Origin of the sequence: Paenibacillus sp. FSL H8-0317 (genome assembly GCF_045040685.1) — a bacterium.
Taxonomy (GTDB): domain Bacteria; phylum Bacillota; class Bacilli; order Paenibacillales; family Paenibacillaceae; genus Paenibacillus.
The window spans coordinates 1,614,803-1,845,488 of sequence record NZ_CP150294.1 but is presented as its reverse complement, the minus strand read 5'-3'; the positions used below and the strand labels follow the sequence as shown (position 1 = coordinate 1,845,488).

The window sequence follows — 230,686 nt, the reverse complement described above, 5'->3', positions numbered from 1 at the left end:
TCTCTTATATGTTATTATAACGATAGTAAAAGCTTGGAAATATGTAATAAACAATTTAATTTAAACTATACTTACGACAGATTATCAAACCAAGTGCGACAGTTCCTCTGTGAAAGATTCGTGAGCGGTTCTCCAACCCAAGCATTTTCGTGGTCTGTGGTTTATTAGATCTAGTGAACTGGCAAGATCTTCATCCTCGACTTGAGCGAGATCGGTGCCTTTCGGGAAAAACTCTCGAAGCAATCCATTCGCATTCTCATTGGAACCGCGTTGCCAAGACGAATATGGATCAGCAAAATAAACGTGCAGGTCATGGCTTGTTTCCAGATTGGCATAGCATGCAAACTCCTTTCCCCGGTCAGCCGTGGCTGTGAGGAAAGTGCCTGTGGGATACTGTGAGATGGCTACACCAAGCGCAATTTCCATAGACAGAGCAGTGCGATCAGGCATGAGAATGGCGGTATATAGACGGGTTTTGCGTTCAATGAGCGTGGCTATGCATCCTTTACTTTTCCCACGACTAGATACGACGGTATCCAGTTCCCAGTGCCCAAACGTTTCACGAGAACGAACCTCTTGGGGACGATCCGAAATGGATCTGCCAATGGCAAATTTACCGCGAGTTTCTGCGGGTTTCTGACGCTTTCCTTTGTGCCGAAGAACCTGTAACGTGCCTTGAACCAGTCGACCTGCGTAGATCCAGCGATAGATCGTTTTGAAGGATACTGCTGGCAAGCCTTCGGTACGGAAGCGTTGATTGATCTGTTTCGGAGACCACGTTGCCTTCAGTTTTTCCTCCAGTGAAGCAGCTAAGGTGCTTGACCATTTACCTGAAGAAACAGAGGATTGACGACGCTTCTCATAAGCGTTCTGAGCGTGTTCTGCCTGATAGGGATACGATGAATTAGCACGATCTAGTTCGCGGCAAATCGTGGACGAATGTCTCCCCAGTTCTTTTGCAATAGCTCTTGAGCTTTTGCCTTGTCTGTGGAGGATTTCTAGCTTGCTGCGTTCGATTATGCTAAGATGTGAATAACTCATGGACTGATTCTCCTTGTGTGAATGCTGGTGTGGTAACTTTCATTCTACACGAATCAGGCTGTGAGCCATTTTTTTATTTCAGTAGGGTGTCGCACTTCATATTACAATCCGTCATATAGAAAAAAGACATGACTCCTTAAACTGATTCATGCCTTTTATTGCATCGTATATGTGTTGAATTTACTGAACGGGACTTTGATATCTACAAATCCTTTAGCGTAGGGTGCAACCTCATAAGGGTGGAATCGGATGACAATCCCTTTATCATATAAAAAGAATTCAGATGTTTGATCAAGCTGAGAATCATAAATATTTTCTTCAAAAATAGAAACTCCTGCATTATACATGGCTAATAGACTGTTTGAGATTGATTTCTCTACCTTCTTCATCTGAGTATCGTCTTTGACATACTCGCTTAGCTTCAGTTCTTTCCCCGTTCTTAAGTCATAGTTATATGACCTTGTCGCATCCATTCCATGTGCTCCCCCAGCGTACATATGATCTTCATACACCACAGATATCTTTTCTTTTGCATTGTATTTTACACTGGCCATGGTAGTGAAGGAATAATTCTTGTTTAATTTCTTGTCTTCTTTGTCCAGGCTAGCTGCCTTGACTGCGTGGAGTTTAAATGTCTTGTTCAGCATATCCGTCACAGATTTCTTTCCACCTGTAAGATGTATGTATTGCTGTCCTTTGTAATACTGGATCTTCGTTTTCACTGTAATCGTGCTTGCTGCCTCTACATGATTAATCGGAAGAATTATAGCAATCAGTACAATGAGCATAAGGTAATTTATCCATCTGAATTTTTTTATTCCAGTTCTATATTCCCACATTATCAACAAACCCCTTTGGCTCAAATGATATCGTTTCTTGCATTCTGTTCCATATTACCTGTGGAGTACCCTTTAGGTCTGCTCCGTTCTGGACGTTGCCAATCCAGATTTGTTCGTTTCCCGGATGCTGTAAATAGTGCCTGAGCGTCGCTTTGACCAGAATAGACGCATGCAAATCCAGCACCTCATCCAGCGGTATCCAGAACAACTCCCCTTCATCCGAGGGTACAAACCGTCGATGACTCGTCTCTCCGAAATATACAAACTGCTGCCAAATCTCACCACCGTTAACCTCTAACAGAATATATCGAAGCCGAAAGTGTTCGACATCCGCTTGCTTGAATCCGGTCTCTTCTTCAATCTCCCGATAGCTGGCGGTCATGGGCGTGTTCAGTTCCCCTTGTTCCAAATGTCCGCCAATGCCACCCCAGAATTCAAAATCAAACAATCTGCTACCCGCCTTCTTCATCATCAGCATGTCTGAGCCATTGCTCAAAAATGCTGTAGCCATCTGTCTAATCTCCATATGTACCTCGCTTTCCAAACTGTAATTATAGGAATCTACTTGTCTATATAAACTGAACTAAAGAATATTTACACTAGACACTCCGATGACAGAACAACCTTCCGATCACTGTTATCCCCAGATTTTTTTGATTCCTTTCCTAAAGGGTAAATCCGGGGATAAAGGCGAGGTTTATGCTTCTTCAGGTTCTTTCTGTCCTCTCCGTTTGGTGTAAATGTTATATTCAATTTATATAACCGTTTCTAAAGTAATTCCTTTAGCTCACTTAGATGCTCAATCGTATGTAAAGGACCAGTCGTAATGGTGTCCTGCCATGGCTGGTTAACCTTCATCCAGATCGTACTCATGCCAACGCTTGCCGCTCCTTGAATATCGTTCACCGGATGATCGCCAATGTAGATGCACTGCTCGGGAGTAAGACCGAAATGATCGAGTGCAAGCTGAAAGATCCGAGGATCGGGCTTTTTGACTCCAGCCTCTTCTGAAACAATAATATGGTCGTAATCCTCCCGGATACCGAGTTGATCGATTTTCCCATACTGAATATCGGTCTGCCCATTGGTAATTAACCCGGTACGATATTTCCCTCTGAGATGCTGAACAACTTCTCGCGCCTGTTCCATCAGAACTGAACTTCGCACATACTCTCTGCCATAGAACTCCATCAGTTCTGCATGTGGCGGATGCTCTGCCCAAGGTAGTTCATGTAGTAACTCGTTAAAAAGAAGGGGTTTGTCCTTATAACCATCTTGGTCGAGTTCAATAATCCGCTTGCTGATATCTTCGGTTGATTCTAGATGACCAAAATAAGTCTTAATCAAGCTCTGCGTGAATACGTCAAAGGTCATCGTTCTGTTCAGGATTGTATTGTCCAAATCAAAAATAACCGCTTTAATATGATCCATCGCTTCTTTCCCCCAGTCCAATAATGAGAAGCCGTGCTTATTTTTTCTTTTTGTGATAATGATAACCCGTGCATAGACCCTTTTGCTTGGATTTGGCTGAACAGTTATGTCCACCGTTCTTATCCAGTCTGCCTGGATGAGCATAAGCGGAAGAGGATACACCCACAAGCACGACAAGAGACAGGATTACAATAACAACCTTTTTCATAAGTTACCCTTCGATAAACACCCTATGCTTTAGGGCTTAATACGTGCTATATCATTCTACATGAAAATCCACAATTGGGATATCCTTCATCTTTTTTTATCCGTACATTCTCATAAAATCTTAAATTGCTTCAACGCATGGGTGACTCCGTCTTCACTTGCCCGCAGGGTAACATAATCGGCGCTTTGTTTAATTCGTTCTCCGCCATTTCCCATCGCAATTCCGATTCGCGCATACAGTAGCAGATCCACATCATTCTCCCCATCGCCAAAGGCCATCGTCTCATCTCTGGTTATCTTCAGATAGTCGAGAACTTTCCCTGCAGCTGTAGATTTGCTGACTTCGCTCGCTTCCAGCACATTCACTACATACGGATGGAATCTCACGAATCGTATGGAAGGAAATCTGGATTGAAATTTCTCCGTCTCTGCCTCATCCGCATATAAGCAGATGCAGTATACGTCCTGTTCCAACGTGCTGACTTTCTGTGGGGAATCCGCCAGTCCAAGCGTATCTCTCAATGCATCAGCAACACGACCATCTGCTGTACACAACCCGTTCATCTCGAAGGACTCGGTAAAATATGAAATACTACGCCCTTGCAATTCGGCAAACTCGCTAAATTCTCTAACCATCTGTGCAGAAAGAACTGACTTATGTATCACTTCATCACCTGCTTTGATCAATGCTCCGTTGGCCGAAATGATTATATCGATTCCGAGACTCCGGAATTCTTCACATAAATTAAGGGGTCTACCTGTGACGAGTACGACTTGAATGCCATTACGAATCAAGTCCTTGATCGACTCTGCTGTATGAGGTGATAAACTCCGATCCACTTCGCTCAGCAATGTACCGTCCACATCAAAGAACACAGCTTTAATCAATATATTCTTCCTCCTCTTTCTTCAAGTAAAAAGAGCAAGTACAGAATAACCTGATGCGGTCTTCCTGCACTTGCTCTTACGTTTAACGGGTCTGAACATCTTTGGTACGTCCCATGTACCATGATTGAAATGATTCCGCCGTATCCAAGGGGATGTCATGTGCGCGATGATGCAGAACAGGTTTGGCGCGGTTTACCGTATGAATGGACGCAACACCGAACCAACGCTGTAACACATTACGGGTGATCTGCACTTCGATGACTTTCTCACGTTTGGAGATGAAGAGGGTTGACGTGAGCGCGCCGCTCCGAAGTTGAATGAAATTCTGATTCAGAGTGTATCTGGTATGGAAAAAGTCCACCACTCTGCATGTTGCAATCCATACTAACAGAATCGCCGAAATCATCCACCAGGCATGCTTCTGTCCTAACACGAATGGTTTGAAATACCACAGTAAACCCGTGATAATGATCCATCCCCAACTTGGTTTGAGCAGGCGCAACCATAATGATATTCTCGGAAGTTTTTCCATCTCCTGTGTGACCCGATAGGATGGTAGAATCTCCTCTATCATGGTATAGGCTTGCTTCACAGGCAAGAATGGATAGAGCGAGTTCACCTCATGATCGGATTCTCCCAAACTACCTGCAGTAGTCAATTCTACTTCGGCTAATCCAAGCAGCCTTTTCATCGGAGACTGTGTAATTTTCACGGCTTGGACTCGCTCTTTCAGGATTGAAAATGACGTTTGCTCCATCATGCCTTTCGTAATATAGATCCGCTTGGCATCCGAGGTAATCTGGAAGTTTCCATATTTCACAAACGTTCTGACAATGCCCAGAGCAATAGATATGATCAATAAAACTACAATCATTAAACCGGCAATCCACCAGGAATCGAGCCAGGTTAATAACAAACTTTCCGTTACTTCCTCATCTGGGAAGAAGTCCTTCACCCACGAATAGAGCGTAGCCAGGACCGGAATCAGTACGAGAAAACTAAGCGACGTAAAGGATGCTTTCAATATGTCTCTGCGAGTGGAATGATAATGAACAACCCGTTCCTGTTTTTCTTTTGCAGGTAGTGACATGACTTCATCCGTTACAACAGGTTCAGATTGCTCCTCTCCCTCTTCGATGGACTCATCTACATCTATCGTAACATGTTCCTCTGCTTCTTCAGCCATGTGACCTGCTACAATTTTCTCCAGCTGTTCCGCTTCGGAAAGTGAAACAACGGGTAACTGAAAGGTAGCATCTTCTCCCTTAATTCCGGTCTCGAATCGAATTGACGTCACCCGGAACAAACGATGAAACAGCGTCGTATGACGATTCACATTCTGGACCTTCGTGTATGGGATCGTTCTTCGCGTACGGTTGAACACACCACTGTAGATATGAAAGGCCGTATCATCTGCTGTGTAACGAGAGGTAAACCACTTCAAGATAATCGAAATAATACTGATGGATATCCCGATGTAAAAGGCGATTCTTCCATAGAAAACCCATTGGGACTCTGAGCCCTGACGGAAAATAAACAAAAACAGGATGATCGCAAACGAATTTTTCACCAGTTTCCACAAACTCCACAGCATGGTTAATGGATGATGTCGCTTCATATCGATCATTCATCCACCTCATTAATCCGCGCGTAGGACGCAATCTGATGACGGAGTGCAAGCGCTACTTCCTCTGGCAATGCCAGGATGTCATGCGATGAACCCATCGTGCCCACCGATACGGAATAGAGTCCATATTTTCGCATCAAAGGTCCCTGATTCGTTGTAACCGATTGCACTTTCGCCATGGGGATGATCTGATGTACCTTGGTTAGCGCCCCATGCTTCAGTTGCAGGAACTCCTCATTCACATCATAGTACCAATGCTTGTATAACCATGAAGGCTGGATGAAGATATCCCACACCGCATAAGGCACAGATATGGCCGTAACGCCCCACAAAATCCATCCAATCCACGTCTTCCATCCATAGATGGAGTCGAGGATTAACAGTACGGCAAGTATCAGAAAGCCTATCACATTCCATATGATGGCGCTAATTCTCCACAAGTTTACCGCATGAGGGGAGAGCCGTTGCTCGGGTGTATTCCACTGGATTGACATATGTTCACTCCTTTTTTCCTCGGGTACATATTAACACACATAATACACTCTACGAACAATCGTCCACGATCGATGCAGAAAGATTCCGTTAGTTAGTAAAAGAGATGACCCCTGTGTGATACAGGTCGTCATCTCTATTGTTTATTTTACTGTAAAATTCTGTACTTCACATAACCAAACCATATGGTCTGTTCCTTCGCCCCAGTAGTTCTTCGCCACGACATAGGGTTCACCGAATTTGCGTTGCCACTTCTTCTGTGCGATCTGGTAACCGCTATCCAGGCAGAATTGCTGGATGCCCAGCCGCTGCAGTTCAGTAACCAGTGCGAGAATAAGCGCCGAACCAATCCCCTGACCTTGAACCTCGGGCAAAACGTACAAGCTACCCAGTTCTCCGATATCGTTCAGCCGGTGATCTGTACATTCTCGTATCTCTTCACCACAAGGTCCATACGAGATTGTGCCTACAATGGACTTACCCATTTTGGCCACGAGGAAAAATACCCTTGCTTCCTTGTTGTGATCTGACTGCAATGCAGTGTGAATCAATGCTTTCTTATGCACTATTTCATCCTGGATATCATCCTTAAGGGAGCCTATACCCTCCTGTTTGAATGCCGCGGGGATGGTTGTCTCGAACACCTGATACGCTCCCTCTGCATCCGATCGCGTCAAAGGTTTAATGATAATTTTGTCATCCACAGGTTCTTCTCCATTCCATATACCTTCTTAATCTGTACGTCGCTGGATCAATCTTCTTAATTGGTTCGAATCCTCAAGAGATATGCTATATCCCGTTGAGGTGTCTTCCTGGTTTACTAACAGACCTTGCATCTCGGAGTCCATTCCTAATGAAAAATCGTACCGCGTTACCGAGCCATCCGCATTCGTTATACTCATCTTGTACTGTGTGCCATAATTCAGATTGCCCGGCAAACGCTCTGCCTTATGTATGGCCTCCATCATGTGCCGTATCTCGTCAGATCGATCAAACTTAACATCTTGACATGGTTCAAAAGTGAAGTCTGGATTACAGGTTAAGGTGATCAGCACAGGAAGACCTTCTTCCGAATCCACTTCATTCGGTTGACTGCACCCTGTAATGAACGTAGCAATGACGAGTACCATCAAGAAACCTACATATTTCACCATACCACCTGCCTCCCTGACTTCGTAATGAATAGAGACGTACTGGATAGAGACGTAATGATTACAGCATCTAGTGACCAAACTGAACTATTTATCAGTAGTCATGTCAAGTTACGTAACTCTGGGTCCCACGAAGACAACAGAGCGGTCAGTCTCTGTACGGTCTCTTCCACAAATACTTGAACCCTAGCACCCGTGATGAACTCAGGAGTAATTCCCGGTTCTTCCCCATTCAGAAAAGAAAACGTGTGGTCCCGCCAGCGAATAATCTCGTCAGCAGTTAAACGATCCGTCATGTCATAACCTGGTGAACTGTTGAGCACATGCCATACCTCTTCACTCCAACTTGAACCTTGATAAAGATTGAAATCGATCTGGTCCGTCTCCTGGTAATATAATCGCGCCAGTTCATCCTTCGATCTGCTAATGCCTCTATGTTGGTCTACCTTGTTGACCCGTTCGACGAATTCAGGATGCACACTTCGGAACCAGTAATAGTCTGTCAGCACATGCATAAAGTACCCACGCACAAACCACTTCCATCCTTCATCGATGAGATGTTGCATATAGGATGAGTAGAGTTCCTGCAGTCGACCAACGTGATCCCCTTCATCCTTTGGATTGAAATGGGTGTACTCCTTATCGTCTCTGGTTGTACCTTCACGCATATGTATAGAATCCGGGGCGATATTCCCCAGATAGAATGAACCTCGATCAGTTTGCACTTGCAGAGAGTCTGCAATTCGATTAGCAATATTGAGATGAACCATAGGTAGCGGCATAGAGATGATCTCCTTTTATCGGGAATATTCTACTATACTGAGGAAAAAGTGATTAACCCTTGATTCTCTCCAATTGCATCCGGTCAAACAATTGCTCCAGATCCGTATGGTACTCCGGCTGTTCCTGTGCGAGCAGACTAATATATTCCGACCCACACTCATAGAATACTAGACGATTAAACGGAACTGTATCTCCAAAATGATTGCTTTCCTGTCCAAATTTTCCCCGAATCAGATTCTCAACATACCTTGCGTAACCTTCGTTCCATTCCAGCCAGCTCCAGTACTCGGCTTGTTCTTCATTTAATGAACCGAACAGTGCCTTTCTAGCTGTTTGCACTTCCGTTAGGTCCTTACTCTTCAACGCAGACAACAATGAGTTAATCCGCTCCACAACGATTTCATCTTCGTACGGAAACTCATAATCCAGTTCCCATGTTACGCGCTTCAGTTGGTCCATTTTATGCTTAATCTGGAGACGGCTCACGATCCGTCCATCATATTTCTCATATACATAACAATGAACATATTCGTGGAATAGATAGACTTTCTGCTCCAGATCTTTAAAAGCTGCATCCGTTACAATCGCGCACATTCGTCCATCCATATGATGCACAGGCATCGCAGCCAGGCATTCATCTGGAATATATAAATCATCTGGAACCGTCTTCACCCACTCATATTGTTGTGTTTTGGACGAATAATCATAGATATATAATAAAGCCTCATAGGCTACAACCACTGGATAATGTTCTGCAAATAAAGGATGTATGCTGACCAAATCTTTCTGAAGCTCGTTTAACTCGTTAATTTGCTCTAAAAAAGCTTCCATGTTATTAACCCTCTCTTTACTGGGATGATGCGTTAATCATACTAGAACAGGAAAGATAAAACACTGAGAGAAAAATGATAATTCTGTTCGAGTATGAGATGGTGAACGTTAGAATCGCTCTCCGCGTTTCTAATATTGTAATGATAGAACCAAACATCATCATTATTCCTCCTAATTGAACCTTTTAAATGTTCACTCCCTATTTTAGCATATTTTTCCTCAGTTAACTTTTCTGGTAGATGTAAGGATGATTTAGCGTGCTTATCAGTTAAAAATAAAAAAATCTTCCACACCCGTGCGAGAAGGTGGAAGATTTATAATCCGGTATACAGTTTCCTAAGTTCGTTCACCACTGACTATGTGCCAATGTTGATGCTTCGAGTCTTGATAGTTGCCCAGGTTCGTCACAATCTTGGATGCTCCTGTCTGAGCTAACAAGTCAGCAGCTACTTTTTTAATGACCTGCATCATTTCTAAGAGTAGCTCATCATTATTCTCTTCTTCTTCTGAAATGAAGGATTGGATATGAATCTTGGGAATCACCACGATGTGATGCGTGTAGTAAGGCTGAGTGTGATGATAAGCCATAACGTTATTTGTTTCCATGACAACTTTGACTTGCGTTTTACCACTCAGCACCTCATCACAATAGAAGTCCTGCGTCATAATATACCCTCCTCTTACTAGTTAATTCTGATATATCCTGCCTTCTTCAATACATATTCCGTAAACGGATTGATCTCAGGGATCGGCTGATTCAGATCAAAATATCGGAGTTCCAGCCCTTCATCATCCATAATGGTTGGGCTGCCCTTGATGCCTGCAGCTTCATAAACAGCCATGACGTTGTAAACTTCATCACCATGTGGATACTGATAGTACATGTCCTCACCAGAAAAGACGCTAATGAGTTTGTACGATTCCGCTCTCAGTCCGGCTTCCTCATACAATTCCCGCGCAGCTGCTTCCTCCAACGACTCCCCTGGTTCCATTGATCCCCCAAGTGTCCCCCAATCCAAGCTATCTGTACGTTTTTGCAGCAGCAGGTGACCTTCCTCATTGAACACGAGTACACATGAGCCCGCCATAATTAGAGGACGCGGGCCCACCATTTTTCTTAGCTCCATGATATATCCCATACATGCTTCTCCCCCATCTTCAAAGTACGTACGTTAAAACGTATCCTTTATGACTTGGTCAAGATTCCCTGGTCCACAGATTTCTGAATAAGTTGCTGCGCATACTCCCACAATGTTTCGGAACCGTTCGCAATCTCACGGTTTCTGTTTAATACCTGATCACTTGTAATGTTATATTTCTGCCACGTATCTCCCTCATTCTGATGATTGTGGATTAGAGGCTGCAACCGGTCGAGAGATGAAGCAAATTGTGCTTCAGGCGTCTGCTTTGATTCAAACTCCAACCATAATTGGAGTAGCTCTTCAGCCTGTTCCTTAGGCAACATACCAAACAGCCGATGAGCCGCTTTGAGTTCACGATCATATTTATCCGTTTGTCCCACCGTATCGTAAGCGAATGTATCTCCGGTATCAATCTCGACCAGATCATGAACGAGAAGCATCTTAATGACTTTGAGGATATCCACATCCTTGTTGGCGTGACTCTGCAGAACCAAAGCCATCATCGCCAGATGCCAGGAATGCTCCGCATCATTTTCAAGTCTATCCCCATGGATGATTCTTGTTCTCCGTTCAATCGTTTTTAGTTTATCAATTTCAATGAGAAAGTGAATCTGATCCTGTAATGAGTCGTTCAACAGTATATCCTCCTTCATATTCGATACCCAATCTATATAGAGAGGTCATACCAGTAGACTTTATAGTTAAAGTCCAGTGACATGCCCACACCCTGTGCCAGACGAATTGAGCCTTCATTGTCCGGAGAACAATCCCAATACGGATGTTTGTCTACGCGACTGCATTCTTCTACAAATGCTTTTGCCACCATCGCACCATAATTTCTTCTTCTGTAGACTTCAACCGTTTCAATATCAACCGCATGTGTCTGATCTGCAATAAATGCCGAAAAGCAAACACTCGCGATATCATCGTTATGCACTGCAATGTAGCCAAAGCCATGTTGTAAAAAATCATCTATTGTCGTCCAAAAGTGAGAGATTTTATCTTTCAGAAAAGAGGAATTGTTATACCTTTTCTCTCCTAATAGCACTTGATCTATTCTGAGAATTCTGACTTCCTCGTCCTGAAAAGCATATATATCGATAGGTACTTGATGACTTATAGGATCTGGATTCAATTTGAATACATGTTGAATATCACTGGAGATCTCTCTTTTCCCGGAGATATGCTGAAGAACATCTTCCCAGGCTTCGTCCACCACACCAATCTCAACGGCATGAATATGTAAGTTCAATAACTCAGGTTCAATATGTTCCTGCATGAACTCTTTCAATTCATTCAGAAAGGGGCCACTTCGAGAGTCTCCAATCAACTGAAAACCAGATTGTCCCTGTACCCAAATTAAAGCTGCAGTTATATTCTCTGCATCATCGACATAGATCCGTCCCGGATTCAAGCCAGATACCACAGCCTTAACTTCAATATTCTGACACGAATCCGTGAGATGCTTTACTTTGTGGAAGTCATGTTTATCAATCTCGGTTATCATTGGTTCATTCCTCCCAAATTCGAGACAGAGCCCTACAGCATGGATGATCTCAATCAAATCTTATATTCATAGATTCTCGTCTCTTCATCATCAAGCAGGTATCCTTTACCGATATAAGTCCAATTACTTTTTTCATAATAATCGGTCAGATCCGTACACAGGTACAGCTTGTCATACCCTTTCGCTTTCACCTCATTCATTGCATGAGTCTGAAGTTGTCCACCCAGGTTCTGGCCCCGATATTCTGGATCAACATGAAGACATGCAAACCAGGGAAAGAGATCCTGCCTGCTATTCAGATCGCTTCGTAATAAGGCGTACCCACCGATAATTCGGTCTCCGTCCAACATCACATAAAATCTTGGCACATCACTCTCTGTATCCACAGAACGCTCTATACAATCCCGATAGAAATGGAAGCTGGATTCTGAGCCCCATTGTTTCCAGAAATACTGTACTGCTTCTTGCAGCACGTCCGGCTTCTGCCGAATATCAATAATTTGCAAAATGTTATTCTCCCTTCACTTGGATCTGATTCAACATATATTCCGCATAATCCAGAAGTAATGCTTCACTCAAATTCACATTCTCCAGTTCACCATTGTACTTTGCAAGACATTGTGAGATGACGTCCGTGTATTTAGAAGGAAGCTCTGTGAGCGCCCATGCTCCTGCTTCTCGCTTGGAGTGAATGACTGAATCTTTCACATACAAGAGAACCCGGGACAGGTTCAATACATAGTAGACTGGGTTGTCCACAATTTCTTCCATAGCTGAACTCGCGTCCGATGTAATTGAGGCAATCATATGTTCACGATTTTCCGGTTGGAAGAGATCTTTAATTGGTTTACCATCCAGCACAATACCTCGATTATAGATGACCGCCATATGTGCTACCAGATCCGGATCTTCATATCCACCACATAGATATTGCTCATCCGTTCGATATTTCTCCCGATGATAGGCAGAGTAATGAAATTCGAAAGGAGTAGGGTATGACATGGCAACAATCGTAGATTCCAGTACAATACTGAGTTCAAAGCCTTTCGTAATGTGCATCTCATCTTCAATATGCATTAGCTTTTTTGCAATCCTTCGATAGGTATCGGCAGTTCGCTTTTCCCGGCTAACGACCAATATATCGATATCACTCTGATTCGGATGAAAGCATCCCATAGCCATAGAACCGTGTAAATAGATTCCCACCAAGGCATCCGTTAATTCTTCTTTCAACATACAAGTAACGCTATCTAAAACAGTTTTTTCATTCAACAAGAGTCTCTCCTTTATGTAGAAGATCCGTTCTCCAATTCAATGTTCAGTTCACGCACAAAAACAGCCGTCCCCTTAATTCTAACATCCATATCCTCACCATCCCGAATTACACTCACTTGAACTTTTCCATCTCTTCCAATCTCATGCCCTTGTTCTACCACAAACTGTACCTCATCGATCTCCGGTTTCACATAGGTTAAATAATAGGCACCCATCACCCCCGAGGCTGTTCCAGTCACTGGATCTTCTGTAGTACCTGAGTACGGTGAAGAGAAATGTCTCGCATGCATCATCGCATCGGTATCACGGGTTTCAAAACAAAAGGGATGTAGCGAAGCTTTAGGATTCTCAAGCAAAACACCAGGGAATAAAGAAGAATCCGGTTTCATTTTAACAAAAGAGTTCAGTTCACGGATTGGGATTAATAGCGTCCAGGTTCCAGTGCTTCCATAAACGATCGGAATAGAGAGGTCCACATCATCCAGAGTTAAGTTTATTGTACTTAGCAGCTTCTCGATATCACCCTGGAACGGGTTAAACCGCGGCTGATCTTGCTTCATCTCCATGTAAATGGTGTCGCCATTTCGCTCAAATTGAATAGGTAATACGCCTACATTGGTTTCAATCGTGATCAACTCTTTGTCACCCAACATACCACGTGTCTTCAAACCATACAGTGATGCCATTGTGGCATGACCACACAGATTAATCTCATGTCCTGGCGTAAAATAACGTAATCTGACGTCAGCTATTTCAGAGTTCAATACAAATACCGTCTCGTTAAATCCAACTTGATAAGCGATCTGCTGCATCGCGGTCTCACTGAAATGATCAGCATTAAAAACCACTCCTGCCGGGTTACCTTGGCCGGGAACTGTAGAGAAAGCATCATAATGATATACCTTAATATCACTCATCAAAAGGCCCACTTTCTTTGTAATCTACGAGATGCACATTTCCATATAACTCTACACTTTCACCGTCAATTACAATCCCACTACCATCTTGGCACGCATAGACCGCCTTACTGTTAACGAGCTTCGTATTCTCTGATCCAATTTTTCGTTAGATTCGAAAGCCAAATCACTTAGCAGTACCAACGTAGTCATCTTAGTTCCTCCGTATATGTCAGACTAGCTTAAGCTCTTTATCCAAAATCGAGAAAAAATACTGGTCTGTCCACTGACTGTTCCACCATAGTTCTTCACTGAAGACGGCCTCCCGTGTCATACCCACATGCTGCATCAGTCCGGCTGAGCGAATGTTTTGTGAATTGCACATGCCAACGACCTTATGAGCTTGTAATTCTTGAAACGCAAATTGTAATAAAAGTCGGGTGGCTTCACTCCCGTATCCTCTCCCTGCATAGTCGGAAAGTACTGCGAATCCAAGTTCCCAGCTTTTTCGGTAATCCACATAACTCCACATTTGAACGATACCAATTGGCGTATTTTCCGGATCATTCAAGCGGCGTATAACGAAATCATAGGCATACGGTTTCTCGTCTGCGACAGCAAAATGGCTGCGATATTTTTCACGGACCTTCTCCTCATCCGCTTCAACAGTTTCCTCAAAACTCCATATGCCTGCATCACATTCAATTTGACATATAAAGTCGAGGTCCTGTTCTGTGACTGTTGTTATTCTAACCTTCTGTCCCACGAATTCCATGTGAATTCATCCCCTTTGGATTAGTATCATTGCTTGGGAATCTCCCACTCTGTATTAAGCAAACCTCTACCAATGTTCCATTTGGCAAGCAAAGCTCTCTGTCTGTTTTCCAGATCAAGATACGGTGCTGCAACACAGGATAACGTGACAAACATATGAATAAAATGAGGTCCTTCCTTGAAACGTCGAAGCCCTCCATACTCTTCATCATCCGCTGCCCATACAATCTTTTTAATCCCCGACATTAAAATGGTACCAGAACACATGGGACAAGGCTCACAGGTAGTGTAGAGCGTCAGGTCTTTCTTCGTGAATCTCTTCTTATTGTCTACATCCAGCAAATGTTTTCCTACCTGACGAATGGCGTCCACCTCAGCATGTGCGGTGGGGTCGCAATCCGAGAAGACTCGGTTCCGGCCTTTACTCACGACATTCCCATCCACATCCACAATTATCGCACCAATTGGATACGTGCCTTCAACAAGTGATTGTTCTGCTTCTTCCAGAGCCAACGTTAAATATTCATAATCCGATAACTTCATTGAACGTCCCCCTGAGTACAGTTATAGTTCCTTACAAAACAGATTCCTTCTGCTTCTTTTACGTCACGACAAGGCTCAATATCCATAAACCGGGTTACATCTGGTTCAGCGAAATGCTCAAAAACAACCTGACGATCTGCTAGGGTTAACTCTCTGAGGTACAATCGTTCAGTCTCTACATTAGGAAAATGAGTCATGACGGGCTCTCCTTTAATCATTAAAAGTTCCTGATCGTGTACTGTCCTGCTTCACCAAGAAAATCACTTTTGGTTAACCCTTTTTCTCCGAGTAAAATCCTGTAGTTCGATATCGTACCGTCATGTGAAATGATAAACGTATTGCCACTCTGTTTCCTGCACCATTCAAGAAGCTGTTCAGCTAATATCCCGAATCGTTGTGCATTCATCTGATTAATACTTTCTTCCCAACAGTCCAATCCCAATTCAATCATTCTTATGTCAGTGTACGGATTGCTGAGTTCTTCCTTCGTATAGATCTGATCGCAGACGAAAGGAACAAACTCCGGATTCTGAGGAAACATTCTTGGCCCAACCAGCGGGCTGAAGAATGCAAGATTTTGGTTAGGAATTAGAAGGAGTGCTGTTTCGATCGTACGTTTCGTCGGACTAACCAAAATGACGTCTTCAGGCGCAAAAACGACTTATTTACGCAATGCTATAACCTGACTTTTTCCCAATTCAGTGAGGCCAGGGTGCAGGCAATTTAATCGGTTAGGGTAATCTATCAAGTGTTCACCATGACCATGACGAATAAATGTAATGTTCATAAGCCCTCTATTTCTGAATGAAGTGTCTGATGCCTTTTGCATCAAGAAGGTTACTCAGTTCCTTTTTCAAAAACACAGGGTAGACTTCCATCTGCTCTAGTTCGTCCAAAGAAAACCATTTGAAAATTAACTTACCGTTATCTTCTAGACCTTTGAATTCAATTTCACTATATAGCTTATGGGCTTCCGGCAATGTGATGATATAATAAAAACCAACTTCATGATATTTCAGGCCATCATATTCAAAGAAATTTTCACTAACAAATGCGAGCCTTTGCGCTTCTACATGAACACCCAGTTCCTCCGCTATCTCTCGCACAATAGCCGCTTCTGTTGTCTCGTGCAATTCCACCCGCCCTCCGGGAAGATTCCAGAAATCGTCCTGTTCAGTCGTATGCAAAAGAACTCTTCCTTTGTCTATCACAATACCTGCCACACGAAAGTTGAATTTGTTGTTATTTTGCTCATACGATATATTTTTGTTTTCTGAATTACTCATCTCGCTGACCATCCATCGGACAATCCATCCATGAATCCCATGATGAATGACGGAATGATGAGTACGAGCAATAAAATCAAACTGGCTATGCCCCATCTAAAAATTACTTTCCGTTTGCTTCGAACACCTATAATAATTAAGAATGCGGTTGTTGCAATTAGGGCTACTTCATAAAATGTCATAAAACTAACCTCCGGTATGTATTCGTATTTCATTAAGGTTATTACAGAATCTTTTCTAGTTTGCGCCTACAAGCCTCGAGGTCATAATCCGAATTATCCAGCCATACCTTATCCATCTCAAGTAAGTCATAGATTTCGGACTCCAGCTTCTTTCTTTCCTGCAAAACCTGTACCGTACCCTGAACACCCTGATAACCCTGTGCTTGCCCAAAGCCCTGATTCGTATAATAGTCAATAAAGCCCTCTGACCATTCTTTTGGTCTTTCACTGACCGCCTTCTCAAATGTATATGATATATCCTTCTGATCGATATAGATGAGAAGCGGATTCAGAGCATGAATGATACGCCCCAGTCCCAATACATACTGCACGTTCTGCTCTTTGGATTGATTACATTTAACAAGACCCATGGTCAGTGGATTCTGGATAAAACAACATTCAAATATCGTGATGCAGTCATCATTCGTGCTTAACTGGTTTTCAGTGAACTTCTGCCACTTCTCGGTGATCAGCTTTACATTTTGTGCAAAAGAAATTTCGTAAATATCTCGGCTAAATATATCCCCCACCACCTGATCGGGAAGCTCTATTCCCCGTTGTTCTTTCATCTTACGGTATGGGATCAGAACACCTTGATCATAGGCAATCGCATTACTTTCCAGAATCTCTCTGTAATCTTCATACGTGGTTAGTAGGGCCTCGAAGTCTTCAGCAAGATAAAAAACAACGCCTTCGTAATCAGCAGGGTGATCCAGGTTTCCTTCCTGGAATAGTTGCACCTGCTTGCCTTGATCTATCAGGATTTCGGATACCATCTTTGCAATCGTCGACTTGCCCGAACCTGGCAATCCTTCAATGAGTATTAGTTGCCTAGCCATCTTACATCATCCTTATTCTTCATTATGTGTGATGTTATGGATTTTCCATGTATCAGAAACTATGTTATCAATCAATATCTGCAATAACCCATTGCGCGTTATCGCCATCCGCTTTCTTTTTCCAAAACACCATCGTATTAATATATTCCTTGTCGTTCTCTCTTAATTCAGTAATCGTTACTGCCCCCTGGTAGAGCTTCTTTTGCTCTTGAATGATAATATCGCTTATGGAAGTAATCTTGCGAACTTTGTATCTTCCCATGCCCGATATAGGAGATTTTGGATCAAAAAGATTCATATATTCTTTTTCATCCTTTTCGTATAAATAACGCATTCGGGCGTTCATAAGTTTGACGATTTCCAATTTCTCCCCAGTATAGTTTGTTTCATCGAGATACTCTGGTGGGATGTCTTCCTTCTCTTGGGAAGTCGGTATTTCTCCTTCCTGTTGTGTCTCTTTTTCTGTGACATTTTGAGGTGAGGAATCTATTAATTGCTGTGCATCTTCAGTGTTTCCATTGTTCTGACAGGCAACCAGAAGTAGAAAAAATAATGAAACTACGGTGAACTTTTTCATAGTCAGCCCTCCATTTAATCATCGATAACACTCCACTGGTAAAGGCCTTAAATGCCTTTAATTTAGAACGAAGACTTCCTATGTATGTAAAATTTTCTCTCAAGGTACATCATAACCCATAATGTGGGATTTGCGAATAAACGAAATAAGGCACTTTGTTTATATAATACTAGCCACAAAAAAACACGCACTCTGCACGAGTTTGATCATGCAAAGCGCGTGGATATGAACTGAACTTTCATCCAAATTTTTCAACTGTCTAACATCAACCTGGCTATCTATCTATGAAATATCATGTTCGTTATACCGATGGCTTCAATCTGGATCTCGCTTTTTTCATTATCCGTAAAATGGTAATCATATGTTGAAAAGATCCCCATATGCCGTATATGTCCACCTTTAACATGAAGATTCCTTCCCTCACCATCGATTTTCTGCATAAACGTCCTGCCTTCTTTCACATTATACGAAGAATGGATATTATGTTCACTTGCGAGCCATGCGACAAAATCTTCTTCGCTTGGATTGGTCATGACTAGAATAAGGAGCAGAACAGCAAACACAACAATGTACGTTTTTAGTCCTGCGCCCCTCTTGCTACCATGCTGGGTGTACTCACCCATCATCCCGTTCACCCGATTCTTGAACAGAAATATCTATCCCCTTCGCCAAAACCCACCCATTCAATCCATACGAGGATGAGATCACCATATACTTGTATTTCTCCTCTATCAGCCGGATTTGCAATTCGTCATAGGAATCATAATTGACAGGCCAACCACTACCCTTTCCCGATTCTAACAACTCTCGATTATAAGGAATAAAATGCTCTATATCCCACTCATCCAGATCCAAAATAATGCTGCCATGGAGCGGTATATCAAACGCATGAGCCATTACACCAGAGAATAAGACATCCATATTTTTCGGTACAGCATGACTTGAACGAGTGCGCATCCTGATTCTATTGTTCTCTAAATCAACTTCGTAACTTAAGATGATGTTGTCATGCAAACTTGGCAGTTCTTCCTCGTTCATGCTGTTCTCCTTAGCTACTTTAGAATGTTATTTAACTCTTCCGCTTTTTTCCTGCTATCCATTCTAGCATAAAAATAGAAAGCGATGATGTGCAGCACAATGGATAACAACCACATGCCGGGGAACCAGGGAGCAATCAAATGGAACATTTCCGTGGAGAATAACCATACAATCCCCATGCCTCCTGCAATATTGAATGTGGAAGAAATGGCGATATTCCATACCGGTTTTAACGTAAAATGGTTCCAGAGCGCATTGTACATCACGCCAAACAACACAGCGGCAATAGCTGAAATGCCGGCAATATTCCACAGATAGCCCATTTCGATAGGTTGATCATTATAGAATAGGGTCAATAGCAAGGTCACCCAGAGTGAAGTAACGGTGAATACTTGAAAAAAGGACAGCCTAAGCTGCATCATCATGATAATTTCCCCCTAAAGTTTTTAATATAAAATCGACTGACAAAGTAACTGGAGCTATCGCTCAGATCTACCTTAATCCGAGCATGGTCTGTTGCAGAGAATGCGGTGATATACCTTGTGTTGATGATCGTTTGATTGTTAATTTTCACAAAATGAACGTCATCCAGGTCTTCTTCCACAAACTTCAAACGTTTGTTAAGCAGGTATCTCTCGCCTGTAATCACACGTACACAACACATCCGATCCTCTGACTCAATGGCGACCACCGAGCTCAATTGAATCTGTACGTTGCGATTATTCTTAGCATGGATGACCGTTAGTTGGGTTTCCGATTGGCCGATCGCTTTTTCAATACGATCCCACTTCGACCTCTCCTCCGGATGAGTAACGACTTTGACCACCCTTTTTTCAATTGCAGTGTTCTCTTCAAAAATGACTTTCACGTGTTGCCCTCCTCTCACAACTCATATTACAAGCATAGTTATGACTATCCCACTGTATTGCGTTTTGTTGCATGATTTTGCAGGTTTGTTGCATCGGCACGACGTAGACAATAAAAAAACCACTCCATAGGAGCAGTTCTTCTATGTACTCATCCAGAGTATTCAAGGCTACTCAATCTCCAGATACATCTCCTGATTTTGCAGGATCATCTTGTTCATGTGTGTTATAGCTGCTTCTGCCGCAGTCTGATATGCAGCATACAATGCCTCTGTTCTCTGGAGTAACATCGAGTCCTTCTCCAGATCCGTTGCTAACACCTCACGCCACTCTTCACCCACTTTATTTTTGTCCGTTATGAGACTTTCAATCTGGTCCAATACAGTCACCATCTCATCTAAATGAAAAAAGTGCATCCCTTTTTTAATCCCATTCCAACTCTTGATCTCGATGATGTTATACGCCGAAAACCAGTAAAACTCTGCCAGACTCTTTGTGTGATTATGATAGGAATAGAACAGAAATAGGGCTTGTTGCCCTTCATGTAACTGTCGGTATATCTCTGTTTTGGCGGCCATATCTCTGCCCCGTACAGAAACAAGCATCGGTTTAATACACAACCAGCTAAGTTGCTTTGAATGTACATCTTCTGCTCGCACTCTAGCCTTCATAACATTCTCCTCTCTGTTCAACGTTTAAGGATTCTCTGGTGCTTCCACTGCCGGGTCATTCTCTCCGCCCATTCTGCGTCTGGATGTTTCCATCCTGCCTGTCGCTGGCACATGTTCAGACGCTTTAGCTAATCCGAACTTTGGCATATTGGCATATATGGTCTCGAAGGAACCTGACTGAGCTTTGTATGTTTCATGGTAGATCCCCACAGTTCCATCGGAACCAATGGAGCGGTTGAATCTTTTCCAAGCTTCCAAGTGCAGTCCACCCCGTGCGTATTGCTCCAATTCATCGTAAGAACGCCAGTATTGGAGTAGCGTCACCCCACGCCAGCTTATAAAATACTCTGTACTCAGAAATCCGGTCTCCGGATTCATATACAGTTCTTTAATCATCGGGCCCATAGACTTAAAGACAGGCAGCCATTTATGTATAGCCCACAAACGATTGATCCTCATTCCGATGATAAAAACAACAAATTCTCCCTCAATCTGAGCGGAATATCTTCCCTTATATATGTTTGCCACGTCACCCCTCCTTCTCGTCAAAAACAATCGATTTCATCGGATCTGGACAACCCTTCCTATCCGCTCATAGGCATCCAGAGGAAAATCAAAACTCCACCGTTTGTGATATTCCTTCAGTCCCATTTCCTTCAATTTGCTTAGTTCTCTGTAGAACAGCTTGGTCAACTTGATCAAAGTTAACTCCTCGGACATAAGTAAACGGCCCTCTGTAACGGCTTCCGTGCTAAAGTTATCACTCATCTCATACACCATAAATTGAACGATTACCTGTGAACGTTTCTTGATCCAGAATCGATATTCTCCAGGTTCGGTCTGCATGGTCATGGTTACCTCAGCTGCTCCTTTGTGCAATGCAACGATATGGCGTGCCACCTCATCAACCGCATCCGACAAAAAAGAAACCGGAATCTTAATCTGTTCTCCTTGATTAGGTTGGATCGTAATATCCATCCATCCGTGTGGCTCAAGCGTCATAACGATGTCCATAGTCATCCTCCTTTATGCTACTCTATGATGCAAGATTAACTGGAGACCCACTTTCAGATATAAATGCTGTGCCGAGATATTTCCTTCATTTACAGCTAAAATAATCTCATTAATCTCCGGATGCAACTTGCGAACGAATTTGTGCAGTACCTTCATCGCTACTTAAATCTTTATACACATTCCATTCTGTATACAATTGTTTTAGCGCTAATCCTGTTGTATGTATGAACTTGTCCATAGCTTCCATGGATAAAATATTTAAGTCACCCAAGGGTTGGTTGTCAGGATTAGCTAAAAACTCAAGTTTCTCTTCCCTATACTGATACACCTCAGATTCCAGCAATCCCCCTATCTCAAATGCTTTTCCCACGTTCAGCTCACTTAACCATTCATGGGCCCCGTTCAAATTTCGTAGAAACATAAACTCTAACTTCGTGACATCCTGTGTATACACGCTTCTTCCATTGGGGTGGACTTCATATGCAGGATAAATATCGAAAGTCCACACGCGATCCGTATAGATATGGGCGATGTATCCGCACAGATATTGCATGAATTTGGGATCCCTATAAGCTAACTTCTTATTGGACTCAAAAAATCCTTTAAGTTCTTCGTCTGTTGCGAACCTTCCTGCCTCTGGCATGAGGTGGGTTTTTGCCTTCTCAGTACGAAGATTAGTTCTTACGTGAATGGAATCAGGAGCGAGGCTTCCCAGTAACAACTCAGGGGATGGCTTGGATATCAATTCGGATGCAATTGCAAAATGAACCATCGGCCAAGGCAATATAAAAACTCCTTTCTTTATTAAAAGGCTCAAACATGATGTTCTATGATTTACAAAGCTAAGTGCTCACTCTCTTGTACATGTATCAATTCAATATCCTCACAATAAAATCCTAATATTCCGTCCTCGTAGTCCTCAACGAAATATTTCATCGGATGATATCCGTGATCTTTTAAATCTTTAATATTAAACCCAATTATCTTAACTAAAACACCATCAGGATTATAATGAAAATTTTCAATATTAGTGAATCTAAAAAGTAATTCATATGTAACATTGGAGAATTTCATTAAAAATGTAATATCTGCTATCGAAATATTTTCATAATATTTGTCTTGTTTTATATACAGATTCAACCCAGCAACCCACTCCAAATTTTGAACAGAAAATGCTGGAATAAAAGGTTGAATTAAGTCCATGTTTTTCATCATGATCTACCTCTATTCAATTTGAGCCATTCTATTAATGCTGTCACTTGCGTAGTAATTTAGACTCTCCTTGCTTCAAGTCTACAAATATAGGCTTCTGCACATTGTTAATTGTGGAAATATCAATCTCATCCAGACTTTTAAAAACAAGCTGTAATGACTCCTTTTGTTCATCTTCAAATAAAAGAGTTACCTGATCATCACAGAGTTTTCCTTCCAACTCCGCAATAACGTCAAATAAAAACATTACAAATACTACTTCATTTCCATCCGGATACGTATAGTGCATCCTCTCGCCCGTGTATATGGAGGCCAATTCATAAGAACTCACCTCAAGCCCTGTTTCCTCTTTCACTTCTCTAATCATGGTTTCTTCAATTCGTTCACCTGGCTCCATACCTCCACCGGGTAACCCCCAATCTCCATAATCTGATCTCTTTTGCAGCAGAACCCTCCCCATATGATCTCGAATAATAGCTCCACCCGTAACTACAATACGACTAGTCATTACTCTTGCTCCTTTCTGTTAGGTTGCTTCTCAACAGATCATAATTTTTATCAGGAAACTTCTCTATTGATTTATATCCCAAAATGCACAATGCATTTCCCATTTACCTCAGCGTACTTTGCCATGTTCGCAAGCTTGTTTAATTCGTTGATTAATTCGACTTTGTTGTATACGAGTTTCTCGTAGTAGCCCTTCTGTTCGCCTCCAGCAATGCTGTAATTCCCTGTAAGAACGATCGGATCCGTCACATGGCTAAATAGATCCATCCAGGCTCGAATCAGTTGATGAAACTTCAACAAAGCATCCTGCTCTTCAATAACGGTTATTCCATAGTTGTTCAGTCCACTACATCTCATACAGGTAGATGGATTCCATGTATCCAACCAGCAAAGGGAATCATAGATGTACGCAATGAATTCGTCTTCCAAGGTCGCATGATTCTCTGTGGTTAATCCACTTCGATGTATTCTCCCTTTTGAATCCCATGAGTAGGAGGTATGAATATTCCCGTCTACTTGCGATTTGTTTTCGATAACAAAATGATGCTTCGGCAACACCCGCACCTCCGTTACACTTACCCATGCTTCAATATCTGTTCAATCCTCTTAATTCATCATAACCCATGTATTGGTAAATGGAAATTGAAAAAGATCCTATCCACCTCCTAACTCAGGAGAAGCAAATAAAATCTTGATAATACATTCGTTATATTAAAAAATCTTCGTTATTCAGAAATGATGTTCCTTCTTCTCGGTACTTCTCTATAACGTCATTGGTCACATGAGCATGCCGCAATATACCCATATAATCTGTACCTGGTTTCTTCGGTCTATAATCTGAATCAATCGTGTAGATATTGAAGTGCACCTTATCTTCATCCTCTGACACATCCGTATGATCAAAAAGTGAAATCACTTCATCTTTACCAAGAAACCTAAATGGAGAATCCTGACGCTCTATAATATAAAAAGGATATGTGATGATGTTCTCGATCTGAATCAATTCCTGGTACACCTTAAGCTCATCAGGTATGAGATCCATATACTTTCTAGCTACCTCTTCTGCCTGAAATACACCTGAGACCCACTTCGTACTCCCCTTGGTTACTAAGATAATGAACATACTAATCACCTTCTAATTTAAATATTATTTCTCTCTTTCACGCACAAAGTCTGAGACAAAATTCGGTGGCTGCCAGCGATGTTGTCAATCTCAATGTTATATTCAGACTCAGTATATTCAATCTGATGCTGCTCATAATATTTTTTCCAGAATGAAACTGCTGCCGCATTATTAGCAAGCTGTTCCACTTTGAATATACCCTCAAATTGAGCAAAAACCAAGTCAACCGCTTGTGCTGCCAGCCCCTGTCCGCGATATTTTTTGACCAGGAACAGCTCTTGCACGGTATAATCCACACCTTCCGGCACATATGGAGGTGAGCACACCAGTACGAATCCAATAACCTTTCCTTCATACTGAATCAAAAACGGATGTAATTCATCGCGTTCCAGATATAGATAGGTGTTCGTTGGATCATATGTGCCCGCTTCTAGCAGATCCTCACTCGAAAATTCGGACAGGTCATATAAATACAAGTTATACAGGTTGAGGAACAGTTCCTTCTGTTCTGCCAAAATACTCGTGATTTGTACGTTCATCTTCATTGCACATCTCCCTTAGTTAATCAGTTAGTTAGTGATCCATACAAGACCTTACCAATGTATATAGCGCACTTGCTGTAACCTGATCTCAATATATCGTTTCAACCACAGCAGATATAGGCAAAGTTTGATTTAAACCATGGTGTAACCTTAACTGTCGTAGTGGAAGTGTACATTTGTGCAAAAAAAAAAGACTCCATACAGAGTCCGATTATTAGTCTTATTTTCACTTTTCACCAAATATCCATTAGCACTTAGCTAATAATTATTGAATTATGTAGGTTCAACTAAACTTTTTACACAAAAACGGAGAGGACAGAAATAACCTGAAGAAGCGGAGCGTTCGCCTGAAAGCTTTCTGAAAGAAAGCTGCATCGGAAGCATACGCTATCACCGGATTTCCCCTTTAAGGAATCAAAAAAATCTGGGGATAACAGCGATCGGAAGGTTGTTCTGTCATTGGAGTGCTCAGTGTAAACCTCTTTAGTTGAACTTATATAGATAATCAACCACAGGATATGAGATCACATTGCGATCTCTGTACGTTGAAATCACCGCTTCGGGATTTGTGCTAAGAATTCCGTTTTGCAACATCACCGGGCGGAAACCTCGCTCCATCGCTCCGTTGTAGGTGAATAGAACACATTCCTCTGCGGCAAACCCGGCAATGATCACCAATTCAATTCCATGACTCTTCAACACCTGCTCCAGATCAGTTTGCCAGAAAGCATTGGAAGCTTCCTTGGTAACTGTGATATCCTTCTCATTCACATCTACCTCAGAAATAATACGATATTCTTCCGGTGGTGTCTCCTCCATGCCCTCCACATCCTGCACGTGAACGACCACATGATCATTCAAGCGCAGCACGTTAGCTACATGGTTAATGTACTCGCAAGCATGGTCTATCGAAGTCTGGTCCATCTTTTTTCGCACAATACTCTCCTGCATATCAACAATCAGCAAACCTACTTTCATCCTATCTCTCCTCATACAAAATGTAGTTATAATCTTGGTATCACAATCTCATTTAGTCTTTAAATAATTCATTCAGCATCCGGTCGCGGTTCTCCAGAAAGCTGCGGGTAATCTGATAGTGATCGGTCTCCTCATAGACTACCTCTTGAATATGGTTATCGTCAAAACTTAAAATCTCTGCTCCCGGATATCCCAGCAAAATGGGTGAATGCGTCGCAATAATGAATTGCGAAGTACCTGAAAGATCATGAAGGATACGCAATAAAGAGAGCTGCCTTGCTGGGGACAATGCGGCTTCGGGCTCGTCGAGCAGATAGATGCCTTTGGAACTGAAGCGATTGACGAACAGACTGAGAAAAGACTCCCCATGTGATTGTTCATGTAATGAACGCCCGCCATAGTATTGAAGCGACGCCGGCATCTCATCGACATGTGATGCGAATTGATAGAACGATTCAGAGCGCATGAAGAAACCATTCGTTATTTTGGGCAACCAGGCCAGCCTGAGATAATTCCCGAGCGAGGATTCCGAAGCATGTGTCTCATAGGTATTATTCCTGCCGCCCCCTGCGGTATTGAATCCACATTGATGAGCGATGCCTTCCAGCAGCGTAGATTTCCCTGAACCATTTTCACCTACAAAAAAAGTAACGTTATTCGTGAGCTCCAATCGTTCCAAGGATCGGATCGCGGGGATGTCAAAAGGATATTGGTCCCCATTCTCGATCTTGGCCGACATGAGTTCCACACTTCGAAGATACATAGGCATACTCCTATTCATGTTAGATTTGGCTCCATCTACGGCAGTACCTTTTCGTTTACACATTCCCTATATTAAACGACGAACAGTTGGATGACAAAATTATAGTTGACGGTGGCAGATCAGCTTATATATTATGTAGGAAGAACGTTCTGATGAAAACATAAAATGAATTGGCGTGTTACCACCCCAGAGGGCATGAGCCAAGAAGCGAACATGAGACTATACTCGCTTCTTGGCTCTTTTTGCGTTCCTGAGGCATGAAAGCGTTAACTTTAGAAACGAGGAGGCGGTGAACCGTGAGTAAAGGAATGATTCTGCAGGTGGAGCGGGTCGTCGGCAGCAATATTGTTCTGGCCCGGTCGCACCAGAATAGCAAGGAGTATGTATTGATTGGCAAAGGGTTGGGATTTGCGTTCAAAGTGGAAAGCACCGTGCAGTCCGATGATCCGCGGATTGAGAAAAGGTTCCGGCTGGAAGACCGGGAGGAATGGGGGCAAGCTCAGGAGCTGATGAGGGACTTGGACCCCAATGTCATCGACATCTCTGACCGAATTATCCGTCTCATCGCTGATCAGTTTCCCGGCAAGCTGAATGACAAGATCTATCTTGCTCTTCCGAGTCATATTCAGTTCACTTTATATCGTATCCGCAACGGGATGGAGATTCTGAATCCTTTCCTTACGGAGACAAAGCTCAGTTTTCCGAAAGAGTTCGAAATCGCCTCGGAAGCGGCGGCCATGATCGGAGAGGCTTTTGGCGTAGAGATACCGGAGGATGAGGCGGGGTTCCTGACATACCATGTGTACTCCTCCGTAAATCACGTCCCTGTCGGACAGTTGGTTAAGGTATCCAATGTGATCAGCAAGCTTCAGTCGATTATTGAAAAGGAGGGTGGCGTTCGCTTTGATCAGGGCAGCCTTAGCCAGGCAAGACTCATGATACACCTGCGCTTCTCCATGGAACGCCTGTATCAGCAGCCGATGACGGCCCCCACCTTCGCACAATATGTGAAAAATGAATATATGTCCGAATACCAGCTAGCCAGAAAACTGAGCGCTGTAATGGCCGAGGATTTGGGTACAGAAGTGCCCGAGGAAGAAACAGCTTTTCTCGCAATGCATTTATACCGGCTTTTTCAAACCCATGCCAAAACCAATAACAGAAAGGACAACACACAATGATCTGGAAATGGAAAAACAACAAATCTGCCAAAACATCTGAAACAATATCCGTCGCCTCCCCATTCACCGGAACCTGCGTCAGTTTGGAAGAAGTGCCTGACGAAGCGTTCGCGCAAGGACTTATGGGACCGGGAGTCGCAATGATTCCCCAGGAGGGCAGGCTGGTCGCCCCTATCGACGGCACTGTGGTACACCTGATCAAATCGCACCATGCCGTAATGATTGAACATGCTTCCGGGCTGCAGCTGCTGCTGCATATCGGTATGAATACTGTCAGCCTGAAAGGACAGGGCTTCACCCCCCAAGTGCAGACCGGGGATCAGGTCACTATCGGTCAGACTCTAATTGAATTTGACCCGAATGCGATCGCTTCGGCCGGTTATCCGGTCATCACCCCTGTCATCGTTGCAAATGCGGCTGAACAACCGTGGGAGTCGCACCCAGAGTATGGCAGCGTAGAAGCAGGCATGGGAACTATCATGAAAGTCAGCTTGTCCAAATAACCTAAATCAAAAAAAGAAAGGAAGAACAATATGCTGAAATCACTGCAAAAGCTGGGAAAATCCCTGATGCTTCCTGTAGCAACCCTGCCTGCGGCAGGTATTCTTCAAGGCCTCGGTCTTCTAAATTATGAAAAGGACATTCCGCTCGGTCCCGTGATCGGGGGATTCCTTAATCAGTATGTAGTTCCATTCCTGAATGAAGGAGCGGGGGCGATCTTCGGCAACCTTGCGCTCATCTTTGCCATTGGGGTGGCAATCGGACTGGCGGGGGATGCGGTCGCCGCGCTTTCCGCCCTGATCGCTTATATGGTGCTGACGCGGATTCTAGGAGCCGTTCCAGGTGTATTCGGTTATATTCCTGACGATGTCAAGCTGGATATGGGCGTATTGGGCGGGATATTTGCCGGACTGCTTGCAGCCTATATGTATAAAAAATACCATAATATCAAGCTTCCTGACTGGCTCGGCTTCTTCTCCGGCAAACGCTTTGTTCCGATGGTCACCGCCGGCTCCATGCTGGTGTTGGCCATCCTGTTCGGCATGGTCTGGAGCCCGATTCAGGATGCCATCGGCGCTTTCGGCGCCTGGATTGTAGGTTTCGGCGGCGTTGGCTCCATGGTGTTTATGATCGCCAACCGCCTACTCATCCCGCTCGGTCTGCATCATGTCCTCAACTCCATCGCCTGGTTTCAGATCGGAGATTATACCAATGCAGCCGGGGAAGTCGTGCACGGCGACCTAACCCGCTTCTTCAACGGAGATCCTACAGCAGGCATGTTCATGTCTGGCTTCTTCCCAATTATGATGTTCGCTCTTCCGGCAGCGGCGCTAGCCTTGATTCATACAGCCCGGCCTGAAAAGCGCAAAATGGTCGCTTCAATCTTTATCGGCGCAGCGGTGGCTTCGTTCTTAACGGGTATTACCGAGCCGCTCGAATTCTCTTTCATGTTCGCGGCGCCTCTGCTATATGTGGTGCACGCTATTCTTACCGGTGCGGCGGCCCTGATCATGTACCTGCTGAATGTTAAGCTGGGCTTCGCCTTCTCTGCAGGTCTGATCGATTACCTCGTGAACATGAAGCTGTCGACCAATCCGCTGCTCATGATCCCGGTCGGACTCGCATTTGCGGTCGTCTATTATTTCCTGTTCCGGTTCATGATTATCAAGTTCAACCTGAAAACGCCGGGGCGCGAGGATGACGCTTATGATGCCGATACCCCCACTAATACTTCAGCCGTGGCAGCGTCTGCCGACACCAAGGCTGGCAAAGTGCTCGCCGAGATCGGGGGAACAGATAATATCGAGAGCATTGACGCCTGCATCACTCGCCTCCGGCTAGTTGTCAGGGACGACAAAGCCGTTAACGATCAGGCGCTCAAACAGCTTGGCGCTTCCGGTGTCATGAGACTCGGTGGTGGAGCTGTGCAGGTCATCTTCGGCACCCAGTCCGAAATCCTCAAGGATGAGATTAAGAAGCTGATGTAACGCTCGTTCTACTGTGAGTTTAAAAGGCCGAGAACAAGGGTATGCTTCCCCCTGTTCTCGACCTTTTTTGTTAACCAAGAAGCGCAGGTATTCGTTTGAAACGGTTTGGATTGAAAAAAGAGAGCAAGCCATAGGCTTACTCTCTCTCTTCAGGGTTAATAGACAAATCTGCGCTGTGCCCAATAGCTGAACAGGAAGATGGATACCTCGGTCAGTAGCTTAGCTGCGAGCAGCGGAATAATCAGTTTTTCATTATAAAAATACAATAAACCGTAGTTTAATAACAGCACCAGTAGGACAAGTGAGAAATATTTGGGCAAAGACTGCCGAACCTTAGAGGTTCGTCCAGCGGAAAATACGTACTTCCGATTAATCGTATAGTTGAAGATGGAGCTGCACAGCCTTGCTGCGACAACCGACAGAAACAGATTATGCGTGAAATACTGGATGACGAATAGTAGTCCAAAATCAATCAGAGCGGACAGCACCGAGGATGTGCTGAACATCAGGATTGGCATATAGATCCGGAACGAATCAACCAACGGGCGGAAATGGGAGGACTCATTGTGATCCAGATACACCGTATCGATAAACTCCTCCGTAATCTCATACCCTTCCTTGTGTGACGTTAGCAGCATGTTCATCTCGTATTCAAACCGATCCCCGGGAATCTGGTTCAGCCAATCCAGCATGGAGTAAGGAAAACCGCGTAGACCCGTCTGTGTGTCATATACTTTGGTACCTGTTGTGAGGGAAAAGACCGCCCGGGTGACTGTGTTGCCAAAACGGCTACGTGCTGGGATTTTCCCGCTGAAGCGACGGCTACCGAGTACAATTCCTGGTGTCGTTTGTGCGAGCAGCACTTCGAAGATACGCTTAATATCATGTGGCAGATGCTGTCCGTCACTATCTGCGCACACCACACCACCCTGAGATCCATACTCCTTAATATACTGAAAGCCAGTCTTCAAGGCCCTTCCCTTGCCCAAATTGACGGGATGTGTCAGGACTGTACAGCCGTAGGCTTCTGCCGTTTCAAAAATCCCACGGTAACCGGGCCCACTGCCATCATCCACAATCACAATGGGTCCAAGTTTAAATGTTTGCAGTTGCAGAACGAGATTCAGTAAACGCACATCGGGTTCATATGATGGAATTAATATCGTCATGACCCTTGTCCCTCCGTCAGATATAAAATGTCACTTACGCCACGTTCCTGGTTACGCCCCAGCGGGTTATTGATAACTCTGCCCATAAAATACATCGTGGATGAACCGCCGCCGTCTAGATTGTAAGCCCCGGTTGCTCCGAGGCCTTTCATGACATCCGCCAGTTCTGCCAGAGTCATGCCGCGGCTGTTGTCCTGCCGTCCGTCCACCACCACAAAGACATAATGATTCGGAGCAATCATGCCGATCGCTGTTCTTGGATTTGCGTCTTGAATGGAACGATTACCGAAGTTATTATCGATTTTCACACTGCTAAAATCACTGACAATCTCGCCATCCTGAATCAGAATGGGCCCAAAAGATAGTGTATCGGTTGCACCTTCGGCCAGCAGTTCCGAGGAAGAAATCTCGTTCTCGTTATATGTTTTCATCGTACCGTCGTTGAACAGGGCAAGTGCATCCCGCGTGGGGCTGTCTCGGTACAGTGTTCCATTTCGGATAATGACACCATCGTCGCGGAATCCGTAATAATCACCGTTAATGGCAAAGATCGCATTGTTGGCTGCGGCAATCTCTGACGTATTTTCGGTAATGTTCGTTCCAAAGCTGTTGTCCGCCAGCGCGGTTCGCAGGCTGCTTGCATCCGTTAGCTGAACATCGGCGACATAATACGTAATCTGATCCGAGTCAGAACCCGTCTGTACCTTTTCAATATTGACTTTCATATCATCACTCGAGTAATTCCAATCATCTGACGTTGCATTCACCTCAGTTGCGGTGGTCGAAGTATTGTTGGAATCATTGTAGGTGTCCGTTGTTGCCGTTGGCGTGTTCTCATCTGCTACAACCACCTGCACATGCCGGATCAGGTAACGGTCAGCCAGGCTGTACAGGATTCCACCTACCACAAGCACGATGACAAATGTGATGATGAGCCATCTGCGCTTTCGTGGAGAGATCGGTCGTTTATGTGGTTCTTTCCGGGTTGGTTTCTCATCAATCTTCATCATGTGAAGCTCACCTCTTCATCTAAGTTCTTAAGGCCATATTAGGCCGGGTAGCTTAAATGAATCTGAAACCACACGAATTGGACTAAAGATTATTACACTGACACTACGATGACAGAACAACCTTCCAATCGCTGTTATTGTGTAACTGAATAGTTCAATCAAAAAAGGCCATCCGTTTTCCCATTAAGGAAATCAGATCACCTTGATTTTTAATCTATAGAACCCTAAAGGTCTAAGTGCATATCTTATTCAACACACATATCTTCAACAGGTCTTTTTGTTATGCATCTGCAAAAAGAGCATCGTATGCGGGACAAGGCCGCTTCTCCAGGAATTCTGTTAACGCCTGTGGCTGCTGAGCGTATATATCCTTCAAAGACGTTCCAGTATAGATGTTGCCAATCACCACAGGATGGCATAATTCACAGATGATAATATCCCCGTTGCCGTGCAGGTGCAGCTGTTTCGTGCCATCCACACAATTAGAGAAATACACACCAAGTTGTTCGCGCAAATTCAACTGTTCAGCGAACCGATCCATACAGGTGAAATAGAGCGTTGTATCTGGCTTTTTATGTTTAATTAATTCCGTAACAGATCGAACAAGGGACTCTTTGGATACAATCTGGGTCCAGTCGGTATGCGGCATCTTAATACTGTTCTGGATCTCATGGATGCGCACACCCAGATCATACACCTTATCGCTAATGGCCTGCATGTTTGCTTGGTTACCTTCAAACAGTAACGTTTCCAGCACCGTCTCCAGACCAGCTTCCGTACACATATGGATATTCTGCTCCAGTCTCTCATACATGCGAGGATGCACGTGGTAGTAAGTAGCATACGACTCCGCATCCGTATAATTGAACGAGATATGAATGTTGGACAAGCCTGCATCACGCAACGCGATGATTCGTTCTTCAGTCAGCAGACTGGCATTACTGTTCAATTGTGTATCGATGCCATGTGCCGCACAGTACGTCACAATCTCCAGGCAATCCTGATATTTCAGAGTAACTTCTCCCCCTGACAATCGCACTCTCTTGAGACGAGGAAGCTCACTAATAATACGGATGACTTCCTGACTATTGATACACGCTCCATCATCCCGATTGTAGGCGCAGCAATAGTCGCATTTATAATTGCAGTTCGATGTCACTCCCACCTCAAGCCCTTCCAGCTCATATACGCCGGGTGTTTCCAGTTCGAGTGATTTATATCTGTTTTTGGTCGTCAATTCGTTGTACCTCCTGGTTCCTTCATTCAATCCATGTTTTAATAACTTGAAGATTATAGCGGAAGGCACCAGGTTCAAGATATGACATTATGTACGTTGCTTGCTGAAAACAAAAATAAAAACCATTTCCTTAATGATCGGGAATGGACCAAAGCTTGGCATATGATTATTGAATTAGACAATATAAAATACGATACCTTGACCACGACTTTTCAATAACACGTTCTTTATTTAACACGAGTAGAAGTCTTCTTTTACGATAGCATACATCTTCAGATCCTGAAGCTCATTTTTTACCTTCATGTATTTCCTCAGCACACCTTCGAATTGCATGCCTGCCTTCTCCATGACCTTGGCAGAACCTGTGTTTTCCACTATACATCTGGCCTGGATTCGCTCGAGCCCCACTTCATCAAATCCAAATTGGATGATTCGTTTCACTACCTCGGTCATGTAGCCCTGATTCCAAAATTGATCAGATAACACATATCCCAGTTCAACTCTCCTGTTATCGCTGTCACACCCTAGATAGTTACAACTACCAATCAGCCTCTTGGTGTCTTTATCTTCAATCCCCCACGGGCCTATTAGATCCGTCTCATAGCGACTCATGACAAAATCTAAAAAAGCTTTGGTGTCTTCTTTGCTCTGATGCGCGTCCCAGGTCGTGAACTCCGATACAGCAGGTACAACGCAGTAACTGTACATATCCTCCAGATCATCATAGGTAAGAGGTCGGAGTAACGTCCGTTCGGTTTCCAACATGGGAAATGGTTCGAAGAAACTTTCAATCGTTTTCATAGATTTATCCTCCCTCAGATTATTAGGAAAAAGAAACACACAGCAGCTCGCTTCATATTGCCTGACTCATCTGTTCTAAAATTAAGGCCACAATCTGAGTGACTTCCACTGCCCATCTTGCATCACATATTGGACTCGTACATGCTTGCGCTCCGAATCTCCCTGCCAAAACTCCACCTCTTGTGCATTCACGGCATATAGACGCCAATGAGGTGTAACAACACTGGGGTCACGTCTTATCTTTTCCTTCTGAGCTTCAATGGAAATATCCAGCACTTCCTCGCTATCCAAAACCTCACTCTGATGCCCTGTCATAGCAACTGCTCTTGCTCCAGCTGAACGTTTGCGGAAATCATCAGCGCCCGCTTCATCTCCCCGATCCTCCGCAATTCCCCTTATCCGAATCTGTCTTCCAAGTGAAGGCCAGTAGAATGTCAGAGCCACATGAGGGTTCTCCTTCAACTGCTGCCCTTTTCGGCTCTCCGAACTGGAGGCAAAATAAAACGTTTCGTCAATTACGTTTTTCAAAATCAATACTCTCGCATCAGGATAACCATCTTGATCCACGGTCGAGATCGTCATAGCATGAGGTTCTTTCACTTCGTTCTCAACCGCCACTCTCAACCAATCCAAGAATAGCTTCCCTGGCCGCTCCGGCAACTGCCCCATATCCCACGTTGGAAATGGGCCGGATAAAGATTTTAAACGTTGCAACAGTTCAATGGGTTTATCGCTCATGTCATCGCCTCCATCTTCTCTTTAATCTATTCGTTTATTTTTATCCTTTACTCTCCGCTTCCCATGTAAGCAGATCATTGTCTTCTTCAAAATAAATACTCAAGAGCATCCGTGGTTCACCCATTCCATCTACATATAACTGCACCAGATCACTTTATCCTCATTTTTTCCAAGCTCAGTTACTTTCTTAAAATCCATAATAAGTTCTGCTTCCTTTATTCCAACGTACTCTCCAATATCTGGATTATAATACTGAATGATCTCTACCTGATACGTTCCGTTTTGTAACTCAATTCTATATCTGGCGCAATTATCGTCTGGTACGATACAATCTTCAAATTGAGCTGCCATGGTCAGACAGGTGTAGTCCACCAGATATAACTGATTATCAGTAACCTGGATGTATCCTTTAGCTCTTCTATAGCAGCTTTCAACGTCTATATTATTTTCAAAAGTAAACTCCGTTGTCCATGAATGCTCAACACCTTCATTAGTCATTTGGAGAACTAATATGTTTCCAATCTGCATCTCCTGAACAAAATGGTTTAACAGCATATCCAGCTCCCCGTCTTCACTTACGTACGTCTTGTATTGATCCGCGTTGACTAATGCAATAAAATTGGTGTCTCCGTATTCCATCCTAAACCCCATGTGTCATCTCCTTAATATGTATCAAATAAACCCGACCTCAGATAGCTTCTATCCAAGATCGGGCATTTCCTGCTTACCATTTATCTTACAAATGTGTTATGAACTCGCTCGGATTTGATAAAATAAGGAATCCAAATGGCACAAGTGATGACAGATTTAGCAATTTCTCTGATCGAGCTTCCATCTTCCAATTCTTTTGCTAACGGAATCTGGAGCAATAATAGGTAATCAATAATACCTACAATCAGACTGAGACCATAGAAGATGATCATCAGACGGGGTAATATTGCTTTCTTGCTATAAAACACAAAAATTGTATATACACTGAATAATAAAAACAGCGTATTGTACACCATCTCAAAAATAAGTACTGGACCCCATAATGGGTGATAATAGTCTGATTGTTTGGAAGTTAGCATTTCCCAAGTCTCAGTTGTGAATGTGGGTATTATCTGCTGAAATAATTGCACTGCAAGTAGAATTACCGTAACAAATAATCCAATCTGGATGAGAATCAGCCAACCACCCAATCCCGACACACCTAGTGGACGGTAGTCTGTTTTTTGCTCTTCAATATGTGGTTCCACCTCGTAACACTTCCTTATGTAGTTTTGTTTTTCTGAGATGAGTCTTCCTCGTAATAGTAATAATGCAAATCGAATCTACGGGTGCTTCTATCCCTTTACTTCACGTCCGTTGTATGTATTTTCACACTCTCCTTATAGCGATCTCTCCGTCCTCCTCTCATATAGAATTTTACACAACTTCCTTATTGTACTACGAGTGTCAAGGCACAGGTTACTTGTTTTATCAGGTAACGATGAAGGAGATTACTTCCGTTGTGGATTAAAGGAAAGGAGTAATGAGGGTTATTTCTTAAAAGACAATCCCTCTTCTTCCAAAGCGCTTCGCAGTTTGGGCATGGCAGATGGCCCGATTCCGTGAAGTTTCAGGATCTCTTTCTCAGTGTACTCCGCAAGTTGCAGTAGTGTTGTGATGCCTTCATTCTCCAAGGCCCGTCTGGCGGGAGCTGACAATAAGGCTAGAAATCCCTCTGTCGGTTTACGTTCAGCTTCGCACGTCGGACAGGTTGGGCAATCACTTTTTTTATAATACAAATGTCCTTGTTCGCATGTTCTGAGTGTTCCTTTATCGTTTGCCATGTGGGCATCCCCTCCTGGATTAAGTATTCAACCAGTTCTTTATATCTGAGATCATATTTTCGTATTGTTTCAAAGCCTCTAAAGTCCTAATGACTTGGGATGTTCCTACTAACTGTTCCTCTATGTCCGTACATTCAATCCACAGTGACCGTTTAAGACTATACTCAAGCCAGTCCAACTTTCCAGCAAAACCAATATCCAGAACCACTTCCCAATTGGCTGTTAGACTTCCCACTCGCTTCTTATATCCACCTATAAAAGCTAAGAACTTTTCCTCGTTTATACTTCCAGCGCTATCTACTGACCAATACACAGCTGTTTCTACCAGATCATGCATCGGATTAATATAACCTGCCGATTCCCAATCTATAATAATAGGTATGTCTTGTCTCCACATCACATTCTTAGGTTCCAGATCTCTGTGACTAATAACATTATTGGATGCTAGCATTGAAGATGAATTCTTAGCTTTCATGCTCCACTCATTCAGCTTATCCATATTGGAATCCAAAATCTTAATCCATTCCGAATACTCATTTCTTCCTTTGTTCAGATAAAACATCCAATCTATTTTTTTAGAATTAGTCGCCTGTGAACTATCCAATTCTAGTTGTCTAAAATCCGTTTTATGGATATCTGCAAGGATCGTTCCCATCAGAGAACTGTTATTGATAGTAACTTCATCTTGTTCCAAGCGTTGCCCCTCAATCCAATCAAAAATTAGATAGAATTGATTATCAATGTTATGCATAGAAGCACCCTTTAACCTTTTTGCAGGTTGAGCATGGATATGTTCAGCTGCCACGCTTGCGATTTTTTCTGAATCAATATAATTTTGCACAGCAGCAGGTCTTATCATGATCTGGGGATTCAATGCCTTAACTGCATAATTAGCTTGCATGGTTTCAATGGCGTACATTCGATGAAGAAGTCCACCTGAAATCGGTTTGGGCGAACTAATCAAATCACCAAGCTGTAATTCATTACACAGTTTCTCAAAATTTAAATTATATTGAGTATCGTTCATATGTTATCCCCTTTCATTTTGGCTATTTGTCTTGAGCAAAGCTTACATTCCGTACTCAGCAAAAACGGCTGCATATTTCTTTTCTAATATCGTCCAGCGCTTTTCGGCTCCGTATTTGGCGTGCAGTTGCTGTAAATAATGCTTGGCTTCTTCCGTATTGCCGGCTTTTAGCAGGAAGCGGAAGGTTACTTCGCTTAAATATAGCGCTGTCTTGTCCATATAATAATGGACTATATCTTTGGCCCCTGTTAGCGAGTGTAGGAATGACATTCCCTCTTCCAAATGTGACACCAGTTCTTTCGATAAAGCGTCTGGATCGATATCAGGCGTTAAGGTATAGTGGGCCGGAGCGGCAGGGGCTATTTCTCTGATTCGGCAGGTTAAATGAGATACGAGCTCCAATATGTCTCCATTCAATCCAACGGAATGCAACTCCGCAAGCTCGGTGGAATGAACACCACAATTAACATAAAACTGGACTTGACTACTGGTGTTATACTTTGCTCTTTGAATGTTGAACTTATATGCGAGGTTTCCATCCGCTTTGTAGAAATTCAGATTTTTCTTGGAATAGCCGTGTTTAGCAAATACGGGTTTGACTTCTGTATTGATGATCTTCTTAAAAAGTTCCTGCATTAGATATCACTCCCAAGGCAAAGTTTATTCAAAACGTTGTTACCCTTTTTTGTCCAGAATCATGCTTGTTCTAATTTATAAAAATACTATTTAGCTTCTTCTCGTAGCATATGAGCCAGTTTGTACATTTCTGCAATGTCATGCCTGTTCTGTTCCTGGAATCTTCGGATCGCCTCATCAATCTCTACTACTTCAACTGCAACCACCTGCTCGCCATCTTCCGGATTCAGCGGATCACCGACAAGTTCAACATCTCCATATCCGATGATTCGTACAAAATGGGGATGCGGGATATGCGGTCGATACGGTTCCAAAGCACTGGATGTGCAATAGAATTGACCAAAGATCTGATAGGACCGCATTTCTGCCCCAAGTTCCTCCATCAGTTCACGCTTCAGTCCATCCATATAATGCTCACCTGCTTCAAGCGTCCCCCCGGGCAGCTCCCAGGCTCCATTATCCAGTTGGAAGATAACACATTGATCCCCGACAAACGGAATGATGCTAATATTACTCACCAGCTTTTCATCCACGATCTCGTTTAATCTAAACTCCGCCTCAATAATTCCCCAATGAATTGACGTACTCAGCGCCGGAAATAGTTCCGCACTCAAGCTACTCATCCGCACCCGATCCTCTCTATCTAATTCCTCTATTCTTCCAATTATAGTCGAAAACACAGAAAGAAGGCCACCTTCCCACCGGGGAATACGTGACCCTCTTCTTACGCTCTCTGCCCTTAAGCCTTGAATCAGTGTTCTCTCCAGACTCTCAGACCATTCTCCTTCTAATGCTGCACCAGTTTCCCATTTTCCAAAAAAAGAACCCGGCTACAGAGCGGCAAAATCCGCTCATCATGCGTAACCATCACTGCACTCTTGCCCTGCTCTTTCACGAGCCGTGCAATCATGCCTACAATATCCAGCCCACGTTCCGCATCCAGACTGGCTGTTGGTTCATCCGCGAGTAGGACAGCCGGATCGTTCATCAACGCCCGTGCAATGGCGACCCGCTGACGTTCTCCGCCAGACAGCTTCTCTGCATATGCCTTCCTCCGATGGGTCAACCCCACCGTATCCAGCAGCTCATCCACTCGCTTCTCCGCCTTATTTTTATCCGTTCCGGCGAGCTTTGCGACCACCATCAGTTGTTCTTCTACTTTCAGATACGGAATGAGGTTGGCACTTTGAAAAATAAAGCCTAGCTGCTGAAGCCGCATATCGGATATTTCCTGTTTGCCTTTACCCATAATTGAGGCCCCATCCAGTAGAACCTGCCCCTCCGTAGGTTCAAGAAGTGCGCCAGCAATGGACAGGAATGTACTTTTACCCGAGCCGGAAGGCCCCATTACGGCCACAAGTTCCCCTTCGGCAACCTCAAGGTCCAGTTTGTCCAGAATCGTGCGTTTGCTGCCGCCATCTTCAAAGGTCTGTGTAATTCCCTGCAATACCAATCGGTTTCTCATGCTGCTGTCCTCCCAATCGCATCAAGTGCATCAATTTTGGTAACCTTCCACACCGAGAATAACGAACCCGCCACAGACATGAGTATGAATAATACACAGGTCAGTGCGAGGGTGGACAAGCCTAATTGAAACGGCATCGATGCTGGTAGAATGGACTCGAACAGTCGAACCAACAGTACGCTAATGACCAGACTGCCAACCGACAGAACTAATACTTGTAACGAAACACTACCCGCCAGATAACCATTCCGTGTTCCGATGGCTTTTAATATCCCGAACTGACTCGTTTTCTGAATCGTGATGACATAGAAGAATACCGCAAGTACAAACGCCGAGATGACATATAGAAAAGCGATCATCATGAGCAACGATCCCTGCTCTTCCTTATATCCAGGAATGGCCGATACGGCATCCGACTTTGTGATGACTTCCATATTAGGCATTGCAGCACTCAGGCGGTCTACCTGATCGCCCCCATCCTTAATCGCAATAGCATTGTATATCGGAGCATTGGCATTGGTGTCTGCTGAACCTTGCGAAGTTCGTGAACCTCCTTGAAGCGTAAGCCATTCCTGTTCATTCAAGAACACTACTGGGGAGTGACTGAATGATTCATTTTGTACAAATCCACCAACGGTCCACTCCGCTCCCGAAGCTTGATCGACCAAGACGGTGCCAATTGTGACACCAGATTCAGACAGCTTATGGTCCACCACAACCTGCCCGTTCGTCTGATCCGTAATCGGAGACCCTTCGGTCACCGTTGGAGCAAGCCAACCTTCCGGGTTCACCATGAACAGCGTGACATCGATCTTTTTCGTGTCGCCGGTTGGACTGACGGTTGTCATTTTCACACCGAGTGGCTCAGCGTTCTCTTGCCCTACCACCGAGCGTGCTTGATCAAGCTGATTCTGATCCACTTGTGACCGGGTAAACCGATGATTCGAATCCTGCTCCAGTACAAAGTGGGTTGCTGCCATATTTTTGATCGAAGCTGCGTTATCATACGCCAGCCCCTGTGCAAGACCTGTAACAAATAGTACCAGAAATGAAACCAGTACCATGATTGTAGCAATTAAGGCATACCGCCCTTTGGCATACCTCATTTCCCGAATAGCCAAGTACATGTTCTGTGACCTCCCTCTTGATAACCCAAGTATAGGAGGCGAAAATGAACGGCAAATGAATAACAGATTACATCTGTGGAAGTGTCACGGTGAAGACCGTACCCTCAGGCGAACTGGAAACCTCGATTGTACCGTCATGAATTCGGATAATTTTCTGCACAATGGCAAGTCCAAGCCCGGTTCGTCCGGAAGAACGTTCACGCGCACGGTCCACCCGATAGAATCGATCGAACAGGAAAGGCAGATGCTCCGCAGCAATCCCGTCTCCTGTATCCCGAATCTGAATCACACACTGGTTATCTGTCTGCTCCGCGTGAATCTCGATGCTTCTTCCCTGTGGTAGATGGTTCACCGCATTGCCCAGTAGATTCATCCAAACTTGCATGAGCAGCACTTCATTGCCAACCAGCTGAATGGATTCGGGCACCGATATCCGAAGCAGAAGTTCTTTTTCTTCGAGTTGCCATTGCAGCACCTGAACCGCTTGCCTGAATTGATCTCGCAAAGAGAACTTTACTTTGGACAGATCTTCGTTACCTTGTTCAAGGGAGGACAGGAGAAGCAGTTGTTTGCTGAGCAAGGAGAGATGGCGACTCTCCTCCTCAATGATCGATGCATAGCGCTCCCGTTCCTGTTCAGGCAGATCCCGATCCGCCACCAATTGGGCAAACCCCTGAATCGAGGTCAGCGGCGATTGAATCTCATGGGATACGTTCGATACAAACTGCTGCCGTGCCTGATCTATCCTCTCCAATTCACGACTCATGGTCATGAAATGCTGGGCTAATTGTCCAATCTCATCCCGCCTTGCGGTAGGCAATTTCAGATTATATTTTCCTTGCGCAATCCGCTTGGTTGCCTCGGACAGACGTTCAATGGGACTAACCAGATAGCGGGTACTGATCAGAAAGATCAGGATACTAATACCCACCGTCAATGCTCCAATCAGCGCGAAAAATATACGAAGTTCACCAAATTGCAGTATTACATCAGGGCGCATAAAGAGGGCATAATTCGCATTGCCCAGCTGCAGATGAACACCCACGGTATTGCTTAATTGATTATCGAAGAACCCGGTAATAAACGGTTTGCTTGGAAACTGGGCGACTCCATGGTATACCTCACCATTCAGCACCAGTTCTACAGCTTGCTTGTCCAGATCTTTCTCACGGAATTCGCGGCCATAGAATCGGTCGCTGCCTTTTCCATCCGTCACATAGATTTCATACCCGAGTGCGGCGGCATTGTTCAGATAATCCTCCATCGTGCCGGGTTGCTGTTCCACAAATCGCTTCATTTGCGTCGCGATACCTACCAGCTTCTCGTCATTGAAATCCTTGAGCTTCGTATGATAGTAGAGATTCGACATAAGAAAACCCAATATGCCACTGACCATAATCACTCCAATCGTAATGAGGAATACCCGGACATACAAGGTCCTCAAGGCGTTTTCACCTCCATCTTGTAACCAATCCCCCGGACAGTCTGAATAACGAAATCGTCCGTATAATCGGTAAACCGATCACGCAATCGCTTGATATGTACATCAACGGTACGGTCATCTCCTTCGTAATCTGCTCCCCAGACGAGCCGAATGAGTTCATCCCGCGAGAACAAACGGCCCGGAAACTGGGCCAGCTGTGAAAGTAATTCAAATTCTTTCATTGGCAAAAAGAGAATGGATTGCCCATCGGTAACCTCCACATTGTTTCGGTCAATGACGATCCGGTTCATACGGATGATATCGCTGGATGTGCGATGGTACCGACGAAATAACGCCTTTACCCGGTAGACCAGTTCTTCCGGTTCAAATGGCTTGGTCACATATTCATCTGTTCCTTTCAAATAACCATCTCTCTTGTCAGATAGCTGATCTCGTGCCGTCAGCAACATAATTGGAATATCGTAGTGCTGCCGAATGTAATCACATAACTCCAGTCCGTCCATGCCGGGCATCATCACATCGAGGATCGCCAGATCGATCGGCGTTTCTTGCATCAGTTTGACCGCTGCCAATCCATCCTGCGCTTCATGGACCCGATACCCTTCCTTAGTCATGACATGCCGCAGGAGTGCTCGAATATTGGCATCATCGTCTGCCAGCAGCAGATGTTTCATATCGTTGTCCGCCCTTCTATGTAGCGAGTATATCTCACTTTGATCCTGCACAGATGGTAGCATAAAAGCAATCTTATTCGCCAGCACATGCATGGAGACACCCTGGACATGTTTATATTTTCTTAAATCTGGTTGACACTACTAAGAGGCAGAACTATAATAAATCCATAACATATGAACGAACGCTCATATATTCATTTGTAGATGATCACACATTGCCAAGAATCATCTATATTCCACACTAGAAATCATATTACATAACGGAGCTTCGCTCCAAAGGAGAGGATTTATATGTCTGGACATCATCAAAATCATAACCAAGGGCACGATCATGGACACGACCACGCTCACACCACCAATAACAAGAAAGTCCTGTTGTTTTCCTTCATTATTATTACCATCTATATGATCGTTGAAGCCATTGGTGGATTCATCACCAACAGTCTCGCGCTTATCTCGGATGCAGGTCATATGTTGTCCGATTCCATTGCGCTCGGGATCGCTTTGCTGGCGTTCACCTTTGGTGAAAAAGCGGTAAATACCGGCAAAACCTACGGCTACAGAAGATTTGAAATTTTGGCCGCTACGTTAAACGGAATTACGTTAATCGCCATTGCACTCTACATTTTCTACGAAGCGATTGGGCGTTTTATCAACCCGCCAGAAGTCGCAACCGTAGGCATGTTAATCATCAGCGTCATTGGATTGCTCATCAATATTCTGGTGGCCTGGATCATGATGCGAGGTAGTGATACAGAGAATAACCTGAATATGCGCGGGGCTTATCTCCATGTCATCAGCGACATGCTGGGATCGGTTGGGGCCATTGCGGCAGCACTGCTCATGATGTTCTTTGGCTGGGGTTGGGCCGATCCACTAGCGAGTGTAATTGTCGCGGCGTTGGTATTACGAAGTGGTTTCTATGTCACCAAATCATCCCTGCATATTTTAATGGAAGGCACTCCAGCCAATGTCGATGTGAATGAACTGGTGCAGACCATCAAACAAGTCGATGGCGTCAAAGGCGTTCATGATGTGCATGTCTGGTCCATTACCAGTAACCTGAATGCGCTGACCGCTCATATCGTGGTGGATGGAACGATGGATGTCTATGCATCCGAGATCCTGGTTCAGAAGATTGAACATATGCTGGAGCATAAAGAAATCAAACATGTGACGCTCCAAGTGGAATCCGAAAAACATCTGCATGATACCTCGGTATTATGTACGGTCAAAGGTGACGCACCAGATGCTCATGCACATCATCACCATTGAGATGAGTACAAAATATAGTTATAACAAAAACAGGGCAGATTCCCGTTAAAGGGAACGCCCTGATTTTTTGTTTAGAGAATTTCATTTTTTGCATGAATAGAAAATGGAATGACCTTTACCTTACCGCAGCAGGCTTTGAACTACCTGTATCTGGAGAGTAACTTCTCTTTCTTCTGATCGAATTCATATTCTGATATGATATTTTTCTCTTTTAATTCACCCAACTGTAACAGTTGTTCATGCACATTCACAGGGGTCTTTTTTCTCTTGCTAGATATGATTAGAGCTAGAATTGAGAAAAGCAGACCATACAGGACAGCCAAAATTCCCATTCCTGCTGCGGCTTCCGAACTTTCCAAGAAAGCTACTAAAAAGAAAAAATTAAGTACGTACCAAATAAGACTGATGATCGATAATGCTTTCAATGAATGTTCCTCCTAAAGATTATGTACGTTTCTATTCAAAATCAGAAAAGGTCGGTCAGAGCACTAAATATTAACCTCTTCCCAGTTTATAATGACGTATCCAAGCTGAAACAACAGGATAACAATATAACTGATGTTGATTCCCAAACTGGTCTTAACTTTCTTAATCTGATCAAAGAAATCTTCTTTGTTCATTTTTCCGCGTTCCAGCTTGGACTTCAGCTTTTGTTTTTCTTTCCATAACATGTAGAACTCAAGTACAGCAAATACTCCCCATGCCAATGGATATACCAGCAACACTGCATTAGCAACTGACAACAGCATAAGGGAACCTTCTTCCAAACCTTTCTCAATTCCTAATTTGAAACTTATATGCACACTCAAGGTCAGAATGACTAAACCAAAACCTATAAAACTTAAATACGGTGTAAATTTGTTGCTTCGCATGTGCTCTTCCTTTCCGGCAATCTCCATTTGTCTAGTGACTGTTTCATTCAAGATTGCAGATTCACTGTAGCCCAAATACTCAACTTCATTAATCTCCGCCACCACCACAAGATGAACAGCTGGATGAGCTGCAAGAAGAGTCGGAAGATGATCCCGAGGATGATCCAGATCCTCCCGAGGAACTGCTACTGTCGGTACATTGATCCGCATAACAGCTGGAACTGCTCGTGCAGCCACTGCTTGACGAGGAACCATAGGCTGCCTTTTCCTGTGGAAGAATTTCCTGCTCCAGTCGGCCCATGTGTAACCCATATGTCGACTCGTTATGCATGGAGTAATACACCATGGCGCTAGCCATGACGAGAGCTACATCGCTACTTCCGGAAGATGCTGGAGATAGCTCTTCTTCACTTAGCGTTGCGGATCTACGTAGTTGATCAATCAAGTAGGCAATCACCTGAGCAGCTTCAGGATCTTCCTGCATGCGTCTGGCATGAAACAGTTCATTCACCAGTTCAGATTGATCTCCCTGTGCGATCAGCTTCTGTACATCACTGGATAATGGGTAAGTGAAAAAATCACCCCAGATTGCAGCACTGTAGGGGGTGAACTCAAATAATTGACAGTACACCCAATCAAACCATGCTCGTGCTCCTGGCGTTTCACGGCGGGTGATTGCCGGCTCATGGTGCACCGTGGAACCCATGAATTCTTCACAAAAATCAGCGTAAGATTTCGTAAACATCAGCATCTCATGCCACAAATCATCAACTTCATCACTGAACATGGGCACCTGCTTAAGTAATGAAGCCATAATGAAATATCGCTTAAGCTCTATCAATTTCCACCGATACTCCAGCGTTTTCATGTGAGGATATTCCTGTTGAATTCGGATCTTGAGTTTATTGGCAAAATGCTTATTGTAACTCTTCTCCAATTGAAGAATGGTTTGCTGATAAGAGACTTCTTCTCGAAGTCCAAGATTCAATGGTGCTTTTTTTCGTCTGTACGTCACTTTCGTCTGTTTTCTGCGTCTTCCTGCTGGACGGAAAATCTTGAGCTTACGTCGAACCAAATAGGCTGTTACAACTAATAAAACTGCTGCAAGGTAGTAGTAGATCGGCATAAATAAACCGCTCCTCTCCGTTGATCTTCTCTATGTAGGGTTAAGCTATCATTAGTATAAATGAGGAACGGCAGTAATTCATAGAGCCCTTTGGCATACATGCCAGGGCTCTCGTTTAGTATATTCTATTGTTGCTCATTGTTATGAAATGGCAATGATTATACTGGTTATCAGCATCAACAACGTTACGGGCGCCCAGATTCTTCGTTCCCATACACTTCTCGTAATCAGATTTAATATGGTCCCCAGCACCAAATACCCAACGATAAACCAAATTGCGATATCTGAGAATGAAGACCATCCTGGCAAAAGCAATCCTGATTTACTCAGAACAATGATACCCATGAATGCCAAAATTGCAATCTGAACTATGCAGGCAAAACGCATGGAGATGGGGTATTTCCCGGGAAACTTCCCACCCATGGCGTACTCTCCCCATGGCAACCCGGCAGCCAATGCAATCTGAAAGAGAATCACGATCATAATCAAGACGGTGAATACGATTGCTGATGTCAATACAATCATGACCACACTCCAATACTCAAAGTGGCAGCAGAATCACTCCCATAATAGGGATACCTTATTTTCCAATCGTAGATCCTTCATTCTCTACAGAAATGCAAACCTGATTGTTCTCTAAATTATACAGGATATAGCACTAAATCATACTTCCTTTTTCGCCTCATTTTTACCCGTTAAGCTGAGTCATCATTTCTTTCATATAACGTGTTCCATGGACCTCATTTTGAGGACTTACCTTTTCAATGCGAGCTAAGTCATCAGGTGTCAGTTCAATCGTTGCAGCCTTCGCGTTTTCCTCCAAATATTTGATTCGTTTCGTTCCCGGAATCGGCAATGCGTTATTAGCCATTGTCCAAGCTAAAGCCAATTGTGCAGGCGTACAACTCTTCTCCATCGCAATCTCTTTGATTTTATCCACAACTTCTATATTTTTGGCGAAATTGTCTCCTTGGAACCTCGGCATATATCTGCGCAGATCATTAATATCCAAATCTTCGAATTTCCGTATCTCCCCCGAGATAAACCCTCTGCTTAATGGACTGTATGCAATATGAGTAATATTCAATTCTCTCGCAGTCGGTAGAATCTCGTCCTCAATATCCCGGCTCCACAGGGAATATTCGCTCTGCAACGCAGAGATTGGATGAACGGCGTGTGCACGGCGTAACGTGGAAGCCGATGCTTCCGACAAGCCAAGGCAGCGGACTTTCCCCTCTTTAACCAAATCAGCCATCGCGCCAACCGTTTCCTCAATCGGAATCTGAGGATCTACCCTGTGTTGGTAATACAGATCAATATAGTCGGTGTCCAGCCTGCGAAGACTTGCTTCTATAGCCTTTTTCACGTAATCCGGATGACCATTCAACGTCTCATAGTTTGGGGTATACGCAAATTTGGTAGCAATAATGGCCTGATCGCGACGTCCCTTCAGCGCTTTCCCCAGTAGTTCTTCATTATGACCATTCCCATACACATCAGCTGTATCCAGCAGTGTAACGCCAATCTCCAGCGCGTGATGGATGGTCTTTATTGACTCCTCATCATTGGTTTCGCCGTACATCCCCGGAGACATGCCCATAATTCCCAGTCCAATTGAAGATACGACGATATCGCTATTTCCCAGCACTCTTTGCTTCATATCTCCATCTCTCCATCCGTTAATATTAGTTTTTGCCGATGCTTTCCATTTGATCTAGCAACTTGCTCTCTGAAGGAAGCTTTCCTTTTTCTATGTCTTCATAGATGGTCAATTTGTTATTCACCGCTGCAAGTGCTTCGGCAATTTCAAGTTGGCGGCGATGTAATTCCTCTTTATATTCGTGAAGGATTGCTTTCCGTTGTGGAATCGTTGAATCACCATCCAGCGCCAGACTAACCATATGTTTCAGTGTAGCTACCTTCATACCCGTTGCCCGGAAACAAGACATCAGTCTCATCCAATCCAGATGTTCTTCCTCGAACATCCGATTTCCATGTTGATCCCGTTGAATGTAAGGGAGCAGTCCCTCCTTCTCGTAGTAACGAATTTTATGTGCAGGACAACCCAGCCGCTCCGAAGCTTCTTTTATCGAGAAAGCCATACTGCTGACTCCTCCTTTATGTTCATTTTTGGATGCATTTGGCCGGTTCTTTTACATCCTAAGGCTTAATGTTCACATTAAGGCAAGCACAAATTTCAAAAAAATTAAATGAACTGACGTTCACTATTTTTAACAAATGGAGGACATAGCACACGCTTCAGTACTGAGAAATAACGAATAGAGGAGATTATGTCGAAAGATCGGTGAAAAGTTGATATTCAGAGGAAAAGAGTTTGGAGATGCTGGCTACTGTTTCGCTTACTTTAATCGCTAGGGCCATAAAGTACCCGAGCTTGATCACAGTTCAACGGTTTGGTAAAAGGTACTTCCAAGAAGTATTCCAGCTGCCATTGCTGCGTTTTTAAAGCCTGCTTACTTGCTGGCTTGTCCCAAGGCGGATATACACGTATGGCCCGCTTGCCACCTTTTCCTTGATCCGATAGGATATCTCGCTGCAACAATACATGCTTCGGAAATACAAATTGACCAAAGTTGCTACCTGTGCGCGTACTAATGACATACACATCTGCTGGATCTGATACATCATATGGCTGTGTCGTTCCATCCTCACCCCGCTGCCACAGAGTGACAAATTGTCCAAGCTTGGTTGGTGTGGTTTTGGCGACGCGGAATCGAATGGAGAGAGAATTTATGGTGAACACATATGCCCCATATTCAGCATTTTGTGCTTCTTCATGCGGTTGTGAGCAACCAAAGCCACACTTGTCATAGATAAGTTCTTTACTGGCAAGTAAGTCGCCATGAAGCATCTCGGAGGTCGTCCAAGAATTCGGACGATTCAAAAACCTTTTGTTATCCAACTTGTGATATCTCTCCTGTCTTGTATAGTCTGATCTAAGGCATTTACGATAGCTGTAAAAAGTTTGTTAGTTCAAAGTTCCTGACATAATCGCTTCCATTCATGCCAAGCCTTCAAATACTCAGGCAGATCATCCGGATGATGCTTGTTACTCAGTCCAATTCGGCAATATAGATGGAGCAGAGCTTCCTCTATTAATCTGGATTTATCCATTTCCACTTGTTCCAGAAGTTCGAATGTAGCAAATAATGTTTCGGTGTTGATATCATCTGGCGAGGAGCTAAAAGCATACAAGAAATCATAGAGGATAGGTCCAACCATTGGAGATGGATCAATGACGCCGATGAGTTCATTTTGATCATATACAAAATTATGAACCCCCGTATCGCCATGTAAAAGAAACTTCTCTTCTTCCTCATGAAAGAGACGATCCACTTTGGATTGAACCAGATTATAATCATCTGTTGTTAAAATACTTCCGATATTCATTTTTGCCTCATGAATACTAATCTGATTGAATTCTTTCCAGGTCCTCTGTGGGAACTCTATTCTGCCCCATGATTTCGTATCTGAAGAACGCACATATGTATTGAACAGCTCGTTCACCAGACGAGTTAACCAGTCTCTTTTCTGTCCCCGGTTGAAATGGGTCGTGCCCTCCATATACGTATAGATAAAATAAGTGTTATCCGGATCAGTCAACAAAACTTCAGGCAGTAACGAAGAATTCTTATACGTATCCAAAAACTGCTGGGCGATGTGAATCTGTTCGGGTTCATCTGATTTCAGAATATAGTGCCTGTTCAGACCTGTACTCAACCGATAAACACGTCCAGCTGTGGTACCTGACAAACTTTGAATTTCAGATATTTCTTCGTTGATATGATGCATCTTGAATAAGTTATTGATCTCATTTATCGTTGGATTGATTAACATGTGGTTCTCCTCATATAACTAGGATCTTGATTCATTTGTTGAAGATAAGGTGAGTGAGTTTAGATTTTAATCGCACAGTCGGTTGGTTTATCTTTCAAAATGGGCTCGTTCTTCTTGGTTGGAGCTAAAAATATAATCTGGATACTGGTTTGCCATGGGTGGAAGCTGATCCTCGGAGAAAAACTGTAGATCCTTCATTTCTTCATTATCGGGCGTGAGTTGCCCAGATTTGATCCTGCATTCAAATACGATAGTCAAATATTCAACCTGATGACTATTAGGATATGTAAACCTTTGTTCTTCACCCCCGTATACTCCGATAATTTTCTCCGGTTCTACAACCAGACCTGTCTCTTCCAGTGCCTCTCTTGCCATCGCTTGAGCCGGTGTCTCACCAAGCTCAATTGCTCCGGCTATCAGCCCCCAGGTTGATTCGTTATGTTTACGACCGAACAGAATCTCCCCTTGTTCATTTCGGATAATCCCAGCTACCCCCGGCATAAAAATAAGCTCGTTTCCGATCTTTTCCCTGAGGTTTTTGTAATAGTCTGACATGCCCATACACAGTTACCTCCTGTCTTTTAATTACTGAATTCTCTTCCATGAAGGATCCATTGTACGGCATCCCAAATATCCTCTGCGATATAATCAGGTTCGGTCTCCGTCCATTTGTCTCTGAATTTGGTTAATGAAGATTCCCCCCAACCTGTTCTCACCATGATCTTGGTCGCTCCTACGGCATGGGCAGCAAGCATGTCTGTATCTCCTACATCTCCAATAACGATGCATTTGGATAAATCCAGACCGAGTTCCTCTGAGGCCTGTAATAACATTCCGGGTTTAGGCTTTCTGCAGCTGCATTCTTGCTCATGCGGACATATATAGGAGTGATCGAATCCGTACTCCCGAAATTGCTCTTCAAAATCCTCAACACTGGCTTCTCCACGTGAGATTCGATATTGATTCGTAAAAGCCAGCACCATAATTCCTTCTCGTTTCAAAAGCATAATTGCTTCTTGAGCATGTGGGTATAATCTGAAATCTCTCGGATGAATAAAATGACCTGTACCACCGATGGTTCCATCTCTGTCTATAAAAACAGCTTGTACGTTCCCCTGTGGCTTCATCATGGTCTGTTCCTTTCTCAGAAAATTATTAAGTAGTTCATCTAAACTTTCTCGTCAATAATATGTTTGCTGTCATCTTGCTGCTTATTATTTTGCTGTTTTTTGATTTCTGTTTTCAGATAGTGCACTTCTTTGATTAGTACATCCAGCTTTTGCGATGTTTTAGATGAATCTATCGCATAACGTACAATTGCTGCAAAGATAAGAACGACAATTAAACTTATAATTGAGATCACTAAAGTCCAGATAAATTCAAAAATGGTGTCCAACTCCTTGTTGACTTAAACATGTTTATTAGTTAATAGTACCATTTTGTTGAAAATAACATAAAGGAAATGTCCTTTTTTAATTCTTCAAAAACCCCCTTAACCATAGATTAGCGAATCGATCGAGTTGTATATTCTATTTTCTAATGTAAAATCAAGTAATTGGTGGGCCGTCAGTCTGTTGAATCCTCGGTAAATCTCGTCCTGACCCTATTTCAAAATAGTGTACGCTATTTCATTCTTTTCCTCACGAAGCTTAAGCTTACACTATACTTCCTCAGACTGTTCTTCATACGATTCCAGCCACAGGGTATTGCTTTGAAAACCCTCCACAATGACTTCCACATGGAAATTCTCCTAAAGATGCACCAAACTCTGTTAACTAAACGTTTCGGCTCTCTCCTGTAACAAAATCTGCCTAATACTATGCTTCTATCCCTCCAATTTTATATTTGAATTTAGATAAAAACCTCCCTTTTTAGATATTTTCCGTAAAATAATTACAAATAAATCCATCATTCTTGTTGAATTATAAACTTACACAATGTATAATATGGGTGATTTTCCCTATTAAGGAGAGGGAAGGAATTGAAATAAAATAGACTATTTTTCTGAGGAGGATTTACACGTATGAAGAAAGTCATGAGTATTCTTTTGTCCTTTGCATTGATTCTAATGTTAAATATTCCTGTTTATGCTGAAAATGGTTCTAATGATGCCCTCACGAAGTACTTAGGGACCTCAATGCCAATAAAACAATTCGATAAAGTATATGGTAGTAAAAACAGTGATTCTCATGTAAACAAATTACAAAGTTCAGATGCCTCACTATTCCTTAATGAGATAAAAATTGATCAAGAGAACATTAGCTTCAATGCTGAAATTGAGTATAACAACTCAAAAAAGATATTAAATGCTAGTGGTAGTTTACGTAATAGTTACAAAAATGAAGATGGTATTAACAGTACCGTTGGAGAACTAATTGATCAAAGTAATGAATTCAATGTTCTTCTTTTTGAAATCTATAATGATGTTCAACCCACTAAAAATTTAATAAATAAAGAACTTGAAACTCAACCACATGTAAAATTATATCTAACTGATAGAGAATCAAACATCTTGCTTTTTGAATTAGAAATTCCTGAATCTCTAACTAGTATCGAGACAAGTAACTTTACTCCATCTGATCCAAAACACGATTTGTTTTGGTTTGTCAATGTTGTGAGTCCATCTGAACAAAAGGAAACTCCAGTAGATGATACTATGCTTAGAATTATAGCTGAAAATGAAAATGATCTCTTTTCTCCAGCAGCAGTAGGTAGTTTTACAGATTGGGTACATCCCACAACCTACAGTAACACTTATTATGTAGCAGGCGATGAAATCAAAAATTTCTCACTTCCTTATGGCTCTTGGAAATCATTAAACGTTACACCGTCCTCAACTTGGGTAAATAGTTTTAAAATAGCTGAGCACGTTACGGTTAATGGAAAAAAAACAAATGCTGAAAACCTGTTCACATACAAAAATGTTAAACTTACAACTGGGGTAGGTGCATATTCTTCTATTGATAGATCATTTATTGATGGGAGTATGGTCGGAAAGGGGTCCGGATCAGCTTTAGCAATGAAAATCGCTGAAACTGTTTGGTCAAAAATAAATGTTGTTGGGCTCCCTTCATTAACTAACATAAAAAGCTGGATAACTGCTTCAAACCAAGCCCTTACAAGTAAAAACGTAACTTTAGGTAGCTCAAATGTCAGATTAAGTACTAATCCTGCTGCAGTATCTGGTATTTCTTCAGACAATTATACGCTCCATAAAAATACTGGTAGCAATACCGGGCACTATTTGACACTTCAGAGTGATGTACAGTTTAATGGAAATCCGGGACAATCTGCTTCTGCTGCCAATGGTGTGATGTTCGTTAGGTGGGATACCTATTTTAATGGTTCAAAATATAATTCGGGTCAAAAAACACTTGAGTTCCAGTATAAAGTGAATAATTAAGCATATAAGTTTAAGATAGCATAGACTTTGCAAGGAGAAGTGGACATACCCTTTATATTTTGTAATCTTTAATGTGCTACTTCTCCTTGCAATTCACTTATCATAAGTTTTAAGTTTATAATTGACAAAATACTTAAGTGAGAGGAGCCTAAGATGAAACTAAAAAAAAATATATCTATTATTATGAATGTGTCATTAACATTGTTTCTTATTGCATTAACGGTGTTTTCTATTCACCAATACAAGCTTCAAACCTCGTATAAAGATTATTTATCGCAAAATTTATCCTATGATATCATAACCTTGGCACAAGCTATTGAATCCAATAATAAGTTATATGAACAACTATTACAGACAGACACATCAACAAGTGATATTCGTATTGCGCTTAATGTCCTCTATAACAATTACAGATCAATAGCTTCCATAGCTGGCACTTATTCTTCGATGTATAATCAATTCCAAGATTTTAACGAATCTGCCTCATTGGATATTGAAAATTTATCAAGTTCTACTATTAATATGAGGGATTTTTTACAAAATGTTATGGAAAAAAACAGTCTAATCGACTCAAAAATTAAGACGGTTTTGGAAAAAGAGTATGCTTCAAATTCTAAATGGCTACAAGTTATTGAACAGAGTGAACTATTTTTAGTTAAAGAAAATGGGGAAATTAGTTTTAATAAAGATGAAAATTTATCTATTAATGATTTAACTTGGGTTAACTTCTTCAAAGAATTGGAGGCTAAAACTAGCAATAGTTAAAGAAAATTATAAGTCACTTGTCCCCTTCACTATACTCCGTAGACTCCATTTCCGCATAAGTGAATGTACATCTTGCAGAAGTGGAGCCTAAAACAAGTTAATGCCAGCGAAATACTTTTCATGAGTCTCGGGATGACTAATATTTTGAACTGCCCGATACAAAAACATTAGTTTCAACTATAGTTATTACACCTTTTTGGAATAACCTTTATTTCAGCCGTACTCTTCCTCTACAAGAATATCAGCACAGCGAACAATCAATTCAGGCATATTCTCCCCACCAAATAGAACATGAAGTTCATATCCGTTATCGATTCGATACAACTCTTGATACAGCCAGTAACTGCCTACAATATCACCCTCTTGCTTGATGATTTCGGGTGCAACCAGCGTGAGTTTATTTATATTGGTGAAGCCTCCACGGGTGTCAAAACGAATAACCACTTCATCCATCGTCAACAGTTCCGTTACCGTACAATCATGATATTGAACCCGACTATGTATTTCATCGGGGATATTCTGTGCCATCATCACTTCTCTAAATTCTTTCGATGTGTGTTCCACACGTCTCCAATTGTGTGCACTCTGTTTCTTCAATTGCTGTAGTATCTCTCTCGTGCAATATCCCAAAGTAAACACACGAATATCCGCAATTTGTTCAACGATTTCCTGTGGCAGATGTTCCGCCTTGTATTGAAAACTCGACTCCATCGATTCTTTGTACTCTTCCTTGCATTTCTTCTCATCAAACGGAGGACGCACATCATATTCTGCAATGAGTTTCTCGATATGCGCTCTTTGTTCTGGCTGCATGTGAAATACGATCTGATCCTCTTCTGTCACTTCTTCCTCACCGAAAGCTTTGTCTACGCGAGTAAGTACTTGACCATCATGCTCCAGCATGTAACGTGGGTCCAAGTTATATAACTCTCGCTCCTGTTTCACATGCGCTTTTTCCTTTCTTTTATACAGCCTTAAAAATAGATTTTCATCGAACTCGTAAGCTCCGTTATGTACTCTTAAACCAAAATGAAAATGTGTCTGCTGACAAAGCTCATACCATTCTTTCGTTAGATATCTCATGGGCATCTCTCCTGCTGATTTATAGAATCTACTTTGCTATTAAAGCATAGACCTCTTTAATTTGTGACGAGAATTAAGCTGCACTTCCTCAACGATTCCTTATATTCACAAACGCACTGCTCTACCCCAATGTTTGAAAAAATTTGTGTTTGATCTCTTTGTCGTTTCGCGCCGCCCATTCATGCACTGCTTCTACGCCTGCAGACTCCTGACCTCGTTGAAAATAAAAACATAGATCCATCGGCACTAAACGTTTACCATAGAGTTTGATGCCAATCCGTCTGTAATTCATATAAATACACTCAATCTGGGATGCATCATATCTCTGATGTTTCATAGAAATCACATGATCGCTTTCCAGCGTAATACTGGGTTTAGTGAAAAACAAACGCCAGAGCAGAAAAACGATATAACCGAGAATAAAGGTCAATATAACGATTAGGAAGTACTTCATAATACCATTTTCATCATAAATAATATTTCTGAAAAACATAGCTTCAATGACCAACATACATAATAGGCTCAACCATGCTCTTGGATAAATCGTCTTGTATGTGATGAGTTCCACCTCCTAATTATTCTGACCATTAATCCGAAGCCACTCGGAAGGGGCTTTTCTGACAAAATGCTTTTCAACAAAATCCAAAATATCATCAATTCCGGGTAATGCCGTATTTTCTTTAGCTTCGTCAAACGTCATCCATTGGTACTCGATATGTTCATGATTTAACCGGACAACCTGGCTTTCATCCACATATCCTACGAATACGGGAGCGGTATAGATATACTCCCCCATGAGTGAATAATATTGTTCGAATTGATTGGCAGAATACAACCGGACTTCCGTAATACCTGTTTCCTCATGAACTTCTCTGAGTGCAGCTTCCCATGCCTTCTCGCCCTTTTCTATCCCGCCGCCAACATAACACCACTCGTTATGCAACATACGACCAGCCCGCTTTAGCATCAGTACACGGTATTGATCGAGGCTTTTCTTCAATAGAACTACAGCCACGCCTTCACAACGAATGGGAACTGCCTGTTTCATGTGCTCTGCACCATCCACCTTCTCGTGCCCCTCTCTTCAACTTTCCTGAGAATCGAAATCCTCCAATACTTTAAACCTGTCCCCGTGGATTTTGTCCAGATGCTCTTCTCCCCAATAACATAAATGGTCCAGCGCGGGCTTGAGTCCCCATCCGTAGTCCGTCAACTCATATTCCACTTTGGGAGGCACCTCCGAATATACCTTGCGCTGTACGATCTCATCCTTTTCAAGTCCTCTGAGCTGCGTTGTCAGCATCTTCTGCGTAATGTCCGGTATTAACCGCCGAAGCTCCGACGTGCGTTTCCGTCCGGTCATCAAATGATAAATAATCAAAGGCTTCCACTTCCCACCCATTACTTCCAAGGCCGCTTCCACGCCTACTTTATATTTTTTTGGAGCACTCGTTTCTCCATGTTCTGTCATTTTTGAACCCCTCCATAATCAGGCTGTATCCCAAGTGAAAATATAAACTTTTTGCTGCTCTTCTTTCTATTATTTAAGCCCATTTCGAGGCATCCATTTAGGGTACTTTGATGTTCCTATGGCACTTCATTCTTCCTATAGAACATCAAAGTGCGTACTTCCAGATGTTTTCATACCTGTTTATAATAGCATCAGCCATTGATTTATGGCTACAAGACTGCAATGCAGAAAGGTAGTGAAAGATAAGATGAACGTACTCGTTGTAGTATCCCACCCAAGAAAAGACTCCTTGACCTTTCAGGTAGCTCAACGTTTTGCACAGGGACTAACCGAGGCTGGTCACGGTTATGAGATATTGGATTTGCATGGGATTGGCTTTGACCCGATTCTCCGAGAGATGGATGAACCAGACTATACCCAAGAAAATCAGGTGTTCTCACCTGAAGTTGAAACAGAAATGGAGCGATTGAAGAAACACGATGCTGTGGCTTTTGTGTTTCCTCTCTGGTGGTGGCATCTGCCAGCCATGTTGAAAGGTTATGTAGATCGTGTCATGAACAACGGATTTGCCTACGGCGCGAACAAGCTCCCTCATCAGCAGATATTGTGGATCGCTCTTTCGGGTGTGACGGAAGAACAGATGCAGAAGCGCAACTATGGTCAATCAATCGCCAACCTGCTCAATGTGGGTATTGCCGATTACTGTGGGGTGTCCCAATCGAGGGTTGAGTATTTATATGAAACGTTGGAATCCAAGCCTGAGCATTATGAGGCACTGCTGAACCAAGCACATCACTTGGGACTGAACTATGCCAACGATATTCCGACTTCATGATCGTATAAAAAAAAGGTATGACCCTGACCCGAATATGAATTCTGAAGTTTAGTGGTACGTTCAATGGCGAATCATTACGCTTGAACACGGCAAAAAGGTCGCTCCGAAGAGCGACCCTGCCTGTGTGTCTTGCATTATTTTACTGTCGAGAGAAGAAACTTCTCCAGCATAGAGATATCGGTAATACTATGGTTGCAAGCTGTGTTATCCATGCATACGTACTGGGCAATGGAAGAAAAGTTGTCCGGCGAATGAGCCTTGGTCTTCACGTTGAAGAATCCAAGCTCCTGATGACGATGACAGAACATGCAATACCCTTTTTTGTTCGTGGGTGTAATCCGTCCCTCAATACCGAGGAACCTGCCTTTGTGCGGGTACACGATGAACAAACGGCTCGTCGCAATGTCAGTCCATCTCAGATAGGTTGTGTGTGCGTAATCGATGGATTCGAGATCGGGCACTTTGAGCTTCTTGGCCTTTGGAAACAACTTCTGAATCTGCTTCGCTGATACTTGCGGATATGGAATCAGATATGATTCAAGCTGGTTCAGATACGTCTGCAATTCATGTGTCGTCTCATACGTGGATAACTGCTCCAGCAGTTGCTTCTGCTCCCGAGTGAGTTCATCGAAGATGCTCACCGCATTTGTGCCGACCGTATAACGGACGGTTTCCAATACTTTTGGATCCACAACCGAGCGTAGCGTTTTGAGCAGGAAATCAGCTTGTTTTTGAATATAATTAAATTGATGATTGTGAATAAATGGTGTTTGCATGGCGTTCAGCCCCTTATTTTTATTGGAAGAACAAATAAGGTGCAAAGCCTGCGGGATGTAACATTATGTTGATATTGATTTCAGGGCAACAATCTCATTTTTGTCGCGCCCTACACAAAGTCCGCCCCTATTCAGGCTTTGCGTAAGGCTTTCTAGCGAACGAGCAATCCGGCATCATCCATATTGCCACGTCATAACCCCCAATACGATAGATATATCGAAATTATAACAGGGCAGCATAGTGTAGGCAACGGGCTCCGTTCCAATTTCCTCTGTTCAAGAAATATGATTGCATCTCAGGCTTTCTTCCCATTTTCCACGAAATGATCTTCTGCTGACTGCTCAATGGCCTCCTGAAGCAAGAGCAGGATTGGAGCTGTAACGGACAATTACAAAGTTAATACCGCCTGTACTTCACCACATGCCAATATTTCACCTGTTTGAATAAAACCAAGAGAGTCATAAATTTTCTTCGCAACGACATTTTCAGGTTTGTAGGTGAGTTCTACAACTTTGGCTTTTCCTCGTGGAAAAGTCCTCGCATACTCGATTGCTTTTACTACCATTTCTTTACCATATCCCTTACCTTGATATCGCTGGTCAATCATCATCTTAAAGATGCCATAACTGCTATAATCAAAATTGCCATCTCCGTCATCATAGTACATCGAAATAAAACCTACCATATTGTCTTCCTTATAGACTGCAAAAGTAATAATAATCTGCCCCTCATCTGAGGCAACGTACGCTTCAGCAAGTGCATGTTGGTTCGAGGATATGAATCTTTGTTGGTCTGGAGTGACTTTAAGTTCAATACATTCGATAAAATTATCCCAAGTTATTCTTCTAAATTCCATTTTGAATTCCCTCCTGCACTTATCGCCATTACCACTTTCTTCCTATTTTGTTGCACTAATATAGCTCAATTTAAAAATACGATCATACATATATGTGTAAGAATCGTCATATTCAATTGCCTTTTTTCTCTCTTGGTAAAAAGACTTTAATCTTTCCTTGTCCCCGGTATTAACATAGGCTATTAACTCAATACTTGCTTTTTTATATGCCTCCACACTATAACCCGCATCAGAAAAATCAAAGGAATTATCGTCTTGTACTGGAGTAAATACCTCTGGGCGGATCCAGACCTTAGATTCGGTCTTCTGTGGTGCGCTTGTCGCTGCAAAAGCAAGAGAAGCACTTACTAACGACAAAGCAAGAGTAACGATTATCATTTTTTTCACTTCGTAAACACCCTCTGATATGAATAATAAAGATAACTTTAAATCAATTACAATAGTACCATTTTATTCAAATGAAGGTAATACACTATATACGTGCAACGTTCTTTTTCCATACACAAAAAAGAAGCCACCTCCCTGGCCTTCCCCAGTTCAGTGACTCCTTGATTCACAACCTATTAACCTCTACACGTAACTACTCCTTCACAGCCCCAACCACGATTCCGGTCACAAAAAAACGTTGCAGGAACGGATACACGAGCAGGATTGGCAGTGCACTGATGAAAATCTGTGACGCACGAATCGTGCGCTGAGACAGATTGGCGACAATTTCCGGGTCAACTCTCGACATATCGGCCTGCACAATAATCGTCTGCATGAATGTTGCTAGTGGCAATTTTTCTGCATCCCGAATATAGATGATCCCGTCAAAATACGCATTCCAATGCCCAACCATCATGAACAGGGATACTGTAGCAATGACAGGCACGGACACGGGCAGATAAATTTTGATAAACGTCTGAAGGTGTCCTGCTCCATCAATAAATGCGGCTTCTTCAAGATCTTTGGGCACGGTACGGAAGAAATTGAGCAACAGAATGATATTAAACACTGCAACCAATCCTGGCAGGATCAAGGCCAACAATGAGTTCATCAGGCCAAGCTTCAAGATCAGGATATACCCGGGAATAAGGCCGCCGCTGAATAACATCGTAATGACAAAATACCACAGATAGATGTTACGTGCACGGAACACCCGTGTCTCCTTGGAGAGGGCGTATGCTGCAATTGTGTTCACAATTAGCGCTAGCCCTGTACCAAGCACCGTCCGCTCAACGGACACCCACAAGGAGGAGAGAAAATTGGCGTTAACAAACGTCTTCGCATAGGCCTCCAGTGTAAAACCAATCGGCCAGAGCGTAACTAACCCCGCATTGGCAGGTGCAGATGCGCTAAGCGATACCATAAGTAAGTGATACAAAGGCAGCAAACAGAGCAGCGAAATGATGGTTAAGAACACATTGTTGAATATGCTAAATATGCGGTAAGGCATCGTTTTATGATACATTTGTTCGTCCTCCTCTCTAGAAAATTCGGTATCCGGCGAATCGGTAAGCCAGTCGGTACGAGATCACAATCAGGATCAGGCTGATGACCGATTTGAACAGATTCACAGCGGTAGCGAAACTGAACTGTCCACTAAGCAGACCTTCTCTATACACAAACGTATCGATAATATCTCCTTGTTGGTAAATCAACGGACTATATAAGTTAAAGATCTGGTCAAAGTTGGCGTTAAGCACATTCCCCAGTGCCAAGGTTGCGATTACGATCCCAATCGGAATAAGAGCCGGGATGGTAATATAGACCGTCTGTTTCCAGCGTCCCGCCCCATCTACTTCAGCCGCTTCATAAAGTGATGGATTAATGCCGGATAATGCCGCGAGGAAGATAATCGTGTTGAATCCAAACTCTTTCCAGACATCACTTGCAATGACCGTAAATCGGAACCAACTGCCATCCCCGAGGAAGAAGATTGGTTTGATGCCAAAGATCGAGACCAGAAACTGATTTAGAATACCCGTCTGTGCCAGAATGTCGATCAGAATACCAGACAGGGTGACCCAGGACAGAAAGTGAGGAAGATACACAAGCGTTTGAATCGTTCTTTTCAGTGCCATCTTCCGTACCTCGTTGAGCAATAAGGCAAAGACAAACGGAATAATCAGATTCATGACAATCTTAGAACAGGCAAAGAACAGCGTGTTCCACGTAATTTGCAGGAAATAATCATTTTCCCACATGTACCTGAAGTGTTTCAGTCCTACCCATTCGGAATTAAAAAATCCCAGTGCAGGTTTATAATCTTGAAATGCCATCAAAATCCCGGACATCGGAATGTATGAAAATATAAAGACCATAATGGCCGCCGGCAACACCATAAAGTGCAGAATCCATGGCTGTTTGTAGCGTTTTTTTCTCTTCTTATCCAGCTTGTTCCCAACGTTTGCCTGCGGGATCCGCTTACCCTCCAATTTAGCCTCCATAGCGCTTCTCCTGTTCCCAAAAAAAGTTTTTGTGTGTGATCGGGTTCTCTGATATAAATAGTATCAAGCCACTCTCGGGTCTGACTATATAACATTGTTAGGCTCCATAAGATTTTATTAGGAAGGTCAGCTGAAGAGGTTTGTTTGAACACGAATTTAAAGGAGACTTTTAATGCATACATGGAGGCGTTTTATCCCTTTTCAAAAAGGTCCTCGATCCCGCTTCAGTTTATTTACCAAAATCAACCTCTTAATTGTAATCCTGTTCATCCCCATCCTGATCATGTATACCTATTCCAACAACGTCACCTATGACGTGGTCAGCAGAGAACTGCAGATCTCCAACACGAAACAACTCACGTTTCTGTCCAGTCAGATCGACTCCCGCATCAATCAGATGATGGATTTCAGCCTCATTCTCTCCCGGGATCCGAATGTCAGAGCCTTCAACGGCCTGAACATGTGGGATGACCGGTATGACCAGATGCAGACCCGCTATGTGATCCAGGAGAAGATGACGCTGCAAACCGGCGATACCGACCTATGGCCCACTCGATATGCAGTGCATTCACAGCAGAATGAGGATGTGATCGCCAACTACAACCAAACGACAGGATATGATGAAGAGTATTTGAAAAAAAATATGAGCGGACAATGGACCTATGGAGACCAGGGTGCGGAATCAAAAGACAAGCTGCAATCCTTCTATTGGTTCTATACCGATTCATTGGCACAGCCGGGGATGCTCACGGGAAGTAATCTCGTGATTGAAGCCAGCTTCAGTTATGAGAACATTCAAAATATGCTGGATACGTATAAAGCAGGTGGACAAGGCGATCCTTTCTTGTATCACAAAGGAAATTCACCCATTCTCAATCGCAGCGCGGACAAGCAATTATCCGCAGAACTCATTCAGTATCTGGATACGCATTCCCCGGAAGACACCACACAAGATGTCGTGAAGCTGAACGGGAAAAAATATCTGGTTAGCTCCGTGAAGTCCACTTATCTGGATTGGCATCTGGTGGACGTGATCCCGCTGTATCAGATTTTGAAACCCATCTCGCTGAGTCAGAATCTGTTCTACAGCTGTATGATTTTACTGTTGGTGGTGGGCATCTCTGCTTCAATCCTACTGTACCGGAATGTTCAATATCCGATCAAAAAGCTGATCAAAGGCTTACGCCGTGTAGAACAAGGGGACTATTCTGTCCGACTGTACAGCAAAAATCAGAATGAGTTCTCATTCCTGTTCCGACGATTCAATGATATGTCCCATCAGATTCAAGATCTGATCGAGAATGTATTCCATGAGAAAATTAGAGCCAAGGAAGCTACGCTGAAGCAATTACAAGCGCAGATCAATCCTCATTTCCTATATAATTGTCTAGGTTATATCATCAACATGGCCCAGATGAAGGACGAGCAAGCCGTGGTCTCCATGGCGCATAACCTAAGTGCGTATTATCGCTACACCACCCGTATGGAACGGGAGACGTCGTCGCTACAAGAAGAGATCAAGCTGCTGATCAACTATCTGGATATCCAGAAACTGCGCAATGGTCGCATCGAGTATCACATCGATATCCCAGAGGATATGCTTGCCCAGTCTGTACCACGATTAATGCTTCAACCGATGGTCGAGAATTCCGTGATACACGGCGTGGCGAAGTCCTATTCATCCGGGGAAATCCGAATTACCGGGGAGCGCTTGAATGGTTTTGGCAGAATATACATCGACGACGATGGTCCTGGCTTAAGCCCGGAACAGTACGAAGCGCTGAACTTGAAGATGCAGGAACCTTTACAAGAAGAAATGGGCTGCGGCCTTTGGAATACGTACCAACGAATCACGCACCTGTTCGGTAGTCACTCCTACCTCCTATTCGGCCCATCCCCACTTGGCGGATTCCGAACCGAAATCATCTGGGAGATACCAAAAGAGGATACCGAGCAAGGAGATGTTTCTAAGAGTTAAAGTTAATACAAACAATAAATTGACGATTTAATTTTGAACAAGATCATGTACAGGATAACGCAGAGGACAGAAATAACCTGAAGAAACGGAGTGCTCGCCTTTATCACCAGATTTACACATTATTAAATTCATTCAATAAATCTGGGGATAACAGCGATCGGAAGGTTATTCTGTCATCGGAGTGGCAAGTGTACAGATGTCTGGGTTCAACCACCAAGGAGACAATACAAACATGCAAATGATGATCGTAGACGATGAAGCACATTGGGTCGATAACCTGTCCATGACCAAACCCTGGCACACGCTGGGCATCGAACATGTGCATAAAGCATACTCGGCACACGAAGCACTTCAAATGATCGACACCCACCCCATCGATATCGTGATTTCGGACATCCAGATGCCCGAAATCACAGGCATTGAACTGATCGAACGCATCCGCATCCGGGACAAAAAAATAAAATGTATTCTGTTATCCGGTTATTCCGAATTTGATTACGCCAAAAAAGCCATCCAGTTCGGAGCCGTGGACTATCTATTGAAGCCGCCAACAGACGATGAATTAATGGGTGCTGTTCAGAAAGCCATCGATCAATTGAACAACGAATGGGAAATTGTCAGTTCACTGACACGAACGCAGTTTACGTTGCGAGAGAATCTCCCCCATTTGCGGGGACGACTGCTCCTAGGAGCTTTACAGGGACAACGAATCGCCGCTGCGGAATGGGATCGGAAGCTCGCTAATTACGCTCTGCCTTTCCATACCGGGGATGCCGCATTAATGCTGGTACGGCTGGAAGAAGAATTCGGACACTATGACAGCAATGATCAGACCCTGATCGAATATGCGATCATCAATATGGCGGAAGAGATTATGGGTGAGTTTATGGAAGTGTGGGGCGTCAAGGAGGAGCACGGATATCTCGTGTTTTTACTTCAGTTGAAAGAACGGAAAGGCGATATTGGGAAAGAAACCATTCTGGAGAAGCTATCGATTCAGCTCCAATCCAAAGTAAAACAGTTTCTGAAAGGCTCCCTCTCCATCGTTATCACCGAGTGGTTCACCTTTCCGGATCAACTTTACGATCGCTTCCGCCAGGCTTCCGCCTATTTCCGGCAGATTGTTGGCGATGAACGCGAATTTGTCATGCGTGTCAGCGATGTCGAGACACCTGCGGCGCAAGGCCCCTTGGACGTGCTGTACACCCCACCCACCTTTATTAGTTTGCTAGAGAGCGGACAATGGGATGCTGCCGAAGAGAAAATACGCGCGGTCTGCGCGGAACTGGATGAGAAATGGTCGGAATCATGGGAGCATTGCATGGAGGCTGGTTTTCTCATTACGGCTTCATTCACCAATATTGCCCATCGGAACAAGCTGACTCTGACCACTTTAATGGGCAATGATGTCGAGGATTTGCAAAGTGGGGAAGTTTTCGCTACCATCAGCAAATTGCGGAAATGGTCGCTCAGTGTGCTGGGCAAACTCAAGGAAGGCACGTCCAACGAGATCAAGGACATCCGTTCCGAGTATGTGAAGAAGATTCAGGATTTTACAGATAAGAACCTGCATCTGGATGTGTCTTTACGTGTACTAGCCGACCATGTTAATCTGCACCCGACCCATTTGTCCAAGATCTATAAGATCGAAACGGGCGAAGGCATCAGTGATTATATCTCGCATCTGCGTATGGATCGGGCCTGCCACAAGCTGGTCACGACCACCAAAAAAGTGTACGAAATCAGCATAGAGATTGGTTATATGGACCCGGCTTATTTTATCAAAGTGTTCAAACGCCAGTTTGGCGTTACGCCGCAGGAATACAGAGACCAGCACAAATAACATCTTAGAGGTTGTTCAAAAAATCCGCTTTTGATTACGAAGGATGCCTCACGGCATCATCAGCATCGAATATGGAATTCAGCCGAAATGTCCGTTGCTCACGTAGTTTGCCTACGCTCCGCTACTCCATTTCTAGCTTTATCCCATCTTCTCGGTACTGAAAACCGAATTTTTTGAACTTCATTTGAACATTCATTTGAACATTCACTAATAGAGTCCTATGGAAACTAACAAACTCATATAGATGCACTCCCGCACAAATTGGTACAGTTACACTGTAAAGATCATACACCGTAGGGGGATTGAACAATGATCAAATTCAAAAAAACATGGTGGTCACTGCTCATGGTTATCGCGCTCATCACGATCACTGCGTGCGGCAGTGGCGAGACAGGCAGTAACAATGGTAATAATACGCCGGGAACTGTCGGCTCAGCTGAAGCAGAAGCTGCTTTTGCTAAAGGAAAATATGACCCTCCCATCGAGTTCAGTTCGGTATTGATGCCGAAGAAATACGTGCAAGGGGATACGAAAGAAAATAACGTACACGATCGCTGGATGCTGGAAACGCTGGGCATGAAGCATAAAGATACCTGGTATCCAGCCAGTGATGATCAGTACAGACAGAAGCTTCAACTTGCTGTCGCCTCTGGTGAGAAACTGCCTGATTTCGTAACGGTACCCACCAATGCGGTATTGACCAATCAATTGATCGACTCTGGTCAATTCATCGCCATTGATGAGTTGTTCGACAAGTATGCGAATAAAACGCTCAAGGACCATGCGGCAGCGCATCCCGAGCTCTGGTATCCGTTCACCAAGGATGGCAAGAAATACAATATGCCCATCATGGAGTACACGGATAACGACGATACCCTGCTGTGGCTTAGAGAAGACTGGATGGAGAAGCTGAATCTGGAGGCTCCTAAGACTATCGCAGATCTAGAGAACATCATGGATAAATTCAAAAATGAGAATCCGGATGGCCTATCTCCAAATGAAGTTTTCCCACTCGCAATCTCGCTGAAAAGTAATACGAATACCTGGATGGGCTCGCTCGACTGGTTATTCGGCGCATACGGAACAGTCCAAGAGCAATGGAACAAGGACGCGAACGGTAATCTGGAATACGGCTCTGTTAATCCCGGAGCAAAACAAGCACTTGCCAAGCTCAGTGAATGGATGGAAAAAGGATATATTCATGCCGACTCCGCCCTGTGGGACGAACGTAAAGCAGCCGAAAGCTGGACCAAAGGTGCCGCAGGTATTCTGCCTGGTGCCAACTGGGTTCCAGACTGGCCTGCTCCCGACCTCATCAAGAACTTACCTGACGCCAATTATAAAGCCTATCCCATTCCAGAAGGTCCAGATGGCAAAATCGGAACGAAGTGGCAGAACTCTGGCGTCAACGCGAGCATCATGATCAACAAGGATGCGAAACATCCCGAAGCGATCTTCCTGTACTACAACTATCTGCTCGATAACCTGGCGAACCCCGCTACGGGCAGTGAATATGAACACGGCTTCGCCAAAGGCTACGATTGGGACATCGTAGATGGACAGCCGACCAGTAACAGAGAGAAGATCAAAGACTTCTCCAACGAATTTCCGTTCCTGACTGGTCCGGCCCGTATCCCGGATCTGTATATGAAAACACTCGTGAAACTGGCTAACGGCGAGAAACCCGAAACACCTTACGAGAAACAAATGGCCGAGTTCCGTAAACCGGAAAACTGGGACGCTGCCAAAGTCGTCATGTCGCAAATCGACATTCGTAAACAAAACTACTTTACTGGCGCTGCAACACCAACCATGGTATCCAAATGGAATCTGCTCCGCCAATCCGAGATGGAAACCTTCAACAAAATCATCTACGGCAAACTGCCGGTTGATGCCTTTGACCAATTCGTCGCCAACTGGAAATCCAATGGCGGAGATCAGATCACGCAAGAAGTGAATGAATGGTTTAAATCGGTAAGTGCGAAGTAAGGATTGAAGAAGTAACAAGTGCCACAATAAAAGAATAAAAAAACAAGCCGAAGCGTGCAATGCCACCGCTTCGGCTTGTTTTCTATATCTAGTTAACCCGACACTTTAAAATACATGAACTTCAACAGAATCTGTACCCATAACTCTTTTTCCAGCTTTATCTTCTGACCCGACCTCAATACCAATTTTTAATGAATTAGAGGGGGACTCACCCTTTTTATCTGGACTTAATTCGATCACAATCGTTCCAGTACCTCCGCCATTTGCTATGTAATTTCGTTCTCTCCCAATTTCAATCATTGTGCGCCATGAAGAGTCATCAGAAGAATCCATCCAGGTGGATACAAACTCAGCAGGCTTCAACTTCGATTGATGTTCAGGATAACTGCTGGTGATGCTGGAGACACTCCATTGATCAGGGATATAGAATGCAACACCACCCCAGTCAGCGGGGTCAATCTCTACATGTGCTACTATTTTGATATGATGAATATGCTGCTTCTCACTCTCAACGAATATCGATCCTTGTGTCATTGTCTTTAAATTCGTTGATTTGGCATCCAGATCAAAGTTTTTGACGTGAATGATATTGCCATTAACCACTGGCTCATTGGCTTCATTTTTGTTGGTATTTAAAAAAAGAAAAATTAACACAATCGCAATAAACAAAAAAAGCACGATTAAGTATTTAGATCTTTTTTTCATAATAACCATACCTCGCTTCTACCCTTGTTTCTTTAAGCTTAACACATACTCAAAGCCCTCCTTTCCTTATCAGTTCCTCCCAAGCCTTCACAGAATTAAATTCATGGTGCACAGATGTATACATATATAACGTTACAATCTGGAAAAGTAGAGCATTAGAACCGGAGCCGAAGTGATAGATTCACGCTTCGGCTCCGGTTTTTAAGTTAAGATCAGGCAGCTTCCCCTGACTTATTGGTTCGCCTTAATGGATCAAACCTCTGTATCGTTCTCCTCTGGTGTCGACTGACCCAGCAAGGATACTGTGAGCTGAATGCCATCTCGTAGTCCCTGCATATACAACCGCTCATTTTCTATGCCTTTGCTGACAATATAACGATTCTCCCACTCGATATATTCAGGTGTCTGCTCGACATCCTTACCTGCAAACAAAACTTCAAGCGCTTCGTCTGTTCCCCCACGGACTCGACTCAGTTCAGGATCATGTTCGATCCGGGCAGTCACCTCATTCAGTCTTGCTTGAATCGCTCGTTGCATCCACCGTGGAAAATCCATAGCTTCTCCTCCCCTACGCATTATGTACCTCACATCATCGTACAACTCGGCTATATCTTGCCTTCATCTCACTAACTCGTGCCACCAGTTCATCCACCCTTCGGCTCTGTTCCTGAACCTCAGGGTTCTCCCACAACGGAATCGCTTGCTTCAAGGATGCCTCACCAAGCTGATTAAGCTTGCGCCGTTCCTCTTCCAATAAGTCAAGCAATCGGCTCATACATCCACCTCTCTGATGGGTCTAAACTGCTTCATGTCTTGTTAATGCTAGACGTGAGCAGTCAATTTTAATGCAATTATCTATACCCGATGTTGAATACTAATATCTTTATCTAATCCAAATTTTAAGATAAATCATGATTGCTTTAATGCGGCAATCGAATTAAAAATAAAAAAACACCGATATAAACTTCGGTGTCAATAATAAGACCAACTCTCAGCTTCCTATCTAACCTCACAGTCACAGCAAATTCACTGGTCTGTTAAAAAAATTCTCCCCCTCTAACCAAGGCTTTCAAAAAGCTACTACTCGATCCTCCATTAATCTCATCCTCAACTTCAAATGTGTTGTATCTTTTTGTTTTGTTTGGTTAGGGGGGGGTGTATAACGTTCCTGTATTCACGACCCAGCGTATGCTGGGTGTCCGGCATATGCCGGACCTAGGGCGTGTGCCCTCAGCGTGAATATATTGTTATCAGATGTCGATGACTTCTTGAACAACCCTAATCAGTTTTTTGGCTCATGTTTGCGTAAGGTAACAATTTGATTTTTAATAGAAAAAACCTCAATTTCAGTGCCATATTCATTTGTTACTGCTTCTCCATAACATATTATTAATGAATTTTCAATCGAACTGATTAATTCCTTATTTTTCTCTACATAATCCCATCTAATAAATAGTGAGAAGTCTTGAGTATTTTTATATTTATCGTTATTTCCTTTAGTAAGAGGGATTTTTATGTTGTTTTTAATTTTTTGCGCTCTCCTTGTATTTCCTTTCAAAATGCAGATAACTCTATCTTCATTAGAATTATTGATTCGTTGTATTACTTCATCTTGAGTTCCGAACAAATCTTTCAACCTTATTTTGTTACCATCTTCAATCAAGAGTTCTAAATTTTCATACTCAGCCTTTAATTCATAATAGTTTCTACTATCTAATAAATTGCTTAAATCGTAGATAAACTTTTTGCTTCTTTTCCCACCGTAAATTTTAGCTTTTTTAGATTTATTAACTTCAATATTAGTTTTATCATCTTTTAACCTTTGAGCCCTAGGTAATATAGTAGATACCAAAAGCTCTATCTCTCCTGTATTACCATAATTATTTTTTTGGCTTTCAACTTTAACAATCGGACAAGAGCGTTTATGCTCTTTTAAAGGCCAATTCTTAAAGTGAGGATCATTATGGTCTTTGCCTCTAGAAAATTGAACTTGTACATCACAAAATATACAAGTGAATTTGTCTCTTTTGTCTTCGTAGTTGTGATATTCGTTATCTATATCTAACGCACAAACGGAATTGCTTTTTTCTTTATTAAATATCGCATGACTCATCTTTGGCATCACTTCACCTCCGCTTTTTCATCGATTTCTGATAACGTTCCTGTATTCATGAACCCCAAAGGGGTTGTCTGCCGGAATTCCTCCTAGGAATTCATCTAGCAGACCAAGGCTCCGAAAGGAGCCGCTGCTTGAATATTATGTTATCTGATGTTCTAACACTTCTTTGCGATTCCTTCAAATTGTGATTTCTTACTATCGAATTTTTCCTTAATTCTATTTATAAACCTTGGTCTTAAAAAAGAAATTGCACCTAAATGTTCATATACCATATATGGAGTTTTACCTATTTCTTCGGTCTGATATCGAATAAAATGTTCATAAAATTCATTAATAAAAATTTCAACATCATCAGCATCAATCAATGCAAAATTATTATCTAGTAGCTCAATTATTTTCTTATTATTCTTCACAACTTGTTCAATGTATTGGTTTTTTAGCTCAATAACTGAATCAGTTTCTTCTCTCAACCTTTGTCTTGTAACAGGATCATCACTGTATTTCTGATCAATATACTCCACTTTATAAGCATCGCCTAACTTCTTCTCTATTTCAAATAATTTACTACTTTGCAAAGTTAAATAATATAGAGGACCATATAGCTTTTCTAATTGTTGTTCAATATACTTTGTAGATCTTTCTTTTGTTTCAGCTATGCTGGAGCGAATCCAATTAATAATTGCACTTACCGTTCCTCCGCCAACAAAGCTAACTATTAAACCTAGAATTGCAATTTGACTTTGACTCATTTAAGCACTTCCTTACTGTTAGAATTTCAGATAACGTTCCTGTATTCACGACCCAGCGAATGGTGGGTGTTCGGCGGATGCCGGACCAAGGACGAATGTCCGTAGCGTGAATATTATGTTATCTGCAGTTCATGAATTTCATTTGAAGTCTCGTTATTATTTTATTGGTAATATCCTATATAGAGAATCAATTTTGACTTCGACCTTATCTATTATCGGTCCATTAATTGGATGAACTGGGTTTTTAGATTTAGTGAGGTTTTTCTGAGATTTTGCCCTCTTATTATCAATCTTAAAAACAAAAATTTTCTTATTATAATTTTTAATTTCTTTTAATACATGACGGATTGTAATATGAAGTGCGACACCTACTGGATAAATAAAAAATGGCCCATGGCCGGATTCGTGTAGAATGAAGTCACCACAACACCATTCACACAAGGAGAATCCAACCATGAGCTACAGACATCTTAGCATAATCGAACGTAGCAAGCTAGAAGTCCTCCACAGACAAGGTAGAAGCTCAAGAGCCATTGCGAAAGAACTGGGTAGGCATCCATCGACGATTTGTCGTGAGTTAGATCGGGTGACTTCATCACATCCTTATCAGGCAGAACAAGCTCAGAATGCTTATGAGGAGCGTCGTAAGGCCTCAGTCTCTCCCGGGAATTGGTCCGATGCCTTGGCTGCTTCACTGGAGGAAAAATTGGAGGCAACGTGGTCTCCGGAACAAATCACCGAACGTTTCCGCATCGAAGGGCGGGATGCAGTCTCTTTCAAAACCATCTATCGCTGGATCTATGCAGGGCGCCTGGTTCGAGGCGTATTACAAGGTTCTTCGGCATAAGGGGAAGCGTCAGAAACCCACAGAAACGCGCGGTAAATTCGCTATTGGAAGGACTATTTCAGATCGCCCAAAAGAAGTCCGTTCCCGTGAAACATTTGGGCACTGGGAGCTGGATACCGTTGTATCGGGTCGTGGGAAAAGTAAAGGCTGTGTAGCGACGTTGATTGAACGCAAGACACGTTTATATACTGCTGTTCTCATGCCTGATCGCACCGCTTTGTCGATGGAGATTGCGCTCGGTGTAGCGATCTCACAGTATCCCACGGGAACCTTCCTCACAGCCACGGCTGACCGAGGCAAGGAGTTTGCATGCTATGCCCATCTGGAAACCACCCATAACCTACACGTTTATTTCGCTGATCCATATTCATCCTGGCAACGTGGTTCCAACGAGAATGCGAATGGATTGCTTCGAGAGTTTTTTCCTAAAGGTACCGATCTCGCGAGGGTTTATGATGATGATCTCGCCCATTCACTCGATCTAATAAATCACAGACCACGAAAATGCTTAGGTTGGAAGACCGCTCACGAATCTTTCGCAGAAGAACTGTCGCACTTGGTTTGACAATCCGTCACATATAAAACTTCACAATAAAAAGTTGTTCCATAAAATTCTTTCGGACTATCCCCCCATCCTAAAAAAATATAATCACTTTCTTTAATTGCTAGTCTAATTGCATCTCGATTGTCTTGCATTAAACGACTTTGTGTTTTCCTTGAAGACATTATATTCTCATGTAATGTAATAGATTTGGGATTATAGTAAGGAAATAAGTTTACGATTTTTATATTTCTTACCTTCAACTTTTGCTCATCATAAAAACAATCAATAACTCTATTGATTGTTTTGTCTGAGCGCTTTTGATTCGCTTTTGAAGGATTCATCATAATTACTGTTACAGTTTTACCAGTAGGATTTCTTTTCAAACTTAATTTTAATAAGACTCTATTTTCAAGATTTTGAGTTATAGGTTCAATCTCAATATTAGTTATGTCAACTTTATCTTCTCTATATTTCATTACATAACCATCCTTAAGTAAATTAAAAGTTTATGAATTACAGATAACGTTCCTGTATTCACGACTCGACGCATGTCGAGTGTCCGGCGAATGCCGGGCCAAGGACGAATGTCCGCAGCGTGAATATTATGTTATAGGATGTCAGAATTTGCTTTAGAACAACATTCAATATTTCCATTTTATTAAAATTGAGATCTCACTTCATTGCAGTACTCATAAAAATCTTCAACTTCAAATAATTCTGCCATGTTTTTAAATAAATTGGTCGACTCAAACTCTGTAATTTCCTTTTTTCTATTTAAAATAAAGTCAAGGTTTTAAAGGGAGAGTTTAAAAACACCTTCATTATGAAGAGTTTCCCAACAAAGAATTTATGCTCTTGCATGAGTCAACGTATAGAAAGTTTTACTTTGTTCCGACTCATCAATTTTAGTTAATTCTCTACTTATATAATCTATATCCAAATCGTAAACCTTATTGAGTGGTAGGTACTTTTCTTGATAATATTTTGCACGTACTTCAGATCGATTTTGATAAATGCCGCCGACTGCGCCTTCAAACGTACCAAAAGAGCGCTTTTCAAAAACATTACCGTACTTTTCTACAATTAAATTGTTATATGTGTAGTAAAGATCATACCAGTGCACTAATTCATGCAAAATTATAGACTCAATAATTTTAAACCTTCGTTCTAAATCATAAAAGTTTTTGAATTTATTGTAATTAATTATCACTACAGTAGTGTCTTTTATTTTATGTTCTTCTTTTTGAAAATAAGGGGGGGAATAATACTTCCATTCTCATTTAATATTTTTGAAGCTTTTAAATGAAAATGGTATTTACCAACATCATTTGAGTAATCATTTGAAAGTAAAATTAATACTTTGATTTCATCTGCTTCAATTTTCAATTGATCAGTAAAGTAATTTATTGAATTTGAAATGATATTTCTTACTTGAGATTCCATTAAAGAATCTGTTGCTTCTATATAAAGATTTTTGAATAAATTAATATTCAAGATAAGCACCTCATTTTTAATATTAAATTATTTTTGAAGTTTTTAAGTTTCTTGCTGATTACCTATAACGTTGTTGTATTCACGAAACCTCACTGGCTTAAGGGGCGTTAGCCCCAGGTCCGACGGACTTAGCCAGTGCAGGGTTGTCTGTTGAATCTGCTTCTTCGAAAATCCTCTGCAGACCAGGGGCCGCTAGGCCTGCCGCGTGAATACTGTGTAAGACAAAGTTGCTTCTTCTTTGCGATTACAGTCAAGATTATAAAAAGAAAGAAGCACATTATAGTAGTGCTTCTGTTTAATTTATTATATATTACCTTTTAATTTACTGATAATTTTATCCGCTTTGTACAAACCTTCTTTAATATTCAATTGAGAATTTCCTTCCATACTCGGATGAGCAATATTATTTCTCAAATTAAGCACATATCTAAAATCATCCTTATCAATATCATCAAGTACATTACTTGAAATTAATTCATTAATTAGTTTTGAAATAGGTATGTTGTTATTTTCCCCTACATTATTTTTTTCAATTAATTTATATGCGAGCATCTCAATTTCGGCCCATTTTCTAATAATTTCGTATTCAACAAAATATTGTTGCTTCATCCGATATTCCCGTTTATTGACTCGCAAATTATTTCTATAATATTCGTAAAGATATGTAACTAAGAATATAAGAACACCTGATGTTCCAACTAACATACTACCCATCTGTAAGGGCTCATTACTTATATCAATATTCAAGTAAAAGTACATGCAAACACCCAGGAAAGCATATACTAATCCTAATATTCTTAAAAGTTTAATCATTCTTTCTTTCTTATTGTTATTCCTACTTTGATACTGCTTTATCTTTTCGTCTACGATCACTATATCACGTGGTTGCAATTCCTCAAGATTCTTATACCCATTCTCCTCCAAGGCTCTAAGAATCAATATCTCCTTGTACTCTTCGGTTAGTTCATCAATAATTATTTTTGAACTAGCTGATAGTTCATCATATTTATTTGAAAGCATTATTCTTCTCTCCCTAAAAATAGATAAAATGTAGACAAAACTGCAATTGATGCAAGAATAAAAAAGAAAATCAATAAGGTAGAATTTTTTTGAAATTCTTCAAAGTCGAACATAATTCCGCTAAAGAAAAGAGAAAGCGCAGACACAAGTTGAGTAATCCTATATTTTTTTGATGCACTATTTTTTCTGAATATACTCTTCTGATATGTAACTGCTTCTTGTACAAGATGTCTAGTTATTTCTGGTCGACTATTACTATCATTTCTAATACTTACTTCAATTCTTCCAGCTTCTTTTAGTATTCCGTCCGAGAAATTAGTTACACTTTTTTTCAATTCCTCTTTTGCTTCATCTGTTAAAAATTCAAGCTTTTGATCTGGAATTTCTATCCTTAAAGGCATTATCTAACCTCTCTCTATTAATTTGCTCTCTATATGTTTAGTATTATATTCAAATACAAAAATAAGGTAAATAGAATCTTTAAAGCAATTTTGTCTAACGTTACTGTATTCATGAACCCCAAAGGGGTTGTCTGCTGAAATTCCTCTTCGAGACCCCTCCGCAGACCAAGGCTCCAACGGAGCCGCTGCTTGAATATTATGTTAGATGATGTTTATTGACTTCTCTGAGATACTTATTTTCATTTTCGTTGGCTCACTAAAAATTCAATCATTTTTGTGATTAAAGGAAGCCTTTCACTCGTTTCTCCCGTTTCTTCAATTAATTTAAATGATAACAAGATATTTTGAACTTCTAACAAACTATCGTGATAATCTTTAAGCTGACGGACAGTTCTATTGTACAAATAAAAGAATAGCCCTGATACTAGTTCTACTACAACACCAGAACAAGTTACCAGAAAAGAGATATTCTCATAATCTCGATTGATGTATTGAAAAACTAATCCAAGAATTATAAGTACAAAACCAGATGCTGAGGCTGTACAAGACAATATGAAACTTTTTTGTGTATGTTTCTTTACTAAAGAATAATATTCGCTTAGATTCTCTATATTGATGTTAACGAGACTATCAAAATAGGTAGGCTTATAATTAGGATTAGTCAATTGAAGTAGAAATTTTCTACGATACTCTAATATTTCAAGTTCGTCTTTATGTTTACTAGAATCTGTGCCCAGAGCTGCAATAAAAATAAGAATGCTAAGTACCCACAATATAACTTCAACTACAGTATTAAGATTAAATTGACCAAAATATTTTGCAACTATTGGAGCAACAAATGCAATTGACAACCCAAAATATATCTTCTTATCTTTTGTCGTCTTCTTTACTTGAGACTTAGCCTCGATAATCCCTTCTTCAATTCTATTTAGAAACTCTGTAATGTTCCCATTTTTTGAAGTTTCTTCTTCTACAGGATTTTCTACAACATCTTCTACAGGATCTTCTACAACATCTTCTTTAACTTCTCTTTCTTCCATAATTGCTGCTCCTCATTTCAATAATGTCATCTAACGTTCCTGTATTCATGAACCCCGAAGGGGTTGTCTGCTATAATTCCTCTCCGAAATCCTTCCCGTAGACCGAGGCTCCAATGGAGCCGCTGCTTGAATATTTTGTTATGTGAAGTTCCCTCTTCTCAAAAAGATATCCATTTATTCACAATCTATTTTCTAAGTCATTTATCGTATTTAACCATATCGGATATTCTTCTGATTCTTCCCATAGCTCTTTTAGTTCTGAATCTTTCTTAATTTTCTTAACTGCTCTTTTAGCTTTTGAAATGAGTTTTTTCCCTTTACCTTTATGTGTATCAATCCAGTCATGTAGATCTTCAGTATTACTTTGATTATTCAATATGTCTTTTCCAGGTCTACCTTGTAATGCTGCAAGGATCTCAATTGCGCCTAGAGCATTTGAAGCTAAATCTGACTCAATATATTCTTCTTCTAATACTTCTTCAATCGTCTCTTCAATTAATTCGATGTCATCAGAATCAAGTAAATCTGCTTTCCAATCTAATACATCATCGTTCTCAAAGATTCCAGTTCCTCATGCTCCCATCAATTAACCTCCAAAATGTGTCATTATGTTTTAAAGCCCTTAGGGATTTTCACATAACGTTGTTGTATTCACGACCCGACGTATGTCGGGTGTTCGGCGAATGCCGGGCCAAGGACGTATGCCCGTAGCGTGAATATTATGTTAACTGAAGGTTCATTCTTTATTGAATTATTCACTTATTTTGTTCCACAATCTTGCACTTATATGCGTCCTTAAATAATCGAGTAAATGGTTATCTATAGTATTAACTATTTCTTGAAAATCCTCTACATACTCATCAAGAGCCTCTACAGAAAGATACCTTTCTCCGCTCATTCTAACAGTATGAGCAATGTGCCCCCGAAATTTAACAAATTCATCAATCGACTTTCGGTCTTCTGAAGATAAACAATCTAACAATGCTTCGTATCCTATTAAATTCTTACTAAGCTCTTTAATATTATAAACTTTAGGAGTATTAAATCCTGAAATATTGGGTTCAACAATCTCATCAAGATATAACGTCTTCCAACCTCCGTCTGCTAATTTTAATACTTTATTATCTTCCTTGTGATTCTTTACATAACTAGCTATAGTCTTTTTCACTTCCCTAGGCAACTCATCTATTGTATTCAGCGTTGCGAAATGAGTAGCCGTCTCTCTTACTATATCTTCTACATAGGTTTCCCAAGCACCACATAGTAGCAAAATTCCACTTCGAGATAAATGATCTAACCCTACTCTTCCACGCTTATTAAAGATCGTTCTTAATGATTTATAATCTCTTGAAATTTTTTTTACATCGATAGTTCTTCTTTTGTAATCACGGTATGAGTATGATGGCATAAAAACACTCCTTTTTTTGAACTTTCAGATAAAGTTCCTGTATTCATGAACCCCAACGGGGTTGTCTGCTGAAAAGCCTCTTCGAAATCCACGTCGCAGACCAAGGCTCCGAAGGGCCGCTGCTTGAATATTATCTTAGGCGATGCCAGCCTAAATTTCCCCTCACAATTAATTCCTTGTCCATGTTGCCCGGGTATATCCAATTCTCATACCCACTCTTTCCATATTCCGATGGCTTTGCGAGCCAAATGAGCACTGACTCACAACGAGATTACAATTGTTGTAGATATCATGAATTCGTCTAAGTAATAAATTTGTTTGAAATCCTTTATTTCGATATTCAGGTAGTGTTGTCGCAAATGTTAATGAAGCAACATTGTTCTCTATATACATTACAGCTACTGCAACTGGATAGCCCTGATCCAACCCCAAATAATAGTGCCATCCAGGACGGGAAAACAGTACTCGGTTATTTGCAGCTACGTGTTCTTTCCCATCAAGAGATAATCCTGTACCTAAACAATGAATTTCTGCATATGTATTGAACTCATCTTCGAGTAGTTCACGAATTTCCAATTTATGATGATCAAACGAATTTAGATTTCCAGGTACACAAAAAAGCGTTGTATGAAATCCTGATTGATAAAAGCCTATATTATGGAGTTTTTTCATAACTTCTTGATTTATATTACCCGGGATGACTTGAATCTCAAAATTCCTTTCCCGCTCATTATAAAAGTCTAAGATATCTTCAATGACATCTTCAGAAATCCTTCCCTTTACATTATTAAAAAGACCCCATGGCATGGTTTTACTATAAAACGCCGTGCTCTCCCCGAATCGTTTTATTTCAATTCCCTCAGGGTTTCCTTCTCGTTCTCTGATTGCAGTCATTCGATCAACCATATAATTAATTTCAGATTTTTCTAAAATATCCGCTAGTTCCAAATTCAATATCATTCAATTTATCCCCTTCCTTTATCCGCATACAATTATACAATTACTCCTGGGCGGTTTCGCCTAACGTTCCTGTATTCACGACCCGACGCATGTCGGGTGCCTGGCGAATGCCAGGCCAAGGACGAATGTCCACAGCGTGAATATACTGTTATAGGATGTTAGCCTCTTCCTTGAATTTTCTATTAAGTTACTTAAATCTTACTTAGGTATTACTTTTCCATCTTCATCAAACATCCACTTTTCTATTTCTTCTTCAAATATTAAATATTTGCTATCATTTTCTAAGACTTTGAAGAGCAGAGAAGCTACCTTACCACCATCATCAATAATAGACTGGGTTTCATTAGAATAGGAATCAAATTCATAGTGAAATCCTTTAACAGCTACGAAATGTCCCAAAATCTTAACATGTTTTTTAGATTCAAATTCGTGTTTTCCCTTGGTTATCTGATTTGGTACTTTTGGTGCTGCATTCAAAATTGGTTTTAAAGCATCTTGATAATTAGAAATCACGTTAAAATTCTCATCGTACAAGAATTCGTTTAGAGTGCTTGCTGACGTTCTATCTCCCCAGTTTTCTTCTAGTAATTTATATACTCTTTCTCTTTCTTCTTCACTGGATGCAATCCAAGTAATTGCAGGAGTATTCATCATTATCACTTCCATGTTTAAGACAATAGTTCTAATTAATCCATCCCAGTCTGAATCCTCTGCTTCACGCAAAATCGCTAATTTAATCCCTTCATCTTTTGCTAAGTTAATGGCTCCTTTTGTATATCCTACAGTGGTTACAACAAACGCTTCATCCGGTTTGATCTGTGCAATAGCTCCAAAAAAGTCTCTTATGATTCCAATGCCTATAACTTTGTTATATTCCTTACACTCTATTAAAACTCTTTTTGAAATTCCGCTTTTCTCGATTGTAACATCGATTTGATGTTGCGCTGTCTTGCCATCTCCTCTTAATCTGAGATCATGAATTACGGAATCACTTTCATCAATAACTTTATACACGACTGCTGCTAATCTTTCATATTTGCTGCCATTTTTTAATTTTTCGTTTGCAATTAAATTATTATATATTTGTTCCAGGTTGGACATTAAAATCCTCACTCCTTATTTTAATTCATTGGGTTTAGGCTAATTTCCTATAACGTTCCTGTATTCACGACCCGACGTATGTCGGGTGTCCGGCATATGCCGGGCCAAGGACGGATGTCCGAAGCGTGAATATATTGTTATCGGATGCCGGACACTTCAGTGGATAACATGCACACTAATTATCCCGCATAGTGTCCTCCCGATTCAATATACTTTTGTTCCTTTATGTAGCTCCTATAAATTTTTGAAACTACTCTAAGTGCAAGACCAGAATTTGACCATTCCCCATTACAAGGAGTAATTAAGATTGCTTTAATTTTTGCTCGATTCTCATCTTCTGTTAAAGAGTTACTTGTTTCACTTAAATCTATTTCTATTTCCCCTTCGAAATTATTGAAGTTCAAGCCATAGTTATAAGTCGCTTTGCCATCTATGATTTTTTGTAATTTGAAACTTACAGCTACACCCATAATGTAATTTCACTCTTTTCATTTTCTATAGTCTCTTTGTCCGATTTCCGATAACACCTAATCTATGTACTTCGTAAATACCACACTTCCTGCCTGATATCTGAACTACGTATATGATAACCTATACGGTGATTTTTGCGAAGAAAAATTTGGTGAAAAAGGGAGAATTATAGGGATGCTCAATCCCCGTATCCATATGATCCGATTGGCTTTGAATACGATGAATATTTTTCATACTAACATGCGTATAGCGCTGGGTTTGTTCGTGCACACGTATAACCGAGTAGCACCTGGATGTACCGTAGATCTTTCCCGTTTTCCAGCAAATGAGTGGCGAAGGAGTGTCTCAGCGCATGAATACTCACCTTTTTTGCAATCCCTGCACGCTGTCTAGCTTCTTCGAAAACCTGCTGCAACGATTCTTTGATCGATTGGTTTTTTACTTACTAGCATTTCATTGAATTAATTTACTTACAGATAACGGAAAATGCTGATAGAATATACACGGATGATAAAATTGTTTTCACACAGTGATATTGTTAGTAGTACACACTTAAGGATGGGGTATATTTGAATAACAAGAAGTTAATATTTAGCATCTTTACACTTAGTATTCTAATCATATTGGGTTTTCTCAGGTGGGATAATCTTGAATCCAGCGCAGACTTTCATTATAAGTATGATCGATGGGCAGGTCAGAAATGGGTAGAGTTCTATCCGCCGCTAGCTGCTTCTTCCAACAGCATGGAGTTTCCACTTATATATATGACGGATTGTCAAACCAAGTGCGACAGTTCTTCTGCGAAAGATTCGTGAGCGGTCTTCCAACCTAAGCATTTTCGTGGTCTGTGATTTATTAGATCGAGTGAATGGGCGAGATCATCATCATAAACCCTCGCGAGATCGGTACCTTTAGGAAAAAACTCTCGAAGCAATCCATTCGCATTCTCGTTGGAACCACGTTGCCAGGATGAATATGGATCAGCGAAATAAACGTGTAGGTTATGGGTGGTTTCCAGATGGGCATAGCATGCAAACTCCTTGCCTCGGTCAGCCGTGGCTGTGAGGAAGGTTCCCGTGGGATACTGTGAGATCGCTACACCGAGCGCAATCTCCATCGACAAAGCGGTGCGATCAGGCATGAGAACAGCAGTATATAAACGTGTCTTGCGTTCAATCAACGTCGCTACACAGCCTTTACTTTTCCCACGACCCGATACAACGGTATCCAGCTCCCAGTGCCCAAATGTTTCACGGGAACGGACTTCTTTTGGGCGATCTGAAATAGTCCTTCCAATAGCGAATTTACCGCGCGTTTCTGTGGGTTTCTGACGCTTCCCCTTATGCCGAAGAACCTGTAATACGCCTCGAACCAGGCGCCCTGCATAGATCCAGCGATAGATGGTTTTGAAAGAGACTGCATCCCGCCCTTCGATGCGGAAACGTTCGGTGATTTGTTCCGGAGACCACGTTGCCTCCAATTTTTCCTCCAGTGAAGCAGCCAAGGCATCGGACCAATTCCCGGGAGAGACTGAGGCCTTACGACGCTCCTCATAAGCATTCTGAGCTTGTTCTGCCTGATAAGGATGTGATGAAGTCACCCGATCTAACTCACGACAAATCGTCGATGGATGCCTACCCAGTTCTTTCGCAATGGCTCTTGAGCTTCTACCTTGTCTGTGGAGGACTTCTAGCTTGCTACGTTCGATTATGCTAAGATGTCTGTAGCTCATGGTTGGATTCTCCTTGTGTGAATGGTGTTGTGGTGACTTCATTCTACACGAATCCGGCCATGGGCCATTTTTTATTTATCCAGTAGGTGTCGCACTTCATATTACAATCCGTCATATAGATGAAATCCATCCGAATGATATAAATAAATATTTAGGAAAACAAGCTCTCTCTGGAGAGTTAGTGAACAAGTGGATTGAACGTACAAAGTTAACAGATGGATATATAGGTCTATTATTATTGAATATTCTAGTGGTCATTTACAGTTTCTTCAAAAGCCAAAGAGAATATAAACACAAAGACAGCGGTCCCCGATGAGGAACTGCTGTCTTTCACTCCAATACATCTTCATGAGTGCCCTTCTAAAAGTACAAATCCCATCCTACAATAAAAGCAGCAAATAGGAAAGCCGACACTCCAGTCATGATATATACAACCTTTCGCTTTTTGCTGTAACTTATCTTCCACAGTTTGTAGATTAGCAAGACAAGATATGCTAAAGCTAGAATCACATAAATCAGGTTAAAGATGAGATGAATTCGTAATGAAGAATAAGAGGCGTTTAAACTCAATGCTCGCATGGCTAGTACTGTAGTATTCAGTAGGAATGCCAGACCTGCAATATTAATGGCAACATGATATTTATCAAACCCTGTCCCGGGTCTTTCCCATTTTTTTAATCTGTAAAAACATAATCGGATAAAATAGCCAATCACAGCTCTCAAATTGAATACGATGGCTATTGCAAGAGCTATTAAAGAGGCAATGATCCAGATCATCGTTGAGCTTGATACACGTACATAATCATTGTAAGTAAAGGAGACCTTCTCAACGACACCATCTTTCTCAACAACATTGGTGAAGTTACTAAGATCAAATGTGGAATACTTTTTCAGCAAGAGAATCGAATAGAGCTTCGTAAATCCAGAACCGGAACGTCGTGTAGTGAGATAATATCCATCATTTCCAGAGGTTACAGAGCTAGAGCTGTAATTATCCCCAAACAATTTCTGGACAAGACCGAAACAATATACCTCTTCTTCGAACTGGTTGGTCATCACCACTAACCCAAAATTAGATTTAGGATCAAAGATCAATTTATTCGAAAACCCCAATGTATTCCCACCGTGTTCCAGTGCAGGTGTCCAGTACTCTACCTCAATGAATCCATGTGCGATTCGAGGGATAGAAGTTCCATCATAATACAGACTGGTTGACAGCATTTCGTTTAAGGTTTCTTTGTTCTTGAATAATAAATTACCACGATTGATTGGCATCAGGGCTGCTAGGAATTTTGCTGCATCTTCTGCGGTGCCCATGGCACCTCCTGCAGGATATATGTTCATGTATACTTTGGTTTTGGGGATGAGTTCGGCATTAGCAGTATAGCCTTGAATCTGATCCCTTCTCAGCACGAGGTCTGGACGATCTTGATGTGACGGATGAATCGTAGTTTCTTTCATATCCAGTGGTTTAAATATATGTTCATTCACGTATTCGTAAAAAGGTTGTCCGCTCTGCACTTCTACGATGTAGGCAGCCATAGCAACACCATAGTTTGAATAAGCAAATACACTCCTCGGTTCATAGATCTGTCTTGGTTCAAATTTTTGCAATGTTTCTCCCAGATCCATAACTTGCTTCTCGGATAGATACCATAACTCAAGCATCCTATCCTCCCAACCCGCTTGATGATTCATAAGATCTAATAGCGTAATGGGGGCATCATACTCCAGCTTCTTTAGAAACCCTTTCGGTAGATATTCCTGAATATTAGTATGTAGATCAAGCTTTCCCTGCTCGACAAGCTGCATTACACTCGTCCAGACCAACAGTTTAGTGACGGAACCCCATTCAAAAACAGTAGAGCTGTCCGCCTTTCTCTGTTGCTCAATATCTGCATAGCCATAGGCCTTACTATAAATCGTTTCCCCGTTCTTGATAGCCACAATTGAAACGGCAGCGGTGTTTTTCTCATGCGTAGCCACATAGGAATCGATCGTCTCCTCTAGCGAAGACAACGGAATTCTGGAAGGCGTAGTCTCCACTTTCTCTATCTCAGCATAGACAGGTACCCCGCATGCCATAATGAGAAACACGAATAACAGAACACAGGCGACCAATTTGTTAGCATAGCGATGCCTTCGATCTATTTGCATTAGCTAATCTCCTTTAACATTAAAAATAACTGTAATCTCATTATATATGTTCATAAGATCACTCATTTCATGGATCTATAAGTTTTATAGAATTCAGACAACGTTCCTTTGTTAAGTAGCGCTTACTAAGATAATTTGTCGTTCTCCGAGTTATCAGTCTTGCTTTTGATTTGTTCTTCAGTAAAACCAGACCACTCATCCCAGTCATTTGCAGAAATATCCCAGTATCCATTCAGGCGAATTATTCTTTCCATGTACCCGATATTCAATATAGATTGAACTCCTATTCTATAGGACATTGTATTTTCTACAACACTCTAAACATACAAATTCCATCCCACAATAAAAGCAGCCAAGATGAACGCCGAGATGCCAGACATAATGTACATCACCTTTTGCTTTTTGCTATAACTGTTCTTACGCAGTTTATACATAAGCAAACCAAGATACACCACTGCTAGAACCACATAAAGTAGATTAAACATTAAATTAATTCGTATCGAAGAATGAGCGGGATAATTTGGAAGTCTTGTGTGTATGATTAAAAGGTTAAGAGGAAGTACCGCACCTGCAACATTAATTGCAAGATGATATTTATTAAAATCTATCCGAGGATTTCCTCGTTTATTTAGTTTGTAAAGTAGCATCCGGATACAATAGACGAGCAAAGCAGTCACACTGAAAAGGATGGCTAGTATGACAGGAATAAAAGATATTACAATCAAGTTCACCTTCAAATTCGATACAGGCAAGTAATCCATGTAAGGAGTGAAGGAAATTTTCTCAACAACGCCATTATGCTCGACCACATTATAAAGACTACTTAACTCAGCTTTTGAAAATTTTGTTATATCAAGTTGCCTGAATAAATCGGTAAATCTAGAGGCAGGCCGTCGTGTGGATTGAAAATATCCTCCTCCCTCCGAAGTAATGATATTAGAATTGACGTTATCACCGAAAATTTCTTTAATAAGTCCATAATAATAAATTTCCTCAAAAGACTGGTTTGTCATGACGACCATCCCAAATTTAGATGCGGGATCAAAGACAACTTTACTTGAGAACCCTTTCAGATTCCCCTCGTGCATCAGTGAAGGTACCCAGTATTCCATCTCAACGAACCCATGCGCAAATCGCGGAATCGAAGTCCCGTCATAATACAGACTTGTTGACAACATTGCGTCTAACGTATCCCTCTTCGCAAATAATACATGGCTATCATCGACAGGCATCAGCGCTGCAAGGAATTTCCCTAAATCTTCTGCTGTCCCGATAGCTGCCCCTGTAGGATAGAACGTTACGTATACTCTGTTCTCAGGGATCAGTTTCAAATCTTTCGAATACCCTTCAACCTCATTCCTTCTTTGCACAAGGTCTGGACGATCTTGCCCTGTTGGATGAACCGTAGTGTCGTTCATACGAAGAGGTTCAAAAATATGTTGATTAACATATTCATAATAAGGTTGGCCACTTACCACTTCCACGATGTAACCAGCTAGTCCAACGCCATAGTTTGAATAACCGACAACGCTATTCGGTTTATAGATTTGTTTCGGTTCATTTTTACGCAACGTTTCTCCTAAATTATAATTTTTATTTTCTTCGTAATAATACACTTCGGTCACTGTTTGATCTTCCCAACCCGCATTGTGATGCATCAGGTTCAATAGGGTAATCGGTTCATCGTATTTCAGCTTTTTGAAGAATCCCTCTGGGAGATATTCTTGGATATCCGTCTCCAAATCAAGCTTGCCTTGTTCAACAAGCTGCATCACACTCGTATAGACCAACAGTTTCGAGATGGAAGCCCATTCAAACACAGTAGAGGTATCCGCCTTTCGCTGATTCTCAATATCTGCGTAACCATATGCCTTATTCACAATGGTTTCACCATCTTTAATAGCCACAACCGAAACGGCAGCGGTGTACTTCTCATACGAGGCAACATAAGCATCAATCGTTTCCTCTAACTTGGATAAAGGAATCCTGGATGGTGTAGTCTCAACCTGTTTCTCTTCAGCGTGAGCAGGTACCGCTATTGCCATAATGATAAATATGAATGACAGAACACAAGCGATTACTTTGTTAACAGTGTGATATCCACGATTAATCTGCATTAGTTACTCTCCTTTTATTTAAATATTGATTACATAATCTTGTTTCCACGTATACGTTTTCAAAAGAGTCCACGAATCTAATTTATTTCTCCAATGTAATTACACTCCATTCAGGAGAGAAGTGGGAGAATTTCACCTTTCCAATTAACGACTTTTGTTTCTTTATCTTTCAAGAGGCACCAATCAATGATTTCACCTATCAATTTTGGCGTGATGATCTCATCGCTCCATTTCGGTGTGAGTACTCTTCTGAATCCTATATATTCTGTTGTCCAGCCTTCGAATTCTTCTCCGATGATGACTATAAATGGAGTCTTGTTCCTAATACTGTGTTGTCCCACTTCATAAGTGACGATTAACTTCTTATCCTCAGAAACGATATGTAATTTGATTATCCCTTCATCGTCAATATCCGGTTCAACATACCAATAAAATAATCGATTGGAGCGAACGATTTTACGTTTATATTTTTTTCTTACGCCCATAACTCACCTCGCATATTTCTTTTTCCTTGGTTCGCAGTATTTGTTCAGTTCCAAGACACAGCTAGAGTAGCTGTGAGATCTGATATCAAAAGCCACACTAAGATTAAGGAGTTGTACTCTTGTAAAAATCAATTACTCTATCAAAGATCTCGCTCTCGCGTTTTTTTATGTCCGGTAATGTCTCGCTATGCTTTACAATATGATGTATATTATCTGCTACAGTCTCTGCTTTATGAATCCCCACATATCCTGGTACCAGTTCATTAAGATAATGGAAGTATCTCATTTGAGGTTCAATCATGCGTAGATGTTTATCAAAATTTCTTCTAGATCTTGTCTGATCCATCTCCTTTCGCTTGCGCAGTTCATCTTCTTCTGCCCAGAATAGTACATAAGCATCCGGTAATGATATTTCATTCTCCAATAACTTCTCTCTAAAAAAGTTCGCTGTCTCATCTAAAGATAGGTGCTCAGAACCATATATCCAGCTGTACCAAATCTTAAATACATCGCCATCCAAAATCACATACTCATGTTGTTGATTCTTCTCATATGCTATATGCCATCTATCGATTTGTCTCTCCAGTAACCACATCATAAGTTCCTTACCTTCAAGTTGAGGAGATTCAAAAAGGAACCCTGTTTCTGGAACAATAAATGCATCATATTGTGTAGCGAACTGCTGACAAGTAGTACTTTTACCTACAGAACTGGCACCTTCGAGACAAATTATCGTCATTCAATTACCTCCAGATATTACTCACCAAATGATTAATCAACCTTCACTGGCTCTTAAGCGATCATGTTGAATTTATATTAGACTATGTATTGTAGATTTCTTTGATCCTTAGCCATGTTTCATACCAAAATGTTTTTCGTTTAAGAGGTTTTATTACCTTAATTGGGACTTCTTTTCGTTTCAAATAAACCGTGCCATCCACTTCAATGAGTCTATCGCCAAATGCAAATACCATATCCTTGCAGTCTTTGTGATACTGGTTCTCTCTTGTTTCTGACCACTCCGCTTTTTCAATAGAATGTCGTTTTCTCATTATTTAAGATCCTCCTTTAAGGAAAACAACTTTATTTTCTTATTCCAATTTTTCATCATTATATGGATTTGCATACAAATCAACATCAATTTCAGCATGAATCATATTAACAAATTCAATAAAATCAGAATCGAAATAAAGAGCAGGAGTTTTCCCCTCTACTATTCTTATTACAATGAAAAATTTCGTACTTAATCGATGTTCAATCCGAATCGAATTGATCTCTTTTACTTTGTTTCTTAATACATCGACTACTTTTGTTAATTGGTGATTTACATCTAATGATTCTTCATAATCCGTACCTAATGTCCAAGATGTTTCTTTTATTCGCTGCTTTTTGTTGATTATATCGCCTTTATAAGCCGTATTTGTAGGTTCAATTTTAAGTATTGAAGTTACATGATTCGGATCGAATTCATCTCCAAACAAACTAAAATAGGCCATTACTTCGGTTTTGTCTTTCAGGAGATTCACCTCTTTAAGAATTGATGTATGGATTCTTTAGAAATAATAATTAATCAGAAAATATATACCAAGCGAATTCCTCATTTAATCCATAAATTCTTAATATCTTCTACTATGGTTTTTGAAATATGTTTGGATGAATCCTGTGGATACAACCACACTGTTACGATAAGTGTTAAACATATCGTTAATCCTAGAATAACTCGCCCAACAACTCTAAGTCTGGTGTATTTAAGCAAATAATAAACTAAACTAGATGAGATCAGAATAATCACACCATTCATCATAAAGGTCATGGGCAAGCTTATAATCCTGCCTAATCCGGTGTTAGGATATTTTAATAAAAGTAAAATCTCTCCTACTACAAATGGAACTGACAGTAGAACAATATAAAAAAAATGACTTTTAAATTTCCTCTCCACCACTGAACTCACCTACTCCAACTCTTTCAATACAATTCCACATAACATTCCTGTATTCACGAATCCTCTAGTTTGAAAGTACTCCTCAGAAATTTCCTTCAATATTTTATCCTCTTAATCTATAATAATTTTCTGCCGTATATATTGACCATTCCCAAAACTTATCTCCTTGACTGATAATAAATCGTTCGAACCACAACTCGAAGTTCATATTCAAGGGTCTCGACTCATGAAAATGATCTATGTGCCCCTTAACCTTTAAGTAATTATTTGAGCCTTGGTTATATGCTTTCAGATCAATTATTATATTATCTTGATATATATAGGCTATCTTTAAGTACCCATCAGTTGGTTCCTCGTACGTTGATTCTTCAATACCCTGCCACTTATATAAATATGATTCTCCACCGTATTGCGGATGGTCAAATAATGAACAACCATTGGTTATCTTCAAAAAGTTAAGATAATCATTGGGAAGTTTATACCCTAACTTCCTTTGGAATTCCAATAAATCACTTTCATCTGCTGCTTCATTAAACTGACAGGTAGCTTGAGTTAAATAACCTTCATGAAGTTGTAGTTCTAGTAATTTATTATTTTCTAATCTTTTCTTTAAAGAGTCTATTGTTTTATAAATTAATTCTCCTTGAATCAACGTCCATCAATCCTTTCGGCAATTTTGTATAACGTTTGGCATTTCTGACGTTCAAGCAGCTTAAGTGACCGTAGGGAACGGGTCGTTAGACTTAGCTGTTTGAATGTATCGCCTTAATAACCCGCTTGAAAATCCTTTTTAGCGATCAAGGGCGTATGCCCACAGTAGGAATGCTGTGTTATCGGATGTCATCGTATTCTTTGATACCCTCATCTGTAGTTATCGTTAATTATCGTATCACGGTAGCTGAATACTGGTTTTTGCGATGCTTCGTTCGTTATTGGAAAGAATAGCTATACGAATTAAACACTGGAATGGCAATAGACGGATGACCTGCTTTCGCGCATATATCCCCAAATATAACCAGGAAATATTATCGCATCTAATCGATTACAGTCTATAGCGTAATTAATCCCTTGATTCTGTATAGTCCTAGTATCATCTTTATTTCCTCCCCATCTTGTCGGTCTCAGATAACTAATCTGTATACACGAATCCTTAGTCACGAGAACACCCCACTATGCTGATCAACGTTGTGGTAAGGTGTTATATTGAAATAACTTTTTTAATTCTGTTAATCTTTTATCTTGAATAATTCACTATAGATTTTACGCAACTCAATTGAGTTATCGTGCCACTGAATGGGCTTACCATTGATAATTTGAACCAATACATCCAAACACCTATGCCATCCCGCAGCGGTATTCACTGCCCATGAATCATCGTTAAACGTATGGGTAAAGATCATTCGACACCCTTTATCTTCTTTCTGCAATGAAATGTTAATCAGATCATCAACTTCACGGAAACCAAATACATATGGCTTTTCTAACTCTGTAATGGTCCCCTCATATGTCGTTCCTTCACCATCATCGAAGGCAATCCTGCCACCAATTCTCAGATCCATCTCTCCTGTTGCGAAAGGGTACCATCGGGCGAAGGAACTAGGCTTCGTGATCACAAGGAAAACATCTTCTGGATTTTGATGAAGAAATCGTTCAAACCTCAAAGCATAACGACCGTTTGACTCAAGTAATGCACCATATTCATTCACCTGTTCATCCTCCTTTTTCATCACATATATCCATCTTCAGGTTCACCAACATCGAAACCTAATATTTTTGACGCTTCCAACTTGAACGTTTCTATCCATGAAGTCCAATCATCGTTATTCATCTGTGCATAAAATGATAATCCACTAGGCTCAACGGATGCTTCAATGAAAACATCATCCTCTTCAGTTCCAAACCAATACGGAATTCCACTTTTATAACCAATCCACCCTGGCATCCGCTCATATACTTTAGAAACTTTAGCCCACACCTCATCAGGCAGGTCATATCTTATATTTAGATTGCAATTATGAGAGTTTATGTTGTTCATTTACATTCTCTCCTTCTACCTTAGACGTATATCAAAATTTATCCTATATATATAGGTAAAGTACCACACTTCTCCCACTACTTGATCAAGGATGTATCTCTTGTTCTTTATATACTATTTTCGTTTATCGTTTACCAAATATCTTCTCCCTTTAAGATTTCTTTCGTAGGCTGATCTACAGCTAACCAAGTAGAAATATCCTCTTCTATTTTTCTCTTCCACGCTATTAAAAAATGTGCATATCTGGTGGGAATCAATCTCTGTCATAGATACTTCAATGTCTTGATCAGAATGTAAGACAAAACTATACTTCTCAAAAGCAGAGTTCAAAGCAAGAGATTTAGGAATCATATCACCTTGGTTTCTTTTTCCCATTATCAGTGGTTCTTCTTGGGTTCCTATGTGTAAGCGATACTGTTCATTCTCATATTCGACAGCTTCAAGATTTTCTCCCGTGTCAGATCCGTAATCTTCCCAGCTGTATCCCTCTTTCCACAAAGCAGAAAAGCTACAAGTGCTTATCTGATGATATGCATTGGGTTTGATTCTAAATACGGCTCCCCAGCATTCCTCTACTTCCTGAGGTGAAAAAAGATTATGGTTCAGATTACAGAGCACTAACTCGCAATCAAACGAGTCGTAGTAATACTGGTATAGTGATCCGCCATGTTTGAGCTGAGAACAGTGAGTAGGAAGATAACATTCGCTGAAGACAACAAGAGAAAGTTCAATTGTTCCAAGAGGCGTATATATTGAAGGTTTTATAAGATCAGTCCCTTGAATTAAGGCTTCTTTTCCACGAAAAAGCTTCATGATGTCCCTCCTTATAGTCTTTCACTTCACTTAGTGAGTCAGCAGTAACTGCATCGTTATACCATATAATCTATCAATATCTCTTTAAATTACTTCATATGCAACTCTCGTCTGCGTAAGAGTTACTTTCTATTCTTGATAATTTAAAAAATATTTATTATATAAGTTTGGCTCCATTTCTTTTATTCTAATTCCGTTCTCTCCTGCGTCCTCTATCCCTCTTATGTAGAAAAGACTCTTTAAATTTTTATCAAAGACAATACAAGAAAAGTCCCAGTCTTGATACCTATATTGATTAAAATCTTTCTTGGATTTGATATATGGCATAAAACTCATCTTATTGGAGTTATCGATTATTTGTATCACATTATCTAACTTTAATACTTTATTTTTAGATAAGTAGGTATCGAGATCTTCTTCATGGTAAATGTCTAAAAATAAAATAGAATTATCTTCTATTAATAATCCATCTAGAACCTCGGTGATATTACAATTTAGAATCTTAAAGTATGGAGGCATTTTGATAATTTGTAATGGTTTCATCAGTTCTCCCCAAAAAGTTTTATTGATAATCTCGCAAGGTGTTCTTGTATTTACAAACCCCTCACTACCTCAAGAGTCCAGCGACTTGCCGTAATTCAGTAAGGTAGCGCAGGGGTACCTGCTGACTCCATTTCTTCGAATATCCTCTATAGACCAAGAAGTGAAAGCAACACGGCGTAGATATGTTGTTATTAAGATATTAATTTCCTTACAAGAAATACTTATAAATTATATTTCGTTTTCATTCTTTCATATAACTTATAATCCGCATTTCTATTTACAATCTCTCCAATTAACTCTTTCCATTTGTTTTCAATCCACTTAGGACTTTGTTCTTTCAGAATATCCTCGTTAAATTGACTATCGATATACTCCAAATCTCGTTTAAGCACTCCAATATCCTTAATCAGTTGATTTCTCGATTCTTTTTCTAGCGATATCTTATTCGATAAAATGTCGTCTGTGATTTTAACACTTATATACGTATACATATCTTTAAACACATTATAGATTAAATCGGTTGATGATAATTGAGCTTCCTTGAAGTCGGAATTCAGAAATACAAATGATTCTTCACCAACTTTCAAAGTTACCGCCACATTTCCTAAGGCATGTATGACTGTTTCCTTCGAAGAGTCGTCCTCTAAGCTTTTTATCACATTATCTAAATTATAGATTGATTCTTTTATACCAATTTCAGTTCCATGATTTAGTTTAACCGTGTATTCAACTTCTTGATTGTCTTTGTACGCTTTGAATTGATAGTTGAAGTACATGCTTATTATCAATCCAACTATTAATACAATTATTGCAGCATTTTTTCTCATTGAATCACCTCTTACTAGTGCCTGAACTACGTATATGATAACCCATATTGTTACATTTACGAAAGGAAATTGGCGAATAAAGGAGATTTATTAGTTTACTCAACCCCTTATCCAATCGATCCAATGAGCTTTAAATACGATGAATATATGCAGGGTTTTACAGAATGCGAGTACGCAGTGGAACCTTTCATTATAGTAATAAAACAAAAAGGTCCTTCTTCATCCCATAGGGAATCCGAAGACCTTCCGATGCATTTGGAACCTATCAACTTTAAAAAAGGTAGAGCGTATCGCTTCGCCACATCATCTGAATGTCATAACTTCGTGGATTGACATTCAGGCTTTCTACATTACAACCCTGTGCCGATCTTTGTTGCAGCAGAATCTGCATACCACTGTTCGAATATCTCAGCTCAGCATGCTGTGCTCCCTCCGGTCTCTGAAGTCCAAACGGTCAGCTTCCTCCATCCTGTGAATGTATCGTCGCAATGCTTCTTTATGCGTCTCCAATTCATCCATTCGGCTGGATGTCCCGTTCAGGAAAGATTGCATTTTGAATCCTAGCGTTGTGGCAGCATTTCCTGCCCAATCTTGCTCGAGTCTACTATGTAATGAACGCATCTTCTGCTCCTGCTGCACTAAGCGCTTCTGCAACTGCTCACATTGCTGAACGGCTCTTCTCAGATCGGATAAAGATACCGATATTCTTCCCATGTCAATTACCTCCCGTTAAGAACTGGTCTGCTTGAACGAAATCTTCGTGCTTGCGTTCAATGTACTCGGCAATCTCGCTGATGGATTCCTGATACCAACGGTTAATTCGTTCCAGTGTCGCCGTAGCTTCGTAAGCGATTGACGTGAAGGAATGGCTTTCACTTGTGGAAGTATAAGCCTCGAACATTCGGATGGAAGCTTGTGCATCATTGGAAAACCCGCTCAGACTAAAGCGCATTTCCTTGGCTGCCTGTGCCAATTCCTCCGGCGTTAGTCGGATTGTGACACCACCTTGACCTGACTTTCCATTGGATGCAGCCGCAATCAAGGGGGCCACCAACCCGCCAACGAGGTTTGACAAAGCCATCCGTGATTCCTGATAAGCATTCCAGCGTGGTGAGATGTCAATTTGTTTTCCTGTTGCGCGATCGATAAGTGGACCGACCAAGTTACCCTGTTCATCAAACTGATACTGGTTCATCGAGTGATATCCCTTGCCTTCTTTTTTGGAAAACGAGTCCATCAATCGAACAATATTACCGACCTGAAACTTGTCCAGATCGATATCAATTGGGAAATTGTATGTGACTAATGGGCCGCTGGGCCCCATCGGACGAATCGGCACCATGAGCTGGAATTGCAGCCTCCAGTTTTGGTACATCGCATTGGCCGAGTCAAAATCCTGGCCTTTGTAGTACGTGCTGCCAACATGTCTGTCATATTCAAAAAGTCCTCCTGCACCTACTGAATCGTTTGGCTGAACGATGTTCACCACTTTTTTATCATAGTAACCTTCGTTCACTTTCGCCAAGCTTGCATCGTCCAGCAGATTGGTTACACTCGGAGCACTGTATGTCATGGCCGACAAATCCTGTCGCGCTGCCACATATTGCGCTAAACCACCTCCAAGCGAATGTCCCGTAAGAGAGATACTTTCGTCAGGATATTTTGCTTTGACTTGTTCATAAAGTACTTCCGCCTGATGAAATTGGTTGTTCTCCCAATCGATATCGTCCTTAATGGATTGAATAAAACTTTTCTTGAAAATGTTATGATGATTAGGATCAGTTACGGCATCCTCCAGTTCTCTGGTACGTCCACCTAAAACATCGAACACATCTGTTTCGTAATCGGCCGCTCTACCAAGCCAGCTCCCATCTGGCTCCGTTCCGCGGTAACCGATGACAATCTGATTCGTCTGATTGTTGTGGAGGATGACGGAATCAAAAACCGACACTTTATTGTGGAGCTTAGCACCTTCAGGTTCAATGACCTTCCATTGTGCATAATCACCCTCCTCCGTAAGGGATGTTCCAGCAGTAACGTTTTTCTGGTAGGCTAAGTCAGATATTTCCTTATACAACTCATCGCTAATGTAATCGTTCCGCATAAGTACCTCCTGAATTGAACATTTCAATATGATTATGTAAACTAGTGATAATTCAATCTTTATAGTATATTAATACCAGTATATGAAAGTAGAGGTGTCCCTTTTGAGAAAACCTTTCTTCCTGTTTGTAATCTTAATTATCTCATCTCTCTTGCTTGGAGCATGTGCCTCCAAAGAGGAAAAGATGATTGTATCCTCCGCCGAGAAGTTCGCTGCAAATTATATTCTCGAAAAGTACGGTGAAACCGTTCGTTTTACGGAGTATAGATTCTCTCCTCCCGATTTAAGCAAGTCGTTAGGCCTCCACGGCTACATTGAAGGCGATAAGAAAAAGAAGGTATTTGTTTTCGTGAACTACGATCCTTTAAGTATTAAGACACTATCGCTTCCTGAAGGTATATCCAAAAAATCAAATTCCAAATAGAGGGTTGAAGTTATTTTAAAACGATCAATCGATATAAACACTTTTGAAATTATAGGGAATATATGGATTGTATCTTTCGTCAATTACTTCTGTCAACGTTCCCCACAACAATAAAATGAAGAAACAAATGATACAGAAATAGAGGAGTCACATCAGAACTCCCCCTCATCCCAACAACGCCTGCTCGATCTGATCCACAATCCCCTTAACACCTATCGGCCCATAACAACCGATCCATGTCGCGGCATCTACGGAGTGTATTTGCTGTCGCTCATCCGTATCAAGCATCCCCCAGACACGTTGCTCTGTGGCAGATATTCCATCTTGCATAAACTCATTACTCAGCAAAAAGTAGTGGCTAGCTTGTACAGCCGGTAATCTCTCAACCGAGATATGATAGGCCGTGTCGGAAGTATCTGCTACAAACAACGGAACGGGCAACCCCAGATCCCGGTATAACACAGCGCCTGTGCGATGAGCAGCAGAATGGACGCGCACGAGGGAATCGAGTGGACGAATCAATGCCACACTTTTTCCTGCCAGTACAGAGGACAATTCCTCGGATAGCAAAGCTGTTCGGCGATGATAATTCGCGATAATCTGCTTGGCCTCTGCTCGCTTGTCTGTCAGTTCACCGAATAGACTCAGGATGGTCTGCCAGTTTTCATTACGCTTGAACATCAGCACTGGAGCGATCCTACCTAACCGTTCAAGATACTGCTCATGAACCTCGGTGCAGATAATCAGATCCGGCGCAAGTCGCTCTACCGCCGGGAGATCGGGGTATTCATACGTACCAAGTAATGCTGTATGCTGGAGTCCTGACCGGAGTGATTGAGGGAACGTTAACACGGTACTTCCTAATCCGACACTCCCTACCGGAGACAAGCCCAGTGCAAGCAAATGATCAGCATATTGCACATCGAGGACAGCGATACGCTGTGGTATTTCGGTGACGGTGTACTCCCCGCGCTTATGGCAGATGACCGGGCCTTCGGCTGATTGATAGGAAGAAGCTTTGCGATTTTGCAGCAAAGCATTCGCATAATCTGCATCTCTTCTCGAAGCGGCGGCATGCCGGTAATGTAGCGGTGGGACACCATTATATTTTTTAAATGCCCTACTGAAGTAATACATATCGCGATAGCCCATTTTTTCTGCAATTTCACCGATGGAAGCATCCGTATGACGCAGCATGCGTGAGGCACTTTCCATACGCAGCTGAATGACGTATTCCATCGGTCCAAGATGCTTCTCTTGTTTGAATCGTCGCTGCAGCTGTCTTACACTACAGCCCGCTAGGGCTGCCAGCTCTTTTAGCTCCAAGTTTTGACGATAGTGCGATGTGATATAAGAAGCGACTACATCCACCATGTCGGACTCCGCTCCCCCTTGACCACGTTCATACGCCATGATCAGCTCGTAGATCATTCCTTGGAGCAAAGCGTTGGCATAAAAACGTTCCAGTCCTTCACCGCGGCGCCATTTGGCAACGATTTTTTCGGCATTTTCGATCCATTCCGCATGGGCTGCCGAGTTTTGAACAAATGACCTGCGCAGCGGATGCTTGCGATATGAAGGCACAACAAGAGAGGCTCCCTCTATGGAAGAAGCCTTGTACATAATAACAATATAATGAATGTCCTCTGATCTGGCCGTCAGCGTAAAGGATGATCCCTTCACCACATGACAGGCAAAAGAAGCTCCAATGTGGCTATCCTCGCCATTCATTGCAAGCTCCCCTTCCCCTCCATATGCCAGCAGCAGCACATTTGAAGTTAAATCCGTTTCGTGTAAAACGCTGCCTGTCTGCAAAGTACCGCTATACCCATCAAGCATCTTGATCGTTGTATCACTCCATAGACTTGTCTGTTCTTGCAGCGGCATTTTTCTCATCTCCTGACAATAGCAAAGGTAAAGTTGTTGCTGTTGTCATTTTAGTTGAGATTCTTTCTCATTGTCAATTTTCGGACATTTGAGACAATATTCGCCTGACATCTGGTAATAGAAACAGCAGGTAATCCGCTCGCTTTTGGCAACATGCACATTGTCCTTACAATCGGTGAAGCGGGTTAACGGATTCTTCCTCTCACCAAACACTTCCCCGGATGCCACCTGCGTCAGATATGAAAAGTCCTCTCGAATGATCTTACTTTCCTGCTCAGTCTCGGCTTCATCAGGAGCGAATAGTCGGCCGATACGTACCATGATATTCTCCCAGAGAATACTCATCGAAAGAGGCGCAATCGCAGCAAGCGTCTTTAACAGGGGTGTAAGCTGTCCCGCAAAAATCTCCTCGAGCATCTTTTCCCGCCACGCTGCCCTGTCTCCCGTTAGTCCTTCAGCCTGAAGTCCATTCACCGATAGAAAAGGAAACCTTGTACCGCCCTCATGATCTGAGAGGGCCGGATGATAGAGATAACTGTTTTCCAGCTGAAACGTCACATGCTGATGATGAAAAGTCATCGCGGTCACCAGCGGAGCTGTCCACAGATAACCGATACGCTTGGCTAACATCGAAGCAGCAACCTTCATGTCAGGCGCATCGATGTACTCCTGTAACCAACTGATGTACTCTCGGCATGCCGCTTCGTCATGCAGCTCACTTAGAGCAATGGTACGGACACTATGTTCAGGCGGTTCACCGAGCAAGATCGAATGATCCTCCACTGTCTCTTTCCATAAGTCTGTCGAGAGATATGGGTTCATATTAATTCGATCCGAGCAGGGCTTCCGATGCCTGATCTACAATAAGATTAATCGCAAGAGGTCCGTAATATGCAATCCAAAGTGTTGAGTTTACGTCATACGTGCGGTTATTTTTCACAGCATCAAGGGACTTCCACACGGGATTACTCACCATAGCCTCTGCCTCTGCCGCAAACAGCTCATCCGACAGCACAAAATAACGATCTGCCCCAATGTCAGGAACCTTCTCCATCGAGATTTCAACGGAACCATCTTCATTAATCTCCTGTACCAAAGCAGGCATCTTCAGCCCCAAGTCATTGTACATAATACCGCCAATGCGGTGCTCAATACCGTGAACACGAATTCCTTCTTTTCGTGGACGAATGATCGCCACCGTTTCATCACCCAGCTTCTCTGACAATTTTGTCTTCAGCCCGGCGATTTTCTCTTCATACGCTGTACGCACTTTCTCTGCCTCGTCCTGCTTGTCTGTAATCTTAGCCACTGTAGCTAACGTATCCCGCCAGTCTTCGTAGAAATCGAGTACCAGGGTAGGAGCAATTTTACTTACACCCTCATATTGCTTCTCTTGAAAGTCGGTCATGATGATCAGATCTGGGTCGAGTGCTACAATCGCTTCCAGGTTAGGCTCGTCCCGTGTACCCAGAACTTCTACGCCATTCGGTTGGTCTCCTAAATATTCTGGAAAATCGGTATTCCCTCCTGCAATAACACTTCCTGCTGGCTTCTCGCCAATCGCTAACATCTGATCCAAGAACTTAACATCAAGAATTGCAATTCTCTTCGGTTTTTCGTTTAGAGTAATGTCACCCTTCATGTGTGTGATCGTTACGGGAAAAGCCACGTCTGTCTGTGTTTCTGCACTCGCAGGTTTCTCCGCTGGCGTTACCGCAGACGGATTGCCGCTATCTGTACCTGTTCCAGCACCGCAAGCCGTCAGGACAAGAATAAGGGCTAACATCAAGCCCATGAATAATCGTGATTTGTGAGCAGTATATGCCTTGCTTCCGGCAGCCTGCCTCCTTGTTCCTTGATTCATGATGAATCCCCCTTATGTATAATACTGATAATGATTTTCATTATCGAAACATAAAGAGAGTATAAACGATCTCCGCATCGCGTTACCATGTACTTTTGCGACATTTGAGCCGGACTAATGCGACATCGTAAGCCGCTTATCCGCCCTTTAATGTCTCAGCGATATACGCTTGCAGTCGGTAAATGTCTGAAAGAAGCTCTTCTTCTTCTGGCGTATTTCCATACTCCCCTAGCCAGCGCGGTGTGCGGATATGCCACTCGTTAGACATGTATTGTTGTTCATCCCGATACGCTATAATGTGCTCCAAGAAATAATCTAAAGAGCCGAAGGATTGTTTACCAGTATCGTTGATAATGGATTGTGTCTTTTCAATGATTGACTGTAACATGTATTGGATATGATCTTCCGGATTCATAGCGTTTATTTCCATCGGTAACCTCCACCTATCTCTACAAAAAAAATGAATTAGTATATTATTTAAATGAGCCTAATATTTCTAAATGTAGAATTCTGTTCTGATTAAATACAATAAATCGATGCCCAATGAGTATTGAGACATCGATTCATATCATCTAATTATGAGGTGAATAATGAATATGCGACCAAACATGAAGTATAGCATTATTGTTAGCGCAGTTATTATTGTTGTTATTCCTTTTATCATTGGATTTTATATGTTGAACAAGGTTGTCGATCCTAACGAGACAATGGTTACAAGAACTGAAGTTTCTCCTGAGCTTATTACTATACAAGGTGGATTTGCAGACAGTATTAGCAGATATCACGGCTACTACCTCTCACATCATAACAATTCACTTTTCATTCAGATTAAAGGTAGTAAACTTCCTATCGGTGGTAGTAAAGACTTCACAATTTCATTTTCTAATACTTATGGGAGTGTTGATGAAATCTACTTATTAGGTCCTGGCAACTCTAAGAAAAAGATTTGGCCAAATCCCTAACTTTCATTGGAATGGATATCATTTGATCTGACGCAATCAGCAGCAGTCTCTTAGTCTCTTCTACTTAACTTCTTAAATGCCGAGTATTCCTGATCAGACTTCATATAACTTAATATCTCTTCCGCACATGCAGCTGCACTAAGCTCTTCCGTATTCACTTCCAGATCATATTCATCATAGGAGTAGATGTAGTCGAACTGGGAATGGGCAAGTCCAATCTCTCGATCTCCCCTGCTCTGCTCTCTTCTGGTGAGTTCTTCTTTTGAGCACTGCACGCCTACAAACAATATCGGATAATCCGATAGTAACTCATAAAAATCATTAAACCACTTGTCATTGCTGATGACCGTATCCAAGATGACATTCAAACCCATTTCCGAAAACAGCTTAATGGTTGCACAGTACAATGAATTGATAGGGTCGAACAGGATATCTGTCATCACTTGGTGTTCCACTTCTCTTGTTGGTTTCATATCTGGATATGTAGTATCGATGAATTGATCATAGTTATGCAGAAATTGATCTACAGATAGATGGTGAAACGGAACCTCTCCCTGATTTTTCATTTCCATCGCAATGCTTGTCTTCCCCGAACTTGACGTTCCGTTCAAAAATATAATGAGTCCTCGTTCCATATTGATCACCCTTATCTATAAAATTGGAAAACGCTATTCAGCCGAATTACCACTCTCTCCATTCTTCCGTAATATCTTCATTCTCCTGAATGTCTAATCCAGCCAGCCTAACCGCCTTGTCTATAAAATCAGCCAATTCTTCACGTTCCATCGTTTCAATAAAGTAACCATTGGCCTCATTCATTTCATTAAACCTAACCACAACTTCTTCTACAGCCTTGATCATGCGCTCAAAATCTTTCGTTTCTTGTAATGCTATTAATTGGTGCAAATATGTATCCAGGGCTTGATCAGACATGAGTAATCTCTCTTCTGTGAAAAGCTCATCTCCGTGTTTAACCATTCTTTCATTCCATAACTTCGTTGGTTTTTGATGAAACAAGTTTTGTAACGTCATTGGAGTCACCCCTTAGAATTCAAATATATCTATACTTTACCTGTAACTAAAATTATGAACAAGCGTTCTAGCCTATTCACTTTCACACTATTCGCCCCATAGCCTTGTCACGTTCTCTAATTCCATCTCGTCATATTGTAATCGATAAATGTCCGGTTTTTTGGTTTGATTCATAAAATCCAATCCGTAACTCGAATCAAAGTAGTTCATCATCAACGTCAGTACATGTCCGTGTGTGCCGATCGCCACTTTTTCACCCTTGTATTCTTCTAAAATCTGTTTCAACACGCCCACTGCTCTATTCTGACAAACCGTGTTCGACTCCCCTCCTGGCAATGCATAATCCGGGTCATCAAACATCTTCTTCGAAGCAGGCTCGAACTCTTCATCCGCAATCATATCATCTGAAAAATGTCTTTCCCGCAGATCCTCCATGATCTGAATATCTAATCCTAACGCTGCTGCCACACCTTCTAAGGTTAGAATAGCCCTGGCATAAGGACTTGAGACAATGGCATGTATTCCTTCATTCTTTAATATTTCCGTTATTCGTTCTGCATTCATCTTGCCCTGCAGGGTAAGTCCCCTCGTTCTTTCCGTTCCTTCCGTATACGGTGACTCCGCATGCCTAACCATATAAACGATGGTCTTCATAGGACCCTCCTTGAATTTCTTGTATCAAAATTTATGGTCACACTTTAGGTCCTTCAACATATTTTGTCTTTCCGTTCCAAAATCAATGAAAGGTGCCACCATATTTTAGATTCTGAATTAATTCAGGATTGATATTCTGTTAGACATTTAATTTACAATAATTTTCAGATATGTGTATAGTAGAAATGAAGCAAGATGTTTTCAAAAGAAGTTAAATCTGACGGAGAGGATGAGATCATGTCTTTTTTCAAAAGGAAGGTTGTACTAGTCTCTTTACTCATATTGGCTATCTCTGCTGTTGCAATCGCTTACGTAAATGGTCAATCGAAACCGGACGTGCCCATTCATCACGTCGTCAACCTTTCAGCCAATTCTTTAACATTTCATGAAATAGATAAGCTGGATGCATTCGCTGAACTGATCGTTATTGGTTATGCAATAGAAGATTTCAGAGATCGAGAGCATGTTATTACTGCATTTGATGATGGGACCATGCAATCCTTTCACACCAACACAAACATCAAGATTGAAAAGATATTGAAGAAGCCTGACGATTACCCTTCAGATCAGAACGAATTGACAATCATTGAACCCGTTAACCTCGAAGGAGACGTCAAATATACAGTCGATGACTATGTAGAACTGCAGAAGGGTGATCAAAGTGTGCTCTTTTTGATGAAAAATTCCTTTGGTAATTATGGATTAATCAATGATAACTTAGGCAAATTCAGCCTTGAAGGGATAACTCAATATAGTGTGCCTCAATCCTCCACTGCACAAGCGTTATCAAAATACGAAACTTTCCGTGATTCCGTTATGGAGAAGTACCATTTGAATTAAGGTTTTATCATACAACACTCATCCCTTTAACAGTTGTCTTAATCACCGGTAATAGCAGTCCTCTTCTATCTATTGCACTTCTTTATCTAGGCTTACGTCAAAGGATGAAGTTATCGATTTTTGTCTGTAATCATTGGGTATCACTTTAATCTCCACGTTTAGATGTATAGATTCAGGCAAAGTCATCTCAGTTATATTCTCATAACCGATGAAGTAATAATGCTTTTCGTCCAGTTCTATCAAACCTCCACCTGTTGAGCCAGAAGTTGAAATCAAATGTCCGTCACGATAAAGCTCACAAGCAATATTATATTCCTCCAAGCTGAACCCTCTCACTTCATATCCAACCTTGATTTGATTTTCCGTGTAATCAGCATTTCGTAAACTGATCTTACCGCCATCCACCATTTGGGTCTGAATTGCAATATTTGCTTCGGGCATCTCCGGTTTCCTTAATAGATAGCCTACTTTCAGGTACCATATAACTCCTAATACAACTACAGCAAGTACAATCATAACAATGAGTAACTTCTTTTCTTTTTTATCCATAATCCTAACTCCTTACATCGGAAAGCCCTTAAAACCTGTGTTTCAAATAATACATTATCCCTGCGCGATCAATATCATTATCCTAGAAATACATTGTTAATTCTGTCTCTATCATAATCTAAAATCCAATCGTAATATTCTGTATAGATATCCGTTAGAGCTTCTCTTGATGCTGAAATAACATCACAACCTCTATCATCATAGATATGAAATATCGTTTTCTTATTTATATTAATGAGATACACCCTATGATAAATCGTTGGCTTAATTCCAACATCATGATTACATATAGCTCTGATTAACTGATTATATTTCAAGTCCTCAACTCTACATTTAGTCCAGTACCTATACATGTTGTTCCTTGGGTCTGGGATTTCATCCGGTTCACAATCCAAACCTGAAAGTATCTCAAGTCTCAAGGCTCTAATCGGCTCTTTCTTCTTGATATATTTTCTATACAGGTTCAATTTCTTCACTTTGTGTTTAGGCTTATCTGCAAAATAAGCTTGAGTTATTAATAGAACTTCATCTTCTTGATTATGAAGAGCCTTAAATAATTCAAGTGATCGATGATAAACTTGTTCCATGTAATGCTCCGTATTCATTTCAAACATCAGAGGATTGCCAAGTTCGAATCGTATTGCAACATCCCAATTATAAAAAAGAGGCGGTTCTAAAGTCAGGTTTGGAAAATGCTCTGCCAGGTACGTCTTCAGATCCATTCTGTGGCCTCCAAATTCTCTTTAAAGATGAATGCCAGCTAAAGAGAATGAATCGGTCTCTTCAATGGTTTCAAGTTTGACATTCATATCTTTTAATGTTAATTATCTTACTCAACTCTCCAACTCTTTTTTTCGAAAAATTAATTCCAGAACATTCCGTTATGACCTTCGTCAACGATCTTGAGTTGTGTTTCAAAATCTTCGTTCGGTTCGATATCATCGATGAAATGCCATCTGCCTTTACTGTCCTGCCAATACACTTTCCATGCCTTCTCATCCAATCTGAACTGTGCTACCGGCATCTGTACCCATTGCTCGCTTCGAAAGGCTTGCCTTTCTTCAATCAACGTCACATGTTTTCCTCTGATTTTATAACTTATCTTCATCTGGCTTTTCACGTGCTCGGGTACTGCATTTTGGGTGTAATTATCCATAATCTTTTGAATCCGCTTCTTAGTAAAATCATCCATTTTCTATAGCTCTCCTGCCCTAATCGGTTTTGGTTTAATTATATCACGATGTTTTCTCAGACCTAAATGATGCTTTTAGTGATGTAAAAGGTAAAACGGAGCGCGGCTTATACAATGGCAAGCCGCGTCAGGGTGAGGTGCTGCGTACAATGGGTGCAGCACCTCATAGGGTTGCACCGCGTTTTAATAACCGCGGTGCTCAACATTCCAGCAGCATTACGGTGGACTACGCCGTGATGCATGCAATAAAAGCGCCACGACCGCATAGTCGTAGCGCTTCTCTCTGCTGCATGTCGCCAATTGGCCATGCAAGCTAACCCCAGACGCTGCATTTACATTGAAGCGGCTTTACGCTCCCAGCAGCAGCATGTAATACTGCGCCTGATGCCCTTCATGCTGCATAAGATCCATCCCCATAGATCAGTGGCTTTACGCTCCCTGTGGTATCGCAGGGATTGACCTTTTCCTCAGCCGATCTTCAGCACCTTTTTCCCTAAAACATGGCCTCAGCGTAAAGCTGATTCCTATATACATCCTTCATTCTATCTGACCGTTATTGCCACATTGCCTCTCTTACGCCCGGTATCCACATATCGGTGGGCCTCCACAATTTCATCCAAAGCATAGGTTCGATCAATGATCGGTTTTAGTTTGTTTTCCTCGATCAACTCTTTGAGAAAAAGTAAATCGGCTTCTTCCATTTTCGGAAGTCGACTGTTGTTTAGAAAAACACCATTGGGTGTTAGAATTTTTTGGCATTGTGAGGGTTTGGCTTTTATTACGGCATCATAAACGATATCGTATTTCGTTTCTGATTGCGTAAAGTCTTCTTCGGTATAATCGATTACTTTATCCGCTCCTATAGATTCTACCAATCCAAAATTACTTTTACTGCACACCGCTGTGACTTCTGCCCCATAGTATTTCGCAAGTTGAATCGCATACGTCCCTAGGCTGCCGGATGCTCCATTGATCAATATTTTCTGACCTGGCTTGATTTTTGCTTTTTGCAAATTTTTCAAAGCTGTAAGTGCTCCCGATGGAACGACCGCAGCTTCTTCGTAGGATAAAAGGGTGGGCTTTATTGCAATCATTCCTTTTTTTTCCCCGGTTCCGTTTTTCACTTTTTCAGGTAAACAAATGTATTCGGCATAACCCCCACAAAACCCTGTAAGTCCAAAGACCTTGTCTCCTTCCTTAAAGGATTGTACGTCTTTCCCTACCGACTCAATCACACCGGATATTTCCAGGCCAAGTATTAAATTTTTCCTGGGCTTGAGCATGCCGAATACAAGTCTCACCAAGAATGGATCAGCTCTTCGAATACGGGTATCACCAATATGTGCAGTGGCTGCAAAAACTTTAATTAAAACCTCATCGTCTTTCGGTTTAGGCTTTTCCATCTCTTTCATCTGTAGCACTTCTGGCGGTCCGTAATTGGTGCAAATCACAGCTTTCATATGAACCCTCCTTAGCGTTTCTCTGTCTGATTCGATCATTGTTTATACATCAGCAGCCATACCGTTGAGCCTCTTTTAACGTTCGATTGGTTGAACCATGTTTGGGATTGATGTGACTTCAATAAATATGCTTCAGGGCCTGTTTTTAGTGCTATTCTAATAACCCGTTCATCTTCCAAATGTTGTTCCCATCATCCTATCCATTGAGATCACATCCCCAAGTAACAACCGCAAGCTTTGATAAAAAAGATCGTTTTTTCAACTGTACCATGATCTCGAACCGATAACCGTATTATTGATGCAGTAATATGTAAATCAACTTAAAGTAGGCCTTCGCTTAAACTGTACCCTATGTAAAGGACATGTCTATAACAAGACATATACTGCTTGAAGAAGATTATTTCTGTACTCTGTAGGGTCATTCTTTTTTTAAGTTCCATTGGTATCTGGCGTGACCTTGAAAAACAAAAATGGAAGGCCCTTCTTCATCCCATAAAGAATCAGACGACCTTCCGATGCTTTCGAAACATATATGATTTTTTAAAAGGTGGAGCAAAGCGCGGCTTATGCAGTGGCAAGCCGCGTAAGGGTGAGGTGCTGCGCCCAATGGGGCAGCACCTCACGGGATGGCACGGCGTCCATAACCGCGGTGCTCGCCGTTGTACGCATCACGAGCGCATAGCCGTGAGGCGTACAAAAAGCGCCACGACCGTTAAGCCGTGGCGCTTCTCCCGCTGCATGCCGCCAATCGGCCATGCAGCTAACCCCTAGGTCGCTGCATCTACATGGCAGCGGCTTCTTCTCCCAGCGGCAGCGTGTAATACTGCGCCTGCTGCCCTTCATGCTGCTGGTACACAACGACCAGCAGCGTCCGGCCTTTCGCGGCAAGCGGGCTGGCGCCAGCTAGCACACGCTCAAGCCGGAACGGAAGCACATCCAATACGGTGTGCTTCTGCAGTTCCTTTTCGCCGAGACCAAGGTCGGCGAAAGCACGGGCACCCATGACCGTCTGTGCGGTCATGGCCGAGGTCATCGGCAACGCACGCGAAGCGTTGCCGTCCACCATGTCCGCCGCTCCATCCGCGGCGGACCCTGTTGCGTCGCCCGAAGTGAGCGACGCTGCAACCCCGGCTTCGCTGCCGATTACACCCGCCGCATCTGCGGCAGAGTCTTCCTCGGCAGCAGCCGAACTTGCCCCAGCGGCACTCGGACCCGTGCCGCTGCTTTCGAGCCATGCCGTGCCTGCGGCGCCGGCAACACGTGGCAGACGAACGTCTTCCGGACGTTCAGCCAATGTTTTCATATAACCCGCCCACTGGTCTTTCTGGAGCGGATCTTCCCACCAGATTTTGCGCGGTTTGTATTTGTGGCCGAGGAAATAGTCGAGCTTCATCAGGCCGAGCACGATATCCATATGCGGCGTGTTCCGCGACTCCAGGAAGCTGTGCAGACGAGTGAACAGATCCTCCAATTGGTGACCGATCTTCTGCCACCCCTGACCCTCCCAGTAATCCCCGAATGCTTGGAAGAAATCAAATGGTGAGTTGAACTCCTGCTCCATCAGGTACTTCAGCGTATGGTCCATCCGGTGTGCGTTCCAGTATTTCTCCAACACATCCTCCAGCCGCTTCAGGCGCACGATGTCGCTGAACGGCAGCACGTCGCTGCCCAAAATCTCATACGGCGCGTGATCCATATACGTATAGTTGTACTTTTCCGCATCCAGACGCAGACCCGTACCACGCAGCATTTTGAGGAATCCGAGCTGAAGTTCTTCTGGTCCCAATGCAAACACATCGTTAAACGTCTTGCGGAACGTATTGTAATCTTCCTCCGGCAGTCCAGCGATGAGATCCAGATGCTGGTCGATTTTGCCACTGGCTTTTACCTTATTCACGGTCCGGCTCAGCTTGGTAAAGTTCTGGCGACGTTTCACCAGTTCATTTGTCGGATCGTTCGTAGACTGTACCCCGATCTCGAACCGGAATGTGCCTGGTGGCGCATTCTCTGCCAGATAGTCGAGTACCTCGGGACGCATAATATCCGCCGTAATTTCAAACTGAAATACTGTCCCCTGATGATTCTCGATCAGGAATTTGAACATTTCGAGCGCATAATCCCGCTTGATGTTAAACGTCCGGTCCACAAACTTAATCAGCTTCGCACCCTTCTCGATCAGGTACAGAATGTCCGACTTCGTACGCTCAATATCGTAATACCGCACACCCACCTCAATACTGGACAGACAGAACTGACAACTGAACGGACAGCCCCGACTGGTCTCAAAATAAACAACCCGTTTCCCCAGCTCCGGGATATCCTCATCAAAACGATGCGGTGACGGCAGATCGTTCAGATCCGCCTTTGGCCGTCCTGGCATGAGAATGACCTCTTCCCCTTTGCGATACGCCAGTCCATAGACAAAGTGGAACTTCTTGCTTCCTTCCAGCTCCATCAAAAGCTGATGCAGCGTCTCTTCCCCTTCACCCATCACGATGAAATCAACATTGGGAATCCGGTTCATCCAATATTCCGTGTCATAGGACACTTCCGGCCCGCCTAGCAGAATTTTCACGTCAGGCATAACCTTTTTCAGATTATCAATGACCTTGATCGTCTCTTCAATGTTCCAGATGTAACACGAGAACCCAATCACGTCCGCCCCACGCTGGTACAGATCAGATACAATGTTCATCACCGGGTCTTTAATCGTATACTCCGCCAGGTCAATATCAAAATCCTTCTCACTGTACGCCTTCAGACACCGCAAGGCCAAGGAGGTATGGATGTACTTTGCATTTAATGTAGAAAGAATAACCTTCATGGTTCACAACCTTTGCCTGGACACCCAGACCATATTTTTTTTGGTAAAAAGAAAGCTGCACAGCCATCCTGCCCCGGATGCTGTTCATCTAAACCTCTTTTGAACTCGCCATTCCATGTCTCATGGACATATCCAACTTTTGTCTTTCAAAGAGTGGACACTCTTTTCAAAAAGACATATACACCTCGCTAAACCCAAACCACAACATACAGTATAAAAAACGCACATCGAACCTACATATTGTATAAGATGCGGTCAGCCATTCCTAACGCCAATGTCCACCCTTTGAAAGACAATTCGCCACCATTTGTCCACTCTACAGAGACACGACAACCAACTTCAAACTCACTTCAATCTGTAAAATACCTCATTCACATTCCATCCAAAATTCGATATCCACATATTACTGTCTTGAGCTTTGAAGCTTGAGACTCTAGCGTCGAACCTGTGCCAAACACTTTTCCCGTATCATGGATAAATCATCGACTTGCACGAAGCATATATATCAACTTTTAATCAATTAAGCTTTACGCGTCATGAACTTCAAAGACCTGAAAGCGCGAACGTAACAACAATCCTCACTTCATCCCAACCAGCCAAACTCGCTCATAATTGATCATAACTCACTCATACCTACTCATACCTACTCATACTCATAAAACGCATCATCATCCGTATCCACTTCTTCGCCCGATTGCTTCTGGAAAAACTCCAGGAACGGCAGTCCGTACTTGCGATACTTGACCTCACCGACCCCTTTGATATCCAGCATGTCACGTTCTGTCTGTGGGCATACCACACTCATCTCACGCAGGGTCGCATCATTGAAGATAATGTACGATGGTACATGCTCTTTCGCCGCCAAGTCGCGCCGAATCAGACGAAGCTGTTCAAATACCGTCTCATTAACCGCAGATGGCATCGCATCGCGTCCGCGACGTCCACCATAGTTCGTACCCGAAGCCGTTGCTGCTGTCTTGCGGACAACACGCTGCATCACTTCACGCTGGCCTTTGAGCACTTCCACCGCTAGTGGTTGCAGACGTACAACTGGATACTGTCCCTCAGACAGCATCAGATATCCTTCCGATACCATCACGTTGATGATCTCCGAAATCTCACGTTCTGTCCGATTACCCATCACGCCGTAGGTTGGCAGAGAGTTGAAGCCATAATCGAGCACTTTTTTGGCACGGGAGCCTTTGAGCACCGAAGCGACCAGCGATACACCATACCGTTCACGCATGCGGTGAATGCAGCTGAATATTTTCTGTGCATCAATCGTCATGTCTACCAGCTCGCGGTCGTCCGTACAGGAACTGCAAGTACCGCAAGGTGTATCGTCATGCACCTCACCGAAATAATCCAGCTGCGCACTGCGCAGACAACGCGTCGTGTAACAGTAATCCACCATCTGTTGCAGCTTCCGGTAATCGTTCTGTTTACGGTCGCCGTCCATCGGATTCTGCTCAATCAGGAACTTCTGGGTGATAATGTCCTGTGCCCCGAATAACAGAATACACTGGCTTGGCTCTCCATCCCGGCCTGCACGTCCGGCTTCCTGCACGTATGCCTCCATATTTTTCGGCATGCTGTTATGAATAACGTAACGCACGTTCGATTTATCAATCCCCATCCCGAACGCATTGGTCGCCACCATCACTCGGATATCATCGTACAAAAAAGCTTCCTGGCTCTGGGACCGTTCATCGTCCGTCATCCCGGCATGGTAGCGTCCTGCGGGCAATCCCGCTTGCAACAAACGCTGATGCAGATCGTCCACGTCCTTACGAGTCGCGGCGTACACAATGCCCGGCTCGCTGGCATGCTCGCGCGCATAATTCAGGACAAAATCCTTCTTGCTCTCGCCACGCAGCACGCTAAACGCCAGATTATCCCGCCCAAGTCCGGTCACATATGTCTGCGGGTCCTGCAAACGCAGCAACCGCAGAATATCACCCATGACCTCGGGCGTCGCTGTAGCCGTAAAGGCCGCAACCACCGGCCGCTCCGGCAAACTATCCACAAACGGCGCTACCGCCAGGTAGCTTGTCCGAAAATCATGTCCCCACTGTGACACACAGTGGGCCTCATCCACGGCAACGCAAGAGATCGGCAAATAGCCCATCTCCTCGCGGAACCAATCCAGCTCCAGTCGCTCAGGCGCGACATAGAGCAACTTCAGCTCACCGCGCTGCGCCGCGCGGATGCGATCATTCACTTCTTTGCCGCTAAGTGTACTATTAATGTACGCGGCAGCAATTCCGGCGGTCGTCAACGCATCGACCTGGTCCTTCATCAATGAGATCAACGGGGAGACAACAAGCGTCAGTCCCGAATATAACAGAGCGGGGATCTGATAACAGATCGACTTACCGCCCCCGGTTGGCATAATACCCAACGTATCTTCACGTTCGAGCAGGCTGGCTACGATCTTTTTCTGTCCCTCACGGAAGTCGGGGTAGCCATAATATTTTTGCAGGAGACCCTGCGCTTCTTCTAATGTAGGTGTTTGCACACTCATGTAAAGACTCCTTACTTATCACCGGTGTTTTTCCACCAGCTTGGTCCGATCCGATTCTGACATCCGAAAGCGGCACATATGCCGCATCCTTGACAACAAAATGGCGTTCTCATGACTTGTCCGTCAAGCAAACGCCGCTCCCTTTAGTTTAACGGCCCAGCCCCGAATGAGCAACCGCGTTTTACTGTAAAACGTTTGAAGCCCCTTCATTAAAATAAAAACAACCGTCCTGCCCTAGTTGGACAAAACGATTGCATTCATTTCAACATACAATAAGAGCTTAATTAACAACTAGTTTGTACTGTATACGCTCCTAGCCTTTCAATGACTGTATCTCAGACTCAGTTAGCCCACTCAATCATAGAAGCTTCGTCATGTAAATATTTCTGGCGCTCTTCATACAAACGACGTGCTTCCCGATCCTGACTCAAGAACTCCAGCGAATCCATTACTTTCTTAACCCCAGATTCATTCATGTTGTATCACCAACTCTTGCATTCATACGATAATACAATCCTTTCCTCTGCATCAGTTGTTCATGCGTTCCATCCTCGGCAATTCGACCATGTTCCATCACAAGGATGCGAGAGCACTGACGAGCAACCTCCATGCGATGTGTGACAAGCAATCCTATTCTGCCTTTCATAAAGCTCAACAAGTGATTCATCACCTTCTGTTCTGTCTGAATATCCAGTGATGACGTTGGTTCGTCCAGAATATACAGGTCAGATGACCTCATAAAGAGTCTGGCAAGCGACAGTCGCTGTTGTTGGCCTCCAGATAGATTGGCCCCTTTCTCATGCAACATTGCTGCGTATTGTCCTTCCTGTGCCTCAATATATTCATGCAAACCTGCCTGCTCTGCCGCAAACTTCACTCTGTCCAATGTAACGTCTGAACTCAGACGAATATTATCTTCAATCGTTCCTGTGAAAAAAGTTGGTGTCTGCGGCATAGACGTCAGTCTGGATTGGTTATCCATTTCTATATACTCTGCAACATGTTTATCACCCAGCAATATGCTTCCGTTTGTTGGCGGGATCAGCCCTGCACACACTTGGCACAGTGTAGATTTGCCAGCACCACTAGCGCCAACTACCGCAACCAGTTCACCAGGAACCAGATTAAACGTAATCTGATCCAGAATGTTCCGACCACTGTCTTCATCGGTTAATGTAACCTGTTGAAGACGTAGCATAGCAATTTCTTTCTCTTTATGTGCCCCTTTTTGTGTACTCCCTTGATCTTGGTTACAAATTCCCTGTGCAAGTTCCTCGTGCTTGGTATTGGATGCGTCTGTCTTCTTGTTCTCCGCCAATTTCAACCATGCAGAGATACGTCCAAATGCACCCACGCTGGCTTGCATCTGACTCCACTGGCTGGACAAGCCGAGTACTGGCCACACTACCAGTTCAAACAGCAGACTACTTGCAACAACCATGCCCGGAGACAAAGTTCCCCTAGCCGCTGACAAAGCAATAAGGAACAACGCTGCCAATTGAGCCAGACCAAACACCGCCATCGCCACGTTATCCGACATGCTCAGGGTCATCTGCAACTTAGCCTGAACACGATTCAGTGATTGCTGTTGTGTCCGAAAACGAGCGAGAAACCACGGTGAAGCATTATACATCTGAATCACCGGTATCCCTTCAACATACTGTTGGATCTGTTCTTGGGACTCGCCTTCCCTGGATTCGACCTCATCGGACAGATGTACAATTCGCTGATCATACAACCTCGCCGTGAACCAGATTGCCCCTGCACTTACCAAGGCAATAACCGCAACCCATGCATCTGCTCTGTACAAGTATCCCAGCGATAGAGCAATGATGAATACAACCGTAACACCCTCTGCAATAGCCTCCACAACTTCTGCACCATGCTTGGTGTCTTCCTTGATGCGAAGCATCACATCCCCGGACTTCTGTCTGCGCACCCAGGAATAGGGCATCCGATTTAACAGTTTCAACAGATCCATGGACATATCCCGTTGCATCGATTCCTTAAGCCATACCAGCACATAACGATGCATCGCGAGCAATACGATAAACCCTGCCAGAATGGCGATAAAGATCATCGCCGTAGCGTTTAACTGCTCCTGTCCCCCATCATGAATAGCATCCACGAAGAATCCCTGTACAAAGGCAAGTCCCCAATCAAAGACCGCATCTGCTGCGATAAAAATAAGCAAGATCGCTACAGCTAATCCATAAGGCTTCATCCAGCGAAAAATAACGGGCCACACCGTTGCCAGTGATACAGCTTGCTTTGGGTCATCTGGAACATCACTTTCGTTTATCTGATGATGAGCTTCATTTTCATTATTTTCATTTATCTCATATGCTCCGCTTTTCTCATGACCGGTTTTCATTTCAACGTCATCGGCATATGCTGCACCTTCGATCTTGTTACTCATGCTGTTCCTCCACTTCCGTATCCTGCTCCGCAATATAACCTCGATATCCGTTTGCACGATCCAGCAATTCACGATGAGTCCCCGTATCTTCGACGCGTCCCTTCTGAATATAGATGACCTGATCTGCCCGTTCTATCAGCGATAATCGATGAGTAACTGCAATAACCGTTGTGCCTTTGTCAGCAGTGATTCGGGCAAAGAGATCATTCAATCGCTGCTCATGCCACGGGTCTTGGGATGAGGTCGGTTCATCCAACAATAGAATATCCGGGTTCCTCAGCAGCGCTCTGGCTAGACTAATACGCTGAAGCTCACCACCCGACATCGTCCCGCCTTGCGGCTGAAGCTCTGTCCCATAGCCGAGCGATTGACGCATAATCGCGTCATGTGCATGCGTCATATGGGCCGCAACCTTTACTTGATCGGCAGATATCCCCTCTTGTCCAAAAACAATATTCTCTTCCACTGTACCTGTGAAGATAAAGGCTTGTTGCGGAACATATACCTGATTGACATTCCCTGTCTGAACTTCGTGCATATCCTTCAGTGAATTCTTCTGATTCATGACCTGGATCGAACCAGTAACAGGTGTATCTAATCCGGCTATTAATTTCAATAACGTGGTTTTCCCGCATCCACTTGGCCCTGTGATTACAGTAAGCCTTCCTTTCTTGGCCTCAAAAGAAATATCTGTTAACACTTCTTCTTGCTCCGCATACCTATAAGACACATGCTGCACGTTAATGCCAGCCAGTTTAGATTGTTTTTCAATTTCACCTGAACCCGGTTCGGATCGTACATATGTATTTGTACCGGTATTAGCAACCGTGTTCTTTCTCTCCAAATCCAGCACCTCAAAGATTCTGGATGCATGAGAAGCCGAACCAATAAAATCATTCCACAGCCCAGATAACGATTCAATCGGACGTGTTAACTGACTGCTTGCTACCAGAAAAGCTGCCAGTCCGCCTACATCCATATGTCCATTCAGGACCTGCATGCCGCCTAGATAGAGAATCAGAATCATGCCACCATACGTTGAGACCCGTCCGGCTACTTCCGAAAGTCGTTGTAACACAGATACGGACATCGTATGTCTGAACACCTGATCCATTCGATCTTTAAAATGATGGTGTACATAACCCGCCAGTCCGTAACTTCGGATCTCAACTGGGGCTTGGATGATTTCAGTCAGTATCTCATCTCTTGACGCTGCGCTGGCATTCAACTGATCATGCTGTCTTTGTAGACGTTTACCAAGTCCTACCGTTACAAGAGGATAGATCAATGTGAATGCAATGATAGCCAACGACAGCGGCAAGTTCACCCAGCTGAAGTAAGCAAAGGCAAGAATCAGCTGAATGATATTTTTCGCGAGTTCAATGCCATGTTGGTTGATCCCCTTCTGTGCTTCCTTGGCTGAAGTCCAGACCCTAGAGGTTAGGTCACCTGTATGATAATGTGCCAGGTCACGTGTCTCTGTGTTGCTAAAGGATGAGAGCAGTAGAGACTGCACAGACAATAATGTCTTTTGCTGGAATAACGTCTCGACCCTCGTCATGAATGCGGTTACAATCAATCGTAATACTACAATGCTAACGCCTATGATCAACCCAGAGTAGAGTAACGAAAACTGTGCTTCAGTCGCGCCTTTGACCAGTCTTCGGATCGATTCCAAATAACCGACCTCAATCAGGGAGACCAGACATGCGGCGAAAAGTAACAGAATGATGAACATACGGTACTTGCCCGTTAGTGTCCATAATCGAGTTAACATGCCTAACGTTGTATAAGTTCTTTTGTCAGCAAACATGGATGCTTTCTCCAATCTTGTCATTAAATTATGTACTTGGTTATGATATCATCGGTGATAAGGAAAAAATGAACATTTATTGCTGTAAGTACTATTAGAAGTAGGGAGATTGATATGCAACACGATTTGCTAGACACATTGGATAAGCTATTCGACTACATAGAAGACCATATTCAAGACAAATTAACGCTGGATCATCTGGCATCTGTGACTCATATATCCAAATTCCACCTGCATCGCATGTTCAAACATGTCAGCGGACAATTGCCTGGAGAATACATTCGTTCACGCAAATTGGCACGCAGTCTCGAGCAATTGGTGAATCTGAACTGGAAGATTATCGATATCAGCGGACATTACGCTTTTGAACATGAACAATCCTACATACGTGCTTTCAAACAAGCCTTCGGCATTACACCCCTGCAGTATCGCAAACAGGGAGCTGGAAACCTTGAATTCACAGCCCGCATGACTTCGTCCATGATCACAACGCTTCCATATGGATATATTTTCAAACCAACGTATGTACGAAAACCGGCTATGAAACTCATTGGGCAACGGTCCCACATTCGGTATGCAGATAACGAAGAGCACTATGAAGCCAATTCAGCAGGCAACGACTTTTTTGAAAAACACTTTCATTCGATTCCTAACGTGTTGCAACCCAACGTATATATCGGATTTACCAATGAAATTAACGAGGATTACAGTACATATCAGCCGTCTGTAGAGGTCACCAGTCTGGATCATATTCCTGAAGAACTGGACGGAATTGAGGTCCCGGCCAACCAGTATGCCGTATTCAAATTCGTCTGTGATTTCCATCCAAGTCTGATCCATATTGATCATTTGGACAGTGTCTGGACATTTATTGATGAATATTGGCAGAGCCATTCGGGGTACGAGAAGAGTGATCCATACTATTTTGAAAGAATTGACGGCAGTCTGGCTCAAGACCACTACGGAGAGTTGGACATTTATATTCCTGCAAAGCAAATATCACTGTAAGCTGCAATTGGAGGATCAACCTTATGGACTCAAATACTCAAGCTAATTCAAGTTCATCCCATACAGATTCTCGCAAACCTTGGATACGTAGACACCCTATTCTCACTACATTTACATTGTTGATTCTTGTACTGTTTGCCACTGTATTCCTGTATTTCTGGCTCCGTCCTTACTTCTCCACGTTTGACCGTTCTGAGAAAGGAGAATTAAGCTATTCCATGCCTTCACGTAATGGTGACTATACTGCCGAAATTTACGGTGTACCTTACGGTGGTGCGGCAGGCGGCGTTACAATCTGGGTCGATGTAAAGAAGACAAATGCCCCTGAGGACGCCACGGTAAAAACGATCTATCGTGCCAAGCACCACGGAAATAACCATCTTGAATGGGAAAGTGAAAACACACTCCGGATTGAAAACTGGAATGAATATACGGATGAAACCATGACCCTCAATATCGATGACGAAATATATGATGGATGGGGTTGGGCGTGTAAGAGCTTACGGATGAAAGATCAGTCTGTGCGATGCTTGGCACCCGAAAAGTAAAACAACTTAGCAGCTAATATGACGGCCCTGAACACTCGACGGCTCATCTAGATGCGTAATCCTAACTGCACCACATGTCAGAATTCCCAACGCTCTGTATGCCTTGTGAAAATTTCACCCAATGCTACTTTCATTACACCATGGCAGGAGATACACGCGGCACGAGATACACGCGGCACGAGAAGCGTTAAAAGCCCCTCTCACCGACTCTTTCGGTTGAGCGGGGCTACTCTTGTTCTGCAAGTTATCGTTTATCAACTTATGCTTCATTGTGGTCTGCATAAGCTCAGTCACTACCAACTTCGTAGCTATCGGACTTTAAACATATGGCAGCATTATAAATTTATCTATTATATCTATTCTACCTCTTAATCTGCTTCTGCTTCTGCTTCTGCTTCTGCTTCTGCTTCTGCTTCTGCTTCTGCTTCTGCTTCTGCTTCTGCTTCTGCTTCTGCTTCTGCTTCTGCTTCTGCTTCTGCTTCTGCTTCTGCTTCTGCTTCTGCTTCTGCTTCTGCTTCTGCTTCTGCTTCTGCTTCTGCTTCTGCTTCTGCTTCTGCTTCTGCTTCTGCTTCTGCTTCTGCTTCTGCTTCTGCTTCTGCTTCTGCTTCTGCTTCTGCTTCTGCTTCTGCTTCTGCTTCTGCTTCTGCTTCTGCTTCTGCTTCTGCTTCTGCTTCTGCTCGCAATTGTGGCTTACACTCTATTTCCAATCAACCCTTATTTTCACTGATCCATCCTATCGCATCCTACCAGCAACGGATAAGTTTCTTTGTTATTTCACTTCTATTTCAATCTATTTTCTCTATCTCTACTCCCACTTCGAACTCTTCTGTCCTCATCTGTCCCAGTTCATCTCCCTATTTACGCGGTGACACTTCGCCACGTTCTTCCCGCTCCTTCATCTCTTTACGTACCACCACTTCGAGCTTCTGCCGATTGGCAAGCAATCCGGGATCGTTGGGCAAGTACTCACGGGCTTTGGTGTTATGCATCAATGCCTGCTCCCAGTTGCCCAGATGAGCATAACAAAGGGATAAACGCGCATGTGGCAGCCATGTACGGCAAGCCATAGGCACTGGACGCAGACCCGGATCGCGGCTGCTCACGTCCACCGCCTGCATATACCAGTAGATCGCCGAGACGGGTTCCTGCCGTTCATGGAAACAGGCCGCAATAGCGCAGCAGAAATCGGCATGTGGCAGATCATACTGGAACGATTGCAACAATGCTCCGAGCTTACGGCCCGGCTCACCCAGTCGTTCATAACATTCCGCTAACCGCGTGCAGGCAATCAGGCGATCCTCGCGGTAACCGCTTGGCTGCTCCAGCAGCTTCGCGTACCCGCGTGCAGCCGCCGCATAACGCTGGCGATCATAACATTCGCCTGCATAATAAAACAGCAGGCGACCTTGGGCTACGCCCTCTTCGGCGATCCATTTGCGCAGGATGCGCACGTTTCGCGCCGAATGATGTCCCGCTTCGCGGCGATGCGTGACGGCAATGTCTGCCGTAATGACCTCGCCCCGCGGGAAGTTAAGCTGCTCGTGCAGCCGGCCATGCCAGCGGCACCCGGCATCCCGCTTGACCAGGCGAAGGCGTCGGTCCGTCACAAGTGGACTTCCCTCCGCTCCCTCGGCCAGCGTGTAGTTCAAGATCACAGCTTCCGTCTCCCCCCCGGACGGAAGCTGCTGCTTCAATACCTCCAGCTTCGCCCGTTCCGCGGGCAGCAGCACATCATCCGCATCCAGCCACAGGATATACTCCTGCGTGGCCTTGGCGAATGACTCGTTCCGCGCTGCGGCAAAGTCTTCTTTCCATTCATACGTGTAGACATGGTCGGTATACTGCGCAGCGATGTCCATCGTGCGGTCCGATGAACCGGTATCCACAATGACGATCTCGTCCGCGATGCCAGCAACCGAGTCCAGACAGCGCGCCAGCGTGCGTTCCTCGTTCTTCACAATCATGCACAGACTGATGGTGATCACGTTTTGAGCCCCTTCCTGTCGTACGCGTATTGCAATATGTCGATCATGCAAGTTCCCCTATTTTCTAATTAACTCAAGTCCATAGTTCCGGTGTACCTGCAGTAATTTTAATCTCTCAGGCACATGACTTCTTATATCCTATCCTGTTACACTCGTATCCGATGTTACACTTCTCCATTCTCCTGACGGCGAAGCCGTTTCACCTGCTCCACCGCACTGTCCAGTGCCTTCTTGTGCTGCTTCATTACCCGGAGATGATTATGTTCCACCTCGGCAAAATGAACATGATCCAGCGCCATCCACTCCATCAATTGATCCAAAGTCGGCGACATATGCAGCTGAGTTCTCCGCCGTTTGCGGGCCACACAACATAGATATTTATGATGAACTTCGAGTTTCAAGACTTCAAAATACGGCATCAGGGTCATCGCCAGGCTTCCCGCATAGAAGGTCTGCTTGTGGTCATAGAACGGGTGATATCCATACGGCACGGTCACAACCAGTGTCCCCTCCTCTTGCAGCAGCCGATGAATCTGGACCAACAACGTCTCCGGATGAGCAAAATGTTCCAGCACTTCTCCAAGCAGCACAGTATCAAAGGTCGTCCGTACTTTCCATTGCGTAATATCCAGCATTCGAAAATCCACATTGTTCCGAACTGGCCTAGACTCTTTGGCAAGCTCAGCTTGCGCATATCGAATACTATCTTCCTCCAGATCAATCCCTGTCACACGAAATCCTTCACGTGCCAGCAAAATAGACGTAATGCCCTGACTGCACCCGACATCCAGGATGCGTTTGCCTGTCGCCTCACGACACATCCAGTGGATACGTGTTCTTGTCGCTTCATGAGAATCTTCCGAATTGATCTCGCCGTAATAGCGTTCACTCACTCGATCATGATTCGCCATAGGTTTCTCCTGTTTTCACTCGGTGAACCGGCTGGCCCAGAACCATAATATTTCCCCCGTGGCATCCGGCCGTTGCATTGCGTGTATCAAAAATCAGCTTTGCATGATCCGCCATCTCCTGATAATCGAATGCCGAATGATCCGTGGTGATGATCACCAGATCAGCTCCTGCCCACAATTCCGGTACAGCAGGCCGAGACTGGAGCATCGTACCGTCATCCTTCCGGAAGACAGGCACCATTGGATCGGTGAAAACCACATCTGCGCCCGCTACGCTCAGCAGCCGAAAAACGTCCAATGCTGGCGATTCGCGCAAGTCGTCAATATCTTTTTTATAAGCCATACCCGCCAGTACAACACGTGCTCCCCGCACAGATACACCATTCTGCTTCAGCAGCTCCGAGGCACGCTTCACTACTCTCTCCGGCATTTGCCGATTGGTTGCATCCGCCAGCTGGATGAATTGCAGCTCCGATCCCTGACGGTTTGCTGCCCAGGACAGATAGATCGGATCGATTGGGATACAATGTCCGCCGATACCGGGACCGGGATAGAAGGGCATATAACCAAACGGCTTGGTTGCCGCCGCATTCAGTACTTCCCAGATGTTTACACCCATCTGTTCACAGGCCGGGGTCAACTCATTCACGAGTGCAATATTGACACTGCGAAATGTATTTTCGAATAATTTTGCCGTCTCCGCTACCGTTGTTGAACTAACCGGAACAACTTCGTTGAGGAATAAGCCGTAGAACTGTTTACCATAATTCAGACAAGCTGGTGTGGAGCCGCCAATAATCTTCGGGGTATTTTTCACACCATAATGAACACTGCCCGGATCTACCCGCTCCGGAGAATAACAGACGTAGAACTGTTCTCCAGCTCGCCAGCCGTTTGCCACTTCAATCGGTTGTTTCACGCGTTCTTCCGTTGTGCCCGGATAGGTCGTGCTTTCCAATATAACCAGGCTGCCTTCCTGCAAATACGGAGTCATGCCATCCACCGCGGCCGAGATATACGAGATATCCGGTTGATGATCGGCAGTCAGCGGAGTGGGCACACAGATCACGATGACATTCGCCTGTCTCACCGCTGCATAATCGGTGCTTGCCGTGAATAATCCAGCCTGCATAAGCGACTGCACAACATCATCTTCTATACCTATGACATACGAATTCCCGGCGTTCAGCTTGGCTACCTTGGAAGTATCGATGTCAATCCCGTGGACTTGATAACCGGCCTGTGCTATCTCTACAGCCATGGGTAAACCAACATAGCCTAGACCAATGACAACAGCTTTTAGGGAGCGGTCATTAATATGTTGTATGAGGTTACGTTGCTGTAACTCTTCATTACCTTCGTGCTGGTTGTGCTGATGATTTTCTTCCATTCCTACCACCTCCAAACGCTCCGCCTCCCCTCGGTGGGCGTGTCTGAAAACTCCGAGCGAGTTTTCAGACACGCCCTAATCGATATAGCCACCTGCACGCAAAAACCGGGCAATCGCTGGTTTGTTCATCATGGCACTGTCCGAGCGATACTCGGAGAAGTTCACACGTGGCAGACTGCTGTACTGATCCGTCAGGCTCTTGTCCTTGTGCTCCGGCAGGATGACATAATACTGCGCATCGTATTGGTACGTACGCGGCGCTTCAAAGGGCGAGATCAACACTTCATGCAATTTCTCGCCTGGACGTATTCCCGTCACCTTATAATCGAAGGATGGACGACCTGCCTGTTCCAACATGACGGATGCAAGTTCCGTCATCTTGCAAGCTTTCATTTTCATCACAAAAGTCTCTCCGCCCACGGCCGCCTCAGCCGCCTTAAGCAGTAAATGTATAGCTTCGGTACGCGTCAGGAAAAAACGGGTCATGCCTTTGTCCGTAATGGTCGGGCTTTTGCCTTCATCGATCTGACGCCGGAACAAAGGCACAACACTGCCGCTGGTTCCAAGCACATTGCCCCCGCGGATGCAGACAAACCGGGTACCTTCACTTAGCCAGTTGGCACGGATCATCATTTTTTCACCCAAAGCCTTGGTCATGCCATATACGTTAATCGGATCTACCGCCTTATCGGTGGACACATCGATGACTTTGGCAACCTGCATGCGTATCGCAGCCCGAATAATATTCTGCGTCCCGATTACATTGGTCTTGAACGCTTCATCAGGTTGGTCCTCGCAGACCGGAACGTGCTTCAGCGCAGCCAGATGGAAGAGCACATTCACACCTCTGCATGCATCTTCCACTGCCCGATAATCGCGGATATCCCCAATGATGAATCGCAGACGCGGATCATGGTTGAACTCTCGCTGCATCGCAATCTGGGCGTATTCATTACGTGACAGAAGGCGAATCTCAGCCGGGTCCTGCTCCAGCAGTACCTCAGTCAGCTTTTGACCCCAGGAGCCCGTTCCTCCAGTGATCAGAATCGTTTGTCCTTGAATCATGGATGAATCCCTCCCTGATCAGATCATGAATTCGCGTAGTACCTGTGCCATCTCATCCCGGCTTAACCGGTCTTTGGGCGGTACCTTTTTGGTTGAAGTATTGCTCGAATGCACGATGTTGACATAATTGCGCGGAGCAAGCAGCTCGTGCGGCAGTTCAATGACATTGCCATGTGTACCTCTGCCCGGAAGCTTGACCCGGTATCCTGCTGCGTATTCGGCTGTCTTATATAAGTAGACATAGAATTGCGGAGAACGGTGAAACGCTGGTGCCATCTCGTTATTCACACTGTCCCACAGATATCCGTTCTGGTTAATCAATGCCATCGTCTGCTGCTGCGGTTGAATATCGTAGAGTTGTTGAACAAAAGTTTTATGGTATAAATCATCCGAATCCAGACGGGCAATATAGAGCTGCTCCGTACCTTTGGCAAACGCCAAAATGGCACGCACACTCTCGATATTGGTTCCAAAACGAATATTGGAGGGAAGCGGCTCCTGACCCGCCAGAATCTCCTGCATTAATTCCCCGGATTCCTTGGACAACTTCACCACTGTGAGGAAATCCTGATTCGTCTGTGCCTTCAGGCAATGCAATGTGAACGTGCGGAAGATGCTCATCCGACGTTCCAGCCATTCCCGCGTCAATCGCTGCGGGTCCATCCCGTAATTGTTGAAGTTAATCTCAATCACAACTTTCCTGGACATAACATTCCTCCTCATGAACGCTGCAAATTCCGTTTACCGGATACAGACTGTTTTCATAGTTTTGATGCTGTCTTCCTACGAAGACCATCTTCTATCTATCTGATTGCTTACAAGCCACATCTCGCTTGTGAATCCAGCACTCTATATCGTATGAAACGTTGATAGAAGCGGTACCGACAGATGTACTAACTTTCATATAAATAGATTGATATACAACTGAAGATGACGCCCTTTGGGTCAAACGTACATATCGTTACGGTATTCGCAACATAGAATAGAACAGTTCAATTTTCAAAGGAGGCAACCCATCAATGAATTCGATCTATCTTGAAATGGAAGGTGTGCTTGATCAGCTCGAAGCGGCACTTCTGGAACACCGACCGCTGTCTCTTGTAAGAGTCGGTGATGGCGAGAATATCGTCATGTCTCAAGAAACCGTATGGCCTACGGAACAGGTCCTTCAGGAGCGTTGGGCCAAGAAAGCCAACCTAGGGCAAAAGGGACTTCGTCTTCCCAACCCGAAACTACGGGATGAAGTCGCCGCTTCCTTGCAACGTGCCGATATCGTGGGCATTCTTCCTCGTGGTGACAGCACCATCAATGCTCCCGATTATCTCAAAAGACCCCTGACCGACATGGTATTTGCACACTTTGGCATCTCTCCTCCACTGACTTGTCACGCCTGTGTCAATCGGGAACTGGCGCAGAACCCGCGTTTCTGGCAGATGCTTGCAGGCAAGCGTGTGTTACTCGTTACCCGTGAGATTGAGGAACTGCGTGTGATGCTCGAACGTGAGCCCTATAATCTAAACATTGTGACTGCCCTGCCCTTCGACAGCTATGATCAAATGGATGAAACGCTGCACTGGATTCAGAATAATCAACAGACCTTCGATGTCGCTCTCTTCTCCTGTGGCGTCAACGCGGTTATCCTTGCGGAGCGAACAGCCGCACTCGCAGGCAAAGTTGCTATCGATTTTGGCAAAGCCAACAACATCATTCTGAAAGGCCGTGCCAACTGATCATGGACAGTTCCAAACTTTAGATTCGTGATTTGTATTGAAACGTGCAGATGCTGTACGGCAAAAACCCCCGACTTCTTAAGCCGGGGGTTTCTTGCTGAGCGCTAGTCGAAACCTATCGCTGCATTGTCTTGCGTTTCTGGGGTATGAAGCGAACTCTGCCGTCAACGGAAGTGATGACGAAGCACTCTGCCTGTTATATTTCGCCTTTCACTACTAACCGGTGGCTGCAATACCATATAACATCTCCGGCCCGGTTCTTACTGCTGTGGACACCCCCGAGATGAACGAAGTATACACACTTTCCAATGCTGGTGGTGCAGCTAGATCCTGAGCTGTGAACGAATGAAATTCGGCACCTCCGTTCTGTCCAATCGTACCTTCAGCACGGTAGATGATATAGAAAGGATCATATAAAAAACCCCGCACAAGCTCCACAACAAAGGTATCTCCCAGTTCTCCCGTAACACCTACTGTCCCGTTCAACGTAATAATGGGATTCACCACACCCTGCGTCTGCAGACCAATGGTGCCGAAAGCTGTCGGGGATTCTGACAGTGACAAACCGGGCTGTCCTACGGTTGCCGAGTTCATCGAAGTTCTCATATCGAGAAACACGCCCATGAGTAACACCTCCAATGCTATGGGATACCCTATCCTATGAATCTCACTACTCTTATGATTGGATGTATAGCAGATTGTATGAACCTATTTTTATTTGTCGACTGTTAATGGTATATTGAACTGCATAACGAAAATGAACGGATCGTATGCACACAAGCGGTACAGGCTGTTCAGAAGGAGATTACTATTCATGAATAAACGCAAACGTCCAACAGGCAAGACATCGGCCTCGGCCAAGGGGAAATCTTATACAGGTTCATCTTCAGCACGTTCCGGCAAGTCCAACTTCTCATCTGCCAAAACATCAGGTGCTTCCGCATCTCGTAATACGGAGGAGAATAAGAAGCCAATAACCGCGAAATCATCGGGTGCACCCAAGAAAGCTGGAGGCAACAAACTCAAAAATGCCAGCGCATCCAAACGACCAGGTAATTCCTACTATCGCAAGCAGGAACCACCACGCCAGTACAAAGTGACCAAACCCGATGAACTGTTGAACTTCCTGTTGCAGCATTTGAAATCAGGACGGAACGCAGTGAAGTCCATTCTGGGTCGTGGACAGGTATCCGTGGATCAGAAGGTCGTAACCAAGTTTAATGAAGCGCTGACGCCAGGTCAGATTGTCTACATTCGAAAAGAAGGTGCAGTCGCTGCTCCGTCCTTAACGGGTATTAACATTTTGCATGAAGACGATGATATCATTGTGATCCGCAAGGAAGCCGGACTGTTGTCCATTGCCGCAGACAAGACAGATGACCTCACGGCTTATCGCCAACTGACAGAGCATGTACGCCGCACCAATCCGCTCAACCGGATCTTTGTTGTCCATCGTCTGGATCGGGATACATCGGGTGTGATGATGTTTGCCAAAAGTGAAGAGGTGCAGCAGAAGCTGCAAAACAACTGGAAAGAAAATGTGCAGGACCGCGTCTACGTTGCCCTTGTTGAAGGTTCAGTAGCCAAAGAAGAAGGCACCATCTCTTCTTGGTTGAAGGAAACCAAAACGCTGAAAATGTACTCCAGTTCTCGTCCGAATGATGGACAACACGCCATTACACATTACAAACGTCTGAAATCGAACCGTGAGTTCTCCCTGCTGGAAGTGCGTCTGGAGACAGGCCGTAAAAATCAGATTCGTGTGCATATGGAAGATCTCGGACATCCGATTGCCGGTGACAGAAAATACGGCGCACGTACAAGAGACCTCGGCCGTCTCGGACTTCATGCACGTATACTCTCGTTTATCCATCCCACAACGGATGAGTTAATGTCATTTGAAACGGATATTCCGAAGCCATTCCTGTATCCGTTCCGTGCAGAAATTCCACCTGCGAAATAACTGCACCTCTAATGTGTGCATATATAGAAAATTCACTAATCGATTGATCATGCCTGAAAGGAGGAACGGACACTGAAAAACCTGTTAATCACCGGTTACCGGGCACATGAATTGCAGATTTTTGGACAGAAACATGAAGGTATTCCATTTATCAAGAAGGCCATTGCCTCCCGTCTCACTCCCCTTGTCGAGGATGGTCTGGAATGGGTGCTGACGCCGGGACAATACGGTGTGGACCTGTGGGCCTGCGAAGTAGTGATTGATCTAAAGAAGACGTATCCACATCTGAAGCTGTCGATCATCACTGCCTTTCAGAACCCTGAGGAGCAATGGAAAGAAGACAAGCAGGAGTATTACCGTTCCATCCTCTCGGGTGTGGACTATTACGGTGCGATTAGCAATCAACCTTATATCGGGCCGTGGCAGTTCACTGCACGGGATGATCTGTTGCTCCGTAAAAGCGACGGTCTTCTCCTCGTCTATGATGAAGATGCCGGGGAAGGCAGTCCCCGTTTTGTGAAGGAAAAAGCCGTGAAGAAACAGCAGAACGAGGACTATACAATCATCAGTGTCACTTCAGAGGATATTCAATCTGTAGCTGAGGATGAGCGCATGAACGATGTTATAGACTTTGACGATTCTTCATTCTGAAAAAATGTAGATCATCTGAAGTCCATTCATGCATAGCTTTCATCAGAGGAGAATCGTATTTTGAATGACGTACATATGTTTTTTTTCGAGGCAGGTTGGGTATAAGTAGTATTATAACTGCGATGATATGTCGTATGGGATAAGGGGAACTGCAACCATGACAATTACGCCAGAGCAGCGCATTCAACTGCATGGATTTAACAACCTGACCAAGTCGCTCAGTTTTAATATGTACGATATTTGTTATACCAAAACCAAAGACGAACGCGAAGCTTACATTGAATATATTGATGAACAGTATAACGCCGCCCGGCTGAGTAAAATTCTGAACAATGTCTCTGACATCATCGGAGCCCACGTTCTTAATGTTGCCCAGCAGGATTACGTGCCTCAAGGTGCGAGTGTTACGATGCTTGTCTCGGAAGGTCCGATTGTGGAGATCCCTGAAGAATCACTCGATGAATCTCCCGGCCCTCTGCCAGATAACGTTGTCATGCAGCTGGATAAAAGCCATATCACTGTGCACACCTACCCTGAATTTCATCCCAGTGAAGGCATCAGTACCTTCCGTGCGGACATTGATGTCTCCACCTGTGGTGAGATCTCACCGCTTAAGGCGCTGAATTATCTGATCCACTCATTTGATACGGACATTATGACGATGGATTACCGGGTGCGTGGTTTTACGCGGGATACGAGCGGACGCAAGCTGTTCATTGACCATGAGATCGGCTCGATTCAGAATTATATTCCGGATGAGATCAAGAGCAGCTTCGACATGATTGACGTCAACGTCTATCAAGAGAACATTTTCCATACCAAATGTAAACTGAGGGAATTTGATCTGGATAATTATCTGTTCGGATATACCAAGGATAAACTGAGCAAGAAGGAACAACAGGAGATCACCGAATGGTTGAAGCTGGAGATGGATGAGATCTATTACGGCAAAAACATCAATCGTCCCTCTTAAGAGGTTGTTCAACGATGTATTCATAAGGCAAGATTTAAGACAAGCTATCATGAAGGTAAGGTCCTTCTTTTCAGTGGAACCTGCGTCATGTGCTTGTCTTTTTCTTTGATAACGTTGACAGTGTGCAACTTTATTTTTTATTATAGGAGTAACTGTATCATTTTGCAGTGAAGGAGACTGAGCCCGTGATCGAAACAAATACGACAAGACGTAACGAATCACTGTTACAGGCGCTGACTGCTCAGCACAATGCAATCACCAACAACATCGCCAATGCAGACACGCCTAACTACAAAAAGAAAACGGTAGAGTTTCAGGAAGAGCTTAGACGGATCGTGGAGAATGGCAAAACAGATCAGCTCTCCATGAAGCGGACTCATGAAAAACACTTCCCTATCAGTGATCCCCATTCTTCCATCGTACAGTACCGAATTGTCGAGAACAACGAAACAGCCATGAACAATAACAACAATAACGTTGACATTGACAAGGAAATGGCGAACCTCTCGGAGAATCAGCTTATGTATAACTACATGGTTGATCGGGTCAGTGGACATTACAAAAAAATGAAGAATTTATTGAATGATCTGAAATAATGAATGTACAAGCAGCCCGAAACGGCTGCTTTTTTTTATGGTTCTTTTCCCCTGAGTGTAGCTCGTTTGGTGCCTTTTTCGGTATCCGCTCCTGTTCGTAGTATAATGGGGAGAAACGATTGATTTCATATCGAACAAAAGAGGTGCAACATGTCTCCACGTCATTTAAATGGTTTTCAAGGTTCCAAAGTCAGATTAGCGGCCCCATGCCCGGAAGATTGCATGCGTCTCTCCCGCTTCACAGATGATTATGAATATTTGCGCAACATGGATACCGATATCGCGATCCCGTTAACGCCGGATGAAACGGGTTCTTCGTCTGTCCGCCGCGACAACGGATTTGAATTTGCATTACGTACACTGGAGGGTAACCGATTCATTGGATTCACAGCCCTCTACCGAATTGAATGGAACAATCGCTCCGCTCGTCTGGCCATTGGCATCGGCGAAGAAAATGATCGAGGTAAAGGCTACGGAAGCGACGCTCTGGCTCTGATTCTTCGATATGGATTCCACGAATTGAACCTGAACCGGATTGCGCTGGAAGTCATCGAATACAATGAAGCTGCTAGACGTGCATACCTAAAAGCCGGATTCCAGGAAGAGGGTCGCCAGCGTTCTGCAGTTTTGCGGGATGGCATGCATTATGACCTGATCTCGATGAGTATCCTTGCGGAAGAATGGTCGGCACAGTCTGGGCTTCCCTTATCATTCCGGTCTAATCGTACTCCTGAATCTGGGGATATGGACGCGGGTGGTTTTGCACAACCTAATGGGAACGAACAAGCTGCGCTGTCAATGTCGGAATTAAGTTCTGTTCCAAAAGGTGAATCTGAAATTTCACCTCGCATCGGCGTAGGTGCGGTCATCCTGAATGAACGGGGCGAAGTGCTTCTCGCCTGGCGGAATCGTCAGCCCGAACAGCACACCTGGAGTATTCCCGGCGGGAAAGTCGATCCCTACGAATCACTGGAGACTGCCGTCATCCGTGAAATCAAGGAGGAAGTGAATCTGGATATCGCCATTGACAGTCTGCTCTGTACGGCGGAGACGATCCAGCCACAACAGAAGGAACATTGGATATCCGTGCTCTATTCCACCAAGGTGATTGGCGGTCATGCTCGTAACCTGGAAGAAGGCGGAGCTATCGGTGAGATCGGCTGGTTTCCATTGAATGATTTGCCCTCTCCACTCGCCTGCTTTGCCGTGCCTGGGCTGGAAGCTGTGAAGAAGCTGTATAACCAGAATTAAGCTTGGAGGTGCTTGCAAGTGTTGGAGATTCCTCTTCCTCGACCTGTACCCTTCATTCTGCATGAATCGAGTTCCCAATTCGATTGGAAAGGCAGCGGCTCGTTATCACTGAAAACATTCCGTAACGGAAAAACGCTCTATGAAGCAGGACGTGGTCACTTCGCAGTTAATAATGAGAACTATCTGCTTCTGAATGAGGGCCAGGAATATAGTCTTCACATTGATTCATCTACTCCAGTTGAATCCTTCTGTATCTTCTTCCCTCCCGGTTATGTGGAAGAGATCGGCCGGAATCTAATGACCAGTGATCTTCGGCTACTTGATGAGCCATATAGTTATTCATCCTCAAGCAAGATGGAGTGGGTAGAACGTACATACGCCATGGATAATCGGCTTGGCGCAGCCCTGAATCATTTGCGAAACCTGTACAGTCAAGACACACTGAATTCCTGGGCAATAGCGGAGCAGCTTCATCAGCTCGCTGTTCACATGCTGGATCTACACCGTAACGTTCAGCAAGAGATCAACGAATTGGATATGATCAGACGTTCAACCCGAGAAGAGTTGTACCGAAGAGTGTATATCGGGCATGAGTATATCTCCGCCTACTATGATCAGCCGTTAACGCTAGAACAGACTGCAACGGCTGCACAACTATCCGTGAATCATTTTCTACGCAGTTATAAAAAGTTGTTTGGTACTTCACCCCATCGTTATCTGACCGAATGCAGACTATTGGCTGCGAAGCGGCTTTTGCTTGATTCGGACAGGTCTGTAACTAAAATCTGTTATGATGTGGGCTTCGAAAGCCTCGGTTCGTTCAGTTCATTATTCACTAGACGCTTCCATAGCTCTCCTTCCCAGCTGCGGGCAAAAAGGTGATTATGAAGAAGAACCTCTGAAGAGGAACATCTATAATTAAATTATCTCATCAGATGGAGGTATTCCTTATGAATCATGCAGAACAGATTAATCAACTATTTCAGGCTGCACAGTCTGGAGATGTGGCCAACCTGCAATTATTGCTCGCTTCTCACCCGGAACTCACCAATACTGAAAATCAGGATGGGTTAACTCCGCTGGGATATGCCTCTCATTATGGACAAGCAGAAGTAGTTCGTCTCCTTCTGGAGCATGGAGCAGATGTTAACACCCTTTCTCATTCCAAGATTTCCTTTATTCCGTCCAATACTGCACTACATGCCGCGCTTGCGGGAGAACGTTCGCCAGAAGTTATCCAACTTTTACTCGAACATAGGGCATCCACAAGTATTCTGGACAGCGATGGACAATATGCATTGCACTCCGCAGCATTTCATACGGATCAGATCGAACTTATTGAGATGTTACTTCAGCATGGAGCTGATCCAAACGCGCTAAACTTAGCGGGCCAAACTGCACTGGATATTTCACTTGAGCGTGGTAACACGTCTACAGCTTCATGTCTGCGAGCAGCCGTTACAGCGCATCAGCAATAATGATTAGATAGCGTGAGCAGTACCGCAAATAACCGTCAGGACTCTTTTTGGAGTACAAAGAGAAGGTCTGGCGGTTATTTGTTGTCCGATTACATACCTCTATAGGTGAGAGGCTATATAAGTTGAGCTAAGAATATTTACACTTGCCACTCCGATGACAGAACAACCTTCCGATCGCTGTTATCCCCAGATTTTTTAATTCACTTTTACAAAGGTGAAAATCTGGCGATAAAGGCGAACGCTCCGCTTCTTCACGTTATTTCTGTCCTCTACGTTCTCATGTAAATACTTCGTTCAACTTCTATAGAAATCCCGATACATTATATTTTTTTAGAAAATAAGAACCGTTTGACACTTTACACGGTCTAATATTCAACATATCCAGGAAAGGAGGAGCCATGTGACCCCTTCTCAGCTCACCATCGCCGCACAAAAAGGGGATGCCGAGGCTTTTGCAGCCTTAATGGAATTACATCAGAGCCAACTGTACCGTATCGCCTATGCCTACCTGCATAACGAAGGTGATGCGCTCGAAGCGATTCAGGAATCAACGTTCAGGGCCTTCCATAAACTCAAAAAATTAAAAGAGCCCTCCTACTTTGGCACTTGGCTCATCCGCATACTGCTCAACTACTGTGCGGACGAACGCAAACGTAAAAGTCGGTTCAGTCCCGTCACCGAGATTATTGAATCCAGCAGTTGGGATCGTCCTGCGGACCCCGATCTTGCTGCCGCCGTATCCACCCTTGACCGGGATTGCAAACAGATTATTATTCTGAGTTATTTCGAAGGTTTCTCCTTAACTGAAGTTGCCGATATTCTCGAAATCCCGACCGGAACTGTAAAATCCCGATTACATCGGGCACTCGGACAGCTCCGTGATCAACTTGAAACGAAAGGAGATGTATCCTGATGACGGATGAACAAAACTCATTCGACACATTGGAAGAACGTCTGAATGCTCGAAAGACGGAATATGAAACCATGCCTGTACCGGATGCCGCCTATCAGGCTGTTCAGTCCGGAATCCGCCAGGCTGCCCGCAAACGCAAGTCTCGGCTGCGCTGGTACATGAGCTCCATCTCGGCAGCGGCCCTCATCCTGCTGTTTACCGGATGTATCCGTGTCTCTCCCGCTTTTGCATCCTTCGTGGAGCAACTGCCCGGAATGGAAGGTATTGTGAGCATGATTCGCCAGGACAAAGGATTAATGATGGCCATCGATAAGTCCCTCTTACAGCAGGTCGGTGTCACGGACGAGCATGATGGTACTTCCTTGACCGTTGAAGGCATTATCACAGACGAGTCACGTATGGTCATTTTTTACACAATGAAAGGTATGAAAGATCCCGAGAAATTCAACTATGACATTGATTTGCTGGATGAGAACGGTAAAAATTTACCTGTTGCGTTTAGCTATTCCTCTCTAAATCCAGCTTCAGAAAGTGGAATTTATGAGGATAAAATCGATATCTCATTCACAGAATCTTTACCTCCACAAGAGCTGACCGTTGTATTTAAGAAACGAGGTAAGGAACCGAATAATAAGTGGAAGGTCACATTCCCCGTGGATCACAGCTTAACAAAAGGGATGAAAAAAATCATTCCCGTAAATCAAACAATGACCATGGACGGGCAGCGTATTCATGTGAAACAGGCCATTCTGTATCCCACTCGCCTTGTACTTGATATCGAATATGATCGGAACAACACCAAAAAAATCTTTGGCATTCGTGATCTGCACTTGGTAGATGAGCAAGGCCGAGCATGGAGAATGGATTCATCTTCCATCGGAGGCTCTGGAAGTTCCGTCTTTTTCGAAAGCATGTACTTCTCCACTCCGAAAAAACTGACTCTGCAAGGGTCTGGCCTTTCAGCAGTGGATAAGGAAGAACTGGTTATCAGCATCGATCCCTCTTCAGGTGAAATACAAGGTGGCCCATCCAGTTTAAAATTGCTGAAAAGCACGGTCCAGGGCAAAAATCTGATCCTCGAGTTTTCAATTGCAGATGCTCAAAATGCTACTTCAGGGCTATCATTTACCAACATTGAGGACAGTAAAGGAAACCCTTTCGACATTAATGAAGTAAGCTGGAGCCCTTCCGTCTTTGAAGCAAGAGTTGTCATTAAAGATGGAGCCGCAGCCAAAGGAAATCTGACAATGGAAATATTCTCTTACCCTGATCAAATTCGTGCACCGTTCTCTATTGAAATTCCTGTGACTCCCTAAAGAAAATGTAACAGCCATAATTGCAAGCCACACGACGTATTCATGCACTATAATGAAAATATTAAACAACTACATTAAATCGATATGTTTACAGGAAAGGGTGGTTCCACAATGAATAATCGTTCTATCCGTTATCCGCAACCACTCGCGCAAGGGGACATGATCGGTGTGGCAGCCCCCTCCAGCGGTGTAGGCGAATCCCTATACCATTATCTTGAGGAGAGCAAACGTAATATGGAGCGCCTTGGTTTTGGCGTGCTGGAAAGCCCATCGCTCCGCCACAACACCAAATGTGTGAGTGCCTCCAAAGAGGAACGCGCCGAAGAAATGAATGAATTTTTCCACAATCCAAATATTCAAGCGATTATCCCTCCATGGGGCGGGGAATTTCTGATGGATATCCTCCCCCTGCTGGATTGGGAAGCTTTGAAATCATTACCGCCCAAATGGGTCATGGGATACTCGGATATCAGTACGTTCCTGTTCGCTTATACCCTGATCACCGGAACAGCATCCGCACATGGCACCAATTATGTGGATCTAAGATCAAACGCCCTCGATCCCGTGACTGCGCGCTGGATTGATGTGTTACAGACCAAATACGGCGGACAGATCACACAATCGTCTTCCACACATTATCAATCGGCATGGAAACCGGAATCTCCTGGATTTAACCTGGATTCACCTTCGCAATGGAAACAGCTCGGCCACTCGGAAGATGCAGATACCGCTGTGTCGTTCTCCGGTCGGCTGATCGGTGGCTGTATGGATACGATCTCCAGTCTGATTGGCACGCCGTATGCACCTGTTGCATCCTATCTGGAGCAATACTGTGCAGTCGAAGGAACGATCTGGTATCTGGAAAGCTGTGAGTTGAATGCGGGGGATATCTACCGTCATCTGTGGCAGATGAAACAGGCTGGCTGGTTTGCAGGTGTAAAAGGTTTCATGTTCGGCCGACCTGCGGGTTATTCCGATACAGCCGATTTTAATTTCACCGATGCCCTATACTCTGCACTCGGGGATCTGGATGTCCCTGTACTGTACGATGTGGATCTCGGCCATGTTCCGCCCCAGCTCACCTTTGTGAATGGAGCATTAGGCAAAGTCGCTTATGAAAATGGACGCGGGAGCCTTGAGATGGCGTTTGTGTAATCACCTTTTATAGGCAGATGCATACCTTGAAGTAAGAACTTATTTTGAGGAAGGGTTGTGCATCATGTCTGAATCCACATCCACGCCATCCGCGCGTGTCGTGTATCAAGCCAATCAACCGATGCTTCAATCCGTGCAAAGTGTGCGGAATATGCTTCATCATACAGCCCGGCAGCATATAGGCAAGAAGGTACACGTCCAGAATATCGATGGGCAAGTGTGGGAAGGTGTCATCATCAGTGCAGACCGGGGAATTTTGTATCTCCAGGTTACCCCGATGCACGGATATCCTGAACCGCGCGCCTTGTTTGGACCAACGATTTTGCCGCTTGTGCTGTATGAATTGTTGGTTATCACACTGTTGATGTAGTGGTATTGTACTTCCATATCCGAACCTGTTCCAAGAAGCTTCGCTCCTGAGATCTTCAAGTCTTGGGAACGAAGCTTTTTTATGGTCCCGGCCATGGTGCGGTATGATTCCTTGCGAGCGTGTGAAATATGATACAATGGTGTCGCACCACCCCATATCTCATATGAAACGGAGCTTGATCCGGTTGGAATACATACGTCATGATTCATCACCCGTATCACAAGCCGAGACGGGTATGATTGGCAGCAACCCTACTGAACAATCCCGCGTGATTGCAATCTGTCTGCTCGCAGGCAAAATCATGCTGCAAAGCGGTGGTGAAACCTACCGTGTGGAAGATACGATGAAACGTATGGCGGCTGCGCTGGGTTTACCCCATTCGCACAGTTACGTTGTTCCGACAGGCATTTTCTTCTCTGTTGATGCAACCGAACCCGCCAAGCTGATTCGTATCTCCGAGCGTACGACGGATCTGGACAAGGTGTCTGAGGTGAATGCAGTCTCCCGCCGCATTGGGCAAGGTGAGCTATCCGCTCAGGAAGCTCATGATCTGTTGGTACAGATCGAAGGCAAGCCCTCCTCCTATTCAACGGCGGTGCAGCTTACGGCCGCAGCGTTATCCAGTGGTTGTTTTACCATTATGTTTGGCGGGGGCTGGAGCGACTTTCTTCCGGCGTTAATCTGCGGGGGCATAGGTTATGCAGCCGTTATTGCCTTTCACAGGTTGGTGCGGGTCAAATTCTTTGCCGAGCTTACGGCATCCTTTGTTATTGGCTTACTCGCTTTTCTCCTGATCTACATGGGAGTAGGTCATGAACGGGACAAAATCATTATTGGTTCGGTTATGCCACTGGTTCCGGGGCTGCTGATTACCAATGCTGTACGCGATCTAATGGCCGGACATCTTGTCTCCGGATTATCCAAGGGAGCCGAGGCATTTCTGACCGCCTTTGCCATAGGTACCGGCATTGCAGTTGTATTTTCACTTTTTATGTAAGACGGAGGAATGCAGGATATGCTCCATTTTATTGAACAAGCCTTGACCAGTTTTGTCGCTTCAGCCGCGTTTGGGATCATCTTCAACGCACCACGGCGCATGCTGCTCCACGGTGGATTTGTCGGCATGATCGGCTGGATCATCTATATCGTGCTTGAATATGCAGCGGATGCGGTGCCTGCTACACTTGCAGCGACCATAGCCGTAGGTGTCATCAGCCAGGTATTCTCTCGCATGTTTCGCGCACCTGTCATCATCTTTAGCGTCGCAGGCATCATTCCTCTCGTTCCTGGTGGACTGGCGTATAATGCGATGCGAAGTTTTGTGCAAAATGACTACAGTGCCGCTATGGAGATGGCCGCCAAAGCACTCATGTTATCCGGAGCTATTGCCGTAGGCCTGGTGCTCTCCGAGGTATTAAACCAGATGATACGCCGAATTCCCGCCTCAATTCGGGAACAATCATCATCGAAATGATTATTCTTTTCATATATTCAACACACGTAAAGGCCCGTTAGCATACAGGATGATCTCTTGTATAGCAACGGGCCTTACGTGTCACTATCCTATAGAGCACTATAGTGCAGTGAGACAATCGAAGAAGTCTATTTACTTCACAAACGTATTTTTCACACGTACCGACTTTAGGAAATACGGGATAAAGATACAACATGTCAGAAGTGATCGTACGATCAACTGAAAAGCCGGAGTTGCATCAAGCACATGCTGTTCTCTTGGGATTTCATTGCGTGCAATCAGAATCCACGTCACGATGCTTATGATCACATTCATCAGGTACATCACCATCATCATACGTGGAAACTGTCTCTTCCGTTTATATAAAAGAATGAGATTCACGATAACGATTATCAATAGAATGGTACTGCTTATGAAACCAAACCACAGGAGTGGACGGATCATCTCCGTGTAAATCTGAGGATCGACACCACGGCCTACTTCCCATCTGGCAGGGTCCATGATGACATTCACCTGCGATACATCCGAGATGAGAAACACCAACGCAAACCAAAGACTGATCTGGATTAAAATGAGCCAGCCGCCTAATCCGGAGATGCCAGGCAGCTCTCCATCCGAATTCATGTGTCTATTGTTCATTTCATCCTCCTCATACCGAATATTAAACGTCTCCAGTAATAACCGCTTGTGCCTAAGTTCCACTTCGTTGCCTGGCCTCAAATATAATTCTGATCCGGGTATACCTTAGCATAATCTGTTGGCTATGCTTTTCCCTTACCTGTTCAAAGTATACCACCGAGGGATGAAACTGCGAAAATCATCATGATCTTCACGGACACGTTCGATCTTGGTCATCATCTCATGTGTCTCTTCCGGCTTCACCTGCTGAATCCACACCACAGAAGACACCAGCGCCATAGCCGTATACAGTGAATACAATCTCCAGAATAACTCATCCGGTTCATTGCCATCGAAATAGCCCTGAATTTGACCTATGGAATATGGAATACTGATCTCCGAAGCAAACAAACCCAGTTTCAAAAATTCATGAATGGGATCACCTTGATCATAACGATTAAAATCAATCACTCCTGCGAGTTTATCCTGCTTAACAACAAGATTGCTCGGGTGAAAGTCATCATGCTGAAATCCATCTGGACGATTTTTCATCCAACCAAGATGGTCTGCAATAAACGTTAGAATAGCATGATCCTCTTTCATCACGATAGGGCACTGTTTATAGCGCTCCACGTAACGTTGATGCTTCGTACTCTTGCGTATGTACCATGATTCGATCTGTTCCTCCATCGGCAACTGATGAATCAACTTTAACTGCGCTCCTGCTTCCAAGCCAACCACCCACTGCTGCCGTTCATTCAGTTGAGGTAGTCTCTCAGAAGCATCTTCGCCTTCAATGTAGCTAAGAATCATGTAACCGTGCTTCTCATCCAATCTACCAGTGCCCAACGTTACTGGACACAGTACGCCTAATTGTTGCATGCTCTGCAAATATTGATATTCCCTTTGCTTCATCCATTCCTCAGCAATATCATACACCCTCACCAGCACATGCCCTTGGCCAGGGACAAACATTTTGAATTTAACATCTGCTGAATAACCCTTCATAACAGGTTCAATCCGCGTGGCCTGACCAAGTCCAGGAATCTGTTTTAACCTGTCAATCAACGTATTGTCCATCGATGCATTCCATGTATCGTGTTGTCCCACGTCCCGAATCCTCCATTGTTCCTCGTATAGCGTGTGGTATCGTCGTTCTATTCTCACTTTAGTCCGCTGTATATCCTGTAACATGCTTATATGTATTCTATCGGTTTCTATTTGAAAAGTACTGATTCGGGTTCTTTGCCCGTCAGGGTAAGCATCGTATACAATTGTCCTCTGTGATGATACACATGCCCCATAATCTCAAGTAACCACTCCAGCCGACTATAGGAAGCTCCCCAGTACGAATCCGTCACATGTAGTAACTCTTCCGTGTTAAACTGCCTGTACCGTTGGTATAGATACATCTGGTTATCAATCAAAGCCTGCTTGATCTCACGGAGCGAGTGCACCTGATTCTCTGCATAGAATTGAGCCATCTCTTCCTCCGATGCACCTTCAGAAATATAAACATCCGCCCGGCAGATCACAGACAGATGAGCTAGTAGTTCTCCAACAGGCCGTTTACCTTCAATTGGAGTCAAAGCCAAATCTTCTTCCGACAACTGATCACATATATCAATCAACGATGTTACAGCCACGTCAATATGTTTGAACGCAGATTGAATCAACAGATACACTTCCTTTTTATCCCATTATACAGAACATATGATCGGTTATCAACTAAGATATCCCTCCCTAATATATAAACAAGTTATACCTCAAATTTATCAATCTACGAACAAAAAAGTCCTTCCTCCTTCATATAGACGGGATTCAGGACATTTTGTTGCCTATTTGTTTTCAAATCTTTGCTCAACTTGAGTATAACGAACAATACGTTTGCTCGAATCGTCCAGCCTCCAAGTCAGACTTGCGAATGAAAAATTGCAGTTCCCCGCAATCCCACCATTGGAAACCAATAGTATCATGCGTATCTATCTTCAACAGCAGCAGCGTATCGGATAGTTCCTGCCATGTCCGATCCTCATCACCGCCGTAATGCTTGGTCAGCTTCTTCTCACACTCCTGCTCATTATAATCGTACTCTTCTCCCAGTGCGATCTGTAACAAGGCACGATGCTCGGCATCCGGATGCTGCCCGTCAGGATATCCAAACATCCCACCCCAATTCAGCGTACTTGGATGATTCCAACTCGACTCGAATTCAAGGTAACGGTCATACAGACTCACTTCCGCTTCGGCCTCATCGTTCTCAAGCCTCGGCGGCGAGAGCTCATTCAGCCCGTTGGAGTCAATATATGCATATGTAGGAAACTCAAGATTAGGCAGCACAGTCACCGAATGTGCAACAAACGGTGCTCCATCCAGCGCGGTATCACCCTCAGGTTCTCGCCTTATCAGGTTATGAGAACTTGGCTCAAAAATCACACGATGTTCAATGGGACAAGCAGATTCATCCGTGCCAATGAAAAAGTATAACATTCCACGTTCAGGCAAAGTCCCGCGCCCATCATTCGGCGTATACGGCGACAAATCCACCAGGTTCAGTTGGGCCAGGAAAGTCATTGGAACTCCTTCTTGTGTTACGGGCCATTCCATGCGACTTGGCAAATCCGGATGTCCACCCACACGTGAGTTTCCTGTTCTGCGATATTCGTCCAGTGTGGATACATCGAGGCGAATTCCCCAGCGGCTTGAAGATAACAACAGGTCGGCAGCAACTCCCAAACCATATTCCTCAAGTGTTTTACGGGCTTTTCTGGTCAGACGTTCACATTGTTCTGGCTTAATCATATAGATCCTCCCCTTTTGACAATACACCTATGCTGAGACATATTCAAGTTCACACCTGTATATTCTTCCGCCCGGACGTCTTTCCCTGCTTCTATATAAATTGAACTTAAGAATATTTTACACTTACCACTCCGATGACAGAACAACCTTCCGATCGCTGTTATCCCCAGAATTTTTTAGATTCACCTTTGCAAAGGTAAAAATCCGGGGATAAAGGCGAACTCTTCGATTCTTCAGGTTCTTTCTGTCCTCTACGTTCTCGTGTAAATGTGCAGTCCAATTTATATAGAAAAAAGAGACTGACATTCCTTGTCAGTCTACTTCCTTAATTCTATATTCCATTTAACGATTTGGATCAGAAGACTTCTCCTGGTAAGCACGCATATGCTCCTCACCATCCAGGAATTCATGGGCCTGATGGGCTGCCATCACCCCATGATAGCTGATATCCAGACCCAAATCTTCCTCTTCTTCTGTCGAACGCACAGGCACAATTTTGCCAATCAACTTCAGCCCGATCCAGGTCATGGCGAATCCCCAGATGACTAAGGCTGTAAGGCTAAGTGCTTGAACTCCCAGCAACCTCCAGCCGCCGCCCATGAATAATCCACCATCCGTGGCAAACAGACCCACAGCAATCGTGCCCCACATCCCGGATGCGGCATGCACCGGGAAAGCACCAACCGGATCATCAATCTGCCGACGGTCCAGCCAGTTAGTGGCTGCCATCATCAATAGACCGGATACTGCCCCAATGAATATCGCTGCTACATCACCAACAAAAGCACAGCCTGCCGTAATGCCGACGAGTCCCGCGAGTGAACCGTTAATGACCGATGGCGCATCTGAACGATTGAAGCGGAATAACGTATACAACAACGTAACCGCACCACCCGAAGCCGCAGATAACATCGTAACAATCGCAATGTGACCAATTCTTACATCCGTCGCACTGAGTGTACTACCAGCATTGAAGCCAAACCAGCCGAACCATAACAGAAATGCACCTACAGATGCCAGTGGCAGATTGCTCGGGAGTGCAATGGCACTTACGCCAAGTGGCGTGTATTTGCCTTTACGCGGGCCAATAATAATCGCAGCCGCCAGTGCCGAGAATCCGCCGAGTGCATGGATAACAGCCGAACCGGCAAAGTCCTGCATCCCCAGCTGACTAAGCCAGCCGCCGCCCCATGCCCAGTGTCCACCAATTGGATAGATAATCGCCGTCATCAATATGATATACAACAGGTAGGCACGGAAGTTGATCCGCTCGGCTACCGCTCCTGAAACGATGGAAATAACAGCAATGGTAAAGGCAGCCTGGAACAACCAGAATGTCTCCAGAGATACCGGTACGTCCAGGTGAGACAAATCCCCATTCAGGAAAAATCCCGTTACTCCCGCAAAACCGCCAACGTCCGAACCATACATCAGTCCAAAACCGATAGCATAGAACAGCAACGTTCCAATCGTAATGTCAGCAAAAACCTTCATAATAATGTTCACACTATTTTTATAACGCACAAAGCCAGCCTCGAGCAGGGCGAATCCACCCTCCATCAATAAAATCATCGCTGCACTCAGTACGACCCAGACCGTATCAATCCCGGTGCTTAACGTCTCCAAAGTCATGCTTATACATCCTCCGTTTCACTAAGCTGTCTGAGTTCACGGATTGTATCGGGCGCAAGCTCAATCTCGTCCCGCTCAATGCTGTCCGGATGCTTAATTCGTTCTGCGATCTGATCCAATTCACGTATGCGTCTGCGAATCTGTTCCATCTTGCGAAAACGTTCCTTCACCTGCACCATATACTCTACCGCCTGATGATGGGATGCTGGGCGGCCCGCAAACCATTTGCGTACGGGCGACAACGATTGATAAGCAACCTCTTCCGCTCGACGCTTCTGTTCGAACTGTTCGATCTTCTGCTTGAGCGTTTGGATCTCATTTTCTTTTTTGACCTTCAGCCGTTCGATAAGGTACAATAAATCGGACGATGATATTTGCAATGCTGTATGGTGATACACCTCGTCGATTACTAACATATCATGTCAGGACTCCTTACATATCAAGTTACTTGTACCGATTATAGTTTGCCGGGGTCTGCCCGTCAATCTTTTTTTGGACTTGGGATGGATTTAAATGAACCGTTCATGGAGAACGGCTTTTTTTATTTGGCACAAATCACATCTAACAAAGGCTAATCTTGCCTAGGTTCGCATTCACTCTTTCCATTCTCAATGCTTCAAGAATAAGCATCCACATTTTGGGTAATGAACATACACAGACTACCCGCATCATAGAACCCGTATATAAGGAGAGGATTGCACGATGTTTACTCGTAATGACAATATACGCAACCAAATTTGGGAAGCCATCTCGGGACTCGAAGAAGAACAATTGAACCGAAAATCTTCACCCGAACAGTGGAGTATTATGCAAGTACTACGTCATCTGAATCTGATGGAAAATGTCATTGGAAAACAAGCCCGCCTGGCCCTCGAGAAGGAACAGACGGTGTCTGTGGACAAAAAACCATATGAATTATCGTTGGACCGCAGCCGCTCCGTAGAGGCACCACCCCATCTTCAGCCTCCAGCAGCGCCCGAAGCACTTGCAGACGTACGCAATGATCTGGACGAATCTCACCAATCGTTAAATAACTTTGCATTGGATCATGATCCTGACCTGCTGCGCAGCAAGTCCTTTCCTCATCCCGTATTTGGTGAGATGGATCTAACCCAATGGATTGACTTTACAAGTTATCATGAGGAACGTCATCTGGGACAGATCCAAGAGATCAAACAGCAGCTTGGCGTATAAACACAACCTTACTTTCACATAGCAAAGAATATAGTTGAACGACAAAAAACCTCCAATCCTATTAATTTAGGTTGAAGGTTTTCAATGTTCTTATCCTACGAATAAGAACGACACTTATATTTTTTTGCCCAAAATCGCCAGATCTCTATTCACACCATCCAGTACGGCAACTTCGGGATAATATCCCCACTGTTCAAAACCATGCTTGCGCAATAACCCCAGACTCGGTTCGTTATGCCCAAAGACAAATCCGAGAATGGTCGTAATCCCAAGTGCAGGACACGCCTCAAATACCGTTTCAAGCAAACGTCCGCCAGCCCCAATTCCGCGGCATTGCTGATCGACGTATACACTGACTTCCACCGTTCCGTTATACGCAGGGCGTCCATAGAACGAGCTGAGACTTGCCCAAGCTACCACCTGTCCTGCTTGCTTCATCACCCAAAGCGGACGATGATCGGGTGTATGTTCCTCGAACCAAGGCAAACGTTGCTCCACCGTCACCGGCTCCAAATCCGCTGTTGCCATACGGCCCTCAATGGTAGAATTATAAATTTCCACAATCCTCGGCAAGTCCTCCAGGCGCGCATATTCAATCTGCACATCTTCCAGTTTCATCACTATTCCTCCATCATTCCAGATCGTTCTATTATCATAGAGGATATTATAATGGAAAATAGAAGCCTTCGTCACCTCTAACATTCTGACAGAGAATTACTCCATCATTACTCTGGAAGTCCCTGAATTGTGTTCCCACGAGTTAACTGCTGAGTCTGGTCTGCCCAACGAATGTTAATTGAGCGAGATGTGAACAGATCCGGGCCATCCGACACCTGGAAATGCAGATGAGCTTCACTGGAGTTCCCCGAATTACCAAGCTCACCGATAGGGTCTCCCTGCTTGAGCTTATCTCCTTTTTTGACCGAAACAGTACCTTCCTTGATGTGTCCTGTGATGCTGTATTCATTGTTGCCATGGTCGATCACCACATAATTCCCCGCTGGCTCTTCGGGATTCATGACGCCGGGTATATTGTCTGATATGTCATTTTTGGTATCGACAACTGTTCCGTCCGCAGCAGCATAGAGTGGTTGACCAAAAGCATGGTAGCTTGCGTTCACCTTGGCATCCCCGTTATAGCTAAAACCTTCTTTTGAACGAATGATATCCAGCGCATAGCGCTGTGTTTCATGCTCATAATGATAGTTCGACATCACATCGTTACCTCCCCAGAACACATACCATTCACCCTTTAAAGGGAAATGGAATTCAGTTTTGGTGAACTTTTGATCTGTATTCTTATGGGTTTCCAGCGGCTGGATCAACAGACCATCAATCTGATTGGCCTCGGTAAAATAGGCTCGAATCCCTTTTGTCCCTGTTTGATCCTTCCAGGCGAACTCGGTCAGATTGTTCATCTCAGCTGCGAACACTTGATCCAGGGAAGTTACTCCTTCCAGGAACTCGTCAGCAGACGTTTTAAGATTTTCAAGTGTGATCGCTTCCTTCATTTGAGGACTCAACTGACGGTAAATATCTTCACTGGAACCCTTCATGAGGGTATCAACAAAATTGTCGGGTGTAACCATTGCAGTTCCTGCTGAAGCAGAATCCTGTTCCTGATGAGTGTTCTCACCCTCTTTATTTGTATTGGATGCCTGTTCGGCTGACTGCTGCTCCGCCTGGTCGGAAGTAATGGAGTTGCTGTTGCCGCAAGCAGACAATATCACGCAAGCTCCAAGGGTAATCGCAAGCACCTTCCACCCCCTTTTATTCTGCAATTTCAATTGTGTATTTTGTTTTGATTTCAGATGACCTTCTCTGTTCATTCTCAACATCCCTTTCCGTTAATCGTTATACTTTCCAGTTAAGTGTACAGAATGAGTCTTATCCTTCGTCTAACCCCATCTTACATGTAGTTAAACTTGCAACGCCTTTTGAGGCTGCATAATTAAGATTCCGTTAAGATAGCTCATACACTATACAGCCTTCTTGGATGGTATGATTAGCAATACACACAACGGAAGGATCAGGAGGTCATTTTTAAACTATGGATAACGTCTCATTACTGCTTGTGGATGATGAACAGGCTATTCTGCATATGCTCAAAACCGTTCTGCTCAAAGAGCAGTTTCTCGATATTGATACCGTTACAACAGGCGAAGCTGCCATTGAGGCATGCAACAACAAGACGTATCATTGCATCGTGCTCGACATCATGCTTCCTGGCAAAAGCGGACTGGAAATCTGTCCTTTTCTACGGCAGGTCACCGATGCTCCCATCCTGTTTCTGACGGCCAAAACAACGGATTATGACAAATTAACCGGGTTCGCCGTTGGGGGCGACGATTATGTTGCCAAACCCTTTAATCCTCTGGAAGTGGTTGCTCGAATTAAATCATTACTGAAGCGTTATTTACCTTCTAAAACCGCAGCGATCTCGGATCACAACCCATCTAACGTAAATACGTCATCTCGCTGCACATCGGAAGGCGTGTACGATTTTGGACGATTCCAGGTACTGGAGTGGGCTGGTGAACTTCGGGTTGAAGGTGAGCCCGTACCCTGTCCGGCACTTGTGTTTCAACTGCTACTCTTTTTCTGCAAACATCCCAATCGAATCTTCACCAAATCAGACCTCTATGAGCGAGTCTGGGGCTCTGAAGCCATTAGTGATGATAATACCGTGATGGTTCATATTCACCGCATTCGGGAGCGCATTGAAGCCGATCCTTCCAATCCGGTGTTTCTCGTCAACGTCCGGGGTCTGGGTTACAAACTGATTCAGCTGGAACATGTGTCACGCCCATGAGTATTCGTCGCAGGTTAATGACCCGGTTTATCGGGATGCTTGCCGGTGCAGTTGTTCTTATCATCCTGCTTGGGTCTGTAGCCACTTACTGGGTCGTGCAAAAGGTAAATGAAGTGAATCTGGTAGATGATTTTGCTGCCAACGGTCTGGACCAATTAATTAATACAGCAGAGATCATGCCGGATGATACCATCCGATATGACCCCGAATTGCTGAAGCAAGTAGATAAATATCAAGGCTGGCTGCAAGTTCTGGATGAACAAGGTTACGCCATAGATGCATACCACACCCCGGCCGATGTTCCTACTCACTATAAACCGGGAGAATTGATTGCATACTGGGAAAGCCAAAAGCCCTTCCCTTATCAAATCATCATGCTAATCCGGGAGAAAAACGGGAAGGAATTCACCTTGTTATATGGTGAGAGTAACCCGGCCAAGTCCTTAATGAATAAGATTCGTTCAGACCTTGCTTTCACCAACGGGAAGCTTGATCTTAAGACCGACCAACAGGAGGCCCTCCGTGCCGCCAATGCTTATCTTCAAGTATTGGATGCGTCAGGACGCGAGCTCTCCTCCTATAACAAACCGGACATGGGCGTACCTAGCGAATACACCATTCAGGAACTTGTTCTGCAAGTTCGCTATCCGAGTCGATCAGGTATGTCTGTTGCAACGTGGTACGACGAACAAAATGAAACTACCTGGCTGATTAGCATCCCTGGTGATCCAGCGGTGAACACTGATCAGAACCCCTACAATTTTATTCTGGAACCGGCATTGGTTGTATTGATTGTATCCATCATCATTCTGCTCATCTTGCTTGCCTTCTGGTATGCCAATCGATTCGGCTCACCCATGCTGCATATGCTCCAATGGTTACAGCGTCTGGAGCGAGGGCATTACGAGGAACCCACCGGAGCTTTAGGAGTGCCTCGCAGCCAGCGTCGTAACGGAAAATGGAAACGGAAATATCACGTTTATGCTGAGGTGCTCCGCTCCATGCAGGCCTTGTCTCACACATTGAAACAAGATGAAGAACTTCGGAAACAGACCGATTCACTACGCGAGGAGTGGATTGCTGGCATAACACATGACCTGAAGACACCCCTCTCCTCCATTCAGGGATATGCTCATATGCTTGAGGCGGATAAGTATAGCTGGACCGCGGAGGAAGTCAGGGAATTCGCAGGCATAATGCTCGATAAGTCCATGTATATGGACAGGCTTGTCAACGACCTTGCCATGACCTATCGATTACGCAGCGGAGGATATCAACCTGTGGTTGAAGAGACTGACGTAAATGCGTTGCTTCGTGATCTGATCCAGCGCGCCGAACGGAATCCTGCATATGGGGAAGGTCGCATCCTATTCCAACCTTCCGAAGTGCCTGTGTATGGACTTGTCCATATTCCGTCGTTTGAACGAATTGTGGATAATCTGACTGCCAATGCTCTTCTTCATAATCCACCCGAGTCCATCCTTATTGTCAGTGTGCATTCTGGTAAGCAGGCAGATGAATTCAGCATTCAATTTGCCGATAATGGACGAGGCATGGACCCCGAGACGGTATGGAAGTTATTTGAACGATACTATCGCGGTACAGATACTGGTACATCGGACGTTGGATCAGGGCTGGGCATGGCGGTAACCAAAGGTTTGATCGAAGCCATGAATGGTCGTATTGAGGTACAGTCCACCCCTGGTGAAGGAACGATCATTCGCTTAATATGGGATGGACCGTCCGAAACCAATTAAAATGTTCCACTTGACCTTTCCATTTTCAGTCTATATAATCGACACTCAACAACACCTGTTCCAATATATTGATATTGAATGCAACATATTTCAGAATAATTCTAATGAGTTGATCTAACATATTTGGCGATGACCAGAGACATGATTTCGTTTGCGTGCTGCCCAGAGAGAGAGGGGATTGGTGAAACCTTCTTCAGCGAACGGACCGGAATTACCCCTCTGCAGCCGTGACCTCCAACCTCAGCATTTCGGACCTCCTTCGGATGTTCGGCATGCTGCCAGTAGAGTCCACCGTCTGATCCCCGATAACGGATTCCAATGAGGGTTATGATGTTTCCTGTTCACGACGGCTGGTCGAGATCAGGGTGCACCATAACCAAATTAGGGTGGAACCACGAGCCAAGCGCACTCGTCCCTTTTCCGGGACGGGTGTTTTTTGCGCTTTCATTTTAAGAAATGGAGAGTGGTTCACATGAGCAAACAGGAAAACAGTAACTCAGCAAGCAACAAATCAGGTAACGAAATTAACAACCAAGCAAATGATCTTCAACAATCCAGCCATTCCATTGAGGTCCGTCTGCAAGGTGGCGCGGTACGTTCTTACGAAGCAGGCATCACTGTAGGTGCGGTTGCCTCATCTATCAGCACAAGCCTGGGAAAACAGGCCATTGGCGGTATTGTAGATGGTCAAAATGTCGATCTCGATTGGGTGCTCCAGCAAGATTGCGAACTTGTTATCGTTACTTTGGACAGTGCGGAAGGTCTGTATCGTTATCGTCACAGCGCAGCACATGTGCTCGCACAGGCACTCAAACGCATCTACGGTGCAGAACAAGTGAAACTGGGCATTGGCCCAGTCATTGAAGATGGATTCTATTACGATGTTGATCTGGAGCATGCCTTGTCCATCAGTGATCTGGCTGCCATCGAGCGGGAAATGAACAAAATTATTCAGGAAAATGAAAAGATCAGTCGGCGGGTCGTTAGCCGGGAAGAAGCCCTCCGTATCTTCGGAGAAATTCAGGACCCCTACAAGCTTGAACTCATTCAGGATTTGCCAGAGGACGCCGAACTTTCGATCTATGATCAAGGAGAGTTCTTCGATCTGTGTCGCGGTCCCCATCTTCCATCCACTGGTCGGATCAAAGCGTTCAAGCTGCTGAATGTAGCTGGTGCGTACTGGCGGGGTAACTCGGATAATAAGATGCTGCAACGCATCTACGGCACTGCTTTCCCGAACAAAGCCCAACTGGATGAACACTTGCACATGCTTGAAGAAGCGAAGAAACGGGATCACCGTAAACTTGGCAAAGAGCTTGAACTGTTCATGTTCTCCGAAGAAGCGCCCGGCATGCCCTTTTATCTGCCCAAAGGCATGACTGTTCGCACTGAACTGGAGCAATTCTCGCGTGAGCTGCAATTACAGGAAGGTTATCAGGAGGTTCGGACTCCTCTCATGATGAACAACCGGCTGTGGGAGCAATCCGGCCATTGGGAGCATTACAAGGACAACATGTATTTCTCGGAAGTGGACGATGCGACTTTTGCACTGAAACCGATGAACTGTCCTGGGCACATGCTGATCTTCAAAAATACACTCCATTCCTATCGCGAATTACCAATTCGCATGATGGAATTTGGTCAGGTTCACCGCCACGAATTCTCAGGTGCCCTGAACGGTATGATGCGTGTGCGGACATTCTGCCAGGATGATGCCCATCTCTATGTCATGCCAGAGCAGATCGAGGACGAGATTAATCAGGCGATCTCACTGATTGGACGTATGTACGACATCTTTGGATTCGAATATAAGATTGAATTGTCCACTCGTCCGGAAGATTCCATGGGATCGGAAGAGCTTTGGGATCAGGCGGAACGTGCATTGCAAAATGTTCTGGATCGTCGAGGCGTGGAATATCGCATTAACGAAGGGGACGGTGCCTTTTATGGACCGAAAATTGACTTTCATATCCTCGATGCGCTGAAGCGCAGCTGGCAGTGCGGAACAATCCAGCTTGATTTTCAAATGCCGGAGAAGTTCGACCTCACTTATATTGGCGAGGATAGTCTGAAACACCGTCCGGTCGTGATCCATCGTGCCATCTATGGTTCCATCGATCGTTTCATCGGCATCCTGACTGAGCACTATGCAGGAGCATTCCCACTCTGGCTTGCACCTGTGCAAGTAAAGCTGCTGCCTGTGTCAGATCATTACGCAGACTATGCGCTCCAAGTACAGAGCCAGCTCCGGGCTGCGGGCATTCGGGTAGAAACAGATCTGCGCAGCGAGAAGCTCGGGTACAAAATCCGTGAAGCCCAGATGGAAAAAGTGCCTTATTCGCTCGTACTTGGTGAGAATGAGAAAAATGCCTCATCCGCCTCTGTCCGTGCATACGGTCAGGGAGATCAAGGCATCCAACGTATTGAAGCTGTTATTGAAATGATCCAACAAGCTGTGAAGGCAAAAGTCTGAACCACATCCGCATCACAACTTCTCGTCAGGCTTTAGCCCGACCTGTTCTTCGCTCCATGTCCAGAAACGCTCAGCTGAAGCATCATCAACGGCATGTTTCTTCAGCTGCTGCTCTTTCTGTTGATAGAAGTAACGCCCGGTGATCCCGACGACTTCAGGGCTTGTAGCCAGATAAACAGCCGTTCGTGCCCCTTCTTCAGGGGACAGAAAGAATGGAAGCTTACCTGCAAACGCCATAATGCGTGTGCCAAATCCGGTATTGCGATCTACGCCAATACTCGTTCCCACCGCACCAGGGTGTAGACAGTTCACTGTGACAGATGTACCTGACAGTTTGCGAGCCAGTGCACGAGTGAACAGCACGTTAGCCAATTTGGATTGAGCATAACTTTTGATCGGATTATAACCTTTGTGCAGATGTGGATCTTCGAAGTGGATTTTGCCGGCCTTGTAAGCACCTGACGAAACGTTTACCACCCGTCCCTGCTTCGCAGCTTTCAGAGGTTCTATCAAAAGTAAAGTCAGCAGGAAATGTCCCAGATGGTTAATACCGATACTTTGTTCGAACCCATCTGAGGTTTCCTTCCGCTTAACCATCACTACCCCCGCATTATTAACCAGAACGTCAAGGCGATCATGACGCTCGCGGAATGTGCGGGCAAACTGGCGTATACTTTCGAGTGAACCCAGGTCACACAACATCAATTCAATCGCAGAAGAGCCGGACTGACGCACAGCTTCCTGAAGAGCCTCTTGTCCGCGCTTCTCACTGCGGCATGCCATGATTACGCGATATCCTTGTCTTGCAAGTTCAATGGTGGTTGCCAACCCCATACCCGAGTTAGCTCCTGTTACAATTGCTGTCTGATTGGACATGAGGTACTTCCCTTCTGAACCTGAGGTTCCGAAATTAGAGGCGCGACGACGGACAATATGAGATAATGATAGGATCACATCTCGGTTTCCATGGGAGGACAAGTATGCTGACCAAAGAAGATTTTAAAAAAGTTAAAAAACAAGCCAAACTTGAAATCGCACTACTCGAACAGGAATATCAGGAAATCTTGCAGAACGTTGATTCTACGCTGTATGAAAAATACGGTATTTTGGACAAAGAAGAAACACGTGAGCTCACCCGAAAACGCAAAAACCGAAGATATGCTTCACTGGTCATCGAATTATGCGCCATTATTGAACAAATGTTACATCAACTGTACAGAGACGTATATCAGAAAAAGTTTAATTCGACCCAGCTGATGAAAACTCCTGCCTACCGTGCACGCTCCAACATGGAGATTATTCAGTCCGAACTGAGTAAAGAGTTCATTGCTCTGGAATCCGAAAAAGAACACTTCGCTGAAGCCCTTAGTCTGGTGTATCAGACGAGGAACAAACTTGTTCATGATAACTTCTCGTTTGTCTCCATCGTTAAAGATGGCAGTAATGAAGAAGAAACGTTCGAAGCGCTGCTCCATACCGTTAAAAAATATAGAAAACACTTAAAATACAATCGCCCTGAATAACAACAATCATTGCTAAAAAAGAAAAGGAGGTGTACCGGACTACGGTCCGGATAACCATGAGCCATCCAACAACTTCGATTACTGTGCTAAATCTCCAGATTCCCACACCTTCCGGGAACAGCCCCATATTCCCCGTCATGCTTCGTGATGCAGATGGCGTTACCCTGATGGATACGGGCATGATTGGACAATTTGCCGAACTTCAATCCGCATTGGAACATGAGGGCGTGCAGCTCGCGGACGTCAAACGGGTGATTATTACCCATCAGGACATTGATCATATCGGTAACTTGGGCGCTCTTCTGGATGCCATTCCCGATCTTGAAATCTGGGCACATGCCGATGAGATTCCATATCTAACCGGTGAGAAACCTTTGATCAAATTCACGCCTGAACGTCGTGCTCTGCTGCCCGCGCCCGTTTTGGCACTGGCAGACCAACTGCTCTTGCAGCTGCCTGAAGTGAACATTAGTAGAACTCTGGCGGACGGAGACTTGTTACCCCTTCAAGGTGGTACACAGGTCATTCATACACCGGGACATACGCCAGGTCATATCTGCCTGTATTTCGGGGAGCAACAGTTCCTGCTCGCTGCCGATGAACTTCGTGTGGTCGATGATGAACTGGTTGGCCCTGCACCACAAGCGACACCGGACATGCCTGAAGCGCTGCGAAGCCTGAAGAAACTGACCAACCTTAAGCTCAATAAGGTTCTCTGTTATCACGGTGGAGAGTACACAAATGATCCGACTCAGCGTATTGCCACACTTGCGGAGAGCGCAGAGTAGTAAAGAACGTGGAGCTGTGAGTATTTTTGGAATGACACAAGCATCCTATTAACGCTGTTTCTCTTCGTGCGGCATTGTGCGTTGTAGCTCATTCAAGATTAGGATGACACATAGATTACAATCAAGGAGCTGTCCCCAAATGTCATGAATTTGACGGGGACAGCTCCTTTAATTAATTAACCATGTGCATCTACTACTGCACTGGAGTTGTTTGTAATGAATCTCAGACTACGAACGCCACCAAACCTCTATTCAAGGTGCGTCAGGTTCGTTAGAAAAATTTTATTGAATGCGATTCAGATTCAGGGCACTTCAGGGCTTTGACTCAAGTTGAGTGGTAACCGTTCGTTTTAAACTTACTTCATCCTCACCCTTACGGGGATACCAATCCGGTTCGACACTGTCCTGCAACACTGATTTTATCTCCCCTGACTCCAGACTTAACTCTCCGGAGTAAGCACTATCAGCTTGTCATCTCCATCTCGTGGCGATCCTCGTCCATCCCGATTGTTCGTAAGCACATATAACTTCCCGTCCTCGCCAGCACTCACATTGCGAATTCGACCCCATTCATCTTCGAAGAGGGGTTCCACCTTCTTCACCTGTGTGCCATCTTCCGAAAGAGTAACCTTCAGCAACTGCTCTCCACGCAGATTCGCAGCAATCAGAGATCCAGCCCAAGGACCTTCTTCTACAAAAGCTACACCAGACGGCGCCCATGTATCATTCCCACTATGTGCAAGCGGAGCCTGATATGCGTCGTTGCCATCGTCGTCTCCCTCCACCTCAGGCCAGCCATAATTCTCTCCAGCTACAATCCGGTTAATCTCATCGTGATTCCGCTGCCCATGCTCGGTAGAATACAGATAACCGTTGTCCGGGTTCCATGCCAGTCCCTGTGCGTTGCGGTGTCCCATACTGTATACAGGTGAATTCGGCCATGGGTTGTCTGCCGGGATCGATCCGTCGAGACCAATCCGCAATATTTTACCGCCAAGGCTATCTTTGTTCTGTGACAGTTCCGGTTCATAACGTTCACCTGTCGTGATATAGAGCAACTTGTCCGGGCCAATTTTGATCCGCCCACCGTTATGATTTGTTCCGCCTGGGATGTTGCCAAGCAGCTCTTGATCTATGACCGCTTTGCCATCATTCACCTTGAGGCGTAACACTCGATTCGCAATGTCATCGTCTTCCAGATAGGAGTGGTACGCATACAGATAACCGTTCTCCTCGAAGTCCGGATCAGCTGCCAGACCCAACAGACCTCCTTCACCTTCTTCATTAAACGGGGCTGAGAATTCAATCAGTGGTTCAGGGGCTAGTTTTCCATCCTCGATGACCCGAATCGCACCAGGCCGTTCCGTTACAAACATCCGACCATCAGGCACACTCACAATCTCCCACGGTGCATTCAATCCTTCAACCAGAACGGAAGTCTGATACGGAATAACCGTCTCCCCCTGCGCTCCACTCTCATTCCCACTTGCACCGGTATTGCCTCCATTCGCTGTCTGTCCCTGACCTGCTCCCTGTCCCTGAGGCGTCTGCTCTGCTCCTCCCGTTGAGGGTTCGCCTGAAGAACATGACGCGGTTAACAGTGCTACACTTAATAATGAAGCATACAGCGGAACGGTTACTCGATTATTCATGATAACATCTCCCTTCGTATATCGTTCTTTTGTATAAAATAAATAAGTCATGCTTAACGTATTGTTAATGTTTTTTTCTCTATAGTTGAGGTGTTATTATTCATCTGTAAAGCGGTTTCGCCCTGTATTACCCTTCACACCAGCCGCTTAAACCGAGAATTCAAGGTATTCCGAGGACATGAAATCACCGCAGTTTGGAATTCCATCATAATCTTTTATAATAGAAGGATAGTATGAATGGAAAGGTGGACAACTACACTTATGAATCAAAACCCTTTATCTCGTCTTGAAGCCGATCTGTCCGGGCAAGGATTGGACGCCATGCTGATCACAGATCCAAAACATATCTACTATTTAACCGGATTTGCGAGCAATCCGCATGAACGCTTCCTAGGTCTGGTTCTCGCACGCGGCGAAGAGCCCTTGTTGATTGTACCTGCGCTCGATGCTGAAGCTGCCGCTGCCGCTTCCTCGGTATCCAACATTGCCACTCACACGGATACGGATAATCCATACGCTTTGTTCGAACGTTATCAAGGGCGCTTGGGTCGAGTAGGTCTCGAAAAAGAGTACGTGACGGTCGCACGTTATGAGCAACTGACCGCCGCACTGGGTGCTGCCAGCTTTGAAGATGTTGGCCCCCTGCTTCGCACATTACGTGTGAAAAAAACACCTGATGAGGTAGCCCGCATTCGCCATGCCATTCATCTGATTGAAGAAACATTGCGTCAAGGACTCTCTCATGTTCGTACAGGCGTAACTGAGATCGAGCTTGTCGCCGAGATGGAGTATCAGATGAAAAAGCTGGGTGCCGATGGTCCTTCCTTTGATACCATGGTGCTCACGGGACCCAAAACAGGTCTGCCACACGGTACACCAGGTGAACGGAAACTGCAACATGGTGACCTGTTGATGTTTGACATGGGTGTCTATGCCGGTGGATATGCTTCGGATATCACGCGTACATTCGCTTTTGGTGACATCTCACCTGAACTCAAAACCATCTATAACACCGTGCTCGCAGCGAACGAAGCTGCCATCCAAATCGTGAAACCAGGCATCACCTGCGCTGAAGTGGATCGTGCAGCACGCCAGGTCACGGAAGAAGCGGGATACGGCGAACGTTTTATGCATAGAGTAGGCCATGGACTCGGTATTGACGTACATGAGTATCCTTCTCTCCATGGAGAGAATATGGACATCCTGAATGAAGGTACCGTATTCACGATTGAACCGGGCATATATACCGCAGCAGGCGGCGTCCGCATTGAGGATGATGTAATTGTGACCGAGACGGGTGTGGAAGTTCTGACAACATATCCAAAAGAACTGCAAATCCTTACCGACTAATGTAATTGGATCTATGTCAAAAATAGCCCATATACATCAATGCTCAGCCGATATTTATGCATCATGAACTAAACTGCACCAAACTGTGCTGAACTGTATCTTCTAAATAATATACTCCTTTTGCGTACGCCTCAGGCCTGTATACAGAAAAGTACACACGCGAACACAAAAATCCCGCAAATCCATGAATATCATGGGTTGCGGGATTGTAATTAATACAAAGCATATCCTAGATTACTCCGTCTGCATTCTACGTAATCTTATTCCTGCTCACTCATTTACCATTAACCAAACTCTTGCGTGATATCCTGCCAAGACTCCAGCTGTGGCAGCTGTTGCTTCCCCCAGTAATCCAGAAACCATTGAATAATCCCGGTTGGATCTGTTGTGCTGTAGCTGTAATGCCGGAAACCGTCCTCGCCTTCCTGCAAACGAATCTCTGCCACCATTTGCCCTGGTTCCTCAAGCGCAGCAGCCTGCATATACATACTTCCCTCCACCACCTCCGAAGGTTTAAGTACTACGTATTCATGCAATTCCAGATTGGAGATCAACTCCACCAATAACGAGGCATTAATACTATCATTCTCGTAGGTTGTGCCATTGCTTTCCAGTGTATAACGCAGTGTAGAGTACATGTTCGATTCCCCTTTGGTTGAAATCATCGTTGGCTAATGATACACGCTCATAACGACAGGTTGTTAATATTATAACTTTTTCATGAAAATGTAAAAAGGATTTTTCTTGTTTCGGGTCTGTTTTCTATAAAAAAAACCCTTGCAGAGTCCGAATTACAATTGACTGTGCAAAGGGTGATTTTAAATGATACTCTTTGAATATTGCCTAAGCCTCATCCTTAAACTTAAAGCTGCGTGCAGCATACAGAAACGGCGTTCCAACCGCAGTTAATACAAATTTAATAATATACGTCGTCAGGAAGATTTCCAGCCAAACATCCCAAGGGTAGATGAACGCAAACGCGATCGCGCAGAACACCAGTGTATCCACGAATGAACTGATGATCGAACTACCGTTGGTGCGTATCCACAACTGATTGCGTCCTGGGGCTACCTTGCGTAACCAGGAGTACAATCGTACATCCAAGAACTGACTGATGAAGTATGCCGTAAGACTTCCGAGGGCCAGACGTGGCAGCAGACCAAACAATGTTTTCATCGAATCCTGTGCAAAGTCCGTTGGTGCCGGTTCAAAAAACAACACCATCTGCATCAGAACCGTAGTCATAATCAACGTGAAAAAACCGAACCATACGGCTTTGCGTGCCTCACCTGGTCCATATTTCTCATTGAGCAGATCACTGGTCAGGTACATGCTGACATACATCGTGTTGCCTAACGTCAGTACGATTCCCATAATATCTATCGTTTTGGTCACCTGAATGTTGGCTATAACCGTAGCCACACCAATCCAGGCATAGAGACCTTTTTTACCGAACAAGCGGTAACACAACAGGAAAAATCCATAAGTTACGAGAACAAAAACTGCTCCCCACCCTAAGTTAAACATAAATACATACACTGCCTTCCTAGTTTTGATTACGCGGGATGGTTACGAACCGCGGTTTGGCTCAGGGCCAAAACATGAATACTCTATCACATTTCTCGCCCCATGAACAGAACTAAATAACTCCAAGTGTGCCTGAGTGACTACGAACCCGCCTATACTCCTCCCGTGTCCCTCTCGACCATACTAGTTTTTCCTACCTCTATTGCCCTTGCACCGTGTATAGAAAAAGAAGACTGCTTCACCACTGTGCACAGCATAGTTTGATTGCCGTAAAAAAACCGCCCTCCGGATTCCTCCGAAGGACGGCTTTTCTCACTTGATTTGTAGACGGCTCTAGCTATCTTAATGTGAGTTTCTATCTAATCCATTCTGTAATTAAGCCTGAGCCGCAGAATCCAGCTCACGGCTCTGATCGTTAAACGTGTCCCGATCGTTTTCTTTCAAAATTTTGCTGGTTACAAGTCCAGAAGTCATGGACCCGTTCACGTTAAGCGCTGTACGGCCCATGTCGATCAGCGGCTCCACGGAAATGAGCAGTCCAACCAGAGCCACAGGCAGATTCATGGTGGACAATACGATCAGGGAAGCGAAGGTTGCCCCGCCGCCAACGCCAGCCACACCAAACGAACTGATCATGACTACGAGGATCAAAGTCACAATGAAGTCCCAGCTCAGCGGGTCGATGCCGACCGTCGGAGCAATCATCACCGCCAGCATGGCCGGATAGATCCCGGCGCAGCCGTTTTGCCCAATCGTAGCACCAAAGCTTGCAGACAGGTTCGCAATGCCGTCCGATACGCCGAGTTTCTTCGTCTGTGTCTCCACATTCAGCGGGATCGCTGCTGCACTTGAACGGGATGTGAAGGCAAATACCAGTGTTGGCAGCACCTTCTTCAAATACGTAATCGGGTTGAACCCGGACAGCGAGATAATGATCAGGTGAATAATAAACATCACGATGAGGGCCACGTAGGACGCAATGACGAATTTGATGAGCTTTAATATCTCTTCCGCATTGGTTGTCGCCGTTACCTTTGTAATCAGTGCTAGAATCCCGTAAGGCGTAAGCCTCAGAACCAGCGTAACAATTCGCATAACCACCGCATATACCGCATTAACCATACCGCGGAACGTCTCCGCCTGCTGAGGTTTTTTGCGATCCAGTCCAAGTACGGCTACACCGATGAACGCGGAGAAGATAACCACCGCCAGTGTGGATGTACGACGTTCTCCTGTCATATCTGCAAATGGATTCGAAGGAATGAATTCCAGCACTTGCTGCGGGATTGTCTGATCCTTCACATCAACAAGCCGTTCCTCCACCTTCTGAATCTGCGCATTCTCCCGGTCTCCTCCTTGAATCTCAATGGAAGTCAGGTTAAAGCCAAGGCTCGTTACAATGCTGACACCTGCGGCAATCGCTGTGGTGATCAACAGAATGGCAATAATGGAAACACTCATCTTGCCGAGATTTTGCTTGCCCTTCAGATTCATAATGGCTGAGATGATCGACACCATGATTAATGGGATCACGACCATTTGTAACAAACGAACATATCCTGAACCGACCAGATTGAACCAATCGACTGATTTTGTAACTACATCAGAGCCTGATGTGTACACCAATTGAAGAATAACCCCGTAAACAATCCCCAGTCCCAGACCCGCAAATACGCGTTTCGTAAAGGAGATATGCTTTTTCTGCATCCAGTAGAGGATGCCAAGTAAAACAAGCATAACCACTACATTCAATATGACTAGAAAAGTATCCATTTCTTTAAATCCTCCTCAGGCATGTGTGTAACCGGAACATATCCGGTTTTCTCTTCTATCTTTTGTACTTCCGACAAAGACATTTTACAATATAACATATAACAAACTATTCTGGTAGGTATTAATTGATATTATGTAATATGCATGTAATAGATTCATGTATTTCTGAAAAAAATACACCAAATCGTGAAAATTGTTCTATTCAACCTCCGGTTAATTTTGTAATATAGGTATATCCGCTTATTCCCAAGTTTTCTCAATGTATAATTTAGGTCTTTCTTCATTGGTAGATAGGTCTTATGAATACGGAAAAGCGACAATGTTGATGAACTTGACGTGAAAGGATGATCATATGTTTCGTAATCGCACCGTTGCCGGTAAAATCAGAGGCACCTTGTTCCTCGTTCTGCTGGTTGCTTCCCTGTTGTTCAGTATCAGTTTCTACGCCGTTTCGATGAATATTATTCAAAGCTACGTGCTCCCGCAGTTTGACAAAGTCCTAAACACGTCCATTCAGGATATATACAAAAATACTTCAGCATCCAAAATTCTACAGGTACAGAGTGGCGGAGCTGGTTCTGAAGGTGCTGCCATGACCGTGGAATCGTATCTGGCAGATAAAGCAAAAGAACATAATCTGGATGCTGCTTATGTTGTTGCTATTCAAGATGGCTCAGCCAAAGTGGTTGTGGCCAACTCTTCCTCAGGCATGAAAGCCCAGGATGAGATTAGTGTAGAACCCGCAATGAATGCAGCTATTGAGAACAAAGAAATGGTAATCAGTGAGGTCTACTCCGATTCTTTTGGTGTACATAAAGCAGCCTTTATTCCCATTGCAGGAAGTAACATGATTATGGCTGTGAGCATGGATGCCCAGTTCATTCAAGATAAGATTACCCAGATTTTCTGGTTGTGTCTGGGGATTACAGCATTAGTGTTTGTGCTCGGCTGGCTTATCTCCACTAGTATGATCAAAAGAGTTACCAAACCAATCATCAAGCTCGTCCAACATAGCAAACAAATATCCCAAGGTGATCTGACCGCTAAACTAGAGATCAAAGGTAAAGATGAAATTGCCCAGCTTGCCGCTAGCTTCCAGACGATGACGCATAACCTGAAAGAAATGATTAGCCGTGCCTTGTCCACGTCCAATGAAGTTGTATCAGGCTCCAATGACCTGCTTCAGCGGGTTGAATCGATGTCCGGTATGGTTCGAAACTCCAGCCGCTCCGCAGAAGATGCAGAAAAAGGCAGCATCAGCATTGCGTCAAGTGCATCCGAGAACGCCAGAGCTATGGAAGAAATTACGCAAGGTATCATGCATATTGCTTCTTCTTCCGCTGAAGTGTCTGACCAGATTAGTGAAGCAGCCAACGAGGCAGTTAACGGTAACCGACTGGCTCAGAATGCCATTGAGCAGATGGAGCGTGTAGGCCAGACAGCAAGCGAATCGTTGCGTTATGTGGAAACCATGAATGAACGTTCGGTAGCCATCGGCACCATTGTTGCTTCCATTTTTGAGATCACCAAACAGATTAACATGCTGTCACTCAACGCCTCCATCGAAGCAGCACGTGCCGGAGAGCATGGCCGCGGATTCGCTGTCGTTGCTGGAGAAGTTCGCAAACTTGCCGAGCAATCCAAGACAGCCACCGAAGAAATTTCGGATTATCTGGGTACCATTCGTGAAGACGCTGAACGCTCCGTTGACGCCATGAACCGTGTAACCCAAGAGATTGGTTCAGGCACTACTGTCGTTCAACAAGCAGGATCAGCCTTCCAGCAACTGAATGAATTGATTCAGAACGTGAATCTGACCATTCAGACCGTCTCGGCTTCTACACAACAAGTATCTGCTGGTGCTGAAGAAGTGAGTGCGTCCGTTGAAGAAACGGCACAGATTACGACCAAATCTCGTGAGAGCATGTTACAGATTGCTTCAACAGCAGACCTGCAGCTCAGCGAGATGGATTCCCATTCGAATACAGTTCGTCATCTGCATGAACAAGCTGTAGAGCTTCAATCCGCCATGAAAAATTTCAAAATAAACTAACAGGTTAACCATTAACCTATCATCACCTGTTTTAAACCTCATATAATCATAGGATATACAATACCCCCATGCCGCTAACATTCCGTTTCTAGAGAACGGGTTGTCAGACATGGGGGTATTGTTGTTTCACTCGGGTGCCTGAACACCCATAATCTCGTACACGCGCTTCATATCCAATGCCGAACGCAACGATTCGGCTACCCGATCGAACTCCATCTCCTTACGTTCATGCGCACTATACGTCTCCTGAAGTGGAGCCAGTCCCTTTCCTGCACGCAAGGCATTCAGCCACGAACGTCGGAATTGATCACTTTCAAACAAACCATGCAGGTAGGTTCCCCACACGCTGCCATCTACTGAGCCCCAGCCTTCTTGGAAAGGTTGACCACCTGGATGTGAGATTTCAAACAACGCGGTTACCCGTTCAGGCTCGTGGCACTCCGTAACACCCATATGAATCTCATATCCGTTAATGGGTAATGGAGATACCTCCACATCTGGTTCACCATACAGCCGAATCGGATTCTGAGGTTGCACTCGTCCGGAAGCCCTGACTGTCTGCTTTTCCTGAAGAAACGTTGTGGATAAAGGAAGCCAGCCCAGTCCCGTCGCTTCCTGGATCTGATTCGCCTCCACAGCAAACGGGTCCTTCAAATGTCGTCCAAGCATCTGGTATCCGCCACATATTCCTACCAGCTGAAGATGCTCACGCTCGGTCTGACTGGCAATCGCCTGCTCCAGCCCAGACTCACGCAGATATGCCAGGTCACCTATGGTATCCTTCGTACCCGGTAGAAGAATGGCATCCGGACTGCCCAATTCCTCTGGCGAGGTCACGTAACGCACATTCACATCCGGTTCACGGGAAAGTGCATCAAAGTCTGTAAAGTTGGAAATTCGCGGATATCGGATCACCGCCAGATCCAGATCGGTTTTGCCGGATTTTCCATGACGCATGGAGTCCAGCACCACTGAATCCTCTGCTTCAATCTGAATATCTCTTATGTAAGGCAATACCCCTAATACTGGAATGCCTGTCCGTTCTTCGAGCCAGTCGAGTCCTGGTTGCAACAGGGACAGATCACCGCGGAACTTATTGATAATGAACCCTTTGACACGCGCCACCTCATGGGGTTCCAGCAGCTCCAGCGTACCTACAATGGAAGCAAACACTCCGCCCCGATCAATATCGGAGATCAGAATCACCGGCGCATCGGCCCAGCCTGCCAGATTCATGTTGACGATATCCCGGTCCTTCAGATTGATCTCGGCCGGACTGCCCGCTCCTTCCATCAGCACAATATCATAGGTATCCCGTAGCCGGTTCAACGCATCCATAACCGTCTGCTTTGCTTGAGGCAGGAAATGCTGACGGTAGTCCGATGCACTCATCTGGGAAAAAGGTACACCGTGAACCACGATCTGCGAATGCATGTCCCGCACCGGCTTGATAAGGATTGGGTTCATATCGGTTGTCGCCTCAATACCGCAGGCTTCAGCTTGTGCCCCCTGGGCCCGACCAATCTCCTTGCCATCTTCCGTCACATAGGAATTCAGTGCCATATTCTGTGACTTGAACGGAGCAGGCTTGAAGCCATCCTGCTTAAAAATCCGGCACAATGCCGTTGTGATGACACTTTTGCCCACATCGGAAGCCGTTCCTTGCAGCATCAGTACCGCCGCTGGTTGTGATAGCCTATCTTCCACGCTCTCTCCCCCTGTCTCCGTGTATATCCAGATCACCTTGCTCCCAACCTCATGCGTAACGTTTTCCAAACTGCTCCATACTTCAAAAGTTACAGCCAGAACAGTCCTTGTAGCACACTCAGCACAGTCAACAAAGCCGCCTCCAGCAGCTCATTCATGGCACCATACGTATCCCCGGTTAAACCGCCGAGCCGTTCACTGATCCGGGCAGCCACGAATCGGCCGATATAATAACACGCCACAGGCAGAATAATAACTGCCACCACCGGGTATAGCCACCATGGCAGTGTTCCCAGACCACTCACCATCGCATCCGCAATCCCCATATCCGGCTTGAAAAGCCACACCGCGGCAAACGTAATTGCCCCTGCGATTAAGGTCAGGCCCACAGCTGAACTTCGTGCACGCTGGACCTCCTTCCGCTCACCCAGACCTTTGAACAATACGGCAAGTCCATCATCTTCGCGCGCATTCGGCCAGGCCGACATTGCATACACCATGAACCAGCGGCTCCAGATCATGGGCAGGATCAGCAGCGCACCGTACACCCAGTGGCCCCGGGCAATAAAATCGGCGATCAGCGCAGCCTTCATCATCAGAAGCAACACGCAGGCGATCACGCCCATTGCCCCGACACGGCTGTCCTTCATAATCTCCAGCATCCGTTCACGGGTACGATAACTGAGCAAGCCATCCGCTGTATCCATCCATCCGTCAAGATGGAGTCCTCCGGTGAGCCATACCCATAACGTCAGGGTCAGGACGGCAGCCGGTAAGGCCGGAAGCACTGCACCACTTAAGGCTCCCAAGAGCCAGACACACAGACCGATTGCAGCACCGACCAGCGGATAAAAGACTACACTTTCCCTCAGCAGCGGCGGGACAAAATCGATTTGCATTTTGACAGGGAAACGGGACAAAAATTGAAAAGCGGCTGCCGCCGCATGTTTGCGCTGAGGAGCAGGCGTGCCATCCTTCATAAGCGGTACTCCTTGCTTTTTAGTTCAATCGCAATGCCTACGGTCACCAGAAACACTTCACCGCATATCGCCGCAATGCGCTGATTCAGTATACCGGCCAAATCCCGATATTTCCTGCCAAGGGCATATTCCGGTACGATCCCGTCCCCCACTTCATTCGTAACCAGAACAAGTAACCCGGGATAGGTTCGAATCGCTTCAACCAGCGCATCCAAATGTCCCTGTAACACCTGCTTCTCGTCATGCTCATGCGCTAACAAAACATTTGTCAGCCACAGCGTCAGGCAATCCACCAGAATGGTGGGTGCAGAAGTCTCTGTATGCCCTTCACCCATACGGCTTATCAAAGCAGGCAGATGTATCGGCTCTTCCATCGTGTGCCACAGATACCCTGATGCCTCGCGCTGATGCTGATGCATGGCGATACGCTCACGCATTTCATCATCGTACGCCTGAGCTGTCGCCACATACCAGGCCTCCGAGGAACGCTGCATGCAGAGACGCTCGGCAAAGGAGCTTTTGCCACTGCGTGCGCCGCCTGTCACCAGTACGCTCATCGGGAACTCTCTCCTTGCAGGGATGAATCAACCGACGCTGCGGAGTCCGAAGCATGGCTTGCCCCGTCTGAGACACCCGCGCTTGCAAAGGTAGCCATCTCGTTCAGAATGAGACAAGCTGCGTCAATCAGATGAAGACTAAGCACGCCGCCTGTGCCTTCACCCAGACGCATGTCCAGATCCAGCATCGCTTTCAGGTCCAGTTCACGCAGCAGCGCTCCATGTCCATTTTCGTGTGACGTATGTGAAGCGATCATATAAGCTGTACTCAGAGGTGCGAGTTGTCTCGCAACCAGCGCTGCCGCGGTAGAGATGAACCCGTCTACAACGACCGGGCAACGATGAGCAGCAGCCGCGAGAATAACCCCCGTGAGCCCGGCAATCTCCAGTCCACCCACCTTGCACAGAACATCCAGTGCATCTTCCGGGTTCGGTGCGTTTACGCTAAGCGCCCGGCTGACTACAGCAGCCTTGCGCTGCAAGCCTGCATCATCAATTCCGGTTCCTCGCCCAACGGCGGCAGCTGGTGCAACTCCGGTTAACGCGCTCATTACCGCAGCACTTGCGGTAGTGTTGCCAATTCCCATCTCCCCGGTGACAAACAGTTGAGTTCCCTTCGCCACCTCTGCCGCTACAACTTCGGCTCCTGCAAGGATAGCGCTGACTGCCTCATCCCGGGTCATCGCTGCACCTCGGGCCATGTTGGCCGTGCCTTTGCGAATTTTACGGGAAAGCAGGTCCGGATGTTCAAGATCGGCATTCACACCGATATCCACACAGATCACATCAGCTCCGGCGTGACGAGCAAGCACATTCACCGCAGCGCCTCCAGCAAGGAAATTCAGGACCATCTGCGGGGTCACTTCAGCAGGAAAAGCACTGATGCCTTCTTCCACTACGCCGTGATCTGCGGCCATGACAATGACCGCTCTGTGATCAAAACGCGGACGTGCATTGCCCGTCATGCCTGCCAGGCGGATCACCAGCTCTTCCAATTTGCCCAGGCTCCCGGGCGGTTTCGTCAACGAATCCACATGCGCAGAGGTTTCTGCCGCGACTTCCTGATCAAGAGCAGTAATCTTACTTGTTAGATGCTCCAACACCTGTTCATTATTCATACAACCAGCACTTCCTTCATCAAAATATGGGTTGCCCCGCTTCATTTAATCGATGTCCCGCCGCAGCAGCAGTTGAGGTATGGCATGGTCGGGATGGGAGACAATCGCGGGTTTGACGCGAAATATGTCCTGGATGTTCTCATCGTTGATTAACGTATGAGGCGTGCCCTTTCCAACCGTCAATCCCTCACGCAGCGCCAGAATGTGATCGCAAAATAACGCGGCCAGATTCAGATCATGCAGCACAGCCACGATTGTAATGTTAGTCCTCTGTCGCCATGCCGATAACAATTCCATGAATTGCAATTGATATTTAATATCCAGAAACGTGGTCGGCTCGTCCAGCAGCAGTAACCTCGGCTCCTGAGCCATAACTTTGGCTAGTGCGACCCGCTGCCGTTGTCCGCCACTGAGTGCATCCAGCGGTCTGTCCGCCAGCTCTGTCAATCCCAGGTCTTCGAGCACCCTGTCCACCACAAGTGCTCCATCACCCTTTTCCCGCCCCAGCCAGTTCTGGTACGGATATCGCCCCATCTCCACCACGTCTCGCACGGGATAGGAGATAGCTGGCAAGCCATCCTGCTGCAATACAGCGATCATGCGCGACAGGTCCTTACGGCTGTAAGAGCCGATGTCTCGACCATCAATATGGATCTGACCTTCGCTTAACTGTTCCGTTCCGGCAATAAGCTGAATCAAGGTGGACTTGCCGCTGCCGTTTGGTCCGACAACTCCCCACCAGTCACCTTCGCCAACATGCCAGTCTACATTGCGCAGTGCCTGATGATTGCCATATGACTTCCCTGCTCCCTTAATGGAGATAAGTGAAGTCGAGTTGGAACTGTTACTGGAATTCATGGCATCATCCCCTTCTGCAACTTTTTGTTCCGGTGCAGCAGGTAAGCAAAGAACGGCGCACCAACAAAGGCGGTGACGACACCAAGCGGAATTTCAGTTGGCGCCAACAACGATCTTGCGATGGTATCGGCCCACACCATGAAGATCGCTCCACCAATGGCAGACAAAGGTACCAGCAGTCGGTAATCCGGCCCCACCAGCAGCCGCAACATATGCGGGATCACCAACCCAACGAATCCGATGACACCCGATACCGAGACAGCACCTGCGGTCAGCAGTGTGCCAACTGCTAGCACTGACAGCTTGAGCTTGTCCACTCCGATCCCGATATGTGCGGCTTGACGTTCTCCCAGTGCAAGCACATTCAACGAGCGTGCGCGGCTCCAGAGAAAGACCAGCCCTAACAGAAAATACGGGAAAAGGATGGCCGTATACGACCACCCACGCAGAGCCAGACTTCCCATCGTCCAGTATATAATTTCATTAATCGTCTGTTTCGACATGGTCGACAGGAAGGAAACAACTGCGCCCAGGAAACTTTGCATGACCACACCAGCCAGAATGAGGCTATGTGTAGGTATTTTACGCCCTTCACGAGCCAGTGCCATAACAAACCATAACGTGATTACACCCGTCAAAAACGCAATCAAAGGCAACGTCCAGATCCCAATCAGTGCATACTGCAATCCGAAGAAAATCAGAAAGGCTGCACCCACCGAAGCACCGGATGATACACCAAGCGTGAACGGGTCTGCCAGCGGGTTCCGAAGAACCCCCTGGAATCCCGCACCGGCAATCGCCAACGATGCGCCCACGAGCACGGCGAGCAGTACACGTGGGAATCTGACTTTCCAGATAATCTGTTCGGCTGCCTTATTCCAATCCGGTGTAATCCAATCGCCCACCCAGGGGATTTTGTGAATCAGGATGCCTGCAATATCCCGGATCGGCAACGCTACTGAACCAATGCCCGTGCAGATGAGCACGGTGAGCACCAGCAGCACCATGCCCGTCGTTCCGAACAGGATCAGCTTTTTACTCATTGGAACAAGTCAGGGTAGATCGCTTTGGCTACTTCTTTCAACCCTTGAGTTACACGTGGACCCGGACGGCTCAGCAGGTTGGCATCCAGGCCAATAACCGCGTCATTTTTCACAGCCGTAATTTGATCCCAGCCGCTGCGCGCCTTGATGATCTGATCCAGTGTTTTGGAGTTTTCGTCAATTACATCATTGGCATACAAGATCACATCCGGGTTGGAGGCAATCACGTTCTCTTCATTAATTTCATACCAGCCCTCTTTGTCGGAAGCAATATTGCTACCACCGGCTACAGTGATGAGTTCATCCATGAATTCGCCTTTACCCACAGTCCAGCCTGGGGAGAACTCAACGTATACTTTTTTCTTCTCTTCCGGTTTAACTGCCTTCACCGCTTCGGTTACATCTGTCACATCCTGTTTCATCTGTGTGATGATCTCCTGAGCTTTTTCCTGATGATCGGTAATTTTACCGAAGGTTTCGATATTATTCATCACATCGTCAATGGATTTAGGATCCGTTTTGAAAATGGTAATGCCCAGTTCGCGCAGCTTTTTCACCGCATCCTCACTCATCGAGATACCAGTGAAGACAATGTCGGCTTCAGCTGCAATGATGGACTCTTCATTAGGCTTGGTGATACCGCCCATTTTAGCTTTGGTTGTTGCCGCTTCCGGATAATCGTCATAGTCGGATACACCAACGATTTGATCGTCCAATCCAAGGGCAAACAGGGATTCCGTCTCAGCCGGAGACACAGATACAATTTTGGCTGGTGCCTTTTCAAATGTGAACGATTCACCCGTTGCATCCGTAACGGTCAGTGGATATTGTGTTTTGAGGTCCGTCTGCGCCTGGCCTTGGGACTGCTCCTGTGCCGGTTGCTGTGAAGTACCTGTGCCCTCGTTTGTTGTTGCATTGCCACATCCGGCCAAAGCCAGTGCAAGTGCCGCTGCACTTAGCAGTGACGCTACGCTTTTCCAATTCTTGAAATTCATTCTGTTATTCTCCCCTTCTCTATTTGTACTATTTTCTTGCATCGTGCTCGAACCCTTATTCCCCATGTCTTGGTGTTCCTGTACAAGTAAAACCCATCCATTTTACACAAGTCCACTCCGATTGCAGTACCATCTTCCGATCGCTGTTATCCCCAGATTTTTTTGATTCCCTTTTCGAAAGGGAAAATCCGGGGATAAAGGCGAACACTCCGTTTCTTCAGATCGGTTCTGCACTCTTCGTTAACGTGTAAAAGTTCGGTTTTTTTACATGAACAATAAAAAATCCCCAATCCATACGTCCAGGATCAGGGATGACGTCTCGCATATGGCGATCTGTACATGTTCAACCAAGGGTTGTCCATGCGCATAGAATAGCCCGAAACGCTGTCCTTTCCTCGAAGGAACACCGGTTTGTACGTCCAGGGCAGGTAACCTGACTTACAGGAATCATCCTGTTTTACAGTGGCGGGACCGTGCCGGATTTGCACCGGCTTCCCCATTTCACCCTTGTGTGTTCATGACTCATACTAATCTGCCATGAAAACAGCCTTCACACGCGGGACCCTTGGTCGCTGATATGGTAAACCATTGCCGTGTAACTTCTGCATGCTGCATACTCCTTCAGGCTTCACATCCTGCAGCGTATCTGTATCCATACTGAAGTCACACTTCTGTTGTGATTATAGGGTATATTGTACATCCTTACAACCCGATTGGCGGAAAAGTCACTCTGCTGCCAAACCACTGATTCCCCTGTTGATCAAGCTGAACCTGAATCGCCTGCCCCGGGACGACATGTGTATCCCAGAATCCAAGACCGGCAATCAGACGGGACAAAGCATACCGGATGACACCACCATGTGTGACCACAACTATGGTTGGCACTTGCCCCTCATCAACGTGCATCGAAGGACGACCCTCCAATAACATCTCTTGGAGAAAGGAATCCAACCGTCCGGTAAACTCCTGCCACGATTCCCCGCCGGGCGGAGTGACCTCCTGCGGGGTATCAATCCAGTTTCGGTACACAGGGTTATCCTTAAGCTGATCATACGTCAGCCCTTCCCACTGTCCAAAATCATTCTCGCGCAGGCGCGAGTCGAACTTCACCTTTCCGCTGGCATCAGGAAGAATCTGTTCCAGCGTCTGTCGGCAGCGAAGCAGATCACTGCAATATACCTCATTCCACGAAACACCGCTCAATTGTTCATGAAGCGGAGCCAGCTCTTCTTTGGCATTTGGCAGCAGACCGATGTCGGTATGCCCCAGATATCTTTTTTCCACATTCCACAGCGTTGTCCCATGACGGACCCACAGAATGTTTCGTTTCAGAGGCTCAGGCTGATTCATATGTACTTCATTGCCTGTATTTCCTTCATTTATGACCATAACAGCGTCCCTCCTGCCAGCCACACGCCCAGCGTTATGAGCACGCATAGTACCACAAAAGCCCCTGCCGACCAAAACATCAGGCGTGACGTTTGCACAATATCCTCGGCCTTCATCGGCAGTGTGGCTTCACCCATGTAGGCACGAAATGAAGCAACGCCGTGATACACGTTATGTCCGCCAAGCCGGATGCCCAGTGCTCCAGCCACCGCTGATTCGGGAAAACCGCTATTCGGACTTGGATGTAATCTTGCATCCCGTGCAACCATGCGTGCTGCTCCTTTGGCGTCCAGCTTCATGACCCAGGCACCCACGATTAACAGAATCGCGGTCAGCCGGGCAGGTATCCAGTTCGCCACATCATCCAGACGGGCCGAGGCCCAGCCAAGATGCAGATACTTGTCATTTTTATATCCGACCATGGAATCCAGCGTGTTGACGGCACGATAAGCCATGGCAAGCGGAGCGCCTCCAATGAGCGCATAGAATAACGGGGATACAATGGCATCCACGATATTTTCGGCCACCGTCTCTACCGTTCCCCGCACAACCTCCGGTTCATCCAGATGAGCCGTATCACGCCCAACAATCATGCTCAGTGAAGTTCTGGCCGCCGGCCAATTCTGCTGCTTCAGATGACGATACACTTCCATGCCTGCATCCTTCAGCCCTTTTGAAGCAATGGTTGTTGCAATGAGCACCACTTCAGCTGCCGCTGCAATGACAGGATGAATCAGCCCAAGCATATATACGAGTCCCCACGTGATGGCAAAAGAACTCCCCGCGATCACCATCGGGAATAACAGCCCGGCTCTCTTGAGCCCCGAATCTGTGCGCACACGCGAGCGAATGACACGCTCCAACGCCGAGATGCCTTTTCCCATGCCAATGACCGGGTGGGGAATCCAGCGTGGATCTCCGATACATCGGTCCAACAGGTACGCAAGTATAATAATCCAGGCTCCCGCCATGCCTGTCCAGAACGGCCAGGTCCATAGATGCTCCACATCAAAAGTCATTTGTGCCTGATCCTCTCTTTCCATAACAGTCCGGCCCGAAGGCTTTCCGTCACCGTGTCGTATACCAATCTGCCAATCGCTGCCCCTGCCGTAGTCGCTGTTCCGGCATAAGTAATCATCGGCTGAGGTTCCTCCACTTCCACTGCCTGACCTACTGCAAACACAATGGCGTCGGTTGTGGTGCCGGTAGCGGGCAACCCGTTCTCCGAATCTAGAACACCCGCATCCGCCAGCGCGGCCGCTTTGGCTTCCACCGCCGTCTGTACCGCATTCACCATCGCCCCGGTGGTCATGTGTCCATTCAACCAGAGCATGATGTTAATTGTACCCGGGACATAGGGTGGCAACGTTAGATTCTGTGCTGAAGGATCAGAGCGCTCCCGGCCGGAAGACATCGTCTTATTTCCCGCCGTATCAAATACCGTTCTCTCCGACCCCGCGCGTGCGGCATTTGATACACCCGCAGTGGTGCAGCACAGAAGACCAAATTCATCACTTGTATATTCCTGAATGGAGGTATGCTCCAGTCTCACGGCCGTCAATAATCCGGCACATTGATCCCGCGGCTCTTGCCATTCGTTCAGTGCTTGTTCGATATCACGCGGCGGATCATCACAGCGGTAATGCCTGTCCACATAGATGTTAAATATGCGATCCAGTTCAAGCATTCCGCCGCCATATACCGCACTCGACAGCGCTTGGGCTACCCTTGGACTCTGTGCTTTGATATGTCGTTCATGTGCAGATATGTTCAGTCCCGGCCAGGAAGAGGAAGCATATTCATTCTCGTCAGTTTCTCCATTCGCAAAGTAGTTATAAAACGGGAGTGTCACTGCCGCTTCCCTCCCTGTTCCTCATCTTTCGTCTGATCAACATTCGGATATCCCTTGATTTCCAGCACGCTGCCCAGCACTTTGAGTAATGTGGCATTGGCGTCTGCATCCTTGACCGCGAAACGTACATGCCCTTCGTCAAGCCCCGGATACATGGCACAGCTGCGAATCAGGATACCTCTTCGACCCAGCACCTCCTGCATTGATGCCGCTGTCCAAGGGGCCGGCACACGTGCCAAAATAAAATTCGCCTCTCCCGGTGTCACCGCACATCCGTACGCCTTCAGTCCTGCGATGAGATGACCCCGTTCCCCCGTGATCTGTGATATGGTCTCCTGTTCGTACCGTTCTCCGCTGCGCAGACAGGCTTCACCTGCCATGAGCGCCAGACCGTTGACACTCCAGGTCACCTGTTTCTTTGTCATCGCCTGAATGTATTCGGCACGGCCCAGAGCATATCCGAGACGCAAACCCGGAATGGCATAAAACTTTGTCATCGAGCGAATGATGATCACATTCGGATAGTCATTCAGATGTGCTGCCAGAGACTGACGCCGGGCTACCGGAATAAAATCCATAAAGGCCTCGTCAATGACAAGTACGGTTCCCGTTTCTTCCGCTTTACGGGCAAGCCCTTGTAATACCTCAAGCGGATATTGTACACCATTTGGATTGTTGGGCTGGCCAAGGAAGAGCAGGTCTACCTTTTCCATGAGCTGCTCGATGTCCTCGGGTTCCGCTCGCCACGCCAGTTCTTCTCTTCCCTCCGTATGCACAACCTCGGCACCGAATTGTCGTGCCAACGACCGGTACTCCGAAAATCCCGGTTCCACCGTACCCACCTTGCGCGGGGCAAGCCCCAGCAGAATGAGCGCCATGCTTTCGGCTGCGCCGTTGCCCACGGAAATCTGCTCCTGCATCACACCAAGACGCTCGCTCAGCAGCGCTTTGAATCCCCGATGCGCCGGATCGGGATACCGAATCACCGACTGCAATCCTTGCTGTATAGCCTCCAGCACCCCTCCCGGCGGACCGAGCGGATTAATGTTGGCACTGAAATCCAGAAAATCAGTAGCTTCCCTCCCAAATCGTGACGCAGCCGTCTCCACGTCCCCGCCATGTCCGAACACTTCGATATAACCGGTCATTCTTCCGTCATCCTTTCTGTATGTCCTTTTTATTATGGATGGCACGGGAGGTGTGGGTCAATCCTGTTTTCTTTGTGTCCCAACCATAATTCGTTTACAATAGAAGAGGAATTTCGGTTCCTTTTGATATACAAGGTTCACTACATAAGGGACTAGCAATCCCTCACATACATTAATGGAGGAATGACCATGCTGTTTGTAGACAACCAGGGCATTACAGATCCTTCTGTAAACCTTGCGATTGAGGAGTACATTCTGAAGCATCTGCCGATGGAGGATGACAGCTATCTGCTGTTCTACATCAACCGTCCGTCGATTATCATCGGAAAACATCAAAATACGATTGAAGAAATTAATATCGAGTACGTTCAGGATAACGGTGTGCAGGTCGTTCGTCGTCTTTCGGGAGGCGGAGCGGTATATCACGATCTGGGCAACCTGAATTTCAGCTTTATTACAGCGGATGACGGTCAATCCTTCCACAATTTCCGCAAGTTCACCCAACCTGTCGTTGAAGCTTTGCACGAGCTTGGTGTAAATGCCGAGTTGACCGGGCGTAATGATCTGCAAGTCGGCGAAAAGAAAATTTCGGGCAACGCCCAGTTTTCCACACGTGGGCGCATGTTCAGTCATGGCACATTGATGTTTGATCTGAATCTGGAGCATGTTCAGGCTTCCCTGAACGTCAATCCAGAGAAATTCAAATCCAAGAGCACCAAGTCCGTCCGCAGCCGGGTCGCCAACATACGGGATCTGATTGACACCAACCTGACGATTGAGCAGTTCCGCGATGAGCTGTTACGTCACATTTTCAGAATGGAGCCACAGGACGTCCCGCAATACAAGCTGACTGACAAGGACTGGGACAAAATTAAGGAAATCTCCGCTGAGCGTTATAACAACTGGGACTGGAACTATGGCTTGTCTCCAGAAAGCAATGTGAAGCACACTCGCAAATTCCCTGTCGGCATCATCGATCTGCGCATGAACATCAAGGATGGACGCATCGAAGATATCAAAATCTTTGGCGACTTCTTCGGCGTAGGCGATGTGGCTGATATCGAAAATATGCTGCGTGGCAAGCGGTATGAGGAATCCGAGGTGCGTACTGCACTTGAGGGCCTGGATGTAAAACATTACTTCGGCAACCTTGAGCTGGAAGACTTTATTGGCCTTGTTTTCCTGGAAGAGTAAAATTTAGATGTAAGTATAGTTTTAGAACGAAGTCTAAGATTACACGTTAACGGAGAAGACAGAATTCATCGGGAGAAGCGAAGCGTTCGCCTTTATCAACGGATTTCCCCTTGGGGAGATGGAATCAAAAATCCGGGGATAACAGCGATCGAAAGATGAATCTGTATTCGGAGTGGCCTCGTGTAAAACTTATTTTTTCGTTCGTTAATATAGATACAGATAAAAAAGGAGAGAAACACAGATGACCTACAAATTAATCGCAATCGACATTGATGACACCTTGATCAACGATAACAAGGAAGTAACCCCTGCTACACAGACTGCACTGGAACAAGCGGTTGCCCATGGTGTAACTGTAACACTGGCGACTGGACGTGCTTATGCTTCCGCACAAGCGCTTGCTCGTCAAACCGGACTTAACGTGCCAATCATTACGTATCAAGGCGCATTGGTGAAAAACCTGCTGGACGAAAAAGTCCTCTATGAGCGCTACGTTCCACAGGAAGCTTCCCGTAAATTGTATGATTACTGCCTGGAGAACAATCTCCACCTTCAAACATACATTGACGACAAGTTATATGCCCGTGAGGAAAACGACAAGCTGCGTGAATATGCCAAATTAAACGGCACCCAATATTACATCGAATCTGATTTCATCAAAGTCATCGAACAAAAGACACCGAAGCTGCTCATTATCGATGAGCCAGACTACTTGGATAAGGTTGCCGTTGACCTGCGTGAATTGCTCGGACCACAAGTGCATATCACAAAATCCAAACCTTACTTCCTGGAGATCATGCACAACGAAGGAACTAAGGGCCATGCCCTGACCTTCCTGGCGGACCATTTCGGTCACCAGCTCAGCGAGTGTATTGCTATCGGCGACTCCTGGAACGACCATGAGATGCTCGAAGTTGCTGGTCTTGGTGTAGCGATGGGAAATGCCATCCCTGCCCTGAAAGAGCTAGCGGATTACATTACGGCAAGTAATAACGAAGATGGTGTAAAAGAGGTTATTGAGAAGTTTGTGCTGAACGCAGAGTAAATAAGATCAACGAACAGCCCAGTCGGCGAATTTCGCCGTGCAGGGCTGTTTTTTTGTTTTTAAATATGTTCAATATCGTTTAAACGATTATATTAGGTATATTTCTCTGTTATTTTTTATGTTTTGAGAGCAACAATGCGGTGACTTTCACCCACCACGATTCATTGTTTTACTTGCTCATGGCATGCTGGAAAGACTCCAGCAGTTTTTTGATTTGCCCATCAAATTCCAGTTGAAATGACGGAATGATCTCATCTATTCTTTGTTGGAACAGCTCCGGATCTTGGACACCAAGCTCTGCTCTCAACTCCATTTCTTCTTCGGAACCATTGTCGTTCAGGATCATGTTCAGGATTTCACCTTTAAAGTATTCACTTGGAGGAAGGATTAGAGCATTCATCAGGAACTGGGTAAAAAAGAGATGTTTATTATTTTCCTGACTCGCCTTTTTCATCGCCTGCTTAGTAAACAAGTTTATATACTTCTGAGCAAACGCAACCCCTTTCATTCGGGAAGGCCCAACATGTTCGACCCCTTTCCAACGCAGATCGGCCACAGAACTAAGCCACCAGGCCGGTTCAATGGCCTGCTGCATACGAAGCAGCACTTGGCGCTCAAACTGCGGCTCAGGATGCATTCGCTGCTCTTCCAAACATTTCCCTATGGTCTCGGCTTCAATTGCAGCAACCGTCATGCCTTGGCCATGGATCGGATCGAAGCTGCAAAATGCATCGCCAAGGACAAGTAATCCGGAGGGCCAATTCTCCATGAGTTCAAAATGTTGACGGACAGACTCGGAAATACGGTATCCCCGTGTCCCTTGAAAAGGCTCCAGCTGTTCTTCCAACGCTACGATTTCATCCGAAGCAAACAGATGTTTGATTTGCTCTTGGAACTCATCCGGATGGGTTGGAGGATATTCATCTCCTCCTGCGTTGAACAGTAATAGTCCAGCGATATCATTTTCAATGCGCCACAACATGCCTGCACGAATTCCTTGCACAGGATCGGACTCTGTTATCACCGTGCCCCATTCATTTTGAATAGAGGATGGTATCTTATAATAGCGGGTGCTGTAACCAAGCGACACCTTCAGCACTTCCGGCTCAGGCACGGACAACCCGATCTTATCGAGCCATCTGATCAATTTGGAAGAACGTCCCGCGGCATCAATAACCATATCTGCTGCAAGCATTGCTTCCCGGTTATCCCGACCTCTTTCTTTGGTATACACGCCTGTAATCGAACGCTGATCTTCTGATGCCATTAACCCCGTAACTTCCGTATTCGTTAAGAAGCTTATATGATCTATGCTCTGGACTCGCTGACGCAATACCCATTCCAGCAGTGCTCTGCTGCTCGATGCAATTTTGAATGAGGAAGCGGCATTCGCCTTATTGACTAATGTACCATAGCGATTGGCAATCACAATTTTCTCTTCATGCGAAGGAATGGCACCAAGCGCGACCAATTCGTCATTGTATCCGGGAAAGTAATGTTCCAGAATGAGTCCGCCGCGCGGTAATACACGATGTGGATGAAAGGATTGAGGCACACCCTGCCGATTCGCCGGCTCGGAAGGCAATTCATCTCGCTAAATGATACATACCTCATCATAATAATCAGATAACATCCTTGCAGTGATTAACCCAGCAATACCTGCCCCGATCACCACAGCTTTTTTCATGTCGGACATCGCCACTTCACCCTCTCTAATCCATCATATTTTATCTACACTTGTAGCCCTATCAAAAAAATTACTTATAATACCAATATACACTTGGAATCTCGTATTATGTAAGAATCATTGTGTTGATACTATATAGCTAAACTACAATAAGGAAATGATGTAGATGAAAATGATTGATAAAAAGGTGGATTTGAGAGTTACCCGAACTCATAAATTGTTAACGATGGCGCTACTTGATCTGTTATGTGAGAAAGGCCAGCTATTTTAAAACAGATTCGGAAGCCTGCACTGTCATCCTCGCACGACTTCTTTTCTTCAACCAGCTGCTCACCTTCTCATTCATTGCCAGCAGACCTGAAACGACCAGCACCACACCGATCCACGTAACCCAGCTGACATGTTCACCATAGACAACAGCACCAAGCCCTACGGCAATGGGTGGTGAAATGTATAACCATGTTGCTGGAAACAACGGGTTGGTACGCGACATAATCCAATAGAACAGACTATGCCCCACCATGGAGCCAATGACAGTCAGATAGATCACCGACGAGACGGCAGGCACCCAGTCCAGAGCAGACATATTCCACGATTCCGTTCCGACCGAGAGCAGGGATAACAGCAGTCCCCCATACATCATCTGCACCGCATTGATCGCTACAGGACTAGCCTCCTTGAACTGATGAATGACCTTTTTGGAGTACAATGCACCTGCTGAATAACAGACCTCCCCCACTAGTACCGCGATACAACCCCACATGAACAGGGAACCTGCACCAAGCGATACACCTGGCAATACAACCAGTACCACACCGGTGAACCCGATCAGGCAGCCCACAATCATACGGGCAGATGTTTTTTGCCGTAACAGCGCCGTCTGCATCAACATAATCATCAGCGGCCCTGTCGCTGACAGAATGGCACCCACACCCGAGCTCACATGCTGTTCAGCCCAATATAATGTGGCAAAAGTGCCGAAGGTCAGCCCCGCTCCCGTCAGCAGCATCTCCTTGCGGAACAGGAGCGACCAGCTCACTTTGCCCTTCATCCTCATCCATGCAAACATCAGCGCTCCCGCGATTAAAAATCGCAATCCGGCTGACAGAAAAGGCGGCATGCCTGCCTCTACTCCAATTTTAATAGCCAGAAATGTTGTACCGAAAATAAGACACATAACCGTAAATGCAATCCCCACCATGATAACCACTCCTTTATCTGTTCTCCATCATATCTCATGGTCTACAGAACAGAATGAACAAAACAGAACAGTTTTCTCCCATTAGCTGTTACAATAGAGTTCAAAAGGAGTGTGAGCCGGGTGGGCAGAACCATGATGATGACAGATAACAGCCTGAAATTATATGAGCAAGTAATCCATTATCTCGTTGTACGTATAGAAGCGGGAGAGTGGGCTGAACATGAAAAACTGCCATCTGTACGAAGCCTGTCCGAGCTACTCGGCGTACATCGCTTGACCGTTTTCAAAGCCTATCAGGAGTTAAAGGAACGTGGAAATGTGTATGTAAAGGATAAGTCCGGCTATTATGTTAGTCCAGCGACCCCATTCTCTGTAACGGATCAGGCGGATGATCCTGCTGTGTCTGCTTGGCTGCATTGGGATTCACTAGCGCGGGTACAGTCTCTAGAAGCAGAATACCAATTTTCCAAATCGTTAATCGATCCCTCTCTGCTGCCCAACCGGTATTGGGGTGAACTAATGCGTGATCTGCTGGATCAATATCCCCGTTTGCTCGGAACGTATTCCACGATTCAGGGAGATCTGGAATTGCGAAGTGCGCTGGCAAGCCATCTAACAAAAAAAGAACGCTTCTACCTCTCTGCAGACGAAGTGCTCATTACTTCGGGGGCGCAGCAAGCGATTGATGTCATCTCGCGGACGCTGGTCAAACCCGGAGATCGGGTGTTGATGGAACGGCCTACGTATGGACCGGCAATGGAGATTTTCCGCAAGCAGGGTGCTCGTCTGATCTTTACGGATATTCACTCGGAAGGTTATGATCTGGAGCAGATTGAGCATTTGATGAAATCGGAGAAACCACGCTTATTCTACACGACGCCAACTTTTCATAATCCAACCGGCGTTAACGTTCCAGTAGAACAGCGCAAGCAGTTACCCGAACTTGCAGAACAGTATGGATGTTTTCTGCTCGAAGACGACAGCACCTATGATATCTATTTTAAGGAGAAACCTCCTGCACCGATTTTCACCTACGACACCACTGGACACACCCTGTACATCCGTAGTTACAGCAAGTATGTTGCACCCGGACTAAGGATTGCAGCCATCATATGCCGTCAGCGTTTCATGCCAGGACTACAGGCTGTAAAATCACTGACAGATAACGGATCGCCCCTTCTGAACCAGAAGCTTTTTCTCCGTTATTTTCAGTCAGAACGTATGCATCAGCATCTGTCCAAGCTGCGGACCGCCATCCAGCTACGGATGGAAGTGATGGAACAGTGTCTGCTGGAAACGGACTGGACGTGGACCCGGCCGGAGGGCGGACTCAACTTTTGGGTGGAGCTTCCTGAGGGTGTGGATACCGGAAGACTGCTTCACCGATGCATGGAACAATCCGTTGCATTCGTACCCGGAACCGTATTTGATTCTTCGGATCATTCAGCCAGTCGCAAGCTGCGCCTGTCCTTCTCTTATGCGCATGAGCAGCAGATTCGGGAAGGGATGAGCAGACTTATTACGCTGGCCAAACAAATGTAAGGTTTGGATTTCCTGGAACTGACGTCACTCCGAAGAATATCAAGTGCAATTGCCCTCTCACCCTGCTGCATCAAAAAAAGTCGCCTTGTGGCGACTTTACTTTTGATGTTCTATACTCTTTACTCTTTACCTGCAACCCACTCTGTGCTCAAAGATCTTTTCTTGCAAACAGGCGTATCGTAATAAGATAGGATACCAAAAACAAACCTATAATGCCTAACGAAACCAATGCCATTGTCGTTGTGGTAATCATGCCGTTCTCGTTGGCCATACTCATGAGGTACGCAACAGGTTGCGCCAGTATAATCATACAGACCATGAATATCGCATTGATGATACCAGCACCTTTTTTGCTAAGTCCGTAGAAAAGAGGCATGTATATAGAAACCAACGCAAGCACCATGCCTAAGGAAATGACAATATCCCTAAGTGAATAATTCGGCTTGTTCAGTTCAGGATAATTCAGGTTCACAAGCTCGTGAATTCCGTACGACGCGAGCACCCCGAACAGCGCATAGACTATGGCAGACAAGTACTTTGCTTTTACAATCTGTTTGCGGCTAACCGGGAGTGTGACCAGAAAATTATGATTATGGTTCTTGATATCAATCATGGTTGCCATAATAATGGAACCAAATGCAGTATAGATGCCCACAAAATACATCGACATTTCACTCTTCGGTATGAATGCGAGACTGAATACCACCAGGTATAATGCAATGATCCACAGTGAACTTTTCAGTACAATGAAATCTTTACGAAGTAGGTTAAGCATATTTGCGTCCTCCCTTCGCCGTAAAATAAATGAGGTCTTCCAACGTAGGTCTTTGTAAAAGAGCAAGCCTGCCAAATAACTGTTCGGCCTCTGCCTTATGATCCGACAATGCTTCAAAACCAACGGCTGTCTCGCGTATTCCGATGAAATGTTTCCGAATGTCGGAATCAAGCAGACCCATATCCCCTTTTACAATCGTATACCTTTCCAGCACATCATCTTTGGCTTCATTGAACACCAGTTTTCCTTGATGAATAAACGTAATGTAGTCTGCAATACGTTCCAGATCGGTCGTAATATGCGTCGAGAAAATAATGGACCTTGTTTCGTCCTGTATCATATCTGCAAGCAGATCGAGCAGTTCCCGCCTAAATACAGGATCAAGTCCAGATGTCGGTTCATCCATGATCAGCAGATCCGCTTCATGTGACAAAGCTACGGCAAGAGAATACTTGATCTTCATGCCTTTGGACAGATCCTGGATTTTCTTTTTGGGAGACAGTTCGAACTGATCCAAGTAGTCATTGAACGCTTTATTGTCCCATTTGGTGTAGAAAGGAGCGATCATTTGTGTCATCTCACGGATCGTTAGATGCTCATAGTAAAAACATTCATCGGATACAATGCCAAGGCGTTGTTTGATGTCAACTTCCTGATTGGGCATCTCACTGCCCAATGTCTTGAGGCTCCCCATATCGGGATGGATCAGACCCGTGATCATTTTGATCAAAGTACTCTTGCCCGCCCCATTCGGACCAATAAGTCCCGTGATATATCCTTTTTTCACATCCAGAGATACATTATCTACTTTAAATAAAGGATACGTTTTGGTTACATTACGTAGTTCGATCGCGTTCATTATGCTTATTCCTCCTCAACCAACAATGTAAGATGATGGATTACATCCTGTGAACTCATGCCCAGTTCTCTGCTCTCACGAATCACTTCGAGCATCTTCTCTTCCAATTGTTTCATCCGCCGCTCTCGAATAAAGTCCTGATTGGCCCCGGATACAAAGCTCCCTTTGCCTACAACTGAATCGATCAGCTTCTCCTTCTCCAGCTCTTCATAGACACGCTTGGTTGTAATGACACTAACTTGCAGATCCTTGGCAAGCTGACGAATGGAGGGGAGGCTATCTCCAGCGACCAATTCTCCGCTCAAAATGCTTTGTCTGATCTGAGTTAAAATCTGCATATAGATCGGATCGCTCGAAGCGTTCGATATTAAAATGTTAATCTTTCCTCACCCCATTGATGTTAAATAATTTTCGATAGGTATAGTGTATATATATAATATATACACTATACCTACCGATGGTCAATCCTTATTTCACATTATTCTCATTCTGATTCGATCCATAGACGTAGACTGGCTAATCTGGACGACAAAAAAGAGGACGTCAGTTTCCTGTTCGTCCTCTTGATTAATCAAGCCCGGAAGGTCACATGACCTTCCGGGCTACTGTTATGAGCTGGATATGACCTTATCCACCAATCCATATTCGACTGCTTCAGCAGCGGTCAAGAAATAATCTCGATCCGAGTCCTTCTCAATCCGCTCAATTGACTGTCCTGTATGGTCGGCTAACAGCTTGTTAAGACGTTGTCGATGCTGAATGATGCGGTTAGCATGAATCAGCATATCCGACGCCTGCCCCCGCGTACCACCATGTGGCTGATGGATCATAATCTCGCTGTTGGGCAATGCCATACGTTTGCCTTTTGTTCCACCCACCAACAAGATCGTGCCAAAACTTGCCGCCATACCTGTACAGATCGTGGAGATATCTGGCTTCACAAATTGCATCGTGTCATAGATTGAAAATCCCGCAGTCACCGAGCCACCAGGACTGTTGATGTACATCTGGATGTCCTTCTCCGGGTCCTCTGCAGTCAAAAACAACAACTGAGCCACAATGGCATTTGCCATCTGATCCTCAATCTCCCCGGACACCATAATGATCCGGTCTTTGAGCAAACGTGAATAAATATCATAACTCCGCTCTCCGCGAGCTGTTTGTTCCACTACATACGGCACTACATTCATATGTGTCGCCTCCTCGATTTAGGCAACCATGGTGACCGTGTACCCACCTCCATATGACATCGAGTTCACACCAGAAGTAGAGTACCCGTACATCATTGGCTGCATGGATGGAGACGGCAAAGTCTGCTGCAAAATCGTCCCCGCCACAGCCATCGGATCATCGGTCCGGTTCAGGCACAGATCAATAATTCGGGCTGTATCTCCATTACGAAATGCCAGCAGATAGCTGCGCAGTTCCTCCCGATTGTCCTCCACTGCGCCTTCCTCATACTGCAATTCTGTGTCGTCCGATTGTTCCAACCCGTGCCTCACTTCAGCTATGGCAGAGCGGGCTCGACTTAACGCTGCTTTCACAGCACCTTCTGTCGTATCCAACATTTCCGCAGTCTCTGCCGCCTTATAACCCATTAATTCACGTAATACATATATCACTCGCTGCCACGGAGGTAGCGTATTTACAAGAAGTTGTACGGCAGACTCCAATTCCTCGAATTGCCTTTCCTCCTCCATCTCGTGCAGGAGCGGCTTCAAGCTATCCAATTTATATGCTAATCTCTCCCGCTGACGTAGGATATCAAACCAGCTGTTGCGTGCAATACGAATCAGATAAGCTTCCCAGTTTATATCTTTATTCATCCCATAAGTTCCAACTACACTCGACGACAACACTTTGAGACAGGTCTCCTGAACCAGATCCTCCGTGTCTGGAACTGATTTCGTCAGAGATAAACAATATGCATACAACGAACCCATCAGATTGGGTAGTACGGTATGGATGCTTTGATTCAATTGATTTTTTCTGTCGTTGCTATTGAATTCAATATCGAATTTATCTTGTTTACCATCATCATGTGGTCTGTTGATTCTGCAATCCACGGACTTCACAAAGGCCATCTTGGGGGCCCCCCTTTGCTGGTTCCTGATTGATTTTGACTTACACTATGTAAACGAAGAACCCCTTGTAAAGGATACGCTCTTCTGAATTTATTTTATTACGCTAGTTAAGTTGGGTTACGCATTCGTTTCCAGCTTTAATGTTCCAAGCGGCACCTTCATCCCGGTAAGGGCAATCGTAATGCCTTGATCCAGATTATAATTCTGCCGTAGATCGACGTCATGAGACATATGTGTAAAATAGGTATGACCTGGCTTCAGTTCCCGCAGCAGCTCCTGCGCCTCGCGCATATCGTACACGGAACGTGTCGAGAATTCCGCAAGCTCATGCACAAAGCTCGTTCCGAGCACCAGCAGATCCAGTCCGTGCAACGGCTCTTTCTCGGTTGCTTTCAGGTCAATGGCATCCGAACAATACGCCCAGCTATACCCTTCCCGTACGAGTCGATACGCATAGGAATAACCGTTTTTACCGTGGCAGACCTTCCATGAATGTACCTTCCAGCCGCCCAGTTCAATACCGTCATCCGTTTCCAAAAAGTCCATATGACGTCCCAACCAGGGAAACTGTCCCTGAATCGTAACAATCACTTCACGTGGCGCATATAAACGCCCCTTCACGCCCAACCAGCGACACGCATCCGCCCATTCCGGCAATCCTCCAATATGGTCAAAATGGGCATGAGTGATGAGCAGCGTATGCACCATACGCAACCCCTGATCCTCCATCTGTGATCTCCAGTCTGGTCCGCAGTCAATCATGAACTGTTCAGTCGTACCATCCCCACCACTGTCAATCAGAACAGAAGAGCATTTGCGTTTATTTTCTCCTGTAAGCCTCGCCTCTGTACATACTTCGCAATCACAATACACACGTGGAACGCCCATCGCATCGCCTGTGCCCAGAAATGTTAGCTGATCCAATCCGCATTCCCCCTGAATTAATGATATGTAGATTGTAATCGTCCACCTCCGTTTTTGCAAAAAAAAAGACCATCCCGCTGCAGTTCTCCACTGCAATTCGGGACAGTCTGTGGTCTGACCGTTCACCGTCAGACTTTAATTCCATGCTTCGCTCCATTCGGGAGCGTACGCTTCGTCAGCATGTGATGCAACCTTATAAGCGGGTCATCCGCATGAAGATCAGGCCTTACCTTTTAAACAGGCCACAACCGACTAATCCGAGTCACATCGACATAGCGCTGGAACTACACCAGTGCTCGCAGCTTCAAAGTAAGCTCCTGACCCGCAGGTACATCCTTCGAATCCGTAATCACCCAGTTCGACGCAAGCCGCTTCGCCAGTACCTCTGCCTGCTCCGGTTTCAACTGTAATCCGGTGATGATTCCTTCACCCACCGTGAAATCTTTCTCTGGCTGCACTTTAAAGGCCTTTTCCAACCAGATTCCGAGTCCACCACGTGTGTTAAAGGTAATCCGGTACCCATCTTTTACTGCTGCCTCCAGATTTTCACCATGCTCATCCGCATACGAGAAAAATTCGTTATATCGGTATTCCTCTTCAGACACGGCGTCAAAAGCGGAAACATCTTTCGCTTGAATGGCTTTTAATATTTCTTCCTCAGGCATACCCTTACCGCGGGCCTGCTCCAGTCTAATCGCTGTACTTTGGGATAATTTGATCTCTGCACTCATCCAACTCACACCTTCCTGCTAGTACTATGTAACAATCATGATTCAGTATACCCCTATTATAACCTTTTGGCAGTAAAAAACCTCCATCTCTACTTCCATTGAAATGAAGGTTTAGCTTCCGGTCTCAAGTTTACTTTCATTGTTTTGAAATAGTAACTATCATATTTAAATAGAACAAAATAAAATTATTTACATAATATACAATTTAACCTAATATATAGTTTTCCGGACTTAGTTCAAATAATCACATTGTTAAGGGAGGATTTTTCATGAAATTTGGAAAAATTTTAAAAAGCACTACTTTCACTCTGATCTTCACTGCTAGCATCAAGTGCTTTAGCCGCTGGTACCGGTGATAATCCAACACCTACGAAAGATATTCCAAGCTTAAAACAACAACAAGTTCTTCCAAAAAAATTAAAAGATTTACATATTCACAAGGATAAAGCTGAAAGTAAATTCCAAATAATGGCAATTGGTGACTTAAAAACGGTAGGTGTTACCCCTTTCAAACAGGAAACAACATATTGGTGTGGACCAGCTACGTCTAAGCAAGTATTAAATTACCTAAATGGCAGTTCAGAATCACAATCATATTATGCGCAAAAATTAGGAACCACAAAAGATGGAACTGACTTTACAGTTGTTGATGACGTACTAAATAATCTTCAATCAAACTATACTTATTCATACTCTACGTCACTTCCAATTGAATCATGGAAGTATGCCATCATGTATTCATCGGATAACTACCATCCAGCTGTATTAGATTTAAAAATTACCGGAAATGAATTAGAAAATTATACGGGAACTGTAAGCGGTCATATAATAAATGTCTCAGGTTATGAATTTAGAACAAATGATGCAAAAGTAAGACTCACTGATCCTTACGATCAAGGAAATAGAGGGAAAACGCATGGTAATAAGTGGTACACGCTTGAAAAAGTGTGGCAAGCTAATCAAAACCACTTTAGACAAGCAATTATATGGTAAAATCAGGTTAAAGAAGGGAAGCATGCTTCCCTTCTTTACTACTCTACAGGAGGCTTCGACATGAAAGAGAAGTATAGATGCATTTATTTCTATCTCATCATTGTGCTTATATTACTACTTACAGCCTGTAACCAATCAACTCCAGCAAATCAAACTATAGATCAACATTCACTTGAAAAACCTTCTAGTACATTGGAAACTGCACCTGAAACTAATTTAACAGATTTATCTCAAAAGCCAACGTTATCCGAACTTCCACAAGCTAAACCCGATGTTAAATTTAAGCTTCCTTACACAATCGATTCAATTACAATTAAAAATGATATTCTAGAGCGTAACACCATCGTTTCCAGCTATAAAAATGATAACGGTATCGTCATTTTTAGTAGAGATTTTTCTACAACTGAAGTGATGGAGATGGAAATCATTCAGTTTGACACGAAAAACAATACCTATATCTCCCAATATCGTGCTGCGAAAGGCATGATTATTAATACCCTGGTGTCCGTTGGCGATGACTTATTTTGGGTAGAAAATCCATCCAAGTCAACAGATAATACTACTCCATGGAAAATTAAACGAATGAAACGAGATGATCTTGATGCAACCGCTACCGTTTTTGCCGAAGGGATTAGCGAAGATCAGATAGCCGTTCCAGTATTAAGATCCAATCAAGATGAAATTAGCTGGATAGAGAAGAAGATTACCAATCACATCGTGAAGAACGAAGCTTACATTTATAATGTGAAGACTCGTATCAAGACCACGGTAGCCACACAATTTCTAAATGAACAATCAAAGAACAGAGAAGGTATCTTCCTTGATTTACAAAGGCCTGTAAAAGAAGGATTATTGATACAACAAACGGTTTTTGAAAATAAAGATCAGAATAATGAAAAACGGTTTGACATTGTTATGTATCCTAAAGACCATTCCAAACCTGAGCTTATTGTTAAAGATCGTGAAGACATTTATGATTTCACAGTAAATGAGCAATGGATTGTATTGACAACGGAGAGTACTACTGAAATCTTAGATAGAAAAACTAAAAAACTGATATATTCCATTATTCACGACAGCTCGCTACTCGGTGGATACTCGCCTTTTTTATTTGAAAATCAGCTTATCTACAAACAATCCCCCTATATTATGGCTGTAGATTTAACCACAGGTAATAAACAACGGTTAACCACAAAAGAAGGAAGTTATACCCCTATTACTAATTTCGGGGATATTCTTACCTTTACTCGTATGGATTTTGGAAAGGACAGGACTCAAGCAGAATTATTTTTTGTCAACTTGAATCCTTAGAATACCAACAATACTGATTAATAATATTTCTAGAGAAATCCTGTTATAACTCACTCTCACTGTAAATGGCCTCCCCATGGTTAGACATTATCTAACCATGGGGAGGCCATTTCAATAATATTCTAAACGATTATCACACAAAACTTTAAGCCTCTGTACTAAGTAAACAAACGTCCAAATTCATAATTCAACCTATAATCCAGCGAGCACCTGATACCACACGCCGCGTTTGGAGTACAACGTACTGCGTACCTCATCCCATCCACCCAGATAGTTGATATCAAATAACCCTTCAGGCGTTGGGAATGTGGACTCCGTCTGTGCAAATACATCCGGATCTACTGAACGAAAACCATGTTTCGCAAAAATGTGCTGTGCTTCTGGTGTACGCAGATATGCGACAAAAGCTTCTGCCAGTTCACGATTTCCATGTTTGTCGGCATATTTATTCACCACGACTGCCGGGTTCTCAATCAGGATCGTATTCTTCGGAACGACGATATCATAATCTACACCTTTGGCGATCCGGGCAAGCAATTCATTTTCATATGTGACAATTACATCACCCACTCCATACTCGAATGCGGCCATCGAAGAACGACCGCTCTTGTCCAATGATTCCACGTTGCGGTGTACCTGTTCGAGAAAAGCCTTGGCTGCGGCAGGATCTTTCTTACCCTCTTGCTCCTCCGACAGTTTCAATCCGGCACCGTAAATGGCATTAATATCCCATTGTGCGCCCCCGGATGTCTTTGGATTAGGGTAGAGTACCTTCACTCCCGGCTTGGTTAAGTCCTGAAAATCACGAATACCCAGCGGGTTGCCTGCTCTTGTGCCCAGAACAACAATCGAACGGGTGATCATGCCCTCATTAGGGGTCTGTTTCCAATCGGAGCTAACCAGATCGGCTTTGACCAGCTTGTCGATATCACTCTCCATTGCGAGCAGGGCTACATCAGCCTCGAATCCCCCAACAATGGCTCTTGCTTGTGTACCCGAAGCTTCATAGGATTCTTGAAAGTTAATCGTCTGTCCGGTTTTTGCCTTCCACTCCTCTTGGAACTTGGGTAGCAATTCGCCTACAGCATCTTTCGCTACACTATAAGCACCAATCACCAGTGTATTGGATGAATCGTTACCAGAGGGCTCGTTCTGTTCACTTGCCCCCTCCTGCTTGCTGCATCCAGCGGTCATGCAGACGAGCAGAAGCATGAGGGCAACATATAAGAGTATGGCTTTCTTCTTCCTCGTCTGCATGGGCAGCCCCTTTCTTCCACTTGATCTAAATCATCACCGGCATCGGATCTTCCTTCAGTCGGTTCTCAACCACCCAACTGTTGGAGTCATTGAACAGGTATGCACGGTGTACAAGGACTCGAATTTGTTGACCGATCTCCAATGTCGTTTTCTCCAGGGAACGATATGTGATTAACTTATGACCCTGTACGTCCACCTCTACCATCCATTCACTGCCGCGGAAATGAAGATGTTTGACTGTACCTTTTTCCGTTGCAGACAGCATGGTGAATTCGTTTTTCAAGCCGATCTCAATATACTCCGGTCGGATCAGCGCTTTGGTACCTTCACCCTCAACCGCATGTTCGAATCCTTTCAACTGGGAGGCATCCTCCACAACCGTAGACTCCCCGATAAATGTAGCGACAAAAGGGGTCTGCGGGTTTTTGTATATATCCCAAGGTGTGCCCTTTTGCTCCAGACGACCTTGGCTGATAATCATAATCTCGTCCGCCACTTCAATCGCTTCATCCTGGTCATGTGTTACAAAAATCGAAGTGATTCCTACCCGCTCGATTAGCTCACGTAACCATGAACGCAGTTCCTGACGGATCTTGGCATCAATGGCCGCGAACGGTTCGTCCAGCAATAACAGCTGTGGCTCCGGGGCGAGTGCTCTGGCAAAAGCAACACGCTGACGCTGCCCACCAGACAGCTGATGCGGATAGCGCTGTTCGAAACCTTTTAACCCGGTCAGTTCAACCAGTTCCATTACCCGATCACGGATCTGGGCTTTTGGTGTCTTCTTAACCTTGAGTCCAAAGGCGATATTCTCAAATACCGTCATATGTTTGAACAAGGCATAGTTCTGGAATACAAATCCGATGCCCCGCTCCTGTGGAGGCAGATGGTTCACGACTTTTCCGTGAAAGCGAATCTCCCCGGAACCCGGATTCTCCAGACCCGCAAGCATCCGCAGAATGGACGTTTTCCCGCCTCCGCTGGGTCCAAGCAGACCGATCAGATGGCCTTTGGCAATATCGAATGAGACATCTTTTACCGCATGAAAATCACCGAAATGTTTGTTCAGATCACGGACTTCTACATGCATATCAATGCACTTCCTTTCGCTTCTTGGCCCATTCCATCATGAGCAGCAGCCCGACGGAGAAGGTTACCAGCACCAACGCCACACCATTTGCGGCAGCCACATTAAAATTCTCAACATCCTGATACACCAGGGTTGTTGCGGTCTGCGTTTTGTTCATAATATTACCGGATACCACCAGCACTGCACCGAATTCCCCAAGCGAGCGCGCAACCGTCAAGACTAGACCATACACTACCGCCCAGCGGATCGAAGGCCATGTCACACTCCAGAACGTTCTCCAGCCGTATGCGCCAAGTGTAGATGCGGCCTCCTCTTGCTGGGAACCGAGTTCCTGCAGGACAGGCATAACCTCTCTGACCATCAGTGGAAAGGTAACAAATAACGTTGCGATCACCATACCCGGGAAGGCATAGACCACATTGAATCCAATCCCTTCAAAAAAAGCGCCCATAATGCTGTTAGGTCCCAACATCAACACAATCATCAAACCGCCAATGACAGGAGATACGGCATAAGGCAGGTCTACAATGCTGTTCAGCAGCCCTTTTATCTTTTCACTCAGCCATCCGGCACGAACCAGATACAGAGCCATCATGATGCCAAACAATGTATTTAACAGGGTGACCACCAGGACAACCAGTCCGGTCATCATCAAGGCATGTAGCGCCTCAGGACGCATTAACCCTTTCAGGAATCCACCTGCCCCGTCTTCAAATGCACCAATAAAAATGCGTCCGAGCGGGATGATCAGCAGTACAATAAATACCGCAAACGTCAGTCCGATTAAGAGTCGTCTCATCGTCTTCTCCCCCGCATCTGCACCAGATTGATCAGCCAGAGGATCAGGAAGGAGAGCGTCAGGAGCAACACGGATACAGCAGCAGCTCCCGTTGGATTATCACTTTCAATCTCCCCGTAGATAAATACGGAAGCGGTCAGTGTTCTGCCCGGAATGTTACCAGCCACCAGCACGACAGCACCAAATTCAGCCAGTCCTCTGGAGAAAGCGAGCATCCCCCCACTGATCATGCCAGGTGCCATGGAAGGCAAAATAACCTGCATGAACGTGCGAGCCTTGGATGCCCCCATCGTGTACGAGGCCTCTTCCTCGGAAGGATCGATTTCTTCCAGCAAAGGCTGCACCGCACGGATAACAAACGGAAACGTGACAAAGGTCATCGCGATAACAATGGCGGGCTGGTGAAATACAATCTCAAATCCCATGGATTCTGCCAGTTTCCCGATGGCACTGACCGGACCCAAAAGCAGCATAATCATCAAGCCGCCCACCGCTGTTGGCAGTGCAAACGGGAGATCAACCAGACTGTTGAGAAACGATCGACCTACAAAGCGATACCTTGTCAACACCCAAGCGATCATCGTGCCCAAAACCACATTAATCAGCGTGGCAATCACGGCCAGCCGAATGGTCAGCAGTACGGCTTTCCACGCGATGGGGTCCATAATGCTCTGAACAAAGTTGCTCCATCCTTCAGAGAAGGAATTGACGTACACACCGATGATTGGAAGTACAATAAGTACGATAAAATATAACAATACGGTACTGCGGAATCCCCAAGTCCATCCCTTATGACGAAGAACGGTATTCATTGCTGCGTTCCCTCCCAGCCTCCGGCTTTAGCTCCGGTCGGCAGTCTTCCTGGCTTTAATACGACATTTTTCCTAAGTTGGATGATATTACTTTAATATTATTCCCATTAGTCTACTTGGTTTTGCTTTTCTGATACTTTACCAGTTTGCAGTGCTAATCGTCAATGCTTTTATTGAATATAATTGGGCCACATATGAGATTAATTAATTAAAATCACTTCAGGTTATTTCTGTCCTCTTCGTTATGGTGCAATTCCCATAATCAGCGTCATATGTGGTTTGTTTGGTATGTAGTGGTTAAGGTACAATCGAGGGTAAGAACAGAGATGATAAGGAGTGATCTAACATGTTATATACGAAGAATATATCCACTTCCACACGAGACGAAATGAAGGATATCACATGGGACGTGAAGCAGGTTGTCCAGAGTAGCGGAGTGCAGAATGGGACGGTGCTCATCTACTGTCCACATACGACGGCCGGTATTGCCATCAACGAAAATGCAGACCCGGATGTGAAACACGATGTCTTGTTGCGTCTGGACGAAGTATACCCTTGGGAGCATCCCGAGTATCGACATGCCGAAGGCAATACAGCCTCTCACCTCAAATCGATCACTACAGGGCCATCACAGACGGTGATTATTCACGAAGGCAGGCTGCTGCTTGGCCGCTGGCAAGGCATTTACTTTTGCGAATTCGATGGACCACGTGAGCGGGAGTACTTCCTCAAAATCATGGAAGGTTAGTTGGGTCCAATAGGCCTGCCACCCACTCGTTCATTTTTGATAAACACAAACAGGCGGTCCACCCTCATTCCGGGTCGGAGCCGCCTGACTTGGTTTGCTGCGCATACTAACTTTCGCGAGACAACGTTATAAAGGATTAAAGTTATGACAAATCACCGCCCTGAAGTGTAGGGGTGCAACAACAGCGCCATTATTGGTCGCCAGACTGCTGACCCAGATTGCGGCACAGCACTTTGACATGAGACAGCGCAGACGATTCAATCTCCACAAACGTTAAACGGTCCTGAATGTAATAAGAAATGAATCCGTGCATAGCCAAAAATAGCGTACGCGGTACCCTTTGAATATCCTCTTCCGTACAGTTCTCTTCATTCATATACTGCCTTATAATCGATGCAAACAATTCGAAGCAACGTCCCTGTTCGGCACGACAATAAGACAACAGTTCTTCGTCCCTGATCATAAACATAATTTCGTATTGGTATGGATTCTCCAGACCAAAGCGAATAAACTCCATCATGATATGCTCTACCTTGCTCACATCATCACGAACCGGCCTGACCATGGCTTGCAGCAGCAAATGCCCCAGATGATTAAAATCTTCAACCACGATGGCATAGAACAGCTCTGCCTTTTCCTTAAAGTGATAATACAGCGACCCATGACTATAGCCCAGATGCTGGCCGATGCTTCGCATCGAAATGGCGCGGTATCCTTTGGTAATAAAAAGGTGCCTCGCCGCCTCCAGTATCCGCTCCCTCGACAACTCCTGTTCGACTGCTCTTCTAGCCATATATTTTATTCCCCTTCAATAAAATAAAGCCGCTGTCCCTCCGTGATCCGGGATTGCCCTTGCGTCAAATCCGTGATCCAGGCTACAAAAGCCTCGATTTCACTATCCGGCGGAAGACAAGTCAACGTAACCTTATCGGTGAATCCAGTTTCACCTGTACGGACTTCCCGGCTTCTTAACTCATTTTCCACTTTACCCAGCCACGTATAATCCAGTTCAACAAACACTTCACGATGCAGCACGTTGGTAATGGCTTCTCCGGCTTCAATGGCTGCTACAGCTCCATCCGTATAAGCACGAATTAACCCGCCAGCTCCAAGCATAATTCCCCCGAAGTATCGCGTAACCACAATTGCCACATTTTTTAATTTCTGATTTTTGATCACTTCAAGAATGGGTTTCCCTGCTGTTCCGCTGGGTTCCCCGTCATCGGATTGCTTCTGGACTTCGTCCCGCTCCCCAATCATGTATGCAGAGCAGTTATGAGTTGCATTCCAATGTTTTTTCTTGATCTCATCGATGAAAGCAACAGCTTCTGCCTCTGTCGTGACCGGCATAATATGACCGATAAATCGCGACTTCTTGATTACAATTTCCAGATTGCCCGGTCCTCGAACCGTGCGATAACGTTCAATCATCCCAAATCCAACTTTCTGATCTTTTCCTGAGTCTATTTTACAAGAAAGCAGTTCACCGCGCGAACGCGGACGAACTGCCCTGGTTATCTACATCCGGGAACCCTGCATCTTACACAAACAGTGATTCCCGGTTAGATTTACATTACCTTATTCAACTATATGAGCAGACCGATGAATTATTCGGAAAGTCTCGCTTCGAGCGCTGCTTTCTCTTCTTCAAAGCCTGGTTTGCCCAGCAATGCGAACATATTCTTCTTGTAAGCTTCCACGCCTGGTTGGTCAAATGGATTGACGCCCAGCAGGTAGCCACTGATACCGCATGCTTTTTCAAAGAAGTATACCAGATATCCGAAAGAATATGGAGTCATATCTGGAATGTTCACAATCAGGTTTGGCACTTGACCATCTGTATGTGCAAGCAGTGTTCCCTGGAATGCTTTTTTGTTAACAAAGTCCATAGTTTTGCCTTCAAGGAAGTTCAAACCATCCAGATCGTCCGGATCGGATTTGATTGAGATATGCTCAGCAACTTCAGTAACCTGAATAACAGTTTCGAAGATATTCCGGCTACCTTCCTGGATGAATTGACCCATGGAGTGCAAGTCTGTAGAGAAATCAACGGATGCAGGATAGATCCCTTTGTAGTCTTTACCTTCACTCTCTCCAAACAGTTGTTTCCACCACTCGGATACGAAGTGCAGGGAAGGCTCATAGTTTACAAGAATCTCAGTTCCTTTACCTTTGCGATACAATGCGTTACGAACTGCAGCATATTGATATGCTTCATTCTCAGCTACGTTCGGGTTGCTGTATTCTTTGGATGCGTCAGCCGCACCTTGCATCATTTCTTCGATGCTGATACCAGCTGCTGCGATTGGCAGCAAACCTACAGCTGTCAGAACGGAGTAACGTCCGCCTACATCATCCGGGATAATGAAAGATTCGTATCCTTCTGCATTTGCCAGTTCTTTCAATGCACCACGCGCTTTGTCTGTTGTAGCATAGATGCGTTTGCGAGCTTCTTCCTTACCATATTTCTCTTCCAGTGCTGCACGGAAGATACGGAATGCAATTGCCGGCTCTGTTGTTGTACCGGATTTGGAGATGACGTTAACGGAGAAATCTTTGCCTTCAACCAGATCCAGCAAATGAGTTACATATGTGGAGCTGATATTGTTTCCTGCAAAATAGATTTCAGGCGTTTTGCGTTTGTCTTTTGGCAGATTGTTATAGAAAGAGTGAGTCAGCATTTCAATCGCTGCACGTGCACCCAGGTATGATCCACCGATACCGATAACGATCAGTACTTCGGAGTCGCTTTGGATTTTGGCAGCCGCTTTTTGAATGCGGGCGAACTCTTCTTTGTCATAAGCCGTCGGCAGGTCAATCCAGCCCAGATAATCGGAGCCTGTTCCTGTTCCGTTGTGAAGCTGCTCGTGAGCCAGACGAATCGGTTCTGCAAAATAATCCACTTCATGCTGATTTACAAATTGCAATGCCGTGCTATAGTCAAATGTCACTTTTTTTGCCATGATCTCAAAAACCTCCTGATTTCGGTTATATTTTTTCCGTATCCGTATTCCATTCTAAACAACTTGCCTTAAGGATACTTCAAATCCACGGGGCTGACAAGCTTGCAGCTCGAACTTTGTCGTTAGAATTCAAGAAGCAAAAAGGGTAAACCGAATCCGCGGGTTGCGGTTCTGCTTACCCTTCTTATGTTATTCCGCCGGGTACGAGCAGACGTAGTCAGTAACGCTGCGTATCTCCAGTTTAAATTTGGATTCGGCAGGCACGTGGAACGTAGCTTGGCCTTGAATCTCTTGCCACTCTTCTTCTCCGGGAAGCAATACTTTCAGATCTCCGGACAGAATCTCCATAATTTCACGGGAATCCGTACCGAACTCATAACTGCCTGGAAGCATGATGCCTAGAGTCACTTTGCTGCCATCCCCCAAAATAACCGTTCTGCTGGTTACCTGACCATCATAATAAATGTTGGCCTCTTTCACTACACTGACTTGATCGAATTGTGACATGCGTACCCGCTCCCCTGAAGTTAATGAAAACAAAAGGCAAAACAGATTAGGGCAATAACGAGTTACCGCCCATGCTCTGCGGAAATAACTTACTGCCATGAATCAGGACAGCATGAAGCTCTCCCGACCATAGCAGCGCTTATGAAGCTATAAGTGTGTGTTCAAAAAGTCAGGTTTTCAGTACCGAGAAGATGGGATGAAGCTAGAAATGGAGTAGCGGAGCGTAAGAGAAAACTACGTGAGCAACGGACATTTCGGCTGAATCCCATTTTCGACGCTGATGATGCCGTGAGGCATCCTTCGTAATCAAAAGCAGACTTTTTGAACAACCTCTATTACAGCAATGCTTTTACGCGGCTAACCACGTTGTCCACTGTAAAGCCATATTCTTGGATAACACGGTCGCCAGGCGCGGATGCACCAAATGTGCTGATTCCGAGAATGTCACCTTGATCTCCAACATATTTTTCCCAGCCCATTGGATAAGCCATTTCAATCGCAAGACGAGCTTTAACATCCGGAAGAAGAACGGACTCTTTGTAAGCTTTGTCTTGTTTCTCGAACAGATCCCAACTTGGCATGCTGATTACGCGAACTTGGATGCCTTGTTCTGCAAGTGCTGCTTGAGCTTTAACAGCCAATTGCACTTCAGAACCTGTAGCGATGATTTGTGCTACCGCTTTGCCATCTTTTGCATCAGAGACAACATAAGCACCACGTTTCACGTTCTCACGTGAACCTTCAACCGTACCTTCCAGGATCGGCAGGTTTTGACGAGTGAGTACGAGTGCAACCGGGTTGCTCTTGTTCTCAAGCGCATAAGCCCAAGCAGCCGAAGTTTCATTACCATCAGCCGGACGAATAACCGTCAGGTTAGGAATGATACGCAGGGATGCCAGTTGCTCGATTGGTTCGTGCGTAGGACCATCTTCACCAACAGCGATACTGTCGTGAGTCAGAACATACGTTACAGGCAATCCCATCAGGGCAGCCAGACGAACAGCCGGACGCAGGTAATCGGTAAATACGAAGAACGTACCTCCGAATACTTTCACACCGCTGTGCAGTGCCATACCGTTCATTGCTCCAGCCATACCGAATTCACGGATACCGAAGTAGATGTTACGGCCGGAGTAATCTTCAGGTGTGAAGTTCTCCAGGTTGTTCAAGTGAGTCATTGTAGAGCTTTCCAAGTCAGCAGATCCACCTGTCAGTTGTGGCACGTTGTGCGCCAGACCGTTCAGAGCGTTACCGGATGCTACACGAGTGGAAAGAGCTTTGTCTGTTGCTGCATATTTAGGAAGATCACGGTCCCAACCTTCTGGAAGGTCGCCGTTAATCGCTGTTTCGAATTGAACTGCCAGCTCAGGGAAAGCTTTTTTGTACTCGGCAAATTTCTCATCCCAAGCTTTGTTAGCAGAGATACCACGATCTTTCACTTGTGCAAAGTGATCGCGAACTTCAGCTGGTACGTGGAAGTTTTCTTCGTAAACCCATTTGTAATACTCTTTCGTCAATTTGGCTTCGTCTGCACCCAGTGGAGATCCGTGAGTACCGCCGTGGCCGCCTTTACCTTGTTTGTTCGGGCTACCATAACCGATAACCGTTTTAACTTCGATCAGTGTAGGACGCAGTGTATCTGCTTGACCTTCCTGAATTGCTTTTTCGATTGCAGGCAGATCGTTACCATCTTCAACGCGCAGCACTTGCCAGCCATAAGCTTCAAAACGCTTCGCGATGCTTTCGGAAGAAGACAGATCCAATTTACCATCCAACGTGATGTCATTGGAGTCGAACAACATGATCAGTTTGCCCAAGTGCAAACGTCCAGCCAGGGAAGCTGATTCATGAGATACGCCTTCCATCAAGTCGCCATCACCACAGATTGCGTAAGTGTAGTGGTCAACTACGTTGAATTTGTCTTTATTGTATGTTGCGCCCAGTTGAGCTTCAGCCATCGCCATACCTACAGCCATTGCAATACCTTGACCCAGTGGGCCGGTTGTTGCATCAACACCTGCAGTATGTCCAAATTCCGGGTGACCCGGAGTTTTGCTTCCCCATTGACGGAACTGTTTCAGTTCTTCCATTGGAAGATCATATCCGCTCAGGTGCAGCAAGCTGTACAGCAACATGGAGCCATGTCCTGCAGACAGGACAAAACGGTCCCGGTTAACCCAAGTTGGGTGGTCCGGGTTATGAGTCATCGTTTTTGCAAAAAGTTGGTACCCCATTGGAGCGGAGCCCATAGGCATACCCGGATGTCCGGAATTTGCCTTCTCAATTGCATCAATCGCCAAAGTACGTACGGTAGTAATCGACAGGTTGTCGATTGTGGTGTTCTCGTCCTTTTGAATCGCTTCGTTCTTGTCAGTCATGGTTTGTCCTCCTCATGTCTTTAGATAAGTCGGGTGCGCAAGCGAATCCCTCTCATCATACAAGCAAACCGAATTTCACAATAAGTGAATCCGCTTGAGTGTTTCATTTTGACTTATTCACTTTTGTATTGTATCACTTGGCGTGAAGCTTTTCCATAACCTTCTTTTAGAAGTTCGTGAAAAATCGGTGGTTTGTGATGAATAATCCTTGGCCTATCAAGCAAAAATCGTACTGTACAAGGTACTAAATTCCAAAAACAGACTTAAGGAGCCTCGCAAATCCATCGCATGAAGTATAACCTTTAACCTGAAAACCATGCATTTTTTAGATATTCATCCTCAATTCACATATAATGTTCCTTAATATGGATTACAAAATTCGGGCTGTGGTTTACTTTTTTCAGATGTACACGCGTCAATCATAGGAGGTCTCGATCATGCCAGATCCTGCTGCTCACCCATCAACATCGGCAAAACACTCATTACCCTGGATATCCGGTATTTTAACGGGAATTCTCTCGGGAGTTGTCCTGGGATTTTTCCTCAAAATGATTCAGGCCATCACAGGTGAACAAGTATATACTCTGCTGCTGAATATTGATTTTGTGCCTGGTCTTCCGCCAACCTTACCCGAATTCTTTGAATTTGCTTTGCATCTCATCGTGTCCGTTGTCATCGGTATCTTCTATCTGTGGTGGGTAAGGCATTCAGGCCGCCCTATGATCAAAGGGATTTTACTTGGTGCAGTCTCGTCCTTGCTCTATATCCCACTCTCTCGATTGTCATCACGTGTGCCAGACCTGTACGATGTGTCCGCCATCCTCTACTGGATTGTAGGACATCTGCTGTTTGGTATTTTGCTTGGCTTGTGCGGAAAGTATATCAACACAACAAAAAAAGCGACTCCCGTTTCGTAAACGAATTGGGGTCGCTTTATTGTTAGTCTATTACGTGGTTCCGAATCAACCTTGCACAGTATTAAAGCGTGAGCTTAAAATACAACGGTTTTATTTTCGTGAACAAGAACACGGTCTTCGACATGCCATTTCACGGCACGTGCGAGCACAACACGCTCAATGGTACGTCCAATACGCTTCAGCTCGGTTACATCGTCCCCGTGGCTTACACGCTGCACATCCTGTTCAATAATCGGGCCGCCATCCAGTTCTTCCGTAACATAGTGCGCTGTTGCACCGATAATTTTGACACCACGGTTGTACGCCTGCGCATACGGTTTACCACCCACAAAGGCTGGCAGGAACGAATGGTGGATATTAATGATTCGATTACGGTAGTGCTCAATGAACATGGGAGAGATGATCTGCATGTAACGAGCCAGAATGATCACATCCACATCGTTGCCGATGACGTCCAGTTGGCGCTGTTCCGCTTCTTTCTTCGTATCTGCTGTAACCGGAATATGATGATATGGAATACCGAATGATTCTACATAGTCCTTCATGTCCAGATGGTTGCTGACCACAAGCGCAATATCGGCATCCAGGTCGCCTGCCTGCCATTGCCACAACAATTCAACCAGACAGTGATCCTCTTTGGATACAAAGATAGCCAGTTTCTTCTTGCGACTGACCGCAGATAACGTCCATTCCATCTGGAAACGGCTTGCTACTTCTGCAAAATCAGCTTCGAGTTTCGGCAAATTGACCAACAATTGCGGAAGATCAAACTCAATTCGCATAAAGAACATGCCGCCAGCAGGGTCCATTGTATACTGGTCCGACTGAACAATATTTGCACCATGCTGGTGCAGGAAGTGAGAGACGGCAGCTACAATTCCTGGACCATCCGGACAGGAAATAAGCATGCGCGCACGATCGGCGCGGTTTTTAGAATCAGGGCGTACTTGTTTAGCGTGGATCTCCATCGGGTTATTCTTCCTCCTTCAATTAAGCCATGACCTGCGGGATTAACCCACAAGCCATGCAATCAAGCGATGATTCAGTTGTTCTTCATTCAAATGCGGGAATAGTGCAGCTTCAGTCACCATGTCATAGAGGCGTTCCAGCGGTTCGCGCGGATCTGCCTTTTTGGCTTTGGCATCATTTTTGAGCAACGTCCACACATCCAGAATATACGAACGAGACTCAATCTCTTTACCTTTGAAAAAGTGTTGCAACTGTTCTACTTCTGTCAGGAAATCCTGGCCGAATCGACCGGCAACATCCCCACGAAGCAGGGCAATCTCCACCTCATACATTGGACGCTGTGTCTTCGCCTCTTTACCAATCCAAGGTGTCTCCAGAATAAATGGACGTCCTTGAAGCTTCTCATGGTTGACGATGCGGTTAATCGCTTCAAACCCGATCCAGCCAGAGCCAATCGGTGTATGACGGTCCTTGTGCGCACCCACAGCATTCTTACTATCATTAATATGCATTACGGCAATGCGGTCAAGTCCTACCGTACGATCGAATTGTTCCAGTACACCGTCAAAATCATTAACGATATCATATCCGGCATCATGAATGTGACATGTATCCATACACACAGTCAGGCGCTCGTTATATGTTACTTTCTCGATAATCTGAGCGATCTCTTCGAAACTGCGACCCATCTCCGTACCTTTGCCAGCCATGGTCTCCAGAGCGATGTTCACATCCGTGTCTTTCACACCCTCCAGTACTTCATTCAATCCTTCTGCGATCCTTCCGATCCCATAGTGGGCATCTTTGTCTGTAAATGCGCCGGGATGTAATACGATGTTCTTCACACCAATAGCATGTGTCCGACGAATCTCTTCCTGAAGGAAATCTACAGCCAGTCTAAACGTATTATCTTTGTATGAGCCAAGATTAACAATGTACGGTGCATGGACAACGATATCTTCCATTCCACCCTCTTGCATGGCAACCTTGCCTTCTTCAATATACATGGACTCAATTGGCTTGCGACGTGTATTCTGTGGTGCACCCGTATATATCATAAACGAACTGGAACCGTACGAGGACGCTTCCTTCGTTGCACTCAATAATCCCTTGTCCGAAAAGGACACGTGGGAGCCGATTTTCAGCATTATTGATCCCCCTTATTCTGAATTATCCCTTATTCTAACGCGATTATCGAAATAAATCTAGAAATGCGCTATAATTCGGGATAGAGGCTATTTTTGACAGCTAATATGTGGAACATGGGTAGGCGGAATCCGTCTTTCCGTGAAAATCAATGAACCGAGGTGACTCCGCAATGATTTTCGACTCCTACGCGATGATACTGACCAGCAGTTCCCCCAGCAATTGGTTTATGAATACGATCGCATTCTGGACTTTTTTATTGCTTGGCAGCATGTGTATCGGTGGATTCTTCATGATGCGCAAGTTTTTGAAAGTGCTACCAAAAGCGGACGGAAAGTCCAAACTGGATTGGCAGAATTATTGGGTTGAAGCCAGCCGTCACTTGTGGACAGATGAAGCCAAGGCTTTTTTGGATCAACTTGTAGAGCCTGTACCTGGGCCATTTCGTGACATTGCCAAACATTCCATTGCTGCAGAGATCGGTAAAATTGCAGTTGAAGACAACGCCACGGAAGTATCAAGAGATCATTGCATCAAAGGATACATTATTGCCACACCGAAGCGGGATAATAAGTTTTTGGTAAAATTTTTGGAGAAAAACAAAATCGATTATTCCCCTTATCAACATTTGATTAAATAAAATAAAAGATGAGTTAAGTGACATATAGATTTGGTTAATTAGATACAGATATGCTCCGTCAGGTAAGTTGTTCCCAACAGGCATTGCTTACCGTACGGGGCTGTTTGTCGATCCAACGGTATGTATCAGCGCAGTGAAAATACAGAGAGGATGTTTGATATGAAAATTGCCATTTGTGGAGGTACCGGATTTGTAGGAGGAGCACTTGTAGATTACTGGCTGCAAGCCGGGCACCATGTGAAAGTTATTACACGAAAACTGCCTGACTTGCATAATCCAAGTAAAAATCTTACATATATATCGTGGGAACAAGTCGAAGAACAACCTCACTTGCTGGAAGGTATGGACGCTCTCGTTAACCTTGCCGGAGAAACGCTGAATCAACGTTGGACAACCAAAGCGAAGCTGGAGATTGTTGAATCCAGAGTCACGACTGTAGCGCGGGTAGCCCGATTGGTAGAATCCCTGGAACAAAAGCCGGAAGTGGTCGTTCAGGCTTCTGCCATGGCCATCTATGGAACCTCTCCTACCGAAACCTTTGACGAGAGCAGTCCGCAAAAATCAATGAACTTCCCGTCCCGGGTCTCAGAACAATGGGAAATAGCTGCAGATGCCATCAAGCATGTCAGACTCGTCAAAATCAGGGTTAGCCTGGTGCTTGGTCATAAAAAAGGAGCCTTTCCATTGATGAAACTCCCTTACATGCTCGGTGTTGGCGGCAAGATCGGCAGTGGCAAGCAATGGACCAGCTGGATTCACATTATGGATATCGTAAGGCTAATTGACTTTAGCATTCAAAATAAACAAGTGTCAGGTCCGGTCAATGCTTCCTCACCGAACCCTGTCACCAATGATGAATTTGGTCGTACGGTCGGCAAGGTCTATCATCGCCCTCACTGGTTCCCCGTACCCAGCTTTTTAATTAAAACCTTAGTTGGTGAACTATCCGTTGTTCTGCTTCAGGGGCAGAGAGTCATTCCGCAAAAAGCACTCGACCACGGATTCCAATTCACTTTCCCTACCTTAACCCAGGCACTGGAAGATCTGAAGCACCGCGGCTTATCTGACTGATTGAACTATGTCTTATCCAACCGACCGATAAGTATAGACTGATTCCGCAAGTGTAAAGGTGTCTCCATCCGCCAATGGATACTCCTTATACGGAGCAAGAATATTGCCCTGAAGAATGGTGCCATTGACGGAACCCAGATCCTTAATCACATAGCCCGATTTGTTCCGGCTCAATTCCACATGAGCACGGGACACGCCGGTCGCTGTGTCCACCCACTGAACCATGTCTGCTGATCTTCCGATGACAAAAGATGCGCCTTGCACATCCATCCGTTCATGTTGGTCACCGGTGCCAGGTCTTCGTTCAAGATAATAAGACGCCATCACCGGGCCTTCCCCTGTAAATTTACCATTAGCCAGATTCTGCAAATTTACGGTTGCTTCCGCAACTGCATCATTTCGAATTAGCTCTGAAGTTGAAGCTACCGTTTCCACATGGCGCTGAACGAGCGATGGTTCGGAGTGTTCAGGTGTCACATGCAGACTTTGATAACGGGAATGCTCGCTACTACCTTCTGAGGTGGATGCAACCGTTTGTTTTATGCGTTCCGCTGGCCTTTCAGCTGTATTCCAGCGCCAACTTTCCTGAAATGGTTCCTCTTCATCTTCCATTTGCTTGCCTTTGTTCTTACCTAAATTGAATGAAAAAGACCGCTTATTTTCTGAATCATTATGAGGGCTTCCCTTACGTTTCCACGTCCATCCTGCTATACCAAACAAGCCAAGGCTTAGTACCATGCACAGGATCATCTGCGTCTGTCCCGGTTGCTCCATGTAAATAAATCTCCATACCAATGCCATGGCCACCATACAGCCCAATATGATATAGGTTACTTTGGAAGATCCGGGCTTCTCCTCCACTTCCATATCAACACGCTCTAGCGAATCATACGGGTTACTTCCTCTCTTATCCATACCATTTGAACTCTCTAATGAAGATTCAGCATTTTGAACGGGAGTACCGGGTTGATATGGCCGAGAAGAACCAGTGGCTAGCCTGATATCTCGCTCAGAAATCGACGAATGAAGATCACCTCTTGAATCATTGGGTGTTTCCGAAGTTCTGGATGAGAGAAATGCTGCGCCTCCTCCATTCTCTTGCTCGTCAGCGTATAATTCCAAAAGAAGTTCTCGCAACTGTCTGATATCCCAGCGTTCATTGTCACATAACTGCAGAACACGCTGAATGCCTTCTCCCTGCAGTTCCTGTACATGCGCCATAAGCCTGATCACCAGCTCACGGAATTGCTGAGGCGTTAGATCAACTTCAACCGTATCCATGATTGGTACATATACCATCCCAAGCTCACCCTGTTCGAATGAACCGTTGATGAACAAGTACTCTTCCTGGATCAATAATTTACGAGGCTCCAGCATGTATTGCCGGCATTCCGTGAAGGCATCAGCTAGTTGGAACAACAAACCATACAGAACACGCAATTTGATTTTGCTTGACTTTAACATCTGAGATAACATCTTGTACCCTGATATGTCGTACTGCAAAGTTACATTTCGATCGACTTCCCGAATATGAACAGGCAGAAGTCGCGGAATCTGATTGGAGGACAACATCCCCATCTGTACCCGGCTCAATTCCTCCATTCGTAACCCGTCCTCTTTCTCCAAAACCATGAATGCTCCGCCGTTACGAATAAAATCTCTCGTTAATCCATACATGCCAATCCTCTCTTTCCATTGTTATTTAGGTCAACTAAAGAAAGTTACACTGGGAACTTCGATGACGGAACAACCTTCCGATCACTGTTATCCCCAGATTTTCTTGATTCCCTTTTATAAAGGGAAAAGTCCCGAGACAAGCACCGTGATAAATCCAGGTAACACCGCCAGCATAAACGGAAACTTCAATGTCTTCTCCTTGTTCACCAGCTTGAGGGAACCAAGCATGAAGAACCCCGCAAGATTGCCTGCCATGCCTCGAATCCGTTTCGCTGAGTCCTTTCGGAATAGAAGTATCACTAGACCAATTGCGCCCGCGTACAAAACGGAATAAATAATGACATGAATGCCAAAAGCAAGTCCCGTCCATGCACCAATCCCACCAAACAATTTCACATCTCCTGCTCCTACGGCGCCAATAGCATACATTAGAAACAAAATACCAAAACCTGCTGCAAATCCAGCGGCTGAGAACAAGAAACCTTCCCAACCTCCCCATATGATATGGGCCAATACGCCTGTAACAGTCACGGGTAAAGTCAATCGATTTGGAATTTTCATGGAACGAATATCTGTAATAAAAGCTGCAATGACGTATATGCCACAGACAATGTAAAACCACTCCACCTCCATCATCCCCTTCCTTATTTTCTGGAGGCCACGGTAAACGTAGTCTCCGTCTTGGCACCGTCCCCTGTCTCGACAACAAAACTCCATGTTCCTTCTGTTGTCCGAGTACCAACAAACCAGTTCCATTCAATAATTCCATTCTCATCTGCGGTGGCCCAGCCGATGTGCTTCGCAGAACTTTCACCCGACTTGTAAAATATCGTTAAGTTGGCTGTCTCTCCTGGTTCTACCTTCACCTTGATCATTGCATTATTGCCTATGTAAGCCGGGTCAGGCTTCGACAGAACCGTTGCTGAACCCGCAGTATCCCCGTCTCCTGCACTGCCATCTGATCCTTCTCCGGTATCTCCAATCCATACCCGTTCTGCCGCAGCAGCCTGAATCCGTAGCGGTTTACTGAGAAAAGGGACTTTTAGCGGCAATTCATAACTCAGTTCAAGTCGGAAATACGGATTTGTTTTGTTTTTGAGATCTGGTATCGAAATACCATTCACATGAACACGTTCCATATTAAGCAACGTTGGCTCGATAAAAGGTTGAAGCAGCGGTTTTACCGTGGGATCAAGTACGGTTTCCAAGACGGATGTTTTGATCTCCTGTAGTGGCTGTTCACCACTGGCCGCCGCTGAACGTACCCAATCACTTAAAGGCTCGGGTAGAGAAGAAGCATAACCTTCTGCCCATTCCGTCAGTGATAACTCTGGTATCTTCCAGCCCCCTCCTGAACCTTCTCCGCCGGCAGAATCAGAAGGTGTGAATGCAAGGGAAACGGGATATATTTTCGTTGACAATTGCTTCACCGCTTCACCCGCCGTACTCTGTAACGCTGTGGAGATTAGAGTCATTTGCACTATGAAGATGAGAAACATGATAAAGAACAAGAAGACAGGTAACACTAGTGAGGCTTCCAGAACCATGCTACCTTGTTCCTTTTTCGAAGAATATATGTGCTTATTCAGAGACTTCAAACGCTGCAATCTGATTATTCTTGTTAAACGAATCTGCATTTGTGCGCTTTCTTTTTCATAATGTTGCTGCTTATCCATAATCCCTCCACCGAAACGATCCTAATTATTCAATAGGAATAATCCGCCTTCCGTTCAATGAAAAATCGTCCATCTTCAACTTGGTCCGCACTACCCATAACTGCACCTATGCTTCTAACCACCCCTGGTAAAAACCACAGCTTGATACTGCTGCGCATGTTACCCGAAGCATACGTCTGTTTCTCATCTGGATTCACACCCGTATTCAATCGAATTAGCGCCAGCATTCTGGACATTTTGCGTTCATTGTTACTATGCATCAATAGGAACAATCGGAGATGGTCCCTGTACGTCAGTTTGACTTTGATATACTTGGACAATTCCACACTGCCCTCTTTTGCTAGTTTCACCATATCCGCGATGGCGTTTGTAATCCCGTATAAGATTGCTGCCGATAATACCAGAAGTGGGTTCCCCAGCTTGCTGTGCTCAATTAACCCTTCTGCGGTTCGAATAGCCAGCCGCATCCCAAATATCTCCGCATATGCCGCAGCGATGTTACCCGAAGGATTATGAAACCCATAAACGATATACTCCAGTTCCTGATTCTCCAGTTTGAAAACATCACCAGCATCTCCACTACCTTCAGTCCAGGTAAATAACTGACCAAAATCCATGGAGTTAAAATAGGCTAAAGCATATTCATTCTGAAACAATTCGTCGCCAAGACTGTCCAGCAGACTGGACATCCCGCCAAACAAACTGTCCATCCCCTTCATGGCATCGCCACCAGAGTCATAGGGATCTCCAGCAATCTCTGCCTTTTTGGCTTCCTCATGACTAGCCTCGTTAAAAGCAATATTAGCAATGTAATATTCCTCCAACTGTTTGAAAGCATCCATGGAACCCGAGCTTCCATTCTGAATCTGCGACAAGATTCGTTTGACTTCCTTCAATTTCCCTTTGGATTCTTTGTCATTCGCTTTGCGTTGGGCATCCGACCCACGACCACTCTCCAGCTGCTGCTTACTTTGGAGGATGAGATTGGCAGGACCGCTACGTACATAGGTGTCCATATATCGTTCCGTGATCTGACTTGCCTGTCTGACCGCAGGTTTAATCGGAACCCCACTCATTCCCGTAACGCTGCGAAGCTGACTATTCAATTCCATGTTGTCTCTTCTGACGTTAGAGAAGTCCGAATTCTGGGAAACAACCCGTGCTTTCAACTGATCAAATAGGCTATCCGCCCTCACTAGCTCCGAGGCGAGGGAGCGTGTGCTCTTAGCTTCACTGCCTGATCCAGTAGTTGCAGGACTCGTCCCAGGCAGATTCGAGTTGCCCACGTTGTCGTAGCTGGCATTCTGCGAACGGTTCTCCCCCTCCGCGATCACACGTTTCATTTCCTCATTAATCTTGCGTGCTTCTTCGATCTTGGACTGTGCTTCCTCCAGCTTTGTTTGATGGGCCTGTAACGCGGGCTGTATGATCATGCTGATGCCTGTCACCACATTACCAACACCAGTCCGATAACGAGCCAGTTCCAATATGTATTGTTGCTCTCTCAACGGCAGTCCCTCATCTGACTGTTTCTTGTTCAGATAATCTGCATAACGTGCTGCTGTCTCGGCAGCTGTCTCCGGTGTTTCTTCCAACATTTCTTCATAGATCGCTTGTGAAGGCGGGTCCATGATCAACTTTGGAAGATTCTTCAGCTTCTCTGCGGATTCTGTCTGATTGGCAATGGCTTCGTCCAGTAGTTCTTCACGTTTGTCATATAACTTCTGTAATTTTTTTAGCAAATCTACCGTGTGCGCGGCTTCCTTCATCTCATCTGACATTGGTTTGAACCGATTGATCACTTCAAGGGTAAAATCAACCGGAGCCCTATACTTCATATCCTCCTGAATCTGGCGATTAAATATATCGTATCTGCCCAGTTCACGCTCCATGCTCAGCGTAGTTGTATCCCACTGGATATCCAGAATGGGAAATCCATCTTTTACAGCTGAAGGCTTCACGCTATCATTCAGTACTTTAGCCATAATTGCATCCCCACTGCTGTCGCCATACCCGAATAAACCATACTCTCGTAGTGATGTGTCATAGGCTGACATGACGGATCTCATCGCAGCATGTGTCATGCGTTCAGTCTGCACCTTGAATGCAGCTATACGAGCGTAATCAATAAATATAGCGACAAACATATAAACTCCAGCCAATATTAATATTAAAAAAAGGGTTACGGCTCCCAACTCACCGTCTTTTTTTCTAAACAGCTCCGCCCTCCTCCTTTTCTCACTTTTTACTTTTGCCAAAATGCTGCACAACCTGTCCGGCTTCTGCCGCTGTACTGGTCGCCGCACCGCCTTTGCCTTTAAACTTCGCTGCGTAATAACGGACCAGATCGACCGTTCGAATGAATTCAACCGGTTCAACAACTGCGGATGATCCCCGCGTCAGTACACGGTTACCTGAATCGAACAAAAAAGAAGGAAGAGGCAAAGAAATTACTTGTTCCAGCTTGGTTGTTACTTTCCGCTGAATCAGAGAATTCTGATACTCAATCGTTCCTTTCATGGCTGAGGGCATTTGTTGCACCGCTTGTGCTAATTTCTGTTCCGAGAGATTGCCGCCTTCACCAGCAGGTATAGAAACGCTGACCTGATTATCCGCTCCCGCCCAGCCAAACAGTGCTCCAAGCATACGATCGTCCGTCAGTCTCCAGTACAGATTGTCATGTTCTCCAACACCATATTCACCTGTCATCGCCTGTTTGTGGCTGTTGTCCCAGCTATAGGCTGCACGTTCGGAAGCTGCATAAGCATGTTGATTCAGGAATGTCTTTTGATACATGTACATGGTAAAGAAGAGCAATAACACAAGAATAAACAGCACAACAGGGAAGATCAGGGAGGCTTCAACGGTGAAGCTCCCTTCTTCCTTTTTGAACTTGTTATTCGAAGAATTCATTACTTTTATTACTCACATTAGTTAACAGTCTTTCTACCAATTTTTTAATTTGGTCTTTAAAAATTAAAGCAATAATGATAATAACCCCGATAATCAGAATCAGCTCCAACGTGCCGAGTCCGTCCTCTTCCTCCCAAAATACATTTACCTTGTTCTTCAATACTTCCATCATCCCAATTCCTCCTACATATTCATCATCATAAAAGCAGGTGCCCCGATCATGACCACAATCGTAAAAAAGATCAGTACCATCGGAAACACCAGTTTGGAAGAAGCCTGTTCTCCCTTCGCCCGACTGACAGCCTTGCGTTTCTCCCACAACACATGTGACAGATCCCGCAGCGCCAATACAAAGTCACCTCCCCCACGCCGGAAATTCAGTAGCACCGTTGTTGTAAAAATCGTCACTTCCTGTACACCGCAGCGGCGGCTGAACTGTTCAAATGATTGTTGAAACGAATAACCATTATTCCAATCTCCCACGGTCTTTCTAAGTTCGTTGTACAACGGATGATTCCGTTCACCCTGGCTTGTCACACAGTGAACGATGGCACGTTGCACAGTCTCCCCTGCGCCAACCAGCAGTACAATTCGGTTCAGCAACTCAGGCAGTTCCATAAGAATATCCTGGTCTCTTCGCTGCACCTTCGTATTGAGATCTTTGTAGAGCGCAAAAGGCAACGCTGCACCGAGCGCGAGCCCACCTACCATACCTCCGATGCCCATATCTCCAACGAGTGATAACAGGCAGCCCACCAGCAGCATGAGCCATGTGTAGGTCAACATTTCAGCGCAATACAGCATCGTTTTCTCTCCACTGTGCTGTATGCCATACATTTTCTGAATGGCATGTTGCATTCGAAACATGAGCACTGGCAATCTGCGTCCAATCTCGAACTTGTCCAATATAAACAGGAAGGGGCCATGCAATTTCTTCAATCGTAATCCTTCCATATCCAGCTTGCGCAGATGCCGGTAGGTCTGCCCCCGGGTTCGATCCAGCACCAGCCATCCCGCTCCGAGCATCCCTGCGACTATAACGGGAAGCAGCATCGTTTCAGCTCCTTATACTTTGATATCCATAATGCGATTAATCCACAGATAACAGCCGGCGAGTACTGCCAAGGCACCACTAGAGATGAGGTATCCCATCCCGCTATATAACGGCTCCATAAAGTCCTTGGCGGTCAGATTCAGAAATATCAGAAAAATAAACGGAGCTGCAAACATCACCTTTGATTCGAACTTTTTCTGCGATACCGCGACCATAATATCCTGCTGAATGTCCAGCTTTTCACCAATCACCGCAGAGGTACGACGCACAACCTCAACCAGGTCCCCGCCAGTTCGTTTGCACGTAATGAACACATCTGCAAAGTTCGTAATATCCTCAATCTGAGCCCGATCCGAAAAATCCTGAAGTGCCTCTTCGATTGGTTGTCCATACTCCATCCGTGTCCGCAAGATCGTGAACTCACGAATCAGATCGGTATCCACTTCCGGGTTCAACATCCGCAGATCCTCTACGGATTCCTTGAATCCATTTTCCACCGATTTTCCTGCGGCAAGTGCCGAAGATAGTGCATATAACGCTTGCTTAAAATGTAAACTGAGTGTCATTCTTTTTCGTTCCAACAGCACTTTAGTCCAATGTTTTGGCACCCATATGCAACCCGCAGCCAGGATCGCTCCAGCCAACCAGTGATGGTAGAACAGAATTCCGATGCCAAAAAACAGCAGACCACTAATCAGCATACAGACCATTCGTTGTCTCCGGGAAAGCGTATATACGGTGTAATCCGTCAACATCTGTCTGGCTTCACCCAACAGTAATCACCTTCCAATGACTTTAATTCACGTTGTTATCTGATGAATCTATTTCAACACTGTATTGTTCTATGTATCCATCCAGCCATTCTCCGAGCCCAGCCATCTGAATTTTATCCACCTGATTCAACTTTCCAACCTGCACTAACCCGCCAATAATTTTGCCTTCGCGCTCTTCTTGTTCCTGGAAACGAAACAGTGGATTCAGCATAACCTCACCGTCCTGCATGCCAATCACTTCACTAATCTCTGTCACCCGCCGGGAGCGGTCCCTTAGCCGGGATAAATGTACAAATATATCGATCGCCGAACTAATCTGCTGCCTTACAACCGCAATGGGAAGATCCGCACCACTGAGCACCATCGTTTCGAGTCTGCTGATCATGTCGGAAATCGTGTTTGCGTGCCCTGTAGACAATGATCCATCGTGGCCAGTGTTCATGGCCTGTAACATATCCAGCGCTTCTGCGCCCCTGACTTCCCCAATCACAATCCGGTTTGGACGCATCCGTAAAGAAGATTTGATCAGATCCCGAATAGATATCTGTCCCTTGCCTTCGGTGTTTGCATTCCGCGTTTCCAGTGATACCAGATTGGGTACCGTAACAATCTGTAACTCAGCTGAATCCTCAATGGTAATAATCCGCTCATCGGCAGGGATGAACTGGGATAATGCGTTCAGAAAGGTCGTTTTTCCCGACCCGGTCCCTCCTCCAATGAAGATGTTATATTTGCTCCTTACCAACTGCTGCAATAATTCTGCCGCTTCTTCATGCAGGGCTCCCTTTTCAATCAGATCGGACATCTTCATCGGTTCACTGGGGAATTTACGAATCGTCATCGTGGGTCCTTTCAAGGCAATAGGAGGTAACACGATATTAACCCGTGAACCATCCTTTAAACGGGCATCTACGATTGGAGAAGACTCATTCACAATCCGGTTTACCCCGGATACAATCATCTGGATGATATCCTCGAGCCGTTCCCTGGACTCAAATTCAAGGGTGATCTGGCTGACTTCACCTTCCTGCTCCACAAAAATCTCCTTGTGACTATTGATCATAATCTCGGTAATATCGGGATGATCCACAAGTGGCTGCAAAATATCCAATCCACGAAAAGAATCAAACAATCGCTGCACCAGCGTATGACGCTCTCCTGAGGTCAGATCATCCAGCTTCGGGTCAGTGAGAACTTTGCGTTCTATCCCCTGCCACAGTTCATCATCTCCTGCTGAAGAGGTTAAATCGAGGCCAGCCCTGACTTCCCTGCGCATCATCTGAAACTGTTCTTCACGATCCAGTATTCGATTCGATGACTCCATCATAGTGCCCACCGATCCTGCTTCTGAATTCGTCCCGTCTGCTTCAATTCTTCTTCGCCACCCTGTACCAGCATGGCACATAATCTCTTCACTTCACGTTGGAAGATCGGAGAACTAAGCATGACTTCTTCCTGACTGAGTTGTTTCCAAGAAGGGATGTAAGGCAACACTGCATCCAGATGCAGATCAGGGTGTGGGAGTGCATTGACGACATTGTCCCGATATTTGTTAACCACAAATCGTGAACGATCCAGCATACTTTCGTACAGGTCTGGCTTCGTACGCTCAGCATGCTGTAACCATTGTCCCCATCGATGCATGGCAGATATATCATCCTCAACCAGCCAGACAAATGCATCTGCTGCATCCAGCACCCCTTCACTGCGCCCATCCCAACCGGAATCCCCATCCAGAATCAGCACGTCATACTGTCCACAATCCGTTAAATAACGAAGCAGATTCGACGTATCCTCACGAGTCATTTGCAACAGTTCTTTCCGATTTGATAATGGCCAGAACACATCGGATTTCAGTGCTTCATGCCGGACCACATATCCATCTACGCCCTTCGATTGCACCTGTAACTGCTTACCGGATTCCTTTCTGCCCACCTTCAGATCGTATAACAGACGGGACAATCCCGTCTCCGCATCCGGGTGACGCTGCCCACTTCTAGTGAGTCCCTTTTCCAGAAACGGGAGCGTACTGTCCAGCGTCTCCAGATTCAGATAGAGAACAGCATATCCTGCAAGTCCCAATTGCTTCGCCATATGCAGGGCCACTGCCGTTTTGCCACTTCCACCTGAAGCGGATACTACACCGATGGAGAGAGTCTCTTGCCCCGGATGGTGAACCTTCTTACGGCGTGGCTGCCGGCAAGCATGCATCACAGCATCCAGCAAAGCAGGCAAGGGTTGGTATTTCATCAGCCGCTTGGCCTCATCCACCTCCTCCATCCCTTCACTAAGCATTAGCCAAGGTACACCTGATACTTCTCCCCCGTTATTCAGCCAGTCATTCAGAAACTCCGGTTCCGCAATAACCAGATCCGGTAATTCTCTACCTTCTTGCTCTTTCATGTGATCCCTGAACGAATCTTCTTGGGAGAATGCCGTGAAACGCACATGTAGACCAGCCGAATTCCCCTGTACATAATCAAGCCAGGCGCTAATGTAATCTCTATCCTTTGAAACCAGAACAACCTTCAGTACAATCAATTTCTCCTTCCCTCCCTGTCAAAAAGCACAAAAAAGCACCGTCCAATAACCGCATAAGTATGCAGTATATGGACGGTGCTTCCGTCACGTGCTATGAATGTATGGATAATATAGCATACAATTTCTGGGGGAGCAAGGGATTTATTCTAACCCTTTTTCCCTTAAGAGTTGTACGGTGAATCGAACTCAATAATGTTACGGTCCGGATCAAGCACAAAGATCTGCGCGAATCCAGCCACACTGTCAGGTCTCGCTTCATACTCAATTCCCTGCTGCTCCAGCCAGGCTATAGTCCCTGAATAACTGGTGACCCAGATCGCAAAGTGACCGTCTGTAGTATCAATCCCAGCCTCACGTAACGTGTGACCCTCCGGGTGCTGTAACAGATGAAGCTGCTGGCTACCGATGGCATACCATGTACCTGTGGAGCGGAAAGGCGGACGTTCAATCTCCTGCATGCCTAATAACCCCGAATAGAATTTCTTCGCGATTTCCAGATCACGTACAGCCAGACTAACATGGTGGATGTGTGCATATTCAATCATCTTTTATCTCCCCTCTCTACTTCAATATGACTATACTATAACACCTTGAACCCTGACCATAATCTCCGCTAAACAGAAAAACACCCCTGATTCTAATCCGGTAAACCTCTCGGCTCACACAGATCTATCTCAGAGGTGCCTGTTTTATTTAGCGCTATCCAATGCTTCTTGTGGAATCTTAATCTCTTCCACTTGATCCTGGTTAGAAAATGTACTGTTCATCTTCATGTCCATCGTCATTTTCTGTCCATTCTGTTCCATCTCCATGACCATGGTTACGTCCGTACTTGCAGGCAGATAGGTTTCTTTGTTGATCATGTATTTCATCTTCATGCTGGTGATATTCATCTGATCAAGCATGGCTTGCATCTGGGCATCCGATCCGTTCTGCTCCATCACGGCTTTCGCCAGTTCCTTCACATTATCACCGGATACGTCCGCATTAATCACATAATTGTCGCCTTCTTCGGTCACTTCAGTATCTTCTTCAATCTTTTTGAATTGCTCCAATTCACCTTCCGGATTCATGCTTGCCTTCATCTGCTCAATCAGTTCCTTGGTTTGAGCTTCAGGAATCGCAACCCATTGATCCCCAACTTGAGAGTAGATTTTATCCGAAGTGATATACTGCTTCACGTTCTGAGCTTCCTGTCCCGACATTTCCATTTTCATCTCTTGATAGATCATCATTGGATCTTTGATAATATCCATCTTGAGCGATGTTTTAACCTGTTGATCCTGGGACTGTTCCCCAGCATCCAGTTTCAGATTCTGATCAATGTTTGCTTCAGTTGTGAAGCTTTTCATTTCTTTCGTTGCTGCATTGGTTTTGGTAATCAATTCGTCCAGAGTAGGAACCTTTGTTTCCTGCTCCGCAGGTGTATTGCCCTCGTTAGATGTTTCGTTGTTAGTCGCTGGCGGCGTTGCCGTATTATCTGTATCGTTACCGCATGCTGCCAAGCTCACTGCTAATAATGCCCCGATAAATAATGTAGTCCACTTCTTCAAGTTGTTTTCCTCCCAAAATAGATATGATCTGTAGTCATTACCCAATTATTTCCGTTATTAATCACACTCACAAAAATCGATCTTTGATCTCCGGTGTAGGCAACATACACGCTTCATCCTTGCCAAACCAGCGATAACGGTTGCGAGCAACCCAGTTATAGACTGCATTACGAATAAATCTCGGCACAATAATGAACACATATAACAACGGATAAGGAAACTTCAGACCTTTGGCCAATCGCAGTGCGGCGGTTGAACGTGTATAGTATTTTCCATTTTCAATCAGAACAAAGGTGTCCATGCTGTCTGTCGACAGATTGCCCTTCGCCAGCAGTCCCTTGGCTACATCCGATTGGAGCGATGCAAAATGATATTTCCCTTCCGGGTCACGCTTGATAATCCATTTGGTTAAGCCCTGGCAGAAGTGACAGACGCCATCCACCAGTACGATCGGATGTCCCTGATGCACATCTGTTTGATTTGCTGTCATATTGGCTGCCTCCTATTGTTGCGGTTAGAGTAACTTACCCAATCTGGACCTTCTTGTTCACTAATTCTAAATTTATTTCTGGATGTTGTTCAAAAAGACTGAAAACCGTTCTTTTTGAACACACATTAATGAGAAATATAAAGAAAAAGAGCGCAGGCATTGTGCCCACGCTCGTATCTGTCCGACAATTACTCCGTAACTGCCTTTTCCATCCATTGGTCATCGATCATCTGTTGATGCAGGTCACTTGCCCACTGGTCCATACATTTGCAAATAAAATCTTTGCGACATACTGGACAAGGCGTTTTCTGCAGACGGCTGATATTGGTCATCTTCCATTCCGGGGAACGGGTGTAGAATACACGGCATTTGGTACCGTCTACCAAATTCATTTTGAATTCATACAATCCGTCTTCCTTGTTACCATAAGCTAATTCTAAATCTGCAATACGCGGTCTATAAGACATGGATATCACCTGTTTAATTCAAATTTGGTTCATGCAATGACACTACTCAGTACTAAGTTATATTAAAGAAAATTCAGATCAATGTCAACTCGCGCATGTCTACCCGCCAAACAGAATATCCAGAATAGTCCCTACCTGCCCCTGTTTTTTCCCTTTCAAGACATCCGGATCAAATACTTCAACATACCCGCAGGAAGCACAAGCCACGAACAAGTAGTGATTATGCTGTATATCGAACATCTTGCTCAGGCCTGCTCCTGACATGGAAACTTCCTTAATGTTACAATCCGTGCCTCTGCATTTCGTACACACAAATCGCCGCTCAATCATCTCTTCAATACTCATCTTTGTTCCCCCTTTATGGAATGTGTAGCATGAAGTGGGAGTGCAATTATGTAAAATAGTACGCGATCTGGCATCTAATCTCCTGCATCATGTCCTAATATGATAATCAACACAAAACCCTGCCGATTGCCAGCAGGGCCTTGTAGTCGAACATCAGGTATCTGGGATACCCTGCTCTATATGTTCCCTTTACTTGCCGGGAGTCAAATCTTAGACAACGTTTAAAACAACATCAATGTTGCCGCGTGTTGCTTTGGAATATGGACAGAAATCATGCGCCTTGCGGGCCAGTTCCTCTGCTTGGCTGTGATCTACACCAGGCATGCTAACGTCCAGACGAACAGACAGCTGGAAACCATCATCCGCAGGGTCTTTACCAATGGATACGTTACTTGTAACGACCACATCCTCCAATTTCACACCTGCTTTGCGTGCTACATTGGCGAGGGCACTTTCATAACATGCTCCATATCCAGCGGCAAAAAGCTGCTCAGGGTTAGTACCTTCACCACCGGAGCCACCAAGCTCTTTTGGCATTTTCAGATCATGCTTGAGAACGCCATCCGAAGAAGTCACGGAACCTGTACGTCCACCTTTAACTGTCGCTACTGCTGTATATAAAGCTTCCATTAAGAATCTCTCCCTTATCCATATAGTTTTTATTGCCTTCCTTTCAATTTAAACTTCTGGCTCATTTTGAAACGCAATTTTGTATCTTTATCAGCTTTTACAACTTTATTATTTTCATGCATTTCAATGCCATGGCTGTATTTTCCCCACGGTTGGGTAATATACGAAGGGACATCTACAAGCTGGAACCGAAATTTTGTGCTGATACATAAAAGTTGCACTAGACAAAAACAATTGAAGGAGTACAATGTAACAATAAACATAAAAATTTAGATATATCATGAGCGGGTTGTCCCGCATATATTTCCAAATCAATAATTCAAAGTCAGGTGATTATCGTATGAGTAAAAAAAATCCGTTCAACGCTCCTTCAAGAGAATCATTGTCTACTGCGGGCATGCCCCCTTCCCTTGGAGAAGCACATAGTTCCATGAAAGTTCCGCAGAATGCTGCATGGTGGAAGAAATTCCTCGCCTTTGTAGGCCCAGGATACCTTGTTGCCGTAGGTTACATGGACCCCGGGAACTGGGCAACAGATATCGCAGGCGGCTCACAGTTCGGGTATACCTTGTTATCCGTTATCCTGTTATCGAACCTGATGGCCGTTGTCCTTCAGTCGCTGGCTGGCAAGCTCGGCATCGTCACTGGACGGGATCTGGCTCAAGCCTGTCGTGAACGATTCAGCATGCCTGTTGTCATGATGTTATGGATACTGTGTGAGCTTGCCATTGCAGCCACCGATCTGGCTGAAGTCATTGGTTCTGCCATCGCGTTAAAGCTGTTATTTAACGTCCCCATGTTATACGGCGTTATCATCACCGCAGTTGATGTACTCCTGATTCTTGTACTGCAAAACAAAGGCTTCCGCGCTCTGGAAACTCTCGTCATTGTGCTGATGGCAACCATCGCCCTCTGCTTCGGGATTGATCTGTTTCTGGCGAAACCGGATATGGGCGGTGTTCTCCATGGTTTTGTACCCAATGTTGAGATTCTGCAAAACCCGGCTATGCTCTATATTGCCATTGGTATTATCGGAGCAACCGTGATGCCGCATAATCTGTACCTGCATTCTTCCATTGTCCAGACCCGTCAGATCGAACAGACCCCACAGGGCAAAAAAGAAGCCATTCGGTACTCGACCATGGATTCTACAATCGCGTTGACACTGGCCCTGTTCATCAATGCAGCCATCCTGATTGTATCTGCTGCTGTATTCCACAGCGCTGGTATGACGCAGGTTGCCGAGATCGCAGATGCTTATCATCTGCTGACACCTCTATTGGGTACTACGGTTGCAAGTATTCTGTTCGGTGTGGCGCTGTTAGCATCAGGTCAGAACTCTACCCTTACAGGTACACTTGCTGGGCAGATCGTTATGGAAGGTTTCCTGAACATTCGAATTCCGGCTTGGCTGCGCAGACTGGTCACACGTCTGATCGCCATCATCCCGGCGGTAATTGTGACAGCCATTGCAGGAGAACATGGCACAGAAGAACTGCTCATTTTGAGCCAGGTCGTGCTGTCGCTTCAATTGCCCTTTGCTGTAATTCCCCTGGTGATGTTCACAAGTGATAAAAAAAGCATGGGTGCATTCGCCAACAAATTGTGGCTCAAAATCATCTCATGGGTCATTGCCGCGATTATCGTTGTGCTGAATGTATATCTGATCATTCAGACGATTCGGTTATTCTAATCTCGTTCTCATCGACAAAATACTAAAAAGGCTGATCAACTCCGGTATGCTATACCCAAGTTGATCAGCCTTTATTGTTGCAATACAGCAAGGTGTTTTCTTTTATAGTAAAACTCAAACTCCAGTAAACAATCATCTAATCCTGATTTGGTATCAGTAACGGCAGGAGTTGATCCAATGAATCAACAGTCCAATCCGCACGTTGGTCATCAGATAGTTCTGGCTGGAATCTTCCGTAACCCTGCATAATTCGAATCGTACGCATGCCCAGCTTCAGAGCAGGTATAATGTCGTTATCGATCCGATCGCCGATCATGACGGCTTCCTCCGGTTCACAACCGGCCTGTTTCAAGGCCACAGCGTATAACTCAGGGTCTGGCTTGGACACTCCTTCTTCAGCCGAACATGCCAGAACATCAACATACTTCCGCAAGCCGTAGCTCTCCAGTCTCTCTTCCGTTCCAGGACTCTGATTGGCAATAATGCCAATGCGATAATGCCGTGACAACTGCTGAAGGACGTAATCCGCTGATGGAAAAGGACGTTCAAGATCTTTTTGAAATTTCAGCTTGTCCTGAATCTGCTTCTGGTGTCCGTCGTCTTCAACGAATGTGCGAATCGCCACTCTCATCGGCCATTGCTCATATCTCTGGTAACAGTTCGCGAACAGTTCGCGTACCGCCTCAATCTTCACCGGATACCCCAATGCACAGACTTCGCGGACGAACTGTCCGATAATATCATCAACCGGCTCCCATTCATCCACCAGTGTATCTCCAACATCAAAAAACAACCATTTCAATCCACCTACATCCGGCACGCCAATTCCTCCTTGTAAGCCACAGGTGATTCCTGATCCTAATCGAGTTCAAAAAGTCTGGTTTTCAGTACCGAGAAGATGGAATGAAGCTAGAAATGGAGTAGCGGAGCGTAGGGAAAACTACGTGAGCAACGGACATTTCGGCTGAATTTCATATTCGATGCTGATGATGCCACAAGGCATCCTTCGTAATCAAAAGCGGACTTTTTGAACAACCTCTAAAACCATAAAAAAGAAGACTCACCATCCTGCATGAGTCTCCTCAAACTTCCGTTTATCGATACATTCAATTATAACAGGCACCTTACACCTGAGCAATCACAAGCGATGGCATTAACCATTGAGGAGAAAGCCAACTTCCCCATTGAGCGAATATACGATCCGGTCTGCGCCCATGCCCCGATAGATGCCCTTAGGATGACTCTGCTCCGTAATAACGCACAGGGATTTCGATGTCCATGAACGGCAGATCTGTAAATAACGACAGGTCAGATTCAGGCTGTTCTCGAAAATAAACACGTTGCCTACGCTGCCCTGCGGCAAAAACCATTTTTGAGCTGCAGCCGTGTTCATGCGAATGACATGTTCTACTCCGATTCTACGGAGTCTGCGCTCTTCCCCTGCACTGTTGGTTAGAACGGCAAACGGCATTTTTTTGTACATCAGCAATTTAATAAATTTGCGTCCTGCTTCATTTGGAGCAGTCACTAAGATCATCTCAGTATCCATCATTCGTTCCTCCCTTGGCGTGAAAAGACAACAAAAAAGAAGCGTGGGGGACCAAGGCCTCCCGAACGCTTCTTAAATAATCCATGGCGAAAACACCATGAACCAGCGTACGGCTTGTTGCCTCTCCCTTTAACGCTTACGAGGTTAGCTGACGGATTCGGGCGCGAGAGTCGCCCTATTTCCGGCTGTCACCGGAAAATTCACCCCATGAATGCCACTGTCCTGGACAGCGCATTCTGTTGGTTCCCCCGTTTCCCATTCATCAATGAATGGAAACTCAGCGATTAAAACATCGTTCGTATATCTTAAGGATAAGATCGAGCGATATTATCGTTTGTTTCGTTTTTCAGGTACAATTTAGTTTAAATTGAAATTACGTTATGAATCATACACCCGCGCCATGTCGGTGTAAAGTCCGCCCAGATCACCGAATCGGCAGATTTTTGCCAATTCCCATCCGTAATAACGCTTACAACAAAGTTATACTCCATCTATCTCTTCAAGGCTATCTAATTCTCACTCTGGCGTAAATCACTTCCCAATTCATTCACGTATTCTGCACAACTTGCCTGTTTTGATTCTTTTAACACCACATTAGTTTTGCAATATTTAATTGTAACCAATATAATAGAAGATATAAGAGTAAATAAATGGAGGCGATTTAGATGACAGTCTACGATTACAAAGTGAATACACTTCGCGGTCAAGAAGTTGAAATGTCCGACTACCGTGACAAAGTGTTACTGATTGTGAATACGGCAAGCTCATGCGGCCTTACCCCTCAATTCAAAGGTCTGCAAGAACTGCAAGACAAGTTTCAAGATGCTCCATTTGAAGTGCTTGGTTTCCCAAGCAACCAGTTTGCACAGGAAAAAGGATCTTCCGACGATATTGCCGAGTTCTGTCAGATGAATTATGGCGTGAGTTTCCCCATGTTTGAGAAAATTGATGTGAACGGCTCAAGCGCTCACCCTCTTTTCCAACACCTTAGCACAGAAGCTCCTGGCCTGCTCGGCTCCAAAGCAATTAAATGGAATTTCACCAAATTCCTTGTGGATCAGAACGGACAGGTAATCAAACGTTATGCTCCCAAAACAACACCGGACAAGATTGAAGAAGATATCAAGAACTTGCTGCAAAAATAATACATTGGCCACCCGTAGCCGGAAGGTAGAGCACCATTGCCCCGGTAATGGATGGCCTTTTTTTTCTCAACTCTGATGTCAAACTGTTCAAAAAGACAAAAAAAAGAAGCCTTCCATTAATGGAAAGCTTCTTTTTAATCGTTCATATGATGCGGTCGAGAGGACTCGAACCTCCACGGGCATACGCCCACTACCCCCTCAAGATAGCGTGTCTGCCATTCCACCACGACCGCATGTCGTAAATAATCGGCAACAGAATTGATTATACCGGGTCCAGAACCAAAAGTAAAGTATTTTTTAATACTACTTTTTCAGCTAGGCAATTTCATCAAAAATCGCATAATCTCGTCATCTTTACCCATGAACTGCATATCATTAGATTTGATCCCCTCTTTTCCGGCTTGAGCTGATCTTATTGATTCATTTATATATAGTCCTTCCTTATATATAGTCCACCCTGCACTTCACCATATAAATAACACAACAAGTTATATAAAATAACACAATATTAAATCCCAGATTTAATTCATTAATTTTCACGGATTCTATTGACAAAAAGCGGACATTTATGGGATGATAACTATCATATAATTCGGATTTTTAAACACAAAGCAAACAAAAAGGAATGTAAATGTCACTTTAAGTGACATTTAACGAACACAGGAGGCGAATGATTGTGAACCGTGGGAATAAGCTGCTCGATTATGTCAAACTGCTTGATTCCTCTATTCAGGTTGGAGGGTTCACCCATTCCTTCGGCATGGATATCCATATCAGGGAGGGTACCATTCGTAATGCTGAAGATCTCGAATCATTCATGCGTTGTCAGTTGCATCCCAGCATTGTTCGTCTTGAAGGTATGGCCATTAAAGGCATCTATACCGCAGCAGATCACAAGGATACATGGCGGATAGCTCTGATCGACAAGCTCGTCCATGTTCAGCGAACCCCTGGAGATCTCAGAGAACAAGCTGCCGCGATGGGTAAACGATTGATCAGACTCGCACGCGCTCTGCACCCCTGGATTGAATTCAGCCAGCTCGAACAGATCTTTGCCAAATACGATTCGGTTGGCTGCCTCTCCACTGTTCACGCCTGGATTAACCACCACCTCGATATCCCGGTCGAGGAGGCGGTCCTTGGTTACCTGCATTCAGCCATGAATGCCTGCATAACCGAAGCCTCCAAAGTCATCCCCCTGAACAATGATACAACCAAGGATCTGATGGTCCGCCTGGCCACAGATCTGGAGAATGAATGGAAGACCGTCAGCGCCTCGGCTGCGGATGGACTGGCACAGCCAACCTCGATGTCCATGAAATCGTTTTTCCCCAGTTTCCATATGCTTGGAGCTGGACTTCATGCCTACAGGGCCTAATCCTCTTCCTCCTCATACCTGCTCCCCTTCATTCAGACAAACTAAAAAACACGCGGCAACCTCCTTGCCGACGTGTTTTTTGTCATTTTATTTGTTTTATTTACGTATTTACGCCATTTATCATCACAAAATACACTTTTTTCCGTCTTTTTTAATTGTTAGATGACGAATTTACGTATATAATGAAACATACAGCTCGCATTTCTATATATTCTACATGAAGAAAGGGCGGCTGAATACTACATTCTAACCAGGGGTGAACCCTTTTGAACAAGAAAAAACCAGTTACTCCGTTCGGATGGGCCATCAAACGACGGCTAACCGAACTTCAAGTGGACCAGAAGACTTTTTGCGAACAGCATGGCATCCCACCCTATCGTTTATCCAATCTCATTCACGGCACACGCAAAGCAACCCGATTCAGGCACCTGGTCGCTGATATTTTGGATATTCCAGATGAACTGAGATAAGATTTCTGCCAAAGGAGGGTCTCATCCATGAGACATGTTACATCCGATCTGGAGAGGCTGTCGTTCCAGTCCATACGTCACCAGCTCATCATCGTTGATCACAATTGGATTATCCAAAGTTGTAACCGTGCCTGGCAACAGGGACTCGGTCAATGCTCACCAAACCCGGATATACACAGTAGTCATAGACATTACCTGCACCTGACGGAAGCCTGGGCAAAACGAAGCAAGAACGCTAACATGGCACTTGTCGCACAGAATTTGAAAGAACGCGGAATACCCTTTAATCGAAATCATACATATGACATCTGCGTGTATACTGTATACAACGAAAAGAGGTGGTTTCGTGTAGAACTCACCCCTCTATCTTATGCAAATTCAATTCTGGATACCGATCTGGCTTTGATTGCACACATGGATATTACCGAACAGAGAAAGACAGAACACCAATTGAAGAAGGCATTGTCTGAAGTGCGTACATTGCGCGGACTGCTGCCTATTTGCGCCGTCTGCAAACAAATCAAGGACGAAGAGGAACACTGGAACTCCGTCGAAAGTTATCTGGAGAAGCATACCCACGCCGAATTCACCCATGACATCTGTCCGGAATGCATTCGGCGGTTATATCCAAAATACTCGAATATCCTGGACAAGCGTTCCTGAAACCTCTCTCCACTCGCCGACTAACTACAACTATACGGAGAGATGATGTTCAAACTGCGACATATCCAGTTCTTGCGGTGTCCCATGCAGGGTTATGGTTCCTTTATCCATGATATAGATGTAATCTGCGGCACTTCGTACAAAATCAATACTCTGCTCTACCAGCAGAACCGAGAGGTTCCCCTTTGCCTTGAGCTGCAAAATAACCTGCCGAATGTCCTCCACGATAGAAGGCTGGATGCCTTCTGTCGGCTCATCAAGTAGCAACAACCCCGGACGCGAAGCCAATGCCCGGGCGAATGCCAACTGCTGCTGCTGTCCACCACTCAGATCCCCGCCCTGCCGTCCATACATCGTCGCAAGCACTGGAAACATCGCCAGTACATCCTCGGGGAACGTTTTTACTCCCGGTGCACTTGTCTCCAGACCTAGCAATAAGTTTTCTTTCACCGTAAGCTGCGGGAAAATCTCCCGCCCCTGCGGTACATAACCGATCCCTGCCCTTGCCCGCTTGGCTGTATCCAAGGTGGATAACTCCTGATTTTGCCACTGAATACTGCCCTTGCGTGTTTTGAGCAGCCCCATTAATGTTTTCATCAACGTTGTTTTCCCTACACCGTTACGGCCCATCAGACACACCACCTGTCCAGGCTGTACATCCAGGTTCACACCACGAAGCACATTGCTTTCCCCATAGCCGGATTCAATTCGTTGCAGCGACAGCATGGTCATCCCTCCTTTTGCCCAGATACACTTCGGCCACTTTCGGGTCTGCCTGTACCTCCGCCATCGTACCTTCCTTCAGCAGTTTCCCTTCATGCATCACCGTTACCTTGGCTGCGAACTCTCGCACAAACTCCATATCATGCTCCACCACCACAACCGAGCGCTCACGCGCAATTTCTTGCAGAAGTCGCCCAGTCTTGTGTGTTTCTTCATCCGTCATGCCTGCGGCTGGTTCGTCCAGCAACAACACCCGCGGCTCCTGTAGAAGCAGCATGCCGATCTCCAGCCACTGCTTCTCCCCATGTGATAACGCTCCTGCACGAGCATCAACGCGGTCTTGCAGACCAATCTGGAGGGTAACATGCTCCATGGCAGCACTCATTTTCCCATATCGACGAATACCGATGGCTTGCAAAGGGGAACGGCGAGTCTCCGCCGCCAGTGTCAGATTCTCCTGCACCGTCAGACCCGCAAAGATCGATGGGGCCTGGAATTTGCGTCCCACACCTTTGCGAACAATCTGGTGCTCCTTCAGTCGTGTTAATTCCGTGCCATCCGCCATCTTCACCGAGCCGGACATGGGTTTTGTTTTGCCGCATATCACATCCAGCATCGTTGTTTTTCCAGCACCATTGGGTCCGATCAGAAAATGCAGGTCATGTTCATGCAGCTTCAGATTCATGCCTTTGACAGCAACGAACCCACCAAAGGCTACCGTAATATCCTCGGCTACCAACACCGCTGATTCCTCAGTAGACTTTAGGTTTTTCCCGAGTGACTTGGACATGCGCACTCTCTCCTCTCCGCTTCAACAAGCGAACGATATGACGATATACACCTACAATACCGTTTGGCATGAACAAAACGACTGTTACAAAGAGCCCACCAATGACGAACAGCCACCCTTCGGGGTAAGCCTCACTTATGCCTGTTTTGGCTGCATTCAGCACCACCGCTCCGATGACCGCCCCAATAAGCGTACCGCGACCACCCAATGCAACCCACAGGACCATCTCAATGGAAGGCACAATCCCCATCATCGATGGCGAGATAATACCCACCTGAAGAACAAACAACATGCCCGCGATGCCTGCAAGCGCACCGGAAAAAGCAAAAGCCAGCGTTTTATATCCTGCCGGATCATATCCGAGGAATCGCACCCGATTCTCCCCATCCCGCGCAGCTTCGAGCACTTGACCGAATCGACTGTTCACCATTCGACGACAGAGCATATAAGCGATCACCAGAACTGCAAGCGTTATATAGTAGAGAGCAATCGTCGTTCCAGCGGAATGAAGTGTAAAACCAAAGATCGAATTATATCCGGTGATGCCATTTGTTCCGCCCGTCCATTCCTGTTTACCAACAAAGAGTGTTACCGTAATGAGAACCAAGGCTTGAGTCAGGATGGTAAAATAAACACCGGTGATCCGGTTACGGAACGTAAACCACCCCAGGGCAAAGGCGAGCAATGCCGGAAGGGCTATCCCCAATAACAGCGCCACCGGGAAGGAGCGAAACGGCTCCCAGAACCATGGCAGACCACTGAGACCACTCCATCCCATGAAGTCAGGAAGTGTTGCTCCACTGGCCTGAAGCTTCAGATACATCGCCATCGCGTATCCACCCAGTCCAAAGAACACCCCATGCCCAAGACTCAACACACCTCCATATCCCCAGATCAGATCAAGACCAATGGCCAGGATTGCCAGCGCCAAAAACTTGGCTAACAGACTCAAACGAAACTCCGTGGAGATCAGTGGAGCAAGACACATCATAATCAGCACAACTGCCCAGATAATCCTCATTTTCAGACTGCCAGTCTTGAGTAAAGCGGACATGAACTAACCCCCTTTTTCACGTTAATCGAGACTCCGTGTGCGCATCGCGACCAATCCGCGTGGTTTCCATTGCAGGAAAGCAACGATACATACAAACACAAGCACCTTGCCAATGGAGGCCGAGGTATAGGTTTCGAACAGCGTGTTGAACATACCAATTCCCAATGCACCACACACGGTTCCGACCAATTTCCCTACGCCACCCAGGACAACGACCATGAACGCATCCACAATATAATACGTACCAAGTGAAGGACCTATCGGACCAATGAGCGTTAATGCACAACCTGCAATTCCGGCAATGCCCGAACCAATAGCAAAGGTCATGCCATCCACCCGCCGGGTAGAAATCCCAAGACACCCCGCCATGCTCCGATTTTGCATTACAGCCCTCATTCGTCTTCCGGAAGATGTTCGATAGATATAGAGATACATACACAGCAGCACAACCGCAACCAGTGCGATAATGAAAATTCGTTTATACGGAAATACAATTCCATCCGAGATCGCCAATCCCCCATTGAGCCAAGCTGGACTGGATACTCCCACATTTGGTGCTCCGAATATGGTACGGGCCAGTTGTTGCAGCATCATGCCTACACCCCATGTCGCAAGCAGACTGTCCAGCGGCCTGCCATACAGATGCCTGATCAGAACCACTTCAAGCAACCAGCCAATCAGAGCCGCTACAATGAACGCAATTGGCAGAGCCACAACAAAGTAAGCACCAAACCACGCAGCTGGAGCATAGGACATGAACAGATTTTGTGTTACATACGTTGCATATGCACCAATCATGATCAGTTCACCGTGAGCCATATTGATAACATTCATCAGCCCAAATGTTACCGCCAGACCGAGTGCAATCAACAACAAAATCGAACTGATACTCAGACCATTGAACATCTGCAGGATAAACATATCCATCGCTATCCCCTCCTCCATACCGTGACTCTCGATATTTCACATGACTTCAATTAGCGGCAGGAACATTTCACAGTAACGCTTTACCGCAATGCGGTGAGAGGATGTGTTATCACACCCTCGTTTATGTTTTGGCTACTTTGAAGCAAGTTGCCTGTTTTATTGCGAGGTTTCTATGTTATTTAGCGCTGAGGGAAGCTCCCCATTCATACGTTTTCAGATAAGGGTCCGGCTTGACAGGCTCACCAGAATTCCACAATTCCTTGAACTGCCCATCTTCCTGCACCTCACCGATCCGTACGGTTTTGTAGATATGCTGATTCTCTCCATCCACGGTTACCTTACCTTCCGGAGCATCAAACTCCAGACCCTTGGCAACTGCCTTCACCTTCTCCACGTCGGTTGATCCTGCTTTTTCCACCGCCGCCTTCCAGAGATAAACCGCCACATATCCCGCTTCAATCGGATCAGCTGTCACTCGATCAGCACCGTATTTTTCTTTATACTTGGCAACAAATGTTGCATTCTCAGGTGTATCCGTTGTCTGATAATAATTCCACGAAGCCAGATGTCCCTTCAATACGTCTGCGCCAATACCACGGATTTCTTCCTCCGCCACACTTACCGAGAGGGTCGTCATCTGATCCGAGGAGATTCCGGCATCCTTCAATTGTTTGAAGAAGGCCACATTGCTATCTCCGTTCAGTGTATTGTATACAATATCCGGCTTCGCAGCTTTGATTTTGCTAATGATGGTACTGTAATCGGTATGGCCTAGCGGTGTATATTCCTCGCCCACCACTTCGCCGCCTTCTGCTGTGAGTTGTGCCTTAATGACCTGATTGGCCGTTTTTGGGAATACATAATCTGAACCGAGCAGATAAAACGTCTTGCCCCTGTTCTCCAGTAACCAGGTTACAGATGGAACGATCTGTTGATTGGTTGTTGCTCCTGTATAAAAAATATTTGGCGACGATTCCAATCCCTCATATTGCACCGGGTAAAACAATAGACCTTTGTTCTGTTCAAACACTGGGAGCATAGCCTTCCGACTTGCAGAGGTCCATCCACCAAATACAGCAGCAACCTTATCCTGTTGCAGTAACTTCCCAGCCTTCTCCGCAAAAGTAGGCCAATCCGAAGCGCCATCCTCAATTACAGGCTCGATCTGTTTACCCAAAACTCCGCCCGCGGCGTTGATCTCTTCAATGGCAAGCATCTCCGCATCTTTAACAGATACTTCACTGATCGCCATCGTTCCGCTGAGAGAGTGAAGAATGCCAACTTTAATCGTATCACCGGATGCAGCCGGCTCTCCTGTACCACCTGAACCCGAAGCTTCAGGAGGCGTAGCGCCCTCCACACATCCTGTCATCACGATGACCGCACCCAGCAAAATACTCCATAACTTGACCGACCTCTTCTTCAATAGCCTACACTCCCTTTTTTTAGTCTATTGACGAACATTAAGGTCATTTGCGTCCGAAATGTTCGTTGATCCAAATTATGGAGGGTTACTCTCTTCATGTCAATATAGCTTACATAATTTTATTTCATGCCTACCTGTTTCATGCATACTGCTAATAAGCCTTGAAGCTTATTGACAAAGAAATCACCCTGTGTGAGTATATTTAACATATAACTTGATTCATGAACATATCAGACACTATAAGCGAAAGGTCGGATTGCCTTGCACTGGACTGAGCAGGAAAAGGAAAAACTCCTGATTACCGTGGCCGCTAACCTCGCCCGTGAACGAAGAGCACGCGGACTCAAGTTAAATGTTCCCGAAGCCATCGCCTTGTTGACCTCCGAACTGATGGAACGAGCACGGGATGGAATGAGTGTTGCCGAATTAATGAGATACGGAGGCACCATCCTGACACGTGAAGACTGTATGGATGGTGTTCCCGATATGATTCCTGAAGTACAGGTAGAAGCCACATTTCCTGACGGTACAAAACTGGTTACCGTACATGAACCTATACGCTGAGAAAGGCAGGAGAAACCATGATTCCTGGTGAATACCGTTTGAAGCCAGATGACGACATCATCTGTCATCCGGATCGTTCAACCCTACGACTCCTTGTCCTTAACCGCGGCGACCGCCCCGTCCAGGTCGGCTCTCACGTTCACTTCTATGAAGTGAATGCAGCACTGGACTTTGATCGCATGTCAGCTTTTGGACATCGCCTGCACATTCCGGCAGGCACCGCAGTTCGCTTCGAACCTGGTGAAGAGAAACCTGTCGAACTCACGACCTTTGGCGGCAAACGCCAAATTCACGGGTTCAACGGACTAACCGAAGGCTCTGCGGATCAAGTTCCTGATCCAGTGAAACTGGAGGCATTCCTGAAGACGTTCTCCCCTCCCATACCAGATGGAGGTGAACCCTCATGAAACAAATGAGCCGTGAACAATACGCGTCCATGTTTGGACCGACAACCGGCGATGCCGTAAGACTTGCGGATACCGAACTATGGGCAGAGATTGAACATGATTATGCCGTATACGGAGATGAGAGCAAGTTCGGAGGTGGTAAGGTTATCCGCGACGGAATGGGCCAGTCCACCACCGCTCTGCGAAGCGACGGCACTCCTGATACGGTTATCACCAACGCTATCATTATCGATCATTGGGGCATTGTAAAAGCGGATATCGGCATTCGGGATGGTCACATCTGCGCCATTGGCAAATCCGGTAACCCGGATACAATGGATGGTGTTCATCCCGCACTGGTCATCGGTGCTTCCACCGAAATCATCGCTGGTGAAGGCATGATTGTAACCGCTGGCGGCATTGATACCCATATTCATTTCATCTGCCCACAGCAGATTCAGACTGCGTTATCCTCCGGGGTCACGACCATGATCGGCGGCGGAACAGGACCGGCAACAGGAACCAAAGCCACCACCTGCACACCAGGAGCCTGGCACATCCACCGGATGCTGGAGTCCGCAGAAGCTTTTCCCATGAACATCGGTTACCTTGGCAAAGGCAACAGTTCCAGTACCGCACCTTTAATTGAACAGATTGAAGCTGGTGTCATCGGCCTGAAGCTGCATGAAGATTGGGGCACTACCCCGAGCGCTATCGACGCTTGTCTGACTGCCGCCGGAGAACATGATGTTCAAGTGGCTATCCATACCGATACATTGAACGAAACCGGATTTCTCGAAAACACCCTGGCTGCGATCAACGGCCGGACGATCCACACGTACCATACGGAAGGCGCTGGTGGCGGACATGCACCGGATATTATCCGGGCCGCTGGGGAGTCCTACGTTATCCCCTCATCAACCAACCCAACACGACCGTACACACGCAACACTGTAGAAGAGCATCTCGATATGTTGATGGTGTGTCATCACCTGGACCCTTCCATCCCGGAAGATGTAGCTTTTGCCGATTCACGGATTCGTCCCGAAACCATCGCAGCCGAAGACATTTTGCATGATCTTGGCGTGTTCAGCATCATCAGTTCCGATTCTCAAGCCATGGGCCGAGTGGGCGAAGTCATTATCCGCACCTGGCAGACAGCCGACAAAATGAAAAAACAACGCGGCAAACTTGAACTCAACCCGGATTCCCCCTCCGATAACGATCGGATCAAGCGATATGTCGCCAAGTACACCATCAATCCAGCTATCGCACACGGAATCGGTCATCTCGTCGGTTCGGTGGAAGTTGGAAAGCTGGCAGATCTAATCATATGGAAACCGGCCTATTTCGGTGTAAAACCCGAGATCGTCATTAAAGGTGGCATGATCACGTTTGCCCAGATGGGTGATCCCAATGCGTCCATCCCGACACCTCAGCCCGTATTTGGCAGACCGATGTTTGGAGCCTATGGTAGCGCCATTGCCAGCGGATCGATCACATTTGTCTCCCAAGCCGCAGCAGATGCGGGGATCAAAGAGTTATTGGGCCTGAAGAAACGGGTTGAACCCGTCAAGGGCTGTCGCTCGGTCAGTAAAAAAGACATGATTCATAACGACGTCACCCCCGTTATTGAAGTCGATCCCGAAACCTACGAGGTACGCGCCGACGGCGAGCTACTCACCTGTGAACCCGCAGACGAGTTGCCTATGGCACAGCGGTACTTTATGTTTTGATAGGAATACGGATTAGCTGATAAGGGGGCACTCATGATGAATAGTG

Annotated in this window: 253 protein-coding genes, 1 tRNA gene, 3 pseudogenes and 2 riboswitches (1 of these 259 only partly in view); of the genes and pseudogenes, 57 read left to right on the top strand and 200 right to left on the bottom strand. The window is 44.9% G+C overall.

The window, feature by feature from the left end; all coding sequences use genetic code 11:
* Positions 1-84: 84 nt before the first annotated feature.
* From MHB43_RS08530 to MHB43_RS08320, 43 genes are all read right to left on the bottom strand, one after another.
* Positions 85-1,041 carry an IS30 family transposase gene (locus tag MHB43_RS08530; RefSeq protein ID WP_405131746.1) on the bottom strand — a complete coding sequence of 319 codons (957 nt, stop codon included), beginning with the start codon at positions 1,039-1,041 and terminating at the stop codon, positions 85-87.
* Positions 1,042-1,196: 155 nt separating this feature from the next.
* The gene (locus MHB43_RS08525) at positions 1,197-1,880 is read right to left on the bottom strand and encodes a DUF3298 domain-containing protein (protein WP_405131745.1); all 684 of its coding nucleotides are present in this window, start codon (positions 1,878-1,880) and stop codon (positions 1,197-1,199) included.
* Positions 1,867-2,391, bottom strand: coding sequence for an NUDIX hydrolase (locus MHB43_RS08520; RefSeq protein ID WP_339183314.1), 525 nt, complete (start codon positions 2,389-2,391; stop codon positions 1,867-1,869). Before MHB43_RS08520 ends, MHB43_RS08525 begins: the two co-directional genes overlap by 14 nt.
* 257 nt (positions 2,392-2,648) lie before the next feature.
* Complete coding sequence (locus MHB43_RS08515; protein WP_339183313.1) at positions 2,649-3,311, bottom strand: HAD family hydrolase; 663 nt, start codon at positions 3,309-3,311, stop codon at positions 2,649-2,651.
* A gap of 37 nt (positions 3,312-3,348) precedes the next feature.
* Positions 3,349-3,519 (bottom strand): YHYH domain-containing protein, encoded by a 171-nt coding sequence (locus MHB43_RS08510; RefSeq protein WP_094030640.1) that lies wholly within the window; start codon positions 3,517-3,519, stop codon positions 3,349-3,351.
* 110 nt (positions 3,520-3,629) lie between these two features.
* Positions 3,630-4,406 (bottom strand): Cof-type HAD-IIB family hydrolase, encoded by a 777-nt coding sequence (locus MHB43_RS08505; protein ID WP_339183311.1) that lies wholly within the window; start codon positions 4,404-4,406, stop codon positions 3,630-3,632.
* Between the two features lie 82 nt (positions 4,407-4,488).
* Positions 4,489-6,033 carry a PH domain-containing protein gene (locus tag MHB43_RS08500; protein ID WP_405131744.1) on the bottom strand — a complete coding sequence of 515 codons (1,545 nt, stop codon included), beginning with the start codon at positions 6,031-6,033 and terminating at the stop codon, positions 4,489-4,491.
* Positions 6,030-6,527, bottom strand: coding sequence for a PH domain-containing protein (locus MHB43_RS08495; RefSeq protein WP_405131743.1), 498 nt, complete (start codon positions 6,525-6,527; stop codon positions 6,030-6,032). The genes MHB43_RS08500 and MHB43_RS08495 overlap by 4 nt, the downstream gene beginning before the upstream one ends.
* Before the next feature lie 141 nt (positions 6,528-6,668).
* The gene (locus tag MHB43_RS08490) at positions 6,669-7,229 is read right to left on the bottom strand and encodes a GNAT family N-acetyltransferase (RefSeq protein WP_405131742.1); all 561 of its coding nucleotides are present in this window, start codon (positions 7,227-7,229) and stop codon (positions 6,669-6,671) included.
* Positions 7,230-7,256: 27 nt separating this feature from the next.
* Positions 7,257-7,679, bottom strand: a complete 423-nt coding sequence (locus MHB43_RS08485; RefSeq protein WP_405131741.1) for a hypothetical protein — start codon at positions 7,677-7,679, stop codon at positions 7,257-7,259.
* A gap of 98 nt (positions 7,680-7,777) precedes the next feature.
* Positions 7,778-8,458 carry a zinc dependent phospholipase C family protein gene (locus tag MHB43_RS08480; protein WP_405131740.1) on the bottom strand — a complete coding sequence of 227 codons (681 nt, stop codon included), beginning with the start codon at positions 8,456-8,458 and terminating at the stop codon, positions 7,778-7,780.
* 52 nt (positions 8,459-8,510) lie between these two features.
* Positions 8,511-9,290 carry a hypothetical protein gene (locus tag MHB43_RS08475; RefSeq protein ID WP_405131739.1) on the bottom strand — a complete coding sequence of 260 codons (780 nt, stop codon included), beginning with the start codon at positions 9,288-9,290 and terminating at the stop codon, positions 8,511-8,513.
* Positions 9,291-9,626: 336 nt separating this feature from the next.
* Positions 9,627-9,956: an HIT family protein gene (locus MHB43_RS08470; RefSeq protein ID WP_405131738.1), complete on the bottom strand. Its 330-nt coding sequence runs from the start codon at positions 9,954-9,956 to the stop codon at positions 9,627-9,629.
* Between the two features lie 17 nt (positions 9,957-9,973).
* Positions 9,974-10,429: an NUDIX hydrolase gene (locus MHB43_RS08465; RefSeq protein ID WP_405131737.1), complete on the bottom strand. Its 456-nt coding sequence runs from the start codon at positions 10,427-10,429 to the stop codon at positions 9,974-9,976.
* Between the two features lie 47 nt (positions 10,430-10,476).
* Positions 10,477-11,067 (bottom strand): HD family hydrolase, encoded by a 591-nt coding sequence (locus MHB43_RS08460; RefSeq protein WP_405131736.1) that lies wholly within the window; start codon positions 11,065-11,067, stop codon positions 10,477-10,479.
* A 32-nt stretch (positions 11,068-11,099) separates the two neighbouring features.
* Positions 11,100-11,939, bottom strand: coding sequence for a GNAT family N-acetyltransferase (locus tag MHB43_RS08455; protein ID WP_339183288.1), 840 nt, complete (start codon positions 11,937-11,939; stop codon positions 11,100-11,102).
* A 53-nt stretch (positions 11,940-11,992) separates the two neighbouring features.
* Positions 11,993-12,445 carry a GNAT family N-acetyltransferase gene (locus tag MHB43_RS08450; protein WP_405131735.1) on the bottom strand — a complete coding sequence of 151 codons (453 nt, stop codon included), beginning with the start codon at positions 12,443-12,445 and terminating at the stop codon, positions 11,993-11,995.
* Positions 12,446-12,449: 4 nt separating this feature from the next.
* Positions 12,450-13,211 (bottom strand): aminoglycoside adenylyltransferase domain-containing protein, encoded by a 762-nt coding sequence (locus tag MHB43_RS08445; RefSeq protein WP_405131734.1) that lies wholly within the window; start codon positions 13,209-13,211, stop codon positions 12,450-12,452.
* A 14-nt stretch (positions 13,212-13,225) separates the two neighbouring features.
* On the bottom strand, positions 13,226-14,131 hold the full coding sequence (locus tag MHB43_RS08440; RefSeq protein WP_405131733.1) for a PhzF family phenazine biosynthesis protein: 906 nt from the start codon (positions 14,129-14,131) through the stop codon (positions 13,226-13,228).
* A gap of 69 nt (positions 14,132-14,200) precedes the next feature.
* Complete coding sequence (locus MHB43_RS08435; protein ID WP_405131732.1) at positions 14,201-14,323, bottom strand: hypothetical protein; 123 nt, start codon at positions 14,321-14,323, stop codon at positions 14,201-14,203.
* A 19-nt stretch (positions 14,324-14,342) separates the two neighbouring features.
* Complete coding sequence (locus tag MHB43_RS08430; protein WP_405131731.1) at positions 14,343-14,885, bottom strand: GNAT family N-acetyltransferase; 543 nt, start codon at positions 14,883-14,885, stop codon at positions 14,343-14,345.
* A 26-nt stretch (positions 14,886-14,911) separates the two neighbouring features.
* Complete coding sequence (locus MHB43_RS08425) at positions 14,912-15,427, bottom strand: nucleoside deaminase (protein ID WP_405131730.1); 516 nt, start codon at positions 15,425-15,427, stop codon at positions 14,912-14,914.
* A complete protein-coding gene (locus MHB43_RS08420; protein WP_405131729.1) occupies positions 15,424-15,624 on the bottom strand; it encodes a hypothetical protein in 201 nt (66 codons plus the stop codon). The genes MHB43_RS08425 and MHB43_RS08420 overlap by 4 nt, the downstream gene beginning before the upstream one ends.
* 20 nt (positions 15,625-15,644) lie before the next feature.
* Complete coding sequence (locus tag MHB43_RS08415; protein WP_405131728.1) at positions 15,645-15,968, bottom strand: hypothetical protein; 324 nt, start codon at positions 15,966-15,968, stop codon at positions 15,645-15,647.
* A 253-nt stretch (positions 15,969-16,221) separates the two neighbouring features.
* Positions 16,222-16,725, bottom strand: coding sequence for an NUDIX hydrolase (locus tag MHB43_RS08410; RefSeq protein ID WP_339183269.1), 504 nt, complete (start codon positions 16,723-16,725; stop codon positions 16,222-16,224).
* A complete protein-coding gene (locus MHB43_RS08405) occupies positions 16,710-16,895 on the bottom strand; it encodes a hypothetical protein (RefSeq protein WP_339183267.1) in 186 nt (61 codons plus the stop codon). The genes MHB43_RS08410 and MHB43_RS08405 overlap by 16 nt, the downstream gene beginning before the upstream one ends.
* Before the next feature lie 41 nt (positions 16,896-16,936).
* Positions 16,937-17,773 (bottom strand): adenylyl-sulfate kinase, encoded by an 837-nt coding sequence (locus tag MHB43_RS08400; protein ID WP_339183265.1) that lies wholly within the window; start codon positions 17,771-17,773, stop codon positions 16,937-16,939.
* Positions 17,774-17,840: 67 nt separating this feature from the next.
* Positions 17,841-18,350, bottom strand: coding sequence for a hypothetical protein (locus MHB43_RS08395; protein ID WP_405131727.1), 510 nt, complete (start codon positions 18,348-18,350; stop codon positions 17,841-17,843).
* Between the two features lie 278 nt (positions 18,351-18,628).
* Positions 18,629-18,976 carry a hypothetical protein gene (locus tag MHB43_RS08390; protein WP_405131726.1) on the bottom strand — a complete coding sequence of 116 codons (348 nt, stop codon included), beginning with the start codon at positions 18,974-18,976 and terminating at the stop codon, positions 18,629-18,631.
* Positions 18,966-19,388: a hypothetical protein gene (locus tag MHB43_RS08385; RefSeq protein WP_405131725.1), complete on the bottom strand. Its 423-nt coding sequence runs from the start codon at positions 19,386-19,388 to the stop codon at positions 18,966-18,968. Before MHB43_RS08385 ends, MHB43_RS08390 begins: the two co-directional genes overlap by 11 nt.
* 14 nt (positions 19,389-19,402) lie before the next feature.
* Positions 19,403-19,813, bottom strand: a complete 411-nt coding sequence (locus MHB43_RS08380) for a hypothetical protein (protein ID WP_221822700.1) — start codon at positions 19,811-19,813, stop codon at positions 19,403-19,405.
* Positions 19,810-20,256, bottom strand: coding sequence for a LytTR family DNA-binding domain-containing protein (locus MHB43_RS08375; RefSeq protein ID WP_405131724.1), 447 nt, complete (start codon positions 20,254-20,256; stop codon positions 19,810-19,812). The genes MHB43_RS08380 and MHB43_RS08375 overlap by 4 nt, the downstream gene beginning before the upstream one ends.
* 168 nt (positions 20,257-20,424) lie before the next feature.
* A complete protein-coding gene (locus tag MHB43_RS08370; RefSeq protein ID WP_405131723.1) occupies positions 20,425-20,925 on the bottom strand; it encodes a hypothetical protein in 501 nt (166 codons plus the stop codon).
* A gap of 24 nt (positions 20,926-20,949) precedes the next feature.
* Positions 20,950-21,453, bottom strand: coding sequence for a DUF4188 domain-containing protein (locus MHB43_RS08365; RefSeq protein ID WP_405131722.1), 504 nt, complete (start codon positions 21,451-21,453; stop codon positions 20,950-20,952).
* A gap of 33 nt (positions 21,454-21,486) precedes the next feature.
* Positions 21,487-21,939, bottom strand: a complete 453-nt coding sequence (locus MHB43_RS08360) for a hypothetical protein (protein ID WP_405131721.1) — start codon at positions 21,937-21,939, stop codon at positions 21,487-21,489.
* Positions 21,940-22,048: 109 nt separating this feature from the next.
* Positions 22,049-22,723, bottom strand: coding sequence for a hypothetical protein (locus MHB43_RS08355; protein ID WP_405131720.1), 675 nt, complete (start codon positions 22,721-22,723; stop codon positions 22,049-22,051).
* A gap of 50 nt (positions 22,724-22,773) precedes the next feature.
* Positions 22,774-23,154, bottom strand: a complete 381-nt coding sequence (locus MHB43_RS08350) for a hypothetical protein (RefSeq protein ID WP_405131719.1) — start codon at positions 23,152-23,154, stop codon at positions 22,774-22,776.
* Positions 23,155-23,194: 40 nt separating this feature from the next.
* On the bottom strand, positions 23,195-23,659 hold the full coding sequence (locus tag MHB43_RS08345; RefSeq protein ID WP_339183250.1) for an NUDIX domain-containing protein: 465 nt from the start codon (positions 23,657-23,659) through the stop codon (positions 23,195-23,197).
* 71 nt (positions 23,660-23,730) lie between these two features.
* A complete protein-coding gene (locus MHB43_RS08340; protein ID WP_405131718.1) occupies positions 23,731-24,213 on the bottom strand; it encodes a hypothetical protein in 483 nt (160 codons plus the stop codon).
* A gap of 151 nt (positions 24,214-24,364) precedes the next feature.
* Complete coding sequence (locus tag MHB43_RS08335) at positions 24,365-24,781, bottom strand: hypothetical protein (protein ID WP_405131717.1); 417 nt, start codon at positions 24,779-24,781, stop codon at positions 24,365-24,367.
* Positions 24,782-24,798: 17 nt separating this feature from the next.
* Positions 24,799-25,326, bottom strand: a complete 528-nt coding sequence (locus MHB43_RS08330; RefSeq protein ID WP_339183245.1) for a GNAT family N-acetyltransferase — start codon at positions 25,324-25,326, stop codon at positions 24,799-24,801.
* A gap of 480 nt (positions 25,327-25,806) precedes the next feature.
* Positions 25,807-26,301, bottom strand: a complete 495-nt coding sequence (locus MHB43_RS08325) for an isochorismatase family protein (protein ID WP_339183243.1) — start codon at positions 26,299-26,301, stop codon at positions 25,807-25,809.
* Between the two features lie 52 nt (positions 26,302-26,353).
* Positions 26,354-27,064, bottom strand: a complete 711-nt coding sequence (locus tag MHB43_RS08320; protein ID WP_405131716.1) for an AAA family ATPase — start codon at positions 27,062-27,064, stop codon at positions 26,354-26,356.
* 296 nt (positions 27,065-27,360) lie between these two features.
* Between MHB43_RS08320 and MHB43_RS08315 the strand changes: the two genes are divergently transcribed.
* The 3 genes from MHB43_RS08315 to MHB43_RS08305 are packed head-to-tail and all read left to right on the top strand — an operon-like array spanning position 27,361 to position 30,233.
* A complete protein-coding gene (locus MHB43_RS08315; protein ID WP_405131715.1) occupies positions 27,361-28,245 on the top strand; it encodes a PRD domain-containing protein in 885 nt (294 codons plus the stop codon).
* Complete coding sequence (locus tag MHB43_RS08310; protein WP_405131714.1) at positions 28,242-28,748, top strand: PTS glucose transporter subunit IIA; 507 nt, start codon at positions 28,242-28,244, stop codon at positions 28,746-28,748. Before MHB43_RS08315 ends, MHB43_RS08310 begins: the two co-directional genes overlap by 4 nt.
* A 30-nt stretch (positions 28,749-28,778) precedes the next feature.
* Positions 28,779-30,233, top strand: coding sequence for a PTS transporter subunit EIIC (locus tag MHB43_RS08305; protein ID WP_405131713.1), 1,455 nt, complete (start codon positions 28,779-28,781; stop codon positions 30,231-30,233).
* Between the two features lie 155 nt (positions 30,234-30,388).
* Here the strand turns inward: MHB43_RS08305 and MHB43_RS08300 are convergent, their stop codons facing one another.
* The 15 genes from MHB43_RS08300 to MHB43_RS08230 form a co-directional block, all read right to left on the bottom strand.
* The gene (locus MHB43_RS08300; RefSeq protein ID WP_405131712.1) at positions 30,389-31,402 is read right to left on the bottom strand and encodes a GtrA family protein; all 1,014 of its coding nucleotides are present in this window, start codon (positions 31,400-31,402) and stop codon (positions 30,389-30,391) included.
* Positions 31,399-32,412, bottom strand: coding sequence for a phosphodiester glycosidase family protein (locus tag MHB43_RS08295; RefSeq protein ID WP_405131711.1), 1,014 nt, complete (start codon positions 32,410-32,412; stop codon positions 31,399-31,401). Before MHB43_RS08295 ends, MHB43_RS08300 begins: the two co-directional genes overlap by 4 nt.
* Positions 32,413-32,692: 280 nt before the next feature.
* Positions 32,693-33,649: a radical SAM protein gene (locus MHB43_RS08290; RefSeq protein WP_405131710.1), complete on the bottom strand. Its 957-nt coding sequence runs from the start codon at positions 33,647-33,649 to the stop codon at positions 32,693-32,695.
* Between the two features lie 231 nt (positions 33,650-33,880).
* Positions 33,881-34,450 carry a GNAT family N-acetyltransferase gene (locus MHB43_RS08285; protein ID WP_405131709.1) on the bottom strand — a complete coding sequence of 190 codons (570 nt, stop codon included), beginning with the start codon at positions 34,448-34,450 and terminating at the stop codon, positions 33,881-33,883.
* An 81-nt stretch (positions 34,451-34,531) separates the two neighbouring features.
* The gene (locus tag MHB43_RS08280; protein ID WP_405131708.1) at positions 34,532-35,188 is read right to left on the bottom strand and encodes a pyridoxal 5'-phosphate synthase; all 657 of its coding nucleotides are present in this window, start codon (positions 35,186-35,188) and stop codon (positions 34,532-34,534) included.
* Positions 35,189-35,317: 129 nt separating this feature from the next.
* On the bottom strand, positions 35,318-35,839 hold the full coding sequence (locus tag MHB43_RS08275) for a hypothetical protein (protein ID WP_405131707.1): 522 nt from the start codon (positions 35,837-35,839) through the stop codon (positions 35,318-35,320).
* 80 nt (positions 35,840-35,919) lie between these two features.
* Positions 35,920-36,426, bottom strand: coding sequence for a DUF2569 domain-containing protein (locus MHB43_RS08270; protein ID WP_036610454.1), 507 nt, complete (start codon positions 36,424-36,426; stop codon positions 35,920-35,922).
* Between the two features lie 282 nt (positions 36,427-36,708).
* Positions 36,709-37,002 (bottom strand): RNA polymerase alpha subunit C-terminal domain-containing protein, encoded by a 294-nt coding sequence (locus tag MHB43_RS08265; protein ID WP_036610457.1) that lies wholly within the window; start codon positions 37,000-37,002, stop codon positions 36,709-36,711.
* Positions 37,003-37,021: 19 nt separating this feature from the next.
* Positions 37,022-38,029, bottom strand: a complete 1,008-nt coding sequence (locus MHB43_RS08260; RefSeq protein ID WP_405131706.1) for a phosphotransferase — start codon at positions 38,027-38,029, stop codon at positions 37,022-37,024.
* 42 nt (positions 38,030-38,071) lie between these two features.
* Complete coding sequence (locus MHB43_RS08255; protein WP_405131705.1) at positions 38,072-38,665, bottom strand: DUF4304 domain-containing protein; 594 nt, start codon at positions 38,663-38,665, stop codon at positions 38,072-38,074.
* Positions 38,666-38,751: 86 nt separating this feature from the next.
* Positions 38,752-39,288, bottom strand: coding sequence for an NUDIX hydrolase (locus tag MHB43_RS08250; protein WP_405131704.1), 537 nt, complete (start codon positions 39,286-39,288; stop codon positions 38,752-38,754).
* A 164-nt stretch (positions 39,289-39,452) separates the two neighbouring features.
* A complete protein-coding gene (locus MHB43_RS08245) occupies positions 39,453-40,130 on the bottom strand; it encodes an ABC transporter ATP-binding protein (RefSeq protein ID WP_405131703.1) in 678 nt (225 codons plus the stop codon).
* A complete protein-coding gene (locus MHB43_RS08240) occupies positions 40,127-41,257 on the bottom strand; it encodes an ABC transporter permease (RefSeq protein ID WP_405131702.1) in 1,131 nt (376 codons plus the stop codon). Before MHB43_RS08240 ends, MHB43_RS08245 begins: the two co-directional genes overlap by 4 nt.
* Positions 41,258-41,324: 67 nt before the next feature.
* On the bottom strand, positions 41,325-42,701 hold the full coding sequence (locus MHB43_RS08235) for an ATP-binding protein (RefSeq protein ID WP_405131701.1): 1,377 nt from the start codon (positions 42,699-42,701) through the stop codon (positions 41,325-41,327).
* Positions 42,698-43,375 (bottom strand): response regulator transcription factor, encoded by a 678-nt coding sequence (locus MHB43_RS08230; RefSeq protein ID WP_405131700.1) that lies wholly within the window; start codon positions 43,373-43,375, stop codon positions 42,698-42,700. Before MHB43_RS08230 ends, MHB43_RS08235 begins: the two co-directional genes overlap by 4 nt.
* Positions 43,376-43,666: 291 nt before the next feature.
* Between MHB43_RS08230 and MHB43_RS08225 the strand changes: the two genes are divergently transcribed.
* A complete protein-coding gene (locus tag MHB43_RS08225) occupies positions 43,667-44,650 on the top strand; it encodes a cation diffusion facilitator family transporter (protein ID WP_405131699.1) in 984 nt (327 codons plus the stop codon).
* Between the two features lie 140 nt (positions 44,651-44,790).
* Here MHB43_RS08225 and MHB43_RS08220 read toward each other — a convergent pair whose 3' ends face one another.
* From MHB43_RS08220 to MHB43_RS08175, 10 genes are all read right to left on the bottom strand, one after another.
* Positions 44,791-45,075 (bottom strand): SHOCT domain-containing protein, encoded by a 285-nt coding sequence (locus MHB43_RS08220; protein ID WP_405131698.1) that lies wholly within the window; start codon positions 45,073-45,075, stop codon positions 44,791-44,793.
* A gap of 63 nt (positions 45,076-45,138) precedes the next feature.
* Complete coding sequence (locus MHB43_RS08215) at positions 45,139-45,522, bottom strand: hypothetical protein (RefSeq protein ID WP_405131697.1); 384 nt, start codon at positions 45,520-45,522, stop codon at positions 45,139-45,141.
* A gap of 88 nt (positions 45,523-45,610) precedes the next feature.
* Positions 45,611-46,648, bottom strand: coding sequence for a hypothetical protein (locus tag MHB43_RS08210; protein ID WP_405131696.1), 1,038 nt, complete (start codon positions 46,646-46,648; stop codon positions 45,611-45,613).
* 141 nt (positions 46,649-46,789) lie between these two features.
* Complete coding sequence (locus MHB43_RS08205; protein ID WP_405131695.1) at positions 46,790-47,173, bottom strand: hypothetical protein; 384 nt, start codon at positions 47,171-47,173, stop codon at positions 46,790-46,792.
* 163 nt (positions 47,174-47,336) lie between these two features.
* Complete coding sequence (locus MHB43_RS08200) at positions 47,337-48,308, bottom strand: aldo/keto reductase (protein ID WP_405131694.1); 972 nt, start codon at positions 48,306-48,308, stop codon at positions 47,337-47,339.
* A 25-nt stretch (positions 48,309-48,333) separates the two neighbouring features.
* Entirely contained in the window at positions 48,334-48,750 is a 417-nt protein-coding gene (locus tag MHB43_RS08195; protein WP_221822636.1) for a MerR family transcriptional regulator, read from the bottom strand.
* Positions 48,751-49,013: 263 nt separating this feature from the next.
* Positions 49,014-49,571, bottom strand: a complete 558-nt coding sequence (locus tag MHB43_RS08190) for a MepB family protein (protein ID WP_339183198.1) — start codon at positions 49,569-49,571, stop codon at positions 49,014-49,016.
* Between the two features lie 71 nt (positions 49,572-49,642).
* Complete coding sequence (locus MHB43_RS08185; protein ID WP_405131693.1) at positions 49,643-50,506, bottom strand: phosphotransferase; 864 nt, start codon at positions 50,504-50,506, stop codon at positions 49,643-49,645.
* Positions 50,507-50,593: 87 nt separating this feature from the next.
* Positions 50,594-51,067 carry an NUDIX domain-containing protein gene (locus MHB43_RS08180; protein WP_405131692.1) on the bottom strand — a complete coding sequence of 158 codons (474 nt, stop codon included), beginning with the start codon at positions 51,065-51,067 and terminating at the stop codon, positions 50,594-50,596.
* Between the two features lie 20 nt (positions 51,068-51,087).
* The gene (locus tag MHB43_RS08175) at positions 51,088-51,636 is read right to left on the bottom strand and encodes an HAD-IIIA family hydrolase (protein WP_405131691.1); all 549 of its coding nucleotides are present in this window, start codon (positions 51,634-51,636) and stop codon (positions 51,088-51,090) included.
* An 893-nt stretch (positions 51,637-52,529) separates the two neighbouring features.
* On the opposite strand from MHB43_RS08175, the gene MHB43_RS08170 reads away from it, so the two are divergent.
* Positions 52,530-53,909: a hypothetical protein gene (locus tag MHB43_RS08170; RefSeq protein ID WP_405131690.1), complete on the top strand. Its 1,380-nt coding sequence runs from the start codon at positions 52,530-52,532 to the stop codon at positions 53,907-53,909.
* Positions 53,910-54,062: 153 nt separating this feature from the next.
* Complete coding sequence (locus MHB43_RS08165; RefSeq protein ID WP_405131689.1) at positions 54,063-54,674, top strand: hypothetical protein; 612 nt, start codon at positions 54,063-54,065, stop codon at positions 54,672-54,674.
* 213 nt (positions 54,675-54,887) lie between these two features.
* Here the strand turns inward: MHB43_RS08165 and MHB43_RS08160 are convergent, their stop codons facing one another.
* From MHB43_RS08160 to MHB43_RS08145, 4 genes are all read right to left on the bottom strand, one after another.
* Positions 54,888-55,757: a DUF4085 family protein gene (locus tag MHB43_RS08160; RefSeq protein ID WP_405131688.1), complete on the bottom strand. Its 870-nt coding sequence runs from the start codon at positions 55,755-55,757 to the stop codon at positions 54,888-54,890.
* Positions 55,758-55,878: 121 nt separating this feature from the next.
* The gene (locus MHB43_RS08155) at positions 55,879-56,268 is read right to left on the bottom strand and encodes a hypothetical protein (protein WP_405131687.1); all 390 of its coding nucleotides are present in this window, start codon (positions 56,266-56,268) and stop codon (positions 55,879-55,881) included.
* 60 nt (positions 56,269-56,328) lie between these two features.
* On the bottom strand, positions 56,329-56,805 hold the full coding sequence (locus tag MHB43_RS08150; protein WP_405131686.1) for an NUDIX pyrophosphatase: 477 nt from the start codon (positions 56,803-56,805) through the stop codon (positions 56,329-56,331).
* A 36-nt stretch (positions 56,806-56,841) separates the two neighbouring features.
* Positions 56,842-57,228: a helix-turn-helix domain-containing protein gene (locus MHB43_RS08145; protein WP_076209362.1), complete on the bottom strand. Its 387-nt coding sequence runs from the start codon at positions 57,226-57,228 to the stop codon at positions 56,842-56,844.
* A 247-nt stretch (positions 57,229-57,475) separates the two neighbouring features.
* Between MHB43_RS08145 and MHB43_RS08140 the strand changes: the two genes are divergently transcribed.
* Complete coding sequence (locus MHB43_RS08140) at positions 57,476-58,063, top strand: NAD(P)H oxidoreductase (protein WP_405132407.1); 588 nt, start codon at positions 57,476-57,478, stop codon at positions 58,061-58,063.
* Positions 58,064-58,197: 134 nt separating this feature from the next.
* Here the strand turns inward: MHB43_RS08140 and MHB43_RS08135 are convergent, their stop codons facing one another.
* From MHB43_RS08135 to MHB43_RS08115, 5 genes are all read right to left on the bottom strand, one after another.
* Positions 58,198-58,839, bottom strand: a complete 642-nt coding sequence (locus tag MHB43_RS08135; RefSeq protein ID WP_405131685.1) for a FusB/FusC family EF-G-binding protein — start codon at positions 58,837-58,839, stop codon at positions 58,198-58,200.
* A gap of 389 nt (positions 58,840-59,228) precedes the next feature.
* Positions 59,229-59,696, bottom strand: coding sequence for a GNAT family N-acetyltransferase (locus MHB43_RS08130; RefSeq protein WP_076252701.1), 468 nt, complete (start codon positions 59,694-59,696; stop codon positions 59,229-59,231).
* Positions 59,697-59,738: 42 nt separating this feature from the next.
* Positions 59,739-60,083 (bottom strand): hypothetical protein, encoded by a 345-nt coding sequence (locus tag MHB43_RS08125; protein WP_339183186.1) that lies wholly within the window; start codon positions 60,081-60,083, stop codon positions 59,739-59,741.
* A 193-nt stretch (positions 60,084-60,276) separates the two neighbouring features.
* The gene (locus MHB43_RS08120; protein ID WP_405131684.1) at positions 60,277-61,149 is read right to left on the bottom strand and encodes a carbohydrate ABC transporter permease; all 873 of its coding nucleotides are present in this window, start codon (positions 61,147-61,149) and stop codon (positions 60,277-60,279) included.
* A gap of 16 nt (positions 61,150-61,165) precedes the next feature.
* A complete protein-coding gene (locus tag MHB43_RS08115) occupies positions 61,166-62,128 on the bottom strand; it encodes an ABC transporter permease (protein ID WP_405131683.1) in 963 nt (320 codons plus the stop codon).
* A 172-nt stretch (positions 62,129-62,300) separates the two neighbouring features.
* Here MHB43_RS08115 and MHB43_RS08110 point away from each other — a divergent pair, with 172 nt between their 5' ends.
* From MHB43_RS08110 to MHB43_RS08100, 3 genes are all read left to right on the top strand, one after another.
* Positions 62,301-64,106 (top strand): sensor histidine kinase, encoded by a 1,806-nt coding sequence (locus MHB43_RS08110; RefSeq protein ID WP_405131682.1) that lies wholly within the window; start codon positions 62,301-62,303, stop codon positions 64,104-64,106.
* 232 nt (positions 64,107-64,338) lie between these two features.
* The gene (locus tag MHB43_RS08105; RefSeq protein ID WP_405131681.1) at positions 64,339-65,949 is read left to right on the top strand and encodes a response regulator; all 1,611 of its coding nucleotides are present in this window, start codon (positions 64,339-64,341) and stop codon (positions 65,947-65,949) included.
* Between the two features lie 309 nt (positions 65,950-66,258).
* Positions 66,259-67,938: an ABC transporter substrate-binding protein gene (locus MHB43_RS08100; RefSeq protein ID WP_282318903.1), complete on the top strand. Its 1,680-nt coding sequence runs from the start codon at positions 66,259-66,261 to the stop codon at positions 67,936-67,938.
* Between the two features lie 105 nt (positions 67,939-68,043).
* Here MHB43_RS08100 and MHB43_RS08095 read toward each other — a convergent pair whose 3' ends face one another.
* From MHB43_RS08095 to MHB43_RS08075, 5 genes are all read right to left on the bottom strand, one after another.
* A complete protein-coding gene (locus MHB43_RS08095) occupies positions 68,044-68,643 on the bottom strand; it encodes a hypothetical protein (protein ID WP_405131680.1) in 600 nt (199 codons plus the stop codon).
* Between the two features lie 252 nt (positions 68,644-68,895).
* Entirely contained in the window at positions 68,896-69,198 is a 303-nt protein-coding gene (locus MHB43_RS08090) for a hypothetical protein (RefSeq protein ID WP_405131679.1), read from the bottom strand.
* 34 nt (positions 69,199-69,232) lie between these two features.
* Positions 69,233-69,418, bottom strand: a complete 186-nt coding sequence (locus MHB43_RS08085) for an aspartyl-phosphate phosphatase Spo0E family protein (RefSeq protein WP_405131678.1) — start codon at positions 69,416-69,418, stop codon at positions 69,233-69,235.
* Between the two features lie 507 nt (positions 69,419-69,925).
* On the bottom strand, positions 69,926-70,765 hold the full coding sequence (locus tag MHB43_RS08080; RefSeq protein WP_405131677.1) for a hypothetical protein: 840 nt from the start codon (positions 70,763-70,765) through the stop codon (positions 69,926-69,928).
* A gap of 152 nt (positions 70,766-70,917) precedes the next feature.
* Entirely contained in the window at positions 70,918-71,511 is a 594-nt protein-coding gene (locus tag MHB43_RS08075) for a hypothetical protein (protein ID WP_405131676.1), read from the bottom strand.
* A 454-nt stretch (positions 71,512-71,965) separates the two neighbouring features.
* Here MHB43_RS08075 and MHB43_RS08070 point away from each other — a divergent pair.
* A pseudogene (locus MHB43_RS08070) lies at positions 71,966-72,923 on the top strand (IS30 family transposase).
* Here MHB43_RS08070 and MHB43_RS08065 read toward each other — a convergent pair.
* The 27 genes from MHB43_RS08065 to MHB43_RS07935 form a co-directional block, all read right to left on the bottom strand.
* Positions 72,884-73,378: a DUF1643 domain-containing protein gene (locus tag MHB43_RS08065; RefSeq protein ID WP_405131675.1), complete on the bottom strand. Its 495-nt coding sequence runs from the start codon at positions 73,376-73,378 to the stop codon at positions 72,884-72,886. The pseudogene MHB43_RS08070 and the gene MHB43_RS08065 sit on opposite strands and share 40 nt — an antisense overlap.
* A gap of 371 nt (positions 73,379-73,749) precedes the next feature.
* The gene (locus MHB43_RS08060) at positions 73,750-74,037 is read right to left on the bottom strand and encodes a hypothetical protein (RefSeq protein WP_405131674.1); all 288 of its coding nucleotides are present in this window, start codon (positions 74,035-74,037) and stop codon (positions 73,750-73,752) included.
* 89 nt (positions 74,038-74,126) lie between these two features.
* Positions 74,127-74,396 carry a hypothetical protein gene (locus MHB43_RS08055; RefSeq protein WP_405131673.1) on the bottom strand — a complete coding sequence of 90 codons (270 nt, stop codon included), beginning with the start codon at positions 74,394-74,396 and terminating at the stop codon, positions 74,127-74,129.
* A gap of 303 nt (positions 74,397-74,699) precedes the next feature.
* A complete protein-coding gene (locus tag MHB43_RS08050) occupies positions 74,700-75,416 on the bottom strand; it encodes a hypothetical protein (protein WP_405131672.1) in 717 nt (238 codons plus the stop codon).
* The gene (locus MHB43_RS08045) at positions 75,416-75,817 is read right to left on the bottom strand and encodes a hypothetical protein (protein WP_405131671.1); all 402 of its coding nucleotides are present in this window, start codon (positions 75,815-75,817) and stop codon (positions 75,416-75,418) included. The genes MHB43_RS08050 and MHB43_RS08045 overlap by 1 nt, the downstream gene beginning before the upstream one ends.
* Positions 75,818-76,056: 239 nt before the next feature.
* On the bottom strand, positions 76,057-76,857 hold the full coding sequence (locus MHB43_RS08040) for a TRADD-N-associated membrane domain-containing protein (protein ID WP_339183147.1): 801 nt from the start codon (positions 76,855-76,857) through the stop codon (positions 76,057-76,059).
* A 178-nt stretch (positions 76,858-77,035) separates the two neighbouring features.
* Positions 77,036-77,419, bottom strand: coding sequence for a DUF4259 domain-containing protein (locus MHB43_RS08035; RefSeq protein ID WP_339185367.1), 384 nt, complete (start codon positions 77,417-77,419; stop codon positions 77,036-77,038).
* Positions 77,420-77,608: 189 nt separating this feature from the next.
* On the bottom strand, positions 77,609-78,265 hold the full coding sequence (locus MHB43_RS08030) for a HEPN domain-containing protein (protein ID WP_339183145.1): 657 nt from the start codon (positions 78,263-78,265) through the stop codon (positions 77,609-77,611).
* 168 nt (positions 78,266-78,433) lie between these two features.
* On the bottom strand, positions 78,434-79,225 hold the full coding sequence (locus MHB43_RS08025) for a GNAT family N-acetyltransferase (protein ID WP_339183143.1): 792 nt from the start codon (positions 79,223-79,225) through the stop codon (positions 78,434-78,436).
* Between the two features lie 198 nt (positions 79,226-79,423).
* On the bottom strand, positions 79,424-80,326 hold the full coding sequence (locus MHB43_RS08020) for a restriction endonuclease (protein WP_405131670.1): 903 nt from the start codon (positions 80,324-80,326) through the stop codon (positions 79,424-79,426).
* 179 nt (positions 80,327-80,505) lie between these two features.
* Positions 80,506-80,796 carry a hypothetical protein gene (locus MHB43_RS08015; protein WP_339183140.1) on the bottom strand — a complete coding sequence of 97 codons (291 nt, stop codon included), beginning with the start codon at positions 80,794-80,796 and terminating at the stop codon, positions 80,506-80,508.
* Between the two features lie 236 nt (positions 80,797-81,032).
* Positions 81,033-81,212 carry a tyrosine-type recombinase/integrase gene (locus MHB43_RS08010; protein ID WP_339183138.1) on the bottom strand — a complete coding sequence of 60 codons (180 nt, stop codon included), beginning with the start codon at positions 81,210-81,212 and terminating at the stop codon, positions 81,033-81,035.
* Positions 81,213-81,572: 360 nt separating this feature from the next.
* On the bottom strand, positions 81,573-82,529 hold the full coding sequence (locus MHB43_RS08005; protein WP_339183136.1) for an IS30 family transposase: 957 nt from the start codon (positions 82,527-82,529) through the stop codon (positions 81,573-81,575).
* Between the two features lie 360 nt (positions 82,530-82,889).
* Positions 82,890-84,515: a serine hydrolase domain-containing protein gene (locus MHB43_RS08000; RefSeq protein ID WP_339183134.1), complete on the bottom strand. Its 1,626-nt coding sequence runs from the start codon at positions 84,513-84,515 to the stop codon at positions 82,890-82,892.
* Between the two features lie 488 nt (positions 84,516-85,003).
* Positions 85,004-86,803 carry a serine hydrolase domain-containing protein gene (locus MHB43_RS07995; protein ID WP_339183129.1) on the bottom strand — a complete coding sequence of 600 codons (1,800 nt, stop codon included), beginning with the start codon at positions 86,801-86,803 and terminating at the stop codon, positions 85,004-85,006.
* A 110-nt stretch (positions 86,804-86,913) separates the two neighbouring features.
* The gene (locus MHB43_RS07990; protein ID WP_339183127.1) at positions 86,914-87,288 is read right to left on the bottom strand and encodes a hypothetical protein; all 375 of its coding nucleotides are present in this window, start codon (positions 87,286-87,288) and stop codon (positions 86,914-86,916) included.
* Positions 87,289-87,391: 103 nt separating this feature from the next.
* Positions 87,392-88,027 (bottom strand): AAA family ATPase, encoded by a 636-nt coding sequence (locus tag MHB43_RS07985; protein ID WP_339183125.1) that lies wholly within the window; start codon positions 88,025-88,027, stop codon positions 87,392-87,394.
* Positions 88,028-88,109: 82 nt separating this feature from the next.
* A complete protein-coding gene (locus MHB43_RS07980; RefSeq protein WP_339183123.1) occupies positions 88,110-88,340 on the bottom strand; it encodes a hypothetical protein in 231 nt (76 codons plus the stop codon).
* A 39-nt stretch (positions 88,341-88,379) separates the two neighbouring features.
* Positions 88,380-88,784 (bottom strand): DUF4279 domain-containing protein, encoded by a 405-nt coding sequence (locus MHB43_RS07975; protein ID WP_339183121.1) that lies wholly within the window; start codon positions 88,782-88,784, stop codon positions 88,380-88,382.
* Positions 88,785-89,333: 549 nt separating this feature from the next.
* Positions 89,334-89,882, bottom strand: coding sequence for an SMI1/KNR4 family protein (locus MHB43_RS07970; protein WP_339183119.1), 549 nt, complete (start codon positions 89,880-89,882; stop codon positions 89,334-89,336).
* 574 nt (positions 89,883-90,456) lie between these two features.
* Complete coding sequence (locus tag MHB43_RS07965; protein WP_405131669.1) at positions 90,457-90,936, bottom strand: SRPBCC family protein; 480 nt, start codon at positions 90,934-90,936, stop codon at positions 90,457-90,459.
* A 20-nt stretch (positions 90,937-90,956) separates the two neighbouring features.
* On the bottom strand, positions 90,957-91,265 hold the full coding sequence (locus MHB43_RS07960; protein WP_221822563.1) for a hypothetical protein: 309 nt from the start codon (positions 91,263-91,265) through the stop codon (positions 90,957-90,959).
* Between the two features lie 114 nt (positions 91,266-91,379).
* A complete protein-coding gene (locus MHB43_RS07955; protein ID WP_405131668.1) occupies positions 91,380-92,078 on the bottom strand; it encodes a hypothetical protein in 699 nt (232 codons plus the stop codon).
* A gap of 129 nt (positions 92,079-92,207) precedes the next feature.
* Positions 92,208-92,621 (bottom strand): hypothetical protein, encoded by a 414-nt coding sequence (locus tag MHB43_RS07950; RefSeq protein ID WP_405131667.1) that lies wholly within the window; start codon positions 92,619-92,621, stop codon positions 92,208-92,210.
* 221 nt (positions 92,622-92,842) lie between these two features.
* Positions 92,843-93,448 carry an oxidoreductase gene (locus MHB43_RS07945; RefSeq protein ID WP_405131666.1) on the bottom strand — a complete coding sequence of 202 codons (606 nt, stop codon included), beginning with the start codon at positions 93,446-93,448 and terminating at the stop codon, positions 92,843-92,845.
* A gap of 408 nt (positions 93,449-93,856) precedes the next feature.
* Positions 93,857-94,162, bottom strand: a complete 306-nt coding sequence (locus MHB43_RS07940) for a WXG100 family type VII secretion target (RefSeq protein ID WP_339183107.1) — start codon at positions 94,160-94,162, stop codon at positions 93,857-93,859.
* Between the two features lies 1 nt (position 94,163).
* Positions 94,164-95,552, bottom strand: a complete 1,389-nt coding sequence (locus MHB43_RS07935; RefSeq protein ID WP_405131665.1) for a lipase family protein — start codon at positions 95,550-95,552, stop codon at positions 94,164-94,166.
* Between the two features lie 103 nt (positions 95,553-95,655).
* Here MHB43_RS07935 and MHB43_RS07930 point away from each other — a divergent pair, with 103 nt between their 5' ends.
* Positions 95,656-95,976, top strand: coding sequence for a hypothetical protein (locus tag MHB43_RS07930; RefSeq protein ID WP_347399431.1), 321 nt, complete (start codon positions 95,656-95,658; stop codon positions 95,974-95,976).
* Between the two features lie 165 nt (positions 95,977-96,141).
* Here the strand turns inward: MHB43_RS07930 and MHB43_RS07925 are convergent, their stop codons facing one another.
* The 4 genes from MHB43_RS07925 to MHB43_RS07910 form a co-directional block, all read right to left on the bottom strand.
* The gene (locus MHB43_RS07925) at positions 96,142-97,863 is read right to left on the bottom strand and encodes a helix-turn-helix domain-containing protein (protein WP_339183100.1); all 1,722 of its coding nucleotides are present in this window, start codon (positions 97,861-97,863) and stop codon (positions 96,142-96,144) included.
* Between the two features lie 45 nt (positions 97,864-97,908).
* Positions 97,909-98,685, bottom strand: a complete 777-nt coding sequence (locus MHB43_RS07920) for an IucA/IucC family C-terminal-domain containing protein (RefSeq protein WP_339183097.1) — start codon at positions 98,683-98,685, stop codon at positions 97,909-97,911.
* 1 nt (position 98,686) lies between these two features.
* Positions 98,687-99,727, bottom strand: a complete 1,041-nt coding sequence (locus tag MHB43_RS07915; protein ID WP_339183095.1) for an iron-siderophore ABC transporter substrate-binding protein — start codon at positions 99,725-99,727, stop codon at positions 98,687-98,689.
* Positions 99,728-99,863: 136 nt separating this feature from the next.
* Positions 99,864-100,157, bottom strand: coding sequence for a hypothetical protein (locus MHB43_RS07910; RefSeq protein ID WP_339183092.1), 294 nt, complete (start codon positions 100,155-100,157; stop codon positions 99,864-99,866).
* A gap of 160 nt (positions 100,158-100,317) precedes the next feature.
* On the opposite strand from MHB43_RS07910, the gene MHB43_RS07905 reads away from it, so the two are divergent.
* Positions 100,318-100,689 (top strand): hypothetical protein, encoded by a 372-nt coding sequence (locus tag MHB43_RS07905; RefSeq protein WP_339183091.1) that lies wholly within the window; start codon positions 100,318-100,320, stop codon positions 100,687-100,689.
* Between the two features lie 50 nt (positions 100,690-100,739).
* Here the strand turns inward: MHB43_RS07905 and MHB43_RS07900 are convergent, their stop codons facing one another.
* From MHB43_RS07900 to MHB43_RS07890, 3 genes are all read right to left on the bottom strand, one after another.
* Positions 100,740-101,324: a phosphotransferase-like protein gene (locus MHB43_RS07900; RefSeq protein WP_339183090.1), complete on the bottom strand. Its 585-nt coding sequence runs from the start codon at positions 101,322-101,324 to the stop codon at positions 100,740-100,742.
* A 46-nt stretch (positions 101,325-101,370) separates the two neighbouring features.
* Entirely contained in the window at positions 101,371-101,721 is a 351-nt protein-coding gene (locus tag MHB43_RS07895) for a hypothetical protein (protein ID WP_339183088.1), read from the bottom strand.
* An 87-nt stretch (positions 101,722-101,808) separates the two neighbouring features.
* Positions 101,809-102,375 carry a histidine phosphatase family protein gene (locus tag MHB43_RS07890; RefSeq protein ID WP_339183086.1) on the bottom strand — a complete coding sequence of 189 codons (567 nt, stop codon included), beginning with the start codon at positions 102,373-102,375 and terminating at the stop codon, positions 101,809-101,811.
* 237 nt (positions 102,376-102,612) lie between these two features.
* On the opposite strand from MHB43_RS07890, the gene MHB43_RS07885 reads away from it, so the two are divergent.
* On the top strand, positions 102,613-103,215 hold the full coding sequence (locus MHB43_RS07885; RefSeq protein ID WP_405131664.1) for a hypothetical protein: 603 nt from the start codon (positions 102,613-102,615) through the stop codon (positions 103,213-103,215).
* Between the two features lie 69 nt (positions 103,216-103,284).
* Here the strand turns inward: MHB43_RS07885 and MHB43_RS07880 are convergent, their stop codons facing one another.
* From MHB43_RS07880 to MHB43_RS07840, 9 genes are all read right to left on the bottom strand, one after another.
* Positions 103,285-103,764 carry a hypothetical protein gene (locus MHB43_RS07880; protein WP_339183081.1) on the bottom strand — a complete coding sequence of 160 codons (480 nt, stop codon included), beginning with the start codon at positions 103,762-103,764 and terminating at the stop codon, positions 103,285-103,287.
* A gap of 77 nt (positions 103,765-103,841) precedes the next feature.
* Positions 103,842-104,486, bottom strand: a complete 645-nt coding sequence (locus MHB43_RS07875; RefSeq protein WP_339183079.1) for a DUF3885 domain-containing protein — start codon at positions 104,484-104,486, stop codon at positions 103,842-103,844.
* Between the two features lie 140 nt (positions 104,487-104,626).
* Positions 104,627-104,956, bottom strand: coding sequence for a DUF3024 domain-containing protein (locus MHB43_RS07870; protein ID WP_339183077.1), 330 nt, complete (start codon positions 104,954-104,956; stop codon positions 104,627-104,629).
* Positions 104,957-105,498: 542 nt separating this feature from the next.
* Complete coding sequence (locus tag MHB43_RS07865; protein ID WP_405131663.1) at positions 105,499-106,416, bottom strand: NAD(P)-dependent alcohol dehydrogenase; 918 nt, start codon at positions 106,414-106,416, stop codon at positions 105,499-105,501.
* 781 nt (positions 106,417-107,197) lie between these two features.
* The gene (locus tag MHB43_RS07860) at positions 107,198-109,240 is read right to left on the bottom strand and encodes a B12-binding domain-containing radical SAM protein (protein WP_405131662.1); all 2,043 of its coding nucleotides are present in this window, start codon (positions 109,238-109,240) and stop codon (positions 107,198-107,200) included.
* Between the two features lie 643 nt (positions 109,241-109,883).
* On the bottom strand, positions 109,884-111,764 hold the full coding sequence (recQ, locus tag MHB43_RS07855; protein ID WP_036610632.1) for a DNA helicase RecQ: 1,881 nt from the start codon (positions 111,762-111,764) through the stop codon (positions 109,884-109,886).
* Positions 111,765-112,105: 341 nt separating this feature from the next.
* The gene (locus MHB43_RS07850; RefSeq protein ID WP_405132496.1) at positions 112,106-112,240 is read right to left on the bottom strand and encodes a hypothetical protein; all 135 of its coding nucleotides are present in this window, start codon (positions 112,238-112,240) and stop codon (positions 112,106-112,108) included.
* Positions 112,237-113,988, bottom strand: coding sequence for an ABC transporter ATP-binding protein (locus MHB43_RS07845; protein ID WP_405132406.1), 1,752 nt, complete (start codon positions 113,986-113,988; stop codon positions 112,237-112,239). The genes MHB43_RS07850 and MHB43_RS07845 overlap by 4 nt, the downstream gene beginning before the upstream one ends.
* A 187-nt stretch (positions 113,989-114,175) precedes the next feature.
* A complete protein-coding gene (locus MHB43_RS07840; RefSeq protein ID WP_405131661.1) occupies positions 114,176-115,996 on the bottom strand; it encodes an ABC transporter ATP-binding protein in 1,821 nt (606 codons plus the stop codon).
* Between the two features lie 114 nt (positions 115,997-116,110).
* On the opposite strand from MHB43_RS07840, the gene MHB43_RS07835 reads away from it, so the two are divergent.
* Positions 116,111-117,004, top strand: a complete 894-nt coding sequence (locus MHB43_RS07835; protein WP_221822509.1) for a helix-turn-helix domain-containing protein — start codon at positions 116,111-116,113, stop codon at positions 117,002-117,004.
* Between the two features lie 23 nt (positions 117,005-117,027).
* Positions 117,028-117,552 carry a DUF5412 family protein gene (locus tag MHB43_RS07830; protein ID WP_405131660.1) on the top strand — a complete coding sequence of 175 codons (525 nt, stop codon included), beginning with the start codon at positions 117,028-117,030 and terminating at the stop codon, positions 117,550-117,552.
* Between the two features lie 368 nt (positions 117,553-117,920).
* On the opposite strand, the gene MHB43_RS07825 is transcribed toward MHB43_RS07830, so the two are convergent.
* From MHB43_RS07825 to MHB43_RS07800, 6 genes are all read right to left on the bottom strand, one after another.
* Positions 117,921-118,235 (bottom strand): hypothetical protein, encoded by a 315-nt coding sequence (locus MHB43_RS07825; protein WP_405131659.1) that lies wholly within the window; start codon positions 118,233-118,235, stop codon positions 117,921-117,923.
* A 171-nt stretch (positions 118,236-118,406) separates the two neighbouring features.
* Positions 118,407-119,537, bottom strand: a complete 1,131-nt coding sequence (locus tag MHB43_RS07820) for a glycosyltransferase (protein WP_405131658.1) — start codon at positions 119,535-119,537, stop codon at positions 118,407-118,409.
* A gap of 164 nt (positions 119,538-119,701) precedes the next feature.
* Complete coding sequence (locus tag MHB43_RS07815) at positions 119,702-120,448, bottom strand: class I SAM-dependent methyltransferase (protein WP_405131657.1); 747 nt, start codon at positions 120,446-120,448, stop codon at positions 119,702-119,704.
* Positions 120,435-121,838, bottom strand: coding sequence for a nucleotide sugar dehydrogenase (locus MHB43_RS07810; protein ID WP_405131656.1), 1,404 nt, complete (start codon positions 121,836-121,838; stop codon positions 120,435-120,437). The genes MHB43_RS07815 and MHB43_RS07810 overlap by 14 nt, the downstream gene beginning before the upstream one ends.
* A gap of 75 nt (positions 121,839-121,913) precedes the next feature.
* Positions 121,914-122,903, bottom strand: coding sequence for a polysaccharide biosynthesis protein (locus MHB43_RS07805; protein ID WP_339183048.1), 990 nt, complete (start codon positions 122,901-122,903; stop codon positions 121,914-121,916).
* Between the two features lie 18 nt (positions 122,904-122,921).
* The gene (locus MHB43_RS07800) at positions 122,922-123,611 is read right to left on the bottom strand and encodes a glycosyltransferase (RefSeq protein WP_339183046.1); all 690 of its coding nucleotides are present in this window, start codon (positions 123,609-123,611) and stop codon (positions 122,922-122,924) included.
* 311 nt (positions 123,612-123,922) lie between these two features.
* On the opposite strand from MHB43_RS07800, the gene MHB43_RS07795 reads away from it, so the two are divergent.
* On the top strand, positions 123,923-124,633 hold the full coding sequence (locus tag MHB43_RS07795; protein ID WP_339183044.1) for a GT-D fold domain-containing glycosyltransferase: 711 nt from the start codon (positions 123,923-123,925) through the stop codon (positions 124,631-124,633).
* Between the two features lie 216 nt (positions 124,634-124,849).
* Here MHB43_RS07795 and MHB43_RS07790 read toward each other — a convergent pair whose 3' ends face one another.
* The gene (locus MHB43_RS07790; RefSeq protein ID WP_091015180.1) at positions 124,850-125,257 is read right to left on the bottom strand and encodes a hypothetical protein; all 408 of its coding nucleotides are present in this window, start codon (positions 125,255-125,257) and stop codon (positions 124,850-124,852) included.
* A 190-nt stretch (positions 125,258-125,447) separates the two neighbouring features.
* On the opposite strand from MHB43_RS07790, the gene MHB43_RS07785 reads away from it, so the two are divergent.
* From MHB43_RS07785 to MHB43_RS07720, 14 genes and pseudogenes are all read left to right on the top strand, one after another.
* Positions 125,448-126,596, top strand: a complete 1,149-nt coding sequence (locus tag MHB43_RS07785; protein WP_405131655.1) for an RluA family pseudouridine synthase — start codon at positions 125,448-125,450, stop codon at positions 126,594-126,596.
* Positions 126,597-126,668: 72 nt separating this feature from the next.
* Positions 126,669-127,247, top strand: a complete 579-nt coding sequence (locus tag MHB43_RS07780) for a DUF1273 domain-containing protein (protein ID WP_221819353.1) — start codon at positions 126,669-126,671, stop codon at positions 127,245-127,247.
* A gap of 157 nt (positions 127,248-127,404) precedes the next feature.
* The gene (gene speD / locus MHB43_RS07775; RefSeq protein WP_036610662.1) at positions 127,405-128,220 is read left to right on the top strand and encodes an adenosylmethionine decarboxylase; all 816 of its coding nucleotides are present in this window, start codon (positions 127,405-127,407) and stop codon (positions 128,218-128,220) included.
* A gap of 185 nt (positions 128,221-128,405) precedes the next feature.
* A complete protein-coding gene (flgB, locus tag MHB43_RS07770) occupies positions 128,406-128,816 on the top strand; it encodes a flagellar basal body rod protein FlgB (protein WP_336759609.1) in 411 nt (136 codons plus the stop codon).
* Positions 128,817-128,966: 150 nt separating this feature from the next.
* Positions 128,967-129,455 (top strand): annotated as a pseudogene (locus MHB43_RS07765) (GNAT family N-acetyltransferase); the annotation flags it as partial.
* A 159-nt stretch (positions 129,456-129,614) separates the two neighbouring features.
* The gene (locus MHB43_RS07760) at positions 129,615-130,067 is read left to right on the top strand and encodes an NUDIX domain-containing protein (RefSeq protein ID WP_036611088.1); all 453 of its coding nucleotides are present in this window, start codon (positions 129,615-129,617) and stop codon (positions 130,065-130,067) included.
* 18 nt (positions 130,068-130,085) lie between these two features.
* Entirely contained in the window at positions 130,086-130,949 is an 864-nt protein-coding gene (locus tag MHB43_RS07755; protein WP_405131654.1) for a helix-turn-helix transcriptional regulator, read from the top strand.
* 68 nt (positions 130,950-131,017) lie between these two features.
* On the top strand, positions 131,018-131,545 hold the full coding sequence (locus tag MHB43_RS07750; RefSeq protein WP_405131653.1) for an ankyrin repeat domain-containing protein: 528 nt from the start codon (positions 131,018-131,020) through the stop codon (positions 131,543-131,545).
* A 400-nt stretch (positions 131,546-131,945) separates the two neighbouring features.
* On the top strand, positions 131,946-132,458 hold the full coding sequence (locus MHB43_RS07745) for a sigma-70 family RNA polymerase sigma factor (protein WP_313771414.1): 513 nt from the start codon (positions 131,946-131,948) through the stop codon (positions 132,456-132,458).
* Positions 132,458-133,774, top strand: coding sequence for a DUF4179 domain-containing protein (locus MHB43_RS07740; protein WP_405131652.1), 1,317 nt, complete (start codon positions 132,458-132,460; stop codon positions 133,772-133,774). The genes MHB43_RS07745 and MHB43_RS07740 overlap by 1 nt, the downstream gene beginning before the upstream one ends.
* A gap of 111 nt (positions 133,775-133,885) precedes the next feature.
* Positions 133,886-134,929, top strand: a complete 1,044-nt coding sequence (locus tag MHB43_RS07735; protein WP_405131651.1) for a S66 peptidase family protein — start codon at positions 133,886-133,888, stop codon at positions 134,927-134,929.
* 64 nt (positions 134,930-134,993) lie between these two features.
* On the top strand, positions 134,994-135,299 hold the full coding sequence (locus tag MHB43_RS07730) for a hypothetical protein (RefSeq protein WP_339183028.1): 306 nt from the start codon (positions 134,994-134,996) through the stop codon (positions 135,297-135,299).
* Between the two features lie 235 nt (positions 135,300-135,534).
* On the top strand, positions 135,535-136,296 hold the full coding sequence (locus MHB43_RS07725; RefSeq protein WP_036611092.1) for a threonine/serine exporter family protein: 762 nt from the start codon (positions 135,535-135,537) through the stop codon (positions 136,294-136,296).
* A gap of 18 nt (positions 136,297-136,314) precedes the next feature.
* The gene (locus MHB43_RS07720; RefSeq protein WP_339183025.1) at positions 136,315-136,773 is read left to right on the top strand and encodes a threonine/serine exporter family protein; all 459 of its coding nucleotides are present in this window, start codon (positions 136,315-136,317) and stop codon (positions 136,771-136,773) included.
* Positions 136,774-136,905: 132 nt separating this feature from the next.
* On the opposite strand, the gene MHB43_RS07715 is transcribed toward MHB43_RS07720, so the two are convergent.
* The 6 genes from MHB43_RS07715 to MHB43_RS07690 all read right to left on the bottom strand — a co-directional run bounded on the left by MHB43_RS07715 (position 136,906) and on the right by MHB43_RS07690 (position 142,241).
* The gene (locus tag MHB43_RS07715; protein WP_339183023.1) at positions 136,906-137,412 is read right to left on the bottom strand and encodes a DUF2569 family protein; all 507 of its coding nucleotides are present in this window, start codon (positions 137,410-137,412) and stop codon (positions 136,906-136,908) included.
* A 135-nt stretch (positions 137,413-137,547) separates the two neighbouring features.
* On the bottom strand, positions 137,548-138,501 hold the full coding sequence (locus MHB43_RS07710; RefSeq protein WP_405131650.1) for an aminoglycoside phosphotransferase family protein: 954 nt from the start codon (positions 138,499-138,501) through the stop codon (positions 137,548-137,550).
* Between the two features lie 107 nt (positions 138,502-138,608).
* Complete coding sequence (locus tag MHB43_RS07705) at positions 138,609-139,076, bottom strand: DinB family protein (protein ID WP_221819260.1); 468 nt, start codon at positions 139,074-139,076, stop codon at positions 138,609-138,611.
* 175 nt (positions 139,077-139,251) lie between these two features.
* Positions 139,252-140,193: a YwqG family protein gene (locus tag MHB43_RS07700; protein WP_405131649.1), complete on the bottom strand. Its 942-nt coding sequence runs from the start codon at positions 140,191-140,193 to the stop codon at positions 139,252-139,254.
* A 342-nt stretch (positions 140,194-140,535) separates the two neighbouring features.
* Positions 140,536-141,825, bottom strand: coding sequence for an ammonium transporter (locus tag MHB43_RS07695; RefSeq protein WP_405131648.1), 1,290 nt, complete (start codon positions 141,823-141,825; stop codon positions 140,536-140,538).
* Positions 141,826-141,827: 2 nt separating this feature from the next.
* Positions 141,828-142,241, bottom strand: coding sequence for a hypothetical protein (locus MHB43_RS07690; protein ID WP_221819256.1), 414 nt, complete (start codon positions 142,239-142,241; stop codon positions 141,828-141,830).
* A gap of 286 nt (positions 142,242-142,527) precedes the next feature.
* On the opposite strand from MHB43_RS07690, the gene MHB43_RS07685 reads away from it, so the two are divergent.
* Positions 142,528-143,019, top strand: a complete 492-nt coding sequence (locus MHB43_RS07685) for a DinB family protein (protein ID WP_339183014.1) — start codon at positions 142,528-142,530, stop codon at positions 143,017-143,019.
* 114 nt (positions 143,020-143,133) lie between these two features.
* On the opposite strand, the gene MHB43_RS07680 is transcribed toward MHB43_RS07685, so the two are convergent.
* Both MHB43_RS07680 and MHB43_RS07675 read right to left on the bottom strand, forming a co-directional pair.
* Positions 143,134-143,637: an N-acetyltransferase family protein gene (locus MHB43_RS07680; protein ID WP_339183011.1), complete on the bottom strand. Its 504-nt coding sequence runs from the start codon at positions 143,635-143,637 to the stop codon at positions 143,134-143,136.
* Between the two features lie 107 nt (positions 143,638-143,744).
* Complete coding sequence (locus tag MHB43_RS07675) at positions 143,745-144,848, bottom strand: M23 family metallopeptidase (RefSeq protein ID WP_405131647.1); 1,104 nt, start codon at positions 144,846-144,848, stop codon at positions 143,745-143,747.
* Positions 144,849-145,069: 221 nt separating this feature from the next.
* Here MHB43_RS07675 and MHB43_RS07670 point away from each other — a divergent pair, with 221 nt between their 5' ends.
* The 3 genes from MHB43_RS07670 (at position 145,070) to thrS (ending at position 150,061) form a co-directional block, all read left to right on the top strand.
* On the top strand, positions 145,070-145,831 hold the full coding sequence (locus MHB43_RS07670; RefSeq protein WP_405131646.1) for a response regulator transcription factor: 762 nt from the start codon (positions 145,070-145,072) through the stop codon (positions 145,829-145,831).
* The gene (locus MHB43_RS07665) at positions 145,828-147,588 is read left to right on the top strand and encodes a sensor histidine kinase (RefSeq protein WP_405131645.1); all 1,761 of its coding nucleotides are present in this window, start codon (positions 145,828-145,830) and stop codon (positions 147,586-147,588) included. The genes MHB43_RS07670 and MHB43_RS07665 overlap by 4 nt, the downstream gene beginning before the upstream one ends.
* A gap of 472 nt (positions 147,589-148,060) precedes the next feature.
* Positions 148,061-150,061 (top strand): threonine--tRNA ligase, encoded by a 2,001-nt coding sequence (thrS, locus tag MHB43_RS07660; protein ID WP_405131644.1) that lies wholly within the window; start codon positions 148,061-148,063, stop codon positions 150,059-150,061.
* Between the two features lie 12 nt (positions 150,062-150,073).
* Here the strand turns inward: thrS and MHB43_RS07655 are convergent, their stop codons facing one another.
* Complete coding sequence (locus MHB43_RS07655) at positions 150,074-150,937, bottom strand: SDR family oxidoreductase (protein WP_405131643.1); 864 nt, start codon at positions 150,935-150,937, stop codon at positions 150,074-150,076.
* A 104-nt stretch (positions 150,938-151,041) separates the two neighbouring features.
* On the opposite strand from MHB43_RS07655, the gene MHB43_RS07650 reads away from it, so the two are divergent.
* Positions 151,042-151,584 carry a hypothetical protein gene (locus tag MHB43_RS07650; RefSeq protein ID WP_339183000.1) on the top strand — a complete coding sequence of 181 codons (543 nt, stop codon included), beginning with the start codon at positions 151,042-151,044 and terminating at the stop codon, positions 151,582-151,584.
* 56 nt (positions 151,585-151,640) lie between these two features.
* Entirely contained in the window at positions 151,641-152,372 is a 732-nt protein-coding gene (locus tag MHB43_RS07645; RefSeq protein WP_339182998.1) for an MBL fold metallo-hydrolase, read from the top strand.
* A gap of 440 nt (positions 152,373-152,812) precedes the next feature.
* Here MHB43_RS07645 and MHB43_RS07640 read toward each other — a convergent pair whose 3' ends face one another.
* Positions 152,813-154,024 (bottom strand): sorbosone dehydrogenase family protein, encoded by a 1,212-nt coding sequence (locus MHB43_RS07640; protein WP_221819244.1) that lies wholly within the window; start codon positions 154,022-154,024, stop codon positions 152,813-152,815.
* 261 nt (positions 154,025-154,285) lie between these two features.
* Between MHB43_RS07640 and MHB43_RS07635 the strand changes: the two genes are divergently transcribed.
* Positions 154,286-155,374 (top strand): Xaa-Pro peptidase family protein, encoded by a 1,089-nt coding sequence (locus tag MHB43_RS07635; RefSeq protein ID WP_221819242.1) that lies wholly within the window; start codon positions 154,286-154,288, stop codon positions 155,372-155,374.
* A gap of 284 nt (positions 155,375-155,658) precedes the next feature.
* Here the strand turns inward: MHB43_RS07635 and MHB43_RS07630 are convergent, their stop codons facing one another.
* The 3 genes from MHB43_RS07630 to MHB43_RS07620 form a co-directional block, all read right to left on the bottom strand.
* Positions 155,659-156,012, bottom strand: coding sequence for a hypothetical protein (locus MHB43_RS07630; protein ID WP_339182993.1), 354 nt, complete (start codon positions 156,010-156,012; stop codon positions 155,659-155,661).
* 205 nt (positions 156,013-156,217) lie between these two features.
* A complete protein-coding gene (locus tag MHB43_RS07625; protein ID WP_221819238.1) occupies positions 156,218-156,901 on the bottom strand; it encodes a queuosine precursor transporter in 684 nt (227 codons plus the stop codon).
* Between the two features lie 375 nt (positions 156,902-157,276).
* Positions 157,277-158,674 (bottom strand): L-cystine transporter, encoded by a 1,398-nt coding sequence (locus MHB43_RS07620; RefSeq protein WP_237176479.1) that lies wholly within the window; start codon positions 158,672-158,674, stop codon positions 157,277-157,279.
* 352 nt (positions 158,675-159,026) lie between these two features.
* Between MHB43_RS07620 and MHB43_RS07615 the strand changes: the two genes are divergently transcribed.
* Positions 159,027-160,727 (top strand): methyl-accepting chemotaxis protein, encoded by a 1,701-nt coding sequence (locus MHB43_RS07615; RefSeq protein WP_405131642.1) that lies wholly within the window; start codon positions 159,027-159,029, stop codon positions 160,725-160,727.
* Between the two features lie 126 nt (positions 160,728-160,853).
* On the opposite strand, the gene MHB43_RS07610 is transcribed toward MHB43_RS07615, so the two are convergent.
* From MHB43_RS07610 to cobD, 11 genes are all read right to left on the bottom strand, one after another.
* Positions 160,854-162,398: a cobyric acid synthase gene (locus tag MHB43_RS07610; protein WP_405132405.1), complete on the bottom strand. Its 1,545-nt coding sequence runs from the start codon at positions 162,396-162,398 to the stop codon at positions 160,854-160,856.
* A 125-nt stretch (positions 162,399-162,523) separates the two neighbouring features.
* The gene (cobS, locus tag MHB43_RS07605; protein ID WP_405131641.1) at positions 162,524-163,414 is read right to left on the bottom strand and encodes an adenosylcobinamide-GDP ribazoletransferase; all 891 of its coding nucleotides are present in this window, start codon (positions 163,412-163,414) and stop codon (positions 162,524-162,526) included.
* Positions 163,411-163,971, bottom strand: a complete 561-nt coding sequence (gene cobU / locus MHB43_RS07600; RefSeq protein WP_405131640.1) for a bifunctional adenosylcobinamide kinase/adenosylcobinamide-phosphate guanylyltransferase — start codon at positions 163,969-163,971, stop codon at positions 163,411-163,413. The genes cobS and cobU overlap by 4 nt, the downstream gene beginning before the upstream one ends.
* The gene (cobT, locus tag MHB43_RS07595) at positions 163,968-165,089 is read right to left on the bottom strand and encodes a nicotinate-nucleotide--dimethylbenzimidazole phosphoribosyltransferase (protein ID WP_405131639.1); all 1,122 of its coding nucleotides are present in this window, start codon (positions 165,087-165,089) and stop codon (positions 163,968-163,970) included. The genes cobU and cobT overlap by 4 nt, the downstream gene beginning before the upstream one ends.
* Before the next feature lie 45 nt (positions 165,090-165,134).
* A complete protein-coding gene (locus MHB43_RS07590; RefSeq protein ID WP_221819231.1) occupies positions 165,135-165,947 on the bottom strand; it encodes an ABC transporter ATP-binding protein in 813 nt (270 codons plus the stop codon).
* Positions 165,944-166,990, bottom strand: a complete 1,047-nt coding sequence (locus MHB43_RS07585; protein WP_221819228.1) for an iron ABC transporter permease — start codon at positions 166,988-166,990, stop codon at positions 165,944-165,946. Before MHB43_RS07585 ends, MHB43_RS07590 begins: the two co-directional genes overlap by 4 nt.
* The gene (locus MHB43_RS07580) at positions 166,987-167,985 is read right to left on the bottom strand and encodes an ABC transporter substrate-binding protein (protein WP_091033535.1); all 999 of its coding nucleotides are present in this window, start codon (positions 167,983-167,985) and stop codon (positions 166,987-166,989) included. The genes MHB43_RS07585 and MHB43_RS07580 overlap by 4 nt, the downstream gene beginning before the upstream one ends.
* A gap of 405 nt (positions 167,986-168,390) precedes the next feature.
* Positions 168,391-168,509, bottom strand: a riboswitch (cobalamin riboswitch).
* Positions 168,510-168,687: 178 nt separating this feature from the next.
* Positions 168,688-169,374, bottom strand: a complete 687-nt coding sequence (locus MHB43_RS07575; protein WP_405131638.1) for a histidine phosphatase family protein — start codon at positions 169,372-169,374, stop codon at positions 168,688-168,690.
* A complete protein-coding gene (gene cbiB, locus MHB43_RS07570) occupies positions 169,365-170,345 on the bottom strand; it encodes an adenosylcobinamide-phosphate synthase CbiB (RefSeq protein ID WP_405132404.1) in 981 nt (326 codons plus the stop codon). Before cbiB ends, MHB43_RS07575 begins: the two co-directional genes overlap by 10 nt.
* 44 nt (positions 170,346-170,389) lie before the next feature.
* A complete protein-coding gene (locus tag MHB43_RS07565) occupies positions 170,390-171,226 on the bottom strand; it encodes an adenosylcobinamide amidohydrolase (protein WP_405131637.1) in 837 nt (278 codons plus the stop codon).
* Complete coding sequence (gene cobD, locus MHB43_RS07560) at positions 171,223-172,374, bottom strand: threonine-phosphate decarboxylase CobD (protein ID WP_405131636.1); 1,152 nt, start codon at positions 172,372-172,374, stop codon at positions 171,223-171,225. Before cobD ends, MHB43_RS07565 begins: the two co-directional genes overlap by 4 nt.
* 189 nt (positions 172,375-172,563) lie before the next feature.
* Between cobD and MHB43_RS07555 the strand changes: the two genes are divergently transcribed.
* Together MHB43_RS07555 and MHB43_RS07550 are read left to right on the top strand one after the other, a co-directional pair.
* Positions 172,564-173,568, top strand: coding sequence for a lipoate--protein ligase (locus tag MHB43_RS07555; protein ID WP_237176486.1), 1,005 nt, complete (start codon positions 172,564-172,566; stop codon positions 173,566-173,568).
* Positions 173,569-173,809: 241 nt separating this feature from the next.
* Positions 173,810-174,613: a Cof-type HAD-IIB family hydrolase gene (locus MHB43_RS07550; protein WP_405131635.1), complete on the top strand. Its 804-nt coding sequence runs from the start codon at positions 173,810-173,812 to the stop codon at positions 174,611-174,613.
* Between the two features lie 169 nt (positions 174,614-174,782).
* On the opposite strand, the pseudogene MHB43_RS07545 reads toward MHB43_RS07550, so the two are convergent.
* Both MHB43_RS07545 and MHB43_RS07540 read right to left on the bottom strand, forming a co-directional pair.
* Positions 174,783-176,309 (bottom strand): annotated as a pseudogene (locus MHB43_RS07545) (FAD-dependent oxidoreductase).
* 253 nt (positions 176,310-176,562) lie between these two features.
* Positions 176,563-177,501: a DMT family transporter gene (locus MHB43_RS07540; protein WP_405131634.1), complete on the bottom strand. Its 939-nt coding sequence runs from the start codon at positions 177,499-177,501 to the stop codon at positions 176,563-176,565.
* Positions 177,502-177,621: 120 nt separating this feature from the next.
* Between MHB43_RS07540 and MHB43_RS07535 the strand changes: the two genes are divergently transcribed.
* Complete coding sequence (locus tag MHB43_RS07535) at positions 177,622-179,043, top strand: PLP-dependent aminotransferase family protein (RefSeq protein ID WP_405131633.1); 1,422 nt, start codon at positions 177,622-177,624, stop codon at positions 179,041-179,043.
* Positions 179,044-179,191: 148 nt separating this feature from the next.
* Here MHB43_RS07535 and MHB43_RS07530 read toward each other — a convergent pair whose 3' ends face one another.
* The 7 genes from MHB43_RS07530 to MHB43_RS07500 all read right to left on the bottom strand — a co-directional run bounded on the left by MHB43_RS07530 (position 179,192) and on the right by MHB43_RS07500 (position 184,416).
* Positions 179,192-179,818, bottom strand: a complete 627-nt coding sequence (locus tag MHB43_RS07530; protein ID WP_405131632.1) for an ABC-2 transporter permease — start codon at positions 179,816-179,818, stop codon at positions 179,192-179,194.
* Complete coding sequence (locus MHB43_RS07525) at positions 179,811-180,677, bottom strand: ABC transporter ATP-binding protein (protein ID WP_405131631.1); 867 nt, start codon at positions 180,675-180,677, stop codon at positions 179,811-179,813. Before MHB43_RS07525 ends, MHB43_RS07530 begins: the two co-directional genes overlap by 8 nt.
* Before the next feature lie 5 nt (positions 180,678-180,682).
* On the bottom strand, positions 180,683-181,057 hold the full coding sequence (locus MHB43_RS07520) for a GntR family transcriptional regulator (RefSeq protein ID WP_036610760.1): 375 nt from the start codon (positions 181,055-181,057) through the stop codon (positions 180,683-180,685).
* Between the two features lie 228 nt (positions 181,058-181,285).
* A complete protein-coding gene (gene clpP / locus MHB43_RS07515) occupies positions 181,286-181,867 on the bottom strand; it encodes an ATP-dependent Clp endopeptidase proteolytic subunit ClpP (RefSeq protein WP_017689971.1) in 582 nt (193 codons plus the stop codon).
* A gap of 18 nt (positions 181,868-181,885) precedes the next feature.
* Positions 181,886-182,761: an RNA polymerase sigma factor gene (locus MHB43_RS07510; protein WP_405131630.1), complete on the bottom strand. Its 876-nt coding sequence runs from the start codon at positions 182,759-182,761 to the stop codon at positions 181,886-181,888.
* 117 nt (positions 182,762-182,878) lie between these two features.
* The gene (locus MHB43_RS07505) at positions 182,879-183,685 is read right to left on the bottom strand and encodes an MBL fold metallo-hydrolase (protein ID WP_405131629.1); all 807 of its coding nucleotides are present in this window, start codon (positions 183,683-183,685) and stop codon (positions 182,879-182,881) included.
* Positions 183,686-183,969: 284 nt separating this feature from the next.
* Positions 183,970-184,416, bottom strand: coding sequence for a hypothetical protein (locus MHB43_RS07500; RefSeq protein WP_100529921.1), 447 nt, complete (start codon positions 184,414-184,416; stop codon positions 183,970-183,972).
* A 468-nt stretch (positions 184,417-184,884) separates the two neighbouring features.
* Between MHB43_RS07500 and MHB43_RS07495 the strand changes: the two genes are divergently transcribed.
* Both MHB43_RS07495 and MHB43_RS07490 read left to right on the top strand, forming a co-directional pair.
* Positions 184,885-185,409, top strand: a complete 525-nt coding sequence (locus MHB43_RS07495) for a C39 family peptidase (RefSeq protein ID WP_405131628.1) — start codon at positions 184,885-184,887, stop codon at positions 185,407-185,409.
* 60 nt (positions 185,410-185,469) lie between these two features.
* Positions 185,470-186,720: a hypothetical protein gene (locus MHB43_RS07490; protein ID WP_339182955.1), complete on the top strand. Its 1,251-nt coding sequence runs from the start codon at positions 185,470-185,472 to the stop codon at positions 186,718-186,720.
* Between the two features lie 192 nt (positions 186,721-186,912).
* On the opposite strand, the gene MHB43_RS07485 is transcribed toward MHB43_RS07490, so the two are convergent.
* The 4 genes from MHB43_RS07485 to cysT are packed head-to-tail and all read right to left on the bottom strand — an operon-like array spanning position 186,913 to position 190,678.
* Complete coding sequence (locus MHB43_RS07485) at positions 186,913-187,977, bottom strand: sulfate ABC transporter substrate-binding protein (protein ID WP_339182953.1); 1,065 nt, start codon at positions 187,975-187,977, stop codon at positions 186,913-186,915.
* A 25-nt stretch (positions 187,978-188,002) separates the two neighbouring features.
* Positions 188,003-189,067, bottom strand: coding sequence for a sulfate/molybdate ABC transporter ATP-binding protein (locus MHB43_RS07480; protein WP_127544178.1), 1,065 nt, complete (start codon positions 189,065-189,067; stop codon positions 188,003-188,005).
* Position 189,068: 1 nt separating this feature from the next.
* Positions 189,069-189,866, bottom strand: a complete 798-nt coding sequence (locus tag MHB43_RS07475) for a sulfate ABC transporter permease subunit (protein WP_221819205.1) — start codon at positions 189,864-189,866, stop codon at positions 189,069-189,071.
* Positions 189,863-190,678, bottom strand: a complete 816-nt coding sequence (cysT, locus tag MHB43_RS07470; protein ID WP_017689978.1) for a sulfate ABC transporter permease subunit CysT — start codon at positions 190,676-190,678, stop codon at positions 189,863-189,865. Before cysT ends, MHB43_RS07475 begins: the two co-directional genes overlap by 4 nt.
* 346 nt (positions 190,679-191,024) lie before the next feature.
* Between cysT and MHB43_RS07465 the strand changes: the two genes are divergently transcribed.
* Positions 191,025-191,426, top strand: coding sequence for a secondary thiamine-phosphate synthase enzyme YjbQ (locus MHB43_RS07465; RefSeq protein WP_076327247.1), 402 nt, complete (start codon positions 191,025-191,027; stop codon positions 191,424-191,426).
* A 190-nt stretch (positions 191,427-191,616) separates the two neighbouring features.
* Here MHB43_RS07465 and MHB43_RS07460 read toward each other — a convergent pair whose 3' ends face one another.
* From MHB43_RS07460 to tkt, 5 genes are all read right to left on the bottom strand, one after another.
* Positions 191,617-192,219, bottom strand: a complete 603-nt coding sequence (locus tag MHB43_RS07460) for a TetR/AcrR family transcriptional regulator (protein ID WP_221819202.1) — start codon at positions 192,217-192,219, stop codon at positions 191,617-191,619.
* A gap of 5 nt (positions 192,220-192,224) precedes the next feature.
* Positions 192,225-192,857, bottom strand: a complete 633-nt coding sequence (locus MHB43_RS07455) for a YigZ family protein (RefSeq protein ID WP_405131627.1) — start codon at positions 192,855-192,857, stop codon at positions 192,225-192,227.
* 176 nt (positions 192,858-193,033) lie between these two features.
* On the bottom strand, positions 193,034-194,389 hold the full coding sequence (locus MHB43_RS07450) for a glucose-6-phosphate isomerase (RefSeq protein ID WP_017689982.1): 1,356 nt from the start codon (positions 194,387-194,389) through the stop codon (positions 193,034-193,036).
* Positions 194,390-194,578: 189 nt separating this feature from the next.
* A complete protein-coding gene (locus tag MHB43_RS07445) occupies positions 194,579-194,896 on the bottom strand; it encodes a pyrimidine/purine nucleoside phosphorylase (RefSeq protein WP_017689983.1) in 318 nt (105 codons plus the stop codon).
* Between the two features lie 335 nt (positions 194,897-195,231).
* Entirely contained in the window at positions 195,232-197,274 is a 2,043-nt protein-coding gene (tkt, locus tag MHB43_RS07440) for a transketolase (protein ID WP_339182946.1), read from the bottom strand.
* A gap of 437 nt (positions 197,275-197,711) precedes the next feature.
* On the opposite strand from tkt, the gene MHB43_RS07435 reads away from it, so the two are divergent.
* A complete protein-coding gene (locus MHB43_RS07435; protein ID WP_339182944.1) occupies positions 197,712-198,191 on the top strand; it encodes a hypothetical protein in 480 nt (159 codons plus the stop codon).
* A gap of 74 nt (positions 198,192-198,265) precedes the next feature.
* Here the strand turns inward: MHB43_RS07435 and purU are convergent, their stop codons facing one another.
* Positions 198,266-199,159: a formyltetrahydrofolate deformylase gene (purU, locus tag MHB43_RS07430; RefSeq protein WP_017689986.1), complete on the bottom strand. Its 894-nt coding sequence runs from the start codon at positions 199,157-199,159 to the stop codon at positions 198,266-198,268.
* Positions 199,160-199,201: 42 nt separating this feature from the next.
* Complete coding sequence (locus MHB43_RS07425; protein ID WP_405131626.1) at positions 199,202-200,308, bottom strand: deoxyribonuclease IV; 1,107 nt, start codon at positions 200,306-200,308, stop codon at positions 199,202-199,204.
* A gap of 170 nt (positions 200,309-200,478) precedes the next feature.
* On the opposite strand from MHB43_RS07425, the gene MHB43_RS07420 reads away from it, so the two are divergent.
* Both MHB43_RS07420 and MHB43_RS07415 read left to right on the top strand, forming a co-directional pair.
* Positions 200,479-200,946, top strand: a complete 468-nt coding sequence (locus MHB43_RS07420) for a DUF2621 domain-containing protein (RefSeq protein ID WP_176872741.1) — start codon at positions 200,479-200,481, stop codon at positions 200,944-200,946.
* Positions 200,947-201,105: 159 nt separating this feature from the next.
* Positions 201,106-202,017, top strand: a complete 912-nt coding sequence (locus MHB43_RS07415) for a TIGR01777 family oxidoreductase (protein ID WP_405131625.1) — start codon at positions 201,106-201,108, stop codon at positions 202,015-202,017.
* 12 nt (positions 202,018-202,029) lie between these two features.
* On the opposite strand, the gene MHB43_RS07410 is transcribed toward MHB43_RS07415, so the two are convergent.
* The 16 genes from MHB43_RS07410 to MHB43_RS07335 all read right to left on the bottom strand — a co-directional run bounded on the left by MHB43_RS07410 (position 202,030) and on the right by MHB43_RS07335 (position 216,136).
* The gene (locus MHB43_RS07410; RefSeq protein WP_405131624.1) at positions 202,030-203,694 is read right to left on the bottom strand and encodes a DUF6382 domain-containing protein; all 1,665 of its coding nucleotides are present in this window, start codon (positions 203,692-203,694) and stop codon (positions 202,030-202,032) included.
* Positions 203,695-203,808: 114 nt separating this feature from the next.
* Positions 203,809-204,327, bottom strand: coding sequence for a prepilin peptidase (locus tag MHB43_RS07405; protein ID WP_405132403.1), 519 nt, complete (start codon positions 204,325-204,327; stop codon positions 203,809-203,811).
* Between the two features lie 11 nt (positions 204,328-204,338).
* A complete protein-coding gene (locus MHB43_RS07400) occupies positions 204,339-205,370 on the bottom strand; it encodes a pilus assembly protein (protein WP_405131623.1) in 1,032 nt (343 codons plus the stop codon).
* Between the two features lie 29 nt (positions 205,371-205,399).
* Entirely contained in the window at positions 205,400-207,628 is a 2,229-nt protein-coding gene (locus MHB43_RS07395; RefSeq protein WP_405131622.1) for a hypothetical protein, read from the bottom strand.
* A complete protein-coding gene (locus MHB43_RS07390) occupies positions 207,609-208,283 on the bottom strand; it encodes a TadE/TadG family type IV pilus assembly protein (RefSeq protein ID WP_405131621.1) in 675 nt (224 codons plus the stop codon). Before MHB43_RS07390 ends, MHB43_RS07395 begins: the two co-directional genes overlap by 20 nt.
* Entirely contained in the window at positions 208,267-208,455 is a 189-nt protein-coding gene (locus MHB43_RS07385) for a Flp1 family type IVb pilin (RefSeq protein ID WP_221819185.1), read from the bottom strand. Before MHB43_RS07385 ends, MHB43_RS07390 begins: the two co-directional genes overlap by 17 nt.
* An 11-nt stretch (positions 208,456-208,466) precedes the next feature.
* Positions 208,467-209,336, bottom strand: a complete 870-nt coding sequence (locus tag MHB43_RS07380) for a type II secretion system F family protein (RefSeq protein ID WP_047842033.1) — start codon at positions 209,334-209,336, stop codon at positions 208,467-208,469.
* A gap of 12 nt (positions 209,337-209,348) precedes the next feature.
* Positions 209,349-210,092 (bottom strand): type II secretion system F family protein, encoded by a 744-nt coding sequence (locus MHB43_RS07375; RefSeq protein WP_339185363.1) that lies wholly within the window; start codon positions 210,090-210,092, stop codon positions 209,349-209,351.
* 40 nt (positions 210,093-210,132) lie between these two features.
* On the bottom strand, positions 210,133-211,434 hold the full coding sequence (locus MHB43_RS07370) for a CpaF family protein (RefSeq protein ID WP_405132402.1): 1,302 nt from the start codon (positions 211,432-211,434) through the stop codon (positions 210,133-210,135).
* Entirely contained in the window at positions 211,434-212,651 is a 1,218-nt protein-coding gene (locus MHB43_RS07365) for a ParA family protein (protein WP_339182810.1), read from the bottom strand. Before MHB43_RS07365 ends, MHB43_RS07370 begins: the two co-directional genes overlap by 1 nt.
* A 161-nt stretch (positions 212,652-212,812) precedes the next feature.
* Entirely contained in the window at positions 212,813-213,196 is a 384-nt protein-coding gene (locus tag MHB43_RS07360; protein WP_017690000.1) for a VOC family protein, read from the bottom strand.
* Between the two features lie 144 nt (positions 213,197-213,340).
* The gene (locus MHB43_RS07355) at positions 213,341-214,204 is read right to left on the bottom strand and encodes a DUF6612 family protein (protein WP_076209460.1); all 864 of its coding nucleotides are present in this window, start codon (positions 214,202-214,204) and stop codon (positions 213,341-213,343) included.
* Positions 214,205-214,271: 67 nt separating this feature from the next.
* Positions 214,272-214,694: a thiol-disulfide oxidoreductase DCC family protein gene (locus tag MHB43_RS07350; RefSeq protein ID WP_221819182.1), complete on the bottom strand. Its 423-nt coding sequence runs from the start codon at positions 214,692-214,694 to the stop codon at positions 214,272-214,274.
* Positions 214,695-214,882: 188 nt separating this feature from the next.
* Positions 214,883-215,161 carry a hypothetical protein gene (locus MHB43_RS07345; RefSeq protein ID WP_036610814.1) on the bottom strand — a complete coding sequence of 93 codons (279 nt, stop codon included), beginning with the start codon at positions 215,159-215,161 and terminating at the stop codon, positions 214,883-214,885.
* Positions 215,162-215,260: 99 nt separating this feature from the next.
* Positions 215,261-215,506 carry a zinc ribbon domain-containing protein gene (locus MHB43_RS07340; protein ID WP_036610816.1) on the bottom strand — a complete coding sequence of 82 codons (246 nt, stop codon included), beginning with the start codon at positions 215,504-215,506 and terminating at the stop codon, positions 215,261-215,263.
* A gap of 210 nt (positions 215,507-215,716) precedes the next feature.
* Positions 215,717-216,136: an organic hydroperoxide resistance protein gene (locus tag MHB43_RS07335; RefSeq protein WP_036610819.1), complete on the bottom strand. Its 420-nt coding sequence runs from the start codon at positions 216,134-216,136 to the stop codon at positions 215,717-215,719.
* A gap of 397 nt (positions 216,137-216,533) precedes the next feature.
* Here MHB43_RS07335 and MHB43_RS07330 point away from each other — a divergent pair, with 397 nt between their 5' ends.
* Positions 216,534-217,829, top strand: coding sequence for an Nramp family divalent metal transporter (locus MHB43_RS07330; protein ID WP_405132401.1), 1,296 nt, complete (start codon positions 216,534-216,536; stop codon positions 217,827-217,829).
* Positions 217,830-217,965: 136 nt separating this feature from the next.
* Here the strand turns inward: MHB43_RS07330 and MHB43_RS07325 are convergent, their stop codons facing one another.
* Together MHB43_RS07325 and MHB43_RS07320 are read right to left on the bottom strand one after the other, a co-directional pair.
* The gene (locus MHB43_RS07325) at positions 217,966-218,649 is read right to left on the bottom strand and encodes an HAD family hydrolase (protein ID WP_339182805.1); all 684 of its coding nucleotides are present in this window, start codon (positions 218,647-218,649) and stop codon (positions 217,966-217,968) included.
* A gap of 333 nt (positions 218,650-218,982) precedes the next feature.
* Positions 218,983-219,381: a hypothetical protein gene (locus MHB43_RS07320; RefSeq protein WP_235193755.1), complete on the bottom strand. Its 399-nt coding sequence runs from the start codon at positions 219,379-219,381 to the stop codon at positions 218,983-218,985.
* Positions 219,382-219,496: 115 nt separating this feature from the next.
* A riboswitch (cyclic di-AMP (ydaO/yuaA leader) is annotated at positions 219,497-219,671 on the bottom strand.
* 372 nt (positions 219,672-220,043) lie between these two features.
* Between MHB43_RS07320 and MHB43_RS07315 the strand changes: the two genes are divergently transcribed.
* A complete protein-coding gene (locus MHB43_RS07315) occupies positions 220,044-220,523 on the top strand; it encodes a glutathione peroxidase (RefSeq protein WP_036610823.1) in 480 nt (159 codons plus the stop codon).
* Positions 220,524-220,673: 150 nt separating this feature from the next.
* Here the strand turns inward: MHB43_RS07315 and MHB43_RS07310 are convergent.
* Positions 220,674-220,756, bottom strand: a tRNA-Leu gene (locus MHB43_RS07310).
* Positions 220,757-221,199: 443 nt separating this feature from the next.
* Between MHB43_RS07310 and MHB43_RS07305 the strand changes: the two genes are divergently transcribed.
* From MHB43_RS07305 to MHB43_RS07295, 3 genes are all read left to right on the top strand, one after another.
* Positions 221,200-221,901 carry an urease accessory protein UreF gene (locus MHB43_RS07305; protein ID WP_162158974.1) on the top strand — a complete coding sequence of 234 codons (702 nt, stop codon included), beginning with the start codon at positions 221,200-221,202 and terminating at the stop codon, positions 221,899-221,901.
* Positions 221,902-222,167: 266 nt separating this feature from the next.
* The gene (locus MHB43_RS07300; protein ID WP_017690011.1) at positions 222,168-222,371 is read left to right on the top strand and encodes a hypothetical protein; all 204 of its coding nucleotides are present in this window, start codon (positions 222,168-222,170) and stop codon (positions 222,369-222,371) included.
* 27 nt (positions 222,372-222,398) lie between these two features.
* Positions 222,399-223,034 carry a hypothetical protein gene (locus tag MHB43_RS07295; RefSeq protein WP_339182801.1) on the top strand — a complete coding sequence of 212 codons (636 nt, stop codon included), beginning with the start codon at positions 222,399-222,401 and terminating at the stop codon, positions 223,032-223,034.
* 30 nt (positions 223,035-223,064) lie between these two features.
* Here MHB43_RS07295 and urtE read toward each other — a convergent pair whose 3' ends face one another.
* The 5 genes from urtE to urtA form a co-directional block, all read right to left on the bottom strand.
* The gene (urtE, locus tag MHB43_RS07290; RefSeq protein ID WP_076209466.1) at positions 223,065-223,760 is read right to left on the bottom strand and encodes an urea ABC transporter ATP-binding subunit UrtE; all 696 of its coding nucleotides are present in this window, start codon (positions 223,758-223,760) and stop codon (positions 223,065-223,067) included.
* Positions 223,738-224,547: an urea ABC transporter ATP-binding protein UrtD gene (gene urtD / locus MHB43_RS07285; protein ID WP_101314094.1), complete on the bottom strand. Its 810-nt coding sequence runs from the start codon at positions 224,545-224,547 to the stop codon at positions 223,738-223,740. The genes urtE and urtD overlap by 23 nt, the downstream gene beginning before the upstream one ends.
* Positions 224,510-225,601 (bottom strand): urea ABC transporter permease subunit UrtC, encoded by a 1,092-nt coding sequence (gene urtC / locus MHB43_RS07280; RefSeq protein WP_076209468.1) that lies wholly within the window; start codon positions 225,599-225,601, stop codon positions 224,510-224,512. Before urtC ends, urtD begins: the two co-directional genes overlap by 38 nt.
* A gap of 21 nt (positions 225,602-225,622) precedes the next feature.
* On the bottom strand, positions 225,623-226,528 hold the full coding sequence (urtB, locus tag MHB43_RS07275) for an urea ABC transporter permease subunit UrtB (RefSeq protein WP_036610830.1): 906 nt from the start codon (positions 226,526-226,528) through the stop codon (positions 225,623-225,625).
* A gap of 175 nt (positions 226,529-226,703) precedes the next feature.
* Positions 226,704-227,954, bottom strand: a complete 1,251-nt coding sequence (gene urtA / locus MHB43_RS07270) for an urea ABC transporter substrate-binding protein (protein WP_405131620.1) — start codon at positions 227,952-227,954, stop codon at positions 226,704-226,706.
* A 261-nt stretch (positions 227,955-228,215) separates the two neighbouring features.
* Here urtA and MHB43_RS07265 point away from each other — a divergent pair, with 261 nt between their 5' ends.
* The 4 genes in view from MHB43_RS07265 to MHB43_RS07250 are tightly spaced (at most 33 nt apart) and all read left to right on the top strand, a layout consistent with a single transcriptional unit that may run on beyond the window.
* Positions 228,216-228,518 (top strand): urease subunit gamma, encoded by a 303-nt coding sequence (locus MHB43_RS07265; protein ID WP_076209470.1) that lies wholly within the window; start codon positions 228,216-228,218, stop codon positions 228,516-228,518.
* A gap of 17 nt (positions 228,519-228,535) precedes the next feature.
* Positions 228,536-228,925 carry an urease subunit beta gene (locus MHB43_RS07260; RefSeq protein ID WP_221819176.1) on the top strand — a complete coding sequence of 130 codons (390 nt, stop codon included), beginning with the start codon at positions 228,536-228,538 and terminating at the stop codon, positions 228,923-228,925.
* A complete protein-coding gene (ureC, locus tag MHB43_RS07255; protein WP_221819175.1) occupies positions 228,922-230,640 on the top strand; it encodes an urease subunit alpha in 1,719 nt (572 codons plus the stop codon). Before MHB43_RS07260 ends, ureC begins: the two co-directional genes overlap by 4 nt.
* 33 nt (positions 230,641-230,673) lie before the next feature.
* Positions 230,674-230,686: the 5' end (the start) of an urease accessory protein UreF gene (locus MHB43_RS07250; RefSeq protein WP_249911497.1), read on the top strand. The gene runs 683 nt beyond the window's last position; only the first 13 of its 696 coding nucleotides appear in the window; the start codon lies at positions 230,674-230,676; its stop codon lies beyond the right edge, outside the window.

Coding starts and splice junctions, on each gene's coding strand:
- MHB43_RS08515 (WP_339183313.1), bottom strand. CDS start 3,311: ATGGATCATATTAAAGCGGTTATTTTTGATTTGGACAATACAATCCTG.
- MHB43_RS08225 (WP_405131699.1), top strand. CDS start 43,667: ATGTCTGGACATCATCAAAATCATAACCAAGGGCACGATCATGGACAC.
- MHB43_RS07985 (WP_339183125.1), bottom strand. CDS start 88,027: ATGACGATAATTTGTCTCGAAGGTGCCAGTTCTGTAGGTAAAAGTACT.
- MHB43_RS08425 (WP_405131730.1), bottom strand. CDS start 15,427: ATGAAGTTATCGGATTATGAATATTTAACGTTGGCTCTGGAAGAAGCA.
- MHB43_RS08415 (WP_405131728.1), bottom strand. CDS start 15,968: ATGTTTCCTCAGAATCCGGAGTTTGTTCCTTTCGTCTGCGATCAGATC.
- MHB43_RS08510 (WP_094030640.1), bottom strand. CDS start 3,519: ATGAAAAAGGTTGTTATTGTAATCCTGTCTCTTGTCGTGCTTGTGGGT.
- MHB43_RS07370 (WP_405132402.1), bottom strand. CDS start 211,434: ATGGAGTCATCGAATCGAATACTGGATCGTGAAGAACAGTTTCAGATG.
- MHB43_RS08275 (WP_405131707.1), bottom strand. CDS start 35,839: ATGGGGTTTAGGATGGAATACGGAGACACCAATTTTATTGCATTAGTC.
- MHB43_RS08120 (WP_405131684.1), bottom strand. CDS start 61,149: ATGTATCATAAAACGATGCCTTACCGCATATTTAGCATATTCAACAAT.
- MHB43_RS07315 (WP_036610823.1), top strand. CDS start 220,044: ATGACAGTCTACGATTACAAAGTGAATACACTTCGCGGTCAAGAAGTT.
- speD (WP_036610662.1), top strand. CDS start 127,405: ATGACAATTACGCCAGAGCAGCGCATTCAACTGCATGGATTTAACAAC.
- MHB43_RS08325 (WP_339183243.1), bottom strand. CDS start 26,301: ATGAAAGTAGGTTTGCTGATTGTTGATATGCAGGAGAGTATTGTGCGA.
- MHB43_RS08250 (WP_405131704.1), bottom strand. CDS start 39,288: ATGAGTAGCTTGAGTGCGGAACTATTTCCGGCGCTGAGTACGTCAATT.
- MHB43_RS07330 (WP_405132401.1), top strand. CDS start 216,534: ATGCCCCCTTCCCTTGGAGAAGCACATAGTTCCATGAAAGTTCCGCAG.
- MHB43_RS07725 (WP_036611092.1), top strand. CDS start 135,535: ATGATTGGCAGCAACCCTACTGAACAATCCCGCGTGATTGCAATCTGT.
- MHB43_RS07320 (WP_235193755.1), bottom strand. CDS start 219,381: ATGATGGATACTGAGATGATCTTAGTGACTGCTCCAAATGAAGCAGGA.
- MHB43_RS07935 (WP_405131665.1), bottom strand. CDS start 95,552: ATGCGGAACGATTACATTAGCGATGAGTTGTATAAGGAAATATCTGAC.
- MHB43_RS07460 (WP_221819202.1), bottom strand. CDS start 192,219: ATGGCTAGAAGAGCAGTCGAACAGGAGTTGTCGAGGGAGCGGATACTG.
- MHB43_RS07385 (WP_221819185.1), bottom strand. CDS start 208,455: ATGATGGAAGTATTGAAGAACAAGGTAAATGTATTTTGGGAGGAAGAG.
- MHB43_RS07680 (WP_339183011.1), bottom strand. CDS start 143,637: ATGAAACTGGAAGATGTGCAGATTGAATATGCGCGCCTGGAGGACTTG.
- MHB43_RS07650 (WP_339183000.1), top strand. CDS start 151,042: ATGCTGACCAAAGAAGATTTTAAAAAAGTTAAAAAACAAGCCAAACTT.
- MHB43_RS08330 (WP_339183245.1), bottom strand. CDS start 25,326: ATGAAGATGAACGTACAAATCACGAGTATTTTGGCAGAACAGAAGGAA.
- MHB43_RS07840 (WP_405131661.1), bottom strand. CDS start 115,996: ATGTTTGCTGACAAAAGAACTTATACAACGTTAGGCATGTTAACTCGA.
- MHB43_RS07835 (WP_221822509.1), top strand. CDS start 116,111: ATGCAACACGATTTGCTAGACACATTGGATAAGCTATTCGACTACATA.
- MHB43_RS07480 (WP_127544178.1), bottom strand. CDS start 189,067: ATGCATGTAGAAGTCCGTGATCTGAACAAACATTTCGGTGATTTTCAT.
- MHB43_RS07845 (WP_405132406.1), bottom strand. CDS start 113,988: ATGAAGCCTTATGGATTAGCTGTAGCGATCTTGCTTATTTTTATCGCA.
- MHB43_RS08430 (WP_405131731.1), bottom strand. CDS start 14,885: ATGGAATTCGTGGGACAGAAGGTTAGAATAACAACAGTCACAGAACAG.
- MHB43_RS07860 (WP_405131662.1), bottom strand. CDS start 109,240: ATGAAGGTTATTCTTTCTACATTAAATGCAAAGTACATCCATACCTCC.
- thrS (WP_405131644.1), top strand. CDS start 148,061: ATGAGCAAACAGGAAAACAGTAACTCAGCAAGCAACAAATCAGGTAAC.
- MHB43_RS08165 (WP_405131689.1), top strand. CDS start 54,063: ATGAAACTAAAAAAAAATATATCTATTATTATGAATGTGTCATTAACA.
- MHB43_RS07415 (WP_405131625.1), top strand. CDS start 201,106: ATGAAAATTGCCATTTGTGGAGGTACCGGATTTGTAGGAGGAGCACTT.
- cobT (WP_405131639.1), bottom strand. CDS start 165,089: ATGAATAATGAACAGGTGTTGGAGCATCTAACAAGTAAGATTACTGCT.
- MHB43_RS07575 (WP_405131638.1), bottom strand. CDS start 169,374: ATGGTCATAAATGAAGGAAATACAGGCAATGAAGTACATATGAATCAG.
- MHB43_RS08130 (WP_076252701.1), bottom strand. CDS start 59,696: ATGGAATTTAGAAGAATAACTTGGGATAATTTTATCGAATGTATTGAA.
- MHB43_RS08090 (WP_405131679.1), bottom strand. CDS start 69,198: ATGGATTTTCCACGGTGGATGCAACGAGCGATTCAAGCAAGACTGAAT.
- MHB43_RS07375 (WP_339185363.1), bottom strand. CDS start 210,092: ATGTTGACGGATTACACCGTATATACGCTTTCCCGGAGACAACGAATG.
- MHB43_RS07810 (WP_405131656.1), bottom strand. CDS start 121,838: ATGGAAGAAAATCATCAGCACAACCAGCACGAAGGTAATGAAGAGTTA.
- MHB43_RS07590 (WP_221819231.1), bottom strand. CDS start 165,947: ATGAATTCCAGTAACAGTTCCAACTCGACTTCACTTATCTCCATTAAG.
- MHB43_RS07610 (WP_405132405.1), bottom strand. CDS start 162,398: ATGCTGCAAGGAACGGCTTCCGATGTGGGCAAAAGTGTCATCACAACG.
- MHB43_RS07645 (WP_339182998.1), top strand. CDS start 151,641: ATGAGCCATCCAACAACTTCGATTACTGTGCTAAATCTCCAGATTCCC.
- MHB43_RS07885 (WP_405131664.1), top strand. CDS start 102,613: ATGTCTTTTTTCAAAAGGAAGGTTGTACTAGTCTCTTTACTCATATTG.
- MHB43_RS08210 (WP_405131696.1), bottom strand. CDS start 46,648: ATGCCGATCTACTACTACCTTGCAGCAGTTTTATTAGTTGTAACAGCC.
- MHB43_RS08085 (WP_405131678.1), bottom strand. CDS start 69,418: ATGAGCCGATTGCTTGACTTATTGGAAGAGGAACGGCGCAAGCTTAAT.
- MHB43_RS07350 (WP_221819182.1), bottom strand. CDS start 214,694: ATGACAGCAAATCAAACAGATGTGCATCAGGGACATCCGATCGTACTG.
- cbiB (WP_405132404.1), bottom strand. CDS start 170,345: ATGGCGGGAGCCTGGATTATTATACTTGCGTACCTGTTGGACCGATGT.
- MHB43_RS07345 (WP_036610814.1), bottom strand. CDS start 215,161: ATGTCTTATAGACCGCGTATTGCAGATTTAGAATTAGCTTATGGTAAC.
- MHB43_RS07700 (WP_405131649.1), bottom strand. CDS start 140,193: ATGATTAAGCCAGAACAATGTGAACGTCTGACCAGAAAAGCCCGTAAA.
- MHB43_RS08395 (WP_405131727.1), bottom strand. CDS start 18,350: ATGAAAAAGTTCACCGTAGTTTCATTATTTTTTCTACTTCTGGTTGCC.
- MHB43_RS08030 (WP_339183145.1), bottom strand. CDS start 78,265: ATGCCATCATACTCATACCGTGATTACAAAAGAAGAACTATCGATGTA.
- MHB43_RS08230 (WP_405131700.1), bottom strand. CDS start 43,375: ATGAAACATCTGCTGCTGGCAGACGATGATGCCAATATTCGAGCACTC.
- recQ (WP_036610632.1), bottom strand. CDS start 111,764: ATGAGTGTGCAAACACCTACATTAGAAGAAGCGCAGGGTCTCCTGCAA.
- ureC (WP_221819175.1), top strand. CDS start 228,922: ATGAAACAAATGAGCCGTGAACAATACGCGTCCATGTTTGGACCGACA.
- MHB43_RS07425 (WP_405131626.1), bottom strand. CDS start 200,308: ATGCTGAAAATCGGCTCCCACGTGTCCTTTTCGGACAAGGGATTATTG.
- MHB43_RS07925 (WP_339183100.1), bottom strand. CDS start 97,863: ATGCCGCTGCAAGAACAGACAAGTCTATGGAGTGATACAACGATCAAG.
- MHB43_RS07670 (WP_405131646.1), top strand. CDS start 145,070: ATGGATAACGTCTCATTACTGCTTGTGGATGATGAACAGGCTATTCTG.
- MHB43_RS08400 (WP_339183265.1), bottom strand. CDS start 17,773: ATGGCTAGGCAACTAATACTCATTGAAGGATTGCCAGGTTCGGGCAAG.
- MHB43_RS07620 (WP_237176479.1), bottom strand. CDS start 158,674: ATGGATACTTTTCTAGTCATATTGAATGTAGTGGTTATGCTTGTTTTA.
- MHB43_RS07720 (WP_339183025.1), top strand. CDS start 136,315: ATGCTCCATTTTATTGAACAAGCCTTGACCAGTTTTGTCGCTTCAGCC.
- MHB43_RS07465 (WP_076327247.1), top strand. CDS start 191,025: ATGTTATATACGAAGAATATATCCACTTCCACACGAGACGAAATGAAG.
- MHB43_RS08020 (WP_405131670.1), bottom strand. CDS start 80,326: ATGTCCAACCTGGAACAAATATATAATAATTTAATTGCAAACGAAAAA.
- MHB43_RS07640 (WP_221819244.1), bottom strand. CDS start 154,024: ATGAATAATCGAGTAACCGTTCCGCTGTATGCTTCATTATTAAGTGTA.
- MHB43_RS08525 (WP_405131745.1), bottom strand. CDS start 1,880: ATGTGGGAATATAGAACTGGAATAAAAAAATTCAGATGGATAAATTAC.
- MHB43_RS08320 (WP_405131716.1), bottom strand. CDS start 27,064: ATGTATCTTCGAAGTGTGGAACTCATGTCGGCCAAGATCGAGAATGGG.
- MHB43_RS07540 (WP_405131634.1), bottom strand. CDS start 177,501: ATGGTGGGGATTGCATTTACGGTTATGTGTCTTATTTTCGGTACAACA.
- MHB43_RS07495 (WP_405131628.1), top strand. CDS start 184,885: ATGGCAATTGGTGACTTAAAAACGGTAGGTGTTACCCCTTTCAAACAG.
- MHB43_RS07625 (WP_221819238.1), bottom strand. CDS start 156,901: ATGTTTAACTTAGGGTGGGGAGCAGTTTTTGTTCTCGTAACTTATGGA.
- MHB43_RS07980 (WP_339183123.1), bottom strand. CDS start 88,340: ATGAGAAAACGACATTCTATTGAAAAAGCGGAGTGGTCAGAAACAAGA.
- MHB43_RS07695 (WP_405131648.1), bottom strand. CDS start 141,825: ATGACTTTGGAGACGTTAAGCACCGGGATTGATACGGTCTGGGTCGTA.
- MHB43_RS08170 (WP_405131690.1), top strand. CDS start 52,530: ATGAAGAAAGTCATGAGTATTCTTTTGTCCTTTGCATTGATTCTAATG.
- MHB43_RS08145 (WP_076209362.1), bottom strand. CDS start 57,228: ATGACAGAACATGGAGAAACGAGTGCTCCAAAAAAATATAAAGTAGGC.
- MHB43_RS07795 (WP_339183044.1), top strand. CDS start 123,923: ATGAATTCGATCTATCTTGAAATGGAAGGTGTGCTTGATCAGCTCGAA.
- MHB43_RS07830 (WP_405131660.1), top strand. CDS start 117,028: ATGGACTCAAATACTCAAGCTAATTCAAGTTCATCCCATACAGATTCT.
- MHB43_RS08345 (WP_339183250.1), bottom strand. CDS start 23,659: ATGACTAGTCGTATTGTAGTTACGGGTGGAGCTATTATTCGAGATCAT.
- MHB43_RS07800 (WP_339183046.1), bottom strand. CDS start 123,611: ATGTCCAGGAAAGTTGTGATTGAGATTAACTTCAACAATTACGGGATG.
- MHB43_RS07500 (WP_100529921.1), bottom strand. CDS start 184,416: ATGAGTGCAGAGATCAAATTATCCCAAAGTACAGCGATTAGACTGGAG.
- MHB43_RS07870 (WP_339183077.1), bottom strand. CDS start 104,956: ATGGATGATTTTACTAAGAAGCGGATTCAAAAGATTATGGATAATTAC.
- MHB43_RS07735 (WP_405131651.1), top strand. CDS start 133,886: ATGAATAATCGTTCTATCCGTTATCCGCAACCACTCGCGCAAGGGGAC.
- cobD (WP_405131636.1), bottom strand. CDS start 172,374: ATGACCGGTTATATCGAAGTGTTCGGACATGGCGGGGACGTGGAGACG.
- MHB43_RS07455 (WP_405131627.1), bottom strand. CDS start 192,857: ATGATTGAACGTTATCGCACGGTTCGAGGACCGGGCAATCTGGAAATT.
- MHB43_RS07675 (WP_405131647.1), bottom strand. CDS start 144,848: ATGAACAGAGAAGGTCATCTGAAATCAAAACAAAATACACAATTGAAA.
- MHB43_RS08200 (WP_405131694.1), bottom strand. CDS start 48,308: ATGAAGCAAAGAGTGCTGGGAAATAGCGATATCGTCGTATCTTCAATT.
- MHB43_RS07940 (WP_339183107.1), bottom strand. CDS start 94,162: ATGGGAAGAATATCGGTATCTTTATCCGATCTGAGAAGAGCCGTTCAG.
- MHB43_RS07335 (WP_036610819.1), bottom strand. CDS start 216,136: ATGGAAGCTTTATATACAGCAGTAGCGACAGTTAAAGGTGGACGTACA.
- MHB43_RS07490 (WP_339182955.1), top strand. CDS start 185,470: ATGAAAGAGAAGTATAGATGCATTTATTTCTATCTCATCATTGTGCTT.
- MHB43_RS07475 (WP_221819205.1), bottom strand. CDS start 189,866: ATGAGACGACTCTTAATCGGACTGACGTTTGCGGTATTTATTGTACTG.
- MHB43_RS07690 (WP_221819256.1), bottom strand. CDS start 142,241: ATGTTAGTAATCGACGAGGTGTATCACCATACAGCATTGCAAATATCA.
- MHB43_RS07585 (WP_221819228.1), bottom strand. CDS start 166,990: ATGAGTAAAAAGCTGATCCTGTTCGGAACGACGGGCATGGTGCTGCTG.
- MHB43_RS08100 (WP_282318903.1), top strand. CDS start 66,259: ATGATCAAATTCAAAAAAACATGGTGGTCACTGCTCATGGTTATCGCG.
- MHB43_RS08135 (WP_405131685.1), bottom strand. CDS start 58,839: ATGCAAACACCATTTATTCACAATCATCAATTTAATTATATTCAAAAA.
- MHB43_RS07685 (WP_339183014.1), top strand. CDS start 142,528: ATGTTTACTCGTAATGACAATATACGCAACCAAATTTGGGAAGCCATC.
- MHB43_RS08455 (WP_339183288.1), bottom strand. CDS start 11,939: ATGATAACCGAGATTGATAAACATGACTTCCACAAAGTAAAGCATCTC.
- MHB43_RS08160 (WP_405131688.1), bottom strand. CDS start 55,757: ATGAGATATCTAACGAAAGAATGGTATGAGCTTTGTCAGCAGACACAT.
- MHB43_RS08380 (WP_221822700.1), bottom strand. CDS start 19,813: ATGATGATGCAGCTTAGGCTGTCCTTTTTTCAAGTATTCACCGTTACT.
- MHB43_RS07890 (WP_339183086.1), bottom strand. CDS start 102,375: ATGAAGACCATCGTTTATATGGTTAGGCATGCGGAGTCACCGTATACG.
- MHB43_RS07785 (WP_405131655.1), top strand. CDS start 125,448: ATGAATAAACGCAAACGTCCAACAGGCAAGACATCGGCCTCGGCCAAG.
- MHB43_RS07555 (WP_237176486.1), top strand. CDS start 172,564: ATGCTGTTTGTAGACAACCAGGGCATTACAGATCCTTCTGTAAACCTT.
- MHB43_RS08475 (WP_405131739.1), bottom strand. CDS start 9,290: ATGGAAGCTTTTTTAGAGCAAATTAACGAGTTAAACGAGCTTCAGAAA.
- MHB43_RS07410 (WP_405131624.1), bottom strand. CDS start 203,694: ATGTATGGATTAACGAGAGATTTTATTCGTAACGGCGGAGCATTCATG.
- MHB43_RS08260 (WP_405131706.1), bottom strand. CDS start 38,029: ATGAACGATACTCAATATAATTTAAATTTTGAGAAACTGTGTAATGAA.
- MHB43_RS07260 (WP_221819176.1), top strand. CDS start 228,536: ATGATTCCTGGTGAATACCGTTTGAAGCCAGATGACGACATCATCTGT.
- MHB43_RS08335 (WP_405131717.1), bottom strand. CDS start 24,781: ATGTTCATTATCTTAGTAACCAAGGGGAGTACGAAGTGGGTCTCAGGT.
- MHB43_RS07435 (WP_339182944.1), top strand. CDS start 197,712: ATGCCAGATCCTGCTGCTCACCCATCAACATCGGCAAAACACTCATTA.
- MHB43_RS07805 (WP_339183048.1), bottom strand. CDS start 122,903: ATGATTCAAGGACAAACGATTCTGATCACTGGAGGAACGGGCTCCTGG.
- MHB43_RS08435 (WP_405131732.1), bottom strand. CDS start 14,323: ATGACTACGTTGGTACTGCTAAGTGATTTGGCTTTCGAATCTAACGAA.
- MHB43_RS08185 (WP_405131693.1), bottom strand. CDS start 50,506: ATGTTAATCAATCCAACGATAAATGAGATCAATAACTTATTCAAGATG.
- MHB43_RS08495 (WP_405131743.1), bottom strand. CDS start 6,527: ATGTCAATCCAGTGGAATACACCCGAGCAACGGCTCTCCCCTCATGCG.
- MHB43_RS08045 (WP_405131671.1), bottom strand. CDS start 75,817: ATGCCTTTAAGGATAGAAATTCCAGATCAAAAGCTTGAATTTTTAACA.
- MHB43_RS07665 (WP_405131645.1), top strand. CDS start 145,828: ATGAGTATTCGTCGCAGGTTAATGACCCGGTTTATCGGGATGCTTGCC.
- MHB43_RS07550 (WP_405131635.1), top strand. CDS start 173,810: ATGACCTACAAATTAATCGCAATCGACATTGATGACACCTTGATCAAC.
- MHB43_RS08305 (WP_405131713.1), top strand. CDS start 28,779: ATGCTGAAATCACTGCAAAAGCTGGGAAAATCCCTGATGCTTCCTGTA.
- MHB43_RS07850 (WP_405132496.1), bottom strand. CDS start 112,240: ATGAATGAATCTGGGGTTAAGAAAGTAATGGATTCGCTGGAGTTCTTG.
- MHB43_RS07995 (WP_339183129.1), bottom strand. CDS start 86,803: ATGCAGATTAATCGTGGATATCACACTGTTAACAAAGTAATCGCTTGT.
- MHB43_RS08285 (WP_405131709.1), bottom strand. CDS start 34,450: ATGAAAACGATTGAAAGTTTCTTCGAACCATTTCCCATGTTGGAAACC.
- MHB43_RS08180 (WP_405131692.1), bottom strand. CDS start 51,067: ATGGGCATGTCAGACTATTACAAAAACCTCAGGGAAAAGATCGGAAAC.
- MHB43_RS08485 (WP_405131741.1), bottom strand. CDS start 7,679: ATGGTGAAATATGTAGGTTTCTTGATGGTACTCGTCATTGCTACGTTC.
- MHB43_RS07730 (WP_339183028.1), top strand. CDS start 134,994: ATGTCTGAATCCACATCCACGCCATCCGCGCGTGTCGTGTATCAAGCC.
- MHB43_RS08050 (WP_405131672.1), bottom strand. CDS start 75,416: ATGCTTTCAAATAAATATGATGAACTATCAGCTAGTTCAAAAATAATT.
- MHB43_RS08110 (WP_405131682.1), top strand. CDS start 62,301: ATGCATACATGGAGGCGTTTTATCCCTTTTCAAAAAGGTCCTCGATCC.
- MHB43_RS08440 (WP_405131733.1), bottom strand. CDS start 14,131: ATGAGTGATATTAAGGTATATCATTATGATGCTTTCTCTACAGTTCCC.
- MHB43_RS07880 (WP_339183081.1), bottom strand. CDS start 103,764: ATGGATAAAAAAGAAAAGAAGTTACTCATTGTTATGATTGTACTTGCT.
- MHB43_RS07510 (WP_405131630.1), bottom strand. CDS start 182,761: ATGGCCTTTGTGAAGTCCGTGGATTGCAGAATCAACAGACCACATGAT.
- MHB43_RS08240 (WP_405131702.1), bottom strand. CDS start 41,257: ATGTACTTGGCTATTCGGGAAATGAGGTATGCCAAAGGGCGGTATGCC.
- MHB43_RS08075 (WP_405131676.1), bottom strand. CDS start 71,511: ATGAGTCAAAGTCAAATTGCAATTCTAGGTTTAATAGTTAGCTTTGTT.
- urtE (WP_076209466.1), bottom strand. CDS start 223,760: ATGCTGTCGCTGCAACGAATTGAATCCGGCTATGGGGAAAGCAATGTG.
- MHB43_RS07945 (WP_405131666.1), bottom strand. CDS start 93,448: ATGAGAAAAAATGCTGCAATAATTGTATTAATAGTTGGATTGATAATA.
- MHB43_RS08255 (WP_405131705.1), bottom strand. CDS start 38,665: ATGCAGGAACTTTTTAAGAAGATCATCAATACAGAAGTCAAACCCGTA.
- MHB43_RS07900 (WP_339183090.1), bottom strand. CDS start 101,324: ATGGAACGAGGACTCATTATATTTTTGAACGGAACGTCAAGTTCGGGG.
- cysT (WP_017689978.1), bottom strand. CDS start 190,678: ATGAATACCGTTCTTCGTCATAAGGGATGGACTTGGGGATTCCGCAGT.
- MHB43_RS07960 (WP_221822563.1), bottom strand. CDS start 91,265: ATGAACAACATAAACTCTCATAATTGCAATCTAAATATAAGATATGAC.
- MHB43_RS08095 (WP_405131680.1), bottom strand. CDS start 68,643: ATGAAAAAAAGATCTAAATACTTAATCGTGCTTTTTTTGTTTATTGCG.
- MHB43_RS07615 (WP_405131642.1), top strand. CDS start 159,027: ATGTTTCGTAATCGCACCGTTGCCGGTAAAATCAGAGGCACCTTGTTC.
- MHB43_RS07655 (WP_405131643.1), bottom strand. CDS start 150,937: ATGTCCAATCAGACAGCAATTGTAACAGGAGCTAACTCGGGTATGGGG.
- MHB43_RS08005 (WP_339183136.1), bottom strand. CDS start 82,529: ATGAGCTACAGACATCTTAGCATAATCGAACGTAGCAAGCTAGAAGTC.
- MHB43_RS08080 (WP_405131677.1), bottom strand. CDS start 70,765: ATGCCAAAGATGAGTCATGCGATATTTAATAAAGAAAAAAGCAATTCC.
- MHB43_RS07450 (WP_017689982.1), bottom strand. CDS start 194,389: ATGGCAAAAAAAGTGACATTTGACTATAGCACGGCATTGCAATTTGTA.
- MHB43_RS08025 (WP_339183143.1), bottom strand. CDS start 79,225: ATGATATTGAATTTGGAACTAGCGGATATTTTAGAAAAATCTGAAATT.
- MHB43_RS07420 (WP_176872741.1), top strand. CDS start 200,479: ATGATTTTCGACTCCTACGCGATGATACTGACCAGCAGTTCCCCCAGC.
- MHB43_RS07750 (WP_405131653.1), top strand. CDS start 131,018: ATGAATCATGCAGAACAGATTAATCAACTATTTCAGGCTGCACAGTCT.
- MHB43_RS07790 (WP_091015180.1), bottom strand. CDS start 125,257: ATGGGCGTGTTTCTCGATATGAGAACTTCGATGAACTCGGCAACCGTA.
- MHB43_RS08390 (WP_405131726.1), bottom strand. CDS start 18,976: ATGATGGGTGAGTACACCCAGCATGGTAGCAAGAGGGGCGCAGGACTA.
- MHB43_RS07815 (WP_405131657.1), bottom strand. CDS start 120,448: ATGGCGAATCATGATCGAGTGAGTGAACGCTATTACGGCGAGATCAAT.
- MHB43_RS08195 (WP_221822636.1), bottom strand. CDS start 48,750: ATGGCTTTCTCGATAAAAGAAGCTTCGGAGCGGCTGGGTTGTCCTGCA.
- urtD (WP_101314094.1), bottom strand. CDS start 224,547: ATGTCCAAGTCACTCGGGAAAAACCTAAAGTCTACTGAGGAATCAGCG.
- MHB43_RS07905 (WP_339183091.1), top strand. CDS start 100,318: ATGAATATGCGACCAAACATGAAGTATAGCATTATTGTTAGCGCAGTT.
- cobS (WP_405131641.1), bottom strand. CDS start 163,414: ATGAAGGATGGCACGCCTGCTCCTCAGCGCAAACATGCGGCGGCAGCC.
- MHB43_RS07630 (WP_339182993.1), bottom strand. CDS start 156,012: ATGTACTCTACACTGCGTTATACACTGGAAAGCAATGGCACAACCTAC.
- purU (WP_017689986.1), bottom strand. CDS start 199,159: ATGGAGATCCACGCTAAACAAGTACGCCCTGATTCTAAAAACCGCGCC.
- MHB43_RS08370 (WP_405131723.1), bottom strand. CDS start 20,925: ATGAAGGCTAGAGTGCGAGCAGAAGATGTACATTCAAAGCAACTTAGC.
- MHB43_RS08280 (WP_405131708.1), bottom strand. CDS start 35,188: ATGAGCGATAAACCCATTGAACTGTTGCAACGTTTAAAATCTTTATCC.
- MHB43_RS07740 (WP_405131652.1), top strand. CDS start 132,458: ATGACGGATGAACAAAACTCATTCGACACATTGGAAGAACGTCTGAAT.
- MHB43_RS07580 (WP_091033535.1), bottom strand. CDS start 167,985: ATGAATTTCAAGAATTGGAAAAGCGTAGCGTCACTGCTAAGTGCAGCG.
- MHB43_RS07360 (WP_017690000.1), bottom strand. CDS start 213,196: ATGATTGAATATGCACACATCCACCATGTTAGTCTGGCTGTACGTGAT.
- MHB43_RS07875 (WP_339183079.1), bottom strand. CDS start 104,486: ATGGATCTGAAGACGTACCTGGCAGAGCATTTTCCAAACCTGACTTTA.
- urtB (WP_036610830.1), bottom strand. CDS start 226,528: ATGGATATGTTTATCCTGCAGATGTTCAATGGTCTGAGTATCAGTTCG.
- clpP (WP_017689971.1), bottom strand. CDS start 181,867: ATGAATGTAGTGCCGTATGTAGTGGAACAAACAGCTCGCGGAGAGCGG.
- MHB43_RS07295 (WP_339182801.1), top strand. CDS start 222,399: ATGAGACATGTTACATCCGATCTGGAGAGGCTGTCGTTCCAGTCCATA.
- MHB43_RS08265 (WP_036610457.1), bottom strand. CDS start 37,002: ATGGCAAACGATAAAGGAACACTCAGAACATGCGAACAAGGACATTTG.
- MHB43_RS07635 (WP_221819242.1), top strand. CDS start 154,286: ATGAATCAAAACCCTTTATCTCGTCTTGAAGCCGATCTGTCCGGGCAA.
- MHB43_RS08040 (WP_339183147.1), bottom strand. CDS start 76,857: ATGGAAGAAAGAGAAGTTAAAGAAGATGTTGTAGAAGATCCTGTAGAA.
- MHB43_RS08410 (WP_339183269.1), bottom strand. CDS start 16,725: ATGGTCAGCGAGATGAGTAATTCAGAAAACAAAAATATATCGTATGAG.
- MHB43_RS08175 (WP_405131691.1), bottom strand. CDS start 51,636: ATGATGAAGCCACAGGGGAACGTACAAGCTGTTTTTATAGACAGAGAT.
- MHB43_RS08520 (WP_339183314.1), bottom strand. CDS start 2,391: ATGGCTACAGCATTTTTGAGCAATGGCTCAGACATGCTGATGATGAAG.
- MHB43_RS08385 (WP_405131725.1), bottom strand. CDS start 19,388: ATGAACGAGGAAGAACTGCCAAGTTTGCATGACAACATCATCTTAAGT.
- MHB43_RS07895 (WP_339183088.1), bottom strand. CDS start 101,721: ATGACGTTACAAAACTTGTTTCATCAAAAACCAACGAAGTTATGGAAT.
- MHB43_RS07915 (WP_339183095.1), bottom strand. CDS start 99,727: ATGAATCAAGGAACAAGGAGGCAGGCTGCCGGAAGCAAGGCATATACT.
- MHB43_RS08215 (WP_405131697.1), bottom strand. CDS start 45,522: ATGCGAAGCAACAAATTTACACCGTATTTAAGTTTTATAGGTTTTGGT.
- MHB43_RS07485 (WP_339182953.1), bottom strand. CDS start 187,977: ATGCAGACGAGGAAGAAGAAAGCCATACTCTTATATGTTGCCCTCATG.
- MHB43_RS07530 (WP_405131632.1), bottom strand. CDS start 179,818: ATGCTTAACCTACTTCGTAAAGATTTCATTGTACTGAAAAGTTCACTG.
- MHB43_RS07525 (WP_405131631.1), bottom strand. CDS start 180,677: ATGAACGCGATCGAACTACGTAATGTAACCAAAACGTATCCTTTATTT.
- MHB43_RS08015 (WP_339183140.1), bottom strand. CDS start 80,796: ATGGGTGTAGCTGTAAGTTTCAAATTACAAAAAATCATAGATGGCAAA.
- MHB43_RS07955 (WP_405131668.1), bottom strand. CDS start 92,078: ATGAAGCTTTTTCGTGGAAAAGAAGCCTTAATTCAAGGGACTGATCTT.
- MHB43_RS07340 (WP_036610816.1), bottom strand. CDS start 215,506: ATGAGTATTGAAGAGATGATTGAGCGGCGATTTGTGTGTACGAAATGC.
- MHB43_RS07910 (WP_339183092.1), bottom strand. CDS start 100,157: ATGGAAATAAACGCTATGAATCCGGAAGATCATATCCAATACATGTTA.
- MHB43_RS08470 (WP_405131738.1), bottom strand. CDS start 9,956: ATGACGCAGGACTTCTATTGTGATGAGGTGCTGAGTGGTAAAACGCAA.
- MHB43_RS08065 (WP_405131675.1), bottom strand. CDS start 73,378: ATGAAATATAGAGAAGATAAAGTTGACATAACTAATATTGAGATTGAA.
- MHB43_RS08150 (WP_405131686.1), bottom strand. CDS start 56,805: ATGAAACAGGCAGTTCCCATTCGTTGTGAAGGCGTGGCTGTAGTTCTA.
- MHB43_RS08140 (WP_405132407.1), top strand. CDS start 57,476: ATGAACGTACTCGTTGTAGTATCCCACCCAAGAAAAGACTCCTTGACC.
- MHB43_RS08155 (WP_405131687.1), bottom strand. CDS start 56,268: ATGTTGGTCATTGAAGCTATGTTTTTCAGAAATATTATTTATGATGAA.
- MHB43_RS08360 (WP_405131721.1), bottom strand. CDS start 21,939: ATGGACATCGTTATGACGCTTGAGCCACACGGATGGATGGATATTACG.
- MHB43_RS07920 (WP_339183097.1), bottom strand. CDS start 98,685: ATGAACCCATATCTCTCGACAGACTTATGGAAAGAGACAGTGGAGGAT.
- urtC (WP_076209468.1), bottom strand. CDS start 225,601: ATGTCCGCTTTACTCAAGACTGGCAGTCTGAAAATGAGGATTATCTGG.
- tkt (WP_339182946.1), bottom strand. CDS start 197,274: ATGACTGACAAGAACGAAGCGATTCAAAAGGACGAGAACACCACAATC.
- MHB43_RS08530 (WP_405131746.1), bottom strand. CDS start 1,041: ATGAGTTATTCACATCTTAGCATAATCGAACGCAGCAAGCTAGAAATC.
- MHB43_RS08465 (WP_405131737.1), bottom strand. CDS start 10,429: ATGGGATATATCATGGAGCTAAGAAAAATGGTGGGCCCGCGTCCTCTA.
- MHB43_RS07715 (WP_339183023.1), bottom strand. CDS start 137,412: ATGAACAATAGACACATGAATTCGGATGGAGAGCTGCCTGGCATCTCC.
- MHB43_RS08245 (WP_405131703.1), bottom strand. CDS start 40,130: ATGAGAAACCGATTGGTATTGCAGGGAATTACACAGACCTTTGAAGAT.
- MHB43_RS07390 (WP_405131621.1), bottom strand. CDS start 208,283: ATGAATTCTTCGAATAACAAGTTCAAAAAGGAAGAAGGGAGCTTCACC.
- MHB43_RS07400 (WP_405131623.1), bottom strand. CDS start 205,370: ATGGATAAGCAGCAACATTATGAAAAAGAAAGCGCACAAATGCAGATT.
- MHB43_RS08480 (WP_405131740.1), bottom strand. CDS start 8,458: ATGCCGCTACCTATGGTTCATCTCAATATTGCTAATCGAATTGCAGAC.
- cobU (WP_405131640.1), bottom strand. CDS start 163,971: ATGAGCGTACTGGTGACAGGCGGCGCACGCAGTGGCAAAAGCTCCTTT.
- MHB43_RS07380 (WP_047842033.1), bottom strand. CDS start 209,336: ATGCTGCTTCCCGTTATAGTCGCAGGGATGCTCGGAGCGGGATGGCTG.
- MHB43_RS07405 (WP_405132403.1), bottom strand. CDS start 204,327: ATGGAGGTGGAGTGGTTTTACATTGTCTGTGGCATATACGTCATTGCA.
- MHB43_RS07975 (WP_339183121.1), bottom strand. CDS start 88,784: ATGGCCTATTTTAGTTTGTTTGGAGATGAATTCGATCCGAATCATGTA.
- MHB43_RS08105 (WP_405131681.1), top strand. CDS start 64,339: ATGCAAATGATGATCGTAGACGATGAAGCACATTGGGTCGATAACCTG.
- MHB43_RS08205 (WP_405131695.1), bottom strand. CDS start 47,173: ATGATTGTATTGACATCAGCAATCGTATTCACCGTCTTGATTATGATC.
- MHB43_RS07950 (WP_405131667.1), bottom strand. CDS start 92,621: ATGAAACCATTACAAATTATCAAAATGCCTCCATACTTTAAGATTCTA.
- MHB43_RS08500 (WP_405131744.1), bottom strand. CDS start 6,033: ATGATCGATATGAAGCGACATCATCCATTAACCATGCTGTGGAGTTTG.
- MHB43_RS08405 (WP_339183267.1), bottom strand. CDS start 16,895: ATGACATTTTATGAAGTAGCCCTAATTGCAACAACCGCATTCTTAATT.
- MHB43_RS07990 (WP_339183127.1), bottom strand. CDS start 87,288: ATGGGCGTAAGAAAAAAATATAAACGTAAAATCGTTCGCTCCAATCGA.
- MHB43_RS07445 (WP_017689983.1), bottom strand. CDS start 194,896: ATGTCACAATTCGATCAAGTCAGTGTAGTGAAAGAGGCCAACATTTAT.
- MHB43_RS08295 (WP_405131711.1), bottom strand. CDS start 32,412: ATGATGAAGATTGATGAGAAACCAACCCGGAAAGAACCACATAAACGA.
- MHB43_RS08300 (WP_405131712.1), bottom strand. CDS start 31,402: ATGACGATATTAATTCCATCATATGAACCCGATGTGCGTTTACTGAAT.
- MHB43_RS08310 (WP_405131714.1), top strand. CDS start 28,242: ATGATCTGGAAATGGAAAAACAACAAATCTGCCAAAACATCTGAAACA.
- MHB43_RS07760 (WP_036611088.1), top strand. CDS start 129,615: ATGTCGGAATTAAGTTCTGTTCCAAAAGGTGAATCTGAAATTTCACCT.
- MHB43_RS08350 (WP_405131719.1), bottom strand. CDS start 23,154: ATGATGAAAAACATGGACTTAATTCAACCTTTTATTCCAGCATTTTCT.
- MHB43_RS08420 (WP_405131729.1), bottom strand. CDS start 15,624: ATGACTCATTTTCCTAATGTAGAGACTGAACGATTGTACCTCAGAGAG.
- MHB43_RS08115 (WP_405131683.1), bottom strand. CDS start 62,128: ATGGAGGCTAAATTGGAGGGTAAGCGGATCCCGCAGGCAAACGTTGGG.
- MHB43_RS07865 (WP_405131663.1), bottom strand. CDS start 106,416: ATGAAAGCTGTGATTTGCACCAATTACGGACCGCCAGAAGTGCTACAG.